Below are 230,686 nucleotides of genomic sequence, written 5' to 3'. Positions count from 1 at the left end.
GTTTCTTGCGGACTGAAATTTAATCTCGCCATAGCTTGGTTTTTCAAGTTGGGCGATTAAGCGCAGTAGGGTGCTTTTACCACAACCACTGCGACCTACTATGGCGACAAATTCACCTGCTTGAATATTTAAGTCTAAGTCTTTGAGCACTTTGACTTCACCATAAAACTTATACAGTTGTTCAATCAGAATATTTGCACCATTGCTATTGCTTGCAGTAGTCGATGCTTCAGATTCACCAAGGGGTTGAATCAAGGGATTTTCATAGAAATTTAAATTTAGATTACTCATATAGTTGACCTTTTTATTTTTGATAGCCTGCATGCCAACGTAATAAATATCGCTCTAGTGCTCGCGCCAATACATCCGCTAATTTTCCAAGTATGGCGTAAAGTAAAATACCGACCAAAACGATATCGGTTTGCAAGAACTCACGTGCATTCATGGTCATATAGCCGATACCTGCTTGAGCGGAAATCGTTTCGGCCACGATGAGCAATACCCAAACCAAACCTAAAGCAAAGCGCAGTCCCACTAAAATAGAAGGCATTGCGCCAGGTAGAATGATCTCTTTATACAATTGCCAGCGATTGAGTCCGTAACTTTTACCCATTTCAATCAACTGAGGGTCTACTGAGCGAATGCCATGATAGGTATTGATGTAGATTGGAAAAAATACACCTACCGCGACTAAAAAGAGTTTGGCTGTTTCATCAATACCAAACCACAAAATTACCAGCGGAATGAGTGCTAGTGCAGGGATATTGCGGATCATTTGCAATGTAGTATCAAGTAAGGTCGATGCAATGCGTGATGAACCATTAAGTAGTCCTAAAAGCAGTCCGAGACCACCACCGACCAATAAACCAAGCAGGGCACGACCTGCGCTGACTTTGACATGATGCCAAAGTTCACCACTGATCAGTAAGTGCCAAAAAGCACTCACTACAGCAGTTGGAGCAGGTAACACACGGCTTTGTAATAGACCTGAGCTTGAAGCAACTTGCCAAATCAGCAGCAATAAAATTGGAAACAACCAAGGCAGGAGACCTTTGCCTAATTTTTGTGTTCCACGTGAAACATTATTTAGAAATGGCGTTGCACTCATGCCTCCTCCTGAACCAACGCTTTTGGTGTTTTGACCTCAGGCACATAGTTATTGGCAATGATTTCACCAAAAGGACCTGTGAGATGTGGTTGTGCCAGTTTCTCACGAGTTTTGAGTGGCAAAAGTGGAAATACTAATTCAGCAAAGCGGATCGATTCTTCCAAATGTGGATAGCCAGAGAAAATAAAGGTATCAATCCCCAAGTCAGCATATTCTTGAATACGTGCAGCAACAGTTTTTGGATCGCCGACTAAAGCTGTACCTGCACCGCCACGAACTAAACCGATACCTGCCCATAAGTTTGGTGAGACTTCTAATTGATCTTTGCGTCCGCCGTGTAAAGCCGCCATGCGTTGCTGCCCGACCGAGTCCATTTGTGCAAATTTTTTCTGCGCCGCTGCAATAGTCTCATCATCTAAATATTGAATGAGTTCATCGGCGGCAGCCCAAGCTTGTTCATTGGTTTCACGAACAATCACGTGCAATCGGATACCATAATTTAGAGTACGTCCTTTGGCTGCTGCTTGGGCACGTAAATGATTAATTTTTTCTTCCACCGCAGCAGGTGGTTCACCCCAAGTTAAATAAGTATCAACCTGTTCAGCGGCAAGTTCAGTTGCTTCTGTTGATGATCCACCAAACCATAAGGGAGGATAGGGCTTTTGCACAGGTGGATAAAGTAATTTTGCTTCATCGACACTGAGTCGTTCGCCATGAAAAGTAAAAGATTCGCCTGTATGGGAACGAGTCAGAATCTCACGCCAAATTTTGACATATTCAGAGGCTGTCTGATAACGAGTGCTGTGATCTTCATATAGACCATCGCCCTTGAGTTCCTGCTCGTCACCACCTGTTACAAGATTGAGTAAAATACGACCATTGGATAGGCGATCAAAGGTAGCAGCCATGCGCGCCGCCAATGCGGGGGGCGTAATTCCGGGACGTAGTGCCACCAAAAACTTTAATTGTTTGGTTGCATCAATGAGGCTGGCTGCTGTGATCCATGGATCTTCACAAGAACGACCTGTTGGAATCAATACGCCAGCATAACCCAGGTTGTCGACAGCAACGGCGATTTGTTTCATATAAGCATGATCGACCTGACGTGCGCCCTTGCTGGTGCCTAAGTAACGGCTGTCACCATGAGTGGGGATGAACCAGAAAATATTCATGTCGATATTCCTTATGAAGAATGAGATCATGTGAATGAGACAGATTGCATCGTGTTTTAGATTGCAATCTGCATGGGGGATAAAGCACTTTGATTGATCACAATCAAAACCAATGAGAAATTACCTAAAGTAGACTCTCAATTATTGAACTTGGTTTTTTAATACAGCATCTGCAATGACCAGTTGCTTTGGAATTAATTTTTGAGCAAAAAAGGCATCAGCTACGTACTGCTGTTCTTTTGCAACTTTTTCAGAAATTGGCTGAACACCAAAACCCATACGAGAAATTGAAGTTTTTAAAACATCGAGTTCAAGTGCAGTTGGTTTTTCGAGTAATTTTGCAGCATCATCAGGATGGGTCTTTACCCAATCTGTGGTTTGATTCAATGTTGTTACCAGTGTTTTTAGAACTTCGGGATGTCCTTCCGCAAACTTACGATCAGCTAAATAGAATTGATGATTGCTGACCAAATGCTCGCCGTTTGCGATCACACGTGCATGGATTTGGTGCTCTGCTGCTGCGAAGAATGGATCCCATATCACCCAAGCATCGACTGCGCCTTTTTCAAATGCTGCGCGAGCATCTGATGGTGGTAAATAAACAGGCTGAATATCATTTAAAGTTAAATTATTGGCTTCTAGTAATTTCAATAAAAGATAATGAACGTTTGAGCCTTTGTTCAATGCAATACGTTTACCTTTCAGATCTTGTACAGATTGTATTGGTGAATCTTTTTGAACGATTAAGGCTTCTGCAGTAGGTGCTGGTGGCTGATTTGCAACATAGACCAAGTTAGGATTTGCTGCTTGAGCAAAGATCGGAGGCGCTTCACCGGCCTCGCCAAATACCACACTACCTACATTTAAGCCTTCTAAAAGTTGGGGGCCGGCTGGAAATTCAACCCATTTTACATGGACGCCCTGAGCAGCAAGATTCTTTTCTAATTCACCTTTTGCTTTGACAATCGGCAAAATGCCATACTTTTGAAAGCCGATATTTAATGTGGTGGTTTCTTGTTTTGGTGTTGCTTGCTGTTCAGGTTTTTTTGCACAACCTGCAACGCCCATTACGCCAGCAATAGTTGCTGCGATGATGGTTGAAGTTGCCCATGAGCGATTGATAAAAATAGTCATGTTGATTGTGCTCCCCAGAAAATTACAAGATCTAAATAAGTTGAGCAATTAAGCTAAAACTTTTTTTAATGCATAAAAAATAAATAATTGGGCTTTGCTTATGATGAAAAGTGCAAAATAGAAAAATAGATAATGTTATTGAGAAGATGAATAAGGATTGAAATTTAATTAGCACATAAGTTTTTGTTTTATATTTTGATTTTTTAAAAAACAGTGCGCTTATTTTTCTAATGAGCTGAATAAAAATAGAAAAGAAAGAGGTCAAAAGATATCTTTATCAGAAATAAAGATATCTTCAGGTCAAATATAATTAGAACAAAACTTTTTTGAAGACTAAGGAATTACGCTGATAATTGTAGAGCGCTTGTCGAGCATTCGGTAAATCATCAACACTTGCTGGGCTGAAACCCTGCTCTAAAAACCAATGTGCGGTACGGGTCGTGAGAACAAACAGTTGTTGAATACCTTGTTGTTTTGCTTTGGTTTCCAAAAATTGCAAAATTTGGCTACCACGATTCGATTTACGATAACTCGAATCGACAGCGACACAGGCAATTTCAGCGGATTTAATTTCACCTGATTCAGCAGGAATAGGATAGAGCGCTGCACAGGCTAAGATCATGCCATCTCGTTCAATCACCGCGAACTGTTCTATTTCACTTTCAAGACGTTCACGTGAACGATAGACTAAAATACCTTCCTGTTCGAGTGGACGTAATAAGTTGATTAAACCGCCAACATCATGAATATTGGCAATGCGTACTTCTTCATAGTGGGCATCTGTGATTAAAGTGCCAATCCCGTCGCGTGTAAATAGTTCTTCAATCAAAGCACCATCATAAGTATATGAAATGAGGTGAACACGATGCACCCCAGATAATGAAGCTTGTTGAGCTTGTTTGAGGTGTAAGGCGAATTCTGGATATTGTGTTTGGTATTGTTGAATATAAGGTTCAAGTTGATACGAGCTTAATTCACGTAATAATTGTTGTTGCTCATTCATTAATCCTTGTTTTTCACCCAACAAAATCAATTTATCGGCTTGTAATGCAGTTGCTGTTTTAGTCGCAACTTCTTCCGCCAATAAGTTAAATACTTCTCCAGTGGTTGAGTAACCTGTAGGCCCTAGTAACACAATATTGTGATTATCTAAGTGACGTTGAATTGCATCGGTATCAATTGAACGGACTTCACCTGTGAGCTGAAAATCAACCCCATCCCGAATGCCATAGGGTTTAGCCGTTACAAAGTTACCCGAAACCACATCAATGCGGGCACCATACATGGGTGAATTTGCTAAGCCCATTGATAGAAGAGCTTCAATTTCTAAACGAATCGATCCAACTGCATTCATGATACTACGTAGTGATGCACGAGTTGTCACACGACGACTTTGATGAAAAGGCGTTTCAATTTGGTTTTCACGTAGATTTTGATTAATTTGTGGGCGTGCACCATGCACCAAAATCAAACGAATCCCTAAAGAATGCAATAGGGCAATATCATGAATAATATGCTGAAAGTTTTGGTGTAAGACGGCCTCACCACCAAACATAAGCACAAAAGTTTTATCACGATGGGCATTAATATATGGTGCTGAGTGGCGAAACCAATGCACATAATCTTGCGTTGTGCTATGTGAAGTTTCAGTCATTTGGTTCGCCATGTTCATCTCAGATATACATCAATTTATCTGATTCTAACGAAAAAAATAAAAAGATAAATCTATTCCTAAAACAACGCTTCAACTTTGTACAGTCATCGTCCGAGAATATGTTTAGAACCCCATGATTCGGATAATACTATTATCATCAGAATTGACTAAAATAAAATCATTATTGATTTTATACCATTGCTCATTACGACCAGGGCGTGGGAGATTATTATATTTATAATCAACTTTGTAGCCGTTTCCGCGATAATGCTGTGGCATGACGTAACCTGCTTGCCAGCGATGTTGTTTTAAACGCTCAACACCACGTTCTTCACGCATACGACGTTCACGCATACGGTTTTCATCATCTGGACGATCAAAGTTACGACCTTGCCAGCCCCCACCGCGTGAGTCATCATCACGATCAAAATGTGGACCTGCAAAACTACCCATACTACTCAATAGGGTTGTTGAACCTAAAACCAAGATAATGAAAAATTTTTTCATGATGCACCTTATGGACTTCGGATGTCTCTCATGTGAAAACTGTACCTTAAAAATGCAGAGAAACTGTGAAGATCAATTCATTATTCCATTAAAAAGATGGAGATCCTTAAGCAATTTCTCTAGAAAAGTATCATCGAAGCCCGTATTTAATATAGTTTAAATTTATTATATTCAATTGGTTAAGATTGAGCGTCAATACTTTGTCCATTCATATCTAAACTATCATCACCCATCAAATAAAGATAAGCAGGCATAATACTATCCGGCGTTGGAAGGATTTTTGGATCTTCTTCTGGGTAAGCCTTCGCACGCATCGCTGTACGGGTACCGCCTGGATTAATGCAGTTAAAACGAATATTCGGATAGGTGTTTTCTGCTGCAAAAATCTTACTCATTGCTTCGGTTGCAACTTTAGAAACAGAGTATGCTCCCCATAAAGCACGAGCTTCACGACCTACACTCGAACTGGTAAATACCACTGAAGCATGTTCAGATTTTTCAAGCAGTGGTAATAATGCTTGAGTTAACGCGAAAGGTGCACGTAAATTTACGGCCATGACATCATCCCAAACATCAACAGGGTAATCCGCTAGTTCAACTCGATCACCTAACATGCCCGCATTATGTAAAATGCCATCCAAGCGACCAAATTGTTGCTCAAGCGTATCGACAAGGAGCTCATAGTCATGACTGGATGCAGTTGAAAGCTGTAATGGCAATATTGCAGGCTGTGGTGCACCTAAACCTTCAATTTCATCATAAATGACTTCAAGTTTATTCAGGCTACGTCCATGCAAAACCACAGTTGCACCATGAAGGGCATAACTAAGAGCAGCAGCTCGACCAATTCCATCACCTGCGCCCGTGATGAGAATGATACGATCTTTGAGTAGATCTGGACGAGGTTGATATTCTGAATATTTCATTGTTATGCCTCCTAGTTCTTATGTTGAATGTTTAGCTCATCATACCCTGATTTTCTGATAAAGCAGAGATTTTCTGTTTGAGCAGTTGATGTAACTCAGTCACAGTTTGGATAATTGCATCTGCTTGCCAAGCGTTCAGATCATCACGAGACTCTATTGGTAAATACCCGTAAGCTGCCAAAATGGTATACATCTCTGCATTTCGACCTGCATCAATATCACGTGGGTGATCCCCCACATAGATAATGTCTTTGGCATCCAGATTCAACTGTTTCGCCGCTAGATACATCGGTTCAGGATCGGGTTTGGTATGTGTGACATCTTCAGGACAAACCAAAACTGCACAGCGTTCGGTTAAATTTAATTCAGCCAATAATGATTCACTTAAACCACGTGGTTTATTGGTGACAATTCCCCAAGGAATCTGGTTTGCCTCAAGTTCTTCGAGCAGAGGATACATCCCAACAAATAAATCCGTATCCACCACAATATTGTCACCGTATACATCTAAAAAGCGCTGGCGATGGGCGAGAAAGATGGGATCGGTCACATCCAATTCTGGATACACCAATTTGACCATTGCCCGTGCGCCTTCAGATACTTGAGTGCGAATGGTTGCTGCATCAACAACAGGGCGCTGTTCATCACGGCACATTTGTTGAATGATGCGAATAAAATCTGCAGCAGTGTCGATCAAAGTACCATCAAGATCAAATAAAACGGCTTTCATTAGGCACCTGTATTTGTGGTATGAACCATATAATTCACATCTACATTGGGTGCTAACCAATAATGCTTAGTGATAGGGTTGTAATGTAAGCCTGTCATTTCTTTTAGACTCAAGCCTGCGTTACGAATATCATGCGCCATTTCTGAAGGGCGGATAAATTTATGATAATCATGCGTACCTTTTGGTAACAAACGTAGGACATATTCTGCGCCAATAATTGCGAATAAATAGGATTTTGGGTTGCGATTAATGGTCGAAAAGAAGACGTGTCCACCTGGTTTAACCAGTGTTTGACAGGCTTTGATAATTGAGGCTGGATCAGGAACGTGCTCCATCATTTCCATACAAGTCACTACGTCATATTGTCCTGCTTGTTCTTGCGCCAACTCCTCAACTGGGATTTGACGATATTCAATATTTTGCACATTGTCTTGCTGTGCGTGTAAACGTCCTACAGCAAGCGGGGCTTCGCCCATGTCGATCCCTAAAACATCAGCGCCACGACGAGCCATACTTTCTGCCAAAATACCGCCACCACAGCCAACATCAAGCACTTTCTTACCTGCTAAGCCACCAACACGTTCGTCAATCCAATTTAAACGTAAAGGATTGATTTGATGAAGTGGGCGGAACTCAGAATGTTGATCCCACCATTTAGCAGCCAATGCTTCAAATTTTGCGATTTCTTGTGGGTCAACATTCAATTGTGACATGGAAATACCTCTATATTAGGATGATTATTTCGGTTTAATCTGTTGTTAGTGTAGCGCTTCTTGAAAAAAAAGCGATAAATCCAATAAAAAACTTCACACAAGCAAAACGAATTAGTCGTGTTTGATTTATATTTAGCATATAAACTTACGAAAAATGCTTAGAGGAAAAGCAAACTCAATGAAAAAGTTAGTATTAGGTGGTTTAAGTGCAGCTGTAATGGCATTTTCGATGAATGCAATGGCTGCTGATTTTGTTGCTGGTAAAGACTATACCGTGGTTGCCAACCCGGGTAAAACAGCTGCGCCAGCGGGAAAAATTGAAGTACGTGAATTCTTTTGGTACGGTTGCCCGCACTGCTTTAAGCTTGAACCGCATATGCAAACGTGGTTAAAGAAGATTCCAAGCGATGTATATTTCCTCCGTACGCCTGCAGCGATGAATAAAGTATGGGAGCAGGGTGCTCGAGGTTACTATGTGTCTGAGGCACTAGGTGTACGTAAGAAAACCCATATTCCATTGTTCCATGCCATCCATGACGGCGGACAACAAATTTTTGATCAAGCATCACAAGCAAAATTCTTTGCCCGTTATGGCGTGCCTGAACAGAAATTTAACAGTATGTTTAACTCTTTCCCAATCACTGCAAAAGTGGCTGAGTCAAATAAATTGGCACAGCAATATCAACTTACGGGCGTACCTGCCGTTGTTGTAAACGGTAAGTATGTTGTGCAAGGTGAAGATGGTAAAGTGACACAAGTTGTTGATTACTTATTAGAAAAAGAACGTAAAGCGAAATAGTTCATACTATGAGCAATAAAAAAGGACTGCAGTAGCAGTCCTTTTTATTTAGTTTTGATCGATTTGTAAATCTTTTAAATCGATTTGAACTTTTTGTGTCGGTAAAGACAGAGCTTGGTTTACATACAGGTTAATCAGCTTCTCACGAGAACCAATTGAACGCTGGTAATAGCTTGAATTCAATAGCAAAGCTGCGCCGTAAGTCAGAGACCAAATATAAGAAAGATAATCACGAATCGACATATCATAATTCTGTGATTTTAAATATTTTTCAGTCATATCTTTGAGCGAAATAATACGCTGTTGGCGGATCGCATAAAGCTCATCGAACAGATGTTTGAGCTTGGACTCAGTCATCGTCAGATGTTCTTCTAACTGATGCAGTAAAATCGTACGACTCGGTGAGGTTAAATGATAAAGCATATAGCGAGGCGCATATTCTTTGACATCAGTGTTATATTTTTCTGAAATCTTTAGGATTTCTTTTTCATTTTGAATAATCAGTTCCAACAGTAATTCATTTTTACTGCGGAAATGTTTATATAAAGTACCTTTAGCAATATCTAGCTCGGCAACCAGTTCATCCAAGGTCATTTCTTGGTTGTTTTCTAATAAAAGTTTTTCTGCAACCTGCAAAATTTTTTCTTTACGAATTAAGAACTGAGTATGACGATCAGGATTCATGATGCTTATAGGCTCCTCATAGTGTTCTAAACGGCATTTGCATTAGTGTGTTATTAATCATAACGCTAAGCAATGCTTTTATATATCAAACTTTAGCTTTGATAAGATCAGGCGTTTTGTGGTTCCCAGTTCGAGATACCTCGGAAAAGTAAGCGGACTTGGGTCGCTGCATTGTCAATAAATAAGTTTTGTTGTTCTAACAAACGATCAATTCCAAATTGTTTCGGTAAGTTGATCCACGTCATTGCCCATGTAAATGACATATTAATCAGAATCGTTGATAACACTTGTAAATCTTTGGCTTCTCGAATGTGTTTAAAGGTCTCGAGTTTGCATAAATCGATTGCGAGATCTTCAATCAAAAATTCAATCTCACGTGCAATCGCAATACGAACAGTTTCGGAGCCGCCCCAACGTTCTGCAATCATAAATTGCCATTGCTGAGGGCTATGATTGACAGCCTGTACAAACAGTTCAATGCTTGTCCGTGTTTTAGCAGATCCGCTATGTTTTAAATAGCTTTGCCCCAATTGATGAATCAAGCTTTTTAAATGCAAAGACACTTGGTCAACCAGTTCTTGCCCTAATGCCTCCATATCTTGGAAATGACGATAAAATGCCGTTGGGACTAAGCCAACTTCACGTGCAACTTCACGCAAACTAATACTACTAAATGAACGCCCAGAAGTACTGAGGTGGAGCGCTGCATCAAGTAAAGCCTGACGACTCTGTTGTTTTCGTTCATCTCTAATCGACATGAATAAGATCCATTAAAACCATACGGTAGAGTCTAGCAAAAAAAACATCATTTTTTTAGCCCTAATCCATAGCTAAATCAGACACATTTTCAATTAGACAAAGAAATATCAGCAATCGCTTTTGGCGTGGTGAAGCCTAAGAATAATTATTTTATTAATATTTCTAATTACTTATAAAAAGCATAAAAAATTTTCAAAAAAATAGTGAACAAGTGTTGACTCAGTGAACACAAATAATTATAGTGTACATATGTTCACTACAAGAACATTTGTTCACTCAAAATAAATAGCCAGATACAAAACGAGGAACGTATGAACGCAGAGTTAAGTTATCAGCCACATTGGATTCGCGAAGATTTTGTTGATTTTGTTTTGCAAAAAATAAAGCCAACGTTTGCTTGGAAACGCATTCTTGCAGAAGTTACCGCTGTAAAGTCGTTAAGCTCAGATATGGTTTTACTCACCATAAAACCAAACCACAACTTTGATTTAATTGAAGTTGAAGCAGGTCAAAGTGTTTTGATCACGCTAATGATCAATGGGGTTTATCATCAACGTAGCTATTCAATTGTCGATATGACTAAAAATGGTGAAATTCGATTAGGCATTAAGGTTCAAGGCTTAGTATCAAAAGCAGCACAACAATTGCGTGTAGGGGATCGTTTTGAAATCTCTCAAGCACAAGGCGATTTTGTGCTACATCAAGGACAACAACCTGCGCTGTTAATTGCATCAGGTTCAGGGATCACTGCAATTTACTCATTGTTAAAACAGGCAGTTGCTCAAAAGCTTAAAGAAATTCATGTCGTGTATTTTAACCGTGCTGAAGTGTTCCATCAGGAAATATTGGCTTTAGCAAAACAATATCCACAACTGAAATATCACTTTTTTAATACAGCACAGCAAAAGCAGCATTTAGATACCACTTTATTAGAAAAGTTAGTTCCTAATTTTAAAGAATTACAGGCATATGCTTGTGGGCATCACAGCATGATGCGCCAAGCACAAGAGATTTATGCTCAACATGATGTGGTAGGAAATTTTCATCAAGAGTTTTTCCAACCTGTACAAATTGAGCAATCTAACGAAGCTCAACCGATTACTTTCCGCCGTGCGCAACAGAATTTTATTGCAACGACCAATCTATTAAGTAGTGCGGAGCAAGCAGGTTTACGCCCACAGCATGGTTGTCGCATGGGGGTATGTAATCGCTGTAGCTGTACCAAAGTTAGTGGTGTAACACAGAACGTGATTACGGGTGAGATTGATGATCAGCCTAATCGTGCGATCAAGTTATGTGTAAGCCAAGCCCTTAGCCCAGTCACGATTGACCTATAAAAACAAATATTGAGGATAATTGAAATGAATATGGCATTAGAATTTAAAGCAGCATCAAAGTCAGCACATTTTACGCCAGAGCAAGTTGAAGCATTTGGTCGTCGCGTAGAAGAGATTCGTTTGGCTGTTATGCAGAATTTAGGCGAAGAAGATTCAAAATATATCTATAAAGTCCGTAATTTTGTGCGTTATACCGAGATTGCATCTCGTGGCATGTTGATGTTTGGTGGTTGGATTCCACCTGTATGGTTATTAGGTACAGCAATGTTAGGCGTATCTAAGATCGTTGAGAACATGGAACTTGGACACAATGTCATGCATGGTCAGTTTGACTGGTTGAATGACCCAAGTTTACGTGGTGAAGATTATGACTGGGACAATACGTGTTCAGGGAATGATTGGCGTTTTACTCATAACTATATGCACCATACTTATACCAATATTGTGGGCAAAGACCATGACGTTGGTTATGGCATCTTACGTGTCACGGAAGATCAAAAATGGGAAGTTCGTCATTTGGCCAATATTCCATTGGCATTACAGTTAATGTTCTTTTTCCAATGGTATGTGGGCGTACAAAACCTACATTTAGAAGATGCTTTGGTCTACAAAACTAAAACATGGAAACAAGTGTGGGCAGATGCAGCCGAGTTTCGTAAAAAAGCGACTCGCCAAGTCCTCAAAGATTATGTGTTTTTCCCTGCGATTGCGACCATTAACTTTATCCCAGTATTGGCAGGCAATGCTGTAGCCAATGTGATTCGTAACTTATGGTCTTCGGCAGTGATTTTTAATGGTCATTTTACTGAAGATGCAGAAACCTTTGAAGCCGATAATACTGAGAACGAAAGCAAGGCTGAATGGTACTTACGCCAGATCCGTGGTTCGAGTAACTTCACAGGTGGTAAGTGGATGCACTTTATGAGTGGTAACTTAAGCCATCAGATTGAGCACCATTTGTTCCCAGATATGCCAGCCAATCGTTATGAGCAAGTGGCACCACAGATCAGAGCTTTATGTGCTGAATATGGCGTGAACTATAACGAAGCGAATTTCATGAAGCAATTTTGGACAGTTTGGGTGCGCTTAGCAAAATGTTCATTGCCAAATGATACGTCGGCACAATTGGCACAAGGTTGGACTAATTTAAAAGCGAGATTTAAATTTGCTTAAAGGATTGCTTATTCGTGGAATTGTAACGAATAAGTAAAACTGAAAGCACGTGTAATTGAGCTATACTATGGCGCAATCATATTTGTGCCATAGTTTTAAGGAATCGTTATGCGTATTGACCAAAGAGCATTAGACCAATTACGTGAAGTAAAAATCACACGTAACTATACCCGTTACGCAGAAGGTTCAGTTTTGGTTGAGTTTGGTCATACCAAAGTGTTGTGTACAGCAAGTATTGATAACTCAGTTCCACGTTTCTTGAAAGGTCAAGGGCAAGGTTGGGTGACTGCTGAATACGGTATGTTGCCACGTTCGACGCATACACGTAGTGACCGTGAGGCAGCGCGCGGTAAGCAAACAGGACGTACCCAAGAAATCCAACGTCTCATTGGTCGTAGTCTTCGTGCCATGGTGGATTTGAAGAAGTTGGGTGAGAACACGATTACGATTGACTGTGATGTCATTCAAGCAGATGGCGGTACTCGTACAGCAGCCATTACAGGCGCAGCGGTAGCTTTAGTTGATGCTATGAATGTGTTACTGAGCAATAAAAAGATTAAACAAGACCCGTTAAAAGGTCTCGTAGCAGCAATCTCAGTAGGAATGTACCAAGACGAAGTCTTACTCGATTTGTGTTACGAAGAAGATTCAAATTGCCAAACGGATTTGAATGTGGTGATGACACAAGCGGGCGAATTTATTGAAATTCAAGGAACGGCAGAAGAGAAACCGTTCACTCGTCAGCAGTCTAATGCCATGTTAGAGCTTGCAGAAAAAGGAATCGCAGAATTGATTCAGAAGCAACAGCAGGCACTCGGTTGGTAATCTCCAGTTGATAGTGCGGGCGGTCTGGTATGTTTAGACCGCCTTTTTTTTATTTATCAATTTAGATGCTAATGAAGCATAAACCTATAAATACTCAGGAAAATGAGTACAACCCAAGTCAAAAGTCCAACCATAGCATATCAACACGAACTTGTTGCCAAGGGCTGTAACAGCAAGTAACGAAATAAACAGGTCAATTTATTTCTCAACATAAAATCACACAATCTTTGCAGTTTGTCACATAACCCATTTATTTGAATCATTTTGCTTTGATAGATTAGAAAAATGAAAAATAAAGAAGGACGGGAAGCATGGTACAAGTTTTTTTGGTTTTATTAACGGCAGTGACTTTTGTTTTAATGGCTGCAGATCCAAGACCAGCAGATTTGACACAAGCTAAGTCAGCTTGGAATGAAAAAGTCGAAGTCTCTAGTGACACTTCGACTCAGAAGGAAACAAAAGATGTGGATAATGCTTAAGCATTAAAACGCATAGATAAATCTACAGCTCTCACATCCTTAGTGAGTACACCCATTGAAATATAATCTACGCCAGTTGTGGCAACTTCGCGTAAGTTCTCAATAGTAATATTGCCTGAAGCTTCTAACTTACAACGTCCTGCAACATGCTTCACTGCATCAATCATTTGTTGCTGGCTGAAATTATCTAACATCACGATATCAGCTCCAGCTTCGAGTGCTTGGTTTAACTCGTCCCAAGTCTCAACTTCTACTTCGACAGGTTTATTTGGGGCAATGTCATGTGCCTTAGCAATTGCTTGAGCAATACCACCCGCTGCCATGATATGGTTTTCTTTAATTAAGAATGCATCAAATAGACCTAGACGATGGTTCTGTCCACCACCCACAGCAACTGCATATTTTTGTGCAATACGTAGACCGGGTAAGGTTTTACGTGTATCAAGCAATTTGGTATTTAAACCCTCAAGTTGTTGCACATAATTTGCAGTTTTAGTCGCCACAGCAGAAAGAGTTTGAATAAAGTTCAAAGCAGGGCGTTCCACAGTCAGTAAACTACGTGCAGAACCTGCAAGTTTTAAAAACGCCTCATTTGCCGCTACAAGTTCACCCTCTTGCTTTAACCATGTAATTTGAACATTACTGTCATATGCTTGAATGAGTGCATTCACCCAAGGCTGACCCGCCAATACCATATCTTCACGGGTAATAATCGTTGCGGTTGCTTGCTCTTCTTCAGGGGTAAGCATTGCGGTAATATCACCATCCCCAATATCTTCTTGTAATGCTTGTTGAATATTGATTTGAATAGATTGTTCAAGCAAAGATTGAGGAATACTCATACCCGTTCCAGTATATTTATGACCAAAAAACTTGTGCGATATATTAGCACCCTCCTCATAAAAAATAAGTATTTCATCTCGATTATTCCTGATAAAGCATGTCAGAATGCAGTAAATAAACATTAAATTGCTGATTCGGGTCATAATGCAACAGACTAAATTTACTCAAGTGCAAGATGGAAAATTAATCGGTGCGACCCAGATTGCATCACCTAATTTTAATACTCGTCCTGATGATACAGATATTCAACTAATTGTTATTCATAATATTAGTTTGCCACCTTCACAGTTCGGTGGAGGCTATATTCAGCAGTTTTTTCAAAATAAATTAGATTGGTCTATCCATCCTTATTTTCAGACCATTGAAGGGATGCAGGTATCCGCACATTTGCTGATCTTGCGTACGGGAGAGGTCATTCAATTTGTAAACTTTAATGATCGCTCATGGCATGCAGGGCGCTCGAGTTATCTGGCTCAAAAAGAATGTAATGATTATTCGATTGGGATCGAATTAGAAGGCAGCGATGATTTGCCTTTTGAAGTTGAACAATATCAGGCTCTCGTAGAAATCGTAACGGTATTGCGACAGGCCTATCCAAAAATTCAGAATCATATTGCAGGTCACTCTGATATCGCCCCAAAACGTAAAACTGATCCCGGGTTATATTTTGATTGGCAATTATTCCGTCAATTACTATCTAAAAAAACTTCGTCGAATTTATGATTTCACAACGAAATCTATTTTGACTTTCATTACAATAACGCTTTTTTAAAAGATAAGCCGTAGGTGAATGCGATGGCATTGTGGCGATCGACTGTCATTGTCAGTGCAATGACGATGTTATCCCGAATTTTGGGATTGGTACGTGATGTTGTGCTACTCAATGTATTTGGTGCGGGCAAGGACTTCGATACTTTCGTTGTTGCCTTTCGTATTCCTAACTTTTTTCGGCGTTTATTTGCGGAAGGGGCATTTTCTCAAGCCTTTATTCCTGTTCTAACAGAATATAAAACCAGTCGTGCGCATGCCGAGGTTCAGATTCTCATCAGTCGAGTTTTTGGTTGTCTACTCACAGCTATGTCATTATTGACGTTTGTCGCAATGGTTGCTGCACCTGCAATTATTTATATCTACGCACCCGGATTTCATAACGATCCTGAAAAATTTGACCTTGCCGTTGATATGTTTCGTCTTACGATTCCCTATCTGATGTTCATGTCATTAACGGCTTTTGCGAGTAGCATCTTAAATAGTTATGGTTCATTTGCATCGCCAGCGTTTTCACCTGTGTTGCTGAATCTGGCAATGATTGCAGGGGCGTGGTGGCTAACGCCGTATATGGCGGAGCCAATTATGGCATTAGGCTGGGCTGTTGTCGTGGCAGGGGTTTTACAGCTCGCAATTCAGATTCCTGAATTATGGAATAAAAACTTACTGATTCCCCCAAAAGTTGATTTTAAACATGAAGGTGTTGACCGTATTTTAAAACTGATGTTACCTGCTTTATTTGGTGTATCAGTCACGCAGATCAACTTATTGCTGAATACGATTTGGGCTTCATTCATGCAAGATGGTTCAGTGTCATGGTTATATAGTGCTGAACGTATGACAGAGCTGCCTTTAGGCTTGATCGGTGTGGCGATTGGTACAGTGATTTTGCCATCACTTTCAGCCCGCCACGCCGAACAGGATCAGGCCAAATTCAGGAGCATGATTGACTGGGCTGCCAAGATCATTATGTTGGTGGGCATTCCTGCAAGTATTGCCTTATTTATGCTGTCTACCCCAATTATTCAGGCATTGTTTCAGCGCGGTGAATTTACGTTGGAAGATACACGAATGACAGCATTAGCTCTGCAATGTATGAGTGCAGGTGTGATTTCATTTATGTTGATCAAAGTGTTTGCACCTGGTTTTTACGCTCAGCAAGACACCAAAACCCCTGTTCGTGTCGGTTTGATGGCAGTGGCTGCGAATGCGATTTTAAACGTTGTCTTTATCGGTTTCTTTAAATTAATTGATTGGCATGCAGAACATATGGCTTTAGCTTTAGCATCATCAGGCTCAGCTTTGGTGAATGCGGGTATGCTATATTTCTATTTACATAAACGGAATATCTATCGATTTGGTGCGCATTGGAAGAAACTGGCAATGCAATTTACCATTGCGAACATCACTATGATTGTCGCACTTTGGTATGGATTGACTTGGTATCAAGGTGATATTTCACAGTGGTTAAGAATTGCTGAAGTGGTTGGGTTGTGTGTTGTTGGTGTAGTGGCCTATGTGATTGGATTATTGATTACAGGTTTTAGACCAAGACAACTTAAGCATTAATATAAAAAAACCTCCTGTACAGGAGGTTTTTTCTTATTTTACTTCTAGTAATTCAATATCGAAAATGAGTGTGCTATTTGGCGCAATCACATCGCCTGAACCCACTTCGCCATATGCTAAATTTGCTGGAATAAAGAAACGACTCTTACCACCCACTTTCATGGTTTGAACGCCTTCAGTCCAACCTGCGATGACTTGGTTAAGCTTGAATTCAACTGGATGATTTCGTGCAATTGAACTGTCAAATACCGTATCGTCTAAGAGTCGTCCTTCGTAATTTACTTTCACTGTTGAAGTTGCTTTAGGTGATTTACCTTTGCCTTCTTGGATCACTTGGTACTGTAAACCTGATTTGGTGGTTATAATCTCAGCTTTCTTTGTATTTTCAGCTAAAAACGTTTTTCCAATTTGCTCATTTTTTTGAGCAAGTTCCTGAAATTCTATCAGTTGTTTTGCTTCGAGACGCTTTTTATATTGGCTTAATAGGTTAATCATTTCTTCATCAGTTAACGATGCAGACTTACCTTGTATCGCTTCTTCTAGACCTTGTGAGATTGTTGCAATATCAAGATCTTTTAATGTCTCTGCGTAACTCTTACCAATTAAATAACCGTAACTATATCCTAACTGATCTTTTTGTGGGCTTTTTAAAGTAATGGGTGCTGCATGTGCTGTGCTCATCATTGAGACAATTAAAATCAAACTTAGTTTTTTCATTATTTCTTCCAAAATAAAGGAGAGCGTATGCTCTCCTTGGTACTAATTATTTTACAGCGATTAATTCGACATCAAAAATTAATGTGCTATTTGGTGGAATAGAACCAGGAACCCCTTGTTCTCCATAAGCAAGTTGAGAAGGGATATAAAGCGTTGCTTTGCCACCTTCTTTCATTAATTGTAAACCTTCTGTCCAACCGGGAATGACTTGGTTGAGTGGAAATTCGATTGGCTCACCACGGTCATAAGAACTGTCAAAGACCTTACCATCGGTTAATTGACCTTTGTAGTGAACTTTCACAACAGAGGTTGCAACAGGTTGTTTGCCAGTACCTTCTTTAATAATTTTGTACTGTAAACCGGAAGCCGTTTTTTTTACACCTTCTTTTTTCTCATTCTCAGCTAAAAAACTATTGTTTGTGGTTTCAGCTTTTTTGGTTTCATTAATTTGTTTTTGTTGAAGTTCCTTTTGGAATTCCATATAAGCAGCTTGTAATTCTTCTTCGGTGTATGCAGCAGGCTTTTTGGCATGCCCATCACGGAAACCTGTGATAAATGCAGCTGTTTCCAATTCAGGTGGTGTTTGTTTTGCAACTTCATAGCCTAAGGCATAACTGATTTTTGCAACAGGTGCTGCATTCTTATCCGCTTTTGATCCAAGTTCAGTCGTCGGGTGCTGAGTAGCATAGTAAACAGGAACAAGGGCTGCGCCACCTAAAACGACTGCTGCAATGACAGGTAAAGCTTTACTCATGAGATGTCCGAAGTAAGATTTTAATAAAAAATATGGTCATGATCTTAGCATGTCTAAGCTTAAGCATTGAATAACTCAGCTAAAAAATGCGTGTATTTTTTATATAGTTTCTGTGTTTATCAAGAAAAAGCCAGACTATGAGATCTGGCTTTTTGATATGACTGTTATGATGGATTTTTAATCATCTTTATTTGCTTTGTAAGCATATGAATAATTGTACCCATACCCATACCCATACCCATACCCATACCCATACCCAGCACGTTGAATATCATTTAAAATGAAGCCATTTACTTTGACATTCGCTTGTTCAAAGCGACTTAAACTTAGTTCAAGCTCTTTCATTTGTGATTTAGCATAGCGTGCTACAAGTAAGTTCACACCCGCATATTGAGAAATGATAATTGCATCGGTTACAGCAAGTACAGGTGGTGTATCAATGATAATATGATCATATTCTTGGCTTAATTGATTAAGTAATAATTCAAACTGCTGAGATCCTAACATTTCCGATGGATTCGCTGGACTTTTACCCCGTGTAATAATACTTAAGCCATCTACTTCAGTTGTATGAACTACTTGGTTTAGATCAGCTTGATGACTTAAAAATTCAGATAAACCAGGCTTTACATCTAAATTAAAATATTTATGCATATAGCCACGACGCATATCTGCATCAATCAACAAAACTTTCTTGTTAGTCTGTGCAAGAATAGTGGCCAAATTGGTTGAAATAAATGATTTACCAACTTCAGGAGAAGGACCTGCAATGACAATAATATTATTCTTCGCATTTACGAGTGCAAAATGAATCGCTGTTCGAATACTACGTAAACTTTCAATTGCAATATCATCATTATGCTTAACCGCAAGGATAGGAATACTCTTCTTTTTCTTTAAAATGCTGATGCGTGTCTCTTGAATCGGAGAGCGGGGTACAGTTGCGTAAACAGGTAGATTGAATTCATTTTCAATTTGCCCACTATCTTTGATACCCGTACGTAACATATTGCGTAACAGCGCAATAAGTGTACCAATGAATCCACCAAAGAAAATAGCAAGAATAAGTACTTGTAATTTCTTTGGCTTAATTGGTTCAACAGGTTCAACCGCAGTATCTACAATACGAACATTACCAATTTCGCCTGCTTTGGCAATTCGAAGCTGTTGATAAGAATTTAATAAAGCCGTGTAAAGTTGGGTTTTAACCTCAACCTCTCTGTACAATTGAAGATATTGTCGTTGTATATCTGGCAATTTTTTTAATGTACTGTTTAATTCAGAGATTTGTTTATCTAATGCAGTGATTTGAGCATTAATTTCTCGCATCGCTGGATGTTCAGCAGTGTATTTTGCTGCCAAATCTGCTTGTTGTTGCTGCAATTCTATTCTTTTTGTTTCTAAAGTGATGCTTTGAGTAAGGTAAAGCTCAGACTCTTTGGCGACATCAACTGTATTATATTTTTGGCGAAATTTATTAAATTCACGTTCTGCATCATCGAGCTGTTTCTTTAACTCTGGTAGTTGTTCATCTAGAAATTTAAGCGTTTGGGCAGTTTCAGCAGAACGGCGTGCAACATTTTGGGCACTATAAGCTGATAATATTGCATTTAAAACGTTAGTAATATGTTGTTTATCTTGCCCTTGATAACTTAGACCTAAAATCCCAGTGAGTTTACCTCTTTCTGCGACTGAATAATTTGAGTTAATCGCTTGTACCGCAGCAGGCAGCGATTGCTTTTCTATGAAATAATGTGCGTCAAATATATCCGAAGAAAAAATAGCAATTTTCCAAACACCCGCACGCGTGGTTAATTGGTTCAACTGATTCAGGGGTGCTGTTAATAGAACCTCTTCAGTTTTTGTATCGGTTAAGCTAAAACTCTTACCTTTAAAGCTTAAACTTAAGGTCTTATCCAAATAATAGTTGGGAACCTCAAATTGCTGTACATCAAAAGCTTTTTGGCCATCGTGAAAAGTGACTGCTTTGGGCGCATATTCTGTTTCATAAACAGTTTTATGAATTAAGCGCTGGCTAAAGTTATCCTCTTCACTTGAAACTTTTAGATCAAGATGAAGTGCTTGAATTACTGATCCTAAAACTAAACGGGATTTTAAAATTTCAATTTCAGACTGAGCGGGTGATTTTTGGTCAATCATTTGTGATAAATCACCCAATAAAGCAGCTGAGGCTCCCTTACTGTCTTCAACTTGAACTAAGGCATCAACCGAATAAGTATCAGGTGTTGCACGAAGGTACAAAAGTGCACATACAAGACTAAGAATAATAAATAAAGCGATTAATTTCCATTGAGCAATAAGAGAGAAAAAAAGCTCTTTCAAGTCAATTGTGTCTTCAGTATTGGTATTTTGGCTCATAATCTTAATCTAAAAGTTAAATATAATTTTTCCAATCAGTGACACACTGTTGAATAAGCTGACATGTCTCATCAAAAAAAGCCTGATCATGCTGATATGGGTCTGGCACATTTTTATTCTGCCAGTGACCTAATCTGAAAACTTTTCCTTTAGCAAAAGGCCAAGTTTGTTCAATATGAGCTTGCTGATTTTTGCTCATCACCAGAATTAAATCCGCTTTTTTTAAATGTTCAGCATTTAATTTTTTTGCGATATGCCCACTTATATCAATACCTAAATGTTGCATACATAGCTGTGCTTTGTCATCAGCAGGATGACCTGAAAGTCCAGAAATACCAGCTGAATCTATCATTAGCTGAGGGTAATCCTGTTTTAGTAGGTATTCTGCCATAGGGCTACGACAAATATTACCAACGCAAACCACTAAAATACTTCGAATCTGCATGATTACTTACCTAGCTGATCAAAGCTATAAAGTGCACTCGAGAACGGTACAATCTGGTTCATAACACGTTGCCAGCGAGTTAAGCCTGTTGCATCGATATATACAATATCGTTACTACGTAAACGGAATTGATTTGCCAACCCAAAGTCACCAAGGCTCATTAAATTCAAATGATAAAGTTCAGTTCGTCGATCATTTGCGTTAGTGCGTAATACATAAATTCGGCTGGCACTTGCGGATAAAGGATTCAAACCTAAACCTTCACCGAGAGCATCGCTCAAAGTCATGCCCTGATCACGCATTGGCAGAGCTTGGTTTTTACCAGACTCACCCATAATATATATTTTCTGATTGTCTTTAGTACTTACGTAAATTGTATCGTTTGGTTGAATTAAAAGTTTGTGTAGCGAATAGCCTGCTTTTTCTAATTCAAGTGTATTGAGATTATACGTAGTACCATTACGTACTAATTGTATATAAGTATTATCACCTAATTCAGATACACCACCAGCCATACCAAGAGCCGTATATAAATTGATAGGTTGGTCATTTAAATAAAATTGACCACCTTTTCTTACACTTCCTTGTACAGAGTAACGTTGCCCTTGATAGTTTAAGACTCTGACAATTACGTCAGGGGTTTTTAAATAATGAGCAAATTGATTTCGTAATTCTGAATTTAATTGACTTAACGTTTTACCAGATGCCTTGTATCGACCGACTAAGGGCAATTGGATGAACCCATTATAATCAATAGGGTATCCATTGGCTTGAATCGATTGATCATTCGTCAGATTGTTTACAGGCGGGGTAATTTCAGGGTATGCCCAAAGTTGAATGGATAAAACATCACCTGAACTTAAACGGTATACGTGCTGAGGCTGGTTGAATAAATCGGTATGGTTTTGTTGGTAATTCAACTGGGTTGGTTTTATAGACTCTAAAGTATCTTGTGTAATTTTTATCACACTTACAGTTGTCCCAAGATCAGTCTTATAAACTCCCTCACTTGGAATGTCGTATGTTTGAAGACCAGAAGTGACAGCACATCCAACAGCACTTAAGCTAATTGCAAGGATGGAAAATAATTGATAATGCTTCACAATTTACCCTTCAATATTTATAAAATTTATATCAGCTTAGACACAATCATCTGTGTTTAGACTTAGAATTTTGCTTATTCTAGCTTAAAAATCCTAAAAAATCACCGACAAATCCGTTGGCTTTGTATGCTAAGTTTATCCATTGGAGCGTAAAACCTCGGGGTTTAGCCCGAGGATATAAGCGACTGGCGTAAGCCATACGACATGAAATGTCGTTTTAAATACTTTTGCTATAATCACTATTAAGAAAAATACGGTTAAAATAATTGTATGAAGACACTCAAATTACGCATAAAAGACAAACATTGCAAGGTGCTAAATCAGATGGCATCTGAGGTGAATTTTGTCTGGAATTACGTGAATGATTTGTGTTTTAAACATCTACAACGAAAACAACAATTCTTTTCAGCATACGACATTGCCAAATACACAAAAGGCACATCGAAAGAATGTAATTTGCATAGCCAAACGATTCAGGCGGTCGCAGAAGAATTAGTGACAAGACGCAAGCAATTCAAAAAAGCAAAACTGAAATGGCGAGTCAGCAATAAAAAATCAGCTAGGCGTTCATTGGGTTGGATACCGTTCAAGAAAGTAGCAATCAAATATGCTGATGGCTATGTTCAATATGGCAAGCACCAATTCAAACTATGGGACAGCTACGGACTAAGCAAATACAATGTTAAAACAGGCTCATTTGTTGAGGATAGTCGTGGGCGTTGGTATGTCTGTTTAGTTGTAGAAGCACCAAAGATAGAGAAAACAACATCAACCACAGCCATTGGCATTGATCTAGGGCTAAAAGACCTTGCAACATGCTCAGATGGTGTGAAACTCAAAGCCCCTAAAATCTATCGCCAATATGAACAAAAACTTGGCATAGCCCAACGAGCTAGAAATAAGAAACGTGTCAAAGCAATTCACGCCAAGATTAAAAATATACGTCAAAACATGCTGCATCAATTCAGCCATAAACTGGTGAATGAACATGCAGCAATCTTCGTTGGCAATGTGAATGCCAAAGCACTCGCACAAACTAAATTAGCTAAATCAGTGCTAGATGCAAGTTGGACAACACTAAGAACCATGCTCAAGTATAAATGCGAGAACGCAGGGGTATGGTATGAAGAAGTCAATGAAGCGTATACCACCCAAACTTGCTCGTGCTGTGGCTCACGCTCCAGTAGTCCGAAAGGTAGGGCAGGCTTAGGAATAAGAGAATGGCAGTGCATGGAGTGCGGTACGCTCCATAATCGAGATATAAACTCAGCACTGAATATTCTTGCGCTCGGACATGAGCGTCTCGCAGGAGGAATCCCCGTCCTTTAGGTCGGGGAGGATGTCAAGGGTGAAACCGTTTAAAAAGAAAAATACGTCATACAATTTCGTTATAGTGTCGAGCAAAACTCTGCTATATTGTGCCCAGAAAAATTGATGGTTTCTATTTCTTTCATTTAAGTTTTAAATACATTGTAGGGATTAAGGCTAATTTTATGAGACTTGCCGAATTAAAAATAGCAATTATTGGTTTGGGTTATGTAGGTTTACCATTAGCCGTAGAGTTTGGAAAAAAGGTATCCGTTGTTGGCTTCGATATTTCGAGCAAACGAATTGGCGAACTAAAAAATGGGCAAGACCATACTCTTGAAGTCTCTCCAAATGAATTACAACAAGCTTCTCAATTAACATTTACTTGCGATTTAGAAAAATTAAAAGAATGTAACTTTTTCATTGTCACTGTTCCAACCCCTATTGATGATTACAAGCAACCGGATTTAACGCAGTTAATTAAAGCATCGACAAGCATTGGGCAAATTCTGAAAAAAGGTGATATCGTCGTTTATGAATCGACGGTTTACCCCGGTGCTACAGAAGAAGTCTGTATTCCTGTTCTAGAAAAGGTATCAGGTTTAGAATTTAATACAGATTTTTTTGCAGGTTACAGCCCAGAGCGGATTAACCCTGGTGATAAGCTTCATAGGGTAACCAATATTTTAAAAATCACCTCAGGCTCTACTCCAGAGGTGGCTGAGTTTATTGATGAAATTTATAATTTAATTATTGAGGCTGGAACGCATAAAGCTTCAACGATTAAAGTGGCTGAAGCTGCTAAGGTAATTGAGAATATTCAACGAGACGTAAATATTGCTTTAATTAATGAACTGGCTTTGATTTTTAACCGGATGGGAATCGATACTGAAGATGTGTTAAAAGCTGCAGGGACAAAGTGGAACTTCTTGCCTTTTCGTCCTGGTTTGGTCGGTGGGCACTGTATTGGGGTAGACCCGTATTATTTAACCCATAAAGCACAGTCTTTAGGCTTGCATCCAGAAATTATTTTAGCTGCACGTCGCCTGAATGATCGAATGGGTGAATATATTGCTACTCAATTAATTAAGGAAATGGTTAAACAACGTATTCAAGTAGTTGGTTCTAAAATTTTAGTAATGGGTTTGAGTTTTAAAGAAAATTGCCCAGATATCCGTAATACAAAAATTATCGATATGGTGAAAGCATTAAAAGAATATGATTTAGATTTAGATATCTATGATCCTTGGGTTGATATAGAAGAAGCAAAGCATGAGTATGGTTTGACCCCTATTACTCAGCTGCAAAATAATCATTATGATGCTGTGATTTTGGCTGTTGCCCATGATGAGTTTAAGAATATGTCGCTAGTAGACTTTAAGGAACTATTAAAAGAAAATTATGTGCTTTATGATTTGAAATATATTTTGGATGTTCAAGATAGTGATCTAAGATTGTAATATGAATATTTTTTCTAAAAAGATTCTATCTAATTCCTTATGGATGATGGTAGAAAAATTCATCGCAATATTTGGCCTGATCTTTGTTACATCTTATGTTGCTAAATATTTAGGACCAAACAACTTTGGTAAAATCGCATTTACAGCAACATTATTTGGTTTTGTACAAACATTAACTTGGTTTGGGAATCAAGAAATTTTATTTAAGCGAGTAAGTCGAAACCCTAATTCAGGGCTAAGATATCTTTTTGGAACTCAAAATTTAAGAAAGATTTTATTTTTAATATGTACAATGCCTATTTTATTGGGCTTATATTACTATTCTGATTTTTTAACGTTAATTTTTGGTATGGCAACTGCTCTTGCAGCATATTTCGTTACTCAGGATGTATATACGATTTACAATAATGCGGTCTTACATTCTTATATTAATGCAATTGTAAATGTAATAGGCTTAGGTGTAGCTTTAATTGTTCGGTATCTAATTGTTTTTTTTGAGTTAGATTATGCTTTCTTAGGAATTCCTATCGTTCTTACTGCATTGATTCCTTATCTAATAAAAAAGTATATTTTTAATAGAAAACAGTATATAAAGCCTATTAGTTTAAAGCCTTATAGAAAGTATTATTTAGGTGCGGGAAGTGCTTTGGTATTGTCTACCTTGGCTGTTACATTGTATACGCAAGTAACAAGTCTTATGTTAGTTGCGCTTACATCCACTCGTGAATTAGGTATCTATGCTGTTGCGGTAACTTTGGGTACGTCTTGGGCTTTTATTAATACATCTATCATTACTTCAGTTTTAAGTAAAATATATCAACAAAAAAAAAATTATGTATCCTATGTCATGATTGCAAAATTAAATGCTGTGGTAGTGGTTGTATCTTTAATCATTATATCTATATTAGTGATCTTAGGTGAGTGGATATTAAATTTTCTTTATGGAAGTGATTATAGAGATGCCTATGAATTGATATTGATATTGGGGCTGGCAACTTTATGTAGTGGTTTAGGTACTATTTCAGCACGTTTTTTGGTGAAAGAAGAAAGTTATAGTTATATCTCAAAAAAAATGATGTGTGTTGCCATAACTGCGTTACCTATATCATACGTAATGATTTATAATTTTGGGCTAATTGGTGCAGCATATAGTGTATTGATTATTGAGTTGCTTTCGCTAACATTTTTTAATTACTTCTATAAAAATGGCCTTTTGTTTAAGATACATTTTTTCCCTATTTTTAAAAAATCATTAAAATCTCAGTCTTAGGAATGGTCAAGTGTTAAGTATTACTGTTGTAGGTACAGGTTATGTAGGTTTATCTAATGCCGTACTCTTTGCTCGTCAGCACGAAGTAACGAGTTTAGACATTGAAAAAAGTCGTGTTGCTTTAATTAATCAAAAGATATCTCCTATTGCAGATACTTATATTGAACAAGCTTTTGCTGCAGAAAAATTAAGCTTAAAAGCAACAACAGATAAGGTAGAGGCTTATGAAAAGGCCGACTATATCATTATCGCCACCCCAACAAATTATGATTCTGAAACCAATTATTTTGATACATCTTCTATTGAAAGTGTGATTGCAGAAATTTTGCCTTTAAATAGCACTGCAACCATTATTATAAAATCTACTATACCAGTAGGTTATACAGAGCAAATTAAAGCAAAATTTGAAACAGAGCAGGTTGTCTTCGCTCCAGAATTCTTGCGTGAAGGAAAAGCACTTTATGATAATTTGTATCCATCACGAATTATTGTGGGTGAGAAGTCGGAACGAGCTAAAAAAATTGCCCAGCTTTATTTAAATGCTACGATTGAACGTAATGCTCCAACTCTATGTATGGATGCTACTGAAGCTGAAGCGGTTAAACTCTTTTCAAATACCTATTTAGCGATGCGTGTCGCTTATTTTAATGAGTTGGATACCTATTGTGCAAAACACGATCTGAGTAGTTTGGATATTGTAAGAGGTGTAAGCTTAGATCCGCGTATTGGTCAGCATTATAACAATCCTTCATTTGGCTATGGTGGTTACTGTTTACCAAAAGATACTAAGCAACTACTAGCAAACTATAAAGATGTGCCACAAAATCTGATTCAGGCAATTATTCATTCTAATAGAACGCGTAAGCAATTTATTGTAAAAGAAATTCTGAAAAAGCGTCCAAATATAGTAGGAATTTATCGTCTGACCATGAAAGCAGGTTCTGATAATTTTAGAGATTCAGCCATCCAAGACATTATTCGTGAGTTAGAAGAATATAATATTCAAATTCAAATTTATGAACCAACTTTGCAACAAGAAAAATTTGAAAATTATGCTGTGCAAAATGATTTTAAAGAATTCTTATCTGGTTCCGATGTGATTCTTGCGAACCGAATAAGTGATGATTTGAAACGAGTGTCAAGTAAAGTTTATACGCGTGATTTATTTGGGGAAAATTAAATTTGGATATAATATAATGCAATTTAAAATGTTACTAAGTAAATATGATATTCAAATATTTATTTGCTCATTTAGCTATGCTCTTTACTTTTTATCAAATAATATTATATTTGGTCTTATCCCTTTTTTGGTTTGTATTTCAGAAGTCAGAAAAGTATTTCCATATGTTATAATTTTTATTTTTTTTAGTATATATTTTATTTTTTTAGATCTATATACGGTTAAAGATTTTTTAATTTTAACCTTGTCGACTTTACTTCTATCTTCAAAATTTTCAGGAAAAATTCTAAGAGTTCTTCAAATAAATTCTTATGTTCTTTTAGCTATGCTATTTTATTTTTTAACTCTAGATCATAAGGTTGGTGATTGGCAAGATGTACTTGAGTTTAAAAGACGTCTTTTTTTGTTACTTCCTAATGGTAAAGAATTAAATCCTAATCCCATAGGTGTTATATGTTCTATATGTGCTATAGGGTTTATTTTTAATAAAAAATATATGTTAGCTTTACTACCATTAATTCTTTTGATTTTTACCCAGTCTAGGGCTGCAATATTACTATTTTTTATTATCTTTATAATAGGTAATGGGGTATCTATTAGAAAGCTTATTATTCCATCAATCATAATACTACCATTAATTTATTTTGTGTCAAAAACGCCACTAATGGACCGTTTTCGAGAGGATGGTGATGGTGGGAGAGCTTATAGATATGCGATATATAATGATGTTTTGAATAATCATTATATAACAGGATATCCTGCTCAAGAATATACTAAAATGGCTATAAAATATGGTACCTTGGATAATATGTATTTATTATTGATTTTGAAGTACGGTGTTTTTATAGGATGTGGGTTGCTGATATTTTATGTATATTCTTTTATGAAGAATAGATTTGATGAGTACTATAAGTTAAGATTAGGTATATTTTCTTCTTGTATGCTTTTTGGGTTATTTGAAACAGGATTTGTTGCTAATTATATGTTTTGGATGATGTTTGCAATGAGTTTTAATGGATTTTCAAAATTTGATCTTAAACTAAGGTAATATTATGATGAGAGAGCATTTTTTAGTTACTGTATATATTACAACATTTAATAGATTGGACTTATTGAAAAGATCTTTGGATTCTGTTCGCACTCAAACTTATAAAAATATAGAAATTATTGTAGTTGATGATTGCTCTACAGATGGCACGCAAGAATTTCTTAAGGAAATTGCAAAGGGTGATGAAAGAATAAATTTTTTTTTAAAAGAGAAAAATGGCGGTGCATGTGAAAGTAGAAATATTGCTATTCAAAGTGCTAGAGGGGAATATATTACAGGCTTAGATGATGATGATTACTTCTTACCAGATCGTTTAGAAAATTTTATTAAAAATATAGTTTTTGATGATAATGTGGTTTTATATTTTGATAATTGTTTAATTAAAGTGAATGAGACAGAAAATATAAATATATCATTTAAGCAAAAAATATTAAATTATATTAGACCTACTAAGGTTTACGCTAAAGATTTATTATTTATGAATTATATTGGAAATCAAGTTTTTATTAAAACTAGTATTTTAAAGGAAAATGGCGCTTTTGATCAAGCTATGCCAATGTGGCAAGATTTAGAATGTTGGTATAATGTACTGAAAAAAACAAAAGGGTATGCTAAACGGTTATCTTCTTATACATATGTTGTTGATATATCCAATGAAATTGATCGTATTTCAAATTTGAAAGCTGAAAAAGCTAGTAAAGCTTATCAGAGATTTCTATTCAAACATAAGCTTGATCGAAATTTAGCTGAAATTCTATTTTGTCAATTTTATGAATATGATAGGAGTTTAATAAGGCCACTCTTACTTTTAAAAAGACTCAAGTATAACTTTAGTGTATTTATCATAGTGAATACAGTAAAAAATTTCCTTCTTTATATTAAAAATAGGTAATTTTAATGAAAATTTTAGTTGACGCTTCATTAGTCTCAAAAGGAGGGGGAGTTCAAGTTGCTTTAGCCTTTTTAGAAAATATTTCTAAAGATCCATGTTTTAAAGCTATTTGTATTGTAAATGAAGTAATTGATCGACAGTTAGATTATTCTGTTAAGGATAATTTCTATTTTTATTGTGTTGAAGAAAGTGTTCCTATATATAAGAAATTTAGACAGGGTAAAAGAATTTCTGTTCTTGAGAGAAGATTCAATCCTGAACTTGTTTTTGTTGTATTTGGGCCTGCTTACTGGAAGCCTAAAGCTAAAACATTACAAGGTTTTGCTTTGGGTAAAATGCTATATGAAAAAGAATTAAATATAGGATTATATGAAAGAGTTTTAAATTTTATTAAGAAAAAAATATTTCAAAGATCACAAAGCTATTTATTGGTTGAAACTGAATTAGTTAAAGAGAAGTTGGCAGCTCACTTTAATTACTCTCTAGATAAAATTTATGTTATTGGAAACTCATATAGTCCAAATTTTAAGAAAAATATTCTAGATAATCGCACTCAAATCTTTCCTATAAAAGATAAATTTAGAATTCTTGTACCTGGTAGTTATTATCCACACAAGAATGTGGAAAAAATCATTCTAGCCTTGGCTGAAATAAAGAAAAATCCAGTATTTCAGCATAACTTAGAAATCGTTTTTACTATTCCTAAGGAAAGTATAGACTGGATAAATTTATCAATATTAGCTAAAAATAATGCAGTGGAGGAATTTATTTCAACAACAGGTTTTGTTGAGAACTCTAAATTTGCTGAACTTTATCTAGCAAGTAATGCTGTGATTTGCGCTAGCCTAGTTGAATCTTCTACTGCTGTATTTCCTGAAGCGTTTTTGGCGGAAAGACCACTATTGGTAAGTAATCGCCCTTTTGCAACAGAGTTATGTGAAAATGCAGCTTTATACTTTGATCCTCTCGATGAAAAAAGTATAGCTAAAGCAATCTTACAAATTATTATTGATGTTAATTTGCGTGATGTATTAGTACAAAATGGTCAGAAGGTTTTATTAAAAAATTATCCATCTGCAGAGCAAAAATGGGCTTTGCAGAGAAATTTAATTACTCATTTATACAGTCAGTAGTCATTATTATGTTTTCAAACAAAGTTCTCTTAATTACAGGTGGTACAGGTTCATTTGGTAATGCTGTTCTAAAACGCTTTTTAGAAACAGATATTAAAGAAATCCGTATTTTTAGCCGTGATGAAAAAAAGCAAGATGATATGCGTAAGAAATACCAGTCATCTAAACTTAAATTCTATATTGGTGATGTGCGAGATTATAACAGTGTTCTGAACGCAACGCGTGGTGTCGACTATATTTACCATGCGGCCGCACTGAAACAAGTTCCCTCTTGCGAATTTCACCCTATGGAAGCAGTTAAAACCAATGTGCTGGGTACAGAAAATGTATTGGAAGCAGCCATTCAAAACCGTGTAAAACGTGTGGTGTGCTTAAGTACAGATAAAGCCGTTTACCCAATTAATGCCATGGGCATTTCCAAAGCCATGATGGAAAAAGTCATGGTGGCAAAATCTCGTAACTTAGAAGAACTGGAAACGGTAATTTGTGGTACACGTTACGGTAATGTGATGGCATCTCGTGGTTCTGTTATTCCATTATTTGTAGATCAGATTCGCCAAGGTAAACCCCTTACCATTACAGATCCTAATATGACTCGTTTCATGATGACTTTGGAAGATGCAGTCGATTTGGTGCTGTATGCGTTTGAGCATGGTGAGAACGGCGATATTTTTGTACAAAAAGCACCGGCAGCAACCATTGAAGTCTTGGCACAGGCATTAAAAGAATTGCTGAATGTAGAAGAACATCCAGTTTCAATTATGGGTACACGTCATGGCGAGAAAGCCTATGAAGCACTACTTAGCCGTGAAGAAATGGTTGTCGCCATAGATCAGGGTTATTACTTCCGAGTACCAGCAGATCAACGCGATCTGAACTATGAAAAATATGTGGAAGAAGGTGACTCAAAAATTACAGAATTTGAAGATTATAACTCGCATAATACTGAACGCTTAGATGTTGAAGGTATGAAAAAGTTATTATTAAAACTCGAATTCGTACGTGCTTTAACTCAAGGTCAATATATAGATCCAGAGGCTTAAACATGAAAATTCTAGTCACAGGCTCTAACGGCTTTATTGCAAAAAACTTAATTCAATTTCTGTCTGAAAAATCTGAAATTGAAGTTTTACCATTCAACCGTAATTCTAGTTCAGCAGAACTAGAGCAATCTGTACTTGCTGCAGACTGGATTGTGCATTTAGCAGGTATTAACCGCCCTTTAAATGAGCAAGAATTTACTGAGGGGAATATCACCCTTACCCAGAAAATTGCAGATATTCTCAAGCAGGCAAAAAAGCAGACTCCGGTTATTCTTTCTTCATCAATTCAGGCAGAACGTGACAACGCCTACGGGCAGAGTAAACTCGGTGGTGAGCAGGTATTATTAGAGCTGAATCAGCAGCAAGGGAATCCTGTATATATTTGTCGTTTAGCCAACGTCTTTGGTAAGTGGTCACGTCCTAACTATAACTCGGCTGTGGCGACCTTTTGTTACAACACTGCACATGATTTACCTATTCAAATTCATGATGAAAATGCCATGATCCGTTTGGTCTATGTAGATGATGTCGTGGAATCATTCTGGAATATTATTCAGGGTGCGCAGCAGGTAGAGCAAGTTTTTGCCATCCAGCCTGAATACCAAATTAGCGTGGGTGATTTGGCAAAAACCTTGGCAGGTTTTAAACAGTCCCGTGAAAGCTTAATTACAGACCGAGTCGGTACAGGTTTAACTCGCGCTTTATATTCTACGTATTTAAGTTTCTTAAAACCTGAACAATTTGACTATAGCATACCTAAATATGGTGACCAACGCGGCGTATTTGTCGAAATGCTGAAAACACCTGATGCTGGTCAGTTCTCATATTTTACTGCACATCCAGGCATTACTCGCGGTGGGCATTATCATCATACCAAGACTGAAAAATTCCTTGTGATTAAGGGTAAAGCCTTATTTAAATTTAAGCATGTGGTTTCAGGTGAGTTTTATCAACTCGAAACGCATGGTGACGAGCCGAGAATTGTTGAGACAGTACCTGGATGGACACATGACATTACCAATATTGGTGATGATGAAATGGTCGTGATGCTATGGGCAAATGAGATTTTTGATCGTAGTAAACCTGATACTTATGCAATGCCGATAACAGATTAAGAGTTGAATTGTTGTGAAAAAATTAAAGTTAATGACCGTCGTAGGTACGCGTCCTGAAATTATTCGTTTGTCTCGAGTTATGGCAGCATGTGATCAATATTTTGATCATGTTTTGGTACATACAGGGCAAAACTATGATTATGAATTGAATGAAATCTTCTTTACAGATTTAGGAATCCGCAAGCCTGATCATTTTTTAAATGCTGCAGGTGGAACAGGTGCCGAAACAATTGGTAATGTGATTATTACCGTTGATAAGATTTTAGATGAAGTACAACCAGAAGCATTATTGGTTCTTGGTGATACTAATAGCTGTATGGCTGTTTTACCTGCTAAGCGTCGTAAGATTCCAACATTTCATATGGAGGCTGGCAATCGCTGTTTTGATATGCGTGTGCCTGAAGAAATCAATCGTCGAATCGTAGATCATACAGCAGATATTAACTTAACTTATAGTACGATTGCTCGTGATTACTTAATAGCGGAAGGTTTACCTGCAGATTTAGTCATCAAAACGGGTAGCCCTATGTTTGAAGTACTAAATCATTATAAATCGAAGATTGAAGCATCAGATGTTCTTGAGCGTTTGGGCTTGAAAGAACAGCAGTACTTTATTGTGAGTGCGCATCGTGAAGAGAATATTAACTCTGATCAAAACTTCCTAGATCTTGTCGCTATGTTAAATGCAGTGGCTGAAAAATATCAGTTCCCTGTCATTGTTTCTACACATCCTAGAACTCGTAAACGTATTGAACAGCTCAATATTGAGTTCCATCCATTGATTCAATTACTAAAGCCACTTGGTTTTAGTGACTATAATAAATTACAACTTTCAGCAAAAGCAGCATTATCTGATAGCGGTACGATCAATGAAGAATCTTCTATTATGAATTTCCCTGCATTGAATTTACGTCAAGCGCATGAACGTCCAGAAGGTATGGAAGAAGCAGCAGTTATGATGGTGGGGTTAACCGCTGAACGAATTTTGCAAGGTTTAGAAATTTTAGAGTCACAGGCACGTGGTGAAGAGCGTCAATTGCGTTTGGTGGAAGACTACAGTATGCCAAATGTGAGTGATAAGGTTGTTCGTATCATTATGAGTTATACAGACTATGTCAATCGTGTGATTTGGAAAAAGTATTGAGGTTGTAAGGTGAAGAAGGTCTATTTAATCACAGAATATTATCATCAGAATCAGAATACAACTGGTTATTTATTGGGTAAATTGTATGAAACATTCAATGAGCAAAGTGATATAGACCTTACTCTAATAGCAAAAAAAGATCTGAATTGTCCTGAATATTCGAATGCACACTACATTAATGCAAAAGAGCCAGATAAAAGAAGTCTTATTAAGAGATTTTTATACGAATTAGTAATATCGATTAAGTTCTTAATAAAAACTTTGAGAGTGGTGGAAAAAGGAAGTATCGTATTTACAGGAACGACTCCTATTTTTCTACTTTTTGTACTTTATTTCGTTAAAAAAGTTTTGAATTTTAAATGGGTTTTGCTTGTTCATGATGTTTTTCCAGAAAATTTAGTCCCTGCAAAAATTTTGAAAGAGAAAAATTTTTTATATAAAACTGCAAAGTGGTTATTTGATAAAATCTACGCTAGTGCCGATGAAGTAATTGTAATAGGGAGAGATATGAAAGAATTAATCTTCCAAAAAACAAATAAAGAGAATATTACGATTGTACAAAATTGGATTGATCCATCGGATGTTGGAATTGAGATTAAGCAGAATAACCAAATCTTGAAAGAGTTGAGTTGGAATAAAGATGATACTACGGTGTTCCAATTCTTCGGAAATATCGGTCGAATGCAAGGTGTAGGAATTATTTTAAATGCCATAAAAAAAATGGAAAATTTGCATTTGGCAAAATTTATTTTTATTGGTAATGGAGCTTATGTTTCTGAGTTGAAGGATCAAATACAAGCGATAGGCTCTGAGAATGTTCGTTATTATGGTTCTTTAAATCAACAAGAGAAAACAAAAGGTCTTAATGCTTGCGATATTGCATTAGTAACCTTAGCTGAAGGAATGTTGGGGTTGGGTGTACCAAGCAAATCCTATTTTTCTATGGCTGCAGATAAACCTATTCTGGCTATTATGGATCAAGAGTCTGAAGTAGCAGACATGGTTAGAACTCATAAAATAGGGTGGGTTGCATCACCTGATGATGAAAACAAACTGGCTTTTATTTTGGATCAAATAGTTTTGAGTAGGCACCAACTAGAGTTGAACTCTTCTAGAGCTATTCTGGAACAATATTATTCAGAGCAAGTGGCAATGGATAAGATTTTAAAAATAATTGCGAAAATTAATTAAGTGGTGTCGATAATGAATCTTTTAATTACGGGTGCTAATGGGTTTCTCGGCTCGCATTTATGTAGCTATTTTTCTAGCCAAGAATCTTATAATGTATGGGCACAAACTAGAAAACAGCCTTTACAGTCAAAAAGAAGTATCAAAGCGATAGTTTTTGATTTGAATGATGATTTAGAACATATAGATTTATCGCAAGTTGATGTCATTATTCACTGTGCAGGTCGTGCGCATGTAATGAATGAAACAGAATCTTCTCCTTTAGACGCATACCGTCAAATTAATGTCAAGGGTACACTCAATCTTGCTCGTAAAGCTGCTCAAAGTGGTGTAAAACGCTTTATCTATTTAAGTAGTATCAAGGTAAATGGTGAAGAGGCTACCCAGCAAACTCCTTTTACCGCTGATGATCAAATTCGTACTGATGATCCCTATGGTCTATCTAAATACGAAGCCGAACAAGCATTGATGAAATTGGCTGATGAAACAGGTTTAGAAGTTGTTATTATCCGACCTGTTTTGATTTATGGGCCAGATGTAAAAGCTAATTTTAAGAGTATGGTATCTCTTGCGACAAAGAAAATCCCCTTACCAATTGGTTGTTTAGATAATAAACGAAGTATGGTTAGCGTGTATAATTTAGCAGACCTGATCCATGTGTGCATGACACATCCAAATGCAGTTGGTCAAGTCTTTTTAGCTAGTGACCAAGATGATATCTCTGTGAAGCAACTGTTTGAGAAGTTAGCTTTTTTGCAGAATAATAAGTTAATTGTATTACCAATATCGAAGTATCTTATTTGTTTTCTCGCAGGTCTTATTGGTCGATCTGCAATGGCATCTCGTTTATGCTCAGAGTTAGTTGTGGACAGTTCAAAGAATACGCAAGTTTTAGGTTGGAAAGCTCCATATTCAACAGAACAAAGCCTAATTAAAATGTTTAGGGAAATGTGATAAACCAATGGTATTTGCTATTATTTTTTTCTTGCTCACTTTTATGTTGACCTATTTAATGAGGGTTTATGCATTAAAGAGAAATATTATTGATAATCCAAATGAGCGTAGCTCCCATAGCATTCCTACTCCTAGGGGTGGAGGTGTTGCCGTTGTTGTCAGTTATATTGTAGGAATAATGTTACTTATTTACTTAGGTCATTTATCTCAACACGTTGGTTTAACTCTCATTTTTTCTGGTTTCATAATCGCTTTGTTAGGTTTCTTAGATGATCATGGGCATATTAACTCCATGCTCCGCTTAGCAATTCACTTTATGGTGGCTATAGGAGTTGTGGTTAGCTTGGGTGGTTTTTCAGAAGTAAAAATTTTTAATAATTTTTTGTTAGGTTTTAGTGCAAATATAATTGCGGTTCTTTTTTTAGTTTGGCTACTGAACTTGTATAATTTCATGGATGGAATTAATGGCATTGCTAGTGTTGAAGCGATCACAACGCTGATGAGCATGTCTGTAATTTATTTTATATTTAACCTCCAATTAAATATAGAAATACTCTGGTTATTGTCCGCATGCGCATTTGGTTTTTTACTCTGGAATTTTCCAAAAGCTAAGATTTTTATGGGGGATGCTTGTAGTGGTTTCCTTGGCTTGACACTAGGTATCTTAGCGTTAATAGCACTCAAAGAAAATTTAGCTTTATTTTGCGCTTGGATTATTTGTTTAGGTGTATTCATCGTAGATGCTACTTTTACACTGATACGTCGAGTGTTGGGTGGTTATAAAATGTACGATGCTCATCGTAGTCATGCATACCAAATTTTATCTAGGAAACTTAGTAGCCATACCCCCGTAACAATAGCAGTTGCTTTGGTTAATATTCTTTGGCTATTGCCTGTCGCATACTGGACAGTAAATACAGAATTTAATTATCCTGAGTTTGGTGTATTGGTTGCTTATCTCCCATTAATATTAGTCACGATATATTTGAAAGCTGGTGCTTCTAATGAATAATAAAAACAAGCCAAATTTACTGATTTTAGGGGCTGGTGGTTTTGGGAAATCCGTTGCGGAAGTGGCAACGTCGCTAGGTATTTGGCACGAAATTTTTTTTGTTGATGATAGTTGGCCTAGTACAACAGAAATAAATAATTATAAGATTATCTCAGATATTTTGAACCTAAGTGAGCTAAATTTATATGCTTATCAAGCAATTGTTGCCGTAGGGAATAATGGATTAAGACACAAATGGTATAAGATATTAGATGAATTAAATATACCGTTAGCCTCTGTTATAGACCCTACCTCTATCCTTTGTTCAAGTGTAAAGGTAGCGGATGGTGTAATTATTATGGCTGGTTGTGTAGTCGGTGCGGCAGTAAAAATTCAAAGCGGAGCTATTTTAAATCTCGGGACTTTAATTGATCATGATGTAGAAATTGGTTCGTGTGCCCATTTAAGCATTGGAGTTAAGGTAACTGGTGGTACGAAAATAGCCCCTCTCTCTTTTTTAAAGGCTGGCACTATTGTAGCAGGCTAAAAATTCATAAATTTGATTAAGAAGATATTTAATGTTTATTAAGGCAATAATACAAAAGTTTTCATTAGCACCAAGGCTTTTTAAACAAGCTTTTCTTGTCCTTTTAGATTTATTTGCTTTTCCTGTAATCCTATGGCTGTGTTATGTCATTCGCTTATTTGATTTAGGAGCAGAAGTTATACCTGGGCTTAACCACGGTGTAATTTTAATCACATTTCTTTCAATTATTAGCTTATTGTTGACAGGCGTTTATCATTTTATTGTTCGAACATTTGATGAAGTCTTTATCATCAAACTGGCATTTGCTGTATGCAGTATGATGATAATACTGTATGGATTTAATGCATTTAGTCATGCATATATTCCGATGTCGATTCCATTTATGTTTGGCTTTATGATGTTTGCATGGATATGGTGCAGTCGAGCATTTATTCGTTTTATTGTGAAAGCAACATTGCACACACATGGGGGCTGTAAAAGGGTTGCAATCTATGGTGCAGGTGATGCTGGTCAGCAAATCGCAGCAGCTTTACATCGCTCAGATGACCATACGCCAGTTTTCTTTATTGATGATAAAGTTTCATTACAAGATCAAATTGTAGGTGGCTTAAAAGTTTATTCTACTGCGAAAGCACTGCGGAATTTTAAAAAATATAAGATAGATGAAATCTTACTTGCTTTACCTTCTGTGGGGCGTGTACGAAAAAGTGAAATTATTCAACAACTAGAACCAGCGTTTGTGAAAGTCACAGAACTGCCAGGGCTCACTAAACTTGTTGATGGTGATATTCGAGTTTCAGATATCCGTGAGGTTGATATTATCGACCTTTTAGGACGAGATCCTGTTCCACCTATTGCCCATTTATTGGCTAAAAATATTCAAAATAAAATTGTTATGGTGACAGGTGCTGGTGGATCCATTGGTTCAGAGCTTTGTCGACAAATCATAAAAAATCAACCTAAAATGCTGGTTTTATATGAATTAACTGAGTTTGCATTATATGATATTGATAAAGAGTTAAGGCAAACTGCCAGTTGCGACATTGTTCCCATTTTAGGGACTGTACAAGATCAACAAAAATTAGAACGTATCATTGAACAATATCATGTGCAGACAGTCTATCATGCCGCCGCTTATAAACATGTTCCATTGGTTGAGTGTAATCCAATTGCTGGATTAAAAAATAATGCAATTGGAACCGCAAATAGTTTAAATGCCGCTGTAAAAAAAGGCGTGGAAACCTTTGTATTGATTTCAACGGATAAAGCGGTTAGACCGACGAATGTCATGGGTGCATCGAAACGGATGGCGGAATTGTATTGTCAAGCCGTGGCTGAAACGAAACCAAATACTCAGATCAGTATCGTACGTTTCGGAAATGTATTAGGTTCATCAGGTTCAGTTGTACCTTTATTTAGACAGCAGATTGCAAAAGGTGGCCCAATTACGGTGACTCATCCTGATGTAACACGTTATTTTATGACGATTCCTGAAGCTTCTCAGTTAGTCATTCAAGCTGGGGCATTAGGTTCAGGTGGTGATGTGTTCTTACTTGATATGGGTGAACCTGTTCGAATTCAGGATTTAGCACGACAAATGATCGCTTTAAGTGGTTTAAAAGTTCGAGAAGCAAATACAACGGATGGTGATATTGAAATCGCTTATAGTGGTTTACGTCCGGGAGAAAAACTTTACGAGGAACTACTCATTGATCAAGATAACACAGATTATACCGAGCATACTCGTATTTTACGTTCTTTTGAAAAGCATTATCCGTTACAAGAGATTCAGTCTGTATTCAGTCGAATCAATCAAATGACTGCAGTAGATCATGATGTAGATTGGGCTTTAAGTCAGTTAGAATATTATGTTGATGGCTATAAACGTAGCGGCGAAGTACGAGTTAATTAAGAGAGTATTGTATGATCAAAAAAGCAATTTTACCCGTCGCAGGTTTAGGCACTCGTTTTTTACCAGCAAGTAAATCCATTCCAAAGGAAATGGTGACGGTAGTCGATCGTCCAGCAATTGAGTATGTAGTACGAGAAGCGGTTGAAGCGGGTATTGAACAAATTATTTTGGTCACTCATTCCTCAAAAGCTTCAATTGAAAACTATTTTGATCGTAATTTTGAGCTTGAAACAACTTTAGAACAAAAAAAGAAATTTGACCTGCTGAAAGAAATTACTGATATTTTACCGAAGCATGTCAGTGTGGTCAGTGTACGCCAACCACAACCCCTAGGACTAGGTCATGCGGTATTGTGTGCGAAAGATATCGTGGGCGATGAAGCTTTTGCGGTGTTATTGCCTGATGTACTGGTCAAGAATCAAAGCTGTGATAATGATTTGTCACTCATGATTCAGCGTTTTGAACAGTCGCAAGCAGCACAAATCATGGTAGAAGCGGTGCCTGATCATCTAGTCGATCAATATGGTATTGTGGATGTTGCAGTTACACCGAACGAAGGTGAAAGTATTACGATGCAGGGCATTGTTGAAAAGCCTGCTGTCGGCACAGCTCCTTCAAATTTATCAGTGGTGGGACGTTATATTTTACCCGCTCAGATTATGGGTCTATTAGCAGATACACCCCGTGGGGCAGGGAATGAAATCCAACTCACGGATGCGATTGCAGCATTGCAGCAATCAGAAACTGTGGAAGCCTACCGTATGAAGGGACAAACCTTTGATTGTGGTAGTAAGCTTGGATATTTAAAAGCTGTATTACACTATGGTATCGAGCATCCAAAATTGGGCGCAGAGTTTAAGGGCTTAATCCAAGAATTAGTCCTATAGTTTTAGGGCGTGTAGTTATGAAAGTTGCAATCTTTGGCAATACATTATATGCAGGCGTGATGTCTGCATTATTGTCTGAATCTGGGCATTTTGTATATTGGTGTTCCCACCTCAACCCAAATGAAAGTGGTCAGCAATATTCTTTTCATGATGAAAATGTCAGTCGCTTACTTGAAAAACAACTCAGTAGTGGATTTTTGATTTATCGTGATCTGGATGGTATTCCTTTAGACATTGATGCCTACTTATTTAGTTTTAATCAAACCCAAGAGCAACAAGTTTTTCAACTGTTAGCATCACTAAAACAGCGTCCGATTATTCATCCTAAACTGATGATCAATGCATCCACCTTTGGTTTACATGGGACTGAGCAGTTTCAACAAATCCTTTCTGAAGATGACTGGGTCTATTTACCAGATACCATCCAAGAGGGAAATGCGTTACAGAGTTTGACCCAAGCTAAGCAGTTGATCGTGGGATGTACTCAAGCTAATGTTCAGACCAAAGTCAAAGAATTACTTCGTCCTTTTTTCCCTTTGGCGCAGCAATATCTATTTATGCCGATTCTAGATGCTGAGTTTACCAAACTGAGTATCTCAGGCATGTTGGCAACACGGATCAGTTATATCAATGATTTGGCTGTGGTTGCTGAGAAACTTGGGATTGATATTGCATCAGTACGTCAGGGTATGGCAGCGGATAACCGTATTGGTTCAGCTTACTTAGCCCCTGGTGCTGGTTTTGGCGGTGAAAATTTTTCTCATGATATTCTGACACTCTCTAATACAGTTGCAAATACAGGCGTGAAAAGCCAATTGCTTGCACAAGTGTGGCAAATTAATGAGCAACAAAAAGAAATCCTGTTCCGTAAGTTTTGGAACTATTATCATGGGGATTTACAGGGAAAATCTGTTGCAATTTGGGGTGCTTCTTTTAAAGAAAATACCTCAAGTATTCAGCAATCACCTATTCACCAAATGCTTGCAGCACTCTGGGCGCAAGGGGTAAAGGTTCATCTTCATGATCCTCAAGCTTTAGATGAAATAAAGCTAATGTATGGTCAACGTGACGATCTGATTCTTTGTGAAAATCAGTATGATGCGGTAAAAGATGTGCATGGTCTTTGTGTACTTACGGCTTGGAAACAATACTGGAGTCCAGAATTTAAGCAGCTTGAACAGTTGATGAGGCATCCTTTAATTTTGGATGGTCGCAATATTTATGATCCTGACTATGTCAAAGCACAAGGTTTTGCATATATGGGCGTGGGACGTTAAAGATGATCGAGCAGATTCAGCCTTTTGCTGTAAAAGAGCAGGCTTCCGTCGTGGAGCACCTGATATCTTTACAACAGCAATTTAAAGAGGTTCATCTAAATACATTATTTGCAGCAGATTCTGCACGCTTTAAACGTTTTTCGGTTGAGTATGACCAAATTGTTTTGGACTTTAGTAAGCATCGTATTGATCAAACGATTTTAAATAGCTTAGTGGATTTAGCGCAGGCACAAGATTTAAAACGGTGGATCAAAACACTGTTTTCATCTGAGCAGATTAACTATACAGAACATCGTGCAGCGATGCATTGGGCTTTGCGTTTACCTCAATCGGGTTCAGATTTTTCCGAAGTCAATCAACTGGTACAGCAGCAGCTAGAACGTATGTATGCCTTGGTGGATAAAATCCATGCAGGGCAGTATCGTGGTGCGACGGGTGAGGTGATTCAGGATGTCGTCAATATTGGCGTGGGTGGGTCTGATTTAGGCCCATTGATGGTTACGCATGCGCTTTCTGATTTTAAGGTAAAAACCGCCAAACCTTTAACTGTACATTTTGTTTCAACGATGGATGGGAGCCAGCTTTCTGAGCTACTGCATCAGCTTCGACCTGAGACGACTTTATTTATTATTTCTTCAAAATCGTTTGGTACGATTGATACTTTGTCCAATGCCCAAACAGTACGACAATGGTTGGAAAAAGCATTGGGGCATAATGACAAGATTCTGCAAAATCATTTTATCGGGGTTTCGACTAAGCCTGACAAGATGACAGAGTGGGGCATTGCTGCTGATAAACAGCTGTTGCTCTGGGATTGGGTCGGCGGTCGTTATTCACTGTGGTCATGTATTGGTTTACCAATTGCCCTGACCATTGGTGTTGACGGATTTAAGCAACTGTTAGCAGGTGCTTATGCGATAGACCAGCATTTTCAATCCGCACCATTTCAGCAGAATATTCCTGTTTTGATGGGGCTATTAGGCGCGTGGAATAACAATTTTCTGGATATCCAGACCCATGCAGTTTTACCGTATGATGGTCGTCTCAAATATTTTGCAGCTTATTTGCAGCAGCTTGAAATGGAATCTAATGGGAAATCGATTCAACGCAATGGAGAAAAGGTCAGTTCAGCCACTTGCCCAATTGTTTGGGGAGAGGTTGGGCCCAATGCACAGCATGCCTTTTATCAGCTTTTACATCAGGGTACCCATTCCGTTAGTTGTGACTTTATTGCACCTGTAAAACGTTATAATGCAAACCAATTTACCTATGCCGAAAGTGCAGAGGCATTGGTTGAGCAGCATCATTTGGCTTTATCCAACTGTTTGGCACAGTCGCGCCTGTTGGCCTTTGGGAATCAAGCCTTGGCAGCAGATGAGCTAGAAGATTTACCAACCTATAAACAATATGAAGGCAATCAACCTAGCTCCACTATTTTACTCAAAGAGTTGAACCCTTATAGCTTAGGGATGCTGATTGCGATGTATGAACATAAGGTTTTTGTGCAGTCGGTGTTGTGGAATATTAACCCTTTTGATCAATGGGGCGTTGAAAAAGGCAAAGAAATTGCCAATCAGCTGTTACCGATTTTGAACCGTGAACAGGATGATCTCTTTAAATTTGATGCATCAACACAAGGTTTGTTGAAAATATTATTAGGAAAAACAGATGGCTAAAGTTTTAGTGACGGGTGGTGCGGGCTATATTGGCTCCCATACCTGTTTAGAGTTGCTTACCGCAGGTCACGAGGTGATTGTCTTCGATAACCTCTCAAATAGCTCTGAAGAGTCTTTGCGTCGAGTACAAGCATTAGCAAATAAAAATTTGGTGTTTGTGCAGGGTGATATTCGCAATCAGGCTGAGTTAGATTCAGTTTTCCAAGACCATCAGATTGATGCAGTCATTCATTTTGCTGGTCTGAAAGCGGTTGGTGAAAGCCAGCAGATTCCACTGGTCTATTTTGATCATAATATTGCTGGCAGTATTCAATTAATGAAGTCAATGGAGAAAGCTAGTGTATTTAAACTCGTTTTTAGTTCATCTGCAACGGTATATGATGAGGCCAATACTTCTCCGTTGAATGAAGATATGCCAACAGGAATGCCAAATAACAATTATGGTTATACCAAACTGATTGTTGAGCAAATACTGCAAAAACTGGCACAGGCAGACTCGCGTTGGTCGATTGCTTTACTTCGTTATTTTAACCCTGTTGGCGCGCATAAAAGCGGTCAGATTGGTGAAGATCCACAAGGAATTCCAAATAATTTAATGCCTTATGTGACTCAGGTGGCTGTAGGTCGCCGTGACAAGTTATCTATCTATGGCAATGACTATGACACCATCGATGGTACAGGGGTTCGTGATTATATCCATGTAGTCGATTTAGCCAAAGCCCATTTATGTGCCTTAAATCATCGCTTATCTACACAAGGCTGCCGTGCTTGGAACATTGGCACGGGCAATGGCTCATCTGTATTACAAGTCAAAAACACCTTTGAGCAAATTAATGGTGTGCCTGTTGCGTTTGAATTTGCACCACGCCGTGCAGGTGATGTGGCCATTTCATTTGCAGATAATACCCGTGCTATAGCAGAGTTAGGTTGGAAGCCGCAATATACATTGCAAGATATGCTGGCGGATAGCTGGAATTGGCAAAAACAAAATCCAAGTGGATATCAATAATTATTGTTTCATATAAACAGGGAGTAACAGCTCCCTGTTTTTTAACTTTTCGCTTATCCTTGAATCAAATCTGTCAACTCATCCACATAATTTTGCATAGGTTGCGGATTTTTATCAGCACGACTTTCAATATTTAAGCGTAGTAATGGTTCTGTATTCGATGCGCGGACATTCAAACGCCATGCACCAAAATCAAGGCTAACACCATCGGTACGGTCTACTAATGGATTTTGGTCTGCATAATGATCAAAGATCTTTTGAACCGTTGCTTGTGTATCCGCCACTTTAAAATTGATTTCACCGCTACATGGGAATTTGGCAATCATATTTTCAACGAGTGTCGAGAGTGATTGTTCTGTTTCTGAGAGTAGGGCAATCGTGAGTAACCAAGGAATCATACCGCTATCACAATAAGCAAAGTCACGGAAATAATGATGTGCACTCATTTCTCCACCGTAAACAGCATTGTGTTCACGCATGACATCTTTGATGAAAGCATGTCCAGACTTTGATTGAACTGCGATACCTTGGTATTGCTCTACGATATCAAAAGTATTCCAAACCAAACGTGGGTCATGCACAATTTTTTCGCCTGATTGTTTGATCAGGAAAGCTTGTGCCAATAAACCAACAATGTAATAGCCCTCGATGAATTGTCCTTTTTCATCGAATAGGAAGCAGCGGTCAAAGTCACCATCCCAGGCAATCCCCATATCCGCCTGATGTTGCAGCACTGCGTCACGGGTACTGTCACGATTTTCAATCAAGATTGGATTTGGAATCCCATTAGGAAAAGTTCCATCGGCTTCATGATGGATTTTGATAAATTCAACGGGAATATTGAGTTGTTGGAATTTTTGTTCAATGGCATCAATCACATGACCCGCAGCCCCATTGCCTGCATTTACCACAAGTTTAAGTGGCTTAATTTTTTGTGGGTCGATGTAGGTTAATAGGTGATCAACAAACTCTGGCAAAATATTATAGTTTTCAGTTGTACCTTTTTGCTCAACTTCTGTAAAAGTACCTGCTTCAGCGAGTTCTTGGATGTCTTTTAAGCCTGTATCAGCACTGATTGGACGTGCATTTTCACGAACTAATTTCATGCCGTTATAATCCATTGGATTATGGCTCGCCGTAACTTCAATGCCACCTTGTACATCAAGATGGAAAGCGCCGAAATAAACTTCTTCGGTGCCCGTCATGCCTAAATCTAGAACATTGACACCCGCATCATTGAGACCTCGAATGGTTGCTTGCTTTAAGCCTTCACTACTTAGACGGATGTCACAACCAATCACCACTTTTTTAGGTTGATAGATTTGTCCGTATGCACGACCAATTTTATAGGCGATTTCTTCATTGAGTTCGGTGCCTAGTTTTCCGCGAATATCGTAGGCTTTAAAGCAGGTCAGTTGAGTCATATTTAAAGGTACTGTTTGTTGTTTATTCATGTGTTGCAGTATACAAAGACTAAGCTGGATTGAACATTGAATGATACAGATTTAATCATTTAGTACATTTATTCTTGGCTCTAGTTGTCGGATAAATTTTAGTTTTAATGAAGCTGGTTTTGTAAAAATAAAAATGGTTGTTTCACGTGAAACAACCATTTTTGATCCATAAAGTCTCCCTTTTAAAAGGGAGATGACGAGCGATTATAGCTCTGCAAGGGGATGTTAAGCTGATTTTGCTAGAACTTCAGCCATTGCTTTTGCAACTTTATAAATATTATTCATATTTAAACCTGCAACGCAGATACGACCACTACGTACCAGATAAATTGCATATTCCTCACGAAGAATATCGACTTGCTTACCCGTTAAACCTGTGTAGCTGAACATACCTTTCTGGTTTACAAGGTAGCTAAAGTCACGCTCAGGAAGTGCTTTCGTCAACTCATCTTTTAAGATACTACGCATTTTGATAATACGTTCGCGCATCTCTTTGACTTCGCCTTGCCATTGTTGATTCAGATCAGCGTCATTGAGCACTTGATCAACCAACCATGCACCCGTTGTTGGTGGGCTTGAGTAGATACGACGTACCGTTGCTTTTAACTGACCGAATGTGCATTTTGCTGCTTCAGCATCATCACACACGAAAGTTAAACCACCAACACGCTCACCATAAAGTGAGAAGATTTTAGAGAACGAGTTGCTGACGATGAAGTTTAAACCAGCTTGGTCTAAAGCACGAATCGCATAAGCATCTTGTTCCATGCTATCGCCAAAGCCTTGATAAGCGATATCAAGGAATGGAATCAAGTTACGCTCTTTTAATACCGCAATTACTTGATCCCACTGTGCTGGATTTAGATCCGCACCTGTCGGGTTGTGGCAGCAAGGGTGTAACAATACAATGCTTTGCTCTGGCAAAGTTTTTAATGTCGACAACATACCATCAAAATCAACGCCACGTGTTTCGGCATCGAAATATGGATAGTAGTTGCTCTTGATGCCAGCACCGTTGAAAATTGCGACATGGTTATCCCACGTTGGTTGGCTCACCCAAACTTCTGAATCTGGGAAATAAGTTTTTAAGAAATCTGCACCGACTTTTAATGCACCTGAACCACCCAATGTTTGAATGGTTGCAACACGACCTTGTTGAATAGCAGGGCTGTTTGCGCCAAACAATAGAGCTTGAATTGCGTCACGGTAAGGTTTAAAACCTTCCATTGGAAGATAAAGTTTGGTTTTATCATTTTTAGGTGCAATACGTTTTTGCGCTTCGATAATGGTATCAAGCTGAGGAACGATACTGTCTTCGTTATAGTACAAACCAATACTTAGATTAACCTTTTCAGCGCGTGGATCAGCATTAAACTGTTCCATTAAAGAGAGAATTGGGTCGCCTGCATAAGGTGGGATATGTTGAAACATTAACAATGTCCTTTTATTCAACAAGGTGCATGGATGTGTCTTGTGGAGCACTGCTCCAGATGCCCAATAATGTACCAATAAAGCGCCTATGAAGCACGCTGTTATTTACATTTCTGGTGCAGTATTTACTTACAAAAATTCGTATAAAATCGATCGATTATAAGGATTGTCTACAATCAAGCTGTCATACCATGGTCGTAGCATACGTAACATAAATACTGGGAAAAATGCCTTGAATCAATCGGAATAAAGTACTTAGATTTTAGTAAGAGTATGTTTTATATATAATTATTATATATTTTTAGTACCTTTTTAGAACATTCTATTGTGAGGCAATCGAATAGTATTGACTGGATCATTCTATTTTATTGTCGACAATCCTATTGCATTTTTTCTTCTATCTCGTTATAAAATCATAAAAACTGTAGAGATTGTCGACAATATGCAAGATACCCTTGTTCCTCAAGCCATCAGCACAAGTCAGAGTATTACCCTGACGGAACATGTATTTAAGCAAATTCAATCAGCAATCGTATTAGGACAAATTCCTGCGGGCAGCAAGATTTCAGAACCCGAGTTGGCACGTATTTACGGGATCAGTCGTGGTCCATTGCGTGAGGCGATTCATCGTCTAGAAGGCCAGCGATTGGTTGAGCGTACCGCCCATGTTGGCGCGCGAGTTGTTTCTCTTTCTCTACAACAATTTAAAGAACTTTACCAAATTCGTGCTTCACTTGAAGGCTTAGCTTGTAAGTTGGCTGCACAGCATATTGATAAAAAACAAATCTTAGCATTGCGTGATGTGTTGCGAATGCATGCTGAAGATGAAAATTTTAAGGCAGGTAAGGGTTATTACCTACAAGAAGGTCAAGACGATTTCCATTACTGCATTATCAAAAGCAGTGGCAATAAAACCTTAGAAAAAATGTTATGTGATGAGCTGTATCACCTCATCCGTATGTACCGAATTCAATTTTCAAACACCCCAAATCGACCGAGCAAAGCTTGGGATGAACATATCCGCATTTTAGATGCGATTGCAGAGGGTGATGGTGAACTTGCTGAAATGCTAATGCACCGTCACATCAATGCATCCTACAAAATTGTTGAGCAAACATTGCTGCAAACCCAAGGAGAACATCAACATGGCTAAATCTGCTGGTCAGCTATTCCGCGACGCGGTCGCAAATGAAAAACCATTACAAGTGGTTGGTGCGATTAACGCCAATCATGCATTGTTAGCAAAACGTGCAGGCTATAAAGCAATTTATTTGTCAGGTGGTGGTGTTGCCGCAGGTTCGTTAGGTTTACCTGACTTGGGAATTAGCAACCTTGATGATGTCTTGACCGATGTACGCCGTATTACGGATGTCTGTGATCTACCATTATTAGTTGATGTGGATACAGGTTTTGGTGCTTCAGCATTCAACATTGCACGTACCACTAAATCAATGATTAAGTTCGGCGCAGCAGCAATGCACATCGAAGACCAAGTGGGCGCAAAGCGTTGTGGCCACCGTCCAAACAAAGCGATCGTGACCCAACAAGAAATGGTTGATCGTATTAAAGCTGCGGTTGATGCTCGTACCGATGAAAACTTTGTGATCATGGCACGTACCGATGCTTTAGCGGTAGAAGGCTTACAAGCAGCAATTGATCGTGCAGGTGCTTACATTGAAGCAGGTGCGGATATGTTATTCCCTGAAGCAATCACTGAATTGGCAATGTACAAGCAGTTTGCTGATCTGACCAAAGTTCCAGTATTAGCGAACATTACTGAATTTGGTTCTACACCATTGTTTACGACTGAAGAATTGGCTTCTGCGGATGTGAGCATTGCGTTGTACCCACTTTCAGCATTCCGCGCGATGAACAAAGCAGCGGAAAATGTGTATGAGACTCTGCGTAAAGAAGGCACACAGAAGAACGTTGTTGACACCATGCAAACTCGTCAAGAATTGTATGAACGCATTAACTACCATGCGTTTGAACAATATCTTGATGCGTCATTTGAAAAAGCAAAATAAGGAATCCCCCTAAATCCCCCTTTTTCAAAGGGGGACTTCCCTCCCTTTGGAAAGGGAGGTGAGGAGCGGTTGTGGCTCCGCAAGTGGGATTTTAGAACTCATAATTCACATAGAAAGAACAGAAAAGGACAATCTTATGAGCAGTAATGAAACTCCAACAGGCTTCAAGCCAAAAAAATCAGTTGCGTTAAGTGGTCAAGTTGCAGGGAACACTGCACTATGTACCGTAGGTCGTAGCGGTAATGACTTACACTACCGTGGTTATGACATTCTTGACCTTGCAGTCGGCAGTGAGTTTGAAGAAGTCGCTCACTTATTGGTACATGGCAAACTCCCAAATAAAGCTGAACTCAAAGCCTATAAAGCTAAACTTAAAGCGCTTCGTGGTTTGCCAGCAGCATTGAAAACCGCACTTGAACAACTTCCACCATCTGCACACCCAATGGATGTGATGCGTACAGGTGTATCAGTTTTAGGTTGTTTAACGCCTGAACATGAAGACCACAATGAAGCAGGTGCAAAAGACATCGCTGACAAATTGATGGCAAGCTTGGGTTCAATGTTGTTGTATTGGTACCACTTCAGCAACAACGGTCGTCGTATCGAAGTTGAAACGAATGATGACTCAATCGCTGCACATTTCCTCCATTTACTTCATGGCGAAGCGCCATCTGAAGAATGGATTCAAGCAATGCATACGTCTTTGATTCTGTATGCTGAGCATGAATTCAACGCTTCTACATTTACGTCACGTGTTGTTGCAGGTACAGGTTCAGACATGTACTCAGCAATTACAGGTGGTATTGGTGCGCTACGTGGTCCAAAACATGGTGGTGCCAACGAAGTTGCATTCGTGATTCAACAACGTTATGACAACGCTGACGAAGCAGAAGCAGACATCCGTAGCCGCGTAGAGAAGAAAGAAGTGATCATCGGCTTTGGTCATCCTGTTTATACCATCTCTGATCCACGTAACGAAGTGATCAAGAAAGTGGCGCGTGACCTTGCTGAAGCGCAAGAGAACACCAAAATGTACCTCATTGCTGAACGTTTAGAAGCAGTGATGAAAGAAGTGAAGAACATGTTCCCGAATCTCGACTGGTTCAGCGCGGTGAGCTATCACTTGATGGGTGTTCCAACAGCAATGTTCACTCCATTATTCGTGATTGCACGTACAGCGGGTTGGTCTGCACATGTGATTGAACAACGTCAAGACGGCAAGATTATTCGTCCAAGCGCGAACTATACTGGCCCTGAAAACTTAGAATTTAAACCATTGGCGGAGCGTGGTTAATGACAAATCAATACCGTAAACCGCTGGCAGGTACCCAGCTCGAATACTATGACGTGCGTCAAGCCGTTGAAGATATTCAGCCAGGCGCATATGAAACTTTGCCATACACATCTAAAGTGTTGGCAGAGCAGCTTGTACGTAAAGCTGATGCAGAAAACTTAACTGATTATTTAAAGCAATTGATTGAACGCCGTCAGGACATGGATTTTCCTTGGTATCCTGCACGTGTGGTATGTCATGACATCTTAGGTCAAACCGCACTCGTCGACCTTGCTGGTTTACGTGATGCGATTGCTGACAAAGGTGGCGATCCTTCTAAAGTGAACCCAGTAGTTCCAACGCAGTTGATCGTGGATCACTCTTTGGCAGTGGAATATGGCGGCTTTGATCCTGACGCGTTTGAAAAAAACCGTGCAGTAGAAGATCGTCGTAACGAAGACCGTTTCCACTTTATCGAGTGGACGAAGACTGCATTTAAAAATGTCGACGTAATCCCTGCGGGTAACGGCATCATGCACCAGATCAACTTGGAGAAAATGTCTCCAGTGATCCAAAATCGTGATGGTTTAGCGTTCCCAGACACATGTGTAGGTACAGACTCACATACACCACATACGGATGCGCTTGGTGTGATCTCAGTGGGTGTAGGTGGTTTAGAAGCTGAAAACGTGATGTTGGGTCGTGCATCTTGGATGCGTCTTCCAGACATTATCGGTGTTGAGCTAGTCGGTCAGCGTCAAGCAGGCATCACGGCGACTGATATCGTATTGGCACTCACTGAGTTCTTACGTAAAGAACGTGTCGTTGGTGCATATCTTGAGTTCTTCGGTGAAGGCGCAGACACCATGTCGATTGGTGACCGTGCAACCATCTCGAACATGACACCTGAATACGGTGCAACGGCTGCGATGTTCTACATCGACCAAAACACGATTGATTATTTACGTCTGACGGGTCGTGAAGATGCGCAAGTGGCATTGGTTGAGCAATACGCAAAAGAAATCGGTCTTTGGGCATCGGATATGACCAAAGCACAGTACCCACGCGTACTTCGTTTTGATCTTTCAACAGTGACTCGTAACATTGCAGGTCCATCAAACCCACATGCACGTGTATCTACTGCTGACTTGAAAGAAAAAGGTATTGCAGGTGTTGTTGAAAACCGTACTGATGGTTTAATGCCTGATGGCGCGATCATCATTGCGGCAATTACTTCTTGTACCAATACCTCAAATCCACGTAACACGGTGGCAGCAGGTCTATTGGCACGTAAAGCCAATGAACTTGGTTTAGTGCGTAAACCTTGGGTGAAATCTTCATTTGCACCAGGTTCTAAAGCTGCTGCACTTTATCTTGAAGAAGCTGGCGTACTGAAAGACCTAGAAAAACTTGGTTTTGGTATCGTGGCGTATGCATGTACTACGTGTAATGGTATGTCAGGTGCGCTTGATCCAGTGATTCAACAAGAAATCATTGACCGTGATTTGTATGCGACAGCGGTACTTTCGGGTAACCGTAACTTCGATGGTCGTATCCATCCTTATGCAAAACAAGCGTTCTTGGCATCGCCTCCACTTGTGGTAGCGTATGCGATTGCAGGGACAATTCGTTTTGACATCGAAAAAGATTCATTGGGTACAGACAAAGATGGTAATCCAATTTACCTGAAAGACATCTGGCCATCTGATGCTGAAATCGATGCACTGGTAAAAGAAGCGGTGAAGCCTGAACAATTCCGTAAAGTCTACATTCCTATGTTTGACCTCGGTGAAGTTGAGCAAGCGGAAAGCCCACTTTACGACTGGCGTCCAATGAGTACTTACATCCGTCGTCCGCCGTATTGGGAAGGGGCGTTGGCTGCACCACGTACTTTGACCAACATGCGTCCGCTTGCAATTTTGGGTGATAACATCACGACTGACCATTTATCGCCTTCAAATGCGATCATGATGGATTCGGCTGCGGGTGAATACCTACACAAAATGGGCGTACCTGAAGAAGACTTCAACTCATATGCGACACACCGTGGTGACCATTTGACTGCACAACGTGCAACATTTGCCAACCCGAAATTGTTTAATGAAATGGTGGTTCGTTCTGACGGCACGATTAAACAAGGTTCAAAAGCGCGTGTAGAGCCTGAAGGCGAAGTGATGCGTATGTGGGAAGCGATTGAAACTTACATGAACCGTAAGCAACCGTTGATCATTGTTGCAGGTGCGGATTATGGTCAAGGTTCAAGCCGTGACTGGGCAGCGAAAGGTGTTCGTCTTGCAGGTGTTGAAGCGATCGTGGCTGAAGGTTTTGAGCGTATTCACCGTACTAACTTAGTGGGTATGGGTGTGTTACCGCTTGAGTTTAAACCAGGTGTGAACCGTAAAACGTTGAAGTTAGATGGTACTGAGCTGTATAGCGTGATTGGTAATATCTCACCGCGTTCGACTTTGACTTTAGTGATTGAGCGTTCAACTGCTGATGGTAAAGAAGAAATTTTTGAAGTGCCTGTGACCTGTCGTTTAGATACAGAAGAAGAAGTTTCTGTATATGAAGCGGGCGGTGTATTACAGCGTTTTGCACAAGACTTTTTAGAAGGTTCGGTTGTGTGAGTTAATGCTTTGACGTTGTAAAAATGGAAGGAAAGCTCTATCTTAGGATAGAGCTTTTTTTATTTGTTATTGTGAGATTATGCTAAAAGGTATTTGGATAGAAAACTTTAAAAGTTATCGGACAGGACAACTTTTGCCTTTAGCACCTCTTACGTTAATGATTGGTGCAAATGCATCAGGAAAATCTAATGCTATTGAAGCATTTCGGTTTTTAAGCTGGTATGTAGGTGGAGAAAAATTATCAACCATCCAAAATCGTATTAATGATTCTGAAAAAATTTTTAGAGGGGATATTAGGGATTTATTTTATTTTGAATCAGAGGAGTTTACTTTAGGTGCAGATTTTTCTGAGTTTTTTTCTGATTTGAGGATTGAAATTACATCTAATGAGTTAAATGAGTTAAATGTAAAAGATGAAAAATTAAAATTTTTTAAAACAGATAAATATTTATATAAAATAGATGCTTACCCCAAAGCCATTGTTAGAAATAATTCTAAAGATAATGATAAAGCACTCAGAATTCAGATTTCACCAAAAATAGAAATGAATCGTCTTTCAGGGATATTTACACGTTTTGATAGTAATTCGTCAAATTTACAAAGGGTTAAAAATACCTTTCAAATACGAATTGATCTAGAAGAGAAAGTCGATGAAAGAATAGAGCAAAGGCTTAATGAGGTAAGATTCATAGAAGAAATATTATCTAGTACGTATTTTTTTGATTTTGTCCCATCACAAATGCGTAATGAGAGTCTAGAAGATACAAGATTGCGTCAAAATGGTCAAAATTTATCAGGTGTATTATATACCCTATGGCAGCACGAACCACATCAAGAAGATATTTTAAAATTTATTAAAAGTTTACCTGAACAAGATTTTAAAACTTTAAAATTCTATCCCGATCATCGTGATCGTATCGAACTCGCTTTAGTCGAAAATTTTGCTAATCAAGAACAAGAGTGGAATTCTGATGTCCTATCAGATGGGACGCTAAGGGTTTTGGGTATCGCTGCAGCAATTTTATCTGTTCCTGAAAATTCTACGTTGGTGATTGAAGAAATTGACAATGGTATTCATCCATCCCGAGCCAAATCATTACTTAACACAATGTTGTTGTTTGCTGAAAAAAGGAATTTAAAACTTTTGCTCACAACACATAACCCAGCTCTTATGGATGCATTGCCAGATCAGGCATTAGGTGATGTGGTTTTTGCATATCGTGATCCAAAACAAGGGGATAGTCGTTTAATTCGTTTAAGTGATTTAGATGATTATGAGGGATTGGTTTCTCAAGGTTCTCTTGGTGAATTGGTTACAAAAGATGTGGTTGACCGTTTTGTAAAAAATCCTGTTTCTTCACAAGAGAAAAAGCAAAATGCATTAAATTGGTTGGAACAAATGCGTGGAATATCTAATGAGTAGTATTTGTCTAGTAGATACCAGTGTTTTTCTTAATATTTTAGATGTTCCTAATCGCAATAATGAAAGAGATGAAATTTTAAAGAAATTTCAAGAATATGTAGAGTTGGGATGTAGCTTTATTATCCCAATGGCAACTGTTATTGAAACGGGTAATCATATTGCACAAAACGGCGATGGAAATATTCGTCGTAAAGTTGCACAACTTTTTGTTGATACTTTGGAAAAAACCTTCACAGGTGAAGCACCCTTTCGTATTTCCGAATGGTTATCACAATTTGAAATTAGAGCATGGCTTATAGAGTTTCCAAGTCATGCACAACGAAATAAATCACCAACCAAAACAACTGAAGGAACAAGTTTTGGTGATCTATCAATAATTAAAGAATTTGAGAAAAACTGTACAAAATTTCCAATGAGTGAGATTTTTATCTGGTCATTAGATGATGATTTGCAAATTTATCATCAACTAAGTAAATAAGGTTTAGATGTTGTTCAGGTAATTTTAATGTGAATATAGATTTTGTACTCCTACTTAACCTTTCTGCCACTGCCTTTCGTCAGAAAGGTCAATAAATAATCAAAACTATCACGCTATAGTATATGAACCATTTCTAAAATCTATGGAGAACAAAGATGGTTACTGCTGGCGAAAAACCTGGAACTGGCTTCTATTTTTGTGTCCAATGCGGACATCGCACCTATTTAGAAATTGGTACTGATCGTCTACCTCCGTGTACCAAATGCCTTGGCAATCAATTCAACAGTAAGAATGCCTAAGCCGCAAACACCAAACAGTTACCCACTGTTTTGATGAAAGCCCTGTCACTCGATAGGGCTTTTTTGTTACTGTAAAATATGAAATAACAAGATAACGATATCCGACAAATATAAGGAAAACCAAGATGGAAACAATATTAGGACTTTGTATCGGCGTAGGATTAAGCGCTGCCTGTGGATTCCGTGTCTTTGTTCCTTTATTGGTGATGAGCATTGCAACTTTGTTGGGTTGGTATGAACCTGCCAAAGGTTTTGAATGGTTAGCCATTCCATCTGTATGCGCTGCACTTGGATTTGTAACCATCTGTGAAATCGCAGCTTACTATGTGCCGTGGATCGATAATCTCTTGGATACCATCGCTACGCCTGCTGCTGTAGTGGCAGGCACACTCAGTACGTTGGCAGTCAGTAGTGGAGAAATGTCACAGTTTGCGACGTGGGCAGCCGCACTGATCGTGGGCGGTGGAACGGCAGGTGTGGTGCAAATGAGTACCGTAGCGGCACGTGGCGTTTCAACAGCAAGCACTGGTGGACTGGGGAATTTTGTAGTGGCAACGGGTGAGTTGATTGGCTCAATTGTCTTGTCGATCTTGGCATTTGTGATGCCTGTCGTGATTACGGTATTTGTGATTATTCTCGTGATTGTGGTTGCACGTTGGATACATAAAAAGAGAAAAAATCAGATCAATCCGTCAGCGTGTTAATAACACTCGAAAAATCATAAGGAAGCGAGTAAATTACACACACATTTTGATGGTGCGTTGGCGTTTATGGCATTTACTTGGATTCTATTCACGATCATGGCTGCGTTTATGCAGGCGTGGCGCAACGCATTTCAAAAACAGCTCAGTACCACAGTCGATGCTTATGGTACGACATTGGCTCGATTTATTTTTTCTCCGATTTTTGCGTTTAGTTATTTAGCATTCCTTTATCTGCATCAACCTGTCACTGTTCAAGCCCATTTTTCCAATACATTTTGGCTTTATGTAGTGATTGCAGGAATCAGCCAAATTTTTGCGACAGCGTTGATGGTGAAACTATTTCAACAAAAGAACTATGCGATTGGTATCGGGTTGGCTAAAAGCGAAGCGATTTTGGCAGCCTTGATTGCAGTGGTTTTTCTACAGGAGCGGTTGACCACTTTGGGCTGGGTTGGTGTATTGATTGGGGCAATCGCAGTTTTTTTATTGAGTAAAGGTCGACATAGTACGCAACTTTCCTTCAATACTTTAATCATTGGTTTAGGCAGTGGTTTATGTTTTGCCATTACTTCACTTCTGGTACGTGAAGCCAGTTTAGAGCTGAGCATGTTGCCATTTTTGCATCGTGCAGGATGGGTGTTATGCAGTTTGATTAGTTTTCAGTGCATTGCATTATTGCTGTATTTGGGAATCTTTAGTCGCAGTACGTTGTATAACATGTGGCAACGTCTTGGTCTGACCTTTCGTGTAAGTATTTGCAGTTTTTTAGCATCTTTGGGATGGTTCAGTGCCATGAGTATGCAAACTGTGGCGATTGTGAAAACACTGGGTCAGATCGAAATTCTATTTAGCTTACTGATCTCAGTATTTTTCTTTAAAGAAAAGTTGGCAAAGACGGATCATTTAGGTTTATGGCTGGTAATTGTGGCGGCCATTATGGTGATTTGGGCCTAATCTGTTTTTTAATGAAAAAATACACGGCTAAATTGGAATATATTGAAATTTAAATCAGTTATTTTTTATTGAAATGGAAAATAATTCTTATTATTGGATGAGATATGCAAAATTATTTCATTAGTGGCGAAAAATACCAGTTTTTAGGAAAACAATCCCGCACTGATCTGCCTAAACTATGTCTCAAGGGTTGAGGAACGATTAAAGTTCCGTAAGGGGATCGAAAAGAGTAGCATGCACCGATGCTTATAAAGCAAGTGTGTACAAACCCAAAAGGTCTCGATTCGGCTTAGGACGCTATAGATCAAAAGTCTATAGGCAAAGGTTATGGCTTACAAAGTCATAGGTGTTGAAGTAAACAACATGTTTTCCCTTGATACCCTAAAATTTAATATAAACAGAATATGACCAATCAGATATAAATAATAAAAACCCGATCAATGAATTTAAATATAAGTGTGAAATAGGTCTTATAATATTTATTTTTTGAATATAAACTCCTGTTTTTATAATAAAAAACAAAATGATATAATTGAAACTAGAAAATTGATCATATTGGAAGAGGTCATAAAAATAATGAAAGAATTCGATCTTAAAATACGTTATCCGCATCAAACTAATCGAAATGAAGCTGATCATTTGGGTGCTTTTGATTTAGAAACGATCGTTGCTCGTTTCGATGAGATGGGATGGCGTCAGCAATTGGTTCGTCAGTTACAGCTAGATGGTGTAAGTACCAGCTTTATTGTACGAGATGATTACACTGAACAAACCTTACGCATCACAATAGATGCCTTTTCACAAACACAGCAGCTTGAATTTAAATTAGAAAGCGATATTCCTGTGTTTATTCCTAAAAAAGATTTATTCGGATTGGTGACACGTAAGAGCAAAGACACGATTTCTTTTAATTACTTAACGTTGAGTCGTGCCAAAGAATATTTGATTACTTTTTTAAATCGAGACATTGCAACTTTAGAGCAGCTTTATAAAGACAGTTTAAATAAAGCGATAAAAACAGCATCATAAAAATATACGAGTTAATGTCGCAACAATAATAATCAAAATAGGCAACGGCATTAACTCTAGACATCTTCAATACCATTTCAATAAAACGAGTTCTCTGTTCAAGATTTCATCTCAAAATTCGTTTTTGGCTGAGAAGTCGCTATAATTGCCCCGCTTTATTTAGAACCTTTACTGCTCATGCCCCTAAATGACAACTTTATTTATCTACCGCCGCAAGATCCACTTGAGATGATCTATGAGGATGAAGATTTAGTGGTGATTAATAAGCCAGCAGGGCTATTGTCGGTCATGGGGCGTTTGCCTGAACATCAAGATAGTGCGTATTTGCGCGTTTTAGCACAATATCCTTCTGCTAAAGTTACACATCGTTTAGATATGGCAACATCAGGATTGTTGATGTTCGCAAAACATAGAGATGCTGAAGTTGCGATTAGCAAAATGTTCCAAGCGCGAACGGTTAAAAAATATTATGTGGCGCTTGTACAAGGACAGATTCAGCAAGACGGCAGTGTCGAAGTGCCCTTGATGACAGATTGGGAAAATCGTCCTCGTCAGATGGTGCATTTTGAATTGGGAAAGCCTGCCAAAACGCTATTCCAATCAATTGAGTATGATGTGACAACAGATCAAAGTAGAGTGTGTTTAGAACCAGTGACAGGACGTTCACATCAGCTTCGTGTACATATGATGCATATTGGGCATCCCATTATGGGCGATAAACTTTATCATCCTGAGCCTGCCAAATTCCATTTTAAACGTATGGCATTGCATGCCACCTATCTTGCTTTCCAACATCCATTAAAACAATCTGCAATCGAGCTTGAGTCGGTAGTTCCTTTTTAAAGTATGCTCACAAGAGCATTCTCAAAGAAAAGCATAGTATGGCTAGCCAAATTTGAAGATCTATAATAGATTATAAAATCATATAATGTTTTGAGCCTTTGTTGGATGAGATGGATGCGAGTAGTTAAAAATTTCTATCCTTTTTTGATGATCATATAATTGTTGCGTCTAAAAACTGACATAAAAATAGGTTAATCTATAGCCAATCATGAAATCAAAACATAACAAAGGATATTGATATGACACGCGACTATGAACAATTTCCAGACAATGATAATGGTAATGTCTTGTGGCAGATGGTTGAAGATGGCAATGATCTCACTGAGCCACATGAAGTTGAATTTTCGATTGTGTTTGAAAAACAAGAGCAAGTTGAAAAATGTGCACTCCATCTGTTGCACCAAGAACAAAAGATCTCACTTTATCAAGAAGAGTTACACTCAGATGGCTCAGATATGTGGGTGTTGAATATCCATATTAATATGATGCTTGAATACAATGATATTGCAGACTTAGAAGAGTGGATGACACGTATTGCACAAGAGTTTGATGGTGAATATGACGGTTGGGGTTGTATGAGCTATATCTACGATGATGAAGACGAGTAATTATACCTATTCAGCCTGCATCTGCAGGCTGAAACATTTTTAATCGTTGGTAGGATGCAATTTAATCTTATTTACTCACATCCAAATAAAGACTTTCTTTGACTTCTTCCATCACGACATAGCTATGTGAAGATGCCGAAGCAGGTAGTTTTTTAAGTAAATCACCTAATAAACGTCGATAAGCACTCATTTCTTTTAATCTTGCTTTGACTAAATAATCAAACTCTCCTGAGATCAAATGACATTCCAAAACTTCGGGAATATCAACAAGGTCACGTGCAACTTGATCAAAAACATCACCAGATTTGGCTGAAAGTTTAATTTCTAAAAATACCAAAAGACTGCGGTCAACATGGGCAGGATTGAGCCGTGCGTAATAGCCCATGATGATCCCTTCACGCTCTAAGCGTTTAACACGTTCTGAACACGGGGTGGTGGACAAATTGACACGTGAAGCCAGCTCACTAATCGCAATCCGACCTTCACGTTGCAGAATATCTAAAATCAGGCGATCAATACGGTCTAATTTACGCATAGATTATTCCCTTTTATTTTAATTTTTTCACGACGAAAACATGAAATTACCTAGATTATAATCCTAAAAATAGTGAAAAAAACTATTGATGCAAAAATATACTAGTTAAATAAACTAGTGTGCGTGAGGGATTGTTATGCGCGTCATCGTCTTAGGAAGTGGTGTTATTGGTGTAGCAAGTGCTTATTACCTTGCACAGCAAGGTGCTCAAGTCACTGTGCTTGATCGTCAATCGGGTCCTGCCAAGGAAACTAGCTTTGGTAATGCAGGGCAAATTTCCCCAGGATATTCGACACCGTGGGCAGCGCCAGGAATTCCTTTTAAAGCAGTTAAATGGATGTTTCAACATCATGCACCACTAGCCATTAATATTGACGGCAGTATGTGGCAGTTACAGTGGATGGCTCAAATGCTGAAAAACTGTAATCCACAAAGCTATGCAGTGAACAAAGAGCGCATGATGCGTGTTGCGGAATATAGCCGTGACTGTCTGCGTGATCTAAGAACAAAAACTGGCATTAATTACGAAAATCGTTCTAGAGGTACGTTGCAAGTATTCCGTAATGACGCTCAGCTAGAGACGGTGCAACGTGATATTCAAGTGCTCAAAGAATGTGGTGTGGATTTCGATTTACTTAATGCACAAGAGTTAGCACGTGTAGAGCCTGCTTTAGCGCATACCGATAAGTTAGTGGGTGGCTTACATTTGCCAAATGATGAGACAGGTGATTGTTATTTATTCACCAATGCCTTGGCAAAACTGGCACAAGATTTGGGTGTGGAGTTTAAGTTTGATCAGAATGTTGAAAATTTAATTGTTGAAGGTGATGAAATCAAAGGCGTCATGGTCAATGGAGCAGTTTTAACAGCCGACCGTTTTGTTTTAGCTTTTGGTAGTTATTCTCGTGACTTCCTCAAACCATTGGCGCTCAATTTGCCTGTATATCCAGTGAAGGGCTATTCATTAACAATTCCAATTGTTGATCCTGCACTTGCACCACAATCCACCGTTTTAGATGAAACTTACAAAGTTGCGATTACACGTTTTGATCAACGTATTCGTGTTGGTGGTATGGCGGAATTAAGTGGCTTTAACTTGGGCTTGAATGAAGACCGCCGTGCAACTTTGGAAATGGTGACTCAAGACTTATTCCCGGGTGGTGATTTACAGCAAGCTTCGTTCTGGACAGGTCTACGTCCAATGACACCTGATAGTACCCCGATTATCGGTGCGACTCAGTATAAGAATTTATTCTTGAATACTGGACATGGCACTTTAGGTTGGACGATGGCATGTGGTTCAGGAAAATTAATTAGTGATCTGGTGATGAATCATCGCACAGATATTAGTACGGATGGTTTGTCCATTCAGCGCTATTCACACGCAGCATAATTACAGCGTACAAGGAAGTTTATTATGCCTCGCCCAATTACTGCGGTCATCCATACTCAGGCTTTGCGTCAAAACCTTGATGTCTTGAGGGCAAGTGTTCCAAATAGCAAGGTGTTTGCTGTAGTCAAAGCCAATGCCTATGGACATGGAATCGAACGAGTTTACGATGCTTTAAAAACTGCGGACGGCTTCGCATTGCTTGATATAGATGAAGCGAAACGTTTGCGTGCATTAGGTTGGACAGGTCCAATTCTATTGCTGGAAGGAATTTTTTCGCCACAGGATTTATTTGACTGCGCTGAATATCAGTTGAGTTTCACGGTACATAGCGAGCATCAAGTCGAATGGATACAGCAGCATATCTATCCAGCCCAGTTTGATATTTTCTTAAAAATGAACAGTGGCATGAACCGTCTAGGTTTCAAGCCTCAACAATACCGAAAAATCTGGCAGCATCTGCAACGCCTCAATAATGTTTCCAACATCACTCATATGACGCATTTCTCTGATGCGGATGGCGAACGTTTTGGTCAAGCTGGGGTTGAATATCAACTCGCAGAATTTGAAAGCACCATTCAGGACTTACCTGGCGAAAGATCGGTGAGTAATAGTGCTGCCATTCTCAGATATCCCTCGCAAGTACACTCCGATTATGTCCGTGGCGGCATCATGCTCTATGGCAGCTCTCCCGATTATCCGAAGCATAGTATCCAAGATTGGGGACTTGCACCGACCATGAGTTTGCGCAGTGAATTGATCGCGATCCAGCAGTTAAATGCCAATGAAAGTGTGGGTTATGGTTCAAGTTTCGTAGCTGCACATGCAATGACGATTGGTATTGTCGCGTGTGGTTATGCAGATGGTTATCAGCGTACCTCTCCTACAGGCACGCCCGTGTTAGTCAATGGAATCCGTACCCGAACCATTGGGCGAGTCAGTATGGATATGTTGGCAGTCTATCTAACGCCAGTTCCGAATGCTGAAATTGGCAGTGAAGTTGTGCTTTGGGGAACATCAAAAACAGGACAAATTCTCTCTATTGATGATGTTGCAGCAGCCTCAGGCACAGTTGGCTATGAACTTATGTGTGGCGTAACTGCACGAGTTCCATTTATCACTCAAGACTAAGGAAGTCATCATGTTATATTCAGAGATCCAGAAAATCAATAGCACCGAAGTGATGAGTGCTGTCACGGTTTTTAATCAGGTGGTGTATCTATCAGGACAAGTGCCTAAAAATCCTGATTTAGATATCGAAGGACAAACGCGTGATGTATTGGCAACGATCGAGCAATTATTAGCCTCCGCAAATAGCGATAAATCACGTTTACTTTCGGTACAGCTTTTTCTGAAAGAACTAGCGGATTTTCCTAAGGTCAATGCGATCTATGTTGATTGGTTAAAAGACTGTGTGGCGCCATCACGCGCTACGATTCAAGCTGATTTGGTCAATCCAAATTGGTTAATTGAAATTGCAGTGATTGCAGCACAAAAATAAAGCGAATCGCTTTATTTTTGTTTAAATGAGATTAAAAAAAAAGAAAAGTAACGTATTTGTCATAGATAAAAGTAAGGCAAATACGTATTTTCTTGCAGTCAAAATGAATGGGTCATTTATAAAGGACAGCTGGTTAAGCTCATAAATTAGCGACCGATTCATTTTAGGAAGTAGTAAAAAGGAACTTTTTTATGACGGTGATACATAATCAGTCTTCAGGTGATGATGCACCTCAAGACTTACAACGGAAACTTTCCAATCGCCATTTGCAATTGATTGCGATCGGTGGTGCGATTGGTACAGGACTCTTTATGGGTTCAGGTAAAACGATCTCCCTTGCAGGCCCATCTATTCTGTTCATTTATATGATTATTGGTGGGATGTTCTTTTTCCTGATGCGTGCATTAGGAGAGTTATTACTTGCAAACTTACAGTACAAATCTTTTGTAGATATGGCACATGATCTGATTGGTCCATGGGCTGGTTATTATTTGGGTTGGACGTATTGGCTAGGTTGGGTTTTGGTCGGTATCGCTGACTTAGCGGCTGTGATTAATTATCTTGGCTTTTGGTTGCCTGACGGCACAACCTTTACGCCAATTGGTCAGGCGATGATTAGTGCGGGCTGTGTCTTATTTGTCTTAGCGTTGAATTTGCTTACGGTCAAATTGTTTGGTGAAGTCGAATTTTGGTTTGCTTTAATCAAAATTTTGGCAATTATGGGATTAATTGTGGTGGGTGGTTATATGATTTTCAGCCACTTTGTTGCACCACATGGTAGCGTTGCTTCATTTAGTAATATTTGGTCGCATGGTGGGATGTTCCCCAAAGGTTTAGATGGCTTCTTAGCAGGATTCCAAATCGCAGTTTTTGCGTTTGTTGGAGTGGAGTTAATCGGAACAACAGCCGCTGAAACCAAAGATCCTCACAAGAACTTACCCAAGGCGATTAATGCGATTCCGATTCGTATTATTTTGTTCTATGTCTTGGCTTTACTCGTGGTGATGTCTGTGACACCTTGGGATCATATTCGTGCGGATAAAAGTCCTTTCGTTGAATTATTCTTAAATGCAGGGATTGTGACTTCTGCGATTATCATGAATCTTGTGGTGTTATCTTCGGTGATGTCATCCATGAATAGTGGTGTGTTTTCAACGAGTCGGATGTTATTTGGTTTATCGAAAGATGGTCAGGCGCCTAATGCTTTTGGTCGGTTATCAAAGAGTGCTGTTCCAGCCAATGGTCTGATCTTCTCTTGTATATTCATCATGGGGGGCGCGGTACTACAATACTTCGTGCCAAATACGATTGAAGCATTTACCTTAGCAAGCTCTTTATGCGTGATTCTATTTATCAGCGTCTGGAGTCTGATTATGGTGTGTTATATCCGCTACCGTAAGTTACGTCCTGAATTACATGCCCAATCAACATTCAAAATGCCGGGTGGGGTGTTCATGTCTTATATCGTGATCGCGTTCTTGATGTTTACTTTAGTGATTTTGGCGCTTGAGCCCGATACCTTGAAAGCCTTATACATTAGTCCGTTATGGATTTTAATTTTAAGCGTGACTTATCGTGTGCTCTATAAACCGAGAATGCGCCGATTAAATGAAAAGTCAGTTGTTTAGTCAGATAGATTGACCGAACTAAAACACGGGTGTCTCTATCTCAATGAGGCACCTTTTTTATTGATGAGATGAACATTCCACCAACCTTGGCAAGGTCACCGAGATTTACGTCATTAAATTACATTAATTGTAAATATATGATTTAATTGGTTGTATGTTGTTTTCGGTGGGGTAAAATTTTGATCAATTTAGATCATTTAATGTAGTTTTGGTCACTTTATTTTAGACATTTTAGTTTGTAAAAGTCACCTATGTTTTGATGCTGATTTTCATGAGAAATAATAACAATATATAATTTAATATAATGATTCTTGATCCTCATGAAAATTTTTTATATTCAATTCAATAAATGAATATTATGCTCAATCCTATTTTGGATCATTTGGATAGTCTCTGCTTGAATTTGTCCAGGTAATAGATCATGAGCGATATTGCTGAATCGGATTGCAACCTTACAAATCGAACTAATAATTTCATCGACTTCTTGGGCAGAAAGTTCCGTTTCCTGAGTACCAAGTTTTACAAGAGCTTGTCGAGGAATATCTAGTGCCTCACCCATGATATCCATTTGATGATATCCCCCTTGTCCTTCACAGAAAGTAACATCATAGGCAGGGGCGAGTTTCCATTGTCCATTTTGGGACATCAGAAATGAAAAGTTTTTGCAATGATCATCTCGATTATTGAAGACTACATTGAAAACAGCTCGCTTAAATGCAATTGCTTTTTCGCGAACATCATTGGTGCAAAAGTGTGCAGCGCGAAGAAAGTTGCTGTAGTCTAAACTCCCTGGTGATTTAAAATCAGCTCCAGTGAAGGCTGCTAAACTTTGCATAGGGATACGCATGCCATCGTGGCGGTCAAATCTTTTTGATGCAAATGCGGTTAATCCATTCGGAAGAGTAAAATATTGGGTGTTAGGGGTGTCAATATCACAATGACGTAAACATTCTGCATAAACAGCTTCAATTGCACAAACTTCAGGATGCTCTTGCTGAGCGGGAAATTTGATCAGCCATGCTTCATGTTGATGTGAGCTAACTGTTGAGAATTCGTTGGTGACAGGATCACGGTAGACGAGCGCTTTTGGCCTTGCACCTTGTGGAGATCCACCCATAATTAATAAATGCTGTAAAAATTCTGCACCTTCTCCTTTGAGAACTTCCTGAACTTCTTGAGCGAGTTTAATCAGTGGAATATTTTCAGTTAATGTTAACTCAGGTGCTGAAGGTTCAAAGGATAACGCCCCCATCGCATGTATACTGATATACGTGAGTCGTTCTAATGGCCCAATCCGTGCTGGATTGAGTCCATTTTTTTTAAATAAGCGATCCATAAGAAGCATGCCCCAACCATCGGGCAAGGCATCATATATAGGACCTGGCAATCCCATTTGATGTGTAGGAAAGTTCGTTCTTAATGAGTCACCTTTTAATGGAAGTAGGTAAGAGGAAAGTTCTAAACCTTTACTGATCGCTTCTGCACTGTATTCAAAGGCGATTAATGGCCGACCTGTGATTGCGGTTGAGGAGACCAGTGTACCCCAAAGCCAATATTCACCCCATCCATTGTAGTAAACATTAAGTTTTTTGAGCATGCACTTATTTCCTTTTGATACGTTGGCGAGCCGTATTGCTCTCATAGCGGAGAATGTCATTTACACTGTTTAAATGAGGTTTGAAGAGTTCCTCTAATTCTTTTAATCGGCCCAATACCATGGCAACGCGCACTAAATTTTCAAATGAAACATTTCGACCAGCTTCCAGATTAGATACTGTATTCACACTAATACCAGCACGTGTAGCGACGTCTGCCTGAGTCATTTCCAGATAAAGTCGTTCTTTGCGAAGCCTTTCACATAATAACGTGACAACCTCTTCAGGTTTTTGAAATTTAAATCCATAATATTGTATCTTATATCTATATATATCTATTAAAACACAAAATAATGGATTTATAAAAATAAACCATTTGATGTAGGGAGGGTGCTTAATTGGCCTGATTGGATCTAATTAGACTAAAGAAGTCTAATTAGACATTTACAATTTAATAGAGTCTAACAACCTGCTTTAAGCTTAATCAGTTTCGCCTGATGTCGCGAGGAACCAGTATTTGCTATCAGTTCAATCTGGAATATCTGGCACAAGTGGTTTGGAGCAATGAGGTTATGGGCAGTGGTTCATCTTTTCTGATAACTTATTGGGTACCGATTCACAATTTATTCATCATATTCTGAAAATATTTCTTCAATTTCATTGTGCTGCGGCAATTTATGCTTTTTTAATCACTTCGAATTGTAAATCAATACTGCAAATTCTTGTTTAAATGATCATTAAATTTTGTGCTAACTTGGACAGACATTATTTGGCTAGTGGGACAAACAGTTATTGCTCTTTAAGATGATTAATTTAATCACTCACGCTTGGAAGTCCATATTAAATCATTACAGGAATGACTGGTAAACCACGAATAAGAATGCGTGGCAAACTTATCCAATAATTTGCATTAAAGATGAGAAACGATCATTAGATACATCAGTAGTTTGAATACCCCAAGTGCTTTTGCATCTTTATACTTGAAAGAGAACTTGATTCGCTCTTCCTCCTCATTCAGGCTAAAATTTTCTGCCCGTAATGTTAAATCCTGTAATGTCTTTTTGAGCTCTATCTTGCTCTGCTGAGAGAGTTCTAGATGAAGATATTTCTTGGGAAATAAGCTATGAATAAAAGAAAGAAGTTTCTTCAGTTGCCGTTTTTCATTCAGTTCAAAAATTAACTGGGCTGAATTGGGCTGAACTTTTTCAAGATAAATTGAGTAGATCGTATGAAGCTGTTTTTTATATTTACTTTGTACATTTGCATAACGCTCTTGGACATGGTGAATGACTTTTTTCTCCTCCTGATTGGTTGGCAACATGGTGACCAATGCATTCGGAGTTTTCCTTAAAAAATCTGTGGTAAATAACCTCGATGATTTTTTTTGGTTTACATAGGAGGTTTTCAAATGCTGGGCTCTAGCACGTAATTTTTGCGCGATTTGCAAAGGAATGGCTTCAGGTAACATAAGGTCTTGTTCTTTTTCTACTGCAAGAATGTGATGCAATAATTCAAAAGTCATCGCTGAGTCATGAGCTCCTAGCATCAGTGAATCAGGCGATTTCTGTTGACCTAGTTGAAATTGATGATCATGTTGCCTGTAACGGTCTTTAGTGAGTTGCTCAAATAAAAACTGTTTGATCGCCCGCTGCTGAACAGGATATTTAATAGAATCATCATGTTTCAGAATATTAAAATAGGCTTCTTTAGGAAGTGGGCTGTGCATTTGATTCAGCTGGTAGCTAATTGCCAGATGCATTAAATGCAGATAGCTTGAACAGGTCGTGTCAGGGGTTAGGTGCCCGGCAAAATGAGAAAGTGCATACCAGGTTTGCTGAGTATTTCTGTTTCGCAACAATGCATAACGGATACGTAATTGCTCATGTGGGCTATAGTCAGTAAATGCATCTGAAAGTGTTGAGTTTTTTAAAATCAGGTAAAGATGATTAAATGCAGAATGGCGCAGACTATGGTAAGTAAAATTGTGTTCTCCAAAAACTGGCTGGATCAATTGTTTCAATAGGGAATTCACTTCATTTTCATGAGTTTCTTCTAAGGACTGTTTTAAAAACAGCGGTTGTGCAACTGATTTTCCTTGTTCTTTTAGCAGACGTTTTCTATTCTGACTATATATTTTAAATGCATGTAATTCGTCGGCTTTAAGTAGATGATGCAGGGGAATCTTGCGGTAAGCTGAGTAGCTTTTTTGATTTTTATTGCGATTGTTGCGAATAGTGATTATCACAGCATCTTCACTAATAAATAGATCACGTACGAAGATATTCAATGTTTCATTGATCCGTAGTCCGACTCTGAACCCCAGAATAAAAATCAGTTTAAATATATTTTTATCCTGAATCGAAATATTTTGAGTATTTTCGAGCTGCTCTAGCATGTGGTGAAAAATATGGGGCGAGATCAATGCGGTTCTGCAGATTTTTACCTGGATTAAATTATCCAGATCAACAGTGGGTGCGTTAAAAAATAGGGTCTGTTTGTGATGAAACTCCTGTAGACGTTTTTGTAGAGTTGCTCTAGTTGTTTCTTTCTTTAATAGAAGCATTTCTCCATACAAATCTTCAAAATCAGCATCTGAAAATGATGAAATATCTTTGTCTTGGGTTGCCTGCAGCCAATGGACTGCAAACTGTGAAAACATGGTCTTCAGAGAACTTTGCTTGAGCGGCTGAAAATCTGCACGTATAAGCTTGCGCTTAAATCGTTGCTGCTGCTGAATAATATGATTTAGAAGGTCCAGTTGAGGTTCCGTTAATTTTGAGCGTAGAATGCTCCACAGCAGCAAACGTTCCAAGGCTGGAGATTGTTCTTTAGCATATAATTCTATGAGTTGATCGCTATAGTTTTTTGCACGAATAGCTTGACGTATTTCTACTAAAATATCGGCTATATCTAATGCAATAGTGACTGTAGACTGGTTCTGAGGGTTCTCATAAACTTTCTGAATCGTATGGGTAGGCGTGGGTTCAGGCTGACTAAAATAAGCTGCTAATTGTTTTTCAAGAGGACTGGAACTATAAATTTCATTTTTTAAGATACAAATGGACATTTGATCCAGCCCGCTGTTTTTCAGGAACTGTGTATAGTAAAAACCGTATTTTAACAGGTCTTTACAACGCACCTTTTCCTCAGGGAAGCATTCAATAATACAAGCGTTAATCAGATGTTCTGCATCTTCAATATCCGAAAATAAATCAAATTTTTGATGTTTTAGTCTGTAGATCCAGCATTTCACAATGTCGTGTAGCACAAACGTTTTGGTATAGCTGACTGAAAAATCAGGGTCATATATACGCTGATTACCGAAATTCCGGTTCGGGATATCAAGTGAAACAATATGATTCAGGTTTAAAAAACTTTGAAATTTCTTTGTTTTTAAAATGATTTTTAAAAACTTTTGTAGTTCGTTCTCATTATAAATGCCATTAAATAATATTGAACTGATCAAACAGAAGCCAAGTGATTGAGTTAGACTGAAGTCATTATGTTTTGTCCAGTAAGCAATCATATTTTGGGCAAATTGAGTAACTTTTTTACCATGTTTTAAGGTTTCAATATTTTGTAGTGGCAGAGACCTTTCGTACCTTACGGGAGCGGCAGGCACTGGATAGTAGTGATTCGATGAAAGATTAAAGCGCTTGATATATTTAGCAAATTCTATACGTGCCATCTGATAGCTACGGATGTTTGACTTACAGTGTTCTAAAAGCTGATTATCAACTTGACGACAAATTTCCGAATAGTTCTCAGGCGTCAGCTCTATACATTTCTCACTAAACAAGTTCAGAAGAAATGCTTTGTTTTTTCTATGCTTTTTTATTCTTTTGAGGGAGTGTGGGTGTTTACTCATTCAATCAGGAACCCGTTAAATGTAGACATACTTTTAAGTTCTAATATTTCGACAAGCTTGTCTTGTGCTACTCGAATATGATCGTAATCAGTTGCCTGAAAACCCGAATAACGATCAAACAGTCCCTGCATTGCTTCGTCATGACCAAAGATGTCTTTAACTATATCTTCATTGCAGTATTGTGCAAAAAAATAACGAGAAAAGTGGCGGGTCCAATTGCGCTGAAGGGCTATTTCTGTACAGAATTTTTGAATATCAGAAAGTTCTAAATTTTGGATATCTCCTTTCGAATCGTAAAATAAGAGCAAGAGATGTTCACCATCGAAGACCTCTTGGATTGCTTGTACTTGTTCTTGCGACAGATAGGCTTTAGTGAGGTGCAGAAAATGTTTCAAATACTTTAGGTAATGCTGTATTTCATCACGGAGAAAATTATTAAAAGGTAAATAGCGTCCAATGGTGCCCGAATAACGCTGCTCTTTATCTGCAACAGCCATCAATTGGTTGTCAAGGTCAATATAATCTAGATTGGGTGGGAAGGACTCACTCGGCCGTGCTGAAGTTGTCAGCATGCAAATATGCCAAAGCCAGATTGAATAATGATTTAAAGTCTGAAAGGGATTGGGATTATTCCGAACTTGTTCATCAAGCTGTTTAAATAAAGATTTAACCAGTGGCAGATCTGGTGTTTGCTGACTACCGAAAGTAATAGGAGATTTAAATTCTTCGATATAACTGCTGTTGAGCTGCGGGCAAACTAGATAAAGTGTTTGGCTATAAATATCGAGAATATCTATGATCTGTGTTGAAGAGTAATGGCATGGAATATAGTGCTGAACGCTTACGCCGCTAAGTAACTTACTTTCCAATTCATAACCTAGCTCATTCAATGTAATGTCACTGAGTAAACGTGGGAGATTTTGTTGAGTTAGCTGGAAAGTCAGCTCTTTATTGATGCTACGTAAATGCTCTTGTACCTTTGAATCAATTTTTGCATGATCCCACTTTTTTAGTTGAAAAATATTTTTAAAGTAAACTTGAGGCAAGGGAATTGTAAAAGAGTTTATGGTATTCAGCATATGTTCTTTCAAAACAAAATCTTTGAATTTAGAGATTTCAAAGCTTTGTTTGAAGAAACACGAGTCAGGCTTCAGTAAAACCTTTTTATTTTTTGCAGTGATTCGTGAGTTTTTTTGGAAAACTGGCAGATCTTTATAATAAGTAAGGCTGAGTACTGAAAATAGAAGTAAAGCATGAATGGGAGAACTTTCTGCTTCTTCAAATAAAACTTGCATAACGTGCCGTGCAGTAGGTAAATCGAAAACCCGAGGATTTGGCTTGTTCATTAGCTCATTCTTGTTTTGATGCAGAATTTTATTTTTGAGATTATTGATCTGAGCTGTAATAGAACATTGCTCTAGTGAGTTAAATTCAAAATTATGATCTTCAACTTTTTCTATAGTTTTATCCTCAGGTGGCTGTTTTGCCACACCTCGCTCAAAATGAGTTTGATATGTTTTTTCTCCATCAAGTGAAATTCTTAATGTCTTTTTAACGTCAGTTTGAGACTGTTTTGGGGTGTTTGGATTACTTTGACGATTTCTTTTTTGACGTTCTGATTGAGTATAGGTATACGTATAAATAACGCGGATTTCTGCCAATTGGCCCATTTCCGTTTTCTTTAAACTCTCTTTGGATTCGTCAAATAATTTTCCATTCTCAGTTTCAGCTTTTTTTAGAAATTTAACAAGATCGTCTAATTCGATCGGAAGAGACGGTAAAAAATTGTAAAGCCAATAGTATTGTTCAATTGTGCTTGCTAAACGAAAACGCCTACAAAGATTAGCTACAGTAGCTGCATGTTCTTTGCTATCAAGTAATTCAATGCATTGAGTATTGAAAATGGCCCATTTCAGTGCATTTGATTGATATGCTGATGGAGTGTTGATCAGTGCCAAGAGATAATGCGCCAATGGATATTTACTAATCGATAGATCAGTAGGATGCTGAGTCATAATTTTAATTAGTTTAACGACTTCAGTTGGTTGGATGAAATCATTCAGCTTAAAGAAGTCCTGATCATTTTTCAGTTTTGCTTCCGCCAGTGCTTGATAGAAGTCTCGAAATGGCTCAAGCTTTAATTCTTGAGTATCTTCTAAGTAACTATATCCGTTCATGATGATATTCCAGCCAGAATTTTTTCTAATGACAATGGACCTGTATAATTTGAAATAGAACTTACCGGACTTTTGGATTTAGACAGCCCTGATAGTTCTCGTAGATGATTGATAGTTAGAACTTCCTGACCGAAAACTTCCTGAAGATGTGCGGCTAAGTATTGTTCATTTAGCCAATGTGCGATGATATCTAAGCCATGAATTGAGTGATGTAATCCGGAACATAGTAAGGCCTTTACTTCGCTTAAAGCCATGATGGTGAATTCGTAGGAATTATTTTTCTCATAAGCTCTGAACTTGAATTCATTTTTATTTTTGCTGTAAAAATAGGCATAGATCCAGCTGAAATGACTACTAAAAAAATAGTGATCAGCTTTGTCTGTTGTCAGAAGAGGGATTTCGATATTCTGCTTAAAAGTTAAATTCAAGTGATAGTTTTGCTGTTTCTCATTAAGCTGAAAAAATAGAGCAATCCAGATTTGGTAGGCATGCATACATTTTGGATAACACATTAATTGTAAGTTTTTTGAAGATACACGATGACTTTCAATAGCTTTTTTTTTATAGACATATGCTGATGTCTCCCCATATTTATGCCAAGTGGCTGAAAAATAAGCTATAATATTCACGTATTTTTTATGGGAGAGTCAAGAGTTGCGCACCCTATATTGTGTAATTAAATTGTAAATTTCACTATATAGTCAAACCGTTTAATTACCCATACACGCGTTAAAGAAACGACTAAAAAGCTTATCTATTGAGTTAACCAACCATTTTTTCCTTTTTGCTTTCACCCATGCCCACATTTTTTCAATAGGATTAAGGTCAGGACTATAAGGTGGTAACCAAAGTATTTGATGCCCATGTTGGGCTAATAGATCTTGTATATATTGTCGCTTATGTCGCACTTCAAGTTTTACTCTGCCCTAATTCAGCTCTTAGTTCAACTCAAAGAAAATATGAAAATTAAGATTACAACTGATGAATATCAGCTTAACTTTAATTAAAGTACTGATACTTAAATTAAAACTCACCAATTAAGTATTGTAGAATTTTTTACTTATCTACTTTTTTATTGTTTTAAAATACGATAAAGTGATATTTCATTTCCTGATTAAGCCCCATATGCGCCCCCGAATACGTAAGTTTTTACATTCTCTTTATTCATCACCAAATTCAAAAGTCCTCGAATTAAAATATAACTTAAGCGGTTATAGTGATTTGGACTTACTCAAAAAAAATAAGAAATCTAACTGTCAAAACATTAGAGCAGCTATAACAAGTATTCTATATGAGCGTGGCTATACTCTAGCCGAAGTTTCTTTATTAACGAACGAATAGCTTGAATCAAGAAGCCCCCATAATTTTATGAGGGCTTTTTCAATTGCTCATTATCTTAAAGTAATCATAACAGTCTTAATACGATTGGCTTCTAATTCGGTTACTTCAAAGTGTGCACCTTGATAATCTAGCGTTGATCCAACCTCTACCACACCATTAGATTTATCCAGAATCAACCCTGCAACACTGATATAGCCTGCATCGTACTCTACCAGATCTAATCCTGATACGAGTTCAAGCTGATAAAGATCTAACATGCCGGATGCTTTCCACGTGTAGTCATCTAGCTTTACCAAATCTAGTTGTTCATCTGCATCAGGAAATTCACCTGCAATTGCTTCAAATACATCAAGCGGTGAAATTAAGCCTTGTACATTACCAAATTCATCATTGACTAAAACCAATGAACCTTTAGACGTTCGTAAAGTATTAATCGCATCAATCACTTTCATATTTTCAAAAATGAAAATTGGACGATGACGTTTAATTAGTACATTCAGCTGTTCCTGATCATCCAGTACTTCTAATATTTCCTTAGCACGAACGACACTTAAGACTTTATCCAAACTACCTCGGCAAACGGGAAATAGGCTGTGGGGGACAGACAATACCTGTTCACGGATTTTTTCAGGTGTCTCGTTTACATTGATCCAGGAGATTTGACTTCGTGGAGTCATGATAGAAGCAACCGATCTTTCAGCTAGGGTAAGTACCCCTCCAATCATATAGCGTTCTTCATCCGCAAATGCTTCTTGAGCTTCGGCATGACGAGGACTATCTGAGACCGTTTCCATTTTTCCACCCATCAATCTTAAAATTGAATCGGCAGTACGATGGCGTAATGGAATTTTTGATTCATGTTTTTTCGCATTACGTTGGCTAAACTGGTTAAAAGCTTCAATCACAATTGCAACACCGATACCAGAATAAATGTAACCTTTTGGAATATGGAAACCAAAACCTTCTGCGATCAAGCTGATACCAATTAAGAGCAAGAAACTTAAGCAGAGGATAATTACTGTAGGGTGACGATTTACAAAACTGGTGAGGGGTTTAGATGCAACTAACATGACAACCATCGCTACAATCATAGCCACCATCATCACATAAATATTATCTACCATCCCAATCGCAGTAATAACCGAGTCTAATGAGAACACGGCATCTAACACTACGATCTGAGCTACAACTGCTGTAAAACTTGCATATACAACATTGGTTGTAACATGAACTTCTGTTTTACCTTCCATTCTTTCATGCAATTCACTGACCGCTTTATAAAGCAGGAACAAACCACCAAATAAAAGAATCAGATCTCGACCAGAGAAGGTCCAATCGAAAACTGTAATCAGTGGTTTGGTCAACGTGACTAACCAAGCAATCGCAAACAACAAACCTAAACGCATTAACAATGCTAAGGATAGACCTATGATACGAGCTTTATCGCGCTGCTCAGGAGGAAGTTTATCTGCCAGAATGGCAATAAAGACTAGGTTGTCGATACCTAAAACAATTTCTAAAACAATCAGGGTGAGTAAACCTACCCAAATTCCAGGATCTAACAAGAATTCCATTAGACCATCTCCTCTAAAAATCTAAGAGAAGTTTTGCTTTTTTTAAAGTTTATTCCTGGTGAAGGATCCATCTAAGTTTAACCTTTTTAATATACCTAAGTTGATTATGCATAATCTTAAAGTTCAGGGTTTAGCTTTTTTATGATTTTTTTGCAAAATTTATCTCTTTAAAAAGGTTAATTTAATTATAATTTTTAAACTGTTACATCTCCATTTAACATAATGGCTGTTATGCGAAGTCGACTTGTAATGCAATTTGCATTACACTATTCCTAGTACATTAAATACTTGGGAAATATGATGGCTACTGTTAACTTCAGGATCGATGAAGCCCTTAAAGAAAAATCTTATTCAATCCTTAAAGAGCAAGGTATTGCACCTACGGATTTCTTCACTAGTATTCTTGAGTATGTTGCTACGACTGGGAAACTGCCTGTCAAAAAAGCTTTGCTTTCGGAAGAAGATGAAGAACTATTAGCTCTTGTCCGTAAGCGGATTAATGATCCTAAAGAGATGTTTGAGGAAGTCACATTAGATGACTTATAAGCTTTTACGTCACAAGGACTTTACAGCAGAATGGGAAAAACTCCCTGTTGCTATACGAGATCAATTTAAAAAGAAACTAGCCAAAGTCATAGAGCAGCCACATATTCCAAAGAATATGCTTAGAGGCGATCTTGCGGGTTGCTATAAAATCAAATTATTAAAAGCTGGTGTCCGACTTGTCTATCAAGTTAAAGATGATCAGGTAGTTATCCTGCTCATTACCGTCGGAAAACGAGCTGATAGCATAGTTTATGACGAAGCGAAAAAGCGAATTAAAGACTAAAAATGGGAGCTTATAGCTCCCATTTTTGCCTTCGTATAAGGTGTATTATGTTAATTTTAGAATTCCTAAAAAACATTCTACTTTTAAACCCTTTTATTTTTCGGTGGGATTACAGAGGTGGTCCCACTTGTTTGAACAACTAAAAGCGTATTTATAAGTGATATTCCGCTCTAGTTAAGCCACCTTGTTTTGTTGGGGAAGCTGATCATAGTAAAATTCATTTAGCCTTGCGAAGCAGTGCTTCTTGTATCTTGATTGATATAGTGATTAGCTACCACTATACGCAAATTGTAGAGTTTGGAGTGCTGCTAAAATCTTAAATTTGAACCTGAGATAAAACCTACAATTTGCCCTTATCCCTCATACAACTCTGAACGGTAACTAAGCACTTTGATGCTGTATTCACAAGGTAAGATGATGGTTAATGGGATAAAAATCATAGCTTAAACTCAAGGAATATCACCATGATTATGCTAGGTATTGATGTCAGTAAAACCAAAATAGATTGTTGCATTTTCCCTCAAGGTTTGACTGGAAAAAGAAAAAATAAAATATTTACTAATACAGAAAGTGGCTTTGGCAGTCTGCTCAAATGGCTAATCACTCTTAAAATTGAACCTGATCAAGTGACAGCAATCATGGAAGCGACTTCGGTTTATCATGAGAATTTGTGATATTATCTATATGATGCAGGTGTAAAGGTTTGTGTGGCTAATCCTTCACGAGTAAGAGCCTTTGCCAAAGGCATGTCCATGCTAAATAAAACGGATAAAGCTGATAGTGAAGCTCTTTCACGTTATGGTTACACCGCAAAGTTAATCATATGGCAGCCTGAACCTGAAAATGTCAGATTATTAAAAGCTTTACTAGGCAGACGAGATGTCTATCTAGGTAGTCTATTGCAGGAAAAGAATCGACTTGAAAAGGCGCAGTCCACTCATACCTCCGTTGTTGTGATTAAATTACTTGAAGAGAATATTGAGTATTTAAATCAGCAACTTGAACATATTGATAAGTTAATAAATAATCACATAGATCAAGATCCAACATTGAAACAGGATTTGAAATTACTGCAAACTATTCCTTCAATCGGTGAACGATCAGGCTTATTACTGTTGGGGTTATTTCATTCGCACAAGTTTGAAAAAGCAAGTCAAGCTGCTGCATATGTAGGTTTGGTTCCAGTACATCAGTTGTCTGGCAGTTCAGTCAACAAGCAAAGTCACTTATCAAAAGCAGGTGACAGTAAAATACGCTCAGTATTGTATATGTCAGCATTAACAGCGATTAAATATAATCCACACATTGAAGCTTTATATCAACGATTATTAAGCCAGGGTAAAAATAAAATGTGTGCTTTAGGTGCTGCAATGCGCAAGCTTATACATCTGTGTTATGGCGTTTTAAAACATCAGACTGCCTATCAAAGAGATTATTTATTGGTCGAATAATCTCAAAACCTGATTGACTACCAAGACGGTATCTCATGTCTAGACTCGAATGAGGTCGTTTCAAATTATAAAACTCAAAATATGCACTCAATTGCTTTTTCGCATCTGTGACACTGCTATAAGCTTTGAGATACACCTCTTCATATTTAACGCTCCGCCATAATCGTTCAACCATCACATTATCTACCTATGAGCAGTATACTGCGCAAGTTTACCATCCATACTGATTTGAATGCCATTTGATTTCAATACATCAATAAATGCATCACTGGTAAACTGACTGCCTTGGTCTGTATTCAATATTTCAGGTGATCCATATTTTTCAATCGCTTCATTTAAAGCCGAAATACAAAAATCCACATCCATACTAATCGATACCCTATGCGCAAGTACCTTGCGGCTATGCCAATCAATCACAGCACATAAATAAACAAAACCTTTTGCCATAGGAATATACGTTATATCCGTAGACCACACTTGATTACTGCGCTGAATAGCCAATCCTTTGAGCAGATATGGATATTTACGGTGAGCTTGATTAGCCTGGCTTAAATTTGGTTTGCAATATAACGCCTGAATACCCATTTTCTTCATTAAAGTACGTGTATGACGTCGTCCTATATGATGTCCTTGACGATTCAACAAATCACGCATCATACGGCTACCTGCAAAAGGATATTGCATATGTAATTCATCAATACACCGCATCAGTTTCAGATCTGATGAGCTAACAGGTTTTGGGCGATAATAATAACAACCCCGAGAGACTTTCAGTAACTTAGCTTGTTTAGATACTGATATCTGAAGTGAGTGATCGATTAACTTTTGTGGTTGAAGCGGCCCAGTTTCTTCAACACACCTTCTAAAAAATCAATTTCTAATGCCTGCTCACCGATTTTTGCATGTAACTTTTTAAGATCAATATTTGAGGAGCAGAATATCACTTATAGCAGTTGTTCAAATTTCCGGATCCATCTCTTATTCTCTGTAATTTGTTTATTGTTATATAAAGATGAAGCAGATAGACAATGGCTCAGTTTTAAAGTGGTATATCTTAGTATTGTTGGATAAAGTTCGGGATTTCTGATCATTTGCCCTGAATATTGCTGGCAGATGAGCGAATGACTATTTTCGCAGTCTTCGATTATGCCCCATCCTGCAATCTGTACAAAGCTCGAAATAGGTGCATATTGTTTTTCTATTTCTGGATAAATTGCATCGATAGTCTGACATGATTTGCCACATTGACTAAAATTAACGGGTTCTACTAATTCGATTAAAGCAATGTCGTTATCATAAGTCTGATCATTGTATTGTTCATGAATATAGTCTTGTTTAGCCTTGATGATTTGTCCGTGTTGGGTATCTTGTAAATGATGTGTGCCGACCAATACATAAGCATCTTTATTCTTTTGTTTAAGCTCTTGAATACAATGTGCCGCTGTCACCACCCAACGATCAGCAATCAGACTGCCTGAACAAATATAAGATTGATAAGCATCGAAAGGATTTGTAACAAGAGCAACTTGCCATGGAGTTTGTGTATTAGATGCTATGTTGCCATTAATAATACGGGGCTGTGGACTTATATCCGCCCATCCGATTTGTGTAAGCCCAAATAATAGACTTGCTAAAATAATCTGATATTTATTACACACAAATATAATCCCTCTATCAAAATAAGGACGATTACTCATCCTTATACGATTATATCTAATAAATTCAGCCCCTAGTCCAATTTTAAATCATCTAGCATTCACCATAAAAAGGTGCAACAAAGCACTTATTTAGCTACCAATTTATACTTTTTTCAATCACTTCTCCATTTTTGAAATAGAATGTTAATTTTAAATTAGTATTAGTATATCCCGACCAGCTTCCAAAAGTACCATTATTCATTACAGGGAAATGGCCATAGCCACTACATCCTGAATTAGTTTGAAACTGATGAGGCTCATCGTTATCTAAAACATAACCTGAATACTCAGAGCATAAACGCAATAAAATGTATGGATTTTCTTCAGTGTATTTTGAATCGATAATATAGTAGACTACATGCGATACAATGCCATCACTACCTTTTTCCACCCTTAAACCTAAATTAATATCTGGATTTTCCTCCTCAACCACTTCAACCGTAGCCCCAAACCAGTTTCCCCATGTAGTATTATTGGCGACAATATCCGTTATGCCTTTACTTACACCCTGTACGGTTAAAGAACTTCCTTTCGTTTCTTCATTAAATAAAACTAGTCTGGCAATCTCTGGATTTAAACTTTCCCAATAAGTATTACCATTATATTTAATTTTCCGTCCTTTATTATCCTGTAAGTTAAATGTAAAAGAATCACCTTTTTTAATCTTGGCAGAGGAGGGATTTAATTTCGCTTCAACGATACTAATGTTAATCGGCTTTTCATTTTTAACATTAGTTGTAGAGTCAAATACCGTCAATGATGCTTCGCCTAATTTACCCAATGTTTCCAGAGTCACTTTGCCATCACTATCTTTATTAATTTTTAAAAGATCAGGTGTATCTGTTTTATATTCAATGCTATTGGGAATTAAAGTTTCTTTATCATTTCTATCCTTTGCAATGATGGCAAGGTCATCTAATGGAATTTTTGCTCCAAATGTTGCGACAATCTCATTATTGTCTTTTCGCTCAAAATTATTTGCACAGTTGGTAATGACTGGACTTCCGAAGAATGAACTTCCCATACAGACGGTACGAACAACTTTCTTTCCATTCTCATCACCATTCCAGTATTTATAAACAAACCATGATTTTTCTGTAATACTGGCATATTCCGATGCAGTTAATATTGGGTTTACTTTATTAAATACTTTTAAACCTGCTTTAAATAATTTATATTGAAAAGAAAAATTAGTTTTGGCAATTTTAATCATAGATTTGAGTTCAACTGTGTCGGCACAGCCATTTGCAACAGTGGTACTATTCTGTATATATGCCAGTAAATTGGCAGAGCTTGTATCATTTAACCACGCCATGCCATCATCAGGATTTTCGGATACGGCAAAGTCTTTAAATTTATCACCCTGTAATAATGTTTTTCCAATAGCAGCTCCACACTTTGTATCATTGTTTTTTGATGCAATATCCAATACACCTAAAATCATACGATTATAAACATCATAGATATTTGCTTTACGGGTCTGTTCAGTTTGTTCCAGCGTAAGTTCAAAACTCTTACCATTATCCGATGGAATGGTCACATTATTTGCCAAAAAGTAATTGAGCAATGCCCCAAAGATCGTCATATCCTTGACTGCATTCCCTGTTCGATTAAAAAAATTCGCAGGTGGAATTGCAATATTTCCATTTGCATCACTATCGACAGAAATAATCGGCTTGCCAAGATAGGTCGTACTACGTGCTGACCATGCAATCGGCATATTATTGATGAGCTGACCTGACTGATTAATCGTCACGGAACTGGTTGCATTGTCAATTAAATAAAATGGAAAGGGAGACTCAACTGCTGGTTCAATCGGTAATGCTCTTGCTTGTACCAGTGACTTTGTTGCCGTTGCAGGCATTTTTAACGCAGTCACCACTTGCTGGGTAACGGTCAGGATGCTAACCAATACATCTTCTGAATCTGTGGCTAGTTCACCTTTATCCAGACTTGTCTGAATCAGTCGGGTTAATTTGGCAAACTCATCAGCAGTCTTGATTTTTTGATTCACGTCACGCATCGGAACATCCTGCGGAGCTTGAATGGCTAGACGTACTAAGGCGATTGCGGTACTTTCGGCATTAAGTTGTAAAGGTTGCGTTGCAGTGGTAATGCCTGCTAAACGAATCTCACCTCTTTCATCTAAAGCAGTCACCAGCGTTTCTTGTTGAGTTGTTGCGATCTGATGACTGGAAGCTAATGAAGTTCCAACAGGTGAAACGATTTCTGTGATTTTTGCTGTGGTTTGGGCAGAAACAGTATTAGCGAAAGTAACTTGTGCTGTTGAAGTCGTTAGATTCGGCTGGGCAGGATTAGGGGAATTATTCGTTGTATCTTTATTACTCTTACTGCCGCCTCCACAACCCATCACTAACAAAGCACTGCTACACATCAGTGCATATAAAATTTTCTTGTTCATATTCTTCTCCCAGAGGTGGTCCCACTTGTTTGAACAACTAAAAGCGTATTTATAAGTGATATTCCGCTCTAGTTAAGCCACCTTGTTTTGTTGGGGTAGCTGATCATAGTAAAACTCATTGGGTGTCATTTTGTCTAGGCTCGAATGAGGTCGTTTCAAATTATAAAACTCAAAATATGCACTCAATTGCTTTTTCGCATCTGTAACACTGCTATAAGCTTTGAGATACACCTCTTCATATTTAACGCTCCGCCATAATCGTTCAACCATCACATTATCTACCCATCGACCTTTACTATATATTTTTCAATCGCTTCATTTAAAGCCGAAATACAAAAATCCACCTCCATACTAATCGATACTCTATGCGCAAGTACCTTGCGGCTATGCCAATCAATCACAGCACATAAATAAACAAAGCCTTTTGCCATAGGGATATACGTTATATCCGTAGACCACACTTGATTACTGCGCTGAATAGCCAATCCTTTGAGCAGATATGGATATTTACGGTGAGCTTGATTAGCCTGGCTTAAATTTGGTTTGCAATATAACGCCTGAATACCCATTTTCTTCATTAAAGTACGTGTATGACGTCGTCCTATATGATGTCCTTGACGATTCAACAAATCACGCATCATACGGCTACCTGCAAAAGGATATTGCATATGTAATTCATCAATACACCGCATCAGTTTCAGATCTGATGAGCTAACAGGTTTTGGGCGATAATAATAACAACCCCGAGAGACTTTCAGTAACTTAGCTTGTTTAGATACTGATATCTGAAGTGAGTGATCGATTAACTTTTGTGGTTGAAGCGGCCCAGTTTCTTCAACACACCTTCTAAAAAATCAATTTCTAATGCCTGCTCACCGATTTTTGCATGTAACTTTTTAAGATCAATGGGAGGTTCTGATGGAGCTTTTGATTGATCGAAAGCTTGCGAGGAAGCTGAGATCAATTGATTTTTCCAGTCAATAATTTGGTTTTGATGAACATCAAATTCAGCACTCAATTCAGCAAGTGTTTTTTCTGCTTTAATCGCAGCAAGTGCTACCTTAGCTTTAAAATCATTTGAATGATTTCTTCTTGGTCTACGTGCCATAAAATACTCCATATATTGATGTTTATAACATCATTTGAGGAGCAGAATATCACTTATAGGAGTTGTTCAAATTTCCTGATCCATCTCTCTATTAAACGTTTAGGCAGGACACTATACACTATGGAAAAAATGGTCGGGCTACCATCAGCGAAGTCTGGTAGAAACCAAGATGCACTGCATCAAATTATTAGGCGATAAACTCAATGCTCGGAATTTTGATAGCCAAGTCAACGAGATTCATGCACGTGTGGCCATCTTAAATAAGTTTACGGAGCTCGGCCGACCTCACACCCAAGTTGCCACTTAAATTTGAATAACTTAGGAAGGCTCTATCTTTAAAATCTTTATGCAACAAAGCCTTGGAAAAATACGAGTTGTGATCGAACACATTAATAGTCAATTGAAAACATTTAGAATATTAAGTGAACACTATCGAAATAGACGGAAAAGATTCAGTTTACGCATTAACTTAATTGCTGCACTCGTAAACCGGATAAAGTTGAAATAATCACTTTCGCAAGAGATCTAGTCAATAAGTACTTATAAAATATTCTCCCATACTAAGAATAGGGAATATTATTAGTAATGGAACCAACATTGAACAATGGAAATTCGTTCATCCGTCACTTCATAAACTAATCTATGCTTCTCATCAATTCTACGGCTCCAGAATCCTGAAAGATTTGCTTTTAAAGGTTCTGGTTTTCCAGTTCCTTCAAAGGGTGTTCTTTGACATTCTCTGATTAAGGTATTGATACGTTTGAGTATCTTTATATCCTGTGTTTGCCAATAGATATATTCATCCCAGGCATTTTCAGTCCATTCGACATTACGACTCGTCATCTTTAATCAACTCTCTTTGTTTGGTTTTACCTGCGCGTAATTGAGCAATTGATTCGTTTAAACGAGTGGTATTATTTGGAGATGAAAGGAGATACAACGTTTCCATTAAACTGTCGTAATGATCTTGTCCCATTACTACAGCATGACCGCCTTCTTTTCTTGTAATGAAAGCGACATCTGCATCATCAATAACTTTATCTAAAACAGATTTTAAGTTGTTACGTGCGTCTGTATATGTAAATACATGCATATATTTCTCCCTCATAAAGTAAGCTGTATTAAAACGCTACTGACTAGATGATAGTGATTGAACTTTATAATCTAAAATGTACAGGATTCTGTACATGTTGTCAATTTTGTGTAACAGTTTTATATCAAATAGGCTTTTTTGCATAAAGATTTCATAACTATATGATTTTAAAAGTTTTGATTATTTTTTAATCCAAAATTAAATTTATTTAAATCAGTTGCTTACATATTTATGCAACAAAGCCCCAGCCAATAGAAAACACCAAAGTTCACTACCAGATAGCGAGTTATAATTTAAATTTGAGTGAGTTGGGGGATGCTTCAAATTATAAATCTTTGTGCAACAAAGCCCCACTATTCTGAAATGACAGCTTTGTCCGTTATAATTGTATAAACATTTTTAGTATCTGGTAATCATGTCCTCATTGATCAATTTTCTATCTCGCTTTAGTACTGCAACTCTTCAGCGCAGTCTGAGCTATGCTAAACACATTGATAGGGAAACGATTGAGTTCTTTGAGGACAAAGACGGGGTTACGATGTATGCCCAAATTGAAGGGACAGATTATTACGATACTGCAATTACCTATAATCCCCAAAAAGACCGTTTAATCGATGACGACTGCACTTGTCCGGTTGGATATAACTGTAAACATGCTGCTGCTTTAGCGCGGTTATTCTTTCAAGAATATCGTCAGGAATTTCAGCAGCGTTATGCTGACTCTCAATCCCCGCAGGGAATCGCAAAACGCCTACGGGGGGATGATCAGGCACAGCGCTGGTTGAATGATTTTAAACGGTATTTACAACAGACTGAACCAGAGCAATCTGTCAAAACAAACAATTATTTAATTTACCTGCTAGATCAGTCTGTCAGCTTAAAGAAATTGACAGTTGATGTTCAGAAGGCCAGACGCAATAAAAACGGCTCAATTGCGGGGGAAAGTTATTATACCCAATATGAAAATATCACCAGAAAGCATCTGACTTTACCTGAACAAAAACGACAATTATTTAACCAGATTTATTATTATGCCAAAATAAACAGTGACGAACGCTTTTATCAAAGCAATCTTGATATCTCCGGAATTTTATTGGAGCATTTCAAATCTTTTATTCAAAGTGGCGATGTGTACTGGCAAAAAAAGAGCCATACTGCACTTCAATGGTCAGAACAAGGCTACAACATCGAATTTAGATGGGAACAAGGGGCTAAACAACAGACTGAGCATTTAAATATTGAATTGGTCAATGGTGATATTCGACTCGATTTAAAATCAAATCCTCATATTCAGATTCTCGCGAGCCATCCACCATGTTATGTGGATATTCAACAGAACACGGTGGGCCAGTTATATGGTGAATATACGGCAAATCTTCTGTACCATTTTTTACAGATGCCTGATCTTCCATCTATGCTCTTGCCAGAGTTTGAGAAACTGACTCATCAATATTCAGATGTGAAAAATCTGCCTCAGCCTGAGTCTGTTCAGCATATTGATGTCCTTGAGGGTAGTCCCCAGCCAATTTTACGCTTCGGTGTTTTAGATACATTTGATTGGAAATGGGAAGAGTCTGTTTGTGCTGAAATTGAATTCTCCTATGCTGGTGGGCGAATAAAAGCAGGTACATCAGGTGACAGTTTTATTGGTGAGCAGCATGGAAAAATGGTGCGACAGCTTCGGGACTTCGTTCAGGAACAACAGTCAATCCAGCGTTTACAGCTGTTGGTCGAATCACTGAAGTGGGTGAAAGATCTTAGTTATGACCAGCAATTAAAACTGGATAAACAACGTCTTGATTCTATGGTTTTTGCTTTCTATGGAGACTGGATCAAACAGCTGATGCCCATCAATCAAATTGAGTTGATGGGCTGGCAGATAGAGCATCTGGAAAACAGCCCCTTTAACCTGCAATATGTTGAAAATTTAAATATTTCCATCACTGAATCTGAAGGCCAGCAGGACTGGTTCAATATCGGGGCGACGGTTCAAGACAGTGCAGGCAATTCTTATAATTTGCTTGATGCGCTCGTAGCTTTGGTGCGAGTAAATCCTGATTTACTTGATCCGCGGACTTTTATTCATCTGCATGACAGTCAAATTTTCACCGTAAAAACTGCAGTTGATCAACCTGATTTGGCTCTATCTGCTAGGGATATTAAGCCGATATTGTTGCATCTGCAGAGCATTTTACAGCAAGAAGAGCGCAGTATTGATCGCTATGATGCGAGTCAATTATTAGAATTGCAGCATAATCTTGGGATGACATGGCAGGTCAGTGATCGCCTGCAGCAATTTGTACAGAAATTCAAACAAGGCTATCAGCAACAACTGCCGACACCACAAGGTTTTCAGGGGGAGTTGCGTCCATACCAGCAGCAGGGCTTAGGCTGGTTACAGTTTTTAAGGGAAACCCAGCATGGCGGGATTCTGGCAGATGATATGGGCTTGGGGAAAACAGCACAAACTTTAGCCCATTTACTCATGGAAAAGCAGGCTGGATATTTGCAGGACAGTCCCGCCTTAATTGTTGCACCCACATCGCTGATGCATAACTGGTTCAAAGAAGCGGAGAAATTTACCCCTGAGCTCAAGGTATTGCTGCTACAGGGGCCCGACCGCCATCAGAATTTTGAGCAGATTCCGCACTATGATATTGTGTTAACCACCTATCCGCTTCTAGCGAGAGATGAAGAACAACTAAAGCAATATGAATATCATCAACTCATTTTGGATGAGGCGCAGAATATCAAAAATCCGCGTGCCAAAGCTGCACAGGTAGTACGCCAATTAAAAGCACGACATCGTTTGTGTCTAACAGGTACCCCGATGGAAAATCATTTGGGTGAACTGTGGGCACTATTTTATTTCCTGATGCCAGGATTTTTATATTCACAAGAAATTTTTAATAAAAAGTACCGTCATCCGATTGAAAAACGCGGTGATCAGCAGTTAAGACAAAAGTTGGTCAACCGGATTAAGCCCTTCATTTTACGTCGCTTGAAAACTGACGTAGCCAAAGAGTTGCCAGAAAAAACCACGATTGAAGTCAATATTGATATGAATGACCAGCAATCCAAGTTATATGAGGCTGTTCGTGCCACGATGCAGGCAAGCATTCAGAAAATTGTGGCAGAAAAAGGCTTTAAACGTAGTCAAATTCAAATTTTAGATGCCTTACTGAAGCTACGTCAGGTGTGCTGCCATCCTAGCTTACTAAAGCTGGATTCAGTGAAAATTGGGCAGACACACTCTGCCAAACTTGAACAGTTGATGGATATGGTTGTTCCAATGGTGGAAGAGGGGCGAAAAATTCTGATCTTCTCTCAGTTTACCTCAATGTTGGAACTGATTGAACAACAGCTCCATCATGCAGAAATTGGCTATGTGAAGCTGACTGGAAAGACCAAAAAGCGAGATGAAGTCATTACAGCGTTTCAGTCTGGACAAGTGCCGGTATTTTTAATCAGTCTGAAAGCAGGAGGGGTCGGTCTGAATCTAACTGCCGCAGATACGGTCATTCACTATGATCCATGGTGGAACCCTGCTGCTGAAGATCAAGCTTCCGATCGTGCATGGCGGATTGGACAGGATAAGCCGGTATTTGTGTATAAGCTGATTACCAATAAAAGCATAGAAGAAAAAATTCTTGCCTTACAGCAAAATAAAGCAGAACTGGCACAGTCTATTCTAAGTACCGATCATGAGGGCGAAGCGAAACTGACGGAAAATGACGTGATGAACTTGTTTGAGAAATTTTAGTTTGGTTTCAGATTACCCTAATCATCTGTAAGTATCTGAAAGTCTGGATGCAATTTTTTCCAATGTTCTCTTAATTTTTCTTTATGAGCAGAAATCATAGGTAAGTCTAGTAATAGCACTGGCCATACTGACCGTGCTTTGTCCATGATCGCGTGAAGTTGTTTTTCAATAACACGCCATGGAACACCGACTTTTTCAGCCCATTGTTCAAAGTGTTTCATCTCAGCTAAATACCAATCTTTATTTTTAGCAAGATTCAATGCGAAATGACGCTCATTTTCAATATATACACTAGTCATCAATATATCGTATGCGGGAGATAATCTTGGTGTCTTTTGTCCTGATAAATCATACTCCAGTTTTTTAAGTGTGCATCATAATCCATAGTACTGTCATGATCAGACATCAGCGGCAGCCTTTATTGTATTTAACATCCGTCCATAGTAATGAGTGAATTTAATTTTGCCTAGCGGAATAAATGTTATGGGTACAAAGGACGGCTAATTCTAAAAAATAATAGCCCCGACAATAAAACAAAATAATCCAAAAATTACCTAAATCCAGACATTCGATTTGGGTTGCTCAGTATGTGATGTATAGAACGATTGCTGTTCCTGAATAGGATTTTTTTGGTTGCCAACTCTGTTTTTATAGGGCTGGTGCTTGGAATAGGATAGGCTTGTGCCTGGAATACCAACGCTGGTTCGGGTGCCTTTTTTGCCAATATTTAAAGAAGCACCAGGTTTGCCAATGCTTGCACTGCTGATGCCTTTATGCGTCAGATTAATTTTTAATCCAGGTAGCAGTTTAATACTCTTGCGAAATCTGAAGCCCATATTTTTTCCATTTACAAGAACCAGTTTGGTTTCTATCTCAGTTGTCCGGATACAGTGAAATAAAAGTTTGATTCATTCATAGGACTGATCATTTGACTTAGCTAGTGAAATATCAGTATGTTCTTTAACATAAGATATTGGCTTTTAGACAATGAATCAAACATCAAATTATTACAATCAACATGCTCAAGCATTTTTTGAAAATACCTATCAGGTTGAGATGGAAAGTCTTTACACACCATTTCTAAGATATTTGCCGGAACAGGCATTGATCCTGGATTTGGGCTGTGGCTCTGGGCGTGACACTCTGGCATTTAAGAAAAAAGGCTATCAAGTTGAGGCAATTGATTATTCTGCCGAGCTGGTTGAAAAGGCGAGAGAGCTGACAGGCATCGAGGTACGTCAGCAAAATTTTTATGAGCTGAATGAAGTAGCTAAGTATGATGGGATTTGGGCTTGTGCTTCTCTTTTACACTGTGAAAGAGATCGCCTGACTGAAGTACTGGCGCGAATATTTAAAGCATTAAAGCCAAATGGTGTGTGTTATATGTCTTTTAAATATGGCGATACAGACCGTGAGAAAGAAGGGCGCAGCTTTACTGACTTGAATGAGCAGCAAGCTTACGACTTACTCAAACAAATAGATCAGGCTTTACTGTTACAGCAATGGATTACTGTAGATAAACGTCCAGACCGTACAGAAGAGTGGCTTAATATTCTGATTAGAAAAGTGCAGGCTTAGATATGTTATTCAGTATAGCCGAAATACCAACCCCTCAAGAACAGTTAAAATTCTTGAAGCATATTCAGCAGATTTTGCAGTCAGGGGCATTTACTTCGACATATAAGTTTGCTTTGCTGATAAGTATCACGCGTCTGGCGATTGAACAGGGTCAAGATACCGGTGCTGCCTTGCATTTGGAATATCAGGATATTGCTGAAAAGTTTATTGACCTGTACTGGAAACAGTCACTGCCGTTTCAGTTTAACCAGTATGAGCCTTTTACTATTCATCAAAGCACTGGTAAGCAGGCAAAGATCATCAGTGAAATTCAGAATGCACAGCAACAATTCAAGACCTTGGCCGCGTTGAGAAAGGATGTACTTTACTGGAACAGGCTGAAGCGAACAGTTGCGACAACGGTAAAGCAAATGCCGGTAGTATATTTGCAGAATTTAAATGGTCAAATCGTAGAATTTCTCTATAATCTTGAAGATTCCAAGCAGTCCCTCAAGCTGTTGCCCAAGGTGATGTATTGCTTAAGACAATTTAGTGAAATCATTGAAGAGTTGTGTCAGAAACGCTGGATTGATTTCGTTCGGCTAAACAAGCAGAACCTGGTGGTACTGGATGGTTTGCCTGACCTGGATGAATTCATGTTTGCCCCAAGTCGCAATCAACTGGGGCAGGTCGCGGACTTCTTAATTGATTTACAGCAATGCCAGTGTTTTTACTGTGGCAAAAGCCTAAAAAATTCCAAATATGCTGTAGATCATTTTATTCCATGGTCTTTATATCCTGCCGATACCGGACATAACTTTGTTCTGTCAGATGACAAATGTAATTCACAGAAAAGTAATTATTTAGCATCCGAGCAATTCTTGGAGCAATGGAGAGAACGTAATCATCTGCATAATCATGCGATTACTCAGGAAATTTCGCAATTTGGTTTTTTGACTGATCTCCAACGCTCACATCGAGTTGCTGATTGGGCTTATAAACAGGCGATAGAGAATGAGTATTTAGTCTGGTTAGGGGGGAAAGAGAAGAAGATATTAGCCCCAGTGTATTAAAGTATTAAGTTTTAAAAATATTTTTAACTGTAGGAATCACACAAATTCTTTAAAAAAGACTGCGTCAATATGTGACGTTAATTTCCTGAAATTTGTTTAAATAATTATTGGAACAGGATATTTTAAGGATAACTCTTCTTCATAATTGATGATAAGAATGGAACAGCTTAATCCATCAGATCTAAAAGCAATATTACATTCGAAACGTGCCAATTTGTACTATCTTGAACATTGCCGTGTGATGCAGAAAGATGGTCGAGTTCTTTATCTGACCGAGGCTAAAAACGAAAATCAGTACTGGAATATTCCAATTGCCAATACTACAGTGATTCTATTGGGTACAGGCACATCAATTACTCAAGCAGCAATGCGCATGCTCGCAAGTGCAGGTGTTCTGGTTGGTTTTGCAGGTGGAGGTGGCACGCCTTTGTTTATGGGCTGTGAAATTGAATGGATGACACCACAAAGTGAATACCGTCCAACTGAGTATATGCAAGGTTGGATGCAATTTTGGTTTGATGAAGCCAAACGCTTAGATGTTGCTAAACATTTTCAATTGGCACGAGTTGAATATATTCAGAAGATTTGGTCGAAAGACCGAGATTTAAAAGAATATACCTTTCATGTGGATGATTTAGATATTCAACAGGCTTTAACGGGTTATGCAGCAAGAATTTCACAACAAACTAAAGTTGGAGACTTACTACTTGCAGAAGCTGCAACCACAAAGCAACTTTATAAAATTGCAGCGACTCGTACAGGTTTAAAGGATTTTAGTCGCAATCCTGAACAAGGTGATTTAGCCAATGATTTTTTAAATCATGGCAATTATCTGGCTTATGGTTTAGCAGCGACAACACTTTGGGTACTTGGAATTCCACACGGTTTTGCAGTCATGCATGGCAAGACGCGTCGAGGGGCTTTAGTGTTTGATGTGGCAGATTTAATTAAGGATGCTGTGGTTTTGCCTTATGCCTTTATTTGCGCCAAAGAAAAAATGACTGAACAAGAATTTAGACAGCAGATTTTGCAGAAATTTACCGAGCATAAATGTCTGGACTTTATGTTTGATCAAGTTAAAGCACAAGCTTGTAAAAATCATGATGTAGATGGAGAAGCATTATGATTGTGACGTTTATTAGCCAATGCGAAAAGAAAGCGATTCCTCGAACCAGGCGTGTGCTAGATGCTTTTGCTGATCGGATTGGAGATAACACCTGGCAAACGGTGATTACCGAAGAAGGTCTAATCTCAGTTAAAAAATTGTTGCGTAAGACTGTGACTAAAAGTACAGCAGTAAGTTGTCATTGGATTCGGGGCAGGCGTAGAAGTGAGTTGCTGTGGATAGTGGGCAATCACAACAAATTTAATAGTGAAGGAATTGTGCCAGTCAATCGAACATCAAAACAGCTAAAAGTAGATTATTGTGATCAGAATTGGCACTCAGCAAGTTTTGTTAGTCAAATCACTCGTATCGCGGCACTATTTCATGATTTTGGTAAAATTAATCCTTTTTTTGCAGCAAAGCTAAAAAATGCTTTAAAGAATAAAAAACCAGTAGCAGATCCGTTTCGACATGAATGGATTTCTTTGAGATTATTTGAAGCTTTTGTGCATAGTTGTGGCGATACAGATAAGGATTGGATTTCTCAGCTAACTTCAATATCTGGAAAACGTCATGATTTTTCGTGGTTTGAAAATGTTATTAAAGATGAAATCGACCAAGTATCAAATTCGCCTTTTCAAAATTTACCATCGATTGCAAAACTAACCGCATGGCTCATTGTTTCACATCATCGCTTACCTATACTAAATACAAAGGATCCAAGTTATGAAGCAAACAAATTTAAAACGGTTTTGGATGACTTAAACTTTAAATGGTGCTATCCAAAACAATATTTAGAGGATGATACCAGTAAACAAAAAGAAATTAAGAAATGCTGGGATATTCGGCAAGAGCATATTCCTTTCAATAGTGACACGTGGTGTAAAGAAGCAAATTCATGTGCAGGAAATTTAATGCAACTGCTGAATCTTCCTCATTCAATTGGGTTATATGATCCGTATGTGAGTCATATTTCACGGTTGACCTTAATGTTGTCAGATCATTATTATTCAAGCTGTGATGCCAATCCTAAATGGCATGATCCAAGTTATGAGCGATATGCTAATACAGATAAATTTGGATCATTAAAACAAACACTAGATGATCATTTGGTGGGAGTGAGTCAATCGGTTAGGCAACTTATGGGGGCATTGACTCGATTAGATGCCTTGTTTGATCATTTACCTCAGCAAAAAAGTTTGGAAGGAAAAACCAATAATCCATATTACCAATGGCAAGATAAGTCTTATCAACTGGCGCGTAAAATACAAAAAGACTATCCAAATCATGGTTTTTTTGGTGTGAATTTAGCTTCGACAGGTCGAGGCAAAACCTTGGGTAATACCCGCATTATGTACGGCCTTGCTGATCCTGAAAAAGGTGCACGTTTTAATATTGCTTTAGGTCTTAGAACATTAACTTTGCAAACAGGTAAGGCTTTACGTCAAAAACTCGATTTGGATGAAACTGATTTAGCCATTATGGTCGGTGGCGGAGCAGTTAAAGAAATATTTGAAAGTTATAGTCAGAAAGATTCATCTGAAATTTTACAAGAAAATATAGAAAATCTTGATCCTAAACAAAATCAGTATATTGCAGAAAATATTGGTTCAGAATCCTTAAATGGTCTTACAGATGAAGAAAGTTATGTGGATTACGATGATCATGAGCTAGATTTCGAAGGCATTCTGGATCAGCAGCATATGTTTGCCAAATGGTTAAAGGGAAATCATCAAGTTAGAAAAATGCTGATGAGTCCTATTTTATGTTGCACGATAGATCATTTGATTCCAGCCACTGAAAGTACGCGTGGCGGTAAACAAATTGCACCGATGTTACGTTTAATGTCTTCAGATTTGGTACTTGATGAACCTGATGATTTTTCTCCTGAAGATTATTATGCATTGACACGTTTAGTACACTGGGCAGGTTTACTGGGTAGTCGGGTATTATTGTCCTCTGCAACGCTAACACCTGCCGAAATTAATGGTTTGTATTTAGCGTATAGTTCAGGGCGAAAATTTTATAATGCCAATCGTACACAAGCAGACCAACCGATTATTGCTGCGTGGTTTGATGAAAATCCAAGCAGTATTTATCATGAGGTCATTCCTTGTGATCAAAATATCAGTGACAGTCAAGCGAACGACATCTTTAAAAAAGCCCATCTCAAATTTACTAAACAACGTGTTGAATTCTTAAATCAGCAAGCACAGCACACTAAACGACGTACAGTTGAATGGGTGGGATTACCCCGAAAAATATCAGCTCAGGAGAAGTGGGAAAAAGTATTTGCGGAAAAAATTCTGCAAACAACAATGCTTGCACATCGTGAAAATTCGATTACAGATCCCGATACAGGCAAACAATACAGCGTAGGCTTGGTACGTTTTGCCAATATTGATCCTTTGGCGGAGATTGCTCAGCAAATATTAAAACAGCAAATTGATCCAAATATACGTATTCATATTTGTGTCTATCATTCGCGTTTTCCATTGTTAATGCGTGCAAATATTGAAAAATATTTAGACGAAATTTTAGATCGAAACCAAGCTAAACAGCCACACGATCATGCCATGGTTAAGGGGTGGTTAAAAAGATATCCAGAACAACAACATATTATTTTGGTTTTCGCCTCGCCTGTCTGTGAGGTGGGGCGAGATCACGACTATGATTGGATGATCTTAGAACCATCATCTATGCGTTCGATTATTCAGGCTTCTGGAAGGGTGCGACGCCATCGGATAGAAGCTTATAACAAACCAAATGTATTTTTAATGGAAACCAATATTCGACATTTTAAACATCCTGATCGAAGTTGTTTTTCACGCCCAGGCTTTGAAGCGACAGGTTTCGAGTTTAAAGCGGATAGACATTTTTTAAATGGTACTGCTGAGAATGTTGATAATGGGTTAATTCGAAAAGTACATCTAGATCAATTAGATGCTATACCACGTTTGCAACAACCGGGAGCAAACTACTTAAAGAAATATTATGAAAAATTTGGTTATCCAAATTTAGTTGATTTAGAACATGATCGCATGCATTCAATTTTATTGGGGCAAGGAATTAGCTCTGATATGCGAGTGAGTAAAAGTGTACCGATTAAATTTCCAACCTATGCTTTTTGGAACACGCCCATTCATTACACAGGTATTCTGCAACGCTTGAGCCAATTTAGACAATCACAAGCAGAAAAGTTAATGGCATTTAGGGCAGAGGAAGAAGAGAGCGAGTTAGGTCTTTATGCCTATAACGATAAAACGGGAAATTGGCTTTATGAAGAAAGTTTAATTCGACGAGTTGAGCTACCTAACAATCCGCAGATTCATTGTTGGCCAAATCAGAATCCTCAGCAGGCATTGCAGAAATATGTGGAGGTCAATCCAAATGAAAGAATTTGGAGTGAGAATTGTGGGCGTTATTTAAGTTTAAATTTACCCAAGCTAGAAGACCTGCAAAAGTGGAAATACCACGATTGGTTAGGATTTATCAGGGAATAACCCTGATAAACCTTGCTTTCTAAGCTGCCTATATGGCAGTGAACAGATTGAATAAAAGGAACTATTTCTAAGCTACCTTTATGGTAGTGCCTTACTTAGTAATGATAAGTCTTTTTATTTTACATAGAAATAGCTTGTGGAATAAAAGAAAAATCTGTATTTTACTTGTTATGGTTACTTTTAGTTTGAATTAAAGTAACTAGGTTTAATATTTAAATAAAGATTAACCATCGATCTGGCAGGATCACACATCACCCGATAGGGTAAGGGGGAAATAATGTTTAGCACGCATTTAATCAGAAGGGTCTGATTAATTGGATACATTCATCATTTACGATAGTTAATCTATCTAGATGATAACAAAAAATGATTTAAAACATAATTTATTTTGTAATGAGTACAAAAAATGAATGATGAAGTAGAGGGAGTTCAAGACTCCGAGCCTGCTAGCATTCGTGAGTTAATCGAGCAATATATTCAAGGACGTTTGAATGAAAAGCTAGAAAAACTTAAAGCGGATGACACGGCAGAGCGTAACAAGTTATTAGAAAAATATGAGGTTGAAACGTGGCTTGATGATGCAAGTTTGCGTATTAGCCAATTACGTTTGGCGACTCATACGCCGAAACAGCATCATCCTGATTCAAAAGCATCTGCCATGTTTTATAGCAATACGGATAAAACACATGACTATGTGGGTTCCCAAGGTATCAAACTAGATGCGGATGTCATTGGTAATGCAGCTGTACTCGATGTCTTTAAGATGCTGCGTTTATCTTTTCAAGGTACGTCGTTACTAGAGCGTTTGTTAAATGCAGATCAGGAATTAATCACAGCATTGTCTGTGAAATCTGAAACGGCACAACTGCGTTATGAGCGTTTTTTAGCATTTAGTCAGTTGCCAACAGAACTCAATGCAGGACGTTTATCGAAACAAGTGTTATTTCCTGTGCAAGATGATGAATATCATACCTTGGTGATTTTATATCCGAGTTCATTGGTTCATCGAGCGTATCAACAGCTCTCATATGATCGGTTTAGCGATGAGAGTAAAGCACTACATGAAGCACGGTTTAAAAAATTACATCATGCACATGAAAGCCGTGAATACCCGAATCTATTGGTACAAAATTTTGGTGGTTCTAAACCACAAAATATTTCACAGCTTAATAGTGACCGTCGTGGCTCTATGTGGCTATTACCGTCTATTCCACCAACTTGGAAAGGTCAGCAGATTGAACTACCAAAACGTGGTTCGGTTTTTACAGCCTATTTAAGCAATCGTAAAGACATTAAGCCTTTGTTGCATAAAATCGTGGCTTTGTATCGTAAAGAAAATCGTCGTAATAATGATGAATTCCGTTCCCAGCGTGATGATTTGGTCTCTAAATTGGCGGATTGCATCATTGATATGAGTTTTGAACTACAACAAAGTGCGCCATCAGGCTGGACACAGGATTCTAATTTTAGTCGTGCAGAAAGCTTTTGGCTCGATTATGGCTACCGAGAAGCACTGTTTGATAAAGAAGATGCCGAAGAATTGACGGAAGAAGAAACCGAGTGGTTACAGGCCTATCGTGAACGAGATTGGCATACTGAAGTGGGTTATAACTTTGGCAAATGGCTCAATGATATCCTCACCCAAAAAGGAAAAATTTTGGATTTAGATGATCATGAAGCCCGTGCTTGGTCTCTGATTTTACGTGACAAATTACAATTGCTGAAAGAGGAGTTTGCCTAATGCATCGGACTTATCCTAAAGCATTGTATGTTGTACGTTTAAATGTTGAAAATGCATCTATTATCAGTAGTCATTTAACGTGGGGCTTCCCAGCACCGAGTGCATTCACTGGATTTATGCATCATTTACAGCGTCAGCTGAATCAAATTGCTGAATATGCATCTATTGAGTGTTGTGGTGTCGGGATTATATCTCATCAATTTAACCCACAAATTACCAAAACCAATAGTTTCCGCTATTCGCCTTATCAACTGAATTTGGCTCGTCACCCCTTGAAAGCAGATGGTTCTACACCAGCGATGATTGAAGAGGGCAAGGGACATTTTGAAGTCAGTTTAGTGATTGGTTTGGCGGGAGATGGTCTTGATCCGCATCTATCTGCCAATGATGAAGATTTATCTACTCAGACACAAAGCCTGTTAGATCGATTAAATCACTTGGTCTATAACATGCGTTTGGCAGGTGGTTCTGTTTTCCCACATAAGCGTGTCAAAGCTAAATTGATCAATTGGTCAGAACATGATGCGGTAGATAAAACCAAAATACTACGTCGGAGTGTATTACCAGGCTTTGCTTTACAGCATCGTCATGAGCTTTTGATGGCACATCAAAATTGGTTGGCTCAGTATCCAACATATTTAGCGACTCAGAAAAATAGTCCTGATTTACTCGATACTTTATTGGACATTCACCGCTTCAATTTTGTCAGTACTGCACAGGAAGCATCAGTCGATCAAGAGTCAGTAGACGGTGTTTGGACGTTACGACCACGGCCTGAACATTTAAAAGGTTGGCTCGTGCCGATACCGATTGGTTATGCAGCTTTAACGGATTTACAGCCTCAAGGTGTTATTAAAGGATTACGTCATGATGACTATCCTGCCACCTTTGTCGAAACCTTAATTAGTTTAGGTGAATGGCAAAGCCCACATCGTATTAAAAATATTGTCGATACTTTATGGAATTACAACACTGAACCTAAAAATGGGCTGTATGAGCTCGTTCAACCATTTGCACCGAAGTTAGATATCGACACGTCATTACCACACGAAGACACCCATCAATCATTTGAATTTGAATCTGAAATAGAAGAAGAGGAATTTTAATCATGGCTAAGAATGACAAATTAAAAACAGCATCGGTACTTTCATTTAACCGTCATCTTGATGCATCAGATGGACGTATGTTTGCCGTAAATTGGGTGGAGATTGCACAAGGCACAGGTAATACACCAATTTTAATTCAAGCAAAATCTGTGCGCGGTACGATTTCGAATCGCCCTAAAAATAGCAAAGAAACTGATGAAGCAGCAATTAATGCAGCAGTGAATAAACCAAATTTACAAACGGTTGATGTTGCTGCTTTACCACAAGGTAAAGATACGGTTGCCGTGACGTTTAGCTTACGTGTATTGCCAAATGTAGGTCGTCCATCTGCATGTAATGATGCAGCATTTGCTGAACGCCTTGAAGCGGCGGTGTCAGGCTATGAAACAGCGAATAAGTTTAGTGAACTTGCGAATCGCTATGCTGTGAATTTAGCCAATGGTCGTTTTTTATGGCGTAACCGTATTGGCGCTGAAAATGTTACGGTCACAGTTGAGCGTTTAATTGATGGTAAGAGCGCAGAAAAATTAAGTTTTGATGCATTACAAAATCGTTTAAATGAAGCAACTGTACACCAAGATCAACAAACTGAAATTAAACAGCTTTCAGCTTGGATTGAAGCAGGTTTAAGTGGTCATGAGCATGTATTACTTAAAGTGACAGGTTTTTCTCGTTTAGGTGAGGGACAAGAAGTCTATCCATCACAGGAACTCATTTTAGATACGAGTAATTCCAAAGGTGCTAAAAGCAAAACTTTATACTCATTTGGCAACAACGAAGCTGGTATGCATTCTCAAAAAATTGGTAATGCACTACGCACAATTGATATATGGTATCCAAATGCAGATAAACCGATTGCAGTTGAGCCGTATGGTTCAGTGACTTCAGAAGGTAAGGCGTATCGTCAGCCTAAAGAAAAACAAGACTTTTATAGTTTGTTTGATGCTTGGGTTAATTACAATAAAGTACCTGAACTTGAACAGCAGCATTATGTAATGGCGGTTTTGGTTCGTGGTGGTGTATTTGGCGAGAGTGATAAATAATGAATTATTATCTGGAATTAAAATTTCTGCCAGATGATGAAATCTCGATTAACTTTTTATGGTCTAAAATTTATAAACAGCTACATCTTGCATTGGCTGGTTTAAAAGACGAAAGCAGTAAGGTGAAAATAGGTTTTTCATTCCCTGATTATCGTTTTGATCCTCAAAAAGGGAAGGGATTTATTGGCGAAAAGCTACGTATCTTTGGCTTAAGTGAACAGGAATTAATTCAACTGGATGTGCCAAAATGGCTCAGTCGTTATTTGGATTATGTACACATTAGTTCTGTAAAAGCAGTACCTTTAGAAAAAGTTACTGGTTATGCAGTCTATAAGCGTAAACAAGTGAAGAGTAGTGCTGCCCGTTTAGCACGACATGATGAGAGAAAAGGGCGCTTTAGTTTTGAAAATGCCTTGGCACATTATGGTCAGTTTGTACAAACAACTGATTTACCCTATATCAATATGCTGAGTGACAGTACATCTGAAGATTTAGCATTAAGTCAGAAACATGCTTTTAAAATTTTTATTGAAAAGCAATCTGCTGAAAAATCTGAAACTCAGATTTTTAGCACTTACGGATTAAGTTCGGTGTCATCTGTACCCGAATTTTAACCCAATATTTTTTCACTCTTTAACAGCTTAATAAAATCAATAGCTTATGATAGTGGTTTAAAACTTGGGTCTTTTGAGAGATTTAAGAGTTAAATCACTGTTATAACTTTATTTTTTGCTTTAAAATTGCTGTTCACTGCCATACAGGCAGCTTAGAAAATATCGCAAGCCTACAGCGATTTGAGGTGACTGTTCACTGCCATACAGGCAGCTTAGAAAAACGTGCAGGCGAACTATGCCACCGTGTAACGGTTCACTGCCATACAGGCAGCTTAGAAATAATGCATCACGAATACGACCCATACGAGAAGGTTCACTGCCATACAGGCAGCTTAGAAACTCAATCGGTGCATAACCCTCTTCAATCCTGAGTTCACTGCCATACAGGCAGCTTAGAAAGTGGTTATAGTACATATGGCATCGGGCTGCACGTTCACTGCCATACAGGCAGCTTAGAAAGATTCCATTGAGGACAAGTTCTGCCCAGAATTGTTCACTGCCATACAGGCAGCTTAGAAAATTCACTGTAGGATTGAGAGATTCGTACAAATGTTCACTGCCATACAGGCAGCTTAGAAATCCTACTGCCATTGAGCTTGGATTATTTAGTGGTTCACTGCCATACAGGCAGCTTAGAAATCAAAAACCAAGACTAAAGGCAAAGTTGATAAGTTCACTGCCATACAGGCAGCTTAGAAAAGAGCAAATAGTTTTGAATGTTCTGATGAATAGTTCACTGCCATACAGGCAGCTTAGAAATGTATGTTCAAAGCCAAACTTCTTGTAGAAGCGTTCACTGCCATACAGGCAGCTTAGAAAACAATGAAACACTAGAACAAGTTGCGCTCGCAGTTCACTGCCATACAGGCAGCTTAGAAAATCCGTTGTCTCAGTCGCTTCGGGTACAGTGCGTTCACTGCCATACAGGCAGCTTAGAAATCTTATCGGGTTGCACAGCTCATTCAATTAACGTTCACTGCCATACAGGCAGCTTAGAAAGAAGCGCAATTTAAAGCAAACTTAAAACTTTTGTTCACTGCCATACAGGCAGCTTAGAAAATTTAGCGGCAGCGGGCGCGGGGGAAAATGGTGTTCACTGCCATACAGGCAGCTTAGAAATTTATCGAGCCACCAGCTCCCTTCCTCTGGAAGTTCACTGCCATACAGGCAGCTTAGAAAAGTTGTTCGAGTCGTAACTATCTGTTGTTTTAGTTCACTGCCATACAGGCAGCTTAGAAAAAACTTCACACGATGCGCCCATGACATAAGGGGTTCACTGCCATACAGGCAGCTTAGAAATATATAGATCTCTGCTATAGAAGAGTCACAGTGTTCACTGCCATACAGGCAGCTTAGAAAATACTGACCTCTTTATTATTATTTTTATTATGGTTCACTGCCATACAGGCAGCTTAGAAAAGTATCGCCGTTGCGGTCATTGGTAAGGAATAGTTCACTGCCATACAGGCAGCTTAGAAATATGCAGAATAGGTATTCTTATTCTTAAAAGTGTTCACTGCCATACAGGCAGCTTAGAAATGTTCCAATTTGTTCAGGCGTAACGGTATAAAGTTCACTGCCATACAGGCAGCTTAGAAATCTGCAAAAAGTGATGCCAGTTGTGGTGAAAAGTTCACTGCCATACAGGCAGCTTAGAAAACATAAATATGTGGTATCTGTAACATGCTTGAGTTCACTGCCATACAGGCAGCTTAGAAAATTTCATCAATTGAAGCCTTTGCAGCTTCCTTGTTCACTGCCATACAGGCAGCTTAGAAATCCATAAATGACAGCTAATTTTGTTTCAGTGGGTTCACTGCCATACAGGCAGCTTAGAAAAATTCAGCACAATGTCACTATTCACTCGATCAGTTCACTGCCATACAGGCAGCTTAGAAATCCCACTCATCCGCCGCACTTCTAGCTTCTTCGTTCACTGCCATACAGGCAGCTTAGAAATTATTCCATCGCGGAAACTGATCCGCCGCACCGTTCACTGCCATACAGGCAGCTTAGAAAAAGTGAGTCGATTGTAAAATCAGTTTTACCCTGTTCACTGCCATACAGGCAGCTTAGAAACAAAGCCGAACGGAGAAAAGGCAGTTTTCATTGTTCACTGCCATACAGGCAGCTTAGAAAAAGCCGAACGGAGAAAAGGCAGTTTTCATTGAGTTCACTGCCATACAGGCAGCTTAGAAAAATAAAACGAGCATTAGGAAAAATATCTTTAAGTTCACTGCCATACAGGCAGCTTAGAAAACATGTTTTGGTCTGCAACATGATGTGCTTCAGTTCACTGCCATACAGGCAGCTTAGAAAATTGTGTTGCATTGTCTTTAAGCTGTTCAGCTGTTCACTGCCATACAGGCAGCTTAGAAAAACGGACGGCATTGATTTTACCAAGCTTAAAAGTTCACTGCCATACAGGCAGCTTAGAAAGCCTGCGAACATCAAGATTAACAATAGTTATTGTTCACTGCCATACAGGCAGCTTAGAAAATTGATGCAGATTTGAGATTCTTGCGTTTCTCGTTCACTGCCATACAGGCAGCTTAGAAATTTATGGCTAGATAGACACCAAAACAAAATAAGTTCACTGCCATACAGGCAGCTTAGAAATATTAGATGCTCTCAAGTTATCCCATTTATTAGTTCACTGCCATACAGGCAGCTTAGAAAACTTCAAACTTTTATCAATGCATTTGGTTACAGTTCACTGCCATACAGGCAGCTTAGAAAAAGAAGTTCATCAAGTTTTGCTTTCAATCCTGGTTCACTGCCATACAGGCAGCTTAGAAACAGTTGATACATTTGCAGCAATCAACGGCTTAGTTCACTGCCATACAGGCAGCTTAGAAAATGATGTATGGAACTGTAAACTCTTGTGAACCGTTCACTGCCATACAGGCAGCTTAGAAAAGATTGTTTCGATGTCAGGAATGATGAAAGAAGTTCACTGCCATACAGGCAGCTTAGAAAATACCAAAAACGTGCTATTGATGCTGCAATAAGTTCACTGCCATACAGGCAGCTTAGAAATCCTTTACTATAGCTGCTATATTAGATGGGTAGTTCACTGCCATACAGGCAGCTTAGAAATTAAAGCACTTTCAAAAGTTGAACAGTTAAAGGTTCACTGCCATACAGGCAGCTTAGAAAAGTGTAATCGTCGACATAATCCAAAAAACTAAGTTCACTGCCATACAGGCAGCTTAGAAATAGTTAATGATGAAGACTTCTATCTTATTGATGTTCACTGCCATACAGGCAGCTTAGAAAATTGTTAGTGAGAACAGCCGAAAGGGTAATGAGTTCACTGCCATACAGGCAGCTTAGAAATTACTTTTTGGATAAATTGCGCAGATTTATTCGTTCACTGCCATACAGGCAGCTTAGAAAAATGGGCAAAATCCTCCACTATATAATTCAACGTTCACTGCCATACAGGCAGCTTAGAAATCCCGACCATACTCATCAGATAATCTTCTGCGGTTCACTGCCATACAGGCAGCTTAGAAATTTTTGAATCGCAAATGCTGCGGCGTATGCAGGTTCACTGCCATACAGGCAGCTTAGAAATTTTGGCGGTTTTTTATTATCTGGAGAAAAGAGTTCACTGCCATACAGGCAGCTTAGAAATATTTCGCCATCAACAATCGTTTGATGTTGCTGTTCACTGCCATACAGGCAGCTTAGAAATGAACGGGAAATATAGAGATAAAATAATTTCAGTTCACTGCCATACAGGCAGCTTAGAAATAGTAGAATGGCGTGACATAAAATTGATCGATGTTCACTGCCATACAGGCAGCTTAGAAAAAATCAATCCAAACCCTGTCATTGCTCATGCTGTTCACTGCCATACAGGCAGCTTAGAAAAAACGGCTTGATTCACGGATTATGGATTGAACGTTCACTGCCATACAGGCAGCTTAGAAATTGCTCTAACCACTTCGCAATGCGAGTAATTAGTTCACTGCCATACAGGCAGCTTAGAAAGATTTAAAAACCTTTGTGATTTATCACTCTGGGTTCACTGCCATACAGGCAGCTTAGAAATAGTACAAAGCAGTCAAAAAATTAATTAAAACGTTCACTGCCATACAGGCAGCTTAGAAATGTACCACATGAAAATCTTATATTCACCAAATGTTCACTGCCATACAGGCAGCTTAGAAAAACAGAAAAAGAAAAGGTAATCTATGCGACCCGTTCACTGCCATACAGGCAGCTTAGAAAAAGCTATCCATCGGCAAAGCAACAGTTATTATGTTCACTGCCATACAGGCAGCTTAGAAATACAAATGATCAGATCATAAAGTGAGTATGCCGTTCACTGCCATACAGGCAGCTTAGAAATATTAGACGCCTACAACGCCTACAAAACAGAAGTTCACTGCCATACAGGCAGCTTAGAAATATTTCGGTTACTTCAACAACTGAAGAAATGCGTTCACTGCCATACAGGCAGCTTAGAAAAATAAATGTCACTGAATATGCAATTTTAAATAGTTCACTGCCATACAGGCAGCTTAGAAATAGTAAAGCGCTAACCACTTTACCTAGTAAAGGTTCACTGCCATACAGGCAGCTTAGAAAATTTGTCTCGGTCTGAACACTAGCTGTTTTACGTTCACTGCCATACAGGCAGCTTAGAAAATCTTTGTTAAACATCATTTGCCGAATGTTTCGTTCACTGCCATACAGGCAGCTTAGAAATCCATATCTGCTTTCATTTCAGGCAAAACAACGTTCACTGCCATACAGGCAGCTTAGAAATCTAGCAGTAACTACAACATTCGCTGGCGGAGGTTCACTGCCATACAGGCAGCTTAGAAAAAATAGTCGTGATGACGTGTAATTTTCTTAAAGTTCACTGCCATACAGGCAGCTTAGAAAATTTTCATTTAAAACAGGATCGCCATTTTCATGTTCACTGCCATACAGGCAGCTTAGAAAAGCATCAGCCATTCCATTTGCTTCAACCCTGCGTTCACTGCCATACAGGCAGCTTAGAAAATAACGGGTGCAAGGTATGGTCCAACGTAAGGGTTCACTGCCATACAGGCAGCTTAGAAATTATGACAGGTTCAATTATGGATCTGCGGCTTGTTCACTGCCATACAGGCAGCTTAGAAAATCCACGATTATCAGGATTGATATTGATCACTGTTCACTGCCATACAGGCAGCTTAGAAACATTATCAGTGATTTCGCAAGTATGTTTTCGTGTTCACTGCCATACAGGCAGCTTAGAAACATTTGAGATATTACTTGAGAATTAATGTAACGTTCACTGCCATACAGGCAGCTTAGAAAATAAATCTCGATCTTCATAGTCAAGAAAAGACGTTCACTGCCATACAGGCAGCTTAGAAATCAATTTTTAGCCCTGTTGCTTTTGTGAACATGTTCACTGCCATACAGGCAGCTTAGAAATCACTCAGAGGGCTTTTTAATTACTTCAGAATGTTCACTGCCATACAGGCAGCTTAGAAATATTTTCTCCAGACATAAAAAAACCGCCATTGGTTCACTGCCATACAGGCAGCTTAGAAAGTACTGATAGCTGAAATCCAAGTACAGGTCGTGTTCACTGCCATACAGGCAGCTTAGAAATTGCTGAACGATCAAAGTCCCATCAATTGCTCGTTCACTGCCATACAGGCAGCTTAGAAATACTGTAGATGCGCTTCTAAAAGCCTCTTCCTGTTCACTGCCATACAGGCAGCTTAGAAAACATAGCATCCAAGCGTTCAGCTGCACCGATGGTTCACTGCCATACAGGCAGCTTAGAAAGTGCGAATGCAAAAGTATTCACCTTTCCACTTGTTCACTGCCATACAGGCAGCTTAGAAAACTTGCAAATCGTTGATCTGTACGACGCTCAAGTTCACTGCCATACAGGCAGCTTAGAAATAATCAAGTTATATTGCTCTGCTAGGATCTTAGTTCACTGCCATACAGGCAGCTTAGAAATATTGCTGCAACGCCTGTATATGAGGGGCAGTGTTCACTGCCATACAGGCAGCTTAGAAATAGACTATCCCGAAGATTACACCAGTCCTAATGTTCACTGCCATACAGGCAGCTTAGAAAACTACTTCAAAGAGCAAAAGCTTTCAAAGGTGGTTCACTGCCATACAGGCAGCTTAGAAATTTACACTTGTTGAAGTGCATGAAATAAATCTGTTCACTGCCATACAGGCAGCTTAGAAAGTTATGCGGACTTATCCATCAGGTTTATCAACGTTCACTGCCATACAGGCAGCTTAGAAAATTAGAAAGCGTGGACTCCCCGATTTCAAATTGTTCACTGCCATACAGGCAGCTTAGAAACGTTGTTACGAAGCATGAAGATTAAATCAGCAGTTCACTGCCATACAGGCAGCTTAGAAAATCTGTTAATTCAGAATGTCCACGAATATTGGGTTCACTGCCATACAGGCAGCTTAGAAATAGTTCATACATTCGAGATTCTCTTGTTACACGTTCACTGCCATACAGGCAGCTTAGAAAGTTGTAAACGGTGAATCAGTCGTTCAGATCTCGTTCACTGCCATACAGGCAGCTTAGAAAAATAGCGCCCTGTTCTTTTTCTTTTTCAGAATGTTCACTGCCATACAGGCAGCTTAGAAACACAAGTTTAATCAACAGGAAAAACCTCTATCGTTCACTGCCATACAGGCAGCTTAGAAAGTACTACCCCCATGCGGTTCAACCGTACTACCGTTCACTGCCATACAGGCAGCTTAGAAATGATTGGCCAGCAGCTGCTACAGACTTCACAAGTTCACTGCCATACAGGCAGCTTAGAAATTATCTAGTTCAGCATCGAATACTTCTGCAAAGTTCACTGCCATACAGGCAGCTTAGAAATAGGATCGAACACATTAACCTTTCAAGAGCGGGTTCACTGCCATACAGGCAGCTTAGAAATCTTTATTTGTATCCCTTGCCTTATCACTGTAGTTCACTGCCATACAGGCAGCTTAGAAAATTCGGGATGCTCTGAGCAGTAGTTTTTGAAAGTTCACTGCCATACAGGCAGCTTAGAAATGACGGGGCTTAGTTTTTGGAGTTTCAAATGGGTTCACTGCCATACAGGCAGCTTAGAAAAATGGCTAATGCTGCTTCATCAATTGATGCAAGTTCACTGCCATACAGGCAGCTTAGAAATACTTGAGCGCCTGCTTGCAAGTTTGCACTTAGTTCACTGCCATACAGGCAGCTTAGAAAGTTTTTAATTCGTGACCTGAACCAATTTCATAGTTCACTGCCATACAGGCAGCTTAGAAAACAACTATTGATACCCACAAAAAGCGTTTACCGTTCACTGCCATACAGGCAGCTTAGAAAAATTACAGAAAATAGGAAATGTTATAGAGAGAGTTCACTGCCATACAGGCAGCTTAGAAAACCACGAGCAAGAACTTTTGCAACTTGCGAAGGTTCACTGCCATACAGGCAGCTTAGAAATAGGATCGAACACATTAACCTTTCAAGAGCGGGTTCACTGCCATACAGGCAGCTTAGAAATCTTTATTTGTATCCCTTGCCTTATCACTGTAGTTCACTGCCATACAGGCAGCTTAGAAAGACCACAACGGAGGGGAGGATGGATATTGAATGTTCACTGCCATACAGGCAGCTTAGAAAATTTGACTACTTCAGACAGCAGCCTAATCAGGGTTCACTGCCATACAGGCAGCTTAGAAAATTTGACTACTTCAGACAGCAGCCTAATCAGGGTTCACTGCCATACAGGCAGCTTAGAAAAGTGTGGCAATCGTGCCCCGAATATTGAATATGTTCACTGCCATACAGGCAGCTTAGAAAGACACCGCCCTCACCTCTGAAAAGCTGTACTTGTTCACTGCCATACAGGCAGCTTAGAAACATTACTGCGCCTTTCCTATAGATACTTTATTGTTCACTGCCATACAGGCAGCTTAGAAATTCTTCATCGGTTTTTTGTTCTATGTCTTTATGTTCACTGCCATACAGGCAGCTTAGAAAAAACTGGCTTTGCTGTTACTTCATAAGTTAGGGTTCACTGCCATACAGGCAGCTTAGAAATATAACCCTAATAAACCATTTGATGATGAAATGTTCACTGCCATACAGGCAGCTTAGAAACGATAATAGAATGCAAGCTGTTACCTATAACCCGTTCACTGCCATACAGGCAGCTTAGAAATGCAATAGCAGCACTTGTATTGGTAGCACGGTGTTCACTGCCATACAGGCAGCTTAGAAAAATCACCATGCAATCCATTCGCTTAGGTGGTAGTTCACTGCCATACAGGCAGCTTAGAAATAAAAACCTTTCGTTTGTGAACGAAGCATCGGGTTCACTGCCATACAGGCAGCTTAGAAAATGATCTAGCATAAAAATAAATAAGGTCGTCAGTTCACTGCCATACAGGCAGCTTAGAAACGAACGGTAGCGGAACTGCGGGACGTTGGGCTGTTCACTGCCATACAGGCAGCTTAGAAAATTCACGAATGGAAGGAGTGATACCAATCCTGGTTCACTGCCATACAGGCAGCTTAGAAATTCAACCAATGCAACTTTTTCGTATGCTTCAAGTTCACTGCCATACAGGCAGCTTAGAAATAATTCTTTTTGTATAGCGACTACATCAATATGTTCACTGCCATACAGGCAGCTTAGAAATATGTCTATGCTTGGGGATGCAAAACCAAAGAGTTCACTGCCATACAGGCAGCTTAGAAAATGTATGGTCGATTCATGGGAAGTATGGTCCAAGTTCACTGCCATACAGGCAGCTTAGAAAAACAGCAGTAATTGCGGTTGTGCCATCTGTAGGTTCACTGCCATACAGGCAGCTTAGAAACCCGAAAAAATCTCTTAAATATTGAGTTAGCAGTTCACTGCCATACAGGCAGCTTAGAAATCAAATGGATCGGCTCATCTTAGATATTTATCGTTCACTGCCATACAGGCAGCTTAGAAAATGATCTTTATTGAGTACCGCAATATCGCTTTGTTCACTGCCATACAGGCAGCTTAGAAATAGACCGTATTGCGCCTGAAATGGCTAAGGTAGTTCACTGCCATACAGGCAGCTTAGAAAAGTGCCTTTAGGCTTCTGCTGAATAATATTAAGTTCACTGCCATACAGGCAGCTTAGAAAAGTGATTGATTTCAAGCCTGTAGACGCACTCGGTTCACTGCCATACAGGCAGCTTAGAAATGAGCGCTAAAAAACTTGTAAAAACTAAAATGGTTCACTGCCATACAGGCAGCTTAGAAATTCATAAGCACGTTTTTGGTTAGTGTCATATAGTTCACTGCCATACAGGCAGCTTAGAAATCACAAATTAAAATGCAGTCGGTTTCGTTGCCGTTCACTGCCATACAGGCAGCTTAGAAATGTATATGTTGGAGGGTTACAGCCCGATTATTGTTCACTGCCATACAGGCAGCTTAGAAACAACGAGCAACAGAATTAACACGACCGAAACGGTTCACTGCCATACAGGCAGCTTAGAAACTTAAAATACTCGACCAGTTTAACCACGGTGTGTTCACTGCCATACAGGCAGCTTAGAAAATACATCATCTTTTTTTCACCGTTGGCATTGAGTTCACTGCCATACAGGCAGCTTAGAAATTTATAAAAAGTTCAGTTGGCATGCTTGGCAAGTTCACTGCCATACAGGCAGCTTAGAAATTTAAATGACCACCAAGAACGTGTTGCAGGCAGTTCACTGCCATACAGGCAGCTTAGAAATCAAATTGAGGATGTCAAAATTCAGCGCACACGTTCACTGCCATACAGGCAGCTTAGAAATTTAAATGTTGAACCCCAATAAACTGAGGATGGTTCACTGCCATACAGGCAGCTTAGAAATATAGGTGCAATGTCTTCATAGATGCGAAGGTGTTCACTGCCATACAGGCAGCTTAGAAATCCTCCTAAATGTGATAAAACTGATCCCTATGGTTCACTGCCATACAGGCAGCTTAGAAAGTTGTCTTTAAGTGGGTCAAAGCAGCTTTCTTGTTCACTGCCATACAGGCAGCTTAGAAAAATTGAAATGACTCCAGTAGAACGCAACATCTGTTCACTGCCATACAGGCAGCTTAGAAATTTTTGGATATTTTATTAAATAAATTATTTCCGTTCACTGCCATACAGGCAGCTTAGAAAAAATAGCTAGCATATTCATCACCCATGTAGGCGTTCACTGCCATACAGGCAGCTTAGAAATTGGGGACAGGATATTGCTAACGTTTCTGCTGGTTCACTGCCATACAGGCAGCTTAGAAATTGTCGACATTGGTTACGTTGAAAGGGTTAAAGTTCACTGCCATACAGGCAGCTTAGAAAGATATGGAAATCGTCACCAACGGCAACAAACAGTTCACTGCCATACAGGCAGCTTAGAAATCTCTGATTACCTATATCTATTTGTTCTATGAGTTCACTGCCATACAGGCAGCTTAGAAAACCAGTCAGTTAAAGTGATAGGGAAATTGATCAGTTCACTGCCATACAGGCAGCTTAGAAAAAATTGATCCGCAGCGCTGAACATTGCCCCAATGTTCACTGCCATACAGGCAGCTTAGAAACTTCCAATGCTTGGCTTTATCACTTGGAATAAGTTCACTGCCATACAGGCAGCTTAGAAATAATGTTTCCCCAACTGCTTGTCCAAAAGAAGGTTCACTGCCATACAGGCAGCTTAGAAATCTGGAAGATAAGTATCAAGTTGTTGTTTATCGTTCACTGCCATACAGGCAGCTTAGAAAATCAATGGGTAAAACAACATTTGCTCAAAACCGTTCACTGCCATACAGGCAGCTTAGAAATAAACGACTGTATCAATACTACGAGTCTGCTAGTTCACTGCCATACAGGCAGCTTAGAAATATCAAGTAATTTACGGGAAGATTACGAAGTAGTTCACTGCCATACAGGCAGCTTAGAAATTTAGGTATTGGTGCAATCGAATTTGAAGCAGGTTCACTGCCATACAGGCAGCTTAGAAACTCAAGTGAGGGCACTGTTTGTTACATTGCTGAGTTCACTGCCATACAGGCAGCTTAGAAATGTCTTCTGTGAATGGGCTTTCAAAGTTTGTGGTTCACTGCCATACAGGCAGCTTAGAAAAACCAAAAATATTGACTAGATGTATATGGTGGGTTCACTGCCATACAGGCAGCTTAGAAATGTCAATCATCGTGTTTTTAGCGGTTGTTTATGTTCACTGCCATACAGGCAGCTTAGAAAGAAGGGTGTGTAGTCGTCTCTTGCTTCATAGCGTTCACTGCCATACAGGCAGCTTAGAAAAAAAACTGTTGCTGTACTTCCTGCATATGTTGGTTCACTGCCATACAGGCAGCTTAGAAAAAGTCAGTTTTACGACATCATATCGATTGATCGTTCACTGCCATACAGGCAGCTTAGAAACAACAATCAATGTTGATTCACCTACATCAAATGTTCACTGCCATACAGGCAGCTTAGAAATGGTTATCAATTCACCCTAAGCAAACCTGACCGTTCACTGCCATACAGGCAGCTTAGAAAATGCAGGTCAGCAACTAATGACTTGGGCTGCAGTTCACTGCCATACAGGCAGCTTAGAAATTGAATATCATGAGCAACATTTCGATCACAAAGTTCACTGCCATACAGGCAGCTTAGAAAAAAACGAGCTGCTGCTTTTAATGCACCTGATTGTTCACTGCCATACAGGCAGCTTAGAAAATATTGTCTTAAAGTAGCTTTGCTAAGTCTTAGTTCACTGCCATACAGGCAGCTTAGAAATAGTACCTTGTTGAGTGTATGCATAATACTTAGTTCACTGCCATACAGGCAGCTTAGAAAATCATCGTCAGTCGTAAAAGTGATTTGATATAGTTCACTGCCATACAGGCAGCTTAGAAAGTTTAACTATTTTGCTCAATCCCAAAATCAACGTTCACTGCCATACAGGCAGCTTAGAAATTCATCAATACCGTTACGACCTGGTAACAACTGTTCACTGCCATACAGGCAGCTTAGAAAAGCATGGTATTGATAAGGCGAGGGAGGTTGTTGTTCACTGCCATACAGGCAGCTTAGAAAGAACAAATCATTTATAGTGAGTTGTTCTACCCGTTCACTGCCATACAGGCAGCTTAGAAATAACCATTGATCTCATACCCTATTTCCTAATAGTTCACTGCCATACAGGCAGCTTAGAAAAGTTGATCAGTCGTGAATCTGACATAATTTCAGTTCACTGCCATACAGGCAGCTTAGAAATGTAATTGCTGCACCGCCTAAAACTCCAGCCAGTTCACTGCCATACAGGCAGCTTAGAAAAATCAAGTTGTAGGTTCACAAGCTGCTAGCGTGTTCACTGCCATACAGGCAGCTTAGAAATCATCAGTGATTATGATTTTTTGTGGCTCGATGTTCACTGCCATACAGGCAGCTTAGAAAAAAAAAGCTTGTCATTGTATCGGTACTTGCTTGTTCACTGCCATACAGGCAGCTTAGAAATAAAACAATACTAAAAGCTATGTCAAAGCCACGTTCACTGCCATACAGGCAGCTTAGAAAGCATGGCCGTGTAACGACTCCGATCCTTGGGGGTTCACTGCCATACAGGCAGCTTAGAAATCGTCATCCGAGCACTTTTTGAGGTTTTTAATGTTCACTGCCATACAGGCAGCTTAGAAATCTTTAGGCGGTTGGACAATTACACAACAAATGTTCACTGCCATACAGGCAGCTTAGAAACATGTAAACATTGGAGCTAGAAAAAGGGATTAGTTCACTGCCATACAGGCAGCTTAGAAATGAGATACTTAACAAGCCTAGATAAGTTGGGTATTCACTGCCATACAGGCAGCTTAGAAAAATATATGCAGATGCAATAATTGCTGGCTTGAGTTCACTGCCATACAGGCAGCTTAGAAAACAGAAAGCAGGGAAGCTTAAAGATATATCTGGTTCACTGCCATACAGGCAGCTTAGAAAGTATGATTATAAACGGGAGAATTAGAGCATCCGTTCACTGCCATACAGGCAGCTTAGAAACTAAGAAAGTACACACAATTGTAAGAAAAGCAGGTTCACTGCCATACAGGCAGCTTAGAAACTACAATTAAGCAGCTAGAGCGATTTAGAGCAGTTCACTGCCATACAGGCAGCTTAGAAAAATTGAAAATGGCTCTATTGATTGGAATAATAGTTCACTGCCATACAGGCAGCTTAGAAAGGGACCAGTGGCGACGGCGAGTTCACGGTCAGGTTCACTGCCATACAGGCAGCTTAGAAACAAAAAACCTGAACCACCTGAAAGACCATACAGTTCACTGCCATACAGGCAGCTTAGAAAATTTACCGAAACTACAGGGAATAAAAATGAAACGTTCACTGCCATACAGGCAGCTTAGAAAACCAAGCTTTCCAATAGCCTTGTTAAAGTCGCGTTCACTGCCATACAGGCAGCTTAGAAATTTGTCTAAAGATGGTCCACGAAAAACTAAATGTTCACTGCCATACAGGCAGCTTAGAAAATTGATTGTGCGGATCGGCTGTGGTGCTGGTTGTTCACTGCCATACAGGCAGCTTAGAAAGTTTCCATCGCATTAAATACGTATTTTGTTGTGTTCACTGCCATACAGGCAGCTTAGAAATATTTGATTAATGATGCAAGTTTTTTAAAGCCGTTCACTGCCATACAGGCAGCTTAGAAAACTTACGCATCGCCGCGGCTTGGTTCGCCAGTGTTCACTGCCATACAGGCAGCTTAGAAATAAAAAAGTACAAACAATTGTAAGCAAAGCAGGTTCACTGCCATACAGGCAGCTTAGAAATGTTGACCAATTCGGATAAACTGACGCGCCATGTTCACTGCCATACAGGCAGCTTAGAAAAATTCATCCATGTGTAGATTGACGCACATTTTGTTCACTGCCATACAGGCAGCTTAGAAAATTTATATTATGGTCGCGGATATGTTCAGCTTGTTCACTGCCATACAGGCAGCTTAGAAATTACAAATTTCGTGTTAAATATTGTCTTAAACGTTCACTGCCATACAGGCAGCTTAGAAAAATATCGAATTTCTTCCCATCTTTTTCGTAAAGTTCACTGCCATACAGGCAGCTTAGAAATAATAAATATGTTCCGATTGTAAAAAGTATTTGTTCACTGCCATACAGGCAGCTTAGAAATGAATATCGTCGCTCTAATGCAGCAAAAAGCCGTTCACTGCCATACAGGCAGCTTAGAAATGCACCAGGTGTACCAGTAATCAAATGCAACAGTTCACTGCCATACAGGCAGCTTAGAAATCACTGGTCCATACCAATTATCGGGCTGTTGTGTTCACTGCCATACAGGCAGCTTAGAAAATTGTATTGGCAATAACCAATACCATTTCCCACGTTCACTGCCATACAGGCAGCTTAGAAAGTAACGAATATTCTCTAAATATGCATTAACTGGTTCACTGCCATACAGGCAGCTTAGAAATGTTGCTGTTAAATCAGGGCTTGAAACTAAAAGTTCACTGCCATACAGGCAGCTTAGAAAACGTGCTTTGGTTTCAGCTGCAAATGCTTTTCGTTCACTGCCATACAGGCAGCTTAGAAAGATAAATAGCAATCCGAAAACTGCGAACATCAGTTCACTGCCATACAGGCAGCTTAGAAAAAGAACTCACCCTACCCCAACTTCGAGACCTTGTTCACTGCCATACAGGCAGCTTAGAAAAACAAAATTAGAAGATGGCACATGGGTTGATCGTTCACTGCCATACAGGCAGCTTAGAAATTACCCAACAAGTAATGCCCAATCGCTTCCAAGTTCACTGCCATACAGGCAGCTTAGAAATTGCGACCAGATCGAGTTTGCAAGCTCTTTGAGTTCACTGCCATACAGGCAGCTTAGAAATGTGTTTGCAGGCTTCCATAAAGATGGTGAGTGTTCACTGCCATACAGGCAGCTTAGAAAAGTTGATACTGAAAAATTAAACTCAGCTTTGTGTTCACTGCCATACAGGCAGCTTAGAAAATGCTGAATAATACGTTTCTACTGGTGTATAGGTTCACTGCCATACAGGCAGCTTAGAAATGATACTATTCCACCTGATAACACACCAACAAGTTCACTGCCATATAGGCAGCTTAGAAAGCCTTTTTTGCTAATGCTGATTGAGACATGCCGTCCACTGCCGTATAGGCAGCTTAGAAGTATTATTTTCAGTTATACTTATGCAAGCGAGATATTCTGTAAGTAATTCTTGTAATAAAAGCCAATTATTTCAGTGAGATAATTGGCTTAAGTGAGAGTTGCGATTATCCGCTAATTCGTCGGTCATCCCAATAACACGGCACTACAATCAAATGGTTCTCATGTAACCGAGACCATAATCTTACACCTAAATCCCGCTGCATATTTTGGACTGTGAAATTGGAAATCAGCAGGGTAGATTTCATATTGTCATAACGGCTATATAGAACCTTATGTACCATCTCTAGGCGTTTTTCATGCCGGTCATGCAGGCCATATTCATCAATCACTAATAAATCAAAACTGGAGAAATGGTCGATGACTTCTTTCTCAGAGCGTGAAGTATCTGACCAGGTATCCATCATTTTTTGAGCAATTTCTGCACTGGTATAGTAGCGTGCAGACTTTGTACTGTTATGCAGAATGTTGCGAATAATTGATGCGCTCAGATGGGTTTTACCTGTACCCGGTGTACCAATCATCAACATGTTCGGATTGTAACCAGAAATAATCTGCTGCGCAAAAGCCTGACATAGTTTGATGGCATTGTCTTGAGCAGGACATGCAACTACAAAATTCTTGAAGCCACGGTCCAGATAGCGTTTATTGAGCCCTGAGTTTTTGATTTTCTGTTCTAGCAATCGCTGTTGCAGTTCATCCTCATAGGCTACATTTGAGTGATGGACGGTTTCTTTGGCACACAATTTACAGAGCCTGTGACCTGCAATTTCCATCAGGGGTATATGATGGGTAGCGCAAAGTGTTTCCGTTGTTTCTGCGCGAAACTGGAGTGTCTTAAGCATGGTATTCATGACTGATCTCCTAAATCCACTTTGAATTTTCTAAAAAACTCTCATTTTTTTCTTCAAAATTTGAAGATGAAGATGAAGATGAAGATGAAGATGAAGATGAAGGGCATGATTCAAGCATGGCTTGAGTAATACTCGAGCTCTTCTCAGGAGTTGCTTGAGCATTTACTTTTCGTTGCTTGGTTGATGCTTGAGCATTACTAGCGGATTTCCCCCAACGTGCTTGAGCTGCATTTTTAGCTTTATCAGATTTCATTTGCTGATTTTGCAATGCCTGGCTTTTTAAACTGCTTAAGAAATTTGAATGAATCTGCTCAGACTCGACTTCAAACAATTCTAGGGCCATCAGCGTATTTAACAAAGTTTTAGCCTTGGTGTGCTGCGGTAATTTCGTGATGCTGCATACTGTTGCTAAATCATGAGGAATGGCACCATTTTTCCAGAAATCCATCATTAACAGCAGTGCCGCACCAATTTGTTCTGCTGTCATTCGTGCAAATTTCGCCTGTAGGTCGCCAATATAGAGTGGCATCCAAATTGAAATATCTTTATTCATATGTTCACCTTTTTATAGGTATAAAGGGGCTAAGGTCATCGATTTGATGACCTTTTATGTTCGTTTTATGAGTGAGCGAGACTCATTAAGCGGAGACGGGCCTGTTGAGCCAAGTCATCGTAATGAGCTTGCCCTTCATCCAGCATTCGCTGTAGCCAGAGTCTTAATGCTTGGTGATCATCGAAGCATTTATTGATTTCCAGCAAAAAGGCCAGATTGTGCAGTTTGGGAATGTGTAGCTCATGGATTAATTCACGAGCGACCATATCTGCTTCAGGGCTGACGACCACACCACCAAAGAAAGCTTTACTATTCATGGGCAAGCTCCTCTGTATTTAGTTTTTCCAGCATGGCTTCAAATGCACTGCCATCGCGGCGCGTAACATTGGGGATGTAACGGCTATAGACCCGGAATAGCATTTCAGTCGTTGAATGTCCCAATTGACGTGCGATCCATTCCGGATTTTCTCCTGCTGACAGCCATAGAGTTGCTGCTGTATGACGTGTTTGGTAGGCTCTTCTAGACTTCAATCCTAGAAAGCGCAAGATCGGATGCCAGACACGTTTATTCACCAGACGGTAATCGAGAGGTCCACCATCACGATTGCAGAAAACAAACTCTGATTTACCGTTATTTAAGCTTTTCTGTTGCAGAAAAGCTTGGTAAACGCGGTCATTCATCTGGATCGTGCGGTCAGAACCATAAGTTTTGGTTCCGCCAAGCACACCATTCACTAACGCTTCTCTGATATGGATTTCACGACGCTGTAAGTCGATATTTTTCCATTGCAGACCATCGATTTCACTGGTACGCATACCCGTAAAAAAGCGAATGGTGTAATAGGGGCGGAAGTCTTCACGCACTGTGGTAAGAATTTTATGCACCTCTTCCAGAGAAAAAGGTGTGACTTCAATCTTGCTTTCCTTCAGATTGTTAATATTTTTATAAGGCGACTCAAACTCGTATCGTTCAGCCGCATCATTGAGTATCATACGTAAAGGCGTCATGATTTGATTGATTCTCGATGCTTTCAGACTTGTCTGATCTTTTCCGTGAGTCACTTTGGCGAGAGAGGCACGGAAGTTCAGCAAGTCTGACTTCTTGATTTTCGAGAGAACCTGATTACCAAAAGCAGGAATCAAATAGTTTTTGATCACAATTGAAACCTTTTGCTGGTATGAGGTTCTCCATTCAACTTGTTTCTGCTTTAACCACAATTCAGTAAACTCTTTAAAAAGAGGAACTTTGGTCTGTACAGCAATTTGCTGACTTCTTTTTTCCTTAAACTCCTCAACACGGTTGCTTTTTGGAAAGTACTTTTCGTATTCAAAGGTTCCCAAAGTAATTTCCGCCTCTAGCTGCTCGAGACGTTTTTTCAAAATACGACGATTATAGGCATTGTCTTCAAGACTAGTTGTTTCTCTGCAACGAATGCCCATGTAGCGAAAATCGGCAATCAGTTTGCCACTTCGTTCTCGGATGGTAGCCATCAGTTAAACCTCCTAAGCCTTATTGCAGGGCATCCATGCTTAAACCAGTGAATTTAAGCATTTCAGTTTCAATGCGTTCCCAAACAAAAAGAATTTTGCGACCACCAAAAGGACGGATGTAGTGAACACCTTCGATAAAGACACTGTCCTTTAGCTGGTTGCGAATAGTACGAGCGTCGTACTGGATTTTTTCAGCCAGTTGCTGGGCTGTGAGATAGGTATATGACATAATAGAGCCTCATATTTTTTACTAGGTAACTAGGAAAAATTATTCCTAAGACATAAATTATCATATTTTTATGTTGTTGCAAGTACTTTTTATGATTTAAGTAGGAAATTTTATGATTATTTCAAACTTGGCAGTTTTATTAGCAGAAAGGAAACTTAAGGTTGCTGATTTGGTAAGAAGTACTGGAATTAATAAATCTACTTTGCACAAACTTTATAATGATGAATCTGTACGGATTGATTTTGAAACCATTGATAAAATTTGTATTGCATTAGATGTGGGAGTGGGTGATTTATTGATTTTTAAGAAAATTGATAATAATCAAAATGATAATGACTAGTTTGGTCACAAATGGTCACATCAAAAAGTAAAATGGTCACAAATTATTGAACGATTGGTAAAAAACACTGTGCTTTGAAAAGAGTTTGGTGTTTTTTACAGCCAAAAAAGCTCTGAGGGGGCTAAAAAGTAGTGATGAAATGAGAGCATTTGATATCAATTAAGACCATTTTTATTGTCGTGGGCACGCCATGGTCACATCTTGGTCACAAAATACAAATTACATTAAGAATATTTTTTATTGAATTGAATCACAAAGGAAGGCGGAATTTTCAAAAATATAATAAAATCAACAAGAAAAAAGCCCTAATCTTTCGACTAGGGCCTTTTAAATTTGGAGCGGGAAACGAGACTCGAACTCGCGACCCCAACCTTGGCAAGGTTATGCTCTACCAACTGAGCTATTCCCGCATATTGAGCAGTTTTTACTAAAACTTACACTTAAAAAACCAAACTGGAGCGGGAAACGAGACTCGAACTCGCGACCCCAACCTTGGCAAGGTTATGCTCTACCAACTGAGCTATTCCCGCGTGCCGCTTATAATACATTAAGCAAAACAAGGGTCAACAACTTTATGCAAATAAATTAATTAATTGCATAAAATTAAAGCATTTCTGCGATTAAAAAAGTTAAAAGGCAAAATTTTGTACAAAATTTTCTCTTCATCTAGGGTCATGTATACTAAGGCACTATCACAATCTGACTTTATAGAGTGGCTGATGAAATTAGAGCAACAGTTGATTGAGCGTTTGCAAACATTAATACCGACCCATTTGGAAGTACTGAATGAGTCGGCTGGACATGGAGGCTATTTCCCAGGAAAAGAATCACATTTTAAAGTGATTGTGGTTAGTGAGGAGTTTCAGGGTTTACGTTTAGTACAGCGTCATCAAAAAGTCTATGCTGTGGCTGCTGAACTAATGAGTCCTGGTAAAATTCATGCTTTAGCAATTCATGCTTACGTTGCTAGTGAATGGGAAGGTCAAGCGCCAGCCAGTCCTGAATGTGCACACGCACCTAAAAATTAAGGATGGATCATGGACGCACATTTACTCACCAAAATTATTCATATGTCCGCTGTAAGTTTGCTGATTATTGCTTTTGTTTTTCGTGCAGCGACTTTATTTGTTGGTGTTCAGGATCAGCAGCCAAATCCAAAAGGATTTAAAGCACTCGTCGGCTTACAACATTTATCATTGACGCTGATTATTGTGACAGGTGCTATTTTAGTGGTGATGAAAAACTTTGAGGTTGCGCCTTGGTTTTATGCCAAAGTGATTCTCTTTTTTGTACTTTGGTCATCTTTAATCAAAATTTATAAAAAAGATAACAGCGTGTTGTTACAACAGCGCCGTGCAGGTTTGTTGGTCGGTACAGTGGCATTGGTTGGTATTATTGGCTTAGTCATCATTAAACCTGTTTTTACGTAATTGTTTGACATTGTTTTAGTAATTGTTTGACATTGTTTTAGTAATTGTTTTTGCACTAGGTTAAACTGCGTGCAGTTTACAAAAATCTTGTAGAGGGAAATCATGTTAACTCGTGTGGTATTTAACCAAAAAGGTGGTGTAGGGAAATCAAGTATTACAGTCAACTTAGCTGCAATTAGTGCTAAGCAAGGTTTAAGAACTTTGGTGATTGATCTTGACCCACAAGCAAATTCAAGCCAGTACCTTTTAGGTGAAGATGCAACATATTCTGCTGACAAAGCAGCACTAGAGCCAAACATTGAAAATTTCTTTGAAGATATTTTGGGAAGCACGCAGCAAAAGGGCCTGATTGGTAATGCAATTGGTTCCATTTTGAAAGCACCACGTGGTAAGGGTTTAGAAAGTTACGTTCATCGCTCATCTTTTGAAAACTTAGATGTGATTCCTGCAAGTCCAAGTCTTGGTGCTTTGGAGCATGCATTAGAAAGTAAGCACAAAATTTATAAGTTACGTGACTCAATCCAATCACTAAGTGCGCGTTATGACCGTATTTTTATTGATACTCCTCCAGCGTTTAACTTTTTTACATTATCAGCATTAATTTCAGCAGACCGAGTATTGATTCCTTTCGATTGTGATGTCTTCTCAAAACGCGCGTTACAAACTTTGATTGAAAATGTACTCGAAACCCAAGATGATCATAATGATCGCTTGGAGATTGAAGGAATCGTCGTAAATCAATTCCAGTCTCAAGCAAAGTTACCGCGTGAAGTGGTTCAGCAATTAAAAGATGAAGGTTTGCCTGTTTTAGAAAGCATGTTACCGCCATCCGTGTTGATGAAAGAATCACATCAAAAGAATTTACCCTTGATTCACTTGGCATCAGAACATAAGTTGACCTTAGCTTACGTCACTTTATTTGGTGAGATTGAATCAAAAAAATAAGAGAATCTTATGAAACGCTTATATTGGATGCCTGTGGTAGCACTCAGTATGTTATTAGGTGCTTGCGCATCAACGGTTAAGCCGTCTTATGTTTCACCAACTCAGTACCAAGCTTTAAACTGCCAACAGTTGCAAGCTGAATATAATCGTATTCAACAATACATCGATAATGGTGTGCAGACACCTAAACGTACTGGGGTTGGTGTCGGTATTGGACTTGGTGGTGGTTGGGCAAGAGGCGGTGGTTGGGGAATTTCGCCAACAATCTCATTAAATATGGGCCAGTCGATGAACACCAAGAACACCGAGCTCGCTAACTTATTAGGTCAGCAGGATGCAATTGTGCAAGCTGCACAGTTCAAAGGTTGTGCAATTGTGGTCAAGCCACGTTCAAAATCATAAGTTGAAATTCATTTATCACTGTAATTTACTACAGTGATAAATAACTAAATTTTAGCAAAATATTTCAAGATAAAAATATATAAAACAATATCTTAATAATATTTATATTCATTTCTTTAATTTTTATAGCCTAATTTTCTCCTCTAAATTTGTTTTTTTGCTTCAAATTCGTTTAAGGTGACGAGCATATTTTGTCATCTGGTCTGTCTATGATTGAAAGTTGGTTTTTTGTTTTGGCGATGTTGGCGGTGTTATTAATACCCGGTCCAACCAATGCATTGCTCGCCAGTGCAACTCATCAACAAGGCGCTTTTAAGACGATAATCTTCATTCCAATTGAATGGTTGGGATATGTATATGGCATAAGTTTGTGGGCATTATTTATTCATCTCTTTGAGCCGATTTGGCCAGCTTTAGATGTGATTTTACATACGGTGAGTTTAGCAGTGGTACTTTGGATGGCATTTCATCTTTGGAAAAGTGCGCATTTGCAAAAATATGATCAACGCCATCAGAAGATACGTAAGACAAAATTGTTTAGCGCTACTTTAAAAAATCCAAAAACAGTGCTTTTAGCGGCAGGTATTTTTCCTGTTGAAACATGGAATTCGATTGAAAATGCAGTGCTGGTTTTTGCGATTTTTAGTGTGATTTTAATCCCTGTAAGTATTTTTTGGATGTACTTCGGACGAGCACTTTTGGTTGGGAGTTTCAATGGAATTACAGCCGACCATTTATATAAAGGGTCGGCAATGTTATTACTGATCTGTATGTTGCCTATGATTTTTCGATTATTTTAATTTATTGAGCTTTACGCTCATTGAGTTTTTGCCGAACAAAACCAATTACGCCCGGCAAGATACTGATGATAATAATGCCAAAAATTAAATGGGTGAAGTTATCTTTAACGATTGGCATATTACCAAAGATATAACCTAACGTAATAAATGATGCGATCCAACAAAAAGCACCAATTACGTTATAGGTGAGGAAAAATTTATAATTCATACTGCCTGCACCTGCCACAAATGGTGCAAAAGTACGTGCAAATGGAACAAAGCGGGCAAAAATAATGGTTTTACCGCCATGACGTTGGAAGAACTGCTGTGTTTTGAGTAAATGTTGTTGATTGATGAATCGTAAATTCATTTCGAATACACGTGGGCCGATATAACGCCCAATATGGTAATTTACGGTATCACCTAATACTGCGGCAATAAATAATAAAATACCGAGTACCCACGGATCCATCGCACCAGTTGATGCTGCTAGTGCACCCGCAGCAAATAATAAGCTATCTCCTGGTAAAAAAGGCATCACTACGAGACCCGTTTCCACGAAGATAATTAAAAATAAAATGGCATAAATCCATACGCCATAATTGGTAATAAATTCTAAAAGGTGTTCATCAACGTGCAGAATAAAATCAATAAGTTCCATGAAGCTGTTAACAGTATGAATTTGAGCTAAATCGTAGCAGTGCAACTATAGAATGTCAGTATAAAAACCAATTTAATTGGTAACATTCATTGAGTAGCGACATGATTAATTTTGATCTAGAATAATGATGTTTGTTGCAAATATAGAACGATGCATTAATTAATATAACGTTTATTGCAAAATAAAACACACATAAACTGTTTCTGTATTAAAAAACAACTAGTGTGGAATCAATTATGTTTAATCCAAATGTTATCGTAAAAAATATGGTAACGCAGTCAGGTGTAGAAAATATCGTTACGCTTGTTGCTCGTATCCTAATGGCCTATATTTTTATTATTGCAGGATGGGGCAAGCTCAGTGCTTATGGCGCTACAGCGGGTTATATGGAATCGATGGGTGTGCCTGCCGCATTGTTACCAGTAACGATCTTGGTTGAGTTTGGTGGTGGACTTGCGCTGTTATTTGGTTTTCAAGCCCGTTTAGCTGCATTTGGTTTAGGTATTTTTAGCATTATTACCGCATTCATTTTCCACGGCGCAGATGATCAAATGCAACAAATCAACTTTATGAAAAACTTAGCTATGTCTGGTGGTTTATTTTATTTAATGTTGCATGGTGCTGGTCGTTTGAGCTTAGATCATATGATTGAGAAATAATGAGCCATTAAAAACAATCCCTACGTTAGTGAGTGGGGATCGGTTTTTATACAGATAAAGTTGATGCTTAATTACAAACAGAAGCTGAAGCAACGGCTTATCTCTGTTTAGATAATAATAAAGAGAAGAACTGGAGGAGATATTCAATGAAACAAATCTTGATGCCTTGTGGAATAGCGATTTTAATTGGCTTATCAACATCAACTTGGGCAGGTAAAGATGATCATGTGCTTGTGCAAGAAGCAGCAAAAAATGTGGTAATGGTGAATCAGATTGCTCAACTGGCTGATGAAATGGGTGTTACTTTAACAGGCCAAATTACGAAACATTTGCGAAGTGATCATTACGAATTTAAAGATCAGAGTGGCACGATTGGCATTGAAGTTGATGATGATATTTGGCGTAAAGCAGGCTTGAAAGTGGGTGATCATGTTCGGCTAGTGGGAGAGGTGGATACCCACCGCTATAAACCCACTGACATTGAAGTGATCAAAATAGAAAAACACTTGCATTAAGCATAAAAAAGGAAGCCTTAGCTTCCTTGTTTGATTCTGATGGTATTGCTTTAGAGCATAAAGTGAATTTGCATTTCCCCAACAAGGAAACCTAGTACTGCGCCAACAATGATCAATGACCATTCATCTTCTTTAAATGCAGGGCGGAGCATACCTTCAAATTCTTCAGGGCTTAATTTTTGCATTCGTTCGACTAAAGTCGTGCGAACATCCATGGCATCTTCGGCATAAGACTCTACATAGCGCATCGTCTCTGGGAGTTGTTTTAAAATACGTTCGGCAACTTCTGCTTTCAGATTTTGATATTTTTCACCACCAATCGCATAAACAACCAATGGACGAACAATACCTGCCTGTAGGTCAATTTCTTGTTTGACATGGCGACTGACAAGTTCGATGACTTTATCTGAATTTGTTCCAGAGAAAAGCTCTTCCATCATATTACGGGATGTGAGTAATTGTTTAGAAATGAGCGCTGCATAGTCTGCCGCGACTTCATTTTGACGCTTGATGAACAAACCTTGCCATGTGTAGCCCAAAATCTTCTTTGGGTACAATGGTCTAAACATCATTTGTAAAGCCATCCAGTCACTGAAAAAGCCGACAAAGCCACCGAACATTGGCAGCATCCAAGGATATTTTCCTTGAGTGACCACCCAACACAACATTTGTACAACACCGATCGCAAAACCAAAGACAAAGCCGACATTACTAAAGAATCTAAACTCTTGCTTACCGACTTTTTTGAAAATTTCGTTGAGAAGACGCTTATCTTTGAGGAGATTGCTAATCACCATGTGTTTGATGTCAAAGTATTTGATCACATCTTTTTGCACTTCGCCCATGATATGTTCAACAATCTCAGGGGCTTTGGCTTGAACTCGCTTAATTAATTTCTTGCGTGCGAACTCAGGCATACCTTCCCATAAACCAGGCTGATATTGCTGTGCAACTTCGCGAGTAATATCCTCGGCAGAGGCCATTAACGGTTTTTCAATTTCCTGAGCAATACGCTTGGGATCCAGTCTGGCAAAAATTTCTTGGGGCTGAATTAACTTTGAGGTCATTAACTCAACAGCTATGGTCGCCATTTTTTCAGCTTTTCGCGGGACGATGCCTTGCCATCCGATTGGAAGACCAAATAACCTGAGTCCCTTAAATTCAAGTGGTGCAAACATCATTTGAATGGCAATAACTTTCGTTACATAGCCAATAAAGCCACTAATAAATGGGATCGAAATATATAACCAGAAATTCTGTTGAAAATCCGCAATCATTTCTTGAAACATTATTGTATTGGTCCTTCAAGTCCTAATTGTTGCTCGTGATAGGGCAGCCATAGATGATAGTGAAATATTTTACAATATTGACTGAGCCAATATCTTTTAGGCTTTTAGTTACCTTTTTATTTTCCTCTTTCCAAGGATAGTGCAGTCGCACAAAAAGGAAACGATGATGCCGACTGCATACCTTTCCGTGGTAATGCATATTTTCGACTCATCATCTTAGCACCAATTTTTGCTTTTTGTTGATCGGAATCAGCAAGAATTGCTGATTTAATTCTCTTTTTCAACACGTGCTTGGGGAATTTTAGTTTAAATATCAGTCGTAATTGATCATACATGCTAAAAAATAAGATAGATGATGAATTGCGGTGCGCCAAAGTGTGAAAAATGTTAGAATATGGCGCTTAATTCATTTGCCTTTAATGTTTAGCCATGACGACCAATACTCAAATTACTGAAGATCGTATCCTTATTTTGGATTTCGGCTCTCAATATAGCCAGCTGATTGCACGTCGCGTACGTGAAGCGGGTGTTTATTCTGAAATGTATGCTTTCGATATGTCTGAAGAAGACATTCGTGCGTTTAATCCGAACGGGATTATTTTGTCAGGTGGTCCTGAGAGCGTACATGAAGAAGGTAGTCCACGTGCGCCACAAGTTGTATTTGAACTTGGTATACCAGTATTGGGTATTTGCTATGGCTTACAAACCATGTCTGAACAGCTTGGTGGTAAAGTAGAACCAGGTACAGTTCACGAATTTGGTTATGCAGCTGTTGATGTGTTGGTACGCGATCAATTGTTGGGTGATCTCAATGATGGTGACGACAAGCTTAATGTTTGGATGAGTCATGGCGATAAAGTCAGTGTGATTCCTGAAGGTTTCTCTGTTACTGCAAGCACACCAAGCTGTCCATTTGCCGCGGTAAGTGATGAAGCACGTCGTTTCTATGGTGTTCAATTCCACCCTGAAGTGACCCATACAGCGAAAGGTGCAGAGTTATTATCGAACTTTGTGCATGGGATTTGTGGATGCCGTAATCTCTGGAATTCTGAAAATATCATCGACTTGCGTGTTGAACAATTACGTGAGCAAATTGGTGATCAAAAAGTTCTGTTAGGTCTTTCTGGTGGTGTGGATTCTTCTGTTGTTGCTGCACTTTTACACCGTGCGATTGGCGATCAGTTGACTTGCGTATTTGTAGACAATGGTTTACTTCGTTTAAACGAAGGTGAACAAGTGATGGACATGTTTGCGAAAAACATGGGTATCCGTGTGATTCGTGCCGATGCTGAACAGCGCTTCTTAACTGCGTTAGCGGGTGAAGTTGATCCTGAGAAAAAACGTAAAATTATTGGGCGTGAATTCATCGAAGTTTTTGCTGAAGAAGCACGTAAACTTGATGGCGTAAATTTCCTTGCACAAGGTACGATTTACCCAGACGTGATCGAATCTGCTGCAACCAAAAATGGTAAGGCACATGTGATTAAATCACACCACAATGTGGGCGGTTTACCAGATGACTTAGCTTTTGAATTGGTTGAGCCGATTCGTGATTTGTTTAAAGATGAAGTACGCCGTCTAGGTACAACTTTAGGTTTACCACATGAAATGCTTTATCGTCACCCATTCCCAGGTCCAGGTTTGGGCGTGCGTATTTTAGGTGAAGTGAAAAAAGAATATGCGGATATTCTTCGTCTTGCGGATGACATCTTTATGCAAGAGCTTCGTGCAAGCGGTTGGTATGATAAAACTGCGCAAGCATTTGCAGTATTCCAACCTGTAAAATCGGTGGGTGTTGTTGGTGATGGTCGCCGTTATGCATGGGTGATTGCGCTTCGTGCGGTTGAAACAGTTGACTTTATGACAGCGCGTTTTGCACATCTCCCTTATGATCTTGTAGATAAAATCTCAACGCGTATCATGAACGAAATCAAAGATGTTTCACGTGTTGTATATGACGTGTCATCTAAGCCACCAGCTACGATTGAATGGGAGTAAAACTGGGGTTTCAAGCAGCAACGCTGCTTGCCAGTTTTACGCCAAGCGCTCTGCGCGAGGCAGTAGGCTTAGGGTATTTGAAAAACTTTTAAAATAGATCAAAAAAGCCGACTTGGAAAAGTCGGCTTTTTGGTGTTTACGATAAATTAAATCTTAAATACTTGATTTTCCTTAGATACTCTAATTTAATTTCGCATAAGCCGTATTATGTTAATTTCAGAGAAACTACTTAATAAAGTTCTTATATCCAAGATTTAAACATCTTTTCCATTCTCTGAACTGCCTTCCTATATTCTTTATTGGATACGTAATTAGCCCCACCACAGATTTCCGCATCCTGATCAATAGTTAAGGACCTAGACTCTCGATAATTTAAAATTACATCTAAAATTAAATAGCTTGGAATGTATCGAGCTTTATCATCTGAACCCGAAATATACATTCCTGCCCATTTGATCTCCGATTCATTTATTGTAAATACAGTTCCACCACACATTCCTGAGTAATCAAATCGACGTGGTCTAAGTAACTGAATACAATTACTATTTCCTATATTGATGCCGTAATCATACCATCTGGTAAATAAGGTACTATGTGTGGCAGTTCCTGTGATAGGAACTACATCATTGTCCTCCCAAAAATAGGGATTTTTTTCTGCAGGATAGCCACTAAATCCCATAAGACTATTATTTACTTCAGACTTAGATTTCACAACATTGTTTAAGTTATTTAAATTCACATAGTTTTTAACTGGCTGCATTGGGTAATATATTTCTAGTAAGCATAAATCTTCTAAATCAATTCCTTCAGCAGTTTCAAATACTCTTAGTTTGAATATTTCTCCAATAAACCATATTTTTCTTACGTAAAGAAAATCAAGAAGTGAATCTGAAAAGCTATCTGACTTATTAATCCAATAAGGTGAATGATTATAAAAATTGTTTAATTGTATTTCATCGCCTATATCATCTCTAAATTTTTGTAAACAGTGTCTTGCTGTAAGGAAAAAATATTTGTAATTAAACCAGATTAATATTCCTGATACATGAGATCCAACAGCTGTAGGTTTATAACGACCTTCCATTCCGCCATCCGAGTGGACTTTAAGTAGTCGTCTACTAGATTTAGTGACAGGATCATTTGAAGAGCCCAAGATTAGTTCTAATATTCCAAATGTAATCATATATATTAATGGTTTATCTAGATTGTTAATGATTTTATATGAAAACCAATTTATAAACTTGATTATGTCCCCATTTAACATAATGAGCGTTATATGAAATTAAATTTAAAAAGTTTAAACTTTTTAAATTGTTAAGGATTTTGTTGGCATTTTATAAAAGGTAGAATAGTTGTGTTTGAAACAACTTGATTATTTTGTAAACATATCTAATATCTATTGCCAATAACAAGAGCGCTCCGTCGCTCTTTTTTATTACTTAACTTTATAAAATTTCTCTATAAAAAATTAATAAATCATTAAATATCAAAATTATAAAAATTAAAGATATATCTTAACTTGCTGTAAGAATAATTAAGATATATCTTAATATGCATAAATTGTGCAATATGAGAAAAATAAAGATGAGACATCAATCAGATCATCGTGAAAATGAACATGATACACATCATCGAGAGCATCACCGTTCAGGTCGTCGCGGTCGCTTATTTGAATCAGGGCGAATGAAACTGTTAGTGCTGCATTTAATTCAGCAAAATCCCAAACATGGTTATGAAATTATTAAAGGAATTAGTGAGTTAGTGGGTGATGGCTATATACCAAGTGCAGGAACAATTTATCCAACTCTCACCAGTTTAGAAGAAATGAATTATATTTCTTTGCTCGATGCCGAGCGTAAACAATACCAAGTCACTGAATATGGCGAAACGTACCTGAAAGATCAGCAAGAAATGTTGACAGCCTTATTGGAAAAACTACGGATTAGACGTGAAATCCATAACAACGATCAACTGATAGAGATCCATCGAGCAATGGAAAATCTAAAAACAGCATTACGATTAAAACTCAATATCGCCGATCTACAGCAAGAACAAATTTATCAAATTGCTGAAAAGATTGATCAAGCCGCAATTGCGATTGGACGTTTATAAACACCTTATCCAATATTAATTTAGAGAAAACTTATGAAACAACATCAATACCATGTCACCGTACAACATTTAAAAGATGCGAAAGGGCAAGCATCAACTTACACCGAACGTTTAGAATTTTATACTGGAAATCATGATGATATTTTTCAGATCGTTGAACGTTTAAATAGTGCTGAATTTTTTGATGATCAAACCACGAAAGCTTTTGCGGTGGGTTTAAAACTTTTCAGCGAAGTGATGCTGGAAAATAAAGATCATCCACTATTCGAAGAATTCTTGCCACAGTTCGGTCAATTTATGAAGAATCTAAAGCAACATGTAAAGAAACAGGCTGAATGAGTATGGGGACAAATGGCATACAACAAACAAAGAAGAATTTCTTTACTAAATTACCCGCAAAAGTTGAATAATAATACAGATTGTCTCATGCATAGCACTCTGTGTATTACCAAAAGACTATATTGAATACTGTTGATATTGTTAAGATCAATAAAACAACTCATTGCAATAGCATAGGTAAAAGAGAGTAATATCATGAGTAATAATAACAATTACGATATTTCTGATTCAAAAGATTGTGAAACTTATATCAATCAGTTTATTCAAGAATTTACGATTCGCTCGGCAGAAATTGGTAAGGGCACAATCATTAAGCGAGCCTTGCCGAGTCGTCAAAAGCGTTTGGTGGGGGCATGGTGTTTTCTGGATCATGCAGGGCCAGTGAGTTTTCCCGCTGGAGATGGTTTGGATGTAGGACCGCATCCACATATTGGTTTGCAGACTTTTACATGGATGATTGAAGGCACCATGATGCACACCGATAGTCTTGGTTCAAAACAACTGATTCGTCCTAAGCAAGTGAATTTAATGACGGCGGGGCGAGGAATTTCGCATACCGAAGTTGCACCTGATACTGAAACTAAAATGCATGCAGCACAGCTTTGGATTGCTTTGCCTGATGACAAGCGCAATATGGAGCCAAAGTTTGAGCATTATCCAGAACTACCGGTGGTCAGTAAGGATCAGGTTGAATTTACCATTTTAGTGGGGGATTTTCTTGATATGGTTTCTCCTGTGCAAGTACATACACCTTTGGTTGGTGTGGACTTAACCGCACAAGCGAATACTAAAACCCGTATTCCACTCAATCCAAACTTTGAATATGCTTTTATGGCACTTGAAGGCATTGCTCAGGTCAATGGGCATGAACTCAATGCCGATAATATGGTGGTGTTGGAAACGGGGCTGACTGAAATCGAAGTTGAACTGACTGAAGGTCATCGTGTGTTACTCATCGGGGGTGAACCGTTTGAATCACCAATTTTGCTGTGGTGGAATTTTGTTGGGCGTACGATGCAAGATTTGCAACAAGCACGAGAAGATTGGATCAATCATGATGCCCGTTTTGGTGAAATTCCTGATTATCAAGGGAAGCGTCTCGAAGCACCTGTACTGCCTGAGCAAATGAGGGCTTCAAAATGAGTGTGATTGCGAGTGCAAAAGTTCAAGTTTTAGCCGAACCGTGGAAAGGAGTGGAAAAGAGAGGTGATAAGTGGCTCACACCAATTTCTAACAGATAAACCCGAATCTTTTGGTGGACATGACACGGGACCTGCACCTTATGATTTTCTGACTGCAAGTTTAGCATCATGTACCATGATTACCTTAGGCATGTATGCGCAGCATAAGCAAATAAACTTGGGTGATTTTCAGTGTTGAAGTTGATTTTCATACCAACCGCGAACAGCAAGAAAAGATGACACATCGTATTATATTTGAGCAGATTCCATCACAAGTGTTACAAGAAAAGCTGCTGAATGTATGTAGTAAAACACCGGTGACGAAAACTTTGTTACGCAGTTTAGACATACAAACCGTGATTGTTTGAGACTAAAATGCTATTGTGCTTGGGCAAATCATAATTCTAAACGTAACTGTGAGAGGGATTCATACAGCAGTTGCGTAGACAAAGCAGGCACAAAAATGATTACCTTACATTACCTACAATGCTCACGTTCGTTCCGTATTTTGTGGGCATTAGAAGAGCTTGGTATGGACTACCAAGTTGAGTATTATCAGAGATTACCTAGCTACGCAGCTCCTGAAAGTTTGAAACAGATTCATCCGCTAGGTAAAGCACCAATTCTGGTGGATGATGAGAATGTCATTGTGGAGTCGGCTGTTATTTTAGATTATCTGCAACAGCAGTATGATGTTAAACAACAGTTCAAACCGCAGCAATTCAAAGATCAGCTCCAATACTCGTATTGGATGCACTACGCTGAAGGCTCTCTCATGCCTTTATTGGTGATGACTCTCGTCATCAATAATGTGAGTAAGCATGTTCCGTGGATTATTCGACCTGTTGCTGAAAAAATTACCGATGGCGTGAAAGCTGGCTTTGTTCGCCCTCGAATGAAAGAACATATGCTATATCTGGAGCAGTATTTGGGAGAGCATGATTATTTTGCTGGAGCTTTTTCTTTTGCAGATATTCAAATGGCATTTCCACTGATTGCAATTCAAAATCGACTACACGGGAAATATCCCAACATTCAGGCTTTTGTCCAGCGTATTCAGCAGCGTCCAGCGTTTCAGCGAGCTGAGCAGAAAAGTTTAAATTCACAGTGCGCATAAATTTTCAAACATGAAAAAAGGGAGAACAACTGGTTCTCCCTTTTTTCATTCATGAAGATTTTTATCGTTTAATTACAATTGAATCAATGCCGCTATGTTGCAGGGTTTGTTGAGCAGCAAGTGCTGCATCTTGGCTATCATAAGGACCAGAGAAAACACGATACCATGTTTGCCCATTTTCAACCGTTTTTATAACATCGGCAGATAAACCATTCAGAATAATTTCTGCACGACGTGCATCAGCACTGTCAGGATCAGGATAGCTACGTACTTGTAAGATATAACTGGCTTGATCTGGTGCAGTTGGTTCAGTCGAGGTGATCGTTATTGGATCTTCAGTGGTCGTTTCAGGTTTTGGTGATTCAATAATCACGACATTACCTTGTTGTTTGGTTTCAGGGACAGCCTGTTCAGGGATTGGAGTAACTTGTTGTTGTGGCAACAAATCGTAGAAACGATAATCTTTGTTGGTATCTTCTTCTTGATAATGATCGGAGGTTACCTGATTTTTTGCTGGAACAGGTTGCCATGGTTGCCATAGCATGAGCATGACACCAACACATAGAATCGCAAGAATCGCGACAAGCATTCCCAACCATTTTGGAATGAGTGGTTTTTTGGGTTTGTTTGGTCGTTCAGATACACCACGTTGCGTTTTTCCAAACACCTGAAATTCCTCTTGATTCTATTAGATTATTTGTAACTTGAATCTGGTTAAAAACAAAGCATTATGTTTGAAAATAATGCTTTGTTTAAGATATTGCCGACCAATGATAGGCTAAGTTTAAAAGTAGATCTGTATAGCGTTGTTAACAACAATATTTCAGATTCAAACTTTTTATTGCAACTGTGTATTGATTACATCGCTTCAGGAGCAGATACACCCAGTAACTCTAAGCCATTACGTAAAACTTGTTGTACGTTAATTGAAAGTAATAAACGCGCTTGTGATAAAGGAATATTTGTTTCATCAACAAATTTAACGCCATCTTGAGCATACCATCCATGAAATAGCGCAGCTAAGTCTTTTAGATAATTACCAATTTGATGTGGTTCGTAGACATTTGCAGCACGAATCAAAATTTCAGGATAAGCTGCTAATTTAGCGAGAATCTCTGTTTCAGTCTCTAATGCTAACAGATTAGCAACTTGGCGAGCAGATGCGACATCAAACGTAATGCCTTTCTCTTTTGCGCGGTTCAAAATACTATTTACACGTGCATGGGCATACTGAATGTAGTACACCGCATTGTCTTTGCTTTGAGAAACGGCAAGGTCTAAATCAAAGTCGATATGTTGTTCTGATTTACGCATCACGTAGTAGAAACGCGCCGCATCGTTGCCGACTTCTTTACGTAGATCACGTAAAGTCACGAATTGACCTGAACGAGATGACATTTGTACCATCTCGCCACCACGCCATAAACTCACGAACTGAACTAAAAGAACAGTCAGTTTTTTAGAGTCGTAACCCATTGCATCAATCGCAGCTTTTACACGTGAAATATAACCGTGGTGATCTGAACCCCAAATATCAATCAAGTCAGTATAACCACGTTGCAGTTTATTCAAATGGTAAGCAATGTCAGATGCAAAATAAGTGGTTTGACCATTACGACGTTTGACCACACGGTCTTTCTCATCGCCAAATTCAGTTGATTTAAACCAAATATTGCCATCTTTTTCATAGAGAAAGCCACGTTGATCAAGCGTCGCAAGTGCTTCATCAATTTTTTCGGTTAGCGAAGCTTCGCTAAACCATTCATCAAAAGTCACGCCAAAGTCAGCAAGGTCATCTTTGATATCATCCAAAATGGCATGTAAAGCCGCTTGGTGAAATACGCGATAGCCCGCACCTAACTGTTGTTGTGAATTGGCGATTAAGCCATCAATGTGTTTTTCTTTATCACCAGACAGAATAACTTTATTGCCTTCGGCATCGAGTTCTTCAGCATATTGAACATCTTCAGGCACATCGTTGTAAATGTCAGCAACTGGACGAACGTGTGCATCGCCATCTTGATCAATAATGCTTTGTGCGATTTCTTTAACATAGTCGCCTTGATAGGCATTTTTAGGGAAAACAAGCGTTTGCCCAGTCAATTCTAAATAACGTAAATAAGTTGATGTTGCCAAAATATCCATTTGGCGTCCTGCATCATTGACATAGTATTCACGGTCAACTTGTGCACCTGTTGCTTCTAAAAGGTTGGCAACAGTCATGCCGTAAGCTGCACCACGACCATGTCCCACATGCAGACTAGATGTTGGGTTTGCAGAAACAAATTCGACTTGGATTTTTTTAGCTGCATTGGCTTGGCTGCGTCCATATTGGTCTTTTTGTGCTTGAATTTGATCAAGTACAGCGAAGCGTTGGTCTGCGTTTAGAAAGAAGTTAATAAAACCAGGCCCTGCGATTTCTGCTTTTGTAATGTCAGCGACTTCAGGTAGTGCTGCTAAGATTTTTTCAGCTAAATCACGTGGTTTCATACCAGCAGCTTTAGAGCCGATCATAGCAATATTGGATGCAAAGTCACCGTGACTTCGGTCTTTGGTACGGGTTAAATGGCTCGTGTTTGTCCAATCTGAAGGAAGTACCCCTTGTTGTTGAAGGGATTGTACCGCATGATCAAGAGCTGCTTGTATTGCCGTATTCATAGTTACCGAAATAAATGTCGCAGAAAAACGTCAAATATAGCAAATTTTAGCAGCTTAAGGGGAGAGTGATTGAAGTGGAATTAACATATTCATATAAATCTTTCGAGTTTATTGATTAGAGATGCTGTGCTTACAACATCTCTTCTCTTGTGTTATAGATTAAAAAATACGAGAACCTTTAATCCATCGCATTTTGCGGCCAAATTTATAATTATCTCCCTCAATACTTAAAATTAAGACGGCTTGATTTAATGGCATATTATTTTGAATTTCTTGTAAAACATCCTCAATTCGCTTTTTATTGGTGAATTGGTACCAACGAGTCGTTGAAAATGCCAAGACATAACAGGGTAAATGTGTCAAATAATCAACTTTCTTTTTGACGAAATATGCTTTCTTTAAATCCTTGATTTTGCTCAATGCATCTGTGAGCTGTTGTAACTCGATTGAACTTAAATCATGTGGGGTGAACTTATTGTTTAAGTGAAGCTGATTTCGCTCTTGTTGTGCAAGACTCTCTAATTCAAGACGCTCTACAAGTAAGTGGTGATAATGTTGAGCTTGATCTGGTTGTCCTTGTTGCCAATAAAAATCACGTAGTCTTTCATAGCAAGTTGTCTTCATAAATTCATTCAGTTCTGCGGCACGAATCATGTAGACACAACCTTGATCATCATTTTTTTCTAATAATGCTCTGCCATATTCCAAACAAATTTCAGCATGTTCTGGTGCTTTTTCATGAAGTGCTGCCAATTGTTGACATGCTTGCTCTGTTTGTTTGGCAATAAAGAGCGTGAGTTGAGCACGTTCAAATGCTTCATCAATATTCAAATCATCGCTCTGTTGTTTTTGATCAAGTTCTATAAGGCGCTGTTTGCCACCTTGGATGAACTGGTATCTTTCTTGCCACGAAGAAGAAATATTACTTTGCCACATTTGGTCAAAATTGGCGGTCACTTTTTCGAGTTGCTTACCAAGTAGGCGATCTGCACGTTGTTCAGCAGAAGGGTATTTAAACTCAGGAACTACCCCAATTGCTTTTAAACGATCTTGTAATGATGGATGCGTATCAAGATGCGTTGTCATTTGTTGCATCGACACTGACAACCATGCTGTAGTATTTTCTTTCTCTAATTCATGTGTCAGAGCATGGGTGAGATTAAAGAACGGTGTCATCACAGGTTGTGGCATATCATCCGCATGTTTATAAATTTCAGTCCAATATTTTTCATCAAGATATTGGCTAATAATACTCACAGTGGTTAATGCCTCGGCTGTAGATTGCGAAGAGGTTAGTTGAACCGCGATGGCATCTGCTTCATATTCATTTGCCTGTGCAAGAGGGAAAGAATAAGCCGTAAAGTATGGGACAAAGCGATTGAGAAAAGGTCTAAATAAGAAGTCTCCTCGACTTTGGTTCTGTTCTAATACCTCGACTAACTGCGTCCAACGAATACGTTGACGATAAATCCAGTTTGAAAATTGTGCATGATTTTTTGCGAGATGACCAAACTCATGAGCTAGAACCGCAGTAAATTGTGCTACGGTTAAGGACTTAAGTAATGGCAACCCTAACAATAAATAATTTTGAGAAGAGCCTAAACCTAGAAAACGAGGGATTTGAACAACGCCAGCATTTAAGTCTTCTACGATAAGCACTTTATGAAAATCAGGTGCATTGAGCTGTTGTTGTAATTTATGAATAATCTCAAATAATTCAGGAGCATCCGTAGCAGTAATTGCATAACCCTGAGGTGGTATTTGCTTAACCCACAAAGATCGTAAAATGACCCAAATAAAAAAACCAACGATTAGAATGAGTTTAATTGCAAAAGCTTTTAAAAATAGAATCGACATCAGTAATAAGGGAATGAGGGCTAATAAGAATAAAATCATGATTCCTATATATAAATTTCCTAAAATAGCCAGCATAAATACTTTTAATTGATAGGTTTTAGGATTTTTTTTGATTTTCTCTTGTAGCTGGAGAATGAGCTTTTCAAATCTTTCATTTTCTGAATATTGCGTATTGTTCATATTTTTTCTTTAAACTGATTATGATTTAAATAATTCTCTTTGCAGCATATTAGATTGAGTTAGATACTATTTATGCTGCAAAGTTTTTTATTATATTGAAGAAATTTTATTCTTTTCAATTCTAAATTTTATAATTCAATAACTTCTTCGAGTAATTCATCACTTGGTGCGAAATAATATGCCCCATCAATCGCAGTAGTGAAATGCAATAAACGGTCATGAATACCATCACCTGTGGTACCGAACATTCGTTTTAACATGGCATCAATAATGCTCAAATTATTGGTATAGGCAACAAAAAATAGACCTTGTTCACCTTTACCATCACCATAAGGCAAACTGTGACGCAAGATTTCCATTTCTTCGCCATCCTCATCTTCTACCACAGTACGTGCGACATGTGAATTTTGGGGTTTGATGTCATCATCAAGTTCAATAGATTCAAGTTTGGTACGTCCAAAAACATGTTCTTGAGCATCGACTTTGAGTTGTTGCCATTTTGCTAAATTATGAATATAGCGCTGTGCAAAAATAAAGCTGCCATCTGCAAAAGCCCCTGCTGTTTCTGCAAGGAGCGCAGCTTCAGCACGGTCATCTGGGAACTGAGGGTTTTCTGTACCATCAATAAAGCCTGTCATATCGCGACCATCAAAGAAACGGAAGCAAGCACGCTCATCTAAAACATCAACTTTGCTTTGAATACCATTGAAGAAAGCTTGACTGATCGCAAAGCAGATATCAGCACGAGCACTCGCAATGTGTATAAATACATCCGCGGGAACCACAGGCATGTCAAAAGCCCCATGTTGCGGGTCAAGCTGTCTAAAGTCCTCAGGTGTCTGAGAATAAAGCTTTGACCAAAGCTCAGGACCAAAGGCAATCGCTGTTTTAATTTGATCGTTAGGGTGTTGGGTAATCAGACGATCACGGGTTGAGAGCAGAGCTTCAATCTGCTGTTTGAGTTCAGATATGCTTAAATCTTTTAAACGCAAAACAATAAAACGAGCATGATCAGATGGTAATGGAAGAATGACGGATTGAGCAGTCATGAAGCTCTCCTTGGTTCGTTATTTTTAAATGATACAAAGAGATGATTTTGCCCGATGTGAGCAGTGCTTAATAGCTTATTTTTTGACGATTTTTACGATATTGGTGATCGTTAAAATAATAGTCGACATAGCATCCAAGTATTGAATGCTAAGATTGGAAACATTTAATTGGTTTTAAAATTCGGTAAGAATTTTTGTACTGCAAAAATAACGGCAAAGCAAAGCGCCATACATAAAACGATACTGAGACCTGTGGCAATATTTAACGCCGCACTAGACCATAAGCCAACCGTCACAGCCAATTGAGCCAGTAAGAATGCCCAAATCACCATTTGTTTAGGTGAATGTGCAAGTAAGCGTGCGCTTAGTGCAGGAATCACCAGTAATGCACCCATAAGGAGTGAGCCAACAGCACGGAGCGCAAGTACTGTAAATAGCGCCAATAACAGCATGAAAATCAAGCGTTGCCAATTGGCTCTCACCCCTTCACTCATTGCAATATCGGGATCAATTGCAATTTGAATTTGTGCAGACCATGAACGATACAAAACGATAAGCGAACCTACAATCACGACCGCAAACATGGGTAAATCAGACCATTCAATACTAAGAAGATCGCCAAATAAGTAGCTTAATAATTCGGGGCGTAAACTCGGAATATGCTGAATTAATAACAAACCAGAGCACAGTAATGTCGCTGAACTTAATGCGAGTAAGGCATCATTAGGGAGGCGGGAGTCATGCAGTACCCATAAAATACCAACCAGTAAAGCAGCCAGAAAAGCGACCCCTAACCAAAAGGGTAGATGTAGTAAGGCTGCAATAGCGACGCCTAATAGCGTGCCATGTGCCATGGTATCAGCAAAAAAAGACATTCTGCGCCAAAGCATCAGACAGCCGAGTGGTGCTGTCAGAAATACCAAAAGTGACCCCATGATCCAAGCAGGTAATAGCAGTTGTAACCATTCCATCATCGCTTAGACCTTCGGTTCAGGGTGAATGTGTGGACGTGGATCATGAGAACAGGGTTCCGCATGATCGCTATGTCCACAATGATTGTGATGGTGCTGATAGAACATCCGTTGCGTACCAAAAATCGCTTGGTATTCAGGATGCTGCTGAATACTTTCAGGTAAACCACTACAACAAATGTGTTTATTCAGACAAACAACGCGATGCGTGCCTTGCATTACCCATTGTAAATCATGTGACACCATCAATACTGCACAACCGTAGCGTTCAGGAAGGCTTCTCACATAGTCGTAAAGCTCAGCTTCGGATTGAATATCCAAACCTTGCATGGGTTCATCAAGCACTAGGATATCGGGTTGGCGGAGTAGTGCACGTGCCAGTAAAACCCGTTGTCGTTCGCCACCTGAAAGTTGTTGTACTTTAGAGGCTTGTAATTTTTGAATGCCCGTATCCCGGATAATTTCTTCGCGTAAATCAGCGGCACAAACTTCTAGATCCAGTAAATCTTGAACCCGTAATGGAAGACTGGCAGAAGGGTTGAATTTCTGTGGAACGTAAGCGAGTTTTAATTTCTTGGAAAAGAGCACCTTGCCTTTATTGGGTGCCATGATGCCAAGCAGTACTTTAATTAAAGTTGATTTACCTGCACCATTTGGACCAATTAGCGTCACAATTTCTTTTGCCTGTAATGCAAAATCAATATTTCTTAAAATATCTCGTTCGTCACGTCGAACAGAAATATTCTCCAACTGAATAAGTGGAGCGCTTATTGGCGTGTGTTGCACTGATGACATTTTCCAGAAATTTCAATAATGCTGTGTTGGGCAGCAAATTGGTCAGAAGCAGCAAGTTGATCGAGCTGTTGAATTAATCCCTGTGCTGAAGCCTCTTTCACTGAATGACATTCAGTGCAGATCAGAAAAGCAGCTTGATGCCCTTCACGTGGGTGGCAACAAGGAATATAGGCATTAATTGAGGTCAGTCGATGAATTAGACCTTTTTCTAATAAGAAGTCTAAAGTTCTATAAACTGTAGGTGGGGCAGCAGGGCGGTCTGCTTGACCTTTGATTTTAGCCAGTAAATCGTAAGCGCCCATTGGAGCAGAAGCATTTAGAATGAGTTCAAGCACTTCTTTACGTAAAGGTGTTAAGCGAGCGCCAACTGCAGTACACAAAATTTCTGCTTCAGCAATGCGAGCCTTAATATCGTGATGACCGTGAACACCATGTAAAGCATTGTTATGTTCATGTGAACAAGAACTCATAGGTAGACCTCATTGTTTTTGTAGAATCTATTGCTTTTCATTCGCTCATCGGCTTTATGATATTGCAATAGACCCATTATCATAACATGCAATTCAATATAACCATCTATATAAGTTGAAGCTCGGCAGGCGAGCGCGACAAATCTAAAAAAGACATAGGTGTTTTTTAACTTTTGTTATAATATAACACGCTTCGCTGAGTTGAGTAATGTTGTGATGTCCCGCCTAATAGTATTTGTTTTCTTTTCAATGTTAAGCACATGGGGATGGACTCAAAGTTTAGTTGTTTCAACGCATCCAATTTATTTAATTGCTAAAGAGGTTACAGCAGGCATAGAAGAGCCTGTTCTTTTACTTGGCGATCAAACAGGACATGATGTACAACTCACACCCGCTCATCGTAAGGCGATTCAAGATGCTTCGCTGGTATTGTGGCTAGGTAAAGTACATGAAGCGCCTTTAGATAAGTTGCTTAATCAAAACCCTAAAGCAATTGCACTTTTAGATTCTGGTATTTTGACGATTTTACCGCAGCGTAGTTTGCGTGGTGCTGCATTGGCAAACACCGTAGATAGTCATGTCTGGTTAGAGCCAAACAATGCAGTGCGAATCGCTTTCTTTATTGCAACTTTACGTTCACAACAATATCCAGAAAATAAAGCCAAATACATGGCGAATGCAAAAGAGTTTTCGCAACAAATGCTGCAGGTTTCACAGCAATATGAAAGTTCCAATAAAGCAAAACCTTATTGGTCTTATCATGATGCCTATCAATATTTAGAAAGAGCACTCAATTTGAAATTTGCTGGAGCATTGACTGATGATCCTCATATTGCACCTACAGTAGCTCAAATTAAATTCTTAAAAGATAGTCGCCCTAAAACACAAATGTGCTTGTTGGCTGAAACATCAGCAAGTCGTGGTCAATATCAAAAGCTAAATCCAGTCGTGTTCCAACCAGTTGATGAAAGTATGCGTGGTCAAGATAATTTTGTTGCGGCATGGAAAAAATTGGCTACAAAAACTGATAAATGCGTATTAAGTACACAAAATTGATGAGAAAAATAAAAAACCAGTTGACTCTATCGTCAAAAAATGGACCAGCGAAAAAAACAGACTTAAGTCGAGAAAAGATTGCATGTTCATGGGTGTAACTCTATAATGCCTGCGATTCGAAACAATCATGATTAAAACTTGTCAAGCAGTTATGCTGTAAGTGGGTAAAAAATGAGCCGAACTAGTCGCTTGATTGACCGACGATTAGCAAAAGCTTTGGTCTTCTTACAGGCGTGTATGATTCCTGTTGCAGCTTTGCTTGCATGGGTGATAAAAGACACTACTGCTGCCCTGAGTGCTGCGCTTGGAGCGCTGGTTTGTTGGTTGGCGCATTGTTATTTTGCCTGGCAGTCGTTTAGAACGGCAGGCGCAAGAGCATCAAAACAAGTCATGCTGAACATGTATCGAGGGATGCTGGGTAAGTTTGCAATCGTGATCGTGGGTTTTATTTTAATTTTGAGCAATGTCAAGCCGTTGTCAGCGGTTGCGTTGTTTTGTGGATTTATCCTCGTTCAGGCCATGTCGTGGGTCGCGCCATTTTGGGTGTCACGTCTACAAAAACGAGTTTAAAACACATTTAAGATTTTTTGGAAGTGTGAGTGAGATTATTGCAGTTCGCAGAATTCGCTTCGCTTCTTTTTAATGATTGACATTGACCAGGTGTGATTTATGGCTGCTGAAGAACATGCCCTTACTTCGACCGAGTATATCAAGCATCACTTGACCAATATGACCTATGGCAAAATGCCTGATGGTACATGGAAGTTGGCTGAGACTGCTGAAGAAGCTCATTCGATGGGGTTCACTGCAATTCACTTGGATTCAATGGGTTGGTCTATCGGACTTGGTGTTATTTTCTGTTTGTTATTTTGGACAGTTGCGAAAGCTGCAAATGCTGGCGTTCCAACTAAATTCCAATCTGCAATCGAAATGATTATCGAGTTTGTGGACTCAAGTGTTCGTGATACTTTCCACGGCAAATCACGTTTAATTGCTCCTTTATCATTGACCATCTTCGTGTGGATTTTCCTCATGAACGCAATGGACTTGATTCCTGTTGACTGGATTCCTTTCCTAGCTCAAAAGATTGGTGCAAGCGTGTTTGGTATGGACCCTCACCACGTTTATTTCAAGGTTGTTCCATCTACAGATCCTAACATTACCCTTGGTATGTCATTGTCTGTATTTGCACTGATCTTGTTCTATAGTATTCGTGAAAAAGGGATCGGCGGTTTCGTCGGTGAATTGGCACTTAACCCATTTAACCCAAGTAACCCAGTTGCAAAAGCGTTATTGATTCCAGTGAACTTGATTTTGGAATTAGTAACTTTTCTTGCTCGACCAGTTTCGTTGGCTCTACGACTGTTCGGTAACATGTATGCGGGTGAGTTAATCTTCATCTTAATCGCGTTATTACCGTTCTGGATTCAATGGGCGTTATCTGTGCCTTGGGCTATTTTCCACATTCTTGTAATTACGTTACAAGCATTCATCTTTATGATGCTGACCATCGTTTACTTGAGCATGGCAAGCGAAAAGCATTAATGGTATTGCCTAATTATCAATCGATGGTTAGGCTTAAATTTTAGTTTAATTTGGTAATAACCTAACCTCTGAGGAATTTTTCATGGAACTCACTTTAGGTCTAGTTGCAATTGCATCTGCTATCTTGATCGCTTTCGGTGCTTTAGGTACTGCGATTGGTTTTGGTCTTTTAGGTGGTCGCTTCTTAGAAGCTGTTGCTCGTCAACCAGAATTGGCTCCACAACTTCAAACTCGCATGTTCTTAATCGCGGGTCTTCTTGATGCTGTGCCTATGATCGGTGTTGGTATTGGCTTGTTCTTCATCTTCGCTAATCCATTTGTAGGTTAATAGCTTAATTCCTAAATCCACATATTGAGGAATAGCGAAATGAATATCAACCTCACATTGATTGGTCAAGCAATTGCATTTGCGATGTTCGTCGCATTCTGCATGAAGTTTGTTTGGCCACCACTAATCAATGCGATTAGTGAGCGTCAGCGTAAAATCGCTGATGGCTTAAACGCTGCTGAAAAAGCTAAAGCTGACCTTGCTGATGCGCAAGCACAAGTTAAGGCAGAATTAGATGCAGCGAAAGCACAAGCGGCTCAATTGATCGAACAAGCGAACCGTCGTGCAGCACAATTGGTAGAAGAAGCGCGTACCCAGGCTGCGGCTGAAGGTGAGCGTATCCGTCAACAGGCGAAAGAAACTGTTGATCAAGACATCAATGCTGCTCGCGAAGAATTACGTCAACAAGTTGCTGCTTTGGCAGTTGCTGGCGCAGAAAAAATTCTGAACCAACAAGTTGACGCAGAAGCTCATAATGCCATGCTGACTCAGCTGGCTGCTAAACTATAAGCGAGGCGAAATATGGCTGAACTCTTGACGTTAGCACGCCCGTACGCCAAAGCAGCATTTGCTTATGCATCTGAGCAGAATGCAACTGACGCTTGGTCAAATGCGTTACAACTGCTCAGTGCTGCGGTGCAAGACGAAGCATTTTCCGCTTATTTAAATCGCCCTGAGCTGACTCCTGCGGAACAAGTAGGTCTTTTTGCGAAAGTTTTAGGTGAAGATCAATCTCAATCAGTGTCTAACTTTTTGACACTTCTTGCAGATAACGATCGTTTAGTTTTATTGCCTGAAATTGCTGCAGAATACGAATTACTTAAATCGCAGAACAACAACACGTTGGAAGTGGAGATTGAATCTGCTTTTCCAATGGATGCGACACAAGAGCATATTTTAGCTCATGCGCTTGAAAAACGTTTTAACAGAACTGTACATGTGACTGTTAGCGTTAATCCGGCGTTAATCGCAGGTGTTGTGATTCGTGCAGGCGACCAAGTGATAGATGACTCTGCGCTTAACAAGCTTGAAAAAATGCGGACTCGTCTTCTTGCGTAACAGCAAAAAGACTGAACTTAAAAAAGATTGAGGAATAGCGCAATGCAACAACTGAATCCATCCGAGATCAGTGCGCTCATTAAACAGCGTATCGGCGATCTGGACACCAGCGCGACCGCTAAGAATGAAGGTACCATCGTCATGGTATCTGACGGTATCGTGCGTATTCACGGTCTTGCGGATGCAATGTACGGTGAAATGATCGAATTCGACGGCGGCTTATTTGGTATGGCACTGAACCTAGAACAGGATTCAGTGGGTGCCGTTGTTTTAGGTAACTACCTAAGCCTTCAAGAAGGTCAAAAAGCTCGTTGTACAGGTCGTGTATTAGAAGTGCCGGTAGGTCCTGAACTTCTTGGCCGTGTCGTAGACGCTTTGGGTAACCCAATTGATGGTAAAGGCCCTATTGATGCAAAACTAACTGATGCTGTTGAAAAAGTAGCACCAGGTGTAATTTGGCGTCAATCTGTCGACGAACCTGTTCAAACTGGTTATAAATCAGTTGATACCATGATCCCTGTAGGTCGTGGTCAGCGTGAGTTGATCATTGGTGACCGTCAAACTGGTAAAACAGCAATGGCGATCGATGCGATCATCGCTCAGAAAAACTCTGGCATTAAATGTGTATACGTTGCGATTGGTCAAAAACAATCAACAATTGCAAACGTTGTACGTAAGCTAGAAGAAACTGGCGCTATGGCGTATACAACTGTTGTCGCAGCTGCGGCAGCTGATCCTGCAGCTATGCAGTATTTAGCTCCGTACTCAGGCTGTACAATGGGTGAATACTTCCGTGACCGCGGTGAAGATGCGTTAATTATTTATGATGATTTGTCTAAGCAAGCTGTTGCTTACCGTCAAATTTCATTGTTATTACGTCGTCCACCAGGTCGTGAAGCGTATCCAGGTGACGTATTCTATCTTCACTCACGTCTTCTTGAGCGTGCTTCGCGCGTTTCAGCTGACTATGTTGAGAAGTTCACGAACGGTGCAGTAACTGGTCAAACTGGTTCTTTAACTGCGTTACCGATCATTGAAACTCAAGCGGGTGACGTATCTGCATTCGTACCAACGAACGTAATTTCGATTACTGACGGTCAGATCTTCTTAGAAACATCATTATTCAACGCAGGTATTCGTCCTGCAGTGAACGCGGGTATCTCTGTATCGCGTGTTGGTGGTTCTGCTCAAACTAAGATCATCAAAAAATTGTCTGGTGGTATCCGTACTGCTTTAGCACAATACCGTGAATTGGCTGCGTTTGCTCAGTTTGCTTCTGATCTTGATGAAGCAACACGTAAGCAACTTGAGCATGGTCAACGTGTAACTGAGTTAATGAAGCAGAAACAATATGCTCCTTACTCAATTGCTGACCAAGCTGTATCTGTTTATGCATCTAACGAAGGCTACATGGCTGACGTTGAAGTGAAGAAAATCGTAGACTTTGATGCTGCGTTAATTGCTTACTTCCGTTCAGAACATGCTGCGTTAATGCAACAGATCGATGAAACTGGTGATTATAACAAAGACATCGAAGCAGCATTCAAAGCAGGTATTGAGAGCTTCAAAGCGACTCAAACTTACTAAGTTTATCTTTAGTTAAGTTTGGTTCACGGATCAACCTTCGGAAGCTCGAAAGAGCTTTCGAATACTAGGTTAAGCGTATGGCAAATTTAAAAGAAATTCGCGCCAAAGTAGCTAGTATCAAAAGCACGCAGAAAATTACTCGCGCGATGCAAATGGTAGCTGCTTCTAAAATGCGTCGTGCGCAAGAGCGCATGGCTCAAGGCCGTCCGTATGCCGATAATATGCGCCGTGTAATTGCTCACTTAGTTCAAGCAAATCCTGAATATAAACACCGTTATATGGTTGATCGCCCTGTTAAGCGCGTTGGCTATATCGTGGTGTCTTCAGATCGCGGCTTGGCAGGTGGCTTGAACATTAACTTGTTCAAGAAAGTTGTGCAGCATGTCAAAGCACAACAAGAGCAGTCAATTGAAGTTGAATTTGCTTTGATTGGTCAAAAAGCGGTTTCGTTTTTTAAGAATTACGGCGGTAAAGTGCTTGGTGCAACGACCCAACTTGGCGACGCGCCGAGTTTGGAACAGTTAACTGGCTCTGTACAAGTTATGCTTGATGCATTTGATAAAGGCGAATTAGATCGTATCTACCTCGTTTCAAATGGTTTCGTCAATGCGATGACTCAACAGCCTAAAGTAGAACAACTTGTTCCTTTAGCACCAGCGCAAGCAGGCGATGATCTCAACCGTACTTATGGTTGGGACTATATCTACGAACCAGAAGCAGAAGAATTGTTAAATGGTTTGTTGGTTCGCTACATCGAGTCTATGGTTTATCAAGGTGTGATTGAAAACGTTGCATGTGAGCAGTCTGCTCGTATGGTCGCAATGAAAGCAGCGACAGACAACGCAGGCCAATTGATTAAAGACCTACAACTCATTTACAACAAGCTGCGTCAAGCCGCGATTACTCAGGAAATTTCCGAGATCGTTGGCGGTGCCGCTGCCGTTTAACATTATTAAGTTTGAATTGAGGAGACAGCAATGAGTAGCGGTCGTATCATTCAGATCATCGGCGCGGTTATCGACGTCGAGTTTGAGCGCAATAGCGTTCCTAAGATCTATGACGCTCTCCAAGTTGACGGTACTGAAACTACTTTAGAAGTTCAGCAACAGCTTGGCGATGGTGTTGTTCGTACCATCGCAATGGGTTCTACAGAAGGTCTTAAACGTGGCCTTAATGTAACTAGCACAAATGCACCGATTTCTGTTCCAGTAGGTCCTGCTACGCTTGGTCGTATCATGGACGTATTGGGTCGCCCTATCGATGAAGCAGGTCCTGTAGCGACTGAAGAACGTTTGCCGATTCACCGTCAAGCACCTTCTTATGCTGAACAAGCAGCTTCTACTGATCTTTTAGAAACTGGTATTAAAGTCATTGACTTACTTTGCCCGTTCGCGAAAGGTGGTAAAGTTGGTTTATTCGGTGGTGCGGGTGTTGGTAAAACCGTTAACATGATGGAGTTGATCAACAACATTGCGAAAGCACACTCAGGTTTATCTGTGTTTGCTGGTGTTGGTGAGCGTACTCGTGAAGGTAACGACTTCTATCACGAAATGAAAGATTCTAACGTTCTTGACAAAGTAGCAATGGTCTACGGTCAGATGAACGAGCCACCAGGTAACCGTTTACGCGTAGCGTTAACTGGTTTGACTATGGCTGAATACTTCCGTGATGAAAAAGACGAAAATGGTAAAGGTCGTGACGTATTATTATTCGTCGACAACATCTACCGTTATACACTTGCGGGTACTGAAGTATCAGCATTGTTAGGTCGTATGCCATCTGCAGTAGGTTACCAACCGACACTTGCAGAAGAAATGGGTGTTCTCCAAGAGCGTATTACGTCGACTAAGTCTGGTTCGATCACATCGATCCAAGCTGTATACGTACCTGCGGATGACTTGACTGACCCATCACCTGCAACAACGTTTGCTCACTTAGATGCAACAGTAGTATTGAGCCGTGACATCGCATCTTCTGGTATTTATCCAGCGATCGATCCACTTGACTCTACTTCACGTCAGTTAGATCCATTGGTTGTTGGTCAAGAGCATTATGAAATTGCACGTTCTGTACAGAACGTATTGCAACGTTATAAAGAGCTTAAAGACATTATCGCAATCTTGGGTATGGATGAATTAGCTGAAGAAGATAAATTGGTTGTTTACCGTGCGCGTAAAATCCAACGTTTCTTCTCTCAACCATTCCACGTAGCTGAAGTATTTACTGGTGCTCCTGGTAAATTAGTACCGCTTAAAGAAACTATTCGTGGCTTTAAAGGTCTATTAGCTGGTGAATACGATCACATCCCAGAACAAGCGTTCTATATGGTTGGTGGTATTGACGAAGTGATTGCTAAAGCTGAGAAACTCTAATTTAAGGAGATCATCTCATGGCGACTATGCAATGTGATGTCGTAAGTGTTAAAGAGTCTATTTACTCTGGACAAGTTACGATGTTAATCGCAAAAGGTGCGGGTGGTGAGCTAGGTATTTTACCAGGGCATGCGCCACTTGTAACTTTACTCCAACCGGGACCGATCCGTGTTCAGTTGGAAAATGGTACAGAAGAAATCGTGTATGTATCAGGCGGTGTGTTAGAAGTTCAACCTCATGTTGTTACTGTGCTTGCAGATACTGCAATCCGTGCTGACAACTTAGATGAAGCTGCAATTATGGAAGCTCGTAAACAAGCTGAACAATTGTTAGCAAATCAAAAGAGTGATTTGGACTCGGCTGCTGCTCTTGCTGCGCTTGCCGAAACTGCGGCTCAGCTTGAAACCATCCGTAAAATCAAGAATCGTGCAATGTAATTGCAGATTTAAGATTGAGAAAGCCACCGAAAGGTGGCTTTTTTATATGGGATCGAAAATTAAAATAAACGGACTTTAAGCGTTTGAATCATCTTTATTGCCGAGTACTAAGGTTGCCAGTTTCACCATATCCATTTGAATGGCGTTGAACTGCTTTTCAATTTTTGCAAAATCTAGCTGGGCAATGTCCAGTTGACCATGCAGCAAAGGCATGCTCAGAAGTTGCTGGTTGGCTGTAAGTAGACTCTGGCGAATCTGGTCAACCTCATCACTTTTTAGGTTTAGTGAAAGTAAAGTGTCATGCAGTCCGTATAATTCCTGTTTAAGCTCACCTGTGGTATTTTGCAGTTGCTCAACATTTTGTTCCTGAATCGCCTGTTCAAGACTGCTTTGCGACTGTTTTAATAGGGCCACATAATCATCGGTCTCAAGCTGTAATTTTGCGATATCTCGAGCAATATTCAGCATATTGCCATTACTTAAATTTTCTTCTTCTGAAATTGTAGCCTTACTCATCATCTCTTTTTCTCCATCTCGCACTGATGGTTGCTCGAATTCACTATTTTTTTCTAAATAGCTATTTTCTGGTGGAGTCTGATCGCAAGCTGTAAGTAAAAACGATGCTGCCAAAAGTGTTATGGTTGAGAGAGTGGCTTTGATAGATAAATTTTCCATCATGGCAAAAATATAATAGCTTATGAGAAGCGAGCACTATAATGATAAAAAATGAAGAAAAAAATGATTGTTGCAATTGACCAACATTTTTGCGAGATGAAACCTATAGAAATTGGATTTAATATTTAAAATAGAAAAGAATAGATAAGATAAGCTATTCTTTTCTATAAACTTATAAAATTTATTTTGCTAATTCAGCTTCAATCGCACTGACGATACGTTCATCATCTGCGGTAATGTCAGGTGCAAAACGCGCTACGATTTCCCCATTTTTATTGACTAAGAATTTCTCAAAATTCCATAGTACTTCAGGTGGATTGTTTGGTGTTAAGCCATAATCAACGAGGTCTTTCCACCAAGGTCCTTCACCAATACGTTCTGGAATTGCTTGTGTGAGTGTTTGATATAAAGGATGTTTGTCTTCACCTGCAACAGAGATTTTTGCAAATAAAGGGAAGTGGACGTCATAGTTGAGTGAACAGAATTGTTCGATTTCATCATTTGTCCCTGGTTCTTGCTCTAAGAAGTTATTTGCAGGGAAGCCTAAAATTTCTAAGCCCTGATTTTTTTTCGCTTGATAAAGTTTTTCTAGGCCTTCGTACTGTGGTGTTAAGCCACATTTTGAGGCTACGTTAACAATTAGTAGAACTTTACCCTGATATTGATCAAGATCAACGTCTTGACCTTTAATATCTTTAACTGGAATGTGATAAACCGACTGGCTCATGGAATACGTCCTAATGTTGTTGTGACAAGACTTGTTTGTTTTAACTGCTAATTTCGTACAGTGCAATCCTCTTGATATGAATCCATACAAATTATGAGCAAAAGTACGTCTTGGATTTATATCGAGGCATTTTTGAGTTGAATAGGAGTTTGTCCTGTATAGCGCTTGAAGAATTCAATAAAGCTAGAGCTATGGTGATAACCTAAAGTATATGCCAATTGTTTAATGGTCGTGCCTTGACGAATTTGATTGATTGCAAAAATAATTTTGGCTCGATTGCGCCATTCTGACAGGGAGAGTTGCAATTCTTGTTGGCTCAGCCGTAACACATGGCGCTCACTGACCGTAAAGTTATACAATACTTGTTGTAGGCTCATATGAAATAATTCAGGATTCGCAAGTTGATCGAGGATCGGAGCTAAGGTTGGATGCGTGCTTTGCGGTAAATAATGTGTATATGCTGGGGCTTGCTTTAGTTGATCGAATAACACTTGTAATAAATGTTCAAGATATTCAGGCGCAAGATTTTGCTTTTGTTGCTCTAGAATTTGAATGACCAAAGAGCGAAAAAAGGTTGAATACTAAAACAGCGGCAGACATCGCCTAATGCATCTCCGAAACGAGGATGAAGTCGGATGCAAATATAATGAATTTCATGTTCAACAGGCAGTGATTGGTGTTCTGTGCGTGGTGGTAGCCATAGCCCATAGCTTGGCGGTGATAAATAATATTTTCCTTCAATATCAAATTCTAAAGTGCCATTGAGACTGAAGTTAAAATCCCCCCAAAGTGAAGAATGAGGGCTGACAATATCATCTTTCTGATAAAGAAATTCATGTACTTCGATACCATTTAAAAAAGATAATTTTTCAGTCTCATCATACTTCATTCAGGGTTCTCATTTAATTTTCACAAGTGACTTTGGAATTGTTCAAACCTTTTGCTAAGGTGAAAAGATGGATACAGACGGAGGTAATAAAGCTGATTACAGCATAAATTAAGATATTTTTATTGAAGTGATCAAGCGTATAAGTCTTAAGTTGTAAAATTGGATCTGCTTTTAGATTTGATGTCGACATAGCGGTATAAATGTCTGAAATACGATATTTCAATTATTTTAGACATCTTTCAGAATAATCCTAATCTAGAAATATTGTGAGATGGCTGATGACTCAGTTAAGTAGATACCAAAAATGGGCATTTGTACTGCCATTGATAGCAGTCTTAATTTGGTCGTTAAATATTGCAGTGACTCGTTATGTTGCGGACTATATTTCACCCGTCAGTATTAGTTTTTATCGCTGGTTTGTTGCCTTTCTCATTTTGACACCATTTATGTTGCCCAAAGTATGGAAACAGCGAGCTTTGATTCGCCCATATATTCCTAAATTAGCAGTTCTGAGCGCTTTTGGAATGGTTTTATATCAAGGGCTTTCTTATACAGCAGCACATTATACCACTGCAACAAATATGGGTATTGTAAATGCCTTTGTTCCAGTTTTTACCATTTTTATCTCTTATATTATTTTAAAAGATAAGCCAAATCGATTTGCGATTTTTGGCAGTTTCCTATCATTTTTCGGCCTACTTTATGTAATGAGCCAAGGGCATTTCTCTCGCTTATTTGATCAAGGAGGTCATTGGGGAGATGCTGTTATGGTCTTGGCTGTAGGTTTTTATGCATTTTATGGCGTCTTTCTAAAAAAATGGCAAGTACAATTGCCATTGATGACCAGTCTCTATATCCAAATCGCTTTTGCGTTGCTATACCATCTTCCATTTCTACTTTGGTTGGGCTTAGATGCAATTAATGTAGATAATGTAGCAAGTGTATTGTATGCAGGTATTTTTCCATTGTTGATCGCACCTTTATTATGGATGATTGCTGTACAAAGCATTGGTCCAAACCGTACTAGTATTTTTATGAATTTGATACCTGTATTTACTGCAATTATTGCAAGTGTATGGCTATCTGAGCATTGGACGATCTACCATACCTTAGGCGGTGTGACGATTTTGGTCGGTATCATTTTAGCGCAAAAGAAAACGGAAAAAGCACCTGTAGAATTGATTTAAAGCGCCACTTAAATATGAAATGATCGTATAAAATTGGTTGAAATAGCGACAAACACATCAAAATTTTTATTTAATGAAGATTATTTCTATATGATTTTCAAATATATTTTAGATATTTACCAAGTTTGTGACCAAAAAAATTTCAATAAAAATAGAAATATAATTTTATTGAAATTTTAAAACTGACAAAAATGGTACGCTTTTCACATTTTTTGTTAGAGAAATAATATATTTGTATAAATCAAATGATTGATCCATAATAGCTTTCAGAGTAGCTAGATTCATTTTTAATGATGAATATACTCAACCAATTTGCAGACCCTCTGGATGTGATTATACACATCCTTTTTATGCTCAGTTATCCCTATATAACTGAGCTTTTTTTTATTCACTATTTACATAATCAAGCGCGAATTACTTCACCTGTTAATGCGTTGAGAATTCGACTAGGTTCTTGGCTAAGTCCTAAATCGCCCTCCAAATAATTCAGGGATGCACCAAAATAACCTTGAGCTTGTTCTAAATTTTGTGCTGGGTTTAGTCCGGCAGGATTGGCACTGGTCGATACAATAAAGCCGCCAAAGGCATTACAAAGTTCGACGCACAAAGGATGCGTGGTTACACGTACAGCAACCAATGGATGTTGACCTTTAATCCAAATAGGAATGTGCTCATCAGCGGGAAGTAACCACGTAGTTGCTCTTTCAGTTGCTACACGATCCGTCCAACTATCAATCACTTGCTTACGTATCTTTGGGGATAAGCTTTGTAACAAATGCTCAACTTGCCCTAAGTGACCTGCTAATAAAATGACTCCTTTTTCAATTGGGCGATGTTTTAGCTCAAGAATGTTTTGAAAAGCTTGTTGATTGAATGGATCGCAGCCTAAGCCCCAAACAGCTTCTGTTGGATAAGCAAGAACTTGTCCTAGCTTCAAAAGCTGTGCTGCTTCCGAAATTGATGAGGTAATCATGGGATTATATTTAGCGACAAAGATAGGGTTATTTTAATGAATTGGACGACAACGTAAATAGCGACCGCCCTGTTGTATACAGAAACCAAGTAATTCTAATTCCATCAATTGAGCTGTAAGTTCTGCGATCGGAATTGGATGACGTTGAGCAAGTTCATCCAAGTCTTGTCCAACCCAGTCGAGACTTTGATAAAGAGCAATCAAATGTGTTGGTAAGCTTGGTGTGATGGTTACATGTTCTTCTGGAATTTGTTGTTGTACTTGCCATTGTGTAGGTAAGGCTAGATCTTCAATAATTTGTTCTGGATGATCAACTAAAGTTGCACCTTCACGAATTAATTGATGACAGCCTTGATGATACTCACTGTAAATATGTCCAGGAATGGCAAATACCATTTTCCCTTGATTGGCTGCTTCATTTGCTGTGATCAGTGAACCACTTTTCAAAGCGGCTTCTACAACCAAAACCCCAAGACTTAGACCACTAACGATACGATTACGGCGTGGAAAATGCTGCTGTAAAGGTAGGGTAGTCGGAAGAAACTCAGTGACAAGAGCGCCTGTTTGAATAATTTCTTGGGCTAGTTTGTTATTTTGCGATGGATAAACTGTGTCTAAACCTGTTCCAGTCACCGCGATTGTCCGATGATGGGCTAAACCGCCACGATGAGCCGCTTCATCAATTCCGTGGGCTAAACCGCTGCTGATGTAAAATCCTTTTTCACTTAAATAATACGCAAAATCATAGGCAACTTGTCGTCCATGAGGACTCGGCTTTCGACTTCCAACCATAGCAATCTGGGGCTGTAATAATGCTTGTAGCTGGCCTTGACCAAATAAAATAGGAGGGTGATCAGAATAAGGTAAAAGTTGAGTAGGGTAGTCGATATCTTCAGGGGTTAAAATAAAATCGGTATGCTTACAAATCAATTGCACCATGTGGTCAAATTGCTGCTTTCCGTGCGGGGTTTGGAATTCTTCTAGACGTTTTAAATGATTTTTGTGTAAACCGAGCTGTTGCCATTCAGAAAGTCGATGTGTTTGGACTGCTTCCGCACAATTACCGAAATAGTTTCGAATTTTTTGAAAACTAGAAAGCGAGTGTTGAACCAAGTACCACACCAACACAGTATGATAATGATGGGGCGATAGCTGATTCAACATTTCTAATTAGAGATTAGTTATCAAGACGAGGCGGCTTGATATTTGAACCAATTTTAATTGGCAACTCACTCTCTAAAACATAGCCGTAGCTGATGCGATCAAAACTTTTGAAAATCATAATACTACCAACATATTGACCTGGTAACTTTATACTTTCTTTGGTCTTTGGATCACGAACAGTTTCGCCATCTTGGTACGTACTAAAAACTTGTCCGATTTCAATACCATCTGCTGTACCACGGTCAACAGTGACGACACCATTTTTCGCAGCTGTACCTATAGACCCCATGACACGGATGACTTTACCGCCATCTTTCACCTGATTTGGTTCAGTTGGGTAGAATAAAGTAGGTAACATGGCATCTTGTTCAAGCATAACACGATCACCACGACGTACTTCACCATTATAACTATCGGTTAATTCAAAGGTTGTAATGTCATTTTCATTGGTAATCGCAACACCAGAAGCGACTTGCGTGAGCTCAACACCTAGATTTTGTTTCTTCCCTGTTTCATCAAGCACGATATATGGTTCACCTTCACGGTATACGCCATAACGTTGACCATTTTCGATACCTTGACCACGTACATAGATGATCTGACCTTTGCCTGCAAGTACACGATTATCCGCTGTACCCAAGACATATGGGGTATTTGCAATCGCACTCGCTGGAAGTACAGAAGTTCGCTCTAACCATTGTTGAATATCAGCTAATGGAATAACAGGGACGCTATTGTTCAAAGCTTCAATACGAACTTTTGGACGTAAAGTAGAAGTATTGCCAGAGTAACGACGAATGATACCGTCACAACCATCACCTTCATCTTTACCAATCAGTGGCTTACCGTTCAAACTACAAAGTAGCAAGCGATCACCAGGATAAATCCAATGTGGATTCTTGACATGTTTATTGCTTGCCCAAATTTCAGGCCAGCGCCAAGGCTTGCTTAAAAATTTGCCTGAAATATCCCAAAGTGTATCGCCTTTTTTCACCACATAGACATGTGGTGCACCCGCTTTTAAGGATGGTGGGTTTGCGTTAGGGCTTGCTGCATGAGTAAGGTTTATGCTCATGCCTAATCCTGCACAAATTGCAGCAGCAATCAGTTGTTTTTTTAACCCCAAGGCATGAAATGATGGTATGCCGTTTAAAACCTTTTTCATTATCATAATTCCTAAAAATTATCTGTGTAGTTGCGTTATAATAACGACTTTACACACAATTTTTTGATCAAGCATTCCCTTCAGTTGGTTTCCTGATCAATGGCATAAATGAGGAACGGTATGGCCTTATTACCTATTTTAAGTTTTCCTGATCCCCGTCTTCGTACCATTGCTAAGCCAGTCGAAGAAGTCACTGATGATATTCGTCAGCTTGCAGCAGATATGTTAGAAACCATGTACGAGGCACCGGGTATAGGTTTAGCGGCAACTCAGGTTGATCATCATATTCAGCTTATTGTCATGGACCTTTCTGAAGAGAAAAATCAACCGATGGTGTTCATCAACCCCAAAGTTACTCCACTGACTCAAGAGACTCAGCCGTACGAAGAAGGCTGTCTCTCTGTGCCTCAAATATACGACAAAGTTGCGCGTCCGTCACGTGTAAAAATCGAGGCAATTAACCTTGATGGTCAAGCATTTGAGTTAGAAGCTGACGAACTTCTCGCAGTTTGTATCCAACATGAAATGGATCACTTAAATGGCAAACTTTTTGTTGATTATTTATCGCCATTAAAACGTCAGCGTGCACGTGAGAAAGTTGAAAAAGTTGTACGTCAACGCGATAAAGAAAAAGTTGCGGTTAAACGTTAACAAATGTTTTTCGGTTATTAAAAGTGCCCTTATTGTTTCGTAGTGGTTTAATGCTTGCATTCACCGCAGTCTGTTTACAGATTGCGGTGTTTTTGCAGCCACTGCTGCCGAAGCAATATCAGATTGCACCTGTCTGTGAAACGATTACCCAAGCGTTATTGTTGCCCAAATTAAAAGCTGAACAGCAGTCTGTATCGCACAATATGCGTCATCATTCACATCAGCTTGAACAACATCAAAGCTTGATGTCGAAACATGATCATCACGATCCAAATCACCAGTGTCAATACTGTACGGTGTATGCCAATTTGGTATTACCGCCTGAATTCGGCGTGAAAGAGGTTTTAGTTCGAATCCAAATCCGTTTAGTCGCGTATCAACAGGCATTTAAGCATGTTTATTTTGCACTGCAACGGCTATTCTTATTACCTCAAGGGCGAGCACCGCCACTCTTTGCATAAATTAAAACGTCAATTTCATTGGGGTTTTCAAAACTCTAGCCTAGTTTTACTTATGTTTTAAGAGAGACCGATCATGGCTCAACCTAAATTTTTATTACAGCCCCTTACGGTTGCGATTCTTGCTGCCTCAAATAGCACATTATTATGGGCAAATATGGATGTCCAGTCCGATAAAACCCCTGTTGTATTAGCACCTATTGTCGTTACAGCACAGCAGCCAAATGATGCAAATGGATTGATTATTCACGCTGATCCTAAGCAAGCAATTCAACCTATTCCCGCAACAGACGGTGCAGATTATTTGCAAAACATTATGGGATTTAGTGCCATTAAAAATGGTGGAACCAATGGCGATGTCACCTTTCGTGGCATGTTTGGTTCACGTATTAAAATGTTGGTTGATGGTAGTGAAAATTTAGGTGCGTGCCCGAATCGTATGGATGCACCAACTTCTTATATTCAGCCAGAAAGCTTCGATAAAATTACGGTGATTAAAGGGCCGCAAACTGTTCAGTACGCAACGCCTGGTTCGGCTGCAACTGTCATTTTTCAGCGTCAACCTGAAAATCTTAGCAAAGAACAGCCTTATCGTGGCCAAGCCAGTATTTTGATGGGTTCATATGGTCGTCTAGATCATAATATTGAAGCGGCAATTGGCGATGAAACCAAATATGCTCGTTTAAATGCCAATCGATCTGTTGCAGATGATTATAAAGATGGCAACGATAAAAGCATTCATTCAAATTGGGAGCGCTGGAATGCCGATCTTGCCTTAGGCTGGAAGCCTTCAGAAGATTCTTGGCTAGAGTTTCGTGCGGGTAAAGCAGATGGCGAAGCGGCATATGCTGGTCGTAGCATGGATGGTTCGCAATTTAAACGAGAAAGCCTTGGTCTACACGCTGAACAGAAAAATATTACAGAGGTGATCAAGAAAGTTGAAGCCCAAGTGGACTACAGCTATAACGATCATATCATGGATAATTTTAGCTTACGTACGCCGCCAATGACGACCATGAATATGCACGGAATGAATATGACTGTGCCAAATAAAATGTCGATGCGGGTTGATCGTCGTACTTTAAATACCCGTTTAGCTGTAACGACAGATTGGGATAAATTTAGCGTCATTTCAGGTGTAGATACGCAGCAGAATAAGCATGGTGGTGATATGGTCATGTATGCTATGCCATCAATGAATTCGCCTTATGCTGAAGATTTGAAATTTCAATCTTATGGTGCATTTAGTGAGTGGACTTATGCGATTGATCAAGATCAAAAAGTCGTAGCAGGAGCGCGTGTCGATCAAGTCAAAATAGACAATCTGCAAAATGCGAAAAATCGTAAAGATACTTTACCAAGTGGTTTTGTACGCTTGGAAAAGAGTCTCCCAGAACATGGTTTAAAGACTTATCTAGGTTTGGGATATGTGGAACGTACACCTGACTTTTGGGAGTTGTATAGCACCACGACAGATCATGGTGTAGGTTCCACAGATATGATGGGTAAAACCACATATAAAATGGTGGATAATCTAGACAATCTGAACAATGAACGCACTGCACAATTGGATCTCGGTTTGCAAGCAGAGCATGGTGCATGGAGTGCTTGGGCATCAGTTTATGCTGGATTAATCAAAGATTTCATCCTACTTGAATACAATACACCAGATAAAAGAAAACCACTTGCGCGTAATGTAGATGCCACAATTGCTGGGGCAGAGGTCGGGGTGGGTTATCAATTTAATGATCATTTCCAAGCGGATCTTTCAACCATGTACGCTTGGGGAGAAAATACTTCGGATCATCGCGCATTACCGCAAATTGCACCTTTAGAGGGTCGACTAAATTTACGCTATGTTGATGAAAAATATAGCTTAGGTCTATTGTGGCGTGCTGTTGCAAAACAAAATCGTATCAGTTTGAATGAGGGTAATGTAGTGGGTTATGACATGAATGAAAGTAAAGCATTCGATACCCTAGCTGTAAATGGAACTTATAAGCTAACTAATGCAGTCGATGTTTCAGTCGGGATTGATAACGTTTTAGATAAGGCTTATACAGAGCACTTAAATAAAGCGGGTGCGTCTATGTTTGGTTATGCTGCAACTGAGCAGTTTAATAATATTGGACGTAATTACTGGATGCGGATGAGCATGAAGTTCTAATTAACAAAAAACAAGGTGGCTGAGCCACCTTGTTTTTTCTGAGTTTAAGCCAAACAGTCTTGTTTTGGCATTAAGCTATCGCAATACAATGGATTTAGTGCGCACTGTAAATCATCAATTTGTTCTTGAGTTACATAGTTTTTTGCGATGAGATATTCGGCGACTCGATCATCACGTAAACTTAAGAAAGCAGCGTCATAAACACCTAAATCTACAAATAAAGCCGCTGTTTCCAAGCTATTGAAATGATCTAAAAATACATCGTTTTCATGCATCAAAAAAATGTGTGTCAGTTCTGCATTGGCATCTACGTTTAAACGTTGTGCTAATTGCTCTGGGCGAGTTTTAATAAATAATAAATCTGATAGTTCATCGAACTGACTTTTATCCAGTTGATTTTCGCCATCTTTGACATGAGCTAACCATGCTTTAAAGACCAACACGGCACCACCACGAAGTAGCATACTCCACATTTGATGACGAGTTTCATGATCCAAATGAGCGGATTCTGTTTCTAATACATCCAAGAATTTTTGTTCTTGTAACGCTAGTTTTTCAAATAGTCCTAGACCTTGTGGTTGATAAGCTGCTGGTGCAAATACATCAAAATTCAGCTCATGGAATACATTGAGGGCAAGGGGGACGGCTGCTTGATAAAGTGTATTCAATGCTTTTAGATGAGTATCATCTAAGTTGCTCTGTACAAAAATATCCTGCCAGTTGAGCTCTGGTAATAATGCATTTGCACTGTATTGGCGATAAAACTGTAACTCGTTATGTTCTGAAGTGGCTTGATTGCTATTCATGATCATGTCCTTTATGGCGATTGTGTTAGAAACCTAAAACAGTAAAGACATCGGTTCCTATCATTTTGATCAATTTATGCGTGATTCAGAAAACAAGTAGAATACGACTAAAGTTGTATATGTGTTTTTTGTGGTAATATTTATTAACAAAAACAATATCTTAATTAATTGTAAGTAAGTGTACAAACGTTCACTAGTGTAAGTGAACGTTTTTGCCATAGCCAATAAATTTTTGAGCATTTTGGTCAATTTATTGTCATTTTAATGCGCTTTTTTTGATGGTTTTTGCCTATGTTTCAAAATATTTTGCCATTTAGCTCATTGGCATAATTTTTAAAGCAGAAAGCCACGCACGTAAACCCGCAGGTTTGAGCGGTTTTTTCAATAGAACAATATTTTGCTGTTTCAAATATTGAGGCAACTCAGGATCAGAATCTGCTGTAATTAATGCGACTGGAATGTGTGCAGGGCGATATTGTTCAATAAAATCTAATCCCCGTTGATCATGATTTAAATGCTGATCGATTAACCACACTTGAATATCTTCTTGTTCAATTAGTTTTAGTGCTTCCGACGGTTCAGTCGCGGTAAAAATTTGATAGCCCCATTTGCTTAATAAAGTCCGCATACCTTGTAAAATAGTTTCATCATTGTCTAAACAAAGCACTTTATATGCAGTATGTTGCAGTGCGGTCACATGCGTTGTAGTCGCTTGAATTTTTGGTGCTTCGGCGAGCGGGACTTCGATCATAAAGCAAGAACCTTTACCTAATTCTGAGTAGACATGCACGGGGAAATCGAGCAGGCTGGTCATACGTTGAACAATCGCGAGACCAAGCCCAAGTCCTTGTTCACCCCAAGGGGAGGTATGCCCACAACGCTCAAATTCTTGGAATAATTTCACCCGTTGTTGTTCATTGATGCCAGGTCCTGTATCCCAAACACCGATTCGAATATGGTTTGGTCTTTGTGCAGAACGTAATACACCAACAACGACACGACCTTGTGCTGTATAACGCAATGCATTACTAACGAAATTTTGAATAATTCGTCGCATCCATTGTGGATCGGTATCAACCCAGAATTGAGTATCGTGTACAGACAGTTGAATATTACGCTGCGCTGCAATTGATTTGAATTGAAGTTCAAGATCACTCAATAAGTCGTGTAATGAATACGCTTGGCGTTTTGGTTGGATGGTTCCACCTTCTAAACGGGCAATATCGAGTAGGGCAGAGAGCATGCTTTCAGCACCATACAGTGCGCGATCAAGTTGTTGTAAGGTTTGTTGATCTTCAGTTGAGCTGACACTCTGTTCCAATGCCGTACTGAACAAACGTGCTGCATGCATCGGTTGCAGCAAATCGTGACTGGCCGCTGCTAAAAATCGACTTTTAGATTGATTGGCTTTATCGGCTTGTTCACGGGCAAGTTGCTGTTCAGCTAGTGCATTTGCAAGCTGTTGAGTTCGATCACTCACTCTTTCTTCAAGAATCGCTTCATTTTCGCGGAACGCAGTAATATCGGCGAAGGTGGTGACGAATCCTCCACCCTCAATAGGATTACCGCGCATTTGAATGACCAAGCCATCTTTACGAATCCGTTCAAATTCATGGGCGCTGCCAACTTTCATCCAGTGAATTCGTTTACGCACATGTTCTTCAACTGAACCGGGTCCACATTCACCCCGTTCTGCGTTATAACGGATTAAATCCGCGATTGGACAACCGACATAAACAAGGTCTTTAGGATAATCAAATAAGGTAAGATATTGATTGTTCCATGCAACCAAGCACATATTTTTATCAACAACACTGACCCCTTGAGTCATATGGTCGATCATGGTCATCAAAAGATTTTGGTTAAAGCGTTGCCATTGTGAAGCTTGATCGAGAATATTCGCGACTTGCCCTAATGCTAATCCATTGTTGATCATGGCGGTGGTGAGTAAAGTACGTGCTGATGCAGCACCAATAATGCCTGCCAAGTATTGTTCAGTGAAGCGCCACCACATGCCATTTGCTACATGATTTTCATTGAGTACGACATGATTTTGTTCACAAAATTGCTGGAATGCTTGAGTCGTAGGGCGATCACCTGTAATACGTTTAGCCAGAGCCAATAAATCGCCAACTTTGAGCCGTGCTGCATTTTGCGGTAAATCGGTTAAATCAAGGTTTGTCTGGGTAGAGGGTAACGGTTTGCTTTCATAGTAGAAAAAGCTTTCAGCCTGAATCTGTTCCGCAACACTTGGGCGGTACAAACGAGAACCCCAAATATAGCAAATAATATTCAGTCCCAAAGACCACATGACACCATGGGTCAATGGTGCAAAAGATTCAAAACCAAGCAAAGCTTCTGGACGTAAGCTATTAATATCGAAAGGTCCAAACAATAATAAATGTTGTGCGAACGCTTGATATTGTTCTGGGAGACTACGTAACAAAGTAGGAAAGAGCAGTGTGTAGCTCCACATGATGAAGCCTACGATCAGACCGACATAGACACCTTGACGGCTTGCACCACGCCAATATAAACCACCAATGAGTGCTGGCGAAAATTGCGCAACTGCGCTAAAAGCCAATAGGCCAAATACTGATAATTGATTAATGTCATTAAAAAAGTGGAAGAATAAAAAACCCAGTAACATCACACTGATAATACTAATTCTTCGAGTCAGTTTGAGTACTTTTGGTAATTGTTGATCATGTCGAGAGATAATCTTAAAGTGCCATAAAGCAGGCATAATTAAATCATTACTGAGCATGATAGAAAGTGCGACTGAGGCAACCAGTAACATACCTGTTGAAGCAGAGAAACCACCTAAAAAAGCGAGTAATGCCAACCAATCTTGCTGATAACTTAGAGGGAGCGCCAATACCGCAATATCAGGTGTACCTAATGTATCAGGGAGGGAGTGTAAGGCCCAACTGGCGATAGGAATAATCGCCATAATGGTTAAAATTAAATAAGCTGCAAACCAGCGTCTAGCCCCACGAATATGTTTTTCATCACGTAATTCGACTACGGCAACATGAAACTGTCGTGGTAAACAAATCATAGCTAGCGCAGCGAGTAAGGTTTGTACCCAGAAGGTTTCAGGAACCCCTAATTGTTGCAAATCTTGAAAATGTTGAGTGACATCATTGCTGACTTGTTTGATATTTTCTGGGGATTGGAATAAGAAAAAAACTGCAACGCTAAGTAATGCAAACAGTTTTACAAAAGATTCAAAAGCGACTGCAAGCATTAAGCCGCCGTGCTGTTCAGTATGTGCAATATGCCGCGTGCCAAAAATCATAGCCAAAATCGCAAGTACTGCTGTAAGTAATAACACACTATTTGTGCTGGTATGAACATGTGCATTCTGTTCGAGTACAACGGAGGCACTCAATGCAATCGCTCTTAATTGCAAAGCGAGATAAGGGATAATTGCAATCACTGCAAGAATAGTGACTAAGGCTGCGAGACTACCGCTTTTGCCATATCGGGCAGCAACGAAATCGGCAATTGAAGAAATGGCATGATGCTGACGAATCCTTCCTAACCGTTTCCAAATGTCGTAACCAAACCAAATAAAAAGTAATGGTCCTAAATAAATTGGTAAGAAAATAATACCTTCACGGACAGCTGCACCTGTTGCGCCGTAGAATGTCCAAGATGAGCAATATACGCCTAAAGTTAAGCTGAACATCAACATGCGACCACGTGTACTTAAGCGACTGGCATGTTTTTCTCCAAAAAAAGCACAGCCGAATAACAGTGCGATATATAGGGCAAGTGCCCCAATAATAAGCCAATTGTTCATATTGCTCACGTGATCAAACTCCATTTTCTATCATACCCGAAGCATCAAAAGGGTTATGAGCAGAGATTTGTATTTAGAGACCAAAGTCTAAGTTACGAGTCAAGCATAATCTTGTTAATTTAAATAATGAAAAATCCCTAGTAAAAAAGGGGTCCACGGCTGGACACAAAAATAAGGAGTTAATGATGGATGACTCACAGGTAGAACGCATTCTACACAATCCAAAGTTTCAAGAAATGGTCAGCAAAAAACGTACATTAAGTTGGACATTAACAGCAATCATGTTGTTTATCTATGTCGGATTTATGCTTTTAGTTGGCTATAACAAAGAGTTCCTAGCAAGTTCTTTTAGTGGTGGTGTAACAACATGGGGCATGCCCCTCGGTTTAGGCATTATCGTACTGTCATTTTTATTGTGTGGTGTCTATTCATACATCGCCAATAATAAACTGGATCAGTTGAATGAAGAGGCTCTCAAGGAAGTTGAGGCAATCACACATGAAAAAGGGATGCACTGAGATGAAAGGGACGTCATTCAAAGCGAAACTGTTCGCGCTTGCAAGCCTATGTTGTTCTCAAGTTGCATTTGCTGGCCCTGATTTAGGTGCAGCAGAGCAACAGGCAACAAACTGGCATGCAATCATCATGTTCACCATTTTTGTTGGTTTCACTTTGTTTATTACTAAGTGGGCAGCAAAACAAACCACGAATACAGCTGATTTCTATACCGCAGGTGGTGGGATCAGTGGCTTCCAAAATGGTTTAGCGATTGCAGGTGACTATATGTCAGCCGCATCGTTCCTCGGTATTTCAGCACTTGTGTTTAGTTCAGGCTTTGATGGTTTGCTCTATTCACTTGGTTTCATGGTCGGTTGGCCGATCGTACTTTTCCTTGTTGCTGAACGTTTACGTAACTTAGGTAAATATAATCTTTCTGATGTAGTTTCTTTCCGTTTGGAAGAAAAACCAGTTCGTACCTTAGCTGCATTAAGTTCTTTAGTTGTGGTTGCATTTTATCTGATTGCTCAAATGGTAGGAGCAGGTCAGTTAATCAAATTACTTTTTGGTCTGAACTATAATATTGCGGTTGTAATCGTCGGTTTATTGATGATGGCATACGTAATTTTTGGTGGTATGTTAGCAACCACTTGGGTACAAATCATTAAAGCCGTAATGTTACTCAGTGGCGCAACATTCATGGCATTCATGGTGATGAAAGCTGTTGGCTTTAGTTTCTCAAACATGTTCAATCAAGCAATTGGTGTGTATAGCCAATCTCACAGCATTAGCTGGGATGAAGCTGCAAAAATCATGGGGCCTGGTAAATTGGCTGCAAACCCGATTGATGCGTTATCACTTGGTCTTGCATTAATGTTTGGTACAGCAGGCTTACCACATATTTTAATGCGCTTCTTCACTGTTAAAGATGCGAAAGAAGCTCGTAAATCAGTTGTAGTTGCAACAGGTTTCATTGGTTACTTCTATCTATTAACTTTCATCATTGGTTTCGGTGCGATCTTATTCGTTTCTAATAACCCTCAGTTCCTTGATGTCGCGAAAGCAGCGGTAACAGGTAAATTAGAGTTGGTTGGTGGTAACAACATGGCTGCGGTTCACTTAAGTGATGCAGTTGGTGGCGACTTGTTCATGGGCTTCATTTCAGCAGTTGCATTTGCAACAATCCTTGCTGTAGTGGCTGGCTTAACACTTTCAGGTGCTTCTGCGATTTCACATGACTTATATGCAAACGTATTCAAAAAAGGTCAAACTACGCCTCAATCTGAATTACGTATGTCAAAAATTGCGACTTTAGGTTTAGCAATCTTTGCCATGATTCTAGGGATTTTGTTCGAAAAACAAAACGTTGCTTTCATGGTTGGTTTGGCATTCTCAGTTGCATGTTGTGCAAACTTCCCAGTACTCGTATTGTCTATGTTCTGGAAAGGTTTAACGACTCGTGGTGCAGTAATTGGCGGTATTGTTGGTCTAGTGACTGCTGTAACCCTGATCATTCTTTCTAAAGCAGTTTGGGTTGACACGTTGAAAATTTCAGACACAGCAGTGAATCCATTCAATGGTCCTGCAATTTTCGCGATGCCATTATCTTTCCTTTGCTGCTGGTTCTTCTCAGTAACTGATAAAACTGCGCGTGCAGAGAAAGAGCGTAAAGCGTTCGATGCTCAGTTTGTTCGTTCACAAACAGGTATTGGTATCTCTGGTGCATCTGATCACTAAGTAGGTCGAGTCCTAAAAATTAAAGCCCTCAAAATTTGAGGGCTTTTTCTATTATTGATGCATACTGGCCAGTTGTTGCGCTTGATTACGATAGAGTGACAAACCGATTCGTTGCAAATGCCGTCCATTTTGTTCAAGGGCGCGATTTAATTGTGGTATGTATTTGGCACCAGTATACAGTGCTAGATTACGACCAATTAAATAATAAGCAAACCATGAGGCTGACTGTGGTGCTAAACCCAATTTCTGCATTTTCTTGCGACCAATAAAGAACTGGGTAATTTCTAGATGTTGCTTATAGGCGAGTTTTTGCTGGAAAGAGCGTAGGTAACGATATTTCCGTTCAAAGGGTTCTTTGGAAAGACTAGATCCCAGAGAAATACTGCTCTCATCAGATTGAGGATGTGCAAACTGCATCCAATACATGAGTTTCCAGCCATCAGCTTCATTATCCACTAACCATTTTTCTTCAATGCCCATCAACCAGCCCGCATATTTCCAAAAATGTAAAAAACTATCAATCTCTTGTGCGCTAGGGAAAATCCCCAATGCCCTGATACCAATCAATACCACACCACTAAAGGCAATATTGGTCATCGCTTGATCATATTGGTTAATAGGTAGCCCCCAAGTCTCGGCATCCCATTTCTCAGATTTTTGTAATTGATAGCGTACCAGTGAATGAATGAAGCGCACAAAAATAGTAGAGGTGAAGCCTTTACTAAAACGTTCAAAACCATCTTGTTCAGTGATATCGACCCACCATTTAGTTGTTTCAGCTAAGCGTGTTCCTGCCTGTTTTTTTAGTGCACCTGTCAGGACTAGGGGTTGATTAAAACCAGGGTACAAATAACCTGTCATTAGCGATAGATCTCGTAGGATCAGTCCGTTATTGATGCCTAGGCGATAGGTAAATTTAAGTGCTTCATCGACTTTGGCTTGCTCATACCAATCAGGTTTCTGTTCCACTAACTGGAAGAAGGCAGTCAGTTCAGCAATCTCATGTGGTAATTTCTCAAGACCTTCATAGAGTGCGGTTTCAAAGTATTTACGATGTTGTTTTGGATTCTGGAGTACCCAAAGCAACAGTTGATCCATGGGTTGATCACCACTTTGCAGAGCGGTATTCAGTGCTTGATACTCTGCATAACTGGGTTGCACCTGTTGATGGGTCATATAACTCAGAATTTTGGTTTTAATATTTGATTGAATCATGTCTTCAAACGCTGCTAAGCGTTTAGGTTTAACGATGCTTTGCATTGCATAAAGCCCCTGATTGTTATTTAATCAAAGCTTAATATGAATAAATATTCGTATTCAATTCGCGTTTTAATAAAGGCTGAACATGAGAAAAAGACCCCAGCAGCAACGTGCAAAAATGATTGTCGAAAGTATTCTGGAGGGAACGCAAAAATGTATTTCTGAATATGGTGTATTACAATTAACAACACCTAAAATTTCTGAAAAATCAGGGGTAAGTGTCGGATCAATTTATCAATATTTTGAAAATAAAGAACAGATTGTTGCTGAACTATTGTTACGTAAAAGCGAAAATTTAGGGCAAGCACTAAAGCAGTTAGTGATGCTCCAACAACAAACAGCTATTCAAGACATCATCACATTAAGTATCGCTTTTGGTTTTGAATCATTGAAATCGGATCATGGTTTCTTTATCGAAATCTTAAAAAATTGGCATGCCTATAGTGATTCAGAAGCGGCACAAGTATTAGAGCAGCATTTCTTGGAAGTGGGTATGTACTTATTTGGACGTTATTACCCCCATTGGGATTTTGAGACTTTAAAACATAAGTCTTTTGTAATTATTAACAGTACTTTATTTACCATGATGCGTTATGCCAGTAAAAATACCTTTTTAATTGAAGAACAACGTTTGCAACAAGAACTCTCTAAAATGATTGTTGCCTTTTTAGATACGGTGTGATGCCATTAACTTAATGAAAATCATAACAATCACATGGAAAACAACATGCAAAGCTTAAAACAATTTTGGGGCAGTTTTCGTTTATTACCTTCTGCATGGTTGTTGTTGGTGCAATTGGCTTTGTTAATTTTGGCGATGTTGACTTATGGAGATAGTGAATATCGTGCCTTAACTTGGTCACTAGGTGTTTTAGCTCTCTTAATTATTGCCAAGGTCATTCGCCAAACACCAGTATTCACATTTTGGGGCTTAGTCTTTGTCAGTGGTGCTTTTCTGTTTTCAATTTTAATTTTTATTGGCTATGACAATTCAAAAATCCAAATCATCGCTTATAGTTTTGAAGCATTAGCGTATTTTTATGCGGCTTATGGATTATTACGTTATATGTTTGCAGATCGTTATCTCACCAAAGATGAATTATTTGCTGCAGGTGCAGTTTTTACCCTCATCGCTTGGGCATTCGCCTTTTTATATAGTATTTGCCAGTTGCTTTTACCCCATAGTTTTCAAAACCCAAATCAGCCACAAGATTTACAAGTTTGGCTTGATTTATTATTTCTGAGTTTTAGTCTGCAATCAGCAACGGGTTTATCTGATTTGATGCCAATTAGCCCAGCCGCTAGAGTATTAACCATGCTACAAATGTTTGGTGGGGTGATGTATCTCGCTGTCGTGGTTTCTCGATTAATTGCATTACAATACATTGCCCATTTACCTAAGCAATCGAGCGATAAAGAATAAATACAGTTACAGCATTACAACTGCTTTATTTTTCACATTTTTTATAATCAGTATCGAGTTTTACACCGCTGAACTCGCTTTTATTCACTATGTGAATGTCTTATTTGACCCTTAGGGTCTGTCATTATCATTAAAAAAATATGGGGGAATTATGCCTTCCAAGCCATCTTCGCAGTTTGCGAATGTGAATCCAAACGTGTTTTTAAGCACGGTGATTATCATTGCGATTTTTATCGCAATCGTCATTATCGCACCCAGTTCCTTTGAATTTCTGACACAACAACTGAAGCAATGGATTACAGATTCCTTTAGCTGGTTTTATGTCCTCTCTGTTGCGGTGTTTTTGATTTTACTGATTTATATTGCCTGTTCGGCCAGCGGCAAAATTAAATTAGGACCAGATCATAGCCAACCTGAATATAGCAATGGTTCTTGGTTTGCTATGCTGTTTACCGCAGGTATGGGCATCGGTTTGATGTTCTTCGGTGTTGCAGAACCTGTGATGCACTATGTCAGCCCACCGAGTGGTGATCCTGAAAGTATCGCATCTGCACAACAAGCCTTAAGGATTACCTTTTTCCACTGGGGTTTACATGCATGGGCAATTTACGCCGTGGTCGGATTGGCTTTGGCCTATTTTGCTTATCGTCATAATCTGCCGTTAAAAACCCGTTCCGCCTTATATCCAATTATTGGTAAGAAGATTTACAGTCCTTGGGGCGATAGTATTGATACCTTTGCCACCATTGGCACGGTTTTTGGGGTAGCGACCTCTTTAGGTTTTGGTGTTACTCAGATTAATTCTGGCTTACATTATTTATTTGGAGTGGAGCAAAGTAACCAAGTCCAAGTGGGTTTGATTGTCTTTGTCAGTATTCTCGCTTCAATGTCAGTATTTCTCGGTTTGGATAAAGGCGTAAAACGTCTTTCTGAGCTGAATCTGGTCTTGGCTTTGGTACTTTTAGCCTTTGTATTTATTGCTGGCCCAAGTATCTATCTACTACAAACGACCATTCAAAACATGGGTTCGTATATGTCGAACCTATTTGGTATGACCTTTAACCTCTATGCTTATCAACCGAATGGCTGGATTGGCGGTTGGACTATTATGTATTGGGCTTGGTGGATTTCATGGTCGCCATTTGTGGGGATGTTTATTGCCCGTGTATCACGCGGCCGAACCATCCGTGAGTTTATTGTGGGTGTATTACTGATTCCGACTGGGTTTACCATTATCTGGATGGGCTTTTTAGGTAATGCTGCACTGTTCAATATTATGCAAGAGCATAATGTCAGTTTGATTCATGCAGTACAAAGCGATTCATCTGTAGCTTTATTTGAATTTTTGAATCATTTGCCATTTTCAGGAGTGATGAGTTTATTGGCGACGGTATTGGTGATGCTCTTTTTCGTTACCTCTGCGGATTCGGGTGCGCTGGTTACCGATTATCTCACCGCTAAAACCGAGAATTCTCCAACATGGCAAAGATTATTTTGGACGGTGTTGATGGCCGCATTGGCCATTATTCTGCTGTTGGTGGGTGGTCTATCGGCATTGCAATCTTCCATTATTATGAGTGCATTGCCTTTTACTTTTATTATGTTGCTGATGAGTTGGGGCTTACTCAAAGCCTTGAAGTTAGATGTCACTAAAATGAAGGCCATTCAAGAGGCGCGTATTACTCCACGTGCCATCAATAATCCACGCAGTTGGCAGCAGCGTTTAGGTTTAATTATGCATTATCCGCATAGTGAAACTGAAGTTCAGCACTATATCGACACGCAAGTTCGTAAGGCTTTTGAAAGTATTCAGCGTGAATTCAAACGCCGTCACTTGGAAGTGGAGATACGTGAAATTGAAAATGGTCTGCAACTGCATGTCGATCATCACCATGAAATTAATTTTACCTATAAAGTGGTTTCGCATGCCACTGTTCCACCTAGCTTTATGTTGGGACGAGCAGAAGAAGATGAAGCCAATTACTTTCAAGCAGAAGTGTTCTTAAGAGAAGGTGGTCAAAATTATGATGTGATGGATTGGACGCAAGAAGATTTAATCCAAGACATTATTGATCAATATGAACGTCATCTATACTTCTTGAATATTGTGAGAGGGAGTACTCCTTAAGAGAAAGTACTTATTGCAATACTGAGAACAACGGTTTTGAACGATCAAAGCCGTTGTTTTTATTTTGGGTGGTGAAGTTTCAAACATCAATCGAATATGAGACAAATTTTTGCATGGAGTAAGGTGCTTAAAATAAAAGCTAAACATAAAGATAAAGTTGTTTTTTTGCTGATAATTAAAGCGTATTTATTGAAAAGTTACGAAATTACATATACTTACTTTTATTAAATTCACTTTTAAGAAAATTAATAAATTTTAAATTATATAAATCAGTAAATTAGGTAAGTTAAAGTTTAAAAAAAAAACAACCGAATTTTAAATTTTCTAAAAGTGCTTGCGTGTGTTTTGAAATGGTGTAGAATGCACATCCATCGGCGGTGATGCAGATAAAAACTTGTTGAGAAACAAGGATTTGGCTAGATTGGTTGGGTTCTTGGGTTGATTGGTGAGTTTTAAAAATATCGAAATTACCTGTTGACTTTAATTTAGATTAGAGTAACATAGCCGACCTAGCTTGATGATGACGAATCATCGAGAAGATCATTAAGAGAATAGAAGAACAACTTGTGTGGATTTTTACTGGTTGATCAATCGAAAATATTTCATTGATTGAATGGTAGAAATTTCTCGAAGTTTATTTGAGCGAATTTTTAGTCAGAAAATTGATGAGCCAGATTTAGTACTTTTAGTAAAGTACAAATGATTTTAAACTGAAGAGTTTGATCATGGCTCAGATTGAACGCTGGCGGCAGGCTTAACACATGCAAGTCGAGCGGGGTGATGTGCTTCGGTACTGATCCTAGCGGCGGACGGGTGAGTAATGCTTAGGAATCTGCCATTTAGTGGGGGACAACATTCCGAAAGGAATGCTAATACCGCATACGTCCTACGGGAGAAAGCAGGGGATCTTCGGACCTTGCGCTAAATGATGAGCCTAAGTCGGATTAGCTAGTTGGTGGGGTAAAGGCCTACCAAGGCGACGATCTGTAGCGGGTCTGAGAGGATGATCCGCCACACTGGGACTGAGACACGGCCCAGACTCCTACGGGAGGCAGCAGTGGGGAATATTGGACAATGGGCGGAAGCCTGATCCAGCCATGCCGCGTGTGTGAAGAAGGCCTTTTGGTTGTAAAGCACTTTAAGCGAGGAGGAGGCTACCTGGATTAATACTCTGGGATAGTGGACGTTACTCGCAGAATAAGCACCGGCTAACTCTGTGCCAGCAGCCGCGGTAATACAGAGGGTGCGAGCGTTAATCGGATTTACTGGGCGTAAAGCGTGCGTAGGCGGCTGATTAAGTCGGATGTGAAATCCCTGAGCTTAACTTAGGAATTGCATTCGATACTGGTCAGCTAGAGTATGGGAGAGGATGGTAGAATTCCAGGTGTAGCGGTGAAATGCGTAGAGATCTGGAGGAATACCGATGGCGAAGGCAGCCATCTGGCCTAATACTGACGCTGAGGTACGAAAGCATGGGGAGCAAACAGGATTAGATACCCTGGTAGTCCATGCCGTAAACGATGTCTACTAGCCGTTGGGGCCTTTGAGGCTTTAGTGGCGCAGCTAACGCGATAAGTAGACCGCCTGGGGAGTACGGTCGCAAGACTAAAACTCAAATGAATTGACGGGGGCCCGCACAAGCGGTGGAGCATGTGGTTTAATTCGATGCAACGCGAAGAACCTTACCTGGCCTTGACATACTAGAAACTTTCCAGAGATGGATTGGTGCCTTCGGGAATCTAGATACAGGTGCTGCATGGCTGTCGTCAGCTCGTGTCGTGAGATGTTGGGTTAAGTCCCGCAACGAGCGCAACCCTTTTCCTTACTTGCCAGCATTTCGGATGGGAACTTTAAGGATACTGCCAGTGACAAACTGGAGGAAGGCGGGGACGACGTCAAGTCATCATGGCCCTTACGGCCAGGGCTACACACGTGCTACAATGGTCGGTACAAAGGGTTGCTACCTAGCGATAGGATGCTAATCTCAAAAAGCCGATCGTAGTCCGGATTGGAGTCTGCAACTCGACTCCATGAAGTCGGAATCGCTAGTAATCGCGGATCAGAATGCCGCGGTGAATACGTTCCCGGGCCTTGTACACACCGCCCGTCACACCATGGGAGTTTGTTGCACCAGAAGTAGGTAGTCTAACCGCAAGGAGGACGCTTACCACGGTGTGGCCGATGACTGGGGTGAAGTCGTAACAAGGTAGCCGTAGGGGAACCTGCGGCTGGATCACCTCCTTAACGAAAGATTGACGATCGGTAAGAATCCACAACAAGTTGTTCTTCGAAGATGTATCTGAGGGTCTGTAGCTCAGTTGGTTAGAGCACACGCTTGATAAGCGTGGGGTCACAAGTTCAAGTCTTGTCAGACCCACCAAATCTGAAAGATATGTCGTTCATTAAATGATAAGCTGGGGACTTAGCTTAGTTGGTAGAGCGCCTGCTTTGCACGCAGGAGGTCAGGAGTTCGACTCTCCTAGTCTCCACCACGAATTAAATGAAACATTTAATTCAAAGCTAGAGTAAATTATAGAAATTAATAAATATCTAAATAAATCAAAAGAGATCTTGATTTGAGTTTATTAACTTCTGTGATTTATCACAGTTTACTACTCGCTGACGAGGCGGTAGTTAATCATTAACAGATTAGAATTTGAGTCTGAAATAAATTGTTCACTCATTCTTTGATTTAAACAATTCATTGTTTAAGTTGAATGAAATGAGAACTAGCAAAAACACTGAATCAAGCGTTTTGGTATATGAATTTAGATTGAAGCTGTATGGTGATTAAATTCACAGACAACGAATAGTAGCAATTAAGTTTGCAACGCTAACACTCACTTGTAAGTGTTAACGACTGTTTGGGGTTGTATAGTCAAGTAATTAAGTGCATGTGGTGGATGCCTTGGCAGTCAGAGGCGAAGAAAGACGTGATAGCCTGCGAAAAGCTCCGGGGAGGCGGCAAATATCCTTTGATCCGGAGATTTCTGAATGGGGGAACCCACCCGCTATAAGGCGGGTATCATAAGCTGAATACATAGGCTTATGAAGCGAACGAGGGGAAGTGAAACATCTCAGTACCCTTAGGAAAAGAAATCAATTGAGATTCCCTTAGTAGCGGCGAGCGAACGGGGATCAGCCCATTAAGTTGTGTGTGTTCTAGTGGAACGCTCTGGGAAGTGCGAACGTAGAGGGTGATATTCCCGTACACGAAAGGGCACACACAATGATGACGAGTAGGGCGAGGCACGTGAAACCTTGTCTGAATATGGGGGGACCATCCTCCAAGGCTAAATACTCCTGACTGACCGATAGTGAACCAGTACCGTGAGGGAAAGGCGAAAAGAACCCCTGTGAGGGGAGTGAAATAGATCCTGAAACCGCATGCATACAAGCAGTGGGAGCCGACTTGTTCGGTGACTGCGTACCTTTTGTATAATGGGTCAGCGACTTACATTCAGTAGCAAGGTTAACCGTATAGGGGAGCCGTAGAGAAATCGAGTCTTAATAGGGCGTTTAGTTGCTGGGTGTAGACCCGAAACCAGGCGATCTATCCATGAGCAGGTTGAAGGTTGGGTAACACTAACTGGAGGACCGAACCCACTGTCGTTGAAAAGCCAGGGGATGACTTGTGGATAGGGGTGAAAGGCTAATCAAGCCTGGTGATAGCTGGTTCTCCCCGAAAGCTATTTAGGTAGCGCCTCGGACGAATACCATTGGGGGTAGAGCACTGTTTCGGCTAGGGGGTCATCCCGACTTACCAAACCGATGCAAACTCCGAATACCAATGAGTACTATCCGGGAGACAGACTGCGGGTGCTAACGTCCGTAGTCAAGAGGAAAACAATCCAGACCGCCAGCTAAGGCCCCAAAATCATAGTTAAGTGGGAAACGATGTGGGAAGGCATAGACAGCTAGGAGGTTGGCTTAGAAGCAGCCACCCTTTAAAGAAAGCGTAATAGCTCACTAGTCGAGTCGGCCTGCGCGGAAGATGTAACGGGGCTAAAACTATGTGCCGAAGCTGCGGATTTGACATTAGTCAAGTGGTAGGGGAGCGTTCTGTAAGCCGATGAAGGTGTATTGAGAAGTATGCTGGAGGTATCAGAAGTGCGAATGCTGACGTGAGTAACGACAAAACGGGTGAAAAACCCGTTCGCTGAAAGACCAAGGGTTCCAGTCCAACGTTAATCGGGGCTGGGTGAGTCGACCCCTAAGGCGAGGCCGAAAGGCGTAGTCGATGGGAAATTGGTTAATATTCCAATACTTCTGTGTAATGCGATGAGAGGACGGAGAAGGTTAAGTCAGCCTGGCGTTGGTTGTCCAGGTGGAAGGTTGTAGGCATGTATCTTAGGCAAATCCGGGGTACTCTATGCTGAGAACTGATAGCAAGCTGTACTTGTACAGTGAAGTGGCTGATACCATGCTTCCAGGAAAAGTCTCTAAGCTTCAGTTACACAGGAATCGTACCCGAAACCGACACAGGTGGTCAGGTCGAGTAGACCAAAGCGCTTGAGAGAACTCTGCTGAAGGAACTAGGCAAAATGGTACCGTAACTTCGGGAGAAGGTACGCTGCTGACGGTGATGGGACTTGCTCCCTGAGCTATTGGCAGCCACAGAAACCAGGCCGCTGCAACTGTTTATTAAAAACATAGCACTCTGCAAACACGAAAGTGGACGTATAGGGTGTGATGCCTGCCCGGTGCTGGAAGGTTAATTGATGGGGTTAGCGTAAGCGAAGCTCTTGATCGAAGCCCCAGTAAACGGCGGCCGTAACTATAACGGTCCTAAGGTAGCGAAATTCCTTGTCGGGTAAGTTCCGACCTGCACGAATGGCATAATGATGGCGGCGCTGTCTCCAGCAGAGGCTCAGTGAAATCGAAATCGCTGTGAAGATGCAGTGTACCCGCGGCTAGACGGAAAGACCCCGTGAACCTTTACTGCAGCTTGACATTGAACTTTGACCTTACTTGTGTAGGATAGGTGGGAGGCTTTGAAGTTGGAACGCTAGTTCCAATGGAGCCGTCCTTGAAATACCACCCTGGTAATGTTGAGGTTCTAACTCTGCCCCGTAATCCGGGGCGAGGACCATGTCTGGTGGGTAGTTTGACTGGGGCGGTCTCCTCCTAAAGAGTAACGGAGGAGTACGAAGGTGCGCTCAGCGTGGTCGGAAATCACGCGTAGAGTATAAAGGCAAAAGCGCGCTTAACTGCGAGACCCACAAGTCGAGCAGGTACGAAAGTAGGTCTTAGTGATCCGGTGGTTCTGTATGGAAAGGCCATCGCTCAACGGATAAAAGGTACTCTGGGGATAACAGGCTGATACCGCCCAAGAGTTCATATCGACGGCGGTGTTTGGCACCTCGATGTCGGCTCATCTCATCCTGGGGCTGAAGCAGGTCCCAAGGGTATGGCTGTTCGCCATTTAAAGAGGTACGCGAGCTGGGTTTAGAACGTCGTGAGACAGTTCGGTCCCTATCTACCGTGGGCGCTGGAAATTTGAGAGGATCTGCTCCTAGTACGAGAGGACCAGAGTGGACGAACCTCTGGTGTACCGGTTGTGACGCCAGTCGCATCGCCGGGTAGCTATGTTCGGAAGGGATAACCGCTGAAAGCATCTAAGCGGGAAGCCTACCTCAAGATAAGATTTCCCTAGGAATTTATTCCTCTAAAGAGCCGTTCGAGACTAGGACGTTGATAGGTTGGGTGTGGAAGCACGGTGACGTGTGAAGCTGACCAATACTAATTGCTCGTGAGGCTTGACTATACAACACCCAAACAGTTGTTGTATTCAAGATAAATTCAATACATAACTTGATTTAGTGTGAAAACTAGTTAAAATGCTGAACACAAAGTTAGACTCAATATCTAATCCGTTAATAACTCTTTGGTTCGTAAGTAAGGCAGACATGAAGTGAAAACACAACATGATCAATAAGACCCCAAAACACCACAACAGTTTGCTGGCGACAATAGCAAGAGTGAACCACCTGATCCCTTCCCGAACTCAGAAGTGAAACCTCTTAGCGCTGATGGTAGTGTGGCATTTGCCATGTGAGAGTAAGTCATCGCCAGCTTTTAAATCTAAACACCCCTAACCTAACGGTTAGGGGTGTTTTTTATGTTACATTTATTTTAATTATATGATTGTCATTGATTAAGAAGATGTTATGGATGAAATCTCATTAGAAAAAATTAAATCAAATTTTAAACAAGTAAAAAATATACTATCTAATTCTACCCGTGATCGAGTTGAATATAGGACTTTCGATGAAGGGATGTGTGATGCCGTCTATTTTATTTGTAAAAAATCACAAGGTTTGAATTCATTAGAAGCATTTATAATACTGGTTATTCATCAACTTCATTTTTATGAAGAATGGGATATTCTTGAAACAACTACAACAGATTTAAAAAACATTTTTGATATTTGGCTATTACCTATATTAGAGAAAGCTAATTTTAAAAAACTAACTGAATTAGAAGTACAAGAACAAACACAATGGATAGTGTATTCTATCCAAAAATTAATAAAGAAAAATCAGAATGCGAAAAATCTAAAATACTCTGATCGTTGGGGAATTTATCATAACGGTGTGGAGGTTACTCCAGTTGAAAGTTTTACTTTACCTATTTCTTCAGATATAAAATTAGCATTAGGATTAACAGCAGATTGGAATGAGATAGAGATATTTTATGAAACGTCCGATGACTATGTGTTTTTCTCATGGTTTACGGGTGCATAATCGGCGAAGAAAACTATGAATATGGGAAAAACTTTTCATAAATCTTAATGTTTTCTACTTTCCTCTTAGATTCACAAGCCTATAATGCTTAAGAATCATTCCAAATCTAATAAGGAAATAACATGTCGACCGATCAGCAATTTCCAACGCCTGCCAACCTAGGTATCGCTGTTTATGCAAACAATGCCGAAGCCATTGGTAATACACCCTTAGTTCGTATCAATCGCTTGATTAAATCAGATGCTACAGTATTGGCAAAAGTGGAAAGCCGTAATCCCGCATTTTCAGTAAAATGCCGTATAGGCGCAGCGTTGATTGCGGATGCGGAAAAACGTGGCGTACTGAAAGCAGGGATGCATATTGTTGAGCCAACCAGTGGTAATACAGGTATTGCCTTGGCATTCGTTGCCGCAGCAAAAGGTTATCCGATTACTTTGACCATGCCAGCGAGTATGAGCTTAGAGCGTAGAAAAGTACTTAAAGCTTTAGGGGCAAATTTAGTGCTCACTGAACCAGCAAAGGGTATGAAAGGGGCTGTCGATGAAGCGGTTCGTTTAGCGACTGAGAATCCAGAGCTTTATTTCCTACCGCAACAATTTGAAAATCCAGCCAACCCTCAAATTCATGTTGATACGACTGGTCCTGAAATTTGGCAGGCAACCAATGGACAAGTGGATATCTTAGTTGCGGGTGTTGGTACTGGTGGAACAATTACAGGAATTTCACGTTATTTTGAGCAAGTTCAAAATCAGCCAATTTATTCTGTTGCAGTCGAACCTGCTGAATCTCCAATTATTACCCAAACTAAAAATGGTGAAAGCATCACACCAGCACCGCATAAAATTCAAGGGATTGGTGCGAATTTTATTCCTAAAAACTTAGACCTAAACTTGGTCGATGAAGTGTTGCCAGTGAATAGTGCGGATGCGATTGAGTGGGCAAGAAAATGTGCAATGCAAGAAGGAATTTTAGTGGGTATTTCAAGCGGTGCAGCATTGGCGGCCGCGGCACAAATTGCTGAACGCCCTGAAAATGTAGGCAAAACGATAGTTGTAATTTTACCTGATAGTGGTGAGCGTTATTTGTCTTCGGTGTTATTTGAAGGTTTGTTTGGCGAAGCATAATTTCATTATTCAGCGAATAAAAACCATGCCTAAGAGCATGGTTTCTTATTTACGCTTTATTTTATAGGGCTTTTTTTAAGATTTTTTCATGACGTTTTACTGAACGAGCATACTTTTTACCTTTATGGCGTGTCCAAAAACTCCGTTCATAACCTGATGGCCCAACATTATAATACGCTACGGCCTTTGACCAACTGCCTGCAGATTTATAATAGGTCGATAGGATATATGCACCGCAATTAATATTAGTATTTTCATCATAAAGATTGCCAGGACAAGACTCGCGCCAATGAGTCGAAACTATTTGAGTTAAACCGATCGCACCTGTAGGGGAGCGTGCTGAACTATTATAATTTGATTCTTGGCGAATGAGCGCAGCGAGTAAAGTGGGTGATACATCATAACGCTCGGCACTTTGCACAATCATAGGAGATAAACGATTGGCCGTATTTGGAGAAACAGAATAGGCATTTTGTAGTCCAGATGACAACTGAGTAGAGCGATTGGCGAATGATCCACTTAAACTACTGCAAGCTGTCATATTGATTGCAATCACAATCAAGCTTATTTGAATAATCAGCCTTTTTAATTTTTTTATAGATCGTTGTTGATCATCGTGAGTGGAGATGAATTGCAAAATAATAAACCGTTAGCGTTAAGTTAAATGGATGGTATTAACCACGAATAAATGAGTCAATAACAGTTACTTTATGATCATGTGAATATCTCTTTATCAATAGAAAAAGCCCCGACATCCTGTCGAGGCTTTTTCATATTTGGTTTCTTGCCGTTAACTCCTGTCAACGACCACATCCTGTGTTTCTTGTTGTTCTGAATGAGACATCCTATCTCTTTATGATTAATATCATAGATAATTAAACTTTAGTCGTATATTCGCTAATTACCCCAACTCGTGTACGTTTTAGCCTACAAAATATAGGGTCATTTTGCAGAAAACTATATGCAATGCCCAACTTTTCAGGTTTTTTTAAAGGCAGCCATTACAGGAAGTCTAAAAGGGACTAAAATCAAACCAGACCTGTAGAAAAAGCTGATTTATGTCGGACATTGTCAAAACCCATATTGAATATGGTTCAAAATCGTTTACCGCGATTTTATGGTCTTTGTTCTTTGCTGGTTTTGCTTCCTTTTCATCCTTGTACTGTGTACAGCCAATGATGCCGATCTTTGCAAAATTCTTTCAGGTCACACCAACGCACAGTAGTTTCCCTTTATCTTTTTCAACCATTGCACTCGCGATTGGTTTGTTGTTCACAGGATTCATATCTGATCGTTATGGACGCAAAAGGATTATGGTGTTTGCCTTATTTTTTGTTTCCGTATTATTGCTAATTAGTGCTTCATTTCCGATTTGGGAAATTTTTCTGACTACTCGTATTTTTATTGGCTTAGCTGTGAGTGGTGTCGCAGCGGTTGCAATGACTTATATCGGGGAGGAGATCGCACAAAAAGATATCGGTTTTGCCATGGGGCTGTATATTTCAGGTACGGCAATTGGTGGAATGGGGGGGCGTTTAATCGCTGGGGTTTTAGTTGATTTTATTTCTTGGCAATCTGCTACTTATATTATTGGTTTTCTAAATCTGATTATCGCTTGTTTATTCTATTTTTTATTGCCCAAATCTCAGCACTTTAAACCGTATCCCTTTCGGTTTTCTCGCTTTAAGGATGCATTTGAGCAGAACTTAAGAGATTCAAAATTAAGGATTTTATTTGCCCAAGGTTTTATCTTAATGGGCTGTTTAGTGACAGTATTTAACTACATTAGCTATCATTTATTAGAAGCACCATTTCACTTATCACAAGCATGGATTGGTGTGATTTCGATTGCTTATCTTGCTGGAATTTATAGTTCACCGAAAGCTGCGCGATGGGGGTATCAATATGGTCGAGCAAAAGTGCTGCCTTTTTTATTATTTAGCATGATGGTTGGTCTGTTCATTACGCTTATTCCTTTGCTTTGGGCAATTTTACTGGGATTGACGATTTTCACTTTTTCATTTTTTGCGGCACATTCGACAGCCAGTAGTTGGGTCTCCGTTCAGGCGGTACAATATCGGGCAGTTGCTTCTTCGCTGTATTTATTTTGCTATTACATCGGCTCAAGTTTGCTTGGGAGTAGTGGTGGTTTGGTCTGGGAGCATTTTGGATGGATTGGAATTAATTTGAGTGTCGGAGTGGTCTTAGTGATTGGTTTTGCGCTCGCGATACACTTAATGAAAAACGAAACTAAAACAACAAATAAAGTCGCATAAACTTGATAAAAGTCCTGAAAATTTAGTAATTTAAACAAACACCTATTTGGGTGTAGAGATAATATTAAAATTGGGGGAGATAAGATGGAATTACATAGTCGAGTTTATTATAAACATCCTGACTCAACAATCATGGGACAATTAGAGGTCTTATTTACTACACATCATGGAGATGAAGAAAAGTTCATTCAGACAGCTTTACTCATTAATCCGCAAGCGGATGAGATTACTCAAGAGCTAGTTGATTTGATTGATTCGATTGAACATGATCTTGCGCCAGAGACATTGCACTATGTTGATGGATTTGCTGTCCTAGATTTTACCCATGGCTCAAATGGCGATGAAAACATTGAAAATATTTTATTATTTTTAAAAGGATTATTACCTGATATTCATGCACAAGCTTGGGGCTGTGGTGATGATGATCCATGGGAGTTTTGGTTCAAATTTGATGGCGATGAGCTTATTCGTGAAGATGATGAACCATTGAATGATCCTGATGAAGATGAAGAAATTAAAGCTTCTATTTATACGTGGTGGCATCAAGATTTACCTTCTGAAATTAAAGAAGGCTTCTTGAACGAAGAAATATAATTATCAACATTTTATGATGCTATTTCCTCAATAAGTTACAAATACTTTTTGAGGAAATGCTTCTGTTTGTTTTTTGATCTATAAAAATGAATTGAATTCATGCTAAAATGATCGGCTTTCATCTTTAGATGTCTCTCCTCCATCTGCTAGCCGAGATTCGCAAGCCATGTCTACTGCCTATACTATGCAGACCGCGCCAAAAGCGTTGTTTGATTACGACAAATATTGGGCGTCGTGTTTTGAACCCGCACCATTTTTGCCGATGTCACGAGAAGAAATGGATCAACTCGGCTGGGATGCGTGTGACTTTATTTTGGTTTGTGGTGACGCTTATATTGATCATCCATCTTTTGTATCGGGTGTGATTGGGCGTGTGCTCGAAGCACAAGGCTTCCGTGTAGGTATTATTGCTCAACCAGATTGGACCAATGTTGAAAGTTTCCGTGTTTTAGGTAAACCAACCATTGCGTGGGGGGTAACGGCAGGCAATATGGATTCAATGATCAACCGTTATACGGCAGATCGTAAAATTCGTTCAGATGATGCCTATTCGCCAAATAATGAACCGAATAAACGTCCAGATCGTGCTGCCACGGTGTATTGTCAGCGTTGCCGTGAGGCTTTTCCTGACGTTCCTGTCTTGCTTGGTGGTATTGAAGGCAGCTTGCGTCGTATTGCACATTATGATTATTGGTCAGACAAAGTTCGCCGCTCTATTTTGATGGACTCAAAAGCTGATCTATTGATGTATGGTAATGGCGAGCGTGCGATTATCGATGTGATGCATCGTTTAGCCAAAGGTGAGAAAATCCACGAAATTACAGATGTTCGTGGTACAGCATTTATTATTAATAAGCATAATAAAGCATCTAAAGCCAAATTCGTTGAAATTGCCAGTAATGACGTGGATACCATTGGACGTGTCGATCCAATTATTAATCCTTATGTCATGACTGAAGATATTGATGGCTGTGAAGTTGAAAAAGAAAAAGGTAACTCATTAGCGCAGTATCAGAATTTCCAAAAAGAAATCGTTGCCAATCCAATTGTGCGTGAAGGCGACCAGCTCGATCCAGATACACAGATTGTGCAGTTAAAGCCTGCGCCATCAAAAGCGATTAAACATAAATTACCTCCGCGTGAATTGGCGGTGATTCGTTTACCGTCTTTTGAAGCCGTTGCTGATGATCATGTGCTGTATGCCCATGCCAACCGTATTCTGCATCTTGAAACCAACCCAGGCAATGCGCGTGCCTTGGTGCAGCGCCACGGTGAACGTGATGTCTGGATCAACCCACCACCAATTCCTCTGACCACTGAGGAAATGGATTATGTGTTTGATTTACCCTATGCACGTTTACCGCATCCTTCTTATGGAAATGCACGTTTCCCAGCCTTTGATATGATCAAATTCTCGGTCAATATCATGCGTGGTTGTTTTGGCGGATGTACCTTCTGTTCAATTACTGAACATGAAGGTCGTATTATTCAAAACCGTTCTGAAGATTCGATTTTGCGTGAAATCGAAAAAATTCGTGATACGGCACCTCAATTTACAGGCATTATCTCAGACTTAGGTGGCCCAACGGCAAACATGTATCGTTTGCACTGTAACGACCCTGAAATTGAAAAAAATTGTCGTAAGCCATCTTGTGTTTATCCAGGGGTTTGTCAAAACCTACATACCGATCATGCGCCTCTTGTTCAGCTTTATCGTAAAGCGCGTGAAATCAAAGGTGTGAAGAAGATTTTGATTGGTTCTGGTCTACGTTATGACCTTGCGGTATTGAACCCTGAATATGTGAAAGAATTGGTACAGCATCATGTGGGTGGCTATTTAAAAATTGCACCTGAGCATACTGAACAAGGCCCATTGTCGAAGATGATGAAACCGGGAATTGGGACGTATGACCGCTTTAAACAAATGTTTGAGCGTTTCAGTAAGGAAGCAGGTAAGGAACAATATCTCATTCCATACTTCATTGCAGCGCATCCAGGTACCACCGATTATGACATGATGAACTTGGCGATTTGGTTGAAGAAAAATGGTTTCCGTGCTGATCAGGTACAAACCTTCTACCCATCACCAATGGCCACTGCGACCACGATGTACTACACAGGCAAAAATCCGTTGTCTAAAGTGGCACGTTATACTGAAAATGTCGATATTGTGAAAGGTGAAAAGCGTCGCCGTCTGCATAAAGCATTCTTGCGTTATCATGATCCAAATAACTGGCCTTTGTTACGTGAAGCACTGAAAGAGATGGGGCGTTCGGATTTAATTGGTAATTCGAAGCAGCATCTGATCCCAACCTATCAGCCACAAGGTACGGCTGAAGGTGAATATAAATCTGCACGTAAAAAGAACTCAACTGTTGCAGGTGATTCAGCGAAGCGTGGTCAAGCGCAATCTCAGCCACAATCAGGTCAGAAACGTCCACAAAAAGGGCAGATCTTAACGCAACATACAGGTTTACCGCCACGTGAAACAGGTGACAAAAAACCATTCTCAGGAAAATCAAAACCTAAAGTGAAACCAAAGCGTTAAATCAATAAAAAGAAGGCATCAGTCATGATGCCTTCTTTTTTATACATAAATGGTAGGGTAGTCACAATCTGGTTATAAAAGTGCAATTTATCGAAACATATACTGACAATATCCGCTTGAATATTTGCCTACTGATGATTATAAATATAGATGCAGGATGCTTTTACGACTTTGGTCGACGAGTGAAACACGATTAAAAAAATTTAAGTTACACTGCTAAAATGACTTTAACTATCGTTGTTACTGATTAAAAAAATGGCTCAAAGCCAAAATGATTATAAAAAATCTAAAGGGATTCGTTAGAAATGTATTATTTCATAACAATAGTTGGATTGCTGTTGATTACAGCACTTGTGTTTCGACGTCTACATCCTAATCGGCGTCAAGATAGTCCATTAAAACGCCGTGGTATTCTCAATATTTCTGAGCAAATTACCTTGATGCGTTTACAAGCTGTATTACCTCGTCATACGATTTTGGCGCATGTTTCTTTTGATGCGCTATTAACGACAAAATTTGCACATACGCGTCGTAAGTATCAAGGTTTAGTTGCTGATTTTGTCGTACTTGATCAGCAACATCAAGTGCTTGCAATTATTGAGATTGCATACGAGTCATATGTGAATCGTCTGCATCAAAAGCATTATCAAGACAGCTTATTAGAATTAGCGGGTTATCGAGTATTGCGCTATAGCAATATTCCAACGGAGCAAGAGTTACGTGAGAACTTAGTTCCTGATCTATTTGAACCGATCATGCCTGTTTCAATCACAGCAACCACAATGCCGCAAACGGAACGAGTTATGAAATATAATGTTCTAGCAGCAAAATCATCTTAATTGATTATGGACGTACTGCTGTCACGGTCATTTCAACCAAAACATCTGGCGTATACAGTTTAGACTCTACGCAGGTACGTGCTGGGGGATGACCTTCAGCAATCCATGCATCCCAAACCGCATTCATTGCTGCATAATCTTGTTCAATGTCTTTTAGAAAAATAAGTACAGATAAAATATGCGTTTTGTCTGTACCTGCTTCTGCGAGTAAACGATCGATATTATCTAAAGTTTGTTGTGTCTGTGCAGTAACATCGACACTGGTATCATCTGCCAGTTGACCTGCCAAATGAACTAGATTTCCTGAAATTGCGACTTCGCAATAACGTGAAGTGACATGTAGTCTTTGCACAGTCATAAAGAATTACCTAATGAAAATGGATAGCTAGAATTGTACTTGATGCCATTCAGCTGCAATGTAATTTTCTATAAATCAGGCGAAAAAAGTTTCTATTTCCATTAAGTTACGATGTTTGAAAATCAAAATGCAGCGTTGTTGTGGGCAAATAATAATATTTCCCAGATTCAAAAACTGGATTTTGGCTTGTCGTAATTGATTCAGACAGCTTGCAATCGAGCTATGTAAAGGGCATAGCTGTTTAAGTTGCTTTAACGCTAAATAAGTCGTTTGGTACATCATTTTATTCCTATCAATATGATTTAGTGCTTGGGCGAAATGAGAGTTACGCCCAACTCGATTTATATGGTTTGTTGTTCTGATTGATACCAATTGACATGACGAGTAATAAACATGACGCAGGCGATAAGAATGAAGGAAAGAATAGAACCGAATAAGAAGGTTTTACCGCTAGATTGCAGAAGTAGATACATCATGCCGTATAGCGTACTCAGCAAAAGACCAAATAGGAATGCTGCTTTATAACCTTGAACAACAAAGTACAAATACCATGTAATTAAACTGATACAGGCAACTACAGCGACTAGATAAGCCCATGCAAAAGCATAATATTCGCTGATTGAAAGTAATAAGACAAAGAACACGCCTTGTGCCATAGCGACTAACGCATATTGGACAGGGTGAATTTTAAGGCTTTTTAAGACCTCGAATAAGAAGAAGCACCCAAAGGTAATAATAATGATCATGATGCCGTATTTAATGGCACGATCAGTTTGGGTATAGATATTGACGGGTTCTAAAAACTGAGTAGAAATCCCTGAGATATTCGATAACGTGGTTGTAGCGTAGGATGTTACATTATCAGCAGCACGTGCTTCGAGTGCCGCCGTTGCAGCGCCTGAATTATTTAACACATCATAAATGCATTGGCTGTTTTCACACTTCGAAACACTGTCTAAATTACGCTTACCTAGAGCGATATTTTTCCAATCAGCTGAAAATTCTTGTTTCTTGCTGGACTTCTTAAACGGTAGACTTTGCCCATCATATTTGATATCACCCCAATTGCCTGTTGCGTGATAGGTCATTTCATAACTGGTTGGAATAAAGCGAAATTCACTCAGCCCTTCTAGTTTGAATTGCAGACTAAATAGAAATCCTTGTTGAAATTTTTGGACTAACTCAGGATATTGCTTTGCTGTGATATGCATCAAATCAAAGCCTTGCTGACCTTGGCTTTGTTCAGCAAAATCGAATTTATAGGCTTTGCCATCAATATTAAACATGGGTTTGGCATTTAACCCGCGTGCATCCTGAATTGGGAAAATAATTTCAGCCTGATCCCAAAGATAGTTGCGTTGAGATTCATTGCCGACCGCTTTAAATATCCCTTTACCAGACATCGTATTTTGATAGCTGATGGCTTTATAAATATTACGCTTGTAAGTGCTGTCTGATACGTCAAATTGTGCTGTCCAGTCTGTTGTTTCTGCCCCTAAACTAATAAAAACGGTTTGAGTACAATCATAGGTCTTCTTTTCTTCATTGGTACATGTGGTTTGAAGTTGATAAGGAAGTTTTAAGTAAGGTGCAATGACTTGTTGTGGTCGAATTTGTTCATGGGCAATATCACGAATCACTTGTTGTTGGTAGCTTTGACGTTCCGTCACCAAGTTGGAAATAAAGAAAAGACCAATATAAAAAACCAAAATCAGGAACAGAATTGCTGCTATTTTCAGATAAATAAAATTACGGCGCATGGTGGAATCCATTGTCATTGTGATATGACAAGTATTCCGAATCGAGATGCACTTCGGATGAGTTCCGCTTGAAGCTTATGTGAAGTTTGTATGAAGTTTCAGAGTGACCAGTACGCCAGAACGATGATTTTCTAAGAAATTGGGAGCGTTAGCTGAGATATTTTGAATGCTAATTTTGCCTTGATGTTGTTGAATAATTTGCTGCACGATACTAAGACCAATTCCTGTACTTCGTTGTTGATTATGTGGACGTGGCAGCGAAAAATAAGTCTCAAAAACACGCTTTAAGGCGTATTCAGGAATCGCTTCAGCTTCATTAAACAAGGAAATTTCAATACTGTTCGTAATGCTATGCTCTTTCAATTGAACGGCAATCAAACCTTGTTCAGGGCAGAAATCTCTCGCATTATCCAATAGATTGTTGAGGGCTTGTTTTAACCAAAATGGGTCAGCAAAAATTGAGCAATATTCAGGAAGATCAAGCCTTAGCTGTATTCGTTTACGCTGTAATACACTTTGTTGTTGCTGAAAACATTGTTGAATCAGTGCGCTTAGATTGAGCATTTGAAATTCTAAAACATGCTGATTTTTTTCAAGTCGTGTCAGTAATAGCATGCGTTCAATTAGGGACTGTAGACGCTGACCTTGTTGCACAATATGTGTTGCAAATTGCTGTTGATCTTCTAAAGGTAGATCATCCTGTAATAATTCTGCACTGGCTTGAATGGCAGTTAGTGGGCTTTTCAACTCATGAGTAAGCGTATTGACATAATTTTCGACGTAGGCACGATCTTCCAACTTTTCCCGCATGTCACTTAGGGCTTGGGTCACTTGATTTAGTTCTTTGGCCGAATAGAAAAACGGTGCTTGATTCACAGGCGCAAGTGCTTGGGCATAGCGTCGTACTCTATCAATACTATGTTTAAGCCAATAAGCCACCATGCTGGCAAGTAATAAGCTGAGTGCTGCGATCCAAAGTGCTTGATGAATGAGTTGTTGTTCGGCACGTTCAATATAAGGTTGTACGGATTGATTAGGCTTACCAATACTCACCACACCGAGTAATTGTTGTTGATAGATAATTGGTGCAGCAATGTGCATGACACTACTATTTCGGTCATTAGGATCGGTTGCAGTAGAGCGTGCGCCGTACTTGCCACGTAGGGTTAAGTAAACGTCATTCCATTTAGAATAATCTTGTCCAACTGCTTTCTTTTCTGAATCATAAATGACGATACCATGCTGATCTGTAATATAAAGCTGTTGGTTAATTTGATCTTTTTTATGTTGCCAAATCGTGGCATCAAGTTGACGTGATAAAGCAGCTTGAATCTTCTGATCGAACTCAGGGGTATTTACTTGTTGTTGATGAACATCTTCGGCAATGAGTTGCGCAATAATATTGGCATTTTCCGCGAGCGTGTCTTCGACCACTTGTCGTACATTGGGTTTGACTTGTTGAGTCAGGGTATAGGCAATAAAGCTGAGACTCAGTACCACCACCAAGCTAAAGAAAAACCAAATGCGGATAAAGATAGACATATTATGATGACATCAAAATTTAGGATATGAAGGGAAGTGTTATTTTCTTTGCTTCAATCTCGAATAGATCACCTGATTGTATTTCGATGATTATCCGTGAATTGCCATTTTCTAAAATAGAGAAATCTAAAATTTGATTGATAGAGATACTTTTACCCCATTCATTGTGATTAGCAATATGAAAGTTTTTAAATTTTTCAGCAATGAGTGTGACATCTTCAGATTGATTATTTCTGAGCTGAACTTTCAGATTTGATTGAATCCAATCTACATGAATGGAGATAAGTGACCAATCATGCATATCAATCTTTTCTTTCATTCTAGTATTGTCTGTATTTGCAGTATTGAAACCGTATTTTAAGCCTGTACCAAACTATACCCAAACCCTCGATGCGTTCGAATAGGATCATCGGGGGTAATTTGTTTAAGTTTTTGCCTTAGACTTTTGATATGAGTATCCACTGTCCGTTCTAAACTATGCTCAGGATGTTCCCAAATATGATCCATGAGTTGCTGACGACTAAACACTTGTTCTGGATGTTGAATTAGTAAAAACAACAAACGATATTCATATCGCGTCAGTTGCAGCATTTGCCCATGATATTGAATTTGTAGGGATTGTGGATTGCATATCCACGTAGCAGATTGCAAAGTAATTTCTGTTGGTGTGATTGGTGGTTGTGATGGAATATTTTGCGTTTGTACTTCCATTCTACGCCAAATGGCTTTAATTCGTGCCACAATTTCTCGTGCGCTAAAGGGCTTAGTACAATAATCATCAGCACCGATTTCTAAACCGACAACCCGATCAATTTCATCATCGCGAGCAGTTAAAAATAATAAAGGTGTTTGATATTTTTGACGCAGTTGTTTGCAGACTTCAAAACCATTGAGATCAGGTAAACCTACATCTAAAATAATAAAATCAAAAGTCTGTTGAGAGAGTAATTCGAGTGCTTGCGTTCCTGTATTTGCCCAACTGACACTCCATCCTTCACGTTCAAGCGCATAACGTAGTGGTAATACAATGGCAGCTTCATCTTCAATACAGAGAATTTGTTTTTGATTCATAATGATCAGTAATCAATATTTTCTAATTTTATGATGTTAGTTTAACTGAAGTCTGGATCGAGAGAACTAATGTTGAGAATTTTTATAAAAGATAAATAAGAAAAGGACACCTGAAGTGCCCTGTAATATTCGGATTTGATCGTCACGCTAACCACAGGAGCAAATGCTAAAAGCGAGGATTTCTTTAGCAAGGGCAAGCAACAAGGATAATGTTACCGCGCCGCCTAGAGTACTGAAAACCGCATAAAAAGCAAACATAAATTTTAGTTTGGGATATGCTTTTGTGTAAAAAAACGCCACTACCACAAAGAAAGTTGAGATTCTTGTTGCATGGGTTGTAATTGATAGACGCCAACACCGGCTAAGCGGAATTGAAAAGTCGGGTCAATATGCATTTCATTCAGTAGTTGAAAGATGACTTGTGCTAAGTCTTGTTCAGATTGTAGCGCTTGTTTGAAGCTTTTACTGTGTTGTAAAACCTGAAAATTTTTAAGTTTAAGTTTTACATTGACTCCTCGAGCAGTTAATTGTTTTTTATTTAGACTACGCCATACTTGCCCAGCTAGGGGCTGCCAAGTGTGATGACATTGTTCAAGTGTATAATCATCATCAAAAGTGATCTCTTTTGATATTTGTTGGCGCTCCCGTTCTGCTTTTACAGGGCGATGATCAATCCCTTGAGCATATAAATACAGCTGTTTTCCGTATTTGCCAAAATGATGAATAAGTATATTTTCTTCTATTTTTTGTAGGTCACCGAGCGTGTGTAAATTCAGTTGACTTAATTTTTCTTGAGTGACTTTACCGACCCCTGGAATTTTATTGAGGGCTAAATCCTGAATAAAATTGAGTACCTGATGGGGTTTTATCACAAATAAACCATTAGGTTTGTTCCAATCAGAGGCGATCTTTGCCAAAAATTTATTGGGAGCTACCCCAGCGGACGCAGTGAGTCCTGTTACTGCAAAAATATCAGCACGAATGTGTGCAGCGACCTCAGTCGCACTAGGAATATTCTTTAAGTTTTCAGTGACATCCAAATAAGCTTCATCTAAAGATAAGGGTTCAATCAGAGGAGTGTATTGTTGGAAAATTTGATGAATTTGAGCTGAGACTTCACGATATTTTTCAAAATTAGGCTCAATCACGATAACCTGTGGGCAGAGTTTTTTGGCTTGCCCCATCGACATCGCCGAGCGCAGACCAAAGACACGAGCGGGGTAGGATGCTGCAGCAATTACAGCACGAGGGTGGTGTGATGAAATCACCACAGGCAAGTTTTTGAGATCAGGGCGCTCTCTGAGTTCAACCGATGCATAAAAGGCATCCATATCAATATGGATGATTTTGCGCAGTTCACTTGGCATCTACGATGCCTTGTTGTTTTAAAAAGATTCGCCACTGTTTTGGCGATTCTGCATAGACATTTAGATCAACAGGTTTTGGAATACCCTCTATCTTTCCACTTTGGCTATGTTGCCAAAAGAGCCATTTTCGGCCATCTTTTAATTCAGGTTTACCCTCATAATCCCTCACCCATAATGGGGTATTGCTAAAATTACCCATCAAAACAATGTGGTAAAAAGTCTTGGAAATATAAAAAATAGGTTGTTTGCCATAATGTTTATGGAGTTGATCATTCATGATCTGAATTTCTTTGAGTAGCTGCTCTTTGGTATAGGTATTAATGCAATTACTGTCATATTCAAGATCAATCACAGGTGGTAAGGCATCTGCTTTCTTTGGCACAGTAGCGATAAAATTTTCAGCCTGAACGGTGCCATCACGGCAGAGACGGTAGAAATGATACGCACCGACATGTAAACCTCTTTCACGTGCTTTGAGCCAATTCTGCTGAAAATTTTGATCTTTGAAATCGCCACCTTCGGTGGCTTTGAGATACACGAATTGGTATTGCATCGGAGAGATCTTTTTCCAGTTAATCTCACCTTGATGATGCGATACATCAAATCCACGGATTGAATAATCTTGTGCTACGGCTTTTTGTTGATAGAACAGTCCAAAATAACTGACGATACCGAGCATCACTGTTAAAGCAATACTAGTCAGTGCTGGATAATGCTGAGAGAGTGGATACTTCGGTATTTTCTTTGCCATAATGAGGTTTTGTACTATGCAATATCGAGTTGAGTGCTAGATTTACAGTATTGATCATGCAGAGATTGTACTCGGTTTAGCTTTTAGATTGATCATCTGATGGCTCAATTGTTCCACAAATTTACATGATGTATTGAGAGTAATCCTAGACATTCTCTTATGGAGACTCATCCGTAGTTTCTTTTGGGATCTGCCAAAAGATGATTGCAGTAATGAGGTTAATACAACCCAGTGTAATTAATGTGGCATGGAAAGCACTGCTCATTGATGTCGTTGAAAAGTGCTGACTGAATAGATTAATCAGTGTGCCTGCCATTGCGACCCCAATACTCATAGACAGCATCATAATCATTGATAAGAAACTATTACCGCTGCTGGCATCGTGTTGTGGCAAGTCCTTGAGAGTGAGCGTATTCATGCCTACAAACTGTAGCGAATTTAATGTACCAAAAATAAACAAGTGTAAGACTTTCAACCACAGTGGAGTCACTGCTGTCATGAATGAGAAGCTCGCAATACATAATCCGACCAAGATGGTATTGGTGAGTAGAAAACGACGATACCCTACACGTTGAATTAATGGACGAATAATTGGTTTCGAAAATAATGAACCCAAGACCAATGGAATCATCATTAATCCTGTAATAAAAGGTTCAAAGCCAAAGGCAACTTGTAACATCAAAGGTAAAATAAAAGGAATAGCATTGCTGCCCAAACGTGCGAAGAAATTACCTAATACACCGATCGAGAAGATTTTGTAACGGAATAGACGCCCATGAAATAGCGCATTTTGATGGGTGTGCGCATGATAGGCATAGCTAACCGTGGCAATGATACCAATCAACAATAAGCTGATACTCACAAGATTTGAATATTGTGAGGAGGCCATATTTTCAATGCCTAAGGATAAACCGACCATTGCGACCATCAATAAGATAAAACCGCTGAAATCGAAAGTTTTCACCGTCGGCTCTTTTTGATTGGGCATGATCTTAAATGTCATGATCATACCGAGAATACCCATCGGAAGATTAATCAGAAAAATCCAATGCCATGTTGCGACTTCAACTAACCAACCGCCTAATGTAGGTCCCATCAGTGGACCGATTAGCCCTGCCAAACTCATGAGACTCATGGCTGAAAGAAATTGGGAGCGTGGAATTAGCTTTAATAAAGCTAAACGGCCTACAGGCATCAATAAGGCGCCGCCGATACCTTGAATCACACGGAAAAACAACAGTTGTTCTAGGTTTTGCGATAAGCCACATCCCAATGAGGCCAAGCTGAAAATCACCATAGAGCTGAGATAAATATTACGAATCCCAAAACGATCGGCTAACCAACCACTCAAGGGAATACAGGCTGCAACAGATAATACATAGGCGACAATCACACTATGCATTTGTAATGGGTTTTCATTCAGTTGAATCGCCATGCCTGGTATTGCAGTATTCACGATGGTGGTGTCTAAGGCTTGCATAAAAAAGCCAATCGAAACCAATATGACCAACCATCGAAATTCGGGCTGTACAGCTTGGTGTGTTGTCGTGGTCATGAGTTCTGACACATAAGAAATCGGTTCTAGTTTAATGCAAGCCTATTGGAAATAAAGACCAAAATTGTCAAAGAGTGGTCATGGAACTGACATTAAAGTGTCATCGAACTTGCATCTCAAATCACTAAATTAACCATACAAAATAAGGGTATGGAATTTGATGATGAAATTTAAGATTTCAGTTTTATTGACAACATTGTTGTCTGTCGGGTTGGTTGCCTGTAATGAGAATGATAACGCTACGAGCTCAACAGAGGTTGTAGAAGCAACGCCTGAAACAATGAAGTTAAGTTTGTTAGGGCGTTATGAAACCAAGGTGTTTGTTAAAAGTGCAGCTGAGATTCCTGCGTATGATGCGGCAAGTAAACGCTTATTTGTAGTCAATGCACAAAAAGGTTTAGTCGATGTTCTAGATGCATCTAAACCAGCACAGCCTGTACACATTGCAGAGCTTTCAGCACGAACGTATTTAGCAAATTCTGAAGTAAATAGTGTTGCTGTGAAAAATGGCATTGTTGCGATTGCAGTACAAGCTGAGAATAAAACGGATACCGGAATGGTGGTGTTTTTTAATGCCAAAGATCTCAGTTTTATTAGCAAAGTGAGTGTGGGTGCTTTACCTGATATGCTGACTTTTAGTCCAGATGCTAAAACGGTTTTAGTCGCAAATGAAGCAGAACCGAATGATGATTATTCGGTTGATCCTGAAGGTTCAATCAGCATTATTGATATCAGCAATATCCAACAACCTAAAGCCAGTGTGGCAGGTTTTAGTGCATGGAATAATCAAAAGTCAGATTTATTGGCCAAAGGAGTACGTATCTTTGGTCCAAATGCCAGCGTTGCTCAAGATTTAGAACCTGAATATATAACCATTTCAGCAGACAGCAAAACCGCTTGGGTCACGTTACAAGAAAATAATGCAATTGCGAGAATAGATATCACACAACAGAAAGTCACCGATATTTATCCATTAGGCTATAAAGACCATAGTTTGGTTGAGAATGCTTTAGATGTGAGCGATCGGGATTGTGATCCAAAAACAGATTGTAATGGTGATGGTGTTATTGATACCAAAGATAAAGATAAGGGAATGATCAATATCAAACCGTGGGCAGGTTTAGTGGGAATGTATCAACCAGATTCGATTGCGAACTATCAGGTGAATGGACAAACTTATTTGGTGACTGCCAATGAAGGGGATTCACGCGCTTGGTTAAAAGATGCTGAGGCATATTTTGGTGGTGATACCAGTAAGGGCTTTGTAGAAGAAATTCGCGTTAAAGATCTGTTTAAGAGTAGTGGTTTTACCAATAAAGTCAAAGATGAGTATCCAGCGCATTTACAGAAAATCGCTGTAGGCGTAAAAGGTGCACGATTAAATTCATCAACTTTTGGTTATTGTGGCGCAACGGCAACAGATGCAAAAGGGTGTCGTGAAGATAGTCAATTAGGTCGTTTAAAAGTGACGTGGACCAAAGGATACCAAGTGAATCAAGACGGTTCACCAAAACTGGATGCAGATGGTTATCTGGTTTATGACAAACTCTATGCCTATGGTGCACGTTCATTTAGTATCTGGAATACCCAAGGTCAACTTGTTTGGGATTCGGGCAGCGAATTTGAAAAGAAAATAGCAGAGTTATTTCCTAAATACTTTAATAGTGATCATGAAGAAGTCACTTTTGATAAGCGAAGTGCTGCCAAAGGTCCAGAACCAGAAGGTATTACTGTGGGGACAATCGGGAAGAAAACCTTTGCTTTTATTGGTTTGGAACGTATGAGTGGCATCATGGCGTATGACATCACCACGCCGAATAAACCTAAGTTTATTGAATATTTTACGACCCGTAACTTTGTAGAAACAGATATTGCGCAGCAGGGTGATTTAGGACCTGAGGGGTTGATTTTTGTCTCTGCAAAAGACTCCCCAAATGGCAAGCCATTACTCGTGGTTGGTAATGAAGTCAGTGGTTCAACGGCTGTTTACCAAGTTAATCTTCAATAAACTCTGAGCATAAAAAAACGGATCAATTTGATCCGTTTTTTTTATGCTGAGTATTTTAAACTTCGATACGTGTAGGACTATTCAAATTTTTAATTACATTGGTAATTTGTTCAAGCGAATCACAAATAATCACTTTGGCACGATGTTGAGGAGGTAAAAATCCTTCTTCAACAGCATGATCTAGTTGAGCAATCAAGGCATCATAAAAACGATTAACATTATAAATAATCATCGGTTTTTGGTGCTGATTGAGTTGGCCCCAAGTCGCTATTTCTAAAATCTCTTCAAAAGTACCCAAACCACCAGGTAAAGCAATAAAAGCACTGGCACGTTCTGCCATCAATGCTTTACGTTCATGCATGGTTTCAACAATATGAAGCTCTGTTAATTTATTGTGTGCAATTTCATAGTCCAACATAAACTCAGGAATTACACCGACTACTTCACCGCTATGTTCGAGTACAGTATCTGCAACTTGACCCATTAAGCCAATACTTGCCCCGCCATAGACAATTCCAAGACCTTGATTCGCGATGTGTTGAGCAAGTTCGATGGCTTTATCTCGATAAATGGGTTTGTTACCTGTACGAGAACCGCAATATAACGCAATCAGAGATTGGGTGGTTTTTCTGGGAGTAGAAGAAATGGTTTTTTTATCTGTCATTCTAAATACACTATTCATTCGGTTTATTTTCACCTTATCATTTTCATTATGCTTGTCTAGGTTAAATGACTTTTATGACAGTTTTATGCACACTTTACGTACAAAACAATATCATGAATTTTAGAAAAAATTTGAAAACAACAAGCACATAAAAAAGATGAATTTCACTGCAATCTTGCCTATACTGAAAATCCTTTTATTAATTTATGTACCTCTATGAGTAGTGGTTGTTGTCGCTCCGCTTTGTTCTTATTTCCTAAAAAAAATGTTTTGGCTATTTGTGCCGACCTTTTAAAATTTCAACTTCATAACGATATTGCTGATTTTGCAGAGGAGTCACATCAATGATTTTTGAATGGATGTCTGATCCTGCTGCATGGGTTGGCTTAGCCACATTGGTGGTGCTTGAAATCGTACTAGGTATTGATAACCTAGTATTTATTGCAATCTTGGCAGAAAAATTACCACCAGAACAACGTAATGCTGCTCGTAGAGTTGGTTTGATTCTCGCCTTAATCATGCGTCTAGGATTGCTTGCTGCAATTGCATGGGTTGTGACTCTAACTGAACCACTGTTCCATATTTTTGACCATGCCTTTTCTGGTCGTGACCTGATTTTGCTGTTTGGTGGTGTGTTCTTACTCTTCAAAGGTACGATGGAGTTACATGAACGAATCGAGGGTCACCAAACACTGAAAGAAGAAAATCCTGTACATGCGACTTTTTGGATGGTGATTGTTCAGATTGTCGTTTTAGATGCCGTCTTTTCTTTAGACAGTGTGATTACTGCAGTTGGTATGGTGAAGCATCAAAGTGTCATGATGCTGGCAATGATTATTGCTGTTGGTATTATGCTTTGGGCATCCAAACCGCTGATGGATTTCGTCAATAAGCATCCAACCGTGGTGATCCTGTGTCTTGGTTTCCTGATGATGATCGGTTTCTCATTAGTGGTTGAGGGCTTTGGTTTCCATATCCCGAAAGGTTACTTGTACGCTGCGATAGGTTTCTCTGTCTTAGTCGAAATCGTGAATCAGACCATGCGCCGTAATCAAGAGAAATTGGTGACGACGACTGATTTACGTTATCGCACAGCTTCTGCAGTATTACGTATGTTGGGCAGTAAAGGTAATGGTAGTGAAGGCCAAAATAAAGAAGCTGAAGACGTTTTAGCGACTCAAGCCTATGCCAAAGAAGTGTTTGACGAAGATAATGGTGTTTACCACAGTGTACTGGTACAGGGCGTATTGGGCTTGTCTGAACGTCCAGTAAAATCGGTGATGACACCACGTCCTGAATTGGAATGGCTGGACCTTGATGCTGACCCAGCCGAATTGAAAGAGCGTTTGATGGCAATGACCCATTCACGCCTGATCATTGCACGGGGTGAACTGGATAATATTGAGGGTGTGGTACTGACCCATAAAATTCTCAATGAATACATTGAAACAGGAACGATTGATTTCAGTAAACATCTGCGTGAACCTGTGATTGTACATGAAAATGCCCAAGTCCTGATGGTGATGGAACAGTTACGTCAAGCGCCGTTGCAAATAGCCATCGTTTTAAATGAATACGGTTCTATCGAGGGAATTGCAACGCCGATAGATGTATTAGAGGCGATCGCAGGTGAGTTCCCTGATGAAGACGAATTGGAAGCTGTGGCTGCCAGTTTGGATGATGGTTCAATGTTATTAGAAGGTTCAACGGACATTCGCCATGTATCACTGTTATTAGGTAAAGATCTGGTTGATGAAAGTGAAGAATATTCAACTTTATCTGGTTATGTGTTATTCCATTTAGGTCGTTTACCTGAAAATGGGGAAATGGTTGAAGCTGATGGCTATCGCTTTGAAGTTGTTACAATGGATGGGCACAAAATTGAAAAAGTGCGTATTATTGCCAAAGAAAAGTTAGCCGATACATAATTAAGTTTGTTTTAAATAGCCTCTGAGTTTTACGATCGTGATTACGGTCGTTTTGCTCAAGGCTATTTTTATTTGAGTATTGAAATGACATTGACAGAGAATTGCCCATGTGGAAGTGGGCTATATGTAACATGTTGCCAACCTTTGCATTTGAAACAACAATTTGCTCAAAATGCAGAGCAATTAATGCGTTCGCGTTACAGTGCTTTTGCTTTACAACAGATTGATTATATTTTGGAAACCACCGCTTTGGGGCAGCAAACCGGTTTGGATCGAGATGCGATTGCAGATTGGAGTCAATCCAATCAGTGGCTAAAATTAGAAGTCGTGCAGCACCAGCCAAAACTGGATAAAACCCATGCCTTGGTAGAATTCAAGGCCCATTACCATGATGGAAAACAGCAACATGTTCATCATGAAATCTCTCATTTTGTTTTGCATCAGCAGCACTGGTATTTTCTTGATCCAACCTTGGATCTGCAAATCACCATGAAACAACCCTGTATTTGCGGTTCAGGGAAAAAATTTAAACAATGTTGTGCGCAATTCATCTAAGTTTGCCTTAAAATAGCGCACACTTTGATGCCTGATTTAGGGATGTCGGCAGATGTTACTCACCGTGATTTATATTATTGCTATTACTGCGGAAGCGATGACAGGGGCGTTATCAGCAGGACGACGTAGTATGGACTGGTTTGGGGTAACACTGATTGCTTGTGTGACTGCTTTAGGTGGTGGTTCAGTTCGAGATGTTTTACTAGGCCATTATCCTTTAACGTGGGTCAAACATCCTGAATATTTGGTTCTGACTTGTTGTGCAGCGTTTGTCACCATTATTATCGCCAAGTGGATGAAACATTTACGTAGTGTGTTCTTATTGCTTGACGCCATGGGATTAATTGGTTTCACCATCATTGGCTGTCAAATTGCCTTGTCGATGGGGCATGGTTTTGTGGTTTCCGCCGTGGCTGGGGTCTTAACAGGGGTATCGGGGGGTATTTTGCGCGATATCTTGTGTAATGATGTGCCACTAGTGTTCCGTCGTGAGCTGTATGCCAGTATTTCCTTTGTTGCCGTGATTTGTTATTGGGTCTGTCTAGAGGTTGGACTACCACATGACCTTACCGTAATTTTTACCTTGGTGTTTGGTTTCACCTTGCGCGTGATTGCAATTTATTTTGGTCTGGAAATGCCAAAATTTATTTATAAGGAAGATGATGCTGAGTCTGCATCTTCGACGGATGAGCATTGACAAGACACCACTTGACGCATAAACAACAACAAAGACTTGTCACAATGCTTTCTCCGCATATGAGCTGCGGTTATAGCAGCGCAAGGGCATTTACGATAACATTAAGTAAATTTTTTATATGACTCGCTGAAATGACCAGCCTTGCACATCATGCAACCGAAAACCGCTCCGTAGCTGAATTCACAGAACAAGCTTATTTAAACTATGCCATGTACGTGATTATGGATCGTGCATTGCCGCATATCAGTGACGGTTTAAAACCTGTACAACGCCGTATTGTTTATGCGATGAGCGAGTTGGGCTTAAAATCGACAGGCAAACCGAAGAAATCGGCACGTACAGTCGGTGACGTGTTAGGTAAATATCATCCACATGGTGATTTAGCCTGTTATGAAGCGATGGTATTGATGGCACAGCCATTCAGCTACCGTTATCCATTGATTGAAGGTCAAGGCAACTGGGGTTCACCTGATGACCCTAAGTCATTTGCTGCAATGCGTTATACCGAAGCCAAATTGTCTGCTTATAGTGAATTATTACTGAGTGAGCTTGGGCAAGGAACGAGTGAATGGCAAGATAACTTTGATGGTTCGATGAAAGAACCGATTACTTTGCCTGCAAGGATTCCCAATATCCTACTGAACGGTACGACGGGCATTGCAGTGGGGATGGCAACTGATATTCCACCGCATAACTTACGTGAAGTAGTCAAAGGTACGATTGCGCTGATTCGTAACCCTGAAACCACTGATGAAAAATTAGCAGAATATATTCCAGCACCCGATTTACCGACCAAAGCTGAAATTATTACGCCACCAGAAGAATTACTGAAAATCCAAACTACAGGGCGTGGTAGCTATCGTGCGCGTGCAGTGTATACGGTCGAAAAAAATGAGATTGTGATTACTGAGCTACCTTATCAAGTTTCAGGTTCAAAAGTCGTCACGCAAATTGCAGATCAAATGATTGCGAAAAAGTTGCCTTTGGTGGCAGATATTCGTGATGAATCAGATCATAAAAATCCAACACGCTTAGTCATTGTATTGCGTTCTAATCGTGTAGATGCTGAAACGGTGATGAGCCATTTATTTGCGACCACTGATTTAGAATCAAGCTATCGCGTTAATTTGAATATGATTGGTGCAGATGGTCGTCCTCAAGTCAAATCGATTCGCCGTATTTTGTTGGAATGGATTGAGATCCGTAAGCAAACCGTAACACGTCGTTTGCAATATCATTTAAATAAAATTGAAAAACGTTTGCATATTTTGGCAGGCCTTTTAATTGCTTATTTAGATATTGATACTGTAATTCGGATTATTCGTGAAGAAGATCAACCAAAACCTGTTTTGATGCAGCACTTTGGGATTGATGATATTCAGGCTGAGGCAATTTTGGAGCTCAAGCTTCGTCATTTGGCTAAACTTGAAGAAATGGAAATCCGCCGTGAACAAGAAGAACTGGAAGCAAAAGCAGCGATTATTCGCGAGCAACTTGCAAATCCTGAATCATTGAAGAATTTAATTATTGGTGAGTTAAAAGAAGACGCGAAAAAGTTCGGTGATGATCGTCGTTCACCGATTGTGAAACGTGCAGATGCGGTACAAATCAAAGAGCAAGATTTAATGCCTGCGGAAACAGTAACTGTGGTCTTGTCAGAAGCAGGCTGGGTACGTGCTGCCAAAGGTGCTGAGGTTGATGCGGCCAACCTGAATTATCGCGCGGGTGACCAGTATTTAAGCCATGCAGTTGGGAAAACCAATCAACGGGTGTATTTCCTTGATGAAACGGGGCGTAGCTATGCCTTGCCAATCAGCAGCTTGCCATCGGCGCGTGGTTTGGGTGAGCCATTGAGCTCAAAGCTTGCACCAGCCAGCGGCGTGTCATTTATTCAAGTATTTGTTGATGAGGACAGTAATGAGTTACTTGCAGTCAGTTCAAACGGATATGGATTTAAAACGCAAGCGGCGCAGTTAGATACCAATGCGAAAGCAGGTAAAGCCTTTTTGACAGTTGCAGACAATGCAACCGCTTTACCTTTATTGCCAATTCAACAAGCCACACATGTTGCAATTCTCAGTTCATCAGGGCGCTTATTGATCATAGATTTGGCTGAATTACCTGTTCTGAATAAAGGTAAAGGTAACAAGTTGATACAACTTGATGAAAAAGAGCAAATTTTATCCATGACAACACTGAGTTTAGATGAAATAATCCAAGTCGCTGCAGGACAACAACACCTAAAACTGAAAGGGGATGATCTCCAAAAATATATAGGAAAAAGAGCAACAAAGGGGCAACTTTTACCACGGGGATATCAAAAAGCAAATAGACTCCTCATTCAGAGATAAGGCTAGTATTCTGTGATAAAAATACGTTATATATGACAAGGTATTCATATTATTTGAATAGATTGACAGGGCAATTCCAAAAGTTAAAAAAAAGTTTTGTCATGGAAAGTAACGTCGTTACATTTTTAAGGATTACTACTCGGAGATAATGGCATTATGGAAAAAATTTGGTTTGCAGAATACCAAAAGACAGGAATCCCAGAAACAGTTGCGCTGCCTGCTGAAAACACCTCACTTGTTGATATTTTTGAACGCAATTTCCAAAAATTTGGTTCACGTGATGCCTTTATCTTCATGGATAAAGTTTTAACGTATAATGAATTAGAAGTCGCCAGCCGTAAATTTGCCACCTACCTGCAAGGTCTGGGCTTGAAAAAAGGATCGCGCGTTGCGGTGATGATGCCGAACGTATTCCAGTATCCAGTAGTTGCTCTAGGTGTATTCCGTGCAGGTTTAGTATTGGTCAATGTAAACCCACTTTATACTTCACGTGAGCTTGAGCATCAGTTAAATGACTCTGGGGCAGAAGCTCTTGTAATCATCGAAAACTTTGCTAGTGTTTATCAAAGCATTATTGGTAAAACACCAGTGAAGCATGTTGTGGTTGCTTCTGTCGGTGACATGCTCGGTACACTGAAAGGTACGATTGTAAACTTCGTTTTACGTAAAGTACGTAAACAAATTCCAGCATGGAATATTCCTGGCCACGTTAAATTTAATGCAGCGTTAGGTAAAGCAAATCCAAGCAATTATAAACGTCCAAGTTTGACCTTAAGCGATACTGCTGTACTGCAATATACAGGTGGTACGACAGGTGTTTCTAAAGGTGCTGAGTTAACACACCGTAACTTGGTTTCTAACCTATTACAATGTGATGGTATTTTCTCAAGTAAATTTGGCACAGGTGACGGTTCTAAAGATGATCGTATCGTGTGTGCGTTACCGCTTTATCACATCTTTGCATTCATGGTGTGCGCGCTTTACGGTATGTATAAAGGTCAAGCGAATATCTTGATTCCGAACCCACGTGACCTACCAGCAGTCGTTGGCGAATTACGTAAATACCAACCTTCTTTCTTCCCAGCAGTAAACACCTTGTTTAATGCCTTAGTGAACAACGAAGAATTCAAACAGCTTGACCATAGCAAATTGAAGATGGCAATGGGTGGTGGTATGGCGGTATTGCCATCGACTGCTGAAGCGTGGAAAAAAGTAACAGGCACCATCATCATTGAAGGTTATGGCTTGTCTGAGACTTCACCAGTTGCAACAGCAAACCCTCCTGCAACGACTGAGTTTAGCGGCACGATTGGTATCCCATTACCATTGACTGAAGTTGCTTTACTTGATGATGATGGTAACGAAGTGGCATTTGGTGAGCAGGGTGAAATTTCGATTCGTGGCCCACAGGTAATGAAAGGCTACTGGAATCGTCCTGATGAAACTGAGAAAGTCATGACCAAAGACGGTTTCTTCCGTACGGGTGATGTTGGTGTCATGGATTCACGCGGTTATTTCAAAATTGTAGACCGTAAAAAAGATATGATCTTAGTTTCAGGCTTTAACGTTTACCCGAGTGAAATTGAAGAAGTGATTGCGAAGCATCCAAAAGTATTGGAAGTTGCTGCGATTGGTGTGCCAGATGAAAAATCAGGTGAAGTGCCTAAATTATTCATCGTGAAAAAAGATCCTTCATTAACAACTGAAGAAATTATTGCTTATGCAAAACAAAACTTAACAGGCTATAAATGCCCACGTTATGTTGAGTTTATGGATGATCTACCAAAATCGAACGTAGGTAAGATCTTACGTAAAGATTTACGTAAACCAGCTTAAGAATTTCACTTAGCCTCCGTTTAAAATAAGGGAGCTATTGGAAATAAAAAACGCCACAATTGTGGCGTTTTTTTTATTTGAGCTTATTGAGTATTATTTGATTTCATCAACCAACGATCAATATAAGGCCGTCCAATCCCAACAATGCCGACAAATACAAGCATGGTCGCAAGTTGAAAACGTAACCGAATTGGGTCAATTCCATTAAAGCTGAAGTAATTGTCCGCAAAAACGTAGAGAACAACTATCGTTAGCCAATGCCAAAGTGTGAGCCTTTTAATTCCAACTGCATAAAATGCAAGTGTGAGAATCGCGAAAGTCCCCAAAGTTGATTGCCAATTGAGGTTTGCACAAATCACGCTGAGTAGAAATGCGATGATGGGCAACACTACTTTGAGAATGCGGTCAACTAAAAGCTGATGCTGTCGTTGTTGAGCAAGAACATCAAACAATTTGTTTTGATCTTGAGCTGGCATAACATGACCTTGAGATTGAATCAAAGAAAACTACTTTTAAAACTAGCAGAATATATAAAAGCAGTGCTTGTTGAACAAGCACAAATGAAAGTTTGATAAATTATAAGTTATGATAGCATGATCACAAGAACTTCAAATGATGGATATCAGCATGCAAGGTATTAGCGGCATTATATTGATTCTTATCGTTGCGTGTTTATTGCCATATGTTTTTACCTTAATTGCAAAAGCAAAAGGTGGCTTCCAAGCAAAGGATAATCAGAATCCGCGTGATTTTTTGGCGAAAACGACAGGTCTAGCTGCAAGAGCCAATGCAGTACAACAGAATAGTTTTGAAAGTTTGCCCTTATTTATCGCTGCAATTTTAATGGCTGAATATATGGTTGTGCCTGAGAAATTTATTCTCAGCTTAGGCTGGGCGTATATTATATTTCGCATTATTTATGGCATCTGTTATTTAGCGAATCTAGCTACTTTACGTTCGATTATTTGGTTTTTTTCAATATTTTGTCCAATTTTACTGTTTGTGATTACGATTAAACTGACCTAAATCGATATTGAGTATAAAATTCATTAACGCTCAGCATATCTAGCATCATTTTTATGGTATTCACGCTATAATCTGTTGGATTTACATCTAAGTTCACAAGATAAACGAGTGTTGATATGAGTTATAGCAATATTCCTGCGGGTAAAGACGCACCAAATGACATCTATGTCATCATTGAGATTCCTGCAAATGCAGCGCCAATCAAATACGAAATCGATAAAGATTCTGATGCGTTATTTGTAGACCGTTTTATGGGTACAGCAATGTTCTACCCAGCTAACTATGGTTATGTACCAAATACATTATCTGAAGATGGCGACCCATTAGACGTACTTGTTGTAACTCCACATCCTGTTGCTGCGGGTTCAGTGATCCGTTGCCGCCCAGTGGGTAAATTAAAAATGGAAGATGATGGTGGTATCGATGCGAAACTCATCGCAGTTCCACATGAGAAGTTATCTCCTCTCTATAAAGATGTGAAAGAATATACAGATCTTCCACCTTTATTGATTAGCCAAGTTGAGCACTTCTTTGCTCACTATAAAGATTTAGAGCCAGGTAAATGGGTAAAAATCAGCGGGTGGGAAGGTGCTGACGTTGCAAAAGCTGAAGTATTGAAAGCAATCGAAGCTGCTAAGAAGTAATTTTCTGAGTAGATTCAGCTAGATTTTATGATTTAAAGTCTAGCTGATAAAAAAACCTCCATTCAATTCAATGGAGGTTTTTTATGACTTAAATAAAGCTGTGAATTAGAACAGTTTCACAGGAATATCAAGGAACAAACGCCATTCATTGGTTGAGCCAATGACATTGCTGACATATTGACCAGAAACATTATTATAGGTATCACTTGAACGTAAGTAAGAATAGCGAACACGTAGGCTTGCATCTTTCAATGTACCTGTTTGAACTGTATATTTGACTTGGTTAAAGAGCTCATGTTCTTCAGCTTGGTCAATGATTTTTGAGCGATCTGTTATTTTAGCGATATCAATATCCCAACCATAAACAAATGCAGTTGTCCAGTTTAGACCAGGTAAACCGTGATTTTTAAAGTTGTAGTTATATTGTAGCCCGACAGATTTTTCATCATTACCATTAAAGTCACCTAAATAGGAATTAGGGACATAGATACTTTGTAAACCATCAGCATTATAGCCATAGTCATATCCAGTATTACCTGTGTTATCTTGATAAGAAAGCATGACATTATGTACATCTTTGCCATAGCCCACTGAAACAGCCCAAATCGAGTTTTTACGGTTTGCTAGATCATCTGTGGTATGTGAATCAGTGAGTGCATCTTTATCCCATTTTGTATGATAACCCATGGCATCAAGTGTTAAGGTACTCTTGTCTTTTAAGCTTTGGGTAAAGTTTACATTAGCATAATGACGTTCTAACTTATCTTGAACATCTAAGCCATAATACGATGAGTTGAGTTGATCATTAAATTTATATTTAGCACCCCAAACTACTGCACGATCAAGCCCTTGACCTGTCACATCTTTATCGGTACTAATTTGGTTTGACATTTGGTTTTTTGTGAATTTACCTGCAACCACATTTAGATTTGGAATTTCATTACTTTCAATGAAAACACCTGTGTAATACTCAGGCACTAAACGGGCTTGATTACTTGCCATGACAGGAAGTGTTGACACCTGTGTACCATAAGTCACGGTTGTGTTGGAAATACGTGCTTTCACATTGGCACCACCACGAGCCCAATGATCATAAGCAAATCCACGATCATCTACAGGAATCATTTGATTACCCGTATTATTATTCGCACCAAGCTTGAAAGATGCATCACCTACTAGGCCAACACCAAAGCCAACAACACCCTTTGTAAAGCCTGATTGAAGATCAAAAATGGCAGTTTGAGCAGTTGAGCTTGTGTCATTTGTTAAACCGTCTTTTTTATCACGATTTAAAAAGCCTGTGCGGAACAATACTGAACCATTTGCATCCTCAACAAAACCTTTTGCTTCGCTTTGTTCGCTTGCGTATGTTGAGGAGATCAATGCGGCATTAATCAAAACCGCTAATGTTAGTTTCTTTGCCTTTGGCATAGGTAGTCTCATAATAAATAAGATTAATTTCGGTCAGAATCGAAATTTTGACCAATTGTATAAGTTATGCATAAAAAAGATAGATTTTTATTAAAATATTTTAATTAAATTTACACAAAAATAGGATAAGATTTTTTGTTTTTATTCTTGTATAAAAAATAGATGAATTAAAATTAGATAATTGTTTTTTATATAAAAAATACAATATAATTCCTGTAATTAAAATTGATTATTTTTTGATATTTTCTTTTTAAAATATGTGACTATGTTGATAATTTCTTTTCAAATTTAATGAGTTATTTTGTAATTGATTAAAAAATGATTGAGTTGATTTGCAAAAAATGACATCCCGATAAGTGGTAAAAGTTTTGTATCAAAAAGCGCTCGTTTTTTAGAAGTTGCACTTATGTTGTGCGAATTTCCTCGCTTTTTAAGCCAAAACTTCAAATGTTTAACAATGATCGATTGTCGAGCAGTATTGCTGCATTATTTTTGTGCGGTTTAATTACTAATCTTATTTTCTGCTTAAAAATGGATCAAAAAATCTATTTTAAAACGCTTAAATAGCCCTTTTTTATTCTCTTTATATATTTCATGACAAAGCTGTGACATCAAACCTAGGTTTTATAGTGCTTTAAAGAAGTTGGCATAGCATTTGCTATTCACATAGTGATGCAACTTAAAACATAAATTCAGTCGAATATCCATCATGGGGGAGATCAATATGATGAAATTTGCATGTAAGGCGATCGCGTTAAGTATTTTTGCTGTGACTTCGACTTTTGCTATGGCAGAAGATAAACCTTCATTATATGGTATTACTGCATCGGGCAATGTTTCAGCTGTAACAGATTATCGTTTTCGTGGTGTGACACAATCTTCGAATAATCCTGCGATTCAAGGTGGATTTACATTTTCACATACTTCAGGTGCGTATTTAGCACTTTGGGGTTCAAGTGTAGATTTCGGTATTCCTGGTGTTTCAACTGAAACTGACGCTACATTAGGTTTTACTAATAGTTTTGCCTTAACAGATAAAATTAAACCAACCTACGATGTAGGTGTAATTCATTATGGATATATAGGTTCTAAATCTAATGCTGTAAATGGATATAATGGTAAGAAAGGTTTAGCTTTTACAGAAGTATTTGGTAAGCTGACTTTCCCTGAAACATTATTAGCAGGTGATGCTCTAAGTGTAGGCGTGAATTATTCACCTGATTACTGGGGCAGAACGGATGATTTTTGGTATTTTAACTTAGGTTATTCAGCACCAATTGCAAGCACAGGTTTAACAGGTTTAGCATCTGTAGGGTATAATAAATTAAAGAATAAAGATTCTCTAAAAATTGTTGCTGGTGGTCCACATGAAGATGATAATTATATCGACTACAAAGTTGGCGTAAATTATAACTTCTTAGGTATCCTCGCTGAAGTTGATGTTGTTGGAACAAATGTAAGTACTTCAGGTATGAGTGATAATGACAAAAAACCTTATGACACAGGTGTTTTATTTAGTTTGACTAAAACATTCTAATTTAAAAAACATTTATAAACCTTTAAAAAGCCAGCCTATATGCTGGCTTTTTTTATATATTCTTAGAAAAGAAAAGCGAAAACTTTATATTCAGAATAGGTGCTAATTATGTGCGCCTCTATATTTAAAGATGCATTTTATTATCGCATTCTTATCGTTGGAGGTAGATAGATTAATAGAAGAATAAAATAAATATTTTTAAAAAATAATAACAATCAATAGCTTATATTTAATTCTAATTTGGTTCTTACTTTTGGCACAGCATTTGCAAATTTCATCATGATGCAATTTAGAACATAAATCAGTTGAATATCTAAATCATGGGGGAAATCAATATGATGAAATTTGCATGCAAAGCTACAGTTCTAGCGATGGTATTTACAGCATCAACTTTAAGTTTGGCTGAAGAAACAAATCTACCATTTCCAGGAACGATTACAGGCAATGTAAACGTAGTATCTAGTTATAATCTACGTGGTATGACAAATTCACCTGAAAGTGATACACCTGCAGTACAAGGTGGGCTTGATTATACACATGATAGTGGATTCTATTTAGGATACTGGTTTTCGACCTTAACTGCTGCATATGCAGATTTTAATACCTCACCGACTTATGTAAAAGAAGAGAAGAAGTCATTTGAAAATGATTTGTATGCAGGATACAAAGGAAAAATCACAAAAGATTTGGGCTATCAAATTGGTGGGACTGTTTATTATTACTATCCAGGCTGGGAATCAACGGGTTATGAAACAATTGTCGGACTGAGCTACAAAGACTTTAATATTACTGCTCAGACATTATTAAATAATGTGACTTTTGGTAATAAAGGTGACACCTATTTCTTGGCAACTTATGCACCTAAATTAGCTGGCGGATTTACAGGTAAAGCACAAGTTGCGGCCTATTATTATGGTGATGATGATGAGTATTTAGCTTACCAAGCTAAAGCAGGAGATGTCACCAAAACTGATTTTGCTTTCCGTCACGCAACTCTTGGATTGTCACATCCTTTAGGTAATACTGGTGCAACTTGGAGTCTAGACTATATCTTCGGTGGCTATACTCGTGATGAAACAAAGCAAAAAAATAAAGTTGTTTTGGGTTTAGGTTACGCTTTCTAAGAACAATAAAAACCAAAGCGACCTATAAGGTCGCTTTTTTATGGTCTGGTTTTAAGTTGAATGACCCCGATAAGACAAGGCTTCTGTTAAATGGGTTGTTAAAATGATATCGCTTTCAGCTAAGTCGGCTATGGTTCGTGCAACACGAAGTACACGATGATAGGCGCGTGCTGAGAGATTAAGTCGCTGTTGAGCCATTTCGATGATTTTGGCTGAATTTTCATCTAATTGAGCATATTGTTCTAGTAAATTTGGAGAAAGTGCCTGATTCAAACATTGCTGTCTTAACATTTGTTTATCATAAGCTTTCATCACGCGTTGCCGCACAATTGTAGAACTTTCTGTCGGACTTTGATCTTGTAGTTCTTTGGTCTGCAAAGGTGGTACATCAATATGTAAATCAATACGATCTAATAATGGACCTGAGATACGATTTTGATAGCGTTGAATATTTTCTACTGAGCACTGGCAGCGGCTATCTTGATTAAATGCGTAGCCACAAGGACATGGATTCATTGCTGCAATAAATTGAAAATTCGCTGGAAATGTCATTTGTCTTGCCGCACGGGAGATGACGATCTCTTTCGACTCTAGAGGTTGTCTGAGAACTTCCAAAACTTTACGGTCAAATTCAGGTAATTCATCTAAAAATAATACGCCTAAATGTGCAAGTGTAATTTCGCCTGGTTTAGGTTGTGAACCGCCTCCAACTAGTGCAATCGCTGACGCAGTATGGTGTGGTGCACGGAAGGGTCGTTGTCCAAAAGTATGTTGAGCATTTGCAACCGAATAAATACTTGCGACTTCTAAATTTTCTTGAGCATTAAGTGGTGGCAAAATAGAAGGTAGCCGAGAAGCCAGTAATGTTTTACCTGTGCCAGGTGGACCTTTGAAAAGTAGAGAATGCCCACCCGCTGCTGCTATTTCTAGTGCACGACGGGGACGTAATTGACCTTTGACATCTGCAAGATCAAATTGATAGTGAGTACTTGTTAAATTTTCTTGTTTGGGTGCGGTTGATAAATGAGAAGTGCCCAAAAAGTGTGCACACACATCTTGTAAATGACTGGCAGCATAAACTTCAAACTGCGGAAATTGATTGGCTTCTTCTAGATTATTAGTAGGTACCAATAAGCGGTGTTGGGCTTGTTGGCAAGCCATCGCAATTGGCAATATTCCAGTAACAGGGCGTAAATGTCCATCTAATGCAAGTTCACCAATAAATTCAAAGCCGTCAGTACAATTTTCAGGAAGTTGACCTGAAGCAATTAAAATTCCTAGTGCGATCGGTAAATCTAGGCGGGAGCCATCTTTAGGAAGATCTGCAGGTGCTAAATTAATCGTTAAACGTTTGGTTGGAAACAAGAAACCACTGTTGATAATTGCTGATCGAACACGATCTTTACTTTCCCTTACAGCGGCTTCTGCTAAACCTACAATGGTTAAGGAGGGGAGTCCTGAACTGATATGAACTTCAACTTCGATTTGAGGGGCATGTAAACCTAATAAACCCCTCGTGTAAATTTTTGCGAAAGACATTTTATTATTGTTCCATCATGGTGCTTTATTTTTAATCATTTTTGTTGATCTCTGCGCTAAACTAGTGCTTATTTTTGATCTTGCACCATTTTTTCTAGGGTGCTCATTTGCTGTTGTAACGCAGCGAGGCGTTGGTTTGCCAAATTTAGCGCTATTTTCTGGCGCTCTAGCTCTTGTTTAGAGACTAAATCTAATTTTTCGACGCTTTCATTGAGCAAAGCACGTAAATTTTTTTCTAAATCTTTTTTAGGTTGATCAACTTGTTCAAGAATGGCTTGTAAAAGAGTTTCAATCATGAAGCGCTCAATAGGTTATATGTATTTGTAGGCAAGTGTACCATTGCTTGTAGTAATCCCATAGCCCTGTTCAACGCATTGATGCCACCGATATCTAAATTCAGTTAAACAGGAGCAAATGAAACTTATTTTCGATTGAATATCTACATCTTGACGTCCAAATAGGTTATAAAGAAAGCTCTTGCTGATGGTTTGAAAATCCCCAACCTTCAAATATTGGCATGAAAATTGAACATAAAACCTTACTGGTGAAAATAAGCCGAAGGAAAACACACATGAAGCTTGTAACTGCAATTGTAAAACCATTCAAACTCGATGATGTGCGTGAAGCACTCTCTGATATTGGTGTTCAAGGGATTACCGTAACTGAAGTAAAAGGTTTTGGTCGTCAAAAAGGTCATACTGAACTGTATCGTGGTGCAGAGTATGTCGTTGATTTTTTACCGAAAGTAAAGATTGAAATTGCGATTAGCGATGAAATGGTCGATGCGGTTATTGAATCTATCACTCGTGTCGCAAGCACTGGAAAAATTGGTGACGGTAAAATCTTTGTCACGAATTTGGAACAAGTCATCCGTATTCGTACTGGTGAAACGGGACCAGATGCTGTCTAAATTGGCACAAAGTTTGCTGAGTTAGAATTAAGAGAAATAGCTCACAAAATAAGGTTGGGGGACACGAATGAAAAAAATGCTTATGGCGCTCAGTCTATCTGGCGCACTCTTAGGTGGTTCAGCGATGGTTTGGGCAGAAGATACTGCATCAACACCCGTTGCTGAACAAACTGTAGCAGCGTCTGATACGGCGGCTGCATCAACTGTCACTGTAGCAGCAGAAGCTCCTGCTCCCGTAGAAGCTGCTCCAGCTCCTGCACCAGTTGCAAAAGTTGATACAGGCGATACAGCTTGGATTCTCGTTTCAACAGCACTGGTTCTGTTGATGACTATTCCTGGTTTGGCTCTATTCTATGGTGGTATGGTTCGTAAGAAAAACGTACTCAGCACCATGATGTTTAGCCTTTCTGCAGCAATTCTAGTCAGCTTAATTTGGGTTATCGTTGGTTATTCGCTTGCATTCTCTGGTTCAGGTGCCTACGTCGGTGACTTTGCCAAATCAATGCTAAATGGCGTGGCATTTGATGCCTTAAGTGGAACTATTCCAGAAAGCTTGTTTGTTATTTTCCAAATGACATTTGCCATCATCACTGTTGCAATTATTAGTGGCTCGATTGCTGATCGTATGAAATATTCAGCATTCATGGCGTTTATTGCAGTTTGGGTAATCTTGGTTTATGCACCAATTACTCACTGGGTTTGGGCTGCTGATGGTTGGTTATTCAAAGCTGGTGCTTTAGATTTTGCAGGCGGTACAGTTGTACATATCAACGCAGGTGTAGCTGGTTTAGTGGCTGCGTACATGTTGGGTAAACGTGCTGGTCTAGGTCGCGAATCAATGGCACCGCACAACCTTACTCTCACTGTGATTGGCGCAAGCTTAATTTGGGTAGGTTGGTTTGGCTTTAACGGTGGTAGTGCTTTAGGTGCTGGCGCTCGTGCAAGTATGGCAATTCTTGTAACTCAAGTTGCCGCTGCCGCTGCTGCATTCTCTTGGTTGATTGTTGAACGTCTAGTTCGTGGTAAGGCTTCAGTACTTGGTGGTGCATCAGGTGCGGTTGCTGGTTTGGTTGTAATCACTCCTGCTGCTGGTTTCGTTGGTGTGGGTGGTGCATTAATCATGGGCTTAATCGGTGGTGTAGTGTGCTTCTGGGGTATTACAGCACTTAAACGTCTGCTTAAAGCAGATGATGCATTGGATGCTTTCGGTCTACACGCAGTTGGTGGTATCGTTGGTGCGATTCTTACTGGTGTGTTCTACAGTGATGAAATCATTAAAGCTGCTAATGTTGCGCTTGCTCCAACAATCATCGAACAACTAAAAGTACAACTTGAAGGTGTAGTCGCAACGATGGTATATAGCGCAGTAGTGACTTTCATTATCCTTAAAGTGATTGATCTTGTGATTGGTATCCGCGTAAGTGCTGATGATGAGCGCATGGGTCTCGACCTTAGCCAACATGGCGAACGTATCGAATAATTCATTATTCTTTGAAGTTTAAAAAACAGCCGAATAAGGCTGTTTTTTTATGCCTTTCGTGTGCTAGTTCAGCAATTGCAGAAACTTTGCTACACTTAAAGCAAGTGAGTAAATAATCGAACAACTATGCATTGTCCATTTTGTAACGCTGCTGATAGTAAAGTCATCGACTCTCGCCTTGCGGCTGAGGGTTGTCAAATCCGTCGTCGTCGAGAATGCACGATTTGTGGTGAAAGGTTTACCACCTTTGAAAGTTATGAAATGGTGATGCCACGGGTCATTAAATCAGATGCCAAGAGTGAACCATTTGATGAAGCAAAATTGCGCCGCTCATTGATGCATGCTTTACAGAAACGTCCAGTAACCCAAGAGCAAATTGAAACGGTTTTAAGTGATATACAATCACAAATTCGCCGTTTAGGTGAGCGAGATGTAAAGTCGAGAACCATTGGTGAGATTGTGATGCAGGCTTTATTTGCACTTGATCATGTAGCCTATGTTCGTTTTGCCTCTGTTTATCAAGATTTCCAAGATGTTGAAGCATTTCGTCGTCAGATTGAGCAAATGCAACAACGTGAAAATGAAGCATAAGTTAGAGAAATCATGTCTGAGTTCACGCAAAATCATTTATCCCAAGATCAATATTGGATGCAGCAAGCAATTGAGTTGGCTCGACTAGGGCAATATTCAACCAAGCCGAATCCTAACGTGGGTTGCGTTATTGTCAAAGATGGGCAGCTGATTGGAGAGGGCTATCACCCTAAAGCGGGTCAACCCCACGCAGAAGTTTTTGCACTTCGCCAAGCGGGCGAACATGCTAAAGGCGCGACAGCTTACGTGACTTTGGAACCATGTGCACATTATGGTAGAACGCCGCCTTGTGCAGAAGCATTGGTTAAAGCTCAGGTGAAGAAAGTCGTGGTCGCTTGTTCAGATCCTAACCCATTAGTCGCGGGAAAAGGCGTTCAAATTTTAAAAGCAGCGGGTATTGAAGTTGAAACAGGAATTTGTGTAGAAACTGCAAAAACGCTCAATTTGGGCTTTTTAAAAGCGATGTCTACGGGTTCGCCGTATGTGCGTTTGAAAATTGCATCTAGTTTAGATGGACGTACTGCAATGGCTTCAGGAGAATCAAAATGGATTACTGGAGCAATCGCTAGACAAGATGTACAACATTGGCGTGCAATTTCGGGTGCTGTGATTACTGGTATTCAAACCGTTTTAGCGGATGATTGTGAGCTGAATGTACGTGAATTGGACGGTATTGAGCTAAGTACCGTGGTTCAGCCGAAGCGTATTGTATTGGATCGCCAAGGACAGTTACCACTTTCAGCGAAGATTTTGAAAAATCCTGAAACAGTGATGGTGATGACACCATTTCGTCAAGAACTTGCTGATTTAGGCGTGATACAATTGGCGCCGCAACCCTTAAGTCAATTATTGCAAACTTTAACTCAGCAGTATCAAATTTATGATGTGTTGGTTGAAGCAGGCGCAACTTTATCAACGGCTTTTTTACAGCAGGGTTTAGTTGATGAAATGATCAGTTATGTTGCACCGACTTTACTTGGTCAATCTGCTCGTGCAATGTTCAATGCTGAATTGAGTACAATGGCAGAACAATTGCGTTTTGATTTAGTCGATGTAACCCAACTTGGGCAAGATATTCGCCTAAGATTGCTCCCTATCCAAGAGATGATATGAATCCAGAACCATCGGTTTATCACAAGCGTCGTCATGCAGCACGTACAACTGACGAATATCTTTTTCATCAGCTAGTACCTTATTTAGGCAATAAGCGTCGACTGCTTCATCTCATTTTGGAAGCACTTGAGATTACGGGCACACTGAATAGTAAGAAAAAGAATCCACCGATTTTTGCTGATTTCTTTGCAGGGAGTGGCGTGGTCTCACGTTTAGCACGTCAAAATGGTTATCGCGTGATTGCCAATGACTGGGAACCGTATAGCCATGCATTGAACAATGCGATTTTAGCCTGTGTTGATGCACCCGCATTTAAAGAATTAGGCGGCTATCAAAAAGCGATCGACTATTTGAATCGATTGCCAGAAGTCAAAGGCTGGGTGACACATAATCTTTGTCCACGTAATGACGATGTGTATGATCCTGCTCGTGACCGTTTGTTTTTCAAACGCCGTAATGGGATGCGTATTGATGCAATTCGTCAACAGATCGCAACTTGGCAAGCACAAGGTGCAATCAATGATGTGGAAATGAGTGCTCTATTGGCACCACTTTTATATTCAGCAAGTTTTGTTAGTAATACCAGTGGTGTATTTAAGAGCTTTCATCAGGGTTGGGGTGGCCGAACTCAAACGGCGCTAGAACGAATCGAGTCATTAATATGGCTTACACCGAGTCGTTTCTGTGAGATTGGAGATCCCAAACGACCTGCGGCTGAAATGTGGTGTGTCGATGCACAACATTTAGCCAACCAAATGAGTGGTTTCGAAGTTGATGTTGCCTATCTTGATCCACCTTATAATCAGCATGCCTACAGCAGTAACTACCATGTTTTAAATGCTCTGACTTTATGGGATCAAGTGGATTTACCATCACCTGATACCAAAGGCTTTAAGAGTGGAATTGATCGAGCATGGCGTAAAGAACGCCCAAGCCCTTATAACTCTTCTAAATATGCCAAAGAAGCTTATGAAAAGTTATTGGAAACAATTAATGCACGCTATATTTTGACTAGTTATTCGACTGATGGAAATATTGAGCCTAAAGATTTGCTGACTGCTAATTTAAAGCGCGGCAAAGTGACTTTGCTAACTCAAGATGTACCGCGTTATCGAGTGAGTAAACAGCGTCAATCAGAACGTGCACGTGTGCTTGAGTTTATTGTGATTACGGATACTCATGCGAAGTCTGGCCCGCCATTACGACAACTTTTAGGGCAGTTATATCATTTTGCTGAGTTAGGTGGTGTTGATACGACAGGCAATAGTACTCAGCTTGCACTTTGGTAAATTAAAGTAGACACCATTTTTGGATAATGTGGTGTCTATTTTCTATTTTTTTCACTTTCTTGTTAATACATATAATTTTATAAAATAAATGATTGTTTTTACATGAATTATCATTGAAATTAAGTGGGTCTTCCTGAACATCTTTTTAATTTTAAATTAATTAAAAACAATAAGTTATCTATAGTTGTTGAGTGGGTTAAACTTTTTTATTTACAAAAAATATTTTACTATTTGGTTGAAAAACTACCAGAAGAATATTGATCATTTTCGAAAATGAATATATTTTGCCGAGCTTTATTCCAGGTCATGCCTATACGCAGCACTGACCAAGAGAGGTTGTGATGAGTCGCTCGGAACCCAGCTTGTTGGGGCAATGTATAGCTGAATTTTTTGCTACCGCAGTTTTTTTATCTTTTGGTATTGGTGTCGTGGCTGCGCTTAAACTTGCAGGAGCAAGTTTAGGGCTATGGGAAATCAGCCTTGTATGGGGCTTGGCTGTAGCATTGGCTGTTTATCTATCTGCCGGTATTTCTGGAGCTCATCTCAATCCTGCTGTTACGATCGCATTAGCACTGTTTGCTGGTTTCGATAAACGTAAAGTTCCTTTCTATATTATTTCTCAAGTTTCTGGTGCTGCTTTAGGCGCACTTCTGGTCTATGGTTTGTATAGCAATCTATTTATGGATTATGAGCAAACACACCATATGGTGCGGGGGAGTGTAGAGAGTTTGGAGTTGGCTGGAATTTTCTCAACCTATCCACATCATTTATTGTCTATTGGACAGGCGTTTATGGTGGAAATGTTTATCACTATGTTATTGCTTTGGCTCATCATGGCGATTGGGATGATCATAATGGTTTGCCACGTGGTGCTTTAGCACCAATTTTGGTGGGTTTATTAGTTGCTGTCATTGGCGCTTCTTTTGGTCCATTAACAGGCTTTGCTATGAATCCTGCACGCGATTTTGGTCCAAAAGTTGTGGCCTATTTTTCGGGCTGGGGTTCAATTGCTTTTACTGGCGGTCGTGATATTCCTTATTTTATTGTGCCTATCTTTGCACCGATTGTTGGCGCTTGCTTAGGCGTATTAGGTTATAAATTATTTTTTAGCCATTTCTTGTTAAATAATACGGTTGAGCTTAAACAGAGAGCCAATAAACGTGTCTCTGAAATGCAGTAATTTAAGATTGAAAATAATAAAAGGTGATCAATGGATCGCCTTTTTTATTGCAGGTATTTGAACTTGGAGTCCCTTGTTATCTCTAAGGCTTTGCTTTATGGTATTCGATTCACTATGGCATATATTGCATAAGATTAGGTTAGAACTCCCATGTTTACAGGCATTATTGAAAGTTTAGGTAAGGTTGAGAGCTTACAAAGTGTAGGCGGTGACGTACGTCTACGTATTCAAACTGATTTGGATATGTCTGATGTGCATTTAGGTGATTCAATTGCGACGAATGGAATTTGTCTCACAGTGATCGAGTGGGGAAGCAATTGGTATGCTGCAGATGTGTCTCGTGAAAGCTTAAATCGAACGACTTTAGGTCAATGGAAAGTAGGTCAATCAGTCAATGTCGAAAAAGCAATGTTGCCAACAACTCGTTTTGGTGGGCATATTGTGAGTGGGCATGTCGATGGTCTTGGAGAAATTACAGTTGTTCGGCAAGACGCACGTTCATTATATTTTGAAGTAACAGCACCTGTTGAATTAGCAAAATATTTAGCTGAAAAAGGTTCTGTAACTGTCGATGGGATTAGTCTGACCATTAACCATCTACGTGGCAATATTCTGAGTTTGAATCTCATCCCTCATACTGCTGAGCGTACCAATATTGGCACATGGCAAGTCGGTACAAAAGTTAATTTAGAGGTTGATGTGCTGGCACGTTATATCGAGCGCTTATTGTTGGGTGATAGAGCAGCGGAACAAAAAACTGAGTCGAACATCAGTATGGCATTTTTGGCTGAAAACGGTTTCTTAAAATAAAAAATGAAACATAAAAAAGCCCAGTTTAAACTGGGCTTTTTTATTATTTTTCATCTGAAAATTGACTATTTTTGAGGATGTATTCTATTTCGTCTTGCGCAATCGCATGTAATTTTGCTCTAAAAACTGTGACCGCTTGTTCAATCATACTTTCAGCTTCTAATTCCAGTCGGACACGCACACTTTCGAGCTCAGATAAGATTTGTTGGTCATCAATCCGAACACGTTGAGCCTGCGCATAATCAATACTTGGTTGTTCAGGATTTGGTTGATAACGTTCAGTGTGTTGAGCAATTTCTTGATCAATGTGTTGTCGAAGGGCAACAAGATTTTCCGTTTGTTGTTCGAACTGATTTAACTCATCTGCTTGCAGTTGCGCGGCATAAGCAGCTTGGGCAGCACGTTTTTCTGCCAGAGCTTTTTCCAAAGCCAATTGTTTGCGAACGCGTGCTTGTTCAATTAACTCAGCCTTTAAATGTGCATAAGCTTGATCAATACGTTGTTGAGAGCGTAGCTGAGCTTTTTCTTCGAGTTGTATCCATGTTTGGATTTGTGTTTGTGGTAACAGTAGATCACAGATACGAGCTAAATCTTCCTGATAGGTCTGACGTACCGTTTCAGGTGTATTTAACCAACGCTTTTTAAAATCCTGTCCTACATTTAATGCCACGCGACACTCCTTATACGATGCTATGGTTTACAGACCTATAATTTAAATGTGCGTGGCTCAATGCCTAAACGACGATACATCTTAAATTTCTCTCGCCCGATCTGTTTTGCAGTTTCATTATTTTCAATAATTTCGATAATGTGGCGAAAATCTTGAGTTTGTTCAAGTGCATGATTGTTAAAATTAAATACAATCCAATCATTCGATGGCGGTAATTCAGCTGAAATACACACTGGACTATTCAACTGATCAATTCCATGAGCAATAAAGCTACTTGAATCAAAACTCCATAGCTTGTTATCCAACTCATTTTGTAAATTTGAATCAACACAATACCACCAAATCTGTGGGTGCTGATTCAGAATTTTTCGACATAAACGGCAAGCACTTTCAACTTGCCGCTCAACGCTGTTTTCAAACAAATAAAAACTAACTTGTGCCATAGATTAGTTATTCGTTTCAACACGATTCGCTAAAAACTGCATCAATAATGGTACTGGGCGTCCAGTTGCACCTTTAGCTGCACCAGATAACCATGCTGTACCAGCCACATCAAGATGTGCCCAGCGGTAATCACGAGTGAAACGTTCAAGGAAACATGCTGCGGTTATTGCACCACCATAAGGACCACCAATATTGGCAATATCGGCAAATGGTGAATCAAGGAGTTCTTGATATTCTTCCATCACAGGCATACGCCATACACGGTCGAGTGATTGTTCGCCAGCAAGTTGTAATTCTTGTACCAGTTCATCATCTGGAGAGAATAGCCCACTGACGACTTTGCCTAGCGCAACAACACATGCACCTGTAAGTGTCGCAATATCAATGACAAGCGCAGGATTAAAACGTTTGATATAAGTGAGGGTGTCGCATAGAACCAAACGGCCTTCAGCATCCGTATTCAAAATTTCTACAGTTTGACCACTCATGGTCGTCACAATATCTCCAGGGCGTGTTGCATGACCTGAAGGCATATTTTCTGCTGCTGCGATCGCACCGATAACATGAATTGGGAGTTGAGCTTCGCAAAGTGCTTGCATCGTACCTAATACTGAAGCAGCACCACACATATCGAATTTCATTTCATCCATACCTAAGCCTGGTTTTAATGAAATACCGCCTGTATCAAAAGTAACACCTTTACCGACAAGTACGATAGGTGCTTGATCAGCTTTTGCCTGATATTCAAGTGTAATAATTCTGCCTGGTCGATCAGAGCCTTTACTTACAGCAAGAAAAGCATTCATCCCTAAATCAGCCATTTGCTGTTCATTCAGGATAGTGACTTTTAATAGGTCAGGGTATTGTGCTGCAAGTGCAATCGCCTGATCTGCAAGGTATTCAGGGAAGCAAATATTTCCTGGGCGATTGCCTAAATCTCGAGCGTAATTTTGTCCAGATTGAACTGCGTGGACGAGCTTTAATTGAGCATCATCAAGTACAGTTTCATTTGCAACTAGATTAATGGTTTCTAAGATGAACTCATTTTTTTTAGATTTAAATTCATCATAGGCATAGGCTGCTTGGGTTAAACCTAAGGCAAATAGGTAATGTAAATCAGTTGGTAATGCGCTGAGATCTACAGTGATTTGTCTAAATTTATTTTGTGATGATTTGATAATCGTTTGTGCGAGTTTTGCTAATTTTGTCGCTTTCAATTCAGCACTTTTGCCTAAACCGAGTAAATGTGCATTGGCTTGTACAGCGATATTGGTAATCAGGGCAATATTTTCATTAAAACCAGCTTTGAATTGTGTGGCATTCAAAACATCTTCTAGATGATTGATTTGATAACGATTTAAGTTTTGTTGTAATTGTTCTGAATCAACCAAAATCCACAAAGATTCACTAGACGACTGTGTTGGGAATGCGGTATGAAGGGTAAATTTCATTGTTTGTATAGAACCTAAGCAGCGAAAAAGAAAGATAAGTCCATTAAACACTTTCAGATATGAGGTTGCAATCCGCAACAAGCGATAGGTTTTATATTTTTAACATTCGGGTAAACTAGCACTACCCCTCGATTGGTCTATTTTTGGAAGCATTACTTTGATTATTCGGCGTTATCTCGTCAAACAAGTGGTCTCCACCTCTTTGGTTGTGACTGCTTTGCTCACTTTAATTATTATGGGTGGGCAGTTAATCAAGATTTTTGGGCGAGCTGCACAGGGTCGTTTAGATGCTAGTGTGTTGCTGAGTATCATTGCTTATCGTTTGCCAGAGTTTCTAACTTTAATTTTGCCATTGGGTTTCTTCATTGGACTCATGCTGGTTTTTGGTCGTCTATATGTTGACCATGAAATGGCGGTTTTAAATGGTAGTGGTGTTAGCCGTAATCAATTGGCCAAACTTTTATTGCCGATGACATTTGTTTTTTTGATTGTTCAAGCAATATTAATGTTTTGGGGTTCATCATCTGGAATTCGTGCTTACGAAAGCTTGATGCAAACACAAGCAGTGCGAGCAGGTTTTGATCTGGTTCGACCAAAGGAGTTTATCTCCTCGGGGCCATATACCATTTATGCAGGTTCACTTTCCGAAGATCGAAAAAATTTAAAAGATATTTTTTATTATCAGAAAGCCGATCGTGAAGATAAACCAGATGTGATGATTTTAGCCAAAGAAGCGACACGTGTCGAAATGGCAAATGATACAGCGAATGTCGTTGATTTGGTTCAAGGTCGCCGTTACGAAATTTATCTGAATCAGCCACGCTATACCCAAGCAGAATTTCAATCTTATCGCTTACGTTTAGAGAATGATAAAGACGTTAAGTTTGAAAGCGATGATGTTGAAGCTTTATCCATGTCTAAGCTATGGGAAAGACGTGATGACCCTGTTATTCGCAGCGAGCTTGGTTGGCGTATCTTTGGTCCATTTGTGATTATTATTGGATTGATGCTTGCGGTTGCGTTATCTGAAGTAAGTCCACGCCAAGGCCGATATTATCGTCTTATTCCATCTATATTTATTTTCGCCAGCCTGATTGTATTGATGATTGCGATTAAAACGCGGATTAGTAAGGAACAACTGGATATCTGGGCTTATCCTGTCGCATTAATGATTTATGCTATTGTGGCGGCAATTTTTGCACGGAAACAAAAGTTAGCACCACAACTTAAGAAAAGTATTCAGCGAGTGGGGTTGTAATGTTAGCACGTCGAATAGTCGCCAAACATGTGACAAAAACTACAGTCCTTGCGATGCTGGGCACAACGCTCGTGTTATCTTTTTTACAAATATTATTCACTTACTTAGGTGAGTTAGGCTCGCTGAAACCCACTTATAATGCATGGCAAGCTTTCCTATATGTGATATGGGGTGCACCGAGTTATTTATATGAAATTTTACCTGTGGCAGCGTTAATCGGCTCTGTCTTGGGCTTAGGCGCACTCGCATCGAATAGTGAACTGATCGTCATGCGTTCGGTTGGTATCAGTTTGTGGCGTATAGTGGGTTGGGTGATGCGCTCAGCTTTACTCTTAATTGTATTGTCTTTTGTATTGAGTGAATGGGTGATTCCTTATACCAATGAAAAAGCACAAAGCATTAAAAAACAACGTAGCGTAGCGGCTTTAGGTGAGGTAAAAGGTTATTGGTCACGTGAAGGCCAACGTTTTATCTATATTGATTATGCGAATTCCCAAGGTCAATTACGTAATATTCAAGCGATTGATTTTGATCAGAACTATCGATTGCAGTCCTTTGTCATTGCAGAGCAAGGGCAGTTTGTCAAAGATGGGCAATGGACTTTAAAAGAATCACATCAGGTTGATTTACTTGCTCAAGGGAATGCGATTAAAACGGATCACGAGCAACAAGCATTAGGATTGGCTTTACAACCTAAATATGTACATATGGTGACTTTGGACCCAGATGATTTATCTCCAAGTCAATTGGTTAGTTTTATGCAGTATTTATCAGAATATAGCCAAGTTCCAAAGACCTATGAGTTAGCCTTTTGGAAAAAAGTCACGTCTCCATTTGCACTGATTACGTTGGTTCTTATTGCCTGCTCATTTATTTTTGGTCCATTGCGTCAGCAGTCGATGGGTTTTCGCTTGGTTATCGCACTGTTCACAGGATTGGGCTTTTTCTATTTACAGGACTTTTTGGGCTATGCAAGTCTGGTCTATGCGCCATCTCCAGCGTGGTTTGTCTTGCTGCCAATCCTGTTGATGTTTGCGGCAGGGAGTTATTTGCTCTATCGTGCACGTTAGAGGTCTGAATGGTCTGAATTGATAATCATTATTGATTAAAGCGTCTGCAAGATCATGGAGAAATTTGTCAAATTTCGGTAAACTATGCCGATCAAATGATAGACAAACAGAGAGTCCATTATGACGGATGCAAATGCTGGCAAAATTCCTCACGTTCTTGTAATTATGGATGGTGTAGGACATCGTGAAGCAGTTGAGGATAATGCATATTTAGCAGCAAAAACACCAAATCTGACTGCGATGAAAGCAAAGCATCCAAATAGTTTGATTTCAGGTTCTGGCGAAGATGTAGGCCTACCTGATGGACAAATGGGTAACTCTGAAGTGGGTCATATGAACTTAGGTGCAGGTCGTGTTTTATATCAGGACTTTACACGGATTACTAAAGATATTCGGACAGGTGCTTTTTTTGAGCATGAAGTGTTAGTTGATGCGGTTGAAAAAGCCAAAGCAGCGAATGGTGCCGTTCATGTCATGGGGTTGTTGTCACAAGGTGGAGTGCATTCGCATGAAGATCATATTGTGGCGATGTGTGAGCTAGCACTAAAACGTGGCGCAACAGTATATCTACACGCTTTCCTTGATGGTCGTGATACCCCTCCACGTAGCGCAAAACCTTCATTAGAAAAATTCGATGCTTTATTTGCTCAGTATCCAAATCAAGGTCGTATCGTTTCGATGATTGGTCGTTATTTTGCAATGGATCGTGATAACCGCTGGAATCGTGTTGAACTCGCTTATCGTTTAATGACAGAAGGCGAGGCAGTCCGTGTTGTAAACTCAGCTGTAGATGGTTTAGAGCAAGCCTATGCAGCAGAAGAAAATGATGAGTTTGTTCAAGCAACACGTATTGGTGAAATTGCCAAAATCCAAGATGGCGATAGTGTGGTTTTCATGAACTTCCGTGCTGATCGTGCGCGTGAAATCACCCGTGCCTTTGTTGAGAAAGATTTTACTGGGTTTACGCGTAAAGTCGCTCCAAGTTTATCTAAATTTGTGATGCTAACACGCTATCAGGCAAGTATTGATGCGCCAGTTGCATACATGCCAGAAGAGCTTAAAAATTCCATCGGTGAATATTTATCTGGTTTGGGCAAAACCCAATTGCGTATTGCTGAAACAGAGAAATATGCGCATGTGACATTCTTCTTCAGCGGTGGTCGTGAAGATGAATATCTAGGAGAGAAACGTATTTTGATTCCTTCTCCGAATGTCGCAACCTATGATCTAAAACCAGAAATGAGTGCTTATGAAGTCACTGATGAGTTAGTAGATGCTATTAATTCGGGTGAGTTTGACCTTTTGGTTGTCAATTACGCCAATGGTGACATGGTCGGACATACTGGTGTATTTGATGCAGCAGTGAAAGCGGTTGAAACTGTTGATACGTGTTTAGGTCGTGTCTATGAAGCAGTAATGGCAAACAAAGGTCATATGTTAATTACAGCGGATCATGGTAATGTAGAGCAAATGCAAGACTACGACAGTGGACAAGTTCATACACAACATACCACTGAATTGGTGCCATTTATTTATGTGGGCCCAACTCAAGCAACGATTGCAGAGGGTGGTGTATTGGCTGATGTTGCACCAACATTACTTCATTTGATGAATATTCCTGTACCTTCCGACATGCAAGGCAAGAATTTAATTACTTTAAAATAAGGTGAACTTATGACCCAACACAACAACATTTATCGAGGGTTCTTTGCGAGTTTGTTGATGTGTTGGGGATCACATACGTTATCTGCACCTATTACACATGCCTCAGGATGGGGGGAAGAGACTACAAGTCGAAATGCTGAAGTGCCACTTGAATCTATTCAGCAATTTGTACAGATTTATGGGATTGTGAAAGATAACTACGTTGATAAAAAAACAGACGATGCACTTTTTCAGCAAGCAATCAAAGGGTTAGTGAGCGGTTTAGATCGTTATTCTCGTTATTTATCCGCCGAAGAATACCGCCAGCTTATTCAATACACTGAAGGTGATCTGGCTTCTGTTGATTTCAATTTAAATTACGATGCTCATAATCGTTTATGGCAAATTCAAGACCTAAAATCAGGATCTGATTCTAGTAAGTTGGGTTTGCGTAATGGACAAGCCATACTCAAAGTCGATAATCAAGAATTAAAGAGTTTAAATCAGGATCAAGTACAAGGTCTGCTGTATGGCTCGATTGGCAGCACCCTGCAAATACAGCCTGAAAACAGCAATAGTACTGTAATTCTGGTTCGGAATAAAAAAGTTGAGACAGATATTGAACCTGTTTTACTACATAATCAGGTGCTTGTACTTAAAATTAGAGTGTTTCAACAAGATACAGCGAATGAAATTAAACGTTTAATCGAAGAATATAGTACAACTAAACTCAAGGCTGTCGTTCTTGACCTGCGTAATAATCCAGGAGGTTTATTGTCGGCTGCTGTTGAATCAACAGATTTATTCTTGAATCAAGGATTAATTGTGACGACAAAGAGTCGTTCAGAAGGAGATCAACAATTTCAGGCTTTACCTTCAAATGAATTTCAAAATATAAAATTAGGTATCTTAATCAACCATCGTTCAGCCTCGGCAGCTGAAGTATTCACCGCAGCATTAAAAGAACATAAACGTGCGTGGGTTGTAGGTGAAAATAGCTATGGAAAAGGTGTGGTACAGAAATTATTTCCATTACCGAGTGGCGCAGCATTGCAAATGACGGTCTCACATTATTACACGCCCAATGGGAATATGATTGAAGGTCAAGGGATTCAACCGAATCAAAGTTATCCGTTGTTACCTGAAATGAAAGAAGATGGTTATTTGGAACACGTCACAGATTTGGTTCTAAAAAGTAAAATTTAATTAAAAATAAAGCCCCTATTTAGGGGCTTTATTTTTAAGACTATTCATCATCTTCTGTATCTAAACCAAATTTTTTCAAACGATAACGTAAAGAACGGAAAGTCATTCCTAATTTCTTTGCTGCTAACGTTCGGTTCCAATGGGTTAAATTCAGTGCATTGAGAAGAATCTCTTTTTCAATATTTTCTAGATAGAGCTCCAGTCCTTCAGATGGTAGCTTTTTAGAACCCATAGGGCTAGTGCTTACCGCATGATCATTTTCATCCTGTGTTGAAAATGAGACTGTTGGCGTTGCAATAGGGCTACGTAGAGGAGCTGTTTGAAGATGAGCTAGATCAATGGTTTCATCATCACTGAGCGTAATTGCACGTTCAATAATATTTCGAAGCTCGCGTACATTACCTGGAAAATATTGTTGCAATAAGAATTGTTCAGCACGAGAAGAAAGGGTTTTGACAGAGACTTCCCATTCTTGGCTGATTTTCTGAATAAAGTGATTTGCTAACAATAAGATATCTTGCCCACGTTCACGTAAAGGAGGTAATACAATATCCATGACGTGAATGCGGAAGAATAAATCTTGTCTGAAACGACCTTGTTGCACTAGTAATTCAAGATCTTGATGACTCGCACTGATGACCCGGAAATCAACATCAATTTCTTGATCTGAGCCGACAGGGCGAATTTTCTTTTCTTGTACAGCACGAAGCAGTTTTACCTGCATACTTAAGGGTAATTCAGCGATCTCATCTAAGAATAAACTACCCCCATGTGCGGAAAGAATTAAACCTTGTTTGTCTTGGGATGCGCCTGTAAAGCTGCCCTTTTTATGACCAAATAGTTCACTTTCCATTAACTCTGTTGGAATAGCACCACAGTTGATCGCAATAAAAGGTCCTTCACTACGGTTACTCAGACGATGAACTAAATTGGCAACAACTTCTTTTCCTGTCCCTGATTCACCGGTAATAAAGACAGGGGCTTGAGATCGAGCAATTTTCTTTAAAGCAATCCGTAATTGCTGAATGGGCGTAGATCGACCAATGAGAAGTTTATTTTCTAATGCGCTTTCAGCAGCTTCTTGTTCAGGCTGTGGTCGATTCAATGCTTTTTGAATCAATTGATCTAAATGAGTTTGATTGACCGGTTTACTGACAAAATCAAAAGCACCTGCTTTTAATGCAGCAATTGCAATATCCATATTGCCATATGCTGTTAATACTGCAATCGGTGTGTTGGGATAGTTTTGTGTGACATGTTTAACCAAGTCCAGACCATTGCCATCTGGGAGATTCAAATCTGTTAAACAGGCATCGTACTGAAACTCGGTAAAGAATTTTTTTGCTTGCTCTACACGATAGGCAAGATGGGTTTTAATCCCCATTCGTGCAAGCGTCATTTGCATGAGGAGACATAAGTCTTCTTCATCGTCTACTAGCAAGACGAGTGGTTGTTTAGTTGCCATTTCCCCGAAAACCTAATCTGAATCAATGAATTTTTGAGCATTCAATCCTGAAACATGCTCCTTGTTGTCGCTCTACATAGGTGAGCTTTGCATGATTTGCCTCACAAAAGCTGTGAGACAGGTACAATCCTAAACCAGTTCCTTTAATTTCGGTACTAAAAAATGGTTTGAATAGCTGAGAAATATCTCGTTTTGCGACACCCGTACCAAAATCAATGACATCAATACATGTTCTGCCATCTTTTAAGTCTACATTCACTTCAATAAATTGAGCATCAGGTGCATTGTGCCGCAGAGCATTTCGAATCAGGTTAATTAGAACTTGGCGTAATTGTTTCTCATCAAAAAGAATATGAATGCGTTCTGCAAGATTGAGTTTAATCATATGTTTCGCATCGACTAGATCTTCATTCAATAGGCTCTCAAAAAAATCAGCCAATTGAATGACTTGTGGCTCAGTTGGTTTGTTGCGCGCCATGCCTAATGTATCTTGCACAATATTATCAATACGTCTAGCTTGTTTGCTAATCATACGACAGAGCATTTCTTGTTGATGACTGTCACTTTCTTTAAATAATTCATTGGCCTGTACAATTGCAGCCAGAGGGTTGCGAATTTCGTGGGCAATACTGGCTGAGAGCTGTCCTAAAGCCGCCAGTTTCAATTGCTGGACTTGTTGGTTTAGTTTCTGTGTATCTTTTAAAATCAATAAAATAAGGGCTTGCTCAGGCACAATCAGATGTTTAACTTTGATATTAACGGTATATGGACTTTGCTGCGATTCAAAACTAAATTCTTCACCATCTTTTAAGTCGCTGAGCTGAATCAATTCAAATAGATCTGGTTGCCATTTGATTAAAGGCGTTTTCTCTGTGGACATCGAAAAATGAACACCGAGTAGGGTATTGGCGGCGGGATTGCTCAGTACAATATGGTTGCTTTCATCCAGAACCAGATAGCCATCCTCAATTTGTTCGAGAATATAACGGTTAATATTCTGGAGTTGATGGATCTCGATAGATTGGTGGAAAGTTAAGGTTTCCAGAATTTTAAATCGTTGCACCGCAATACGGCCAATCGCATGCACCACAAAAAATAGAAAGGCAAGGAGAGCGCTATTGCCGAGATGATTTAAATTATTGTAGTCAAAAAAGTTGCCCAGAAAACGTTGATAAACCACCATAATAACGGCAAAAAGCGTCACAATCAGTGAAAGATGAGCATTTAGGAGAATTGCTGAGGAGAAAATAATGATGACGTACAATAAGCTTAATTGTAAGTTCGGACCGCCTGCCGAAAAGGTAATCACACTTAAACAGATCACGTCTATAATAAAAATAAAAATGAGCTGTTTGCTGATTTGTAATGGAACTATTTTTAGTAAAAAAAGCTGAAAAATATTAAAGCTGATATAACAAATCAGAGTGTAAAAATATAAAAATGGATAATCATAATTGGTAGCAAGCTGCTCTGCGGTAAGTAAGTAAATAAGGATTAGACTGATTGAAATAATCAGTCGATATCCACTATACCAAATTCCGAGCCGATAAACGGTTTGGGACACTGAGGACGCAATTTTTCCCAACATAAGCGATCACTTAATATGATTAAGGTTTAATGAGTCCATAACGGATGGCGAGATGGGTTAATTTTACATCGCTATCAATTGCTAGTTTTTCAAAAATTCGATAGCGATAAGTATTTACAGTTTTAACACTAACAAATAATTTGTCAGCGATTTCTTGAGCACTAATACAATTAACCACCATCATTGCGACTTGCATTTCACGTTCAGAGAGTGCGTCAAAAGGGGATTGTTGCGTATCTGAAAGATAAGAGCTCGCAAGCTGTTCGGCAATATCTGCACTGAAATATTTACCACCTTGCATGACTTTATTGATTGCACGTACCATTTCTGAAATAGGCGCACCTTTTGTGATATAGCCTTTTGCCCCTGCTTTTAATAACAACGATGGGTAGGGTTCTTCCGCTAAACCACTAACAGCAATCACTTTAGTCTCAGGTGCTGTTTGTAAAAGGCGACGTGTTGTTTCTACGCCACCAATTCCCGGCATATTGACATCTAATAGTACAACTTGAGGATGCTTTAATCGAACTAAAGCAATCGCTTCTTCTCCAGATTCAGCTTGTCCAATGACTTCTACATCTGGGTGGTCTTCCAACATACGACAAATGCCTGTACGTACGAGTTCATGATCATCAACAACGAGAACAGTGATCAAGAAGACCTCCTTTTTTCAAAAAAACGATTTTTTTGTTACATAAAGAAAAATGAGCTTGCAATCAAACGACAAAATTAGCAATCCTATTCTCCATGTTTAGAGAATAGTTGTACACAATTGTGTCTATAAAAGCTTTACCCGATTTGTTCAAATGTAAGGCATAATGTTATTAAGCGCAAATGTGCAGCGTCCCGAGTTGAGTATTGTGTCGTGAAAAATTCTAAAAAATCTATCATGCATGCCTTGAGCATGTCTATTTTGTTGGCGCTTAGTTCAACAAGTTATGCTGAGCTGGTTGTAAACAACAATCCAGCCTCTACAAGTGCGAATAGTTCTTCAGCTTCGTTAAATTGGTCTGCAAGTGATGCAAGCCAATTGATGCAAGATGATGATTCATTAGAGATCAGCCCGCAAGGTTCAACTTCGGTTACAACCACTTTACGAAGTGGTGGTTCTGCAAGTATTAGTTCATCTGCAACGCCACAAAAAAGCATACAGATTCGAGATACCTCTCATTTCAGTAGCCAACCCGCTGTAAATGCACGTGCAGCCTTGGTGATGGATGCACAAACGGGCGAAGTACTGTTTAGTAAAAACAGTAATATGTCGGTACCGATTGCCTCAATTACCAAATTGATGACGGCTGTGATTACCGCAGATGCACGGCTGAATATGTCGGAAGAAATCACGCTACAGCAAATTGACTTTGCGGGTGCAGGTGGAAAGAATTCAAGTTCGACCTTGAAAGTAGGCGATACCATGAATCGAGCGGAACTTTTGTTATTCGCTTTGATGAAATCAGAAAATCCTGCTGCGGCAGCATTAGCGAGGACTTACCCAAGCGGACGTTCAGCATTTATTGCTGCAATGAATGCAAAAGCAAAACAATTAGGAATGACCTCAACCCGTTATGCAGAATCAACAGGTTTAGATCCTCATAACGTTTCTTCCGCACGTGATCTTGGTATTTTGGTGAGTGCTGCTTCTCAATATGGCTTGATTCGTCAATTTTCTACCACGCCAACTTATGATTTTAATTTAGGTTATCGTGTGCTTAAGTCAAATAATACCAATGCCTTAGTGCGTAATGGTGGTTGGAATATTAATCTATCTAAAACAGGATATATCGGTGAGGCTGGGCGCTGTGTGGTCATGCATGCAACTGTTAATTCACGTCCTGCTGTAGTCGTGCTATTGGGAGCTTCAACTTCACAAGCACGTACCAATGATGCAACCAATTTATTAACTTGGCTGAGTACTTTACCGAAAAGAATTTAACCACTAATGTATGTCAAGCTCCTCATCTGAGGAGCTTTTTTATATAACGTAACGACATTTTATGACGTAAAAAATGCTTTATCACTTCTATTTTGAGTAATTTTTGTTAGATTAGCATTTCAGACATTAATATTTATTTTGATTTCAAAAAAGCTAAAATTGGGGAAATAAGATGGCGACTTATGTGATTCGTGCCAAGTATTTTGGTTATAACGATGAAGTTTTCTACGTAGCTGGCAATCGTATTGCAAATGTTTTTGATAATAAGCAACAGGCTGAATTAGCTTATAAAAAACTTGAGATAGATGGAGCGCGTGATTTTGCATTATATGAAGTTGAATCCCTTTTTGATGCTGATGAAGCATTATTGCAGCAATTAGATGACTTCGTATATTCACGTTGTGGTGAACATATTTGCGAAGAAGGGGATATTTCTGACGATGTATTACCTGCAAGTTTAAGTGACGATGATACCTTTGAATTTATTCAGCTTGCTGGAATGCAAAAATTCCAATTGGTTGAATTCGAAAATGAAGTCAAGTTCTATAGTTTATGGTCTGTAAAAAAACAACAATGGGTGGAGGAGCATGATGAATGCTTTGCGGGTTTAATATATTCAGAAAGTTTAGATGCTTTTAAATCTAAAGTTGAGCATATTTTTGCTGATTATGATTATTCAGCAATTGAAATAAAAGGCAGCTTGGATGAACTTTCAGCCCAACCGATTTTATTGCAAGCAATGATTAGTACACAATCTGGTTTAAGTTATGATGAAGCAAAACAAACTCTTGTCATTGATGCTTGGCAAGATGAAGCATTGTATGCTGTGAATTCGCTATTGAAGCAGCCTTTGTTTGAAATTAAGGAAATTAGTCTAGAAGAAATTCAAAAAATTGAAAAAGACTTAGCGAAACAATATAGCTATGATGAAGATTATGAATATGAAGAATAAAATCATGTTCTAGTTAATAAAAAACCAGTTGCAAGCAACTGGTTTTTTATTACTAAAAATTTATTCTTACATATTTGAAAGAATAGA

190 protein-coding genes, 4 tRNA genes, 3 rRNA genes, 10 pseudogenes and 1 CRISPR repeat array (2 of these 208 running past the window's edge) are annotated in these 230,686 nt (G+C 39.3%); of the genes and pseudogenes, 123 read left to right on the top strand and 84 right to left on the bottom strand.

Annotated features, from left to right (window positions below; translation table 11 throughout):
• The 9 genes from CDG55_RS14925 to ubiG form a co-directional block, all read right to left on the bottom strand.
• Window positions 1-291, bottom strand: partial view of an ATP-binding cassette domain-containing protein gene (locus CDG55_RS14925; protein ID WP_087536683.1) — the 5' portion only. It extends 516 nt beyond the left edge of the window; only the first 291 of its 807 coding nucleotides appear in the window; its start codon is at window positions 289-291; the stop codon falls past the left edge of the window.
• A gap of 13 nt (window positions 292-304) precedes the next feature.
• On the bottom strand, window positions 305-1,108 hold the full coding sequence (gene ssuC, locus CDG55_RS14920) for an aliphatic sulfonate ABC transporter permease SsuC (protein ID WP_087536671.1): 804 nt from the start codon (window positions 1,106-1,108) through the stop codon (window positions 305-307).
• A complete protein-coding gene (gene ssuD, locus CDG55_RS14915; RefSeq protein ID WP_087536670.1) occupies window positions 1,105-2,280 on the bottom strand; it encodes an FMNH2-dependent alkanesulfonate monooxygenase in 1,176 nt (391 codons plus the stop codon). The genes ssuC and ssuD overlap by 4 nt, the downstream gene beginning before the upstream one ends.
• A 141-nt stretch (window positions 2,281-2,421) precedes the next feature.
• Window positions 2,422-3,414 (bottom strand): sulfonate ABC transporter substrate-binding protein, encoded by a 993-nt coding sequence (locus CDG55_RS14910; protein ID WP_087536669.1) that lies wholly within the window; start codon window positions 3,412-3,414, stop codon window positions 2,422-2,424.
• Window positions 3,415-3,724: 310 nt separating this feature from the next.
• Window positions 3,725-5,080: an amino-acid N-acetyltransferase gene (gene argA, locus CDG55_RS14905; RefSeq protein WP_087536668.1), complete on the bottom strand. Its 1,356-nt coding sequence runs from the start codon at window positions 5,078-5,080 to the stop codon at window positions 3,725-3,727.
• Window positions 5,081-5,191: 111 nt separating this feature from the next.
• Window positions 5,192-5,575 (bottom strand): RcnB family protein, encoded by a 384-nt coding sequence (locus CDG55_RS14900; protein ID WP_087536667.1) that lies wholly within the window; start codon window positions 5,573-5,575, stop codon window positions 5,192-5,194.
• Between the two features lie 179 nt (window positions 5,576-5,754).
• Window positions 5,755-6,501, bottom strand: a complete 747-nt coding sequence (locus CDG55_RS14895; RefSeq protein WP_005163614.1) for a YciK family oxidoreductase — start codon at window positions 6,499-6,501, stop codon at window positions 5,755-5,757.
• 31 nt (window positions 6,502-6,532) lie between these two features.
• Window positions 6,533-7,231, bottom strand: coding sequence for an HAD family hydrolase (locus CDG55_RS14890; RefSeq protein ID WP_005163613.1), 699 nt, complete (start codon window positions 7,229-7,231; stop codon window positions 6,533-6,535).
• A complete protein-coding gene (gene ubiG, locus CDG55_RS14885) occupies window positions 7,231-7,944 on the bottom strand; it encodes a bifunctional 2-polyprenyl-6-hydroxyphenol methylase/3-demethylubiquinol 3-O-methyltransferase UbiG (RefSeq protein WP_087536666.1) in 714 nt (237 codons plus the stop codon). The genes CDG55_RS14890 and ubiG overlap by 1 nt, the downstream gene beginning before the upstream one ends.
• Window positions 7,945-8,122: 178 nt before the next feature.
• Here ubiG and CDG55_RS14880 point away from each other — a divergent pair, with 178 nt between their 5' ends.
• On the top strand, window positions 8,123-8,743 hold the full coding sequence (locus CDG55_RS14880; protein WP_005163611.1) for a thiol:disulfide interchange protein DsbA/DsbL: 621 nt from the start codon (window positions 8,123-8,125) through the stop codon (window positions 8,741-8,743).
• 48 nt (window positions 8,744-8,791) lie between these two features.
• Here CDG55_RS14880 and CDG55_RS14875 read toward each other — a convergent pair whose 3' ends face one another.
• Window positions 8,792-9,427, bottom strand: coding sequence for a TetR/AcrR family transcriptional regulator (locus CDG55_RS14875; protein ID WP_004665358.1), 636 nt, complete (start codon window positions 9,425-9,427; stop codon window positions 8,792-8,794).
• A 107-nt stretch (window positions 9,428-9,534) separates the two neighbouring features.
• Entirely contained in the window at window positions 9,535-10,185 is a 651-nt protein-coding gene (locus tag CDG55_RS14870) for a TetR family transcriptional regulator (RefSeq protein ID WP_087536665.1), read from the bottom strand.
• Between the two features lie 312 nt (window positions 10,186-10,497).
• Here CDG55_RS14870 and CDG55_RS14865 point away from each other — a divergent pair, with 312 nt between their 5' ends.
• The 4 genes from CDG55_RS14865 (at window position 10,498) to CDG55_RS15360 (ending at window position 14,000) form a co-directional block, all read left to right on the top strand.
• A complete protein-coding gene (locus CDG55_RS14865; protein ID WP_087536664.1) occupies window positions 10,498-11,523 on the top strand; it encodes a ferredoxin reductase in 1,026 nt (341 codons plus the stop codon).
• 30 nt (window positions 11,524-11,553) lie between these two features.
• Window positions 11,554-12,696, top strand: coding sequence for a fatty acid desaturase family protein (locus tag CDG55_RS14860; protein ID WP_171287568.1), 1,143 nt, complete (start codon window positions 11,554-11,556; stop codon window positions 12,694-12,696).
• Between the two features lie 108 nt (window positions 12,697-12,804).
• Window positions 12,805-13,521 (top strand): ribonuclease PH, encoded by a 717-nt coding sequence (gene rph, locus CDG55_RS14855; protein ID WP_004665354.1) that lies wholly within the window; start codon window positions 12,805-12,807, stop codon window positions 13,519-13,521.
• Window positions 13,522-13,832: 311 nt separating this feature from the next.
• Complete coding sequence (locus tag CDG55_RS15360) at window positions 13,833-14,000, top strand: hypothetical protein (RefSeq protein ID WP_171287528.1); 168 nt, start codon at window positions 13,833-13,835, stop codon at window positions 13,998-14,000.
• Here the strand turns inward: CDG55_RS15360 and nadC are convergent.
• On the bottom strand, window positions 13,997-14,842 hold the full coding sequence (gene nadC, locus CDG55_RS14850) for a carboxylating nicotinate-nucleotide diphosphorylase (RefSeq protein WP_087536662.1): 846 nt from the start codon (window positions 14,840-14,842) through the stop codon (window positions 13,997-13,999). The two genes, CDG55_RS15360 and nadC, sit on opposite strands and share 4 nt — an antisense overlap.
• Before the next feature lie 145 nt (window positions 14,843-14,987).
• Between nadC and ampD the strand changes: the two genes are divergently transcribed.
• Both ampD and murJ read left to right on the top strand, forming a co-directional pair.
• Entirely contained in the window at window positions 14,988-15,566 is a 579-nt protein-coding gene (gene ampD / locus CDG55_RS14845; RefSeq protein ID WP_087536661.1) for a 1,6-anhydro-N-acetylmuramyl-L-alanine amidase AmpD, read from the top strand.
• Between the two features lie 63 nt (window positions 15,567-15,629).
• On the top strand, window positions 15,630-17,180 hold the full coding sequence (gene murJ / locus CDG55_RS14840) for a murein biosynthesis integral membrane protein MurJ (protein WP_171287527.1): 1,551 nt from the start codon (window positions 15,630-15,632) through the stop codon (window positions 17,178-17,180).
• Window positions 17,181-17,213: 33 nt separating this feature from the next.
• Here the strand turns inward: murJ and CDG55_RS14835 are convergent, their stop codons facing one another.
• From CDG55_RS14835 to CDG55_RS14815, 5 genes are all read right to left on the bottom strand, one after another.
• The gene (locus tag CDG55_RS14835; protein ID WP_005163592.1) at window positions 17,214-17,897 is read right to left on the bottom strand and encodes an FKBP-type peptidyl-prolyl cis-trans isomerase; all 684 of its coding nucleotides are present in this window, start codon (window positions 17,895-17,897) and stop codon (window positions 17,214-17,216) included.
• 46 nt (window positions 17,898-17,943) lie between these two features.
• Entirely contained in the window at window positions 17,944-18,651 is a 708-nt protein-coding gene (locus tag CDG55_RS14830; protein ID WP_005163590.1) for an FKBP-type peptidyl-prolyl cis-trans isomerase, read from the bottom strand.
• Between the two features lie 177 nt (window positions 18,652-18,828).
• The gene (locus CDG55_RS14825; RefSeq protein WP_087536659.1) at window positions 18,829-21,030 is read right to left on the bottom strand and encodes a polysaccharide biosynthesis tyrosine autokinase; all 2,202 of its coding nucleotides are present in this window, start codon (window positions 21,028-21,030) and stop codon (window positions 18,829-18,831) included.
• 16 nt (window positions 21,031-21,046) lie between these two features.
• A complete protein-coding gene (locus CDG55_RS14820; RefSeq protein ID WP_005163585.1) occupies window positions 21,047-21,475 on the bottom strand; it encodes a low molecular weight protein-tyrosine-phosphatase in 429 nt (142 codons plus the stop codon).
• 2 nt (window positions 21,476-21,477) lie between these two features.
• Window positions 21,478-22,578: a polysaccharide biosynthesis/export family protein gene (locus CDG55_RS14815; RefSeq protein ID WP_087536658.1), complete on the bottom strand. Its 1,101-nt coding sequence runs from the start codon at window positions 22,576-22,578 to the stop codon at window positions 21,478-21,480.
• Between the two features lie 270 nt (window positions 22,579-22,848).
• Here CDG55_RS14815 and CDG55_RS14810 point away from each other — a divergent pair, with 270 nt between their 5' ends.
• The 19 genes from CDG55_RS14810 to galE all read left to right on the top strand — a co-directional run bounded on the left by CDG55_RS14810 (window position 22,849) and on the right by galE (window position 44,612).
• Entirely contained in the window at window positions 22,849-23,907 is a 1,059-nt protein-coding gene (locus CDG55_RS14810; protein WP_034602929.1) for an RNA-guided endonuclease InsQ/TnpB family protein, read from the top strand.
• 164 nt (window positions 23,908-24,071) lie between these two features.
• Window positions 24,072-25,346: a Vi polysaccharide biosynthesis UDP-N-acetylglucosamine C-6 dehydrogenase TviB gene (tviB, locus tag CDG55_RS14805; RefSeq protein WP_087536657.1), complete on the top strand. Its 1,275-nt coding sequence runs from the start codon at window positions 24,072-24,074 to the stop codon at window positions 25,344-25,346.
• Window position 25,347: 1 nt separating this feature from the next.
• A complete protein-coding gene (locus CDG55_RS14800) occupies window positions 25,348-26,616 on the top strand; it encodes an oligosaccharide flippase family protein (protein WP_087536656.1) in 1,269 nt (422 codons plus the stop codon).
• 10 nt (window positions 26,617-26,626) lie between these two features.
• Window positions 26,627-27,796 carry a nucleotide sugar dehydrogenase gene (locus CDG55_RS14795; RefSeq protein ID WP_087536655.1) on the top strand — a complete coding sequence of 390 codons (1,170 nt, stop codon included), beginning with the start codon at window positions 26,627-26,629 and terminating at the stop codon, window positions 27,794-27,796.
• Between the two features lie 16 nt (window positions 27,797-27,812).
• A complete protein-coding gene (locus CDG55_RS14790; RefSeq protein WP_087536654.1) occupies window positions 27,813-28,844 on the top strand; it encodes a hypothetical protein in 1,032 nt (343 codons plus the stop codon).
• A gap of 4 nt (window positions 28,845-28,848) precedes the next feature.
• Window positions 28,849-29,736 (top strand): glycosyltransferase family 2 protein, encoded by an 888-nt coding sequence (locus CDG55_RS14785; RefSeq protein ID WP_087536653.1) that lies wholly within the window; start codon window positions 28,849-28,851, stop codon window positions 29,734-29,736.
• A 5-nt stretch (window positions 29,737-29,741) separates the two neighbouring features.
• Window positions 29,742-30,869, top strand: a complete 1,128-nt coding sequence (locus tag CDG55_RS14780) for a glycosyltransferase (protein ID WP_087536652.1) — start codon at window positions 29,742-29,744, stop codon at window positions 30,867-30,869.
• An 8-nt stretch (window positions 30,870-30,877) separates the two neighbouring features.
• Complete coding sequence (locus tag CDG55_RS14775) at window positions 30,878-31,912, top strand: polysaccharide biosynthesis protein (RefSeq protein ID WP_087536682.1); 1,035 nt, start codon at window positions 30,878-30,880, stop codon at window positions 31,910-31,912.
• A gap of 2 nt (window positions 31,913-31,914) precedes the next feature.
• A complete protein-coding gene (gene wbjC, locus CDG55_RS14770; protein WP_087536651.1) occupies window positions 31,915-33,027 on the top strand; it encodes a UDP-2-acetamido-2,6-beta-L-arabino-hexul-4-ose reductase in 1,113 nt (370 codons plus the stop codon).
• 13 nt (window positions 33,028-33,040) lie between these two features.
• A complete protein-coding gene (gene wecB / locus CDG55_RS14765) occupies window positions 33,041-34,171 on the top strand; it encodes a non-hydrolyzing UDP-N-acetylglucosamine 2-epimerase (RefSeq protein ID WP_087536650.1) in 1,131 nt (376 codons plus the stop codon).
• Between the two features lie 9 nt (window positions 34,172-34,180).
• The gene (locus CDG55_RS14760; RefSeq protein ID WP_087536649.1) at window positions 34,181-35,362 is read left to right on the top strand and encodes a glycosyltransferase family 4 protein; all 1,182 of its coding nucleotides are present in this window, start codon (window positions 34,181-34,183) and stop codon (window positions 35,360-35,362) included.
• A gap of 12 nt (window positions 35,363-35,374) precedes the next feature.
• On the top strand, window positions 35,375-36,313 hold the full coding sequence (locus tag CDG55_RS14755; RefSeq protein WP_087536648.1) for an NAD-dependent epimerase/dehydratase family protein: 939 nt from the start codon (window positions 35,375-35,377) through the stop codon (window positions 36,311-36,313).
• Window positions 36,314-36,320: 7 nt separating this feature from the next.
• A complete protein-coding gene (locus tag CDG55_RS14750; protein WP_087536647.1) occupies window positions 36,321-37,325 on the top strand; it encodes an MraY family glycosyltransferase in 1,005 nt (334 codons plus the stop codon).
• Window positions 37,318-37,851 carry a hypothetical protein gene (locus CDG55_RS14745; RefSeq protein WP_004665319.1) on the top strand — a complete coding sequence of 178 codons (534 nt, stop codon included), beginning with the start codon at window positions 37,318-37,320 and terminating at the stop codon, window positions 37,849-37,851. Before CDG55_RS14750 ends, CDG55_RS14745 begins: the two co-directional genes overlap by 8 nt.
• Before the next feature lie 37 nt (window positions 37,852-37,888).
• Window positions 37,889-39,763 (top strand): polysaccharide biosynthesis protein, encoded by a 1,875-nt coding sequence (locus tag CDG55_RS14740; RefSeq protein WP_087536681.1) that lies wholly within the window; start codon window positions 37,889-37,891, stop codon window positions 39,761-39,763.
• Window positions 39,764-39,774: 11 nt separating this feature from the next.
• Window positions 39,775-40,650: a UTP--glucose-1-phosphate uridylyltransferase GalU gene (gene galU / locus CDG55_RS14735; RefSeq protein ID WP_087536646.1), complete on the top strand. Its 876-nt coding sequence runs from the start codon at window positions 39,775-39,777 to the stop codon at window positions 40,648-40,650.
• Between the two features lie 17 nt (window positions 40,651-40,667).
• Complete coding sequence (locus tag CDG55_RS14730; protein ID WP_087536645.1) at window positions 40,668-41,927, top strand: nucleotide sugar dehydrogenase; 1,260 nt, start codon at window positions 40,668-40,670, stop codon at window positions 41,925-41,927.
• 2 nt (window positions 41,928-41,929) lie between these two features.
• Entirely contained in the window at window positions 41,930-43,603 is a 1,674-nt protein-coding gene (pgi, locus tag CDG55_RS14725; RefSeq protein WP_087536644.1) for a glucose-6-phosphate isomerase, read from the top strand.
• On the top strand, window positions 43,596-44,612 hold the full coding sequence (galE, locus tag CDG55_RS14720; protein WP_087536643.1) for a UDP-glucose 4-epimerase GalE: 1,017 nt from the start codon (window positions 43,596-43,598) through the stop codon (window positions 44,610-44,612). The genes pgi and galE overlap by 8 nt, the downstream gene beginning before the upstream one ends.
• Before the next feature lie 53 nt (window positions 44,613-44,665).
• Here the strand turns inward: galE and CDG55_RS14715 are convergent, their stop codons facing one another.
• On the bottom strand, window positions 44,666-46,036 hold the full coding sequence (locus CDG55_RS14715) for a phosphomannomutase (protein ID WP_087536680.1): 1,371 nt from the start codon (window positions 46,034-46,036) through the stop codon (window positions 44,666-44,668).
• Window positions 46,037-46,291: 255 nt separating this feature from the next.
• The gene (locus tag CDG55_RS14710) at window positions 46,292-47,497 is read right to left on the bottom strand and encodes an aromatic amino acid transaminase (protein WP_087536642.1); all 1,206 of its coding nucleotides are present in this window, start codon (window positions 47,495-47,497) and stop codon (window positions 46,292-46,294) included.
• Window positions 47,498-47,939: 442 nt separating this feature from the next.
• Between CDG55_RS14710 and CDG55_RS14705 the strand changes: the two genes are divergently transcribed.
• The 12 genes from CDG55_RS14705 (at window position 47,940) to CDG55_RS14650 (ending at window position 59,762) form a co-directional block, all read left to right on the top strand.
• On the top strand, window positions 47,940-48,650 hold the full coding sequence (locus CDG55_RS14705; protein WP_004956801.1) for a GntR family transcriptional regulator: 711 nt from the start codon (window positions 47,940-47,942) through the stop codon (window positions 48,648-48,650).
• The gene (gene prpB, locus CDG55_RS14700; RefSeq protein WP_004882090.1) at window positions 48,643-49,524 is read left to right on the top strand and encodes a methylisocitrate lyase; all 882 of its coding nucleotides are present in this window, start codon (window positions 48,643-48,645) and stop codon (window positions 49,522-49,524) included. The genes CDG55_RS14705 and prpB overlap by 8 nt, the downstream gene beginning before the upstream one ends.
• 136 nt (window positions 49,525-49,660) lie before the next feature.
• Window positions 49,661-50,818, top strand: coding sequence for a 2-methylcitrate synthase (gene prpC / locus CDG55_RS14695; protein WP_004966984.1), 1,158 nt, complete (start codon window positions 49,661-49,663; stop codon window positions 50,816-50,818).
• Window positions 50,818-53,424, top strand: a complete 2,607-nt coding sequence (gene acnD / locus CDG55_RS14690) for a Fe/S-dependent 2-methylisocitrate dehydratase AcnD (protein WP_087536641.1) — start codon at window positions 50,818-50,820, stop codon at window positions 53,422-53,424. Before prpC ends, acnD begins: the two co-directional genes overlap by 1 nt.
• Before the next feature lie 79 nt (window positions 53,425-53,503).
• Window positions 53,504-54,847 (top strand): AAA family ATPase, encoded by a 1,344-nt coding sequence (locus CDG55_RS14685; protein WP_087536640.1) that lies wholly within the window; start codon window positions 53,504-53,506, stop codon window positions 54,845-54,847.
• Window positions 54,840-55,325: a hypothetical protein gene (locus CDG55_RS14680; protein WP_087536639.1), complete on the top strand. Its 486-nt coding sequence runs from the start codon at window positions 54,840-54,842 to the stop codon at window positions 55,323-55,325. The genes CDG55_RS14685 and CDG55_RS14680 overlap by 8 nt, the downstream gene beginning before the upstream one ends.
• A gap of 155 nt (window positions 55,326-55,480) precedes the next feature.
• Window positions 55,481-55,624, top strand: a complete 144-nt coding sequence (locus CDG55_RS14675; RefSeq protein WP_004637424.1) for a zinc ribbon-containing protein — start codon at window positions 55,481-55,483, stop codon at window positions 55,622-55,624.
• A 125-nt stretch (window positions 55,625-55,749) separates the two neighbouring features.
• Entirely contained in the window at window positions 55,750-56,328 is a 579-nt protein-coding gene (locus CDG55_RS14670) for a DUF4126 domain-containing protein (RefSeq protein WP_087536638.1), read from the top strand.
• Window positions 56,329-56,394: 66 nt separating this feature from the next.
• Complete coding sequence (locus CDG55_RS14665) at window positions 56,395-57,282, top strand: DMT family transporter (RefSeq protein ID WP_087536637.1); 888 nt, start codon at window positions 56,395-56,397, stop codon at window positions 57,280-57,282.
• A gap of 576 nt (window positions 57,283-57,858) precedes the next feature.
• On the top strand, window positions 57,859-58,311 hold the full coding sequence (locus tag CDG55_RS14660) for a hypothetical protein (protein ID WP_087536636.1): 453 nt from the start codon (window positions 57,859-57,861) through the stop codon (window positions 58,309-58,311).
• Window positions 58,312-58,488: 177 nt separating this feature from the next.
• The gene (locus tag CDG55_RS14655) at window positions 58,489-59,154 is read left to right on the top strand and encodes an RluA family pseudouridine synthase (protein WP_087536635.1); all 666 of its coding nucleotides are present in this window, start codon (window positions 58,489-58,491) and stop codon (window positions 59,152-59,154) included.
• A gap of 239 nt (window positions 59,155-59,393) precedes the next feature.
• Entirely contained in the window at window positions 59,394-59,762 is a 369-nt protein-coding gene (locus tag CDG55_RS14650; RefSeq protein WP_087536634.1) for a ribonuclease E inhibitor RraB, read from the top strand.
• A gap of 67 nt (window positions 59,763-59,829) precedes the next feature.
• Here the strand turns inward: CDG55_RS14650 and CDG55_RS14645 are convergent, their stop codons facing one another.
• Window positions 59,830-60,297: an Lrp/AsnC ligand binding domain-containing protein gene (locus CDG55_RS14645; protein WP_004665270.1), complete on the bottom strand. Its 468-nt coding sequence runs from the start codon at window positions 60,295-60,297 to the stop codon at window positions 59,830-59,832.
• A gap of 136 nt (window positions 60,298-60,433) precedes the next feature.
• On the opposite strand from CDG55_RS14645, the gene CDG55_RS14640 reads away from it, so the two are divergent.
• The 4 genes from CDG55_RS14640 (at window position 60,434) to CDG55_RS14625 (ending at window position 64,816) form a co-directional block, all read left to right on the top strand.
• A complete protein-coding gene (locus tag CDG55_RS14640) occupies window positions 60,434-61,690 on the top strand; it encodes a D-amino acid dehydrogenase (protein ID WP_087536633.1) in 1,257 nt (418 codons plus the stop codon).
• Window positions 61,691-61,714: 24 nt separating this feature from the next.
• Window positions 61,715-62,818, top strand: coding sequence for an alanine racemase (gene alr, locus CDG55_RS14635; RefSeq protein WP_087536632.1), 1,104 nt, complete (start codon window positions 61,715-61,717; stop codon window positions 62,816-62,818).
• Window positions 62,819-62,828: 10 nt separating this feature from the next.
• The gene (locus tag CDG55_RS14630; protein WP_087536631.1) at window positions 62,829-63,188 is read left to right on the top strand and encodes a RidA family protein; all 360 of its coding nucleotides are present in this window, start codon (window positions 62,829-62,831) and stop codon (window positions 63,186-63,188) included.
• 191 nt (window positions 63,189-63,379) lie between these two features.
• Complete coding sequence (locus CDG55_RS14625) at window positions 63,380-64,816, top strand: amino acid permease (protein ID WP_087536630.1); 1,437 nt, start codon at window positions 63,380-63,382, stop codon at window positions 64,814-64,816.
• A gap of 337 nt (window positions 64,817-65,153) precedes the next feature.
• Here CDG55_RS14625 and CDG55_RS14620 read toward each other — a convergent pair whose 3' ends face one another.
• The 7 genes from CDG55_RS14620 to CDG55_RS14590 all read right to left on the bottom strand — a co-directional run bounded on the left by CDG55_RS14620 (window position 65,154) and on the right by CDG55_RS14590 (window position 75,371).
• Complete coding sequence (locus CDG55_RS14620) at window positions 65,154-66,413, bottom strand: type II toxin-antitoxin system HipA family toxin (protein ID WP_087536629.1); 1,260 nt, start codon at window positions 66,411-66,413, stop codon at window positions 65,154-65,156.
• A 4-nt stretch (window positions 66,414-66,417) separates the two neighbouring features.
• Window positions 66,418-66,639: a helix-turn-helix transcriptional regulator gene (locus CDG55_RS14615; RefSeq protein ID WP_020899953.1), complete on the bottom strand. Its 222-nt coding sequence runs from the start codon at window positions 66,637-66,639 to the stop codon at window positions 66,418-66,420.
• 682 nt (window positions 66,640-67,321) lie between these two features.
• Window positions 67,322-70,279 (bottom strand): tyrosine-type recombinase/integrase, encoded by a 2,958-nt coding sequence (locus CDG55_RS14610; protein WP_087536627.1) that lies wholly within the window; start codon window positions 70,277-70,279, stop codon window positions 67,322-67,324.
• Window positions 70,276-72,456, bottom strand: coding sequence for a hypothetical protein (locus CDG55_RS14605; RefSeq protein WP_087536626.1), 2,181 nt, complete (start codon window positions 72,454-72,456; stop codon window positions 70,276-70,278). Before CDG55_RS14605 ends, CDG55_RS14610 begins: the two co-directional genes overlap by 4 nt.
• The gene (locus CDG55_RS14600; RefSeq protein ID WP_228252560.1) at window positions 72,453-73,085 is read right to left on the bottom strand and encodes a hypothetical protein; all 633 of its coding nucleotides are present in this window, start codon (window positions 73,083-73,085) and stop codon (window positions 72,453-72,455) included. The genes CDG55_RS14605 and CDG55_RS14600 overlap by 4 nt, the downstream gene beginning before the upstream one ends.
• Before the next feature lie 81 nt (window positions 73,086-73,166).
• Window positions 73,167-73,364 carry a transposase gene (locus tag CDG55_RS14595; RefSeq protein ID WP_111313931.1) on the bottom strand — a complete coding sequence of 66 codons (198 nt, stop codon included), beginning with the start codon at window positions 73,362-73,364 and terminating at the stop codon, window positions 73,167-73,169.
• A 483-nt stretch (window positions 73,365-73,847) separates the two neighbouring features.
• Window positions 73,848-75,371: a TerC family protein gene (locus CDG55_RS14590; RefSeq protein ID WP_087536625.1), complete on the bottom strand. Its 1,524-nt coding sequence runs from the start codon at window positions 75,369-75,371 to the stop codon at window positions 73,848-73,850.
• Window positions 75,372-75,671: 300 nt separating this feature from the next.
• Here CDG55_RS14590 and CDG55_RS14585 point away from each other — a divergent pair, with 300 nt between their 5' ends.
• The 3 genes and pseudogenes from CDG55_RS14585 (at window position 75,672) to CDG55_RS14575 (ending at window position 77,651) form a co-directional block, all read left to right on the top strand.
• Window positions 75,672-75,917: a type II toxin-antitoxin system RelB/DinJ family antitoxin gene (locus tag CDG55_RS14585; RefSeq protein WP_000246755.1), complete on the top strand. Its 246-nt coding sequence runs from the start codon at window positions 75,672-75,674 to the stop codon at window positions 75,915-75,917.
• A complete protein-coding gene (locus CDG55_RS14580) occupies window positions 75,907-76,200 on the top strand; it encodes a type II toxin-antitoxin system RelE family toxin (protein ID WP_000221358.1) in 294 nt (97 codons plus the stop codon). The genes CDG55_RS14585 and CDG55_RS14580 overlap by 11 nt, the downstream gene beginning before the upstream one ends.
• A gap of 464 nt (window positions 76,201-76,664) precedes the next feature.
• Window positions 76,665-77,651 (top strand): annotated as a pseudogene (locus tag CDG55_RS14575) (IS110 family transposase).
• On the opposite strand, the pseudogene CDG55_RS14570 reads toward CDG55_RS14575, so the two are convergent.
• From CDG55_RS14570 to CDG55_RS14555, 4 genes and pseudogenes are all read right to left on the bottom strand, one after another.
• Window positions 77,581-78,574, bottom strand: a pseudogene (locus CDG55_RS14570) (IS3 family transposase); the annotation flags it as partial. The pseudogenes CDG55_RS14575 and CDG55_RS14570 overlap by 71 nt on opposite strands.
• Window positions 78,575-78,595: 21 nt before the next feature.
• Entirely contained in the window at window positions 78,596-79,348 is a 753-nt protein-coding gene (locus CDG55_RS14565; protein WP_087537530.1) for a S1 family peptidase, read from the bottom strand.
• A gap of 94 nt (window positions 79,349-79,442) precedes the next feature.
• Window positions 79,443-81,770: a hypothetical protein gene (locus CDG55_RS14560; protein ID WP_087537531.1), complete on the bottom strand. Its 2,328-nt coding sequence runs from the start codon at window positions 81,768-81,770 to the stop codon at window positions 79,443-79,445.
• A 72-nt stretch (window positions 81,771-81,842) separates the two neighbouring features.
• Window positions 81,843-82,890: pseudogene (locus CDG55_RS14555) on the bottom strand (IS3 family transposase).
• Window positions 82,891-82,993: 103 nt separating this feature from the next.
• On the opposite strand from CDG55_RS14555, the pseudogene CDG55_RS14550 reads away from it, so the two are divergent.
• Both CDG55_RS14550 and CDG55_RS14545 read left to right on the top strand, forming a co-directional pair.
• A pseudogene (locus tag CDG55_RS14550) lies at window positions 82,994-83,185 on the top strand (IS5/IS1182 family transposase); the annotation flags it as partial.
• A 51-nt stretch (window positions 83,186-83,236) separates the two neighbouring features.
• Window positions 83,237-83,386: pseudogene (locus CDG55_RS14545) on the top strand (IS5/IS1182 family transposase); the annotation flags it as partial.
• Window positions 83,387-83,457: 71 nt separating this feature from the next.
• On the opposite strand, the gene CDG55_RS14540 reads toward CDG55_RS14545, so the two are convergent.
• Entirely contained in the window at window positions 83,458-83,721 is a 264-nt protein-coding gene (locus tag CDG55_RS14540; protein WP_087536686.1) for a Txe/YoeB family addiction module toxin, read from the bottom strand.
• Window positions 83,708-83,971, bottom strand: coding sequence for a type II toxin-antitoxin system Phd/YefM family antitoxin (locus CDG55_RS14535; RefSeq protein WP_000557943.1), 264 nt, complete (start codon window positions 83,969-83,971; stop codon window positions 83,708-83,710). The genes CDG55_RS14540 and CDG55_RS14535 overlap by 14 nt, the downstream gene beginning before the upstream one ends.
• Window positions 83,972-84,386: 415 nt before the next feature.
• Between CDG55_RS14535 and CDG55_RS14530 the strand changes: the two genes are divergently transcribed.
• Window positions 84,387-87,734, top strand: a complete 3,348-nt coding sequence (locus CDG55_RS14530; protein ID WP_087536687.1) for a DEAD/DEAH box helicase — start codon at window positions 84,387-84,389, stop codon at window positions 87,732-87,734.
• A gap of 17 nt (window positions 87,735-87,751) precedes the next feature.
• Here CDG55_RS14530 and CDG55_RS14525 read toward each other — a convergent pair.
• Together CDG55_RS14525 and CDG55_RS14520 are read right to left on the bottom strand one after the other, a co-directional pair.
• Window positions 87,752-88,110: pseudogene (locus CDG55_RS14525) on the bottom strand (HipA domain-containing protein); the annotation flags it as partial.
• A gap of 178 nt (window positions 88,111-88,288) precedes the next feature.
• Window positions 88,289-88,570, bottom strand: coding sequence for a DUF4236 domain-containing protein (locus CDG55_RS14520; protein WP_087536688.1), 282 nt, complete (start codon window positions 88,568-88,570; stop codon window positions 88,289-88,291).
• Between the two features lie 151 nt (window positions 88,571-88,721).
• Here CDG55_RS14520 and CDG55_RS14515 point away from each other — a divergent pair, with 151 nt between their 5' ends.
• The 8 genes from CDG55_RS14515 (at window position 88,722) to cas6f (ending at window position 99,476) form a co-directional block, all read left to right on the top strand.
• Window positions 88,722-89,312, top strand: coding sequence for a class I SAM-dependent methyltransferase (locus CDG55_RS14515; RefSeq protein ID WP_087536689.1), 591 nt, complete (start codon window positions 88,722-88,724; stop codon window positions 89,310-89,312).
• Between the two features lie 2 nt (window positions 89,313-89,314).
• Window positions 89,315-90,364, top strand: a complete 1,050-nt coding sequence (locus CDG55_RS14510) for an HNH endonuclease (protein WP_087536690.1) — start codon at window positions 89,315-89,317, stop codon at window positions 90,362-90,364.
• Between the two features lie 157 nt (window positions 90,365-90,521).
• A complete protein-coding gene (cas1f, locus tag CDG55_RS14505; protein ID WP_087536691.1) occupies window positions 90,522-91,490 on the top strand; it encodes a type I-F CRISPR-associated endonuclease Cas1f in 969 nt (322 codons plus the stop codon).
• Window positions 91,487-94,972, top strand: coding sequence for a type I-F CRISPR-associated helicase Cas3f (cas3f, locus tag CDG55_RS14500; RefSeq protein ID WP_087536692.1), 3,486 nt, complete (start codon window positions 91,487-91,489; stop codon window positions 94,970-94,972). Before cas1f ends, cas3f begins: the two co-directional genes overlap by 4 nt.
• Before the next feature lie 406 nt (window positions 94,973-95,378).
• Window positions 95,379-96,713 (top strand): type I-F CRISPR-associated protein Csy1, encoded by a 1,335-nt coding sequence (gene csy1, locus CDG55_RS14495; protein WP_087536693.1) that lies wholly within the window; start codon window positions 95,379-95,381, stop codon window positions 96,711-96,713.
• Window positions 96,713-97,819, top strand: a complete 1,107-nt coding sequence (gene csy2, locus CDG55_RS14490; protein ID WP_087536694.1) for a type I-F CRISPR-associated protein Csy2 — start codon at window positions 96,713-96,715, stop codon at window positions 97,817-97,819. The genes csy1 and csy2 overlap by 1 nt, the downstream gene beginning before the upstream one ends.
• Window positions 97,820-97,821: 2 nt before the next feature.
• Entirely contained in the window at window positions 97,822-98,862 is a 1,041-nt protein-coding gene (gene csy3, locus CDG55_RS14485; RefSeq protein WP_087536695.1) for a type I-F CRISPR-associated protein Csy3, read from the top strand.
• Complete coding sequence (cas6f, locus tag CDG55_RS14480) at window positions 98,862-99,476, top strand: type I-F CRISPR-associated endoribonuclease Cas6/Csy4 (RefSeq protein WP_087536696.1); 615 nt, start codon at window positions 98,862-98,864, stop codon at window positions 99,474-99,476. Before csy3 ends, cas6f begins: the two co-directional genes overlap by 1 nt.
• 131 nt (window positions 99,477-99,607) lie before the next feature.
• Window positions 99,608-114,703: direct repeats of the CRISPR family, unit length 28 nt; unit sequence GTTCACTGCCATACAGGCAGCTTAGAAA.
• Window positions 114,704-114,807: 104 nt separating this feature from the next.
• Here the strand turns inward: cas6f and CDG55_RS14475 are convergent.
• The 5 genes from CDG55_RS14475 to CDG55_RS14455 all read right to left on the bottom strand — a co-directional run bounded on the left by CDG55_RS14475 (window position 114,808) and on the right by CDG55_RS14455 (window position 117,827).
• Window positions 114,808-115,554, bottom strand: coding sequence for an ATP-binding protein (locus CDG55_RS14475; RefSeq protein WP_087536697.1), 747 nt, complete (start codon window positions 115,552-115,554; stop codon window positions 114,808-114,810).
• Between the two features lie 10 nt (window positions 115,555-115,564).
• The gene (locus CDG55_RS14470; RefSeq protein ID WP_044431330.1) at window positions 115,565-116,107 is read right to left on the bottom strand and encodes a DUF1376 domain-containing protein; all 543 of its coding nucleotides are present in this window, start codon (window positions 116,105-116,107) and stop codon (window positions 115,565-115,567) included.
• A 65-nt stretch (window positions 116,108-116,172) separates the two neighbouring features.
• A complete protein-coding gene (locus CDG55_RS14465; RefSeq protein ID WP_001084945.1) occupies window positions 116,173-116,424 on the bottom strand; it encodes a hypothetical protein in 252 nt (83 codons plus the stop codon).
• On the bottom strand, window positions 116,417-117,598 hold the full coding sequence (locus CDG55_RS14460; RefSeq protein WP_087536698.1) for a site-specific integrase: 1,182 nt from the start codon (window positions 117,596-117,598) through the stop codon (window positions 116,417-116,419). The genes CDG55_RS14465 and CDG55_RS14460 overlap by 8 nt, the downstream gene beginning before the upstream one ends.
• Window positions 117,599-117,617: 19 nt before the next feature.
• Window positions 117,618-117,827, bottom strand: coding sequence for a hypothetical protein (locus CDG55_RS14455; RefSeq protein WP_000122748.1), 210 nt, complete (start codon window positions 117,825-117,827; stop codon window positions 117,618-117,620).
• Window positions 117,828-117,939: 112 nt separating this feature from the next.
• Here CDG55_RS14455 and CDG55_RS14450 point away from each other — a divergent pair, with 112 nt between their 5' ends.
• Window positions 117,940-118,167, top strand: coding sequence for a helix-turn-helix domain-containing protein (locus CDG55_RS14450; protein WP_000587224.1), 228 nt, complete (start codon window positions 117,940-117,942; stop codon window positions 118,165-118,167).
• A 334-nt stretch (window positions 118,168-118,501) separates the two neighbouring features.
• Here the strand turns inward: CDG55_RS14450 and CDG55_RS14445 are convergent.
• Together CDG55_RS14445 and CDG55_RS14440 are read right to left on the bottom strand one after the other, a co-directional pair.
• Window positions 118,502-118,577 (bottom strand) — tRNA-Gly (locus tag CDG55_RS14445).
• A 44-nt stretch (window positions 118,578-118,621) separates the two neighbouring features.
• A tRNA-Gly gene (locus CDG55_RS14440) sits at window positions 118,622-118,697 on the bottom strand.
• A 189-nt stretch (window positions 118,698-118,886) separates the two neighbouring features.
• On the opposite strand from CDG55_RS14440, the gene CDG55_RS14435 reads away from it, so the two are divergent.
• The 5 genes from CDG55_RS14435 to CDG55_RS14415 all read left to right on the top strand — a co-directional run bounded on the left by CDG55_RS14435 (window position 118,887) and on the right by CDG55_RS14415 (window position 121,744).
• Window positions 118,887-119,195, top strand: a complete 309-nt coding sequence (locus CDG55_RS14435) for a BolA family protein (RefSeq protein ID WP_087536699.1) — start codon at window positions 118,887-118,889, stop codon at window positions 119,193-119,195.
• A gap of 9 nt (window positions 119,196-119,204) precedes the next feature.
• The gene (locus CDG55_RS14430; RefSeq protein WP_087536700.1) at window positions 119,205-119,597 is read left to right on the top strand and encodes a SirB2 family protein; all 393 of its coding nucleotides are present in this window, start codon (window positions 119,205-119,207) and stop codon (window positions 119,595-119,597) included.
• Window positions 119,598-119,699: 102 nt separating this feature from the next.
• A complete protein-coding gene (locus CDG55_RS14425; protein WP_004665257.1) occupies window positions 119,700-120,542 on the top strand; it encodes a ParA family protein in 843 nt (280 codons plus the stop codon).
• Window positions 120,543-120,551: 9 nt separating this feature from the next.
• On the top strand, window positions 120,552-120,944 hold the full coding sequence (locus CDG55_RS14420) for a hypothetical protein (protein WP_087536701.1): 393 nt from the start codon (window positions 120,552-120,554) through the stop codon (window positions 120,942-120,944).
• A gap of 209 nt (window positions 120,945-121,153) precedes the next feature.
• On the top strand, window positions 121,154-121,744 hold the full coding sequence (locus tag CDG55_RS14415) for a LysE family transporter (RefSeq protein WP_087536702.1): 591 nt from the start codon (window positions 121,154-121,156) through the stop codon (window positions 121,742-121,744).
• A 1-nt stretch (window position 121,745) separates the two neighbouring features.
• On the opposite strand, the gene CDG55_RS14410 is transcribed toward CDG55_RS14415, so the two are convergent.
• Window positions 121,746-122,384 (bottom strand): DedA family protein, encoded by a 639-nt coding sequence (locus CDG55_RS14410; protein ID WP_005155341.1) that lies wholly within the window; start codon window positions 122,382-122,384, stop codon window positions 121,746-121,748.
• A gap of 236 nt (window positions 122,385-122,620) precedes the next feature.
• On the opposite strand from CDG55_RS14410, the gene CDG55_RS14405 reads away from it, so the two are divergent.
• Window positions 122,621-123,043: a DoxX family protein gene (locus CDG55_RS14405; RefSeq protein WP_087536703.1), complete on the top strand. Its 423-nt coding sequence runs from the start codon at window positions 122,621-122,623 to the stop codon at window positions 123,041-123,043.
• A 146-nt stretch (window positions 123,044-123,189) separates the two neighbouring features.
• Window positions 123,190-123,558, top strand: coding sequence for a NirD/YgiW/YdeI family stress tolerance protein (locus CDG55_RS14400; RefSeq protein WP_087536704.1), 369 nt, complete (start codon window positions 123,190-123,192; stop codon window positions 123,556-123,558).
• 50 nt (window positions 123,559-123,608) lie between these two features.
• Here the strand turns inward: CDG55_RS14400 and CDG55_RS14395 are convergent, their stop codons facing one another.
• A complete protein-coding gene (locus CDG55_RS14395; protein ID WP_171063521.1) occupies window positions 123,609-124,835 on the bottom strand; it encodes a DUF445 family protein in 1,227 nt (408 codons plus the stop codon).
• A 441-nt stretch (window positions 124,836-125,276) separates the two neighbouring features.
• Between CDG55_RS14395 and guaA the strand changes: the two genes are divergently transcribed.
• Window positions 125,277-126,845 (top strand): glutamine-hydrolyzing GMP synthase, encoded by a 1,569-nt coding sequence (guaA, locus tag CDG55_RS14380; protein ID WP_087536706.1) that lies wholly within the window; start codon window positions 125,277-125,279, stop codon window positions 126,843-126,845.
• A gap of 241 nt (window positions 126,846-127,086) precedes the next feature.
• Here guaA and CDG55_RS14375 read toward each other — a convergent pair whose 3' ends face one another.
• Complete coding sequence (locus tag CDG55_RS14375; RefSeq protein WP_162620843.1) at window positions 127,087-127,929, bottom strand: hypothetical protein; 843 nt, start codon at window positions 127,927-127,929, stop codon at window positions 127,087-127,089.
• Window positions 127,930-128,429: 500 nt separating this feature from the next.
• Between CDG55_RS14375 and CDG55_RS14370 the strand changes: the two genes are divergently transcribed.
• The 5 genes and pseudogenes from CDG55_RS14370 to CDG55_RS14350 all read left to right on the top strand — a co-directional run bounded on the left by CDG55_RS14370 (window position 128,430) and on the right by CDG55_RS14350 (window position 131,594).
• Entirely contained in the window at window positions 128,430-128,957 is a 528-nt protein-coding gene (locus CDG55_RS14370) for a PadR family transcriptional regulator (RefSeq protein WP_087536708.1), read from the top strand.
• Between the two features lie 33 nt (window positions 128,958-128,990).
• Window positions 128,991-129,296, top strand: coding sequence for a DUF3861 domain-containing protein (locus tag CDG55_RS14365; RefSeq protein ID WP_004665235.1), 306 nt, complete (start codon window positions 128,991-128,993; stop codon window positions 129,294-129,296).
• Between the two features lie 195 nt (window positions 129,297-129,491).
• Entirely contained in the window at window positions 129,492-130,439 is a 948-nt protein-coding gene (locus CDG55_RS14360) for a pirin family protein (RefSeq protein WP_087536709.1), read from the top strand.
• A pseudogene (locus tag CDG55_RS14355) lies at window positions 130,436-130,845 on the top strand (OsmC family protein). The gene CDG55_RS14360 and the pseudogene CDG55_RS14355 overlap by 4 nt, the downstream one beginning before the upstream one ends.
• A 95-nt stretch (window positions 130,846-130,940) precedes the next feature.
• Window positions 130,941-131,594 (top strand): glutathione S-transferase family protein, encoded by a 654-nt coding sequence (locus tag CDG55_RS14350; RefSeq protein WP_087536710.1) that lies wholly within the window; start codon window positions 130,941-130,943, stop codon window positions 131,592-131,594.
• A 61-nt stretch (window positions 131,595-131,655) separates the two neighbouring features.
• Here CDG55_RS14350 and CDG55_RS14345 read toward each other — a convergent pair whose 3' ends face one another.
• From CDG55_RS14345 to CDG55_RS14315, 7 genes are all read right to left on the bottom strand, one after another.
• Window positions 131,656-132,261 carry an SPOR domain-containing protein gene (locus CDG55_RS14345; protein ID WP_087536711.1) on the bottom strand — a complete coding sequence of 202 codons (606 nt, stop codon included), beginning with the start codon at window positions 132,259-132,261 and terminating at the stop codon, window positions 131,656-131,658.
• A 191-nt stretch (window positions 132,262-132,452) separates the two neighbouring features.
• Window positions 132,453-134,252 carry an arginine--tRNA ligase gene (argS, locus tag CDG55_RS14340; RefSeq protein ID WP_087536712.1) on the bottom strand — a complete coding sequence of 600 codons (1,800 nt, stop codon included), beginning with the start codon at window positions 134,250-134,252 and terminating at the stop codon, window positions 132,453-132,455.
• 159 nt (window positions 134,253-134,411) lie between these two features.
• Window positions 134,412-136,289: a M48 family metallopeptidase gene (locus CDG55_RS14335; RefSeq protein WP_087536713.1), complete on the bottom strand. Its 1,878-nt coding sequence runs from the start codon at window positions 136,287-136,289 to the stop codon at window positions 134,412-134,414.
• 128 nt (window positions 136,290-136,417) lie between these two features.
• The gene (locus CDG55_RS14330; protein ID WP_005155317.1) at window positions 136,418-137,338 is read right to left on the bottom strand and encodes a Dyp-type peroxidase; all 921 of its coding nucleotides are present in this window, start codon (window positions 137,336-137,338) and stop codon (window positions 136,418-136,420) included.
• Between the two features lie 164 nt (window positions 137,339-137,502).
• Window positions 137,503-138,312 (bottom strand): zinc ABC transporter permease subunit ZnuB, encoded by an 810-nt coding sequence (znuB, locus tag CDG55_RS14325; protein WP_087536714.1) that lies wholly within the window; start codon window positions 138,310-138,312, stop codon window positions 137,503-137,505.
• 3 nt (window positions 138,313-138,315) lie between these two features.
• Window positions 138,316-139,104: a zinc ABC transporter ATP-binding protein ZnuC gene (gene znuC, locus CDG55_RS14320; RefSeq protein ID WP_087536715.1), complete on the bottom strand. Its 789-nt coding sequence runs from the start codon at window positions 139,102-139,104 to the stop codon at window positions 138,316-138,318.
• Window positions 139,077-139,574: a transcriptional repressor gene (locus tag CDG55_RS14315; protein ID WP_087536716.1), complete on the bottom strand. Its 498-nt coding sequence runs from the start codon at window positions 139,572-139,574 to the stop codon at window positions 139,077-139,079. Before CDG55_RS14315 ends, znuC begins: the two co-directional genes overlap by 28 nt.
• 216 nt (window positions 139,575-139,790) lie before the next feature.
• Here CDG55_RS14315 and CDG55_RS14310 point away from each other — a divergent pair, with 216 nt between their 5' ends.
• The 10 genes from CDG55_RS14310 (at window position 139,791) to CDG55_RS14265 (ending at window position 147,958) form a co-directional block, all read left to right on the top strand.
• Complete coding sequence (locus CDG55_RS14310; protein WP_087536717.1) at window positions 139,791-140,630, top strand: metal ABC transporter substrate-binding protein; 840 nt, start codon at window positions 139,791-139,793, stop codon at window positions 140,628-140,630.
• Window positions 140,631-140,801: 171 nt separating this feature from the next.
• Window positions 140,802-141,200 carry an ATP synthase subunit I gene (locus tag CDG55_RS14305; protein ID WP_087536718.1) on the top strand — a complete coding sequence of 133 codons (399 nt, stop codon included), beginning with the start codon at window positions 140,802-140,804 and terminating at the stop codon, window positions 141,198-141,200.
• A gap of 99 nt (window positions 141,201-141,299) precedes the next feature.
• Entirely contained in the window at window positions 141,300-142,175 is an 876-nt protein-coding gene (atpB, locus tag CDG55_RS14300; RefSeq protein WP_004665210.1) for a F0F1 ATP synthase subunit A, read from the top strand.
• A gap of 82 nt (window positions 142,176-142,257) precedes the next feature.
• Complete coding sequence (gene atpE / locus CDG55_RS14295) at window positions 142,258-142,503, top strand: F0F1 ATP synthase subunit C (protein ID WP_000424060.1); 246 nt, start codon at window positions 142,258-142,260, stop codon at window positions 142,501-142,503.
• A 39-nt stretch (window positions 142,504-142,542) separates the two neighbouring features.
• Entirely contained in the window at window positions 142,543-143,013 is a 471-nt protein-coding gene (locus CDG55_RS14290; protein ID WP_004905548.1) for a F0F1 ATP synthase subunit B, read from the top strand.
• A 12-nt stretch (window positions 143,014-143,025) separates the two neighbouring features.
• Window positions 143,026-143,562 carry a F0F1 ATP synthase subunit delta gene (locus tag CDG55_RS14285; RefSeq protein ID WP_004905545.1) on the top strand — a complete coding sequence of 179 codons (537 nt, stop codon included), beginning with the start codon at window positions 143,026-143,028 and terminating at the stop codon, window positions 143,560-143,562.
• Between the two features lie 42 nt (window positions 143,563-143,604).
• The gene (atpA, locus tag CDG55_RS14280) at window positions 143,605-145,149 is read left to right on the top strand and encodes a F0F1 ATP synthase subunit alpha (RefSeq protein ID WP_004777723.1); all 1,545 of its coding nucleotides are present in this window, start codon (window positions 143,605-143,607) and stop codon (window positions 145,147-145,149) included.
• Window positions 145,150-145,226: 77 nt separating this feature from the next.
• A complete protein-coding gene (gene atpG / locus CDG55_RS14275) occupies window positions 145,227-146,096 on the top strand; it encodes a F0F1 ATP synthase subunit gamma (protein ID WP_004905540.1) in 870 nt (289 codons plus the stop codon).
• 30 nt (window positions 146,097-146,126) lie between these two features.
• Window positions 146,127-147,521 (top strand): F0F1 ATP synthase subunit beta, encoded by a 1,395-nt coding sequence (atpD, locus tag CDG55_RS14270; protein WP_004798063.1) that lies wholly within the window; start codon window positions 146,127-146,129, stop codon window positions 147,519-147,521.
• A gap of 17 nt (window positions 147,522-147,538) precedes the next feature.
• Complete coding sequence (locus CDG55_RS14265) at window positions 147,539-147,958, top strand: F0F1 ATP synthase subunit epsilon (RefSeq protein WP_004665198.1); 420 nt, start codon at window positions 147,539-147,541, stop codon at window positions 147,956-147,958.
• 75 nt (window positions 147,959-148,033) lie between these two features.
• Here CDG55_RS14265 and CDG55_RS14260 read toward each other — a convergent pair whose 3' ends face one another.
• The 4 genes and pseudogenes from CDG55_RS14260 to CDG55_RS15565 all read right to left on the bottom strand — a co-directional run.
• A complete protein-coding gene (locus CDG55_RS14260) occupies window positions 148,034-148,636 on the bottom strand; it encodes a hypothetical protein (protein ID WP_087536719.1) in 603 nt (200 codons plus the stop codon).
• Between the two features lie 178 nt (window positions 148,637-148,814).
• Window positions 148,815-149,360: a glutathione peroxidase gene (locus tag CDG55_RS14255; protein ID WP_087536720.1), complete on the bottom strand. Its 546-nt coding sequence runs from the start codon at window positions 149,358-149,360 to the stop codon at window positions 148,815-148,817.
• A 116-nt stretch (window positions 149,361-149,476) separates the two neighbouring features.
• Window positions 149,477-150,249 (bottom strand): annotated as a pseudogene (locus tag CDG55_RS14250) (AraC family transcriptional regulator).
• A gap of 13 nt (window positions 150,250-150,262) precedes the next feature.
• A pseudogene (locus CDG55_RS15565) lies at window positions 150,263-150,391 on the bottom strand (MFS transporter); the annotation flags it as partial.
• 136 nt (window positions 150,392-150,527) lie between these two features.
• Here CDG55_RS15565 and CDG55_RS14240 point away from each other — a divergent pair.
• Window positions 150,528-151,436 (top strand): DMT family transporter, encoded by a 909-nt coding sequence (locus CDG55_RS14240; protein WP_087536721.1) that lies wholly within the window; start codon window positions 150,528-150,530, stop codon window positions 151,434-151,436.
• A 403-nt stretch (window positions 151,437-151,839) separates the two neighbouring features.
• Here the strand turns inward: CDG55_RS14240 and CDG55_RS14235 are convergent, their stop codons facing one another.
• The 3 genes from CDG55_RS14235 to CDG55_RS14225 are packed head-to-tail and all read right to left on the bottom strand — an operon-like array spanning window position 151,840 to window position 154,738.
• Window positions 151,840-152,409, bottom strand: coding sequence for a Sua5/YciO/YrdC/YwlC family protein (locus CDG55_RS14235; protein ID WP_087536722.1), 570 nt, complete (start codon window positions 152,407-152,409; stop codon window positions 151,840-151,842).
• Between the two features lie 33 nt (window positions 152,410-152,442).
• Window positions 152,443-153,573 carry a DNA-processing protein DprA gene (gene dprA / locus CDG55_RS14230; protein ID WP_087536723.1) on the bottom strand — a complete coding sequence of 377 codons (1,131 nt, stop codon included), beginning with the start codon at window positions 153,571-153,573 and terminating at the stop codon, window positions 152,443-152,445.
• Between the two features lie 13 nt (window positions 153,574-153,586).
• Window positions 153,587-154,738 (bottom strand): LysM peptidoglycan-binding domain-containing protein, encoded by a 1,152-nt coding sequence (locus CDG55_RS14225; RefSeq protein ID WP_005155273.1) that lies wholly within the window; start codon window positions 154,736-154,738, stop codon window positions 153,587-153,589.
• A 120-nt stretch (window positions 154,739-154,858) separates the two neighbouring features.
• On the opposite strand from CDG55_RS14225, the gene def reads away from it, so the two are divergent.
• The 3 genes from def to CDG55_RS14210 all read left to right on the top strand — a co-directional run bounded on the left by def (window position 154,859) and on the right by CDG55_RS14210 (window position 158,014).
• Complete coding sequence (def, locus tag CDG55_RS14220; RefSeq protein ID WP_004680037.1) at window positions 154,859-155,389, top strand: peptide deformylase; 531 nt, start codon at window positions 154,859-154,861, stop codon at window positions 155,387-155,389.
• A gap of 50 nt (window positions 155,390-155,439) precedes the next feature.
• Window positions 155,440-155,850 (top strand): DUF2946 family protein, encoded by a 411-nt coding sequence (locus CDG55_RS14215; RefSeq protein ID WP_087536731.1) that lies wholly within the window; start codon window positions 155,440-155,442, stop codon window positions 155,848-155,850.
• A 73-nt stretch (window positions 155,851-155,923) separates the two neighbouring features.
• The gene (locus CDG55_RS14210) at window positions 155,924-158,014 is read left to right on the top strand and encodes a TonB-dependent copper receptor (RefSeq protein ID WP_087536724.1); all 2,091 of its coding nucleotides are present in this window, start codon (window positions 155,924-155,926) and stop codon (window positions 158,012-158,014) included.
• A gap of 44 nt (window positions 158,015-158,058) precedes the next feature.
• On the opposite strand, the gene CDG55_RS14205 is transcribed toward CDG55_RS14210, so the two are convergent.
• The gene (locus CDG55_RS14205) at window positions 158,059-158,820 is read right to left on the bottom strand and encodes a hypothetical protein (protein WP_087536725.1); all 762 of its coding nucleotides are present in this window, start codon (window positions 158,818-158,820) and stop codon (window positions 158,059-158,061) included.
• A gap of 313 nt (window positions 158,821-159,133) precedes the next feature.
• A complete protein-coding gene (locus CDG55_RS14200; RefSeq protein ID WP_162620875.1) occupies window positions 159,134-162,628 on the bottom strand; it encodes a PAS domain-containing hybrid sensor histidine kinase/response regulator in 3,495 nt (1,164 codons plus the stop codon).
• A 185-nt stretch (window positions 162,629-162,813) separates the two neighbouring features.
• Between CDG55_RS14200 and CDG55_RS14195 the strand changes: the two genes are divergently transcribed.
• Both CDG55_RS14195 and CDG55_RS14190 read left to right on the top strand, forming a co-directional pair.
• Window positions 162,814-163,146, top strand: a complete 333-nt coding sequence (locus CDG55_RS14195; RefSeq protein ID WP_005155260.1) for a DUF485 domain-containing protein — start codon at window positions 162,814-162,816, stop codon at window positions 163,144-163,146.
• A gap of 1 nt (window position 163,147) precedes the next feature.
• Window positions 163,148-164,863 (top strand): cation acetate symporter, encoded by a 1,716-nt coding sequence (locus CDG55_RS14190; RefSeq protein ID WP_087536727.1) that lies wholly within the window; start codon window positions 163,148-163,150, stop codon window positions 164,861-164,863.
• Between the two features lie 51 nt (window positions 164,864-164,914).
• On the opposite strand, the gene CDG55_RS14185 is transcribed toward CDG55_RS14190, so the two are convergent.
• Window positions 164,915-166,123 carry an oxygenase MpaB family protein gene (locus CDG55_RS14185; protein ID WP_087536728.1) on the bottom strand — a complete coding sequence of 403 codons (1,209 nt, stop codon included), beginning with the start codon at window positions 166,121-166,123 and terminating at the stop codon, window positions 164,915-164,917.
• A gap of 85 nt (window positions 166,124-166,208) precedes the next feature.
• Here CDG55_RS14185 and CDG55_RS14180 point away from each other — a divergent pair, with 85 nt between their 5' ends.
• The 10 genes from CDG55_RS14180 to cysK all read left to right on the top strand — a co-directional run bounded on the left by CDG55_RS14180 (window position 166,209) and on the right by cysK (window position 177,544).
• Window positions 166,209-166,805 carry a TetR/AcrR family transcriptional regulator gene (locus CDG55_RS14180; RefSeq protein ID WP_050041930.1) on the top strand — a complete coding sequence of 199 codons (597 nt, stop codon included), beginning with the start codon at window positions 166,209-166,211 and terminating at the stop codon, window positions 166,803-166,805.
• A 45-nt stretch (window positions 166,806-166,850) separates the two neighbouring features.
• Entirely contained in the window at window positions 166,851-167,546 is a 696-nt protein-coding gene (locus tag CDG55_RS14175) for an ion channel (protein WP_087536729.1), read from the top strand.
• 151 nt (window positions 167,547-167,697) lie between these two features.
• Complete coding sequence (locus CDG55_RS14170; protein ID WP_087536730.1) at window positions 167,698-169,674, top strand: BCCT family transporter; 1,977 nt, start codon at window positions 167,698-167,700, stop codon at window positions 169,672-169,674.
• Between the two features lie 707 nt (window positions 169,675-170,381).
• Window positions 170,382-171,918 (top strand): 16S ribosomal RNA (locus CDG55_RS14165).
• Between the two features lie 59 nt (window positions 171,919-171,977).
• Window positions 171,978-172,054, top strand: a tRNA-Ile gene (locus CDG55_RS14160).
• 36 nt (window positions 172,055-172,090) lie between these two features.
• A tRNA-Ala gene (locus CDG55_RS14155) sits at window positions 172,091-172,166 on the top strand.
• Between the two features lie 384 nt (window positions 172,167-172,550).
• Window positions 172,551-175,441, top strand: a 23S ribosomal RNA gene (locus CDG55_RS14150).
• Between the two features lie 195 nt (window positions 175,442-175,636).
• Window positions 175,637-175,751: ribosomal RNA gene (rrf, locus tag CDG55_RS14145) — 5S ribosomal RNA — on the top strand.
• The 16S, 23S and 5S rRNA genes sit together here with 2 tRNA genes alongside, the layout of an rRNA operon.
• A gap of 93 nt (window positions 175,752-175,844) precedes the next feature.
• Window positions 175,845-176,420, top strand: a complete 576-nt coding sequence (locus CDG55_RS14140; protein WP_087536503.1) for a hypothetical protein — start codon at window positions 175,845-175,847, stop codon at window positions 176,418-176,420.
• Between the two features lie 122 nt (window positions 176,421-176,542).
• Complete coding sequence (cysK, locus tag CDG55_RS14135; protein ID WP_087536504.1) at window positions 176,543-177,544, top strand: cysteine synthase A; 1,002 nt, start codon at window positions 176,543-176,545, stop codon at window positions 177,542-177,544.
• Between the two features lie 61 nt (window positions 177,545-177,605).
• On the opposite strand, the gene CDG55_RS14130 is transcribed toward cysK, so the two are convergent.
• Window positions 177,606-178,085 (bottom strand): lytic transglycosylase domain-containing protein, encoded by a 480-nt coding sequence (locus tag CDG55_RS14130; protein WP_228252559.1) that lies wholly within the window; start codon window positions 178,083-178,085, stop codon window positions 177,606-177,608.
• 517 nt (window positions 178,086-178,602) lie between these two features.
• Between CDG55_RS14130 and CDG55_RS14125 the strand changes: the two genes are divergently transcribed.
• From CDG55_RS14125 to CDG55_RS14110, 4 genes are all read left to right on the top strand, one after another.
• Window positions 178,603-179,820 carry an MFS transporter gene (locus CDG55_RS14125; RefSeq protein WP_087536505.1) on the top strand — a complete coding sequence of 406 codons (1,218 nt, stop codon included), beginning with the start codon at window positions 178,603-178,605 and terminating at the stop codon, window positions 179,818-179,820.
• An 84-nt stretch (window positions 179,821-179,904) separates the two neighbouring features.
• The gene (locus tag CDG55_RS14120; RefSeq protein WP_087536506.1) at window positions 179,905-180,414 is read left to right on the top strand and encodes a hypothetical protein; all 510 of its coding nucleotides are present in this window, start codon (window positions 179,905-179,907) and stop codon (window positions 180,412-180,414) included.
• Between the two features lie 166 nt (window positions 180,415-180,580).
• A complete protein-coding gene (locus CDG55_RS14115; protein ID WP_087536507.1) occupies window positions 180,581-182,962 on the top strand; it encodes a YgiQ family radical SAM protein in 2,382 nt (793 codons plus the stop codon).
• Window positions 182,963-183,267: 305 nt separating this feature from the next.
• The gene (locus CDG55_RS14110) at window positions 183,268-183,801 is read left to right on the top strand and encodes a DUF2726 domain-containing protein (RefSeq protein ID WP_087536508.1); all 534 of its coding nucleotides are present in this window, start codon (window positions 183,268-183,270) and stop codon (window positions 183,799-183,801) included.
• Between the two features lie 4 nt (window positions 183,802-183,805).
• Here CDG55_RS14110 and CDG55_RS14105 read toward each other — a convergent pair whose 3' ends face one another.
• The 9 genes from CDG55_RS14105 to mdtD form a co-directional block, all read right to left on the bottom strand.
• Window positions 183,806-184,159: a RidA family protein gene (locus tag CDG55_RS14105; protein WP_004659495.1), complete on the bottom strand. Its 354-nt coding sequence runs from the start codon at window positions 184,157-184,159 to the stop codon at window positions 183,806-183,808.
• 75 nt (window positions 184,160-184,234) lie between these two features.
• Window positions 184,235-184,438 (bottom strand): hypothetical protein, encoded by a 204-nt coding sequence (locus CDG55_RS14100; protein ID WP_005163235.1) that lies wholly within the window; start codon window positions 184,436-184,438, stop codon window positions 184,235-184,237.
• Between the two features lie 62 nt (window positions 184,439-184,500).
• Window positions 184,501-185,919: a cell envelope integrity protein CreD gene (creD, locus tag CDG55_RS14095; RefSeq protein WP_087536509.1), complete on the bottom strand. Its 1,419-nt coding sequence runs from the start codon at window positions 185,917-185,919 to the stop codon at window positions 184,501-184,503.
• 75 nt (window positions 185,920-185,994) lie between these two features.
• Window positions 185,995-187,422, bottom strand: coding sequence for a two-component system sensor histidine kinase CreC (gene creC, locus CDG55_RS14090; RefSeq protein WP_265736135.1), 1,428 nt, complete (start codon window positions 187,420-187,422; stop codon window positions 185,995-185,997).
• A gap of 58 nt (window positions 187,423-187,480) precedes the next feature.
• Window positions 187,481-187,780, bottom strand: a complete 300-nt coding sequence (locus CDG55_RS14085) for a hypothetical protein (RefSeq protein ID WP_087536511.1) — start codon at window positions 187,778-187,780, stop codon at window positions 187,481-187,483.
• A gap of 38 nt (window positions 187,781-187,818) precedes the next feature.
• On the bottom strand, window positions 187,819-188,535 hold the full coding sequence (gene creB, locus CDG55_RS14080; protein ID WP_162620874.1) for a two-component system response regulator CreB: 717 nt from the start codon (window positions 188,533-188,535) through the stop codon (window positions 187,819-187,821).
• Between the two features lie 296 nt (window positions 188,536-188,831).
• A complete protein-coding gene (dinB, locus tag CDG55_RS14075) occupies window positions 188,832-189,887 on the bottom strand; it encodes a DNA polymerase IV (RefSeq protein WP_171287564.1) in 1,056 nt (351 codons plus the stop codon).
• A 1-nt stretch (window position 189,888) separates the two neighbouring features.
• A complete protein-coding gene (locus CDG55_RS14070) occupies window positions 189,889-190,650 on the bottom strand; it encodes a GH25 family lysozyme (RefSeq protein ID WP_087536514.1) in 762 nt (253 codons plus the stop codon).
• Between the two features lie 157 nt (window positions 190,651-190,807).
• Window positions 190,808-192,205, bottom strand: coding sequence for a multidrug transporter subunit MdtD (gene mdtD, locus CDG55_RS14065; protein ID WP_087536515.1), 1,398 nt, complete (start codon window positions 192,203-192,205; stop codon window positions 190,808-190,810).
• Between the two features lie 163 nt (window positions 192,206-192,368).
• Here mdtD and CDG55_RS14060 point away from each other — a divergent pair, with 163 nt between their 5' ends.
• Window positions 192,369-194,213: a choice-of-anchor I family protein gene (locus CDG55_RS14060; RefSeq protein WP_087536516.1), complete on the top strand. Its 1,845-nt coding sequence runs from the start codon at window positions 192,369-192,371 to the stop codon at window positions 194,211-194,213.
• Between the two features lie 55 nt (window positions 194,214-194,268).
• On the opposite strand, the gene CDG55_RS14055 is transcribed toward CDG55_RS14060, so the two are convergent.
• On the bottom strand, window positions 194,269-194,895 hold the full coding sequence (locus tag CDG55_RS14055) for a TIGR00730 family Rossman fold protein (RefSeq protein WP_087536517.1): 627 nt from the start codon (window positions 194,893-194,895) through the stop codon (window positions 194,269-194,271).
• A gap of 326 nt (window positions 194,896-195,221) precedes the next feature.
• Here CDG55_RS14055 and CDG55_RS14050 point away from each other — a divergent pair, with 326 nt between their 5' ends.
• The 5 genes from CDG55_RS14050 to CDG55_RS14030 all read left to right on the top strand — a co-directional run bounded on the left by CDG55_RS14050 (window position 195,222) and on the right by CDG55_RS14030 (window position 202,244).
• Window positions 195,222-196,805, top strand: coding sequence for a TerC family protein (locus tag CDG55_RS14050; protein WP_087536518.1), 1,584 nt, complete (start codon window positions 195,222-195,224; stop codon window positions 196,803-196,805).
• A gap of 84 nt (window positions 196,806-196,889) precedes the next feature.
• Entirely contained in the window at window positions 196,890-197,360 is a 471-nt protein-coding gene (locus tag CDG55_RS14045; protein ID WP_087536519.1) for a YchJ family protein, read from the top strand.
• A 52-nt stretch (window positions 197,361-197,412) separates the two neighbouring features.
• Entirely contained in the window at window positions 197,413-198,057 is a 645-nt protein-coding gene (locus tag CDG55_RS14040) for a trimeric intracellular cation channel family protein (RefSeq protein ID WP_087536520.1), read from the top strand.
• A 131-nt stretch (window positions 198,058-198,188) separates the two neighbouring features.
• Window positions 198,189-200,408, top strand: a complete 2,220-nt coding sequence (gene parC / locus CDG55_RS14035; protein WP_087536521.1) for a DNA topoisomerase IV subunit A — start codon at window positions 198,189-198,191, stop codon at window positions 200,406-200,408.
• A 156-nt stretch (window positions 200,409-200,564) separates the two neighbouring features.
• Entirely contained in the window at window positions 200,565-202,244 is a 1,680-nt protein-coding gene (locus tag CDG55_RS14030) for an AMP-binding protein (RefSeq protein WP_087536522.1), read from the top strand.
• 83 nt (window positions 202,245-202,327) lie between these two features.
• On the opposite strand, the gene CDG55_RS14025 is transcribed toward CDG55_RS14030, so the two are convergent.
• Window positions 202,328-202,720 carry a hypothetical protein gene (locus tag CDG55_RS14025; protein ID WP_087536523.1) on the bottom strand — a complete coding sequence of 131 codons (393 nt, stop codon included), beginning with the start codon at window positions 202,718-202,720 and terminating at the stop codon, window positions 202,328-202,330.
• Window positions 202,721-202,871: 151 nt separating this feature from the next.
• On the opposite strand from CDG55_RS14025, the gene CDG55_RS14020 reads away from it, so the two are divergent.
• Both CDG55_RS14020 and ppa read left to right on the top strand, forming a co-directional pair.
• Entirely contained in the window at window positions 202,872-203,270 is a 399-nt protein-coding gene (locus tag CDG55_RS14020; RefSeq protein ID WP_087536524.1) for an MAPEG family protein, read from the top strand.
• A 116-nt stretch (window positions 203,271-203,386) separates the two neighbouring features.
• Window positions 203,387-203,914, top strand: a complete 528-nt coding sequence (gene ppa, locus CDG55_RS14015) for an inorganic diphosphatase (RefSeq protein WP_046737873.1) — start codon at window positions 203,387-203,389, stop codon at window positions 203,912-203,914.
• Between the two features lie 105 nt (window positions 203,915-204,019).
• Here the strand turns inward: ppa and CDG55_RS14010 are convergent, their stop codons facing one another.
• Complete coding sequence (locus CDG55_RS14010) at window positions 204,020-205,345, bottom strand: OprD family outer membrane porin (RefSeq protein ID WP_087536525.1); 1,326 nt, start codon at window positions 205,343-205,345, stop codon at window positions 204,020-204,022.
• A gap of 724 nt (window positions 205,346-206,069) precedes the next feature.
• On the opposite strand from CDG55_RS14010, the gene CDG55_RS14005 reads away from it, so the two are divergent.
• Together CDG55_RS14005 and CDG55_RS14000 are read left to right on the top strand one after the other, a co-directional pair.
• A complete protein-coding gene (locus tag CDG55_RS14005; protein WP_213066144.1) occupies window positions 206,070-206,882 on the top strand; it encodes a TorF family putative porin in 813 nt (270 codons plus the stop codon).
• 335 nt (window positions 206,883-207,217) lie between these two features.
• Window positions 207,218-208,006: a TorF family putative porin gene (locus CDG55_RS14000; protein ID WP_087536527.1), complete on the top strand. Its 789-nt coding sequence runs from the start codon at window positions 207,218-207,220 to the stop codon at window positions 208,004-208,006.
• A 51-nt stretch (window positions 208,007-208,057) separates the two neighbouring features.
• Here the strand turns inward: CDG55_RS14000 and CDG55_RS13995 are convergent, their stop codons facing one another.
• A complete protein-coding gene (locus CDG55_RS13995) occupies window positions 208,058-209,545 on the bottom strand; it encodes a YifB family Mg chelatase-like AAA ATPase (protein WP_087536528.1) in 1,488 nt (495 codons plus the stop codon).
• A 68-nt stretch (window positions 209,546-209,613) separates the two neighbouring features.
• Window positions 209,614-209,841: an accessory factor UbiK family protein gene (locus CDG55_RS13990; RefSeq protein ID WP_087536529.1), complete on the bottom strand. Its 228-nt coding sequence runs from the start codon at window positions 209,839-209,841 to the stop codon at window positions 209,614-209,616.
• Between the two features lie 275 nt (window positions 209,842-210,116).
• On the opposite strand from CDG55_RS13990, the gene glnK reads away from it, so the two are divergent.
• The 7 genes and pseudogenes from glnK (at window position 210,117) to CDG55_RS13955 (ending at window position 216,918) form a co-directional block, all read left to right on the top strand.
• Window positions 210,117-210,455, top strand: a complete 339-nt coding sequence (gene glnK / locus CDG55_RS13985; RefSeq protein ID WP_000780326.1) for a P-II family nitrogen regulator — start codon at window positions 210,117-210,119, stop codon at window positions 210,453-210,455.
• A 67-nt stretch (window positions 210,456-210,522) separates the two neighbouring features.
• A complete protein-coding gene (locus CDG55_RS13980) occupies window positions 210,523-211,935 on the top strand; it encodes an ammonium transporter (protein ID WP_087536530.1) in 1,413 nt (470 codons plus the stop codon).
• Window positions 211,936-212,061: 126 nt separating this feature from the next.
• Complete coding sequence (gene nrdR, locus CDG55_RS13975; protein ID WP_087536531.1) at window positions 212,062-212,526, top strand: transcriptional regulator NrdR; 465 nt, start codon at window positions 212,062-212,064, stop codon at window positions 212,524-212,526.
• Between the two features lie 12 nt (window positions 212,527-212,538).
• Complete coding sequence (gene ribD, locus CDG55_RS13970; protein ID WP_087536532.1) at window positions 212,539-213,639, top strand: bifunctional diaminohydroxyphosphoribosylaminopyrimidine deaminase/5-amino-6-(5-phosphoribosylamino)uracil reductase RibD; 1,101 nt, start codon at window positions 212,539-212,541, stop codon at window positions 213,637-213,639.
• Window positions 213,636-214,928 carry a DNA adenine methylase gene (locus tag CDG55_RS13965; RefSeq protein ID WP_004659442.1) on the top strand — a complete coding sequence of 431 codons (1,293 nt, stop codon included), beginning with the start codon at window positions 213,636-213,638 and terminating at the stop codon, window positions 214,926-214,928. The genes ribD and CDG55_RS13965 overlap by 4 nt, the downstream gene beginning before the upstream one ends.
• A gap of 341 nt (window positions 214,929-215,269) precedes the next feature.
• A pseudogene (locus tag CDG55_RS13960) lies at window positions 215,270-216,108 on the top strand (MIP/aquaporin family protein).
• 150 nt (window positions 216,109-216,258) lie between these two features.
• Window positions 216,259-216,918, top strand: a complete 660-nt coding sequence (locus tag CDG55_RS13955) for a riboflavin synthase (protein WP_046738931.1) — start codon at window positions 216,259-216,261, stop codon at window positions 216,916-216,918.
• A 43-nt stretch (window positions 216,919-216,961) separates the two neighbouring features.
• On the opposite strand, the gene CDG55_RS13950 is transcribed toward CDG55_RS13955, so the two are convergent.
• From CDG55_RS13950 to CDG55_RS13940, 3 genes are read right to left on the bottom strand one after another with little or no spacing between them, the layout of a single operon-like run.
• Complete coding sequence (locus CDG55_RS13950; RefSeq protein ID WP_087536533.1) at window positions 216,962-217,588, bottom strand: hypothetical protein; 627 nt, start codon at window positions 217,586-217,588, stop codon at window positions 216,962-216,964.
• Between the two features lie 35 nt (window positions 217,589-217,623).
• Window positions 217,624-218,031 (bottom strand): DNA polymerase III subunit chi, encoded by a 408-nt coding sequence (locus tag CDG55_RS13945; RefSeq protein WP_046738933.1) that lies wholly within the window; start codon window positions 218,029-218,031, stop codon window positions 217,624-217,626.
• Window positions 218,032-218,034: 3 nt separating this feature from the next.
• The gene (locus CDG55_RS13940; protein ID WP_087536534.1) at window positions 218,035-219,483 is read right to left on the bottom strand and encodes a leucyl aminopeptidase; all 1,449 of its coding nucleotides are present in this window, start codon (window positions 219,481-219,483) and stop codon (window positions 218,035-218,037) included.
• Between the two features lie 157 nt (window positions 219,484-219,640).
• Between CDG55_RS13940 and lptF the strand changes: the two genes are divergently transcribed.
• From lptF to CDG55_RS13920, 4 genes are all read left to right on the top strand, one after another.
• Window positions 219,641-220,741: an LPS export ABC transporter permease LptF gene (lptF, locus tag CDG55_RS13935; RefSeq protein ID WP_087536535.1), complete on the top strand. Its 1,101-nt coding sequence runs from the start codon at window positions 219,641-219,643 to the stop codon at window positions 220,739-220,741.
• Window positions 220,741-221,811 carry an LPS export ABC transporter permease LptG gene (gene lptG, locus CDG55_RS13930; protein ID WP_087536536.1) on the top strand — a complete coding sequence of 357 codons (1,071 nt, stop codon included), beginning with the start codon at window positions 220,741-220,743 and terminating at the stop codon, window positions 221,809-221,811. Before lptF ends, lptG begins: the two co-directional genes overlap by 1 nt.
• Before the next feature lie 120 nt (window positions 221,812-221,931).
• Window positions 221,932-223,476 carry a 2,3-bisphosphoglycerate-independent phosphoglycerate mutase gene (gene gpmI, locus CDG55_RS13925; protein WP_087536537.1) on the top strand — a complete coding sequence of 515 codons (1,545 nt, stop codon included), beginning with the start codon at window positions 221,932-221,934 and terminating at the stop codon, window positions 223,474-223,476.
• A 9-nt stretch (window positions 223,477-223,485) separates the two neighbouring features.
• The gene (locus tag CDG55_RS13920) at window positions 223,486-224,661 is read left to right on the top strand and encodes a S41 family peptidase (RefSeq protein ID WP_087536538.1); all 1,176 of its coding nucleotides are present in this window, start codon (window positions 223,486-223,488) and stop codon (window positions 224,659-224,661) included.
• A 40-nt stretch (window positions 224,662-224,701) separates the two neighbouring features.
• Here the strand turns inward: CDG55_RS13920 and CDG55_RS13915 are convergent, their stop codons facing one another.
• The 3 genes from CDG55_RS13915 to CDG55_RS13905 are packed head-to-tail and all read right to left on the bottom strand — an operon-like array spanning window position 224,702 to window position 228,369.
• Window positions 224,702-226,126 (bottom strand): sigma-54-dependent transcriptional regulator, encoded by a 1,425-nt coding sequence (locus tag CDG55_RS13915; protein ID WP_087536539.1) that lies wholly within the window; start codon window positions 226,124-226,126, stop codon window positions 224,702-224,704.
• 22 nt (window positions 226,127-226,148) lie between these two features.
• On the bottom strand, window positions 226,149-227,714 hold the full coding sequence (locus CDG55_RS13910) for a sensor histidine kinase (protein WP_087536540.1): 1,566 nt from the start codon (window positions 227,712-227,714) through the stop codon (window positions 226,149-226,151).
• A 19-nt stretch (window positions 227,715-227,733) separates the two neighbouring features.
• Window positions 227,734-228,369: a response regulator gene (locus CDG55_RS13905; protein ID WP_005163158.1), complete on the bottom strand. Its 636-nt coding sequence runs from the start codon at window positions 228,367-228,369 to the stop codon at window positions 227,734-227,736.
• 210 nt (window positions 228,370-228,579) lie between these two features.
• Between CDG55_RS13905 and pbpG the strand changes: the two genes are divergently transcribed.
• Window positions 228,580-229,647 carry a D-alanyl-D-alanine endopeptidase PBP7/8 gene (gene pbpG / locus CDG55_RS13900; RefSeq protein WP_143225221.1) on the top strand — a complete coding sequence of 356 codons (1,068 nt, stop codon included), beginning with the start codon at window positions 228,580-228,582 and terminating at the stop codon, window positions 229,645-229,647.
• 172 nt (window positions 229,648-229,819) lie between these two features.
• Window positions 229,820-230,599, top strand: a complete 780-nt coding sequence (locus CDG55_RS13895) for a hypothetical protein (RefSeq protein ID WP_087536541.1) — start codon at window positions 229,820-229,822, stop codon at window positions 230,597-230,599.
• Window positions 230,600-230,665: 66 nt separating this feature from the next.
• Here CDG55_RS13895 and thrC read toward each other — a convergent pair whose 3' ends face one another.
• Window positions 230,666-230,686: the end of a threonine synthase gene (gene thrC, locus CDG55_RS13890; RefSeq protein ID WP_004957346.1), read on the bottom strand. Its footprint extends 1,119 nt past the window's final position; the window shows 21 of its 1,140 coding nt (coding positions 1,120-1,140); its start codon lies off the right edge, out of view; the stop codon is at window positions 230,666-230,668.

It is taken from the genome of Acinetobacter sp. WCHA45, from assembly GCF_002165255.2.
Taxonomy (GTDB): domain Bacteria; phylum Pseudomonadota; class Gammaproteobacteria; order Pseudomonadales; family Moraxellaceae; genus Acinetobacter.
Note: the sequence above shows the minus strand (reverse complement) of the source record. Positions and strands in the feature narration are given on the sequence as shown.

Excerpts from the sequence above, each read along its gene's own strand:
- ssuC (WP_087536671.1), bottom strand. The coding sequence starts at position 1,108 with ATGAGTGCAACGCCATTTCTAAATAATGTTTCACGTGGAACACAAAAA.
- ssuD (WP_087536670.1), bottom strand. The coding sequence starts at position 2,280 with ATGAATATTTTCTGGTTCATCCCCACTCATGGTGACAGCCGTTACTTA.
- CDG55_RS14910 (WP_087536669.1), bottom strand. The coding sequence starts at position 3,414 with ATGACTATTTTTATCAATCGCTCATGGGCAACTTCAACCATCATCGCA.
- argA (WP_087536668.1), bottom strand. The coding sequence starts at position 5,080 with ATGGCGAACCAAATGACTGAAACTTCACATAGCACAACGCAAGATTAT.
- CDG55_RS14900 (WP_087536667.1), bottom strand. The coding sequence starts at position 5,575 with ATGAAAAAATTTTTCATTATCTTGGTTTTAGGTTCAACAACCCTATTG.
- CDG55_RS14895 (WP_005163614.1), bottom strand. The coding sequence starts at position 6,501 with ATGAAATATTCAGAATATCAACCTCGTCCAGATCTACTCAAAGATCGT.
- CDG55_RS14890 (WP_005163613.1), bottom strand. The coding sequence starts at position 7,231 with ATGAAAGCCGTTTTATTTGATCTTGATGGTACTTTGATCGACACTGCT.
- ubiG (WP_087536666.1), bottom strand. The coding sequence starts at position 7,944 with ATGTCACAATTGAATGTTGACCCACAAGAAATCGCAAAATTTGAAGCA.
- CDG55_RS14880 (WP_005163611.1), top strand. The coding sequence starts at position 8,123 with ATGAAAAAGTTAGTATTAGGTGGTTTAAGTGCAGCTGTAATGGCATTT.
- CDG55_RS14875 (WP_004665358.1), bottom strand. The coding sequence starts at position 9,427 with ATGAATCCTGATCGTCATACTCAGTTCTTAATTCGTAAAGAAAAAATT.
- CDG55_RS14870 (WP_087536665.1), bottom strand. The coding sequence starts at position 10,185 with ATGTCGATTAGAGATGAACGAAAACAACAGAGTCGTCAGGCTTTACTT.
- CDG55_RS14865 (WP_087536664.1), top strand. The coding sequence starts at position 10,498 with ATGAACGCAGAGTTAAGTTATCAGCCACATTGGATTCGCGAAGATTTT.
- CDG55_RS14860 (WP_171287568.1), top strand. The coding sequence starts at position 11,554 with ATGGCATTAGAATTTAAAGCAGCATCAAAGTCAGCACATTTTACGCCA.
- rph (WP_004665354.1), top strand. The coding sequence starts at position 12,805 with ATGCGTATTGACCAAAGAGCATTAGACCAATTACGTGAAGTAAAAATC.
- CDG55_RS15360 (WP_171287528.1), top strand. The coding sequence starts at position 13,833 with ATGGTACAAGTTTTTTTGGTTTTATTAACGGCAGTGACTTTTGTTTTA.
- nadC (WP_087536662.1), bottom strand. The coding sequence starts at position 14,842 with ATGAGTATTCCTCAATCTTTGCTTGAACAATCTATTCAAATCAATATT.
- ampD (WP_087536661.1), top strand. The coding sequence starts at position 14,988 with ATGCAACAGACTAAATTTACTCAAGTGCAAGATGGAAAATTAATCGGT.
- CDG55_RS14835 (WP_005163592.1), bottom strand. The coding sequence starts at position 17,897 with ATGAAAAAACTAAGTTTGATTTTAATTGTCTCAATGATGAGCACAGCA.
- CDG55_RS14830 (WP_005163590.1), bottom strand. The coding sequence starts at position 18,651 with ATGAGTAAAGCTTTACCTGTCATTGCAGCAGTCGTTTTAGGTGGCGCA.
- CDG55_RS14825 (WP_087536659.1), bottom strand. The coding sequence starts at position 21,030 with ATGAGCCAAAATACCAATACTGAAGACACAATTGACTTGAAAGAGCTT.
- CDG55_RS14820 (WP_005163585.1), bottom strand. The coding sequence starts at position 21,475 with ATGCAGATTCGAAGTATTTTAGTGGTTTGCGTTGGTAATATTTGTCGT.
- CDG55_RS14810 (WP_034602929.1), top strand. The coding sequence starts at position 22,849 with ATGAAGACACTCAAATTACGCATAAAAGACAAACATTGCAAGGTGCTA.
- tviB (WP_087536657.1), top strand. The coding sequence starts at position 24,072 with ATGAGACTTGCCGAATTAAAAATAGCAATTATTGGTTTGGGTTATGTA.
- CDG55_RS14800 (WP_087536656.1), top strand. The coding sequence starts at position 25,348 with ATGAATATTTTTTCTAAAAAGATTCTATCTAATTCCTTATGGATGATG.
- CDG55_RS14790 (WP_087536654.1), top strand. The coding sequence starts at position 27,813 with ATGCAATTTAAAATGTTACTAAGTAAATATGATATTCAAATATTTATT.
- CDG55_RS14785 (WP_087536653.1), top strand. The coding sequence starts at position 28,849 with ATGATGAGAGAGCATTTTTTAGTTACTGTATATATTACAACATTTAAT.
- CDG55_RS14780 (WP_087536652.1), top strand. The coding sequence starts at position 29,742 with ATGAAAATTTTAGTTGACGCTTCATTAGTCTCAAAAGGAGGGGGAGTT.
- CDG55_RS14775 (WP_087536682.1), top strand. The coding sequence starts at position 30,878 with ATGTTTTCAAACAAAGTTCTCTTAATTACAGGTGGTACAGGTTCATTT.
- wbjC (WP_087536651.1), top strand. The coding sequence starts at position 31,915 with ATGAAAATTCTAGTCACAGGCTCTAACGGCTTTATTGCAAAAAACTTA.
- CDG55_RS14755 (WP_087536648.1), top strand. The coding sequence starts at position 35,375 with ATGAATCTTTTAATTACGGGTGCTAATGGGTTTCTCGGCTCGCATTTA.
- CDG55_RS14750 (WP_087536647.1), top strand. The coding sequence starts at position 36,321 with ATGGTATTTGCTATTATTTTTTTCTTGCTCACTTTTATGTTGACCTAT.
- CDG55_RS14745 (WP_004665319.1), top strand. The coding sequence starts at position 37,318 with ATGAATAATAAAAACAAGCCAAATTTACTGATTTTAGGGGCTGGTGGT.
- galU (WP_087536646.1), top strand. The coding sequence starts at position 39,775 with ATGATCAAAAAAGCAATTTTACCCGTCGCAGGTTTAGGCACTCGTTTT.
- CDG55_RS14730 (WP_087536645.1), top strand. The coding sequence starts at position 40,668 with ATGAAAGTTGCAATCTTTGGCAATACATTATATGCAGGCGTGATGTCT.
- pgi (WP_087536644.1), top strand. The coding sequence starts at position 41,930 with ATGATCGAGCAGATTCAGCCTTTTGCTGTAAAAGAGCAGGCTTCCGTC.
- galE (WP_087536643.1), top strand. The coding sequence starts at position 43,596 with ATGGCTAAAGTTTTAGTGACGGGTGGTGCGGGCTATATTGGCTCCCAT.
- CDG55_RS14715 (WP_087536680.1), bottom strand. The coding sequence starts at position 46,036 with ATGACTCAACTGACCTGCTTTAAAGCCTACGATATTCGCGGAAAACTA.
- CDG55_RS14710 (WP_087536642.1), bottom strand. The coding sequence starts at position 47,497 with ATGTTTCAACATATCCCACCTTATGCAGGCGACCCAATTCTCTCTTTA.
- CDG55_RS14705 (WP_004956801.1), top strand. The coding sequence starts at position 47,940 with ATGCAAGATACCCTTGTTCCTCAAGCCATCAGCACAAGTCAGAGTATT.
- prpB (WP_004882090.1), top strand. The coding sequence starts at position 48,643 with ATGGCTAAATCTGCTGGTCAGCTATTCCGCGACGCGGTCGCAAATGAA.
- prpC (WP_004966984.1), top strand. The coding sequence starts at position 49,661 with ATGAGCAGTAATGAAACTCCAACAGGCTTCAAGCCAAAAAAATCAGTT.
- acnD (WP_087536641.1), top strand. The coding sequence starts at position 50,818 with ATGACAAATCAATACCGTAAACCGCTGGCAGGTACCCAGCTCGAATAC.
- CDG55_RS14685 (WP_087536640.1), top strand. The coding sequence starts at position 53,504 with ATGCTAAAAGGTATTTGGATAGAAAACTTTAAAAGTTATCGGACAGGA.
- CDG55_RS14680 (WP_087536639.1), top strand. The coding sequence starts at position 54,840 with ATGAGTAGTATTTGTCTAGTAGATACCAGTGTTTTTCTTAATATTTTA.
- CDG55_RS14675 (WP_004637424.1), top strand. The coding sequence starts at position 55,481 with ATGGTTACTGCTGGCGAAAAACCTGGAACTGGCTTCTATTTTTGTGTC.
- CDG55_RS14670 (WP_087536638.1), top strand. The coding sequence starts at position 55,750 with ATGGAAACAATATTAGGACTTTGTATCGGCGTAGGATTAAGCGCTGCC.
- CDG55_RS14665 (WP_087536637.1), top strand. The coding sequence starts at position 56,395 with ATGGCATTTACTTGGATTCTATTCACGATCATGGCTGCGTTTATGCAG.
- CDG55_RS14660 (WP_087536636.1), top strand. The coding sequence starts at position 57,859 with ATGAAAGAATTCGATCTTAAAATACGTTATCCGCATCAAACTAATCGA.
- CDG55_RS14655 (WP_087536635.1), top strand. The coding sequence starts at position 58,489 with ATGCCCCTAAATGACAACTTTATTTATCTACCGCCGCAAGATCCACTT.
- CDG55_RS14650 (WP_087536634.1), top strand. The coding sequence starts at position 59,394 with ATGACACGCGACTATGAACAATTTCCAGACAATGATAATGGTAATGTC.
- CDG55_RS14645 (WP_004665270.1), bottom strand. The coding sequence starts at position 60,297 with ATGCGTAAATTAGACCGTATTGATCGCCTGATTTTAGATATTCTGCAA.
- CDG55_RS14640 (WP_087536633.1), top strand. The coding sequence starts at position 60,434 with ATGCGCGTCATCGTCTTAGGAAGTGGTGTTATTGGTGTAGCAAGTGCT.
- alr (WP_087536632.1), top strand. The coding sequence starts at position 61,715 with ATGCCTCGCCCAATTACTGCGGTCATCCATACTCAGGCTTTGCGTCAA.
- CDG55_RS14630 (WP_087536631.1), top strand. The coding sequence starts at position 62,829 with ATGTTATATTCAGAGATCCAGAAAATCAATAGCACCGAAGTGATGAGT.
- CDG55_RS14625 (WP_087536630.1), top strand. The coding sequence starts at position 63,380 with ATGACGGTGATACATAATCAGTCTTCAGGTGATGATGCACCTCAAGAC.
- CDG55_RS14620 (WP_087536629.1), bottom strand. The coding sequence starts at position 66,413 with ATGCTCAAAAAACTTAATGTTTACTACAATGGATGGGGTGAATATTGG.
- CDG55_RS14615 (WP_020899953.1), bottom strand. The coding sequence starts at position 66,639 with ATGACTCAGGCAGACGTCGCTACACGTGCTGGTATTAGTGTGAATACA.
- CDG55_RS14610 (WP_087536627.1), bottom strand. The coding sequence starts at position 70,279 with ATGAGTAAACACCCACACTCCCTCAAAAGAATAAAAAAGCATAGAAAA.
- CDG55_RS14605 (WP_087536626.1), bottom strand. The coding sequence starts at position 72,456 with ATGAACGGATATAGTTACTTAGAAGATACTCAAGAATTAAAGCTTGAG.
- CDG55_RS14590 (WP_087536625.1), bottom strand. The coding sequence starts at position 75,371 with ATGGAATTCTTGTTAGATCCTGGAATTTGGGTAGGTTTACTCACCCTG.
- CDG55_RS14585 (WP_000246755.1), top strand. The coding sequence starts at position 75,672 with ATGGCTACTGTTAACTTCAGGATCGATGAAGCCCTTAAAGAAAAATCT.
- CDG55_RS14580 (WP_000221358.1), top strand. The coding sequence starts at position 75,907 with ATGACTTATAAGCTTTTACGTCACAAGGACTTTACAGCAGAATGGGAA.
- CDG55_RS14565 (WP_087537530.1), bottom strand. The coding sequence starts at position 79,348 with ATGAGTAATCGTCCTTATTTTGATAGAGGGATTATATTTGTGTGTAAT.
- CDG55_RS14560 (WP_087537531.1), bottom strand. The coding sequence starts at position 81,770 with ATGAACAAGAAAATTTTATATGCACTGATGTGTAGCAGTGCTTTGTTA.
- CDG55_RS14540 (WP_087536686.1), bottom strand. The coding sequence starts at position 83,721 with ATGACGAGTCGTAATGTCGAATGGACTGAAAATGCCTGGGATGAATAT.
- CDG55_RS14535 (WP_000557943.1), bottom strand. The coding sequence starts at position 83,971 with ATGCATGTATTTACATATACAGACGCACGTAACAACTTAAAATCTGTT.
- CDG55_RS14530 (WP_087536687.1), top strand. The coding sequence starts at position 84,387 with ATGTCCTCATTGATCAATTTTCTATCTCGCTTTAGTACTGCAACTCTT.
- CDG55_RS14520 (WP_087536688.1), bottom strand. The coding sequence starts at position 88,570 with ATGGGCTTCAGATTTCGCAAGAGTATTAAACTGCTACCTGGATTAAAA.
- CDG55_RS14515 (WP_087536689.1), top strand. The coding sequence starts at position 88,722 with ATGAATCAAACATCAAATTATTACAATCAACATGCTCAAGCATTTTTT.
- CDG55_RS14510 (WP_087536690.1), top strand. The coding sequence starts at position 89,315 with ATGTTATTCAGTATAGCCGAAATACCAACCCCTCAAGAACAGTTAAAA.
- cas1f (WP_087536691.1), top strand. The coding sequence starts at position 90,522 with ATGGAACAGCTTAATCCATCAGATCTAAAAGCAATATTACATTCGAAA.
- cas3f (WP_087536692.1), top strand. The coding sequence starts at position 91,487 with ATGATTGTGACGTTTATTAGCCAATGCGAAAAGAAAGCGATTCCTCGA.
- csy1 (WP_087536693.1), top strand. The coding sequence starts at position 95,379 with ATGAATGATGAAGTAGAGGGAGTTCAAGACTCCGAGCCTGCTAGCATT.
- csy2 (WP_087536694.1), top strand. The coding sequence starts at position 96,713 with ATGCATCGGACTTATCCTAAAGCATTGTATGTTGTACGTTTAAATGTT.
- csy3 (WP_087536695.1), top strand. The coding sequence starts at position 97,822 with ATGGCTAAGAATGACAAATTAAAAACAGCATCGGTACTTTCATTTAAC.
- cas6f (WP_087536696.1), top strand. The coding sequence starts at position 98,862 with ATGAATTATTATCTGGAATTAAAATTTCTGCCAGATGATGAAATCTCG.
- CDG55_RS14475 (WP_087536697.1), bottom strand. The coding sequence starts at position 115,554 with ATGAATACCATGCTTAAGACACTCCAGTTTCGCGCAGAAACAACGGAA.
- CDG55_RS14470 (WP_044431330.1), bottom strand. The coding sequence starts at position 116,107 with ATGAATAAAGATATTTCAATTTGGATGCCACTCTATATTGGCGACCTA.
- CDG55_RS14465 (WP_001084945.1), bottom strand. The coding sequence starts at position 116,424 with ATGAATAGTAAAGCTTTCTTTGGTGGTGTGGTCGTCAGCCCTGAAGCA.
- CDG55_RS14460 (WP_087536698.1), bottom strand. The coding sequence starts at position 117,598 with ATGGCTACCATCCGAGAACGAAGTGGCAAACTGATTGCCGATTTTCGC.
- CDG55_RS14455 (WP_000122748.1), bottom strand. The coding sequence starts at position 117,827 with ATGTCATATACCTATCTCACAGCCCAGCAACTGGCTGAAAAAATCCAG.
- CDG55_RS14450 (WP_000587224.1), top strand. The coding sequence starts at position 117,940 with ATGATTATTTCAAACTTGGCAGTTTTATTAGCAGAAAGGAAACTTAAG.
- CDG55_RS14435 (WP_087536699.1), top strand. The coding sequence starts at position 118,887 with ATGAAATTAGAGCAACAGTTGATTGAGCGTTTGCAAACATTAATACCG.
- CDG55_RS14430 (WP_087536700.1), top strand. The coding sequence starts at position 119,205 with ATGGACGCACATTTACTCACCAAAATTATTCATATGTCCGCTGTAAGT.
- CDG55_RS14425 (WP_004665257.1), top strand. The coding sequence starts at position 119,700 with ATGTTAACTCGTGTGGTATTTAACCAAAAAGGTGGTGTAGGGAAATCA.
- CDG55_RS14420 (WP_087536701.1), top strand. The coding sequence starts at position 120,552 with ATGAAACGCTTATATTGGATGCCTGTGGTAGCACTCAGTATGTTATTA.
- CDG55_RS14415 (WP_087536702.1), top strand. The coding sequence starts at position 121,154 with ATGATTGAAAGTTGGTTTTTTGTTTTGGCGATGTTGGCGGTGTTATTA.
- CDG55_RS14410 (WP_005155341.1), bottom strand. The coding sequence starts at position 122,384 with ATGGAACTTATTGATTTTATTCTGCACGTTGATGAACACCTTTTAGAA.
- CDG55_RS14405 (WP_087536703.1), top strand. The coding sequence starts at position 122,621 with ATGTTTAATCCAAATGTTATCGTAAAAAATATGGTAACGCAGTCAGGT.
- CDG55_RS14400 (WP_087536704.1), top strand. The coding sequence starts at position 123,190 with ATGAAACAAATCTTGATGCCTTGTGGAATAGCGATTTTAATTGGCTTA.
- CDG55_RS14395 (WP_171063521.1), bottom strand. The coding sequence starts at position 124,835 with ATGATTGCGGATTTTCAACAGAATTTCTGGTTATATATTTCGATCCCA.
- guaA (WP_087536706.1), top strand. The coding sequence starts at position 125,277 with ATGACGACCAATACTCAAATTACTGAAGATCGTATCCTTATTTTGGAT.
- CDG55_RS14375 (WP_162620843.1), bottom strand. The coding sequence starts at position 127,929 with ATGGAAGGTCGTTATAAACCTACAGCTGTTGGATCTCATGTATCAGGA.
- CDG55_RS14370 (WP_087536708.1), top strand. The coding sequence starts at position 128,430 with ATGAGACATCAATCAGATCATCGTGAAAATGAACATGATACACATCAT.
- CDG55_RS14365 (WP_004665235.1), top strand. The coding sequence starts at position 128,991 with ATGAAACAACATCAATACCATGTCACCGTACAACATTTAAAAGATGCG.
- CDG55_RS14360 (WP_087536709.1), top strand. The coding sequence starts at position 129,492 with ATGAGTAATAATAACAATTACGATATTTCTGATTCAAAAGATTGTGAA.
- CDG55_RS14350 (WP_087536710.1), top strand. The coding sequence starts at position 130,941 with ATGATTACCTTACATTACCTACAATGCTCACGTTCGTTCCGTATTTTG.
- argS (WP_087536712.1), bottom strand. The coding sequence starts at position 134,252 with ATGAATACGGCAATACAAGCAGCTCTTGATCATGCGGTACAATCCCTT.
- CDG55_RS14335 (WP_087536713.1), bottom strand. The coding sequence starts at position 136,289 with ATGAACAATACGCAATATTCAGAAAATGAAAGATTTGAAAAGCTCATT.
- CDG55_RS14330 (WP_005155317.1), bottom strand. The coding sequence starts at position 137,338 with ATGACTGCTCAATCCGTCATTCTTCCATTACCATCTGATCATGCTCGT.
- znuB (WP_087536714.1), bottom strand. The coding sequence starts at position 138,312 with ATGATGGAATGGTTACAACTGCTATTACCTGCTTGGATCATGGGGTCA.
- znuC (WP_087536715.1), bottom strand. The coding sequence starts at position 139,104 with ATGTCATCAGTGCAACACACGCCAATAAGCGCTCCACTTATTCAGTTG.
- CDG55_RS14315 (WP_087536716.1), bottom strand. The coding sequence starts at position 139,574 with ATGAGTTCTTGTTCACATGAACATAACAATGCTTTACATGGTGTTCAC.
- CDG55_RS14310 (WP_087536717.1), top strand. The coding sequence starts at position 139,791 with ATGTCCCGCCTAATAGTATTTGTTTTCTTTTCAATGTTAAGCACATGG.
- CDG55_RS14305 (WP_087536718.1), top strand. The coding sequence starts at position 140,802 with ATGAGCCGAACTAGTCGCTTGATTGACCGACGATTAGCAAAAGCTTTG.
- atpB (WP_004665210.1), top strand. The coding sequence starts at position 141,300 with ATGGCTGCTGAAGAACATGCCCTTACTTCGACCGAGTATATCAAGCAT.
- atpE (WP_000424060.1), top strand. The coding sequence starts at position 142,258 with ATGGAACTCACTTTAGGTCTAGTTGCAATTGCATCTGCTATCTTGATC.
- CDG55_RS14290 (WP_004905548.1), top strand. The coding sequence starts at position 142,543 with ATGAATATCAACCTCACATTGATTGGTCAAGCAATTGCATTTGCGATG.
- CDG55_RS14285 (WP_004905545.1), top strand. The coding sequence starts at position 143,026 with ATGGCTGAACTCTTGACGTTAGCACGCCCGTACGCCAAAGCAGCATTT.
- atpA (WP_004777723.1), top strand. The coding sequence starts at position 143,605 with ATGCAACAACTGAATCCATCCGAGATCAGTGCGCTCATTAAACAGCGT.
- atpG (WP_004905540.1), top strand. The coding sequence starts at position 145,227 with ATGGCAAATTTAAAAGAAATTCGCGCCAAAGTAGCTAGTATCAAAAGC.
- atpD (WP_004798063.1), top strand. The coding sequence starts at position 146,127 with ATGAGTAGCGGTCGTATCATTCAGATCATCGGCGCGGTTATCGACGTC.
- CDG55_RS14265 (WP_004665198.1), top strand. The coding sequence starts at position 147,539 with ATGGCGACTATGCAATGTGATGTCGTAAGTGTTAAAGAGTCTATTTAC.
- CDG55_RS14260 (WP_087536719.1), bottom strand. The coding sequence starts at position 148,636 with ATGATGGAAAATTTATCTATCAAAGCCACTCTCTCAACCATAACACTT.
- CDG55_RS14255 (WP_087536720.1), bottom strand. The coding sequence starts at position 149,360 with ATGAGCCAGTCGGTTTATCACATTCCAGTTAAAGATATTAAAGGTCAA.
- CDG55_RS14240 (WP_087536721.1), top strand. The coding sequence starts at position 150,528 with ATGACTCAGTTAAGTAGATACCAAAAATGGGCATTTGTACTGCCATTG.
- CDG55_RS14235 (WP_087536722.1), bottom strand. The coding sequence starts at position 152,409 with ATGATTACCTCATCAATTTCGGAAGCAGCACAGCTTTTGAAGCTAGGA.
- dprA (WP_087536723.1), bottom strand. The coding sequence starts at position 153,573 with ATGTTGAATCAGCTATCGCCCCATCATTATCATACTGTGTTGGTGTGG.
- CDG55_RS14225 (WP_005155273.1), bottom strand. The coding sequence starts at position 154,738 with ATGAAAAAGGTTTTAAACGGCATACCATCATTTCATGCCTTGGGGTTA.
- def (WP_004680037.1), top strand. The coding sequence starts at position 154,859 with ATGGCCTTATTACCTATTTTAAGTTTTCCTGATCCCCGTCTTCGTACC.
- CDG55_RS14215 (WP_087536731.1), top strand. The coding sequence starts at position 155,440 with ATGCTTGCATTCACCGCAGTCTGTTTACAGATTGCGGTGTTTTTGCAG.
- CDG55_RS14210 (WP_087536724.1), top strand. The coding sequence starts at position 155,924 with ATGGCTCAACCTAAATTTTTATTACAGCCCCTTACGGTTGCGATTCTT.
- CDG55_RS14205 (WP_087536725.1), bottom strand. The coding sequence starts at position 158,820 with ATGAATAGCAATCAAGCCACTTCAGAACATAACGAGTTACAGTTTTAT.
- CDG55_RS14200 (WP_162620875.1), bottom strand. The coding sequence starts at position 162,628 with ATGAACAATTGGCTTATTATTGGGGCACTTGCCCTATATATCGCACTG.
- CDG55_RS14195 (WP_005155260.1), top strand. The coding sequence starts at position 162,814 with ATGGATGACTCACAGGTAGAACGCATTCTACACAATCCAAAGTTTCAA.
- CDG55_RS14190 (WP_087536727.1), top strand. The coding sequence starts at position 163,148 with ATGAAAGGGACGTCATTCAAAGCGAAACTGTTCGCGCTTGCAAGCCTA.
- CDG55_RS14185 (WP_087536728.1), bottom strand. The coding sequence starts at position 166,123 with ATGCAAAGCATCGTTAAACCTAAACGCTTAGCAGCGTTTGAAGACATG.
- CDG55_RS14180 (WP_050041930.1), top strand. The coding sequence starts at position 166,209 with ATGAGAAAAAGACCCCAGCAGCAACGTGCAAAAATGATTGTCGAAAGT.
- CDG55_RS14175 (WP_087536729.1), top strand. The coding sequence starts at position 166,851 with ATGCAAAGCTTAAAACAATTTTGGGGCAGTTTTCGTTTATTACCTTCT.
- CDG55_RS14170 (WP_087536730.1), top strand. The coding sequence starts at position 167,698 with ATGCCTTCCAAGCCATCTTCGCAGTTTGCGAATGTGAATCCAAACGTG.
- CDG55_RS14140 (WP_087536503.1), top strand. The coding sequence starts at position 175,845 with ATGGATGAAATCTCATTAGAAAAAATTAAATCAAATTTTAAACAAGTA.
- cysK (WP_087536504.1), top strand. The coding sequence starts at position 176,543 with ATGTCGACCGATCAGCAATTTCCAACGCCTGCCAACCTAGGTATCGCT.
- CDG55_RS14130 (WP_228252559.1), bottom strand. The coding sequence starts at position 178,085 with ATGACAGCTTGCAGTAGTTTAAGTGGATCATTCGCCAATCGCTCTACT.
- CDG55_RS14125 (WP_087536505.1), top strand. The coding sequence starts at position 178,603 with ATGTCGGACATTGTCAAAACCCATATTGAATATGGTTCAAAATCGTTT.
- CDG55_RS14120 (WP_087536506.1), top strand. The coding sequence starts at position 179,905 with ATGGAATTACATAGTCGAGTTTATTATAAACATCCTGACTCAACAATC.
- CDG55_RS14115 (WP_087536507.1), top strand. The coding sequence starts at position 180,581 with ATGTCTACTGCCTATACTATGCAGACCGCGCCAAAAGCGTTGTTTGAT.
- CDG55_RS14110 (WP_087536508.1), top strand. The coding sequence starts at position 183,268 with ATGTATTATTTCATAACAATAGTTGGATTGCTGTTGATTACAGCACTT.
- CDG55_RS14105 (WP_004659495.1), bottom strand. The coding sequence starts at position 184,159 with ATGACTGTGCAAAGACTACATGTCACTTCACGTTATTGCGAAGTCGCA.
- CDG55_RS14100 (WP_005163235.1), bottom strand. The coding sequence starts at position 184,438 with ATGTACCAAACGACTTATTTAGCGTTAAAGCAACTTAAACAGCTATGC.
- creD (WP_087536509.1), bottom strand. The coding sequence starts at position 185,919 with ATGCGCCGTAATTTTATTTATCTGAAAATAGCAGCAATTCTGTTCCTG.
- CDG55_RS14085 (WP_087536511.1), bottom strand. The coding sequence starts at position 187,780 with ATGAAAGAAAAGATTGATATGCATGATTGGTCACTTATCTCCATTCAT.
- CDG55_RS14070 (WP_087536514.1), bottom strand. The coding sequence starts at position 190,650 with ATGGCAAAGAAAATACCGAAGTATCCACTCTCTCAGCATTATCCAGCA.
- mdtD (WP_087536515.1), bottom strand. The coding sequence starts at position 192,205 with ATGACCACGACAACACACCAAGCTGTACAGCCCGAATTTCGATGGTTG.
- CDG55_RS14060 (WP_087536516.1), top strand. The coding sequence starts at position 192,369 with ATGAAATTTAAGATTTCAGTTTTATTGACAACATTGTTGTCTGTCGGG.
- CDG55_RS14055 (WP_087536517.1), bottom strand. The coding sequence starts at position 194,895 with ATGAATAGTGTATTTAGAATGACAGATAAAAAAACCATTTCTTCTACT.
- CDG55_RS14050 (WP_087536518.1), top strand. The coding sequence starts at position 195,222 with ATGATTTTTGAATGGATGTCTGATCCTGCTGCATGGGTTGGCTTAGCC.
- CDG55_RS14045 (WP_087536519.1), top strand. The coding sequence starts at position 196,890 with ATGACATTGACAGAGAATTGCCCATGTGGAAGTGGGCTATATGTAACA.
- CDG55_RS14040 (WP_087536520.1), top strand. The coding sequence starts at position 197,413 with ATGTTACTCACCGTGATTTATATTATTGCTATTACTGCGGAAGCGATG.
- parC (WP_087536521.1), top strand. The coding sequence starts at position 198,189 with ATGACCAGCCTTGCACATCATGCAACCGAAAACCGCTCCGTAGCTGAA.
- CDG55_RS14030 (WP_087536522.1), top strand. The coding sequence starts at position 200,565 with ATGGAAAAAATTTGGTTTGCAGAATACCAAAAGACAGGAATCCCAGAA.
- CDG55_RS14025 (WP_087536523.1), bottom strand. The coding sequence starts at position 202,720 with ATGCCAGCTCAAGATCAAAACAAATTGTTTGATGTTCTTGCTCAACAA.
- CDG55_RS14020 (WP_087536524.1), top strand. The coding sequence starts at position 202,872 with ATGCAAGGTATTAGCGGCATTATATTGATTCTTATCGTTGCGTGTTTA.
- ppa (WP_046737873.1), top strand. The coding sequence starts at position 203,387 with ATGAGTTATAGCAATATTCCTGCGGGTAAAGACGCACCAAATGACATC.
- CDG55_RS14010 (WP_087536525.1), bottom strand. The coding sequence starts at position 205,345 with ATGCCAAAGGCAAAGAAACTAACATTAGCGGTTTTGATTAATGCCGCA.
- CDG55_RS14005 (WP_213066144.1), top strand. The coding sequence starts at position 206,070 with ATGATGAAATTTGCATGTAAGGCGATCGCGTTAAGTATTTTTGCTGTG.
- CDG55_RS14000 (WP_087536527.1), top strand. The coding sequence starts at position 207,218 with ATGATGAAATTTGCATGCAAAGCTACAGTTCTAGCGATGGTATTTACA.
- CDG55_RS13995 (WP_087536528.1), bottom strand. The coding sequence starts at position 209,545 with ATGTCTTTCGCAAAAATTTACACGAGGGGTTTATTAGGTTTACATGCC.
- CDG55_RS13990 (WP_087536529.1), bottom strand. The coding sequence starts at position 209,841 with ATGATTGAAACTCTTTTACAAGCCATTCTTGAACAAGTTGATCAACCT.
- glnK (WP_000780326.1), top strand. The coding sequence starts at position 210,117 with ATGAAGCTTGTAACTGCAATTGTAAAACCATTCAAACTCGATGATGTG.
- CDG55_RS13980 (WP_087536530.1), top strand. The coding sequence starts at position 210,523 with ATGAAAAAAATGCTTATGGCGCTCAGTCTATCTGGCGCACTCTTAGGT.
- nrdR (WP_087536531.1), top strand. The coding sequence starts at position 212,062 with ATGCATTGTCCATTTTGTAACGCTGCTGATAGTAAAGTCATCGACTCT.
- ribD (WP_087536532.1), top strand. The coding sequence starts at position 212,539 with ATGTCTGAGTTCACGCAAAATCATTTATCCCAAGATCAATATTGGATG.
- CDG55_RS13965 (WP_004659442.1), top strand. The coding sequence starts at position 213,636 with ATGAATCCAGAACCATCGGTTTATCACAAGCGTCGTCATGCAGCACGT.
- CDG55_RS13955 (WP_046738931.1), top strand. The coding sequence starts at position 216,259 with ATGTTTACAGGCATTATTGAAAGTTTAGGTAAGGTTGAGAGCTTACAA.
- CDG55_RS13945 (WP_046738933.1), bottom strand. The coding sequence starts at position 218,031 with ATGGCACAAGTTAGTTTTTATTTGTTTGAAAACAGCGTTGAGCGGCAA.
- CDG55_RS13940 (WP_087536534.1), bottom strand. The coding sequence starts at position 219,483 with ATGAAATTTACCCTTCATACCGCATTCCCAACACAGTCGTCTAGTGAA.
- lptG (WP_087536536.1), top strand. The coding sequence starts at position 220,741 with ATGTTAGCACGTCGAATAGTCGCCAAACATGTGACAAAAACTACAGTC.
- gpmI (WP_087536537.1), top strand. The coding sequence starts at position 221,932 with ATGACGGATGCAAATGCTGGCAAAATTCCTCACGTTCTTGTAATTATG.
- CDG55_RS13920 (WP_087536538.1), top strand. The coding sequence starts at position 223,486 with ATGACCCAACACAACAACATTTATCGAGGGTTCTTTGCGAGTTTGTTG.
- CDG55_RS13915 (WP_087536539.1), bottom strand. The coding sequence starts at position 226,126 with ATGGCAACTAAACAACCACTCGTCTTGCTAGTAGACGATGAAGAAGAC.
- CDG55_RS13910 (WP_087536540.1), bottom strand. The coding sequence starts at position 227,714 with ATGTTGGGAAAAATTGCGTCCTCAGTGTCCCAAACCGTTTATCGGCTC.
- CDG55_RS13895 (WP_087536541.1), top strand. The coding sequence starts at position 229,820 with ATGGCGACTTATGTGATTCGTGCCAAGTATTTTGGTTATAACGATGAA.